Consider the following 180,332-nt stretch of genomic DNA (forward strand, 5'->3'; position numbering starts at 1 on the left):
GTGAGAACCAGCCGGGGTGACCTCTCAGCGGGTGATCTCGAAGCGGCGGACCGCGCCGGTCAGATCGCCGGCCATGCCGGCCAGCTCGTGGGCGGCGGTGCGGGAACTGTTCAGTCCGGAGGTGGTGGCCCGGGCGGCGTCGGCGACCTCGCTGATGTTGCGGGCGATCTCCTCGGCGCCGGTGGCGGCCTCGGTGACGCTGCGGCTGATCTCGGCGGTGGTCGCGGTCTGCTCCTCGACGGCGGAGGCGATGGTGGTCTGGTAGTCGCTGATCCGCATGATCACCTCGGAGATCCGTTCGATCGCGGTGACCGCGCTCGCGGTGTCCGCCTGGATCATCTCGACCCGCTGGCTGATCGTCTCGGTGGCCTTCGCGGTCTCCTGCGCCAGCTCCTTCACCTCGCCCGCCACCACGGCGAAGCCCTTGCCCGCGGCGCCGGCCCGGGCCGCCTCGATCGTCGCGTTCAGAGCCAGCAGGTTGGTCTGCTCGGCGATCGCATTGATCACCTTGATGATGTTGCCGATCTCGTCGCTGGACTCGCCCAGCTTGCCGACGATCCCGCTGGTCTCCTGCGCGACCATGACCGCCTCGGCCGCCACCCCGGCCGCCTGCGAGGCGTTCTGCGAGATCTCCCGGATCGACACGCCCATCTCCTCGGCCGCGGCGCTCAGCGTGCCCACGTGCCGGGCCACCTCGGCCGCCGCCTGCTGCGCCGCCGCGGCCCGGCCCGCCGCGGTGTCCGCGCCGGTGGCCAGGTGGTCGTTGACCGTGTTCAGGTTCCGCGACGAGTCCAGCACCGTCGCCGCACTGTTGTTGATCACGGCGACGGCGTCCCGCATGCTCGCCGTCGCCCGATCCAGGGCCTCCGCCATCTGGCCGACCTCGTCACGGCTGGCGACGTCCGGCCGCCGGGTCAGGTCACCGCCCGCCACCGCCTGCAGCACCGCGGTGACCCGCCGGACCGGCCGCACCACCGCCCGTACCGTGAGCAGCGCGACCGCCATCCCGATCACGAACCCGAGCAGGCCGATCACCAGCACCTGCGTGGTCACCGTGCCCTTGGCGTCGGACACCTCCTGGTTGGCCGCGACCGCCGTCTCGGCGTGCCGGTCCTCCAGCGTCACGAACGCCTCGTCCAGCCGCTGGAACACGGTCGTCGCCTCGTTCCAGCCGTTCCAGAAGTCCTGCAGCGCGCCCTTGGACGCCGCCGGCAGCATCTCCTCGTCCCGCAGCCGCACGAACTCCCGGTAGTCGGTCCACAGCGCGCCGGCGGTCTTCTGGTCCGCGGTCAGCGGCAGGTACTCCTCCCAGACCTCGGCGACGTTCGCGTCCAGGTCACCCAGCTGAGTGGTGATCTTGGCCCGGAAGGTGGCGTTCGACATGTAGAAGTTCAGCGTCAGCATCCGTGTCCGCAACACGTCCTGATGCAGGCTGGCGAGATGCTGGATCGGTGTCACGCCGTGCTGGTAGACAGCGTTCGACCGGGTCTCCACCAGCCTGAGCCCACCCACGGCGATGCCGATGACAGCCGCGCACGCGACCGCGAACACCGCCACCGAACAGAACATCTTCACGCCCAGCGGCAGATCGGCAAGCCGCTGCCAAGGCGATCGAGACATGCGCGCACCCTCCGGGCCCGGCCGCCCCTCCCCACTCCCTGTTCGGCAGATCCGCCGTCGGCCTGAGGCGACCCGGGTCAGTCTCCGCTGAGCCGCCGCTCCAACTCCTCCGCGAAACCCTCGGGAAGGTCCGGATCGGCCCAGGCGGCGTTCAGCAGGAGCGTGACGTACGCGGTACGGGCCTTGGTGTCCCAGGAGGGGAAGTCCTCGTGGGTCACCGAGGCACAGGCCGTGTAGGCCGCCGTCCTGCCGGCCGGATCGATCTCGGAGACCGGCAGCAACCACACCCGGAGCAACAGTTGCAACGCCGATGCGCTCACCCCCGCCGACTGGACGGCGAACATGTGGGCCGCCGGGGCGAGCGGCGACTCCAGGATCGGCTGAGCCATCCGCCAGAGGAACTCGGCCCGTGCACACCCGTGGAACCGCGCATACCGCTCGAGTTTCTCCGGACTCGAACTCGCCGTGAGGTACTGCTCGTTCAGCGGAACGGAGTCGTTGCTGAACAACCAGAGCACATCGCTACGCGACATCGCCGTACCATCCGCGACGAATCTGAGGTCGACGTCGCGCTCACCGTCCGGTCCGAACACCTGGTCCGCGGCGAGTACCAGCGTGAGGGCGTTCGCACCGTCCCCGCGTCCCAGCTGTGCATGCCAGAGCAGGCTCTGATCATGCCAGTGGTGGCTGAGGAGCCCGTCCGGCTCCGCCAGCACGCTGTACCGCAGAGTTCCGCCCGCGACGAGGACGGCCAGCAGAACCAGGTTGGCGCTGTACGCCGCGTAGCGAACCGGCATCCGCACCGTCGCCGGGCGATAGTCGCCGGACTGCAGCCCCCAGCTCAGATATTGGCTGCGCCGGTACATTTCGGCGATCACGGCGGTCCACTCCGCCCGCTGCGTCTCGGACAGCGCCGACGCCGACTCGGCGAGGAAGCGAAGGATCGGTGACCGGACCGCCAGCGGCACGAACGACAGCAGCCGGGCCGGCAGGCCGTCGTCGCCGGCCCAGGCGGGGAGGACCGAGACGGACCGCCGGGACACCGCCTCCTCGAACAATTGCCACGTGAGACGTGCGATGAGGTATTCGCCGAAGGTCGCGTGCAGGAACTCGTACGTCGCGAAGGTGGTGGCCCCTGCGATGGCCTGCGTCCGGTGCACGAAGAAGAACCGCCCCAGCAGCAGTCCGGCGGTGTCGATGCCGCCGGCGGAGACGCCGCCCGGCGGCTCGCCGAAGACGGCCACCAGATCACGCTCCAGCTCTCGCTCGGTGACCCATTGAGCGGAGCGGTTGAGCATGGCGAAGGCGACGATGGAGAGACGGCGCAATTCGAGTTCGACCGCGGCCTCACACTGCCCGGCCGACAGATGCGCCCCGGACTTGCGGACCTCGCGACGGGCGAAGCTGGTGAGCAGACGCTCGTAGAGATCGCTGGAGGACAGCTCGGCGGTGTCCTGCAACGCGTTGGCGTCGGCATCATAGAGGGCCAGGAGCAGCAACAGCAGCGGCTGCCCGGCCAGGTCCGGGAAGCGCAAGGCGACCTCAGCGGGCAGCGTACGGAGGCCGCGTTCCGCGAGAAGGGCCTCGTTCGTCGCGTGCCACGTCGCCAGCCAGGCCCTCACCCGCCGGGCGTCGAACGGCTCCAGCCGCAACAGCAGGGTGCCGGGCGGCGGGGACGCCCGGTCGGCGACGCTGCTACGGGTGGTGACCACCACCGCCACCGCCCGGCCGAGGTCCCGTTCCCGTTGCTGGAACTCGGCGAGCCGATGCAGATAGTCGCTCTGGTTGATGGCCGTGGCCTGCAACAGCTCGTCGAAGCCGTCCAGGAGCACGACCGGGAGCCGGCCGGCGGCCGCCTCCGCCAGGCGGGGCCACGGCACCTCCTCGCCGGTGGCGTCCCGCACCGCCAGCTCGATCTGGCGTTGCAGACCCGTCGAGGTGTCCACATCGCGCAGCGGAACCCGGACCGGGACGAACCCGCCCTCGGCGAGCTCCGCGGCGAGGACCTTGGTGAGCACCGACTTCCCGGCGCCCGGCTGGCCGAGCACCACGAGCGGGGCGTGCTGCGCACGAGGCGAGGTGAGGTAACCGGCCAGATAGTCGTGCAGGTCGCCACGAACCGGTTCGCCGGCCCAGAAGCCCTCCTCGTCGGGCGGCCGGTCGGGTTCCGCCTCCGTCACCCGGAACAGCGACGGCAGATAGGCCTCCCGCAAGGACGGCATGTCCAGGTCGGCGGGCCGTTCCGCCGTTCCGGCGACCGGCCGGTCCAGGAGTCCGGCATAGGCACGGGCCAGCAAGGACGGGATCCCGTCCGGGACGAGGGGCCCGGCGAGCCTCCGCATCAGGCCGTGCATGTCCCGCAGCGATTCCAGCATGGCCGTGGTGTCCCACTCGCGGACCCACAGGTCGGCCTCCGGGCAGTCGGCCCGCAGATCGAGGAGCATACGGTCGTAGCGGTCGAGCGCCCGGTCCGGCAGGGCCGCCAGCTGATGATCGGCGCGGCTCTCCTCGCCGGGACTCAGCCCGTCCCACAGGGCCAGGCCCCGCAGGAAGGCGCCTGCCGTGGTGGACAGCCGCTGGTAGGTGCCACGGAGCCGGGCGCGGTGATCCTCCCGTGATCCGTGCGGCTCGGGCAGGTGGACACCGGCCTGCAACAGCGTGCCGGCCAGCTCGCCGGCCCGCACGGTCGCGGCCTCGGTCCCGGCCGCCCCGGCCAGCCGGATCTGGTCGGCGGTGGTGAGTTCGGCCCCGGCGGGATCGAAGGGGAGATCAGCGCCGTCGAAGGCCCCGAACCAGGCCGCGATCACGATGACCGTGTGCGCGGCGGCGACCCGATCGGTCCGGTCGAGGCGGTGCGCGCCGGTGAGCCGCTGCCCCACGGTCCCGGCCAGTTGCTGCGACAGCCGGGCGAACACCGCGTGCGCATCGAACCAGCCCAGCACGGCGGGAGTGGTGACCGTCGCGCCGAGCAGCAGGCCGCCGGTCAGATCGTTGAGCCGCCGCGTCCACTCGGAACCCGGCCCTTTGCCGAGAATGCGCAACGCCTCGGCATAGCTGAGAGCTTTCGGCACCCACCCATCGTCCCGCCGGCGGTCAATCGCACAAGTGATGTGGGGAGTGCGGCCCGAACGCGGCCGCACTCCACATCGTCGGGGTCAGGGAATGGTGGCGACGGAGCGGGCGATCACCTCGACGGTGTCCAGGGCGAGGAGCTGGGTGTCGGTGGAGCGGAGGCGGGTGCGGGCCTCGTCCGGGACGGAGACCGGGGAGCCGGCGGCCAGAGGCAGCAGGTGCAGGGTGACCTGGGCGCCGGGCCGGTAACCGGCGTCGGTCAGGTTGACCAGCCAGGCGGAGCCGTCCCAGTAGCGGTCGGTGACGGCACGGCCGTCGACGCGCAGTTCGCCGATGTCGCCGGCCCAGGTGATGCGCAGCAGCGGGTCGCGGGACGGGTCGGCGGCGATGCCGGGCAGGCGCAGGCGGTAGACGGCGGCCAGCTCGTCGAACACGTCGGCGGCGGGGGCGGACGGGCGGCCCTCGTGTTTGCCGTAGGCGACCGGGACGGTGGGGGCGGCGGGGCGCAGCTGCTCGACGATCACCGGCTCGGTGACGGGCGGGACCGGATGGGGGACGGTCAGGTCGGTGAAGGCGCGGGTGGCCGGGTCGTAAACCCGTACCGAAGCGGGTCTCACGGCTTTGACCGTGATCCGGCCGGACGCGTCCCACTGCAGCTCGTCGTCGCTGAGGAGCAGACGGCGGCCGCCGTCCTCGACGACCCACACCGAGGCGGCCAGGGCGGCGGGGAGGACGAGCACGTCGAGGTCGCCGAACCGGAGCGGCTCCAGCCCGGGCGTGACCGCCTGAACGGAACCGGACACGGCGATCTCCGGGTCGATGCCGGGGTCGGCCACCAGGACGAGGGTGGGGACGTCGCCGGGGAGCAGGGTCAGGGCGGAGGCGGTGGCGTACGTGACGGTGGTGCCGCCGGCGGTGAGGTGGACCGGCCAGCGGGCCAGGGTGCCGGCCGGGATGTCGATCGGCGCGGACGGGAAGGTGATCTCGCGGTCGCCGAGGACGGTGGTGAAACGGGCGCCTCGACAGGACGGCAGCGGGACGTGCGGCTGGTGCCAGGAGACGAACACGAATCCGCTGGAGCCGTCGCTGCGCAACGCCCATCGCAGGGTGGACGAGTCCTCGACGCCGGTGGGGCGTACGTCCGGCAGGCTGGACGGCATCTCGGCCAGCGACCCGCCGAAAGCGGACAGGAAGGCGTGCTGCCGGCGCAGTTCGGCGTGGCTGGGCGCCAGCGTCCCGGCCTCGCCGACGGGGGCGTGGAAGTCGTAGCCGAGGGGGGCGATGTCGTTGGGGTAGCCGGTGGCGTGTGACTCCTGCAGGTCCGGGCCGGGGTTGGTGCCGCCGGCGTACATGTAGTAGCCCTGCCAGGCCGAACCGTTGCCGATCTTGCAGTGGGCGATGGCCGCGACGTCGAGCGCCGCCGGCCGTGGGCGCCGGTGATATGCCGTCGCCATCCCGCCGCCGAGTTCGCAGGTGGCCGCCGGGAATTCCTCGGACGGGGTGCGCGGCCCGCCGGACGCGGCCTCGATCGCCTGGGCGCGCCGGACGTCGGCGCCGATGCCCGCGTCGTCCCAGACGTGGGAGAAGAAGTAGTGGTCGCGGAAGGTGGGGTCCCAGGGCGCGTCGGCGTCGACCCAGAAGCCGTCGCCGTACCCGCCGTACAGCGGCAGGACCTCCTCGGCCGGTAGGTCGGCGCCGCCCCACGCGGTGGCGGTCCACAGTGGCGCGGACAGGCCGGCTTCCCGGGCCAGTCGCTTCAGGGTGACCAGGTGCTGCGGCTGGTCGTACAGCTCGTTCTCCAGCTGGATGCCGAGCAGCTTCTCCCCCGACCGGCCGAGGGCGGCGCTGATCTGCCCGAACCACTCGGTGACCATCTCCAGATACGTCGGGTCGTCGGTGCGGTGCCGGACCGGCGCCTGCTGCACCCAGTCGGGGAAGCCGCCGTTGCGGGCCTCGCCGTGGCACCACGGACCGATCCTGAGCACCATGTCGAGGCCGGTCTCGCCGACCAGGTCGACGAAGGCGGCGACGTCGAGGCCGCCGTCGAAGCGGGCCTCGCCGCGCGCCGGGCTGTGGTGCAGCCAGAAGACGTAGCTGGCGACGACGGTGACGCCGCCGGCCTTCATCTGGCGCAGGCGCTCCGCCCACCGATCCCGCGGCACCCGGCTGTAGTGCAGCTCGCCGGAGACCGGGATGACCGGGACCCCGTCACGGCTGAGGTAGCGGTTGGTCAGCGACAGCCCGGGACGCGCGTCCTCGACGTTGCTCATCCGCGGCCGGCGAAGCGGGATCGCCCAGGCTTGATGGCGAACGGAGAGCGGCTCGTGCCCCGACATGGATCAGCTCCTTGCGACTTGACTGTAACCGGTCACAGCCCGGCAAGCCCGAACGATACACCGGAATAACGGGTCGGAAGCAAGGGCTTGACACACGGCCGTAACACCAGCACTGTAACCGGTCACAGGGATCGACCCAGATGAAGCGCTCCCTTCCCCGGCTCCCCCGCCACCGGCGAAGCCGATCAAGGAGGATCGATGAAGACCACATACACCCCGCTCATGGCGGTTCTGACCGCGGCAGTCCTCTTCACCGGCGCCGCGTGCAGCAGCTCCGACTCGCCGGAGCAGGCCACCGACCCCGACGAGAAGGTCTCGCTGACCTACTGGACCTGGGCGCCGAACATGGACGAGGTCACCGCCGCCTGGAACGCGAAGAACCCGAACATCCAGGTCACGGTCAACAAGCAGGACGGCGGCGACCCGGCCGTCACCAAGCTGCTCACCGCGATCAAGGCGGGCTCCGGCGCGCCGGACATCATGCAGGCCGAGTACCAGAAGATCCCCACCCTGGTCTCCTCGGACGCGCTCGCCGACATCGCCGGCGAGGTGGGCTCGGTCAAGGACAGATTCCCGGCGGGTACGTGGAACGGCGTCACCCTGGGCTCGGAGGCCGTCTACGCCGTCCCGCAGGACTCCGGCCCGCTGATGTTCTTCTACCGCTCGGACGTGTTCGAGAAGAACGGCCTGCAGGCCCCGAAGACGTGGGACGACTACGCGGCCGCCGCCGAGAAGATCCACAAGGCGAATCCGAAGCAGTACCTCGGCACCTTCTCGGCGACCGACGCGGGCCTGTTCACCGGTCTCGCGCAGCAGGCCGGCGCGTCCTGGTGGGGTGTGAACGGCGACGCCTGGAGCGTCAAGATCGACGAGCCGGCCACCCGGAAGGTCGCCTCCTACTGGGGTGGCCTGGTGGAGAAGGGCGTCATCGACAACAAGCCGATGTACACCCCGGAGTGGAACGCCGCCCTCAACGACGGCACGCAGGTCGGCTGGGTCAGCGCGGTGTGGGCGCCGGGCGTCCTGGAGGGCTCCGCGAAGGACACCAAGGGCAAGTGGAAGGCCGCTGCCATGCCGCAGTGGGACGCCGCCGCCCCGAAGACCGGGGCGTGGGGCGGCTCGGCGGTCGGCGTGACGACCCAGTCGAAGCACAAGAAGCAGGCCGCCCAGTTCATCGCGTGGCTCAACAGCGACCCGGACGCGCTGAAGCTGCTCGCCACCGAGGCCAACGTCTACCCGGCCGCGAACGACGCCGCCGGCGTCCTGACCAGCCCGCCGGCGTTCTTCTCGGACCAGCCGGACTTCTACGCCATCGCCGGTGAGGCGTCGAAGCAGCTCGCGCCGTTCACCTACGGCCCGAACGTCAACGTCGCGTACAGCGCGTTCAACGACGCCTTCGGCAAGGCCGCCGAGTCGAAGAAGGCCGCCGCCTTCACCGAGTCGCTGACCACCATGCAGAAGACGACCGTGGACGACCTGAAGAACACCGGGTTCACCGTCGCCGGATGAGTACGAGCTCCGGGCGGGCACGGCCCGCCCGGAGCGCTCCTTGGAATGGAGAGTCGGCGAAATGTCGCTGATCACCGAGGCGGCCCCGGTCGAGGTCGCCACCCCGAAACCCCCCGCACCACGCCGCCGGAAGGCCGGCGGGACCCCGTACGCCTTCCTGGCCCCCGCCCTGATCCTGTTCGCGGCGTTCCTGGCCGCGCCGATCGTCTACGCCGGCTACCTGAGCCTGCGCAAGGTCAAGGTGAGCGGGCTGGGCCTGGGCTCGAAGGCGCGGACCGAGGTCTGGGCCGGGTTCGACAACTACGCCCGGTCGCTGTCCGACCCGGACTTCCTGCCGAGCGTCGGGCGGATCGGCGCGTACGGCCTGATCGTGGTCCCCACCATGCTCGGCCTGGCGCTGCTGTTCGCGCTGCTGCTGGACGCGAACCGGACCCGGGCGGGCATCAGCCGGGTCGCCCGCGTCTCGATCTTCCTGCCGTACGCGGTGCCGGCCGTGGTCGCCTCACTGCTCTGGGGCTTCCTCTACCTGCCCCGGGTCAGCCCGATCACCGACGCCTTCGAGGCCGTCGGCCTCACCGCGCCGAACCTGCTCTCCAGCGACCTGACGCTGTGGGCGGTCGCGAACATCGCGATCTGGGGCGGCACCGGCTTCAACATGATCGTCATCTACACCGCGCTGAAGGCCGTCCCGAGCAGCCTGTACGAGTCGGCGCGGATCGACGGCGCGTCGGAGCTGTCGATCGCCTGGCGCATCAAGATCCCGATCGTGATGCCGTCGCTGGTGATGACGTTCGTCTTCTCGCTGATCGCGACGCTGCAGGTGTTCGCCGAGCCGATGACGCTGCGCCCGCTCGCCAACACGATCTCGACGACGTGGACGCCGCTGATGAAGGTCTACCGGGACGCGTTCGCCCGCAACGACCTGTACGCGGCCGCCGCCACCTCGGTGGTCATCGCCCTCGCCACGTTCATCCTGTCCTTCGGCTTCCTGAAGCTCGTCGGGCGCCGCGCCTTCGACCAGGAGGACTGATGCAGAAGTCCAAGCGCAGTGTGTCGGCGACGATCCTGCTCGTCCTCGGGGCCGTGTACTGCCTGATCCCGGTGCTCTGGGTGCTGATCGCCTCCAGCAAGAGCTCGAGCGAGCTGTTCTCCACGTTCACGCTGGCCCCGAGCACCCATCTCTGGGACAACATCGTCGACCTGAACGACTACCGGGACGGCCTGTACTGGCGCTGGATGGCCAACACCGCCCTGTACGCCGGGGTCGGCGCGGCCGCGTCGACGCTGGTCTCGGCGATGGCCGGCTACGCCCTGGCGAAGTTCGACTTCCGGGGCAAGTCGTTCGTCTTCAACCTGATCCTGGCCGGTGTCCTGGTGCCCGGTGTGCTGCTGGCCATCCCGCAGTACCTGCTGCTGGCCGAGGCCGGCATGACCAACACGTACTGGGCGGTGCTGCTGCCCAGCTTCATCAGCCCGTACGGCATCTATCTCGCCCGGATCTTCGCGGCCGCCTCGATCCCCACCGAGATCCTGGAGGCGTCCCGGATCGACGGGTCCAGCGAATGGCGGACCTTCGCCGCGGTGGTGCTGCCGATGATGCGGACCGGCCTGGTGACGGTGTTCCTGTTCCAGTTCGTCGCGGTGTGGAACAACTTCATGCTGCCGTACATCATGCTCGGCGACGACCGGCTCTACCCGATCACCGTCGGGCTGAACGGCCTGCTGAACCAGGGCGCGAACCAGCCGTCCATGTACACCTCGGTGGTGACCGGCGCGCTGATCTCGATCGTCCCGCTGATCGCCCTGTTCCTCACGTTGCAGCGCTACTGGCAGGTCGACCTGGCCGCCGGCGGCGTCAAGGCGTGACTATGATCCCGAAGGTGTCGCGTAAACGCCCCACCATCCGCGATGTCGCGGCCGAGGCCGGGGTTTCCTACGCGACCGTCTCCCGCGTGCTCAACGGCCGCGACTGGGTCAGCCCGGAGGCGGTCCGGGCGGTCCGCGACGCCATCGCCCGGACCGGGTACACCGCGAACCCGCACGCCCGGTCGCTGGCCACCGGCAAGTCCGGTTCGATCGCGTTCCTGCTCACCGAGCCGCAACACCTGCTGTTCGAGGACCCGAACTTCTCGGTGCTGCTGCGCGGGGTCGCGCAGGCGCTCTCCGACCGGGAGCTGACGCTGATCCTGATGATCGCGTCGACGCCGGAGGAACGGGCGCGGACCCTGACGTACCTCTCCGGCGGTCACGTCGACGGGGTGCTGCTGGTGTCACCGCACTCCGGTGACCCGTTGTTGTCGCAGTTGGTCCAGGCGGAGATCCCGATCGTCGCCTGTGGGCAGGTGCTCGGCTTCGAGGACTCGATCAGCTCGGTGTCGGCCGACGACTGGGGTGGCGCCCGGGCGGGCGTCGAGCACCTGATCGCCGCCGGCTGCCGGCGGATCGCCACCATCACCGGGCCGCAGGACCAGTTCGGCGGCGTGTTCCGGCTGCGGGGCTACGCCGACGCGCTGACCGCGCACGGGATCACCGTCGATCCGGCGTACATCGAGCACGGCGACTGGAGCCGGGAGAGCGGCACGGCCGGGATGCGTGCGCTGCTGGACCGGGTGCCCGACCTCGACGGGGTCTTCGCGGCGTCGGACGCGATGGCCGCGGCGACCCTGCCGGTGCTGCGCGAGGCCGGCCGGGACGTGCCCGGCGGTGTCCGGGTCGTCGGCTTCGACGACTCGGTGCTGGCGGTCACCACCGAACCGACGCTCACCACCGTTCGCAACCCGATGGAACGGATCAGTGAAGAGATGGTCCGGCTGCTCACGGATGTGATCGCCGGGCGTACCCCGCTCTCCATCACGGTGCCCACCAGCCTGGTGGTCCGGGCCTCCTCGCCCGCCCTCTAGAACCGGCCGGCCTTGACACCCCCCTCGATCGAGGCCGGCCCCCCTCTCTGAAACGCCCCTTTTGTCACGGAAGACCCAAGGAGTGTCGTGAAGAAGATCCCCCTCGCCGTCGCCGCGATCCTCGCGGTGACGCTCCTCCCCCCACCCGCCGCGGCCGGTGAGAAGACCGGTCTCAGCATGCGCGGCGCCGACGTCTCCACCCTCCAGCGCTCGCAGGAGCTCGGACAGCGGTTCTACGACGTCCGCGGGCGCCGGGCCGACCCGTACGAGATCCTCGAAGACGCCGGCGTCAACTACGTGCGGCTGCGCATCTGGAACGACCCCACCAGCGGCTACTCCAACCAGGAGAAGGTGCTCCAGCAGGCGCGCGCGGCGAAGAGGGCCGGGCACAAGCTGCTGATCGACTTCCACTACTCCGACACCTGGGCCGACCCGGGCAAGCAGTTCGTCCCGAAGGCCTGGGAGGGACACGACCTCGAACGACTGCGGCAGGACGTGTACGACTACACGTACGACGTCTGCACCAGCCTGAAGCGGCAGGGCACCACCCCCGACAGCGTGCAGATCGGCAACGAGATCAACACCGGCATGCTGTGGCCCACCGGCTATGTGGACGACAGCGACTTCGGGCCGCTGGCGAAACTGCTCAACGCCGGGTACGACGCGACGAAGGCATGCCACCGGAAGACGCGGGTGCTGGTGCACACCGCGCTCGCCGAGAACATCGGGGCGGCGCACTGGTTCTACGACGGGATCACCGCGGCCGGGGCGAAGTGGGACATCACCGCCCTGTCGTACTACTGCATGTGGCACGGCTCGCCGGCGAACCTGGCGACGGTGATCGGCGACGTGAAGGCCCGGTACGGCAAGCCGGTGGTGATCGCCGAGACGGCGTACCCGTACACCACCGAGAACTTCGACCACCTCGAGAACATCATCCTGTCCGAGGCTCCCTGCGACGGCATCCCCGCCACGCAGCGGGGCCAGGCGCAGCAGTTCGCCGCCGTGCAGACCACCGCACGCGACGCCGGCGCCATCGGTGTCTTCTACTGGGAACCCACCTGGACCGCGATCGACGGCAACGGCTGGGACACCGAGGACATCGAGAACTCCGGCAACGCCTGGGAGAACATGGCGACCTTCGACGACGCCGGCCGCATCAACCCCTACATCAAGTGGTCCGCGTGACAGACGGTCAGCGGCCCGGCCCGGGTCTCCCCGGGCCGGGCTTCACGCTTCTCCGGTACGGGCCACGCAGGGTCCCGTGTCGGTCCACGCGGGGCCGGCGGTCCGTCACGGCCGACCCGCGGCCTGCGGGCCGGAGCCCGCCGTCACCGTCCGATCCACTCCAGACCGGACGGCTCGATCTCGGCCCCCTCGGCGATCCGCTTCAGCCCGTCCAGCGTGGTCCCCTGGCTGACCAGCGTCATCAACCGTCCCCCACCGAGCTCCACGACCAGGTAGGTCAGGCTCTGGCCGGGCAGATCGGTGCGCACCGGGTTCCGGGCCCGCCAGCCGTTGACGGTGAGGATCGTCCCGCCGGCCGGGGCGAGGGATGTCGTCCCCACCGTGATGTTCACGTCCCCGCCGGTGGACACCTTGCCCTCCTTCGCCTCCTTGCCCTGCACGTCGCTGCTCACCCCGGTCATCGGTGTGCCGGCGAGGATCTCGCTGTGCCAGCCGGCCGCGGAACGGCCGCCGACGAGCGCCGCCTGGCTCACCCAGCCGTCCGGCAGCCAGGTCAGCCGAACCGGGTTCGTGGCGACACCGGTGTCCGGTCGCACCGAGCGGGCCATCTTCAGCAGGTCGCTCTCGCTGATCCTCACCCGGCTCGCATCGATGCTCAGGACGGTGCCCTCACCCGGGGACCAGCTCACCGAGGACTTGCCATCGCGCGCCCCGGAGAGGAAGCCGGGCGCCCCGTTGATGTCGACCCGCTCACCGGACGTGTCCTGGATGTTCGCGGGGTCCTCGACCCCGGTGCTCACCGAGAGGCTCAATCCACCGCCCTTCGTGGGGTCGGCCGCATCGGGGACACCGGTCTTCCACACCCGCAACAGGGTCGGGTCGGCGCCGTCATCCGCGCCGAGCATCACGTGCCGGAGGTGCTCCCTGAACCCGGACGGCACCCAGTGCGGCCGGAAGCCGAGAGCGACCTCCAGCGAGCGCTGCGGCGCCGCGGACGTGGCCGGGGCCGCGGATTTCGCCGGGCCGCTCGGGGAACCCGCCGGTCCGGCCGGCTGGACCACCGCCGGCGGCGTGCGGTCACCCAGCGCCAGCGACGGCACCACTGCCGCGGCCGTCACCGCCGCGGCGGCCACCACGGCGCCGGCCAGGCCGTACCGCCGCTGGTTCCGCACCTTCGCGGCCCGCCGCGGCAGACCGGCCCGGATCCGCTCGGCCGACGGGGCCTGCTCGGCACGGCGGCTCTGCGCCGCCCGGATGACATCTTCGATTTCCCTGGTCACGATGGCTCCCCGGTGGTCACGAGCGTGGCCGGCAGGGCGTTCTGCAGAGACGCCAGCGCACGCGAGAGGTGAGTACGGACAGTGACCGTTCGACAGCCGAGGATCTCCGCGATCTGATCGACCGTCAGATCCTCGTAGAAGCGCAACGCGATCACCGCCCGCTGCCGGGGCGGCAGGGTCGCGATCAGCCGGAGCATCGCGTCCCGATCGTCGCGTTGCACGATGTGGTCGGGCGCCGACGGCAGGAACCCGTCCAGCACCTCACCGGTGAGCGGAACCGTCCGGGCCGCCCGGCGCCGCCGCCAGGACAGGAACTCGTTGACGACCATCCGCTTCACGTAGAGTTCCGGCGCCTCCATGCGGCTGATCCGCGGCCAGCGCGACTGTGCCCGCACCAGCACGTTCTGGATGATGTCCTCGGCCAGATGCGGATCCCAGGTGACCACGGTCGCATAGCGCACCAGCACCCCGAGCCGCGCGGAAACAAACTCTTCGAACGTCACGCCCTCGGAAACGCCCCCGCCCCCGCCCATTGATGACACCCACCCCGAACTTTCTCGAAAGCAACCGCCCCCGCACCTCGTTCAGGGCGCGGGGGCGGGCGGGGCTACAGCTACGTGCCGACCTACGGTTCGCAGCACGCCACAGGTCACCACGCGAACAGCGTCGAGCGTGCGTGGTGACCTGCGGCGCGGCCACGCCGGAGTCGGTTCAGTGGGCGTGGAGGAGGTCGCTGTCGGGGCGGGTGGGGCGGCGTTCCAGGGCGGCGCCCTCGACGTCGAGCTCCGGCAGCCAGCGCAGCCAGGACGGCAGCCACCAGGCGGAGCGCCCGAGCAGGGCCAGGGCCGCCGGGACGGCGATCATGCGGACGATGAACGCGTCGAAGGCGATGCCGACGGCCAGGGCGAACGCGATCGGCTTGATCGTGTCGTTGCCCTCCGGGACGAAGGCCGCGAACACCGCGAACATGATGGTCGCCGCGGCGATGACGACCGGGGCCGCCTGGCGGAAACCGGTGACGACGGCGTCCTTCGGGGAGGCCCCGTGGGCGTGCGCCTCGTGCATCCGGGACACCAGGAAGACCTGGTAGTCCATGGCCAGGCCGAAGAGGATGCCGACGATGATGATCGGGGCGAGGCTCAGGATCGGGCCGGTGGAACCGGCGTTGACCGCGTCGGCGGCCCAGCCCCACTGGAACACCGCGACGGTGGCACCGAACGCGGCGCCGATGGTCAGCAGGAAGCCGAGCACGCCGACGACCGGGACCAGCAGGGACCGGAAGACCAGCACGAGCAGCACGAACGCCAGACCGACGACCAGGGCCAGGTAGACCGGCAGGGCGTCGTTGAGCTTCTGCGACACGTCGATGCTGACCGCGGTGTTGCCGGTGACGTAGACCGCGGCGCCGTCGGCGTCGGCGACCTGGTCGCGGATGGCGTGGACCAGGTCGACGGTCTTCTGGTCCTCGGGCCCGGACGCCGGGATGATCGTGATCAGCGCGGCGGCCTGGTCCTGACTCGGGGTGGCGGGCAGGGCGAGGGCGACGTCGGGCAGCTTCGCGACCTGCTTCTGCACGGCGGTGGCGTGGGTGACCGCGTTCGGGCCGTCGACCAGGACCAGCAGCGGGCTGCTGACGCCGGGGCCGAAGCGGCTGTCGATGATCGCCTGGGCGCGGGCCTGGGTGGTGCCCTCGGCGGCGCGCTGGGCCAGGGTGGTCTTCATCGAGAAGAACGGGATCGCGATGACGGCGAGGGCGGCGACCGCGGCGAGCAGGCTCAGCCAGCGCTGCTCGGTGACGAGCCGGGCCCAGCCCTTGATGAAGCCGCGGCCGTCCGGGATGTCCGCCGAGAGCTGCACGTCGCGCTGCTTGCGCGGCAGCGCCCGGAGGCCGATGAACCCGAGGATGGCCGGGACCAGGGTGATCGCGACGAGCACGGCGATCACGATCGTGGCGGCGGCCGCGATGCCCATCTCGGACAGGAACGGGATGCCGACGACGGACAGGCCGGCCAGGGCGATGACCACGGTCAGGCCGGCGGTGACGACGGCCGAGCCGGCGGTGCCGACGGCCATCGCGGCGGCGGCCTCCACGGACCGGCCGTGCCGCAGCTCGTGCCGGAACCGGGTGACGATGAACAGCGCGTAGTCGATGCCGACCGCGAGGCCGAGCATGACGGCCAGGATCGGGGTGGTGGACTGCAGCTCGGTGAAACCGCTGAGGGTGACGATGCCGGCCGCGCCGATGCCGACGCCGACGATCGCGGTCAGCAGGTTCATCCCGGCGGCGACCAGTGAGCCGTAGGTGAGGGCGAGCACGATCAGGGCCACCACGACGCCGAGGATCTCGGAGGCGCCGCCGATGTCGGCCGGGTTGCTCAGCGCCTCACCGCGGGCCTCGACGGTCAGTCCGGCGGCGCGGGCCCGCTCGACGGCTGCGGTGATCGCCTCCCGCTGCTCGTCGGTGACCTCGGACGGCTGCACCGGGTATTTGATCGAGCTGTACGCGGCCACCTGGTCCCGGGACACCGAGGGCGCCTTCGGGTCGAGCGGGTTGGAGGCGCTGACCGCGCCGGGCAGCTTGCCGAGCGTGGCGACGATCTGGGCGACCTTCGCCGCGTTCGCCGGGGCGGTGATCTTCTGGCCGGCCGGGGCCTCGAGGACCACCTGGACGGTCGCGCCGGCCGACGCATCGCCGAACTTCTCCTTCATCAGGGAGAGCGCGGTGGTGGACTCCTGGCCGGGGATGCTGAAGGTGTTGGCGGTGGTGCCGGCGAGGGTGCCGGCGCCGACACCGACGGCGATCAGGGCCACCAGCCAGGCGATGGTGACGAGTAACCGGTGCCGTACTGACGCCAGCCCGAGCCGGTGCAGCAGCGTTGCCATGAGGGGTTCTCTTTCCGGTAAAAGCTGACTTTTATCAATATTTCGACTACAGGGAACTGCACTTCTCGGTACGCCGACGGCGTCAGGACATGGGGTGGCCGAGCGCGTCGTACCCGATCTCGGCGAGCCGGGCCGGAGCGTCGGCGGTGGTGAGCCGGTCGCAGAGGGCGATGCTCGCGACGGCGACGGCGCCGAGGGCCCCGGTGACCCGCAGAGCCCGGGGGGTGTCGGTGTGCAGGTCGTCGCCGAACGCCTCGGCGAGCGCCTGGCCGATCACCTGGAGGGCCTGGCCGATCTCACTGTCCGGTTCGCTGAGCAGCGAGGACAGCAGCAGGGCGACCATGCCGGGCTGGCCGGCGGCGAGGGTGGCCATGCCGGTGAGCACGGCCCTGTCCCGCTCCGGGCCGGCCGGGAGGCCGGACACGCCGGAGCCGGTGTCGCGGATCTGCTCCACGCACCTGTCGATCACCGCGGACTGCAGCGCCTCCTTGGTCGGGAAGCGGTGCAGCAGGCCGGTCTTGGAATAGCCGACCGTGTCCGCGATCCGCTGGATCGAGGTCTCCTTGAACCCGTGCCGGGCGAACAGATGCGCCGCGGCCTCGAGGATCTCGTCGTCGATCTGCTGTTTGGTGGGACGGGGCATGCGGACCACCGTAGACCGTTATGGACCATCCTGGTCCGTCAGGGACCGTGGTGGTCCCCACACTGCGGAAGGTGAGATTCCGGTTCCCCAGCGCAATCACGATAAACCTGCAAAAGGTACGGATCGGGCCCGTCCACGGCCCACCCGAAGACCACTGGATCGCCCTCGCACTCGACCAGATAGACCGGCAGCCACACCGGCCGCGGCGCCGGCTCGGCCACCTCCACCGGCACCGCGGGCCCCGTGAACTCCTCGACATCCGCCCTGCTCAACAGCTGCTCCACGGCGCCGGCGGGCAGCGGCGACGGTTCACCGACCGCGGTGAAGACGGTCCCGTCCGGCAGGGTCAGCGCGGGCGCGGGCAGCCACCCCGAGTGGGTGGTGTGCGGGTACGGCACCGGCCGCGCCACGCCGCCGTCGAACCGCAGGGTCAGCCGCCGGCCCGGGGACAGCACGTAGCGCCGGCCGTCCGCGTTCGATCGGCGCCCCAGATCGGTCAGCACCAGCGCGCCGGACTCCCGGCGCACGTGCCCGATCGTCTCCAGGAACCGCGCCGCCCGCTCCACCAGCGCCGGCTCCACCCCGAAGAACGCCGCCAACTCGCCGATCCCGGACAGCCCGGCCTCGGCCAGCGCCCGGGTCAGATAGCGGTCGAAGACGTCGTAGGAGGACGCCTCCCGGACCGTGGCCACCACCTCCACCGCCCACATCGGCAGCAGCAGCGGCACGAACCGCACCGGGCGCACGTCCGACAGCGCCCCCGCTCGCCGGATCACCTCCCGCATCGGCAGGTGCGCGGCCTCGGTCACCGGCCCGCCTCCGCCCGGTTCCCCTCCGGCGCACGGACCGCGATCCGCTCGAACACACTGGCGGTGAGCAGCCCGGTCAGCTCCTCCGGGTCGGCGCCGGACGGGCAGCGGGTGGCCACCCAGGCGCGCACCACCGCGGGGTCGCGCAGCGGCGGCCGGCCGGTCTCGCCGAGCAGCACCGCCCGGCGGGCCCGGACCAGCGCCGCCAGCGCGTCCGGCACCGGCACCCGGGCCGCGTCGGCCAGCACCAGCAGGTCGAAGTCCAGGTCGCCGTATTCCGGGCGGCCGGCGTCCAGGCACGAGGTGGAGACCACGTCGGCGTACCGCAACAGTTCGGCGTGCAGCTGACGGGTCGGCCGGGCGGCCCGCTGGCGCCACTCGCGCAGCAGCCCGGCCCGGCCGCGCAGCACCGGCTCCATCGCCTGACAGTGCTCGGCGAGAGCGGACAGACCGGCCGGATCGGCGTCCCACGGCGGGGCCTCGCTCACCCCGGAGAGCAGGCGGGTCAGGTGGTGGGCGGAGCGCTCCGCGGACTCCAGCGCGCGCAGGGCGGCGACGTCGGCGAACGCGGCCCGGTCGGCGGCGGCCCGGACGACGCCGTCCTGCTCCACCTCCCGGTCGAGGCGGCGGGCGCTCTCCTCGTACCCCGCCCGGGTCTGCAGGAACGCCGCGCGGGCAGCCCCCGCGCGCCGGACCGCCTCGCTCAGCTCGCGCCGCAGCCGGTCCGCGCGCCACCGGCGCAGCCGGGAACCCTCGGCCCGGCGCAGCGCGGAGGTGAGCCGCTCCACCTCGCCCTCCGCCGTGGCCGCCGCCCGCTCGGCCGCGTCCCGGGCCCGGGCCCGCGCGCGCACGTCCGCGCCGAGCCGCCCGCGGGCCTCGCGCACCGTCAGCTCCCGGTGTGCCGCGGCCCGGCCGGCGCGCTCCCGGGCCTCGGCCGCCTCGGTCAGCGCGGTGGTCAGCCGGCGCAGCCAGCCCATCGCCGGGGACGGCTCGCCGAGCCACGGCTCCAGCGACCGGGCGGCGGCCTGCGACCGGGCCAGGACCCGCCGCTGGACACCGGCCGCCACCGTGACGATGCCGCCCGGCCCCTCGGGGTCGTGCCCGGCGCGGACGACCGCGGCGCCCTCCGGCAGCCGGGCCACGATCGCGTCCACCGGCGGCGCCACCGGAGCGGCGAGCAGCACCCGTTCCCCCCGCTGCGCGGCCGCACGGACGATCTCCAGCAGGGCGAGAGTGTGGGCGGCGCCGGGCGGGGCGGCGAGACAGAACAGATCCGGTACGGCGAGCGCGCGGCGCACCGCGGCATCCTCCACGGTCGCCGCCGCCGGCAGATCCGCGAAGCGGCCCTCGGCCAGCAGTGCGAGCAGCCCGGGATTGGCCGTCGCGCCGGCGCGCAGCCGCCGGATCGCCTCCCGCCGGCTCCGGTCGGCGGGACCGGGATCCGCGGCGCCGTCGATCGGCCCCAGCTCCCGCCCGGCGGCGACGGCCAGCTCCAGAGCGGCGCAGAACCCCTCGTTCCGGTACGACCGATCCTCTAGATCGACAAGGGTCGACGCCATCCGACCACCATAGTTGCGCCCCGTGCGGCCGGCCAATCCGAACACGGTTGAATGAGTCCGTCGCCAGACCCGCACCGGAAGAGAGCCGCCGATGTCCAGTCCGCACGCTGACCTGCTCTTCACCGGGGGGCCGGTGTTCACGGCCGGCGGCGGCCCGGCGACCTCGGTCGCGGTGCGCGGCGGCCGGATCCTCGCGGTCGGCGACGACCTGCGCGAGCTGACCGGCCCGGGCACCGAGGTGATCGACCTGGCCGGGCGGTTGCTGCTGCCCGGTTTCCAGGACGCGCACGTGCACGCCGTGATGGGCGGCGTCGAGCTGAACCAGTGCGACCTGACCGGGACCACCGACCCGGAGGAGTATCTGGACCGGGTCGCCGCCTACGCCGCCGCGAACCCGTCCCACGAGTGGATCGTCGGCGGCGGGTGGTCGATGGAGAGCTTCCCCGGCGGGGTGCCGGCGAAGGAGCTGCTGGACCGGGCCGTGCCGGACCGGCCGGTCTACCTGATCAACCGGGACCACCACGGCGCCTGGGTGAACAGCCGCGCGTGCGAACTGGCCGGGATCACCGCGGACACCCCGGACCCGTCCGACGGCCGGATCGACCGGGCCGCCGACGGCTCCCCCGCCGGCGGCCTCCAGGAGGGCGCGATGGAGCTGGTCGCCGCGCTGGTGCCGGAGGTGACCACGGCCGACCGGATCGCCGGGCTGCGGCGGGCGCAGGCGCTGCTGCACTCGTACGGGATCACCGCCTGGCAGGACGCCATGGTCTGCGCGTCCAACGGCTACCCGGACGTGGCCGACGCCTACCACGCGGCGGCGTCCGAGGGCTGGCTGACCGCGACGGTGGTCGGGGCGCTCTGGTGGGACCGGGAACGCGGCGCCGAGCAGATCCCCGAACTGCTCGCCAAGCGGGAGCGGTTCACCCTGGGACGGCTGCGCTGCGACAGCGTCAAGCTGATGCTGGACGGGGTGGCGGAGAACTTCACGGCCGCGATGACCGAGCCGTACCGGGACGGGTGCGGCTGCGCGACCGCCAACCGGGGGCTGTCGTTCATCGACCCGGCGGCGCTGCCCGGCTACGTCACCGAGCTGGACGCGCACGGGTTCCAGGTGCACTTCCACGCGCTCGGCGACCGGGCGGTCCGCGACGGCCTGGACGCGGTGGCGGCGGCCCGGGCGGCCAACGGGTTCCGGGACACCCGGCCGCACCTGGCGCATCTCCAGGTGGTGCACCCGGACGACGTGCCCCGGTTCCGGCGGCTCGGGGCGACGGCGAACCTCCAGGCGTACTGGGCAGCGCACGAACCGCAGATGGACGATCTGACCATCCCGTTCCTGGACCCGGCGCTGGCCCGGCGGCAGTACCCGTTCGGCGACCTGTGGCGGGCCGGGGCGCACCTGGCCGCCGGCAGCGACTGGCCGGTCAGCACGCCGGACCCGATGCAGGCGATCCACGTCGCGGTCAACCGGATCCACCACCGGGAGGATCATCCGGCGTTCCTGCCGGAGCAGCGGCTCGGCCTGGTGACGGCCCTGACCGCCTACACGGCCGGTTCGGCGTACGTGAACCGGCTCGACGACACCGGCACGATCCGTCCCGGCAACCGGGCCGACCTGGTGGTGCTGGACCGGGACCCGTTCCTCGAGCCGGTCACCGAGATCGCCGCGACCGGGGTGGCGATGACGTTCGTCGACGGCACCCCGGTCCACGGAGCCTGACTACTCGTCGTCGTCCTCGGCCTCGTCGCCCTGCTCGCCGCCGGCCTGCGCGTGCCGGGCGGACGGGGCCGGGGCGGCCTCGAGGACCTCGGCGACCGGCTCCTCCTCGACGTACTCGTTCATCTGCGGCGCGTCCACCCACAGGGCACGCAGCTGGCTCTGCATGAACGCGGTGAGCCGGCCGCGGTACTCCCGGTCGAACTGCTCGAGGGCCTCGATCTGCTGCTGCAGCGACTCCCGCTTGGCGCCCAGGCTGCCGACCACGTCGTCGTAGCGCTGCTGGGCCTGCTGCCGCAGCTGCTCGGCGCCGGCCACCGCGTCCGCGTTGATCGTCTCGGCACGGGCGCGGGCGTCGGCGACGATCTTCTCGGCGGTACGGCGGGCGTCCTCACCGTGGGCCTGGGCGTCCCGGCCGATCTGCTCGGCGGCGGCGCGGGCCTCGGCCAGCACCCGGTCGGCCTCGCGGCGCACGTTGCCGGCGTGCGCCTGGGCGTCCCGGGCGATCTGCTCGGCGGCGGCCAGCGCGTCCGTACGGATCTTGTCCGCGTGGTGCTGGGCGCTCGCGACATGCTCCTCGGCGGTGCGCTGGGCCAGGGCAAGCACCTGAAGCGCCTGGTTGGGCAGGCCGGGGTTGGGAGCGATCACCGCATGCTCCGAGGTCTCGCCGTTCGTCCCGTTGAGCAGCACTTCGACACGATCCTTACGTCAGGAGGGGTCCGGCGGGCCCGGGCACACCGCGGCGCCGGCCATGATCGGCGGATGCTACCAAGCAGAACGGGCTGGGGGCGAGGCTCGTCCGGGGCAGTTTTCCATGATCGCCGAGAACCCTCTTAAATCGCACATTAGGGTTATATTCTTCTCCCCCTCCGACACTCGAGGACGAGCCATGGGAAAACCCCGCACACTGGCTGCCGCCACCGCGCTGACCTGCCTTCTCACCGCTGTGGCCGGCCCGGCGCGGGCGGCGGCGGACCACGTGATGGCGGTCTGGCCGATGGACGAGTCGCCCGGCGACACCTGGATGGCCGACGCCGGCGGGCGCGGTCACCACGGGCGGATCGGGCCGGAGGTCGGCACGGGTCTGACCGCCGGGCCCACGGTCGGGTACCGGTTCGACCGCCTGGAACCGGACACTCCGCCCACCCGGCCCGGCCATCTGGTCGTCGTCGCCGACCATCCGGACCTCGACCCGGCGGAGCGGGACTTCGCCGTGACGGTCCGGCTCCGGACCAGCCGGAAGTTCGGCAACGTCATCCAGAAGGGCCAGGCCACCGTGCCCGGCGGGAGCTGGAAGGTGCAGCTGCCGAACGGGCGGGCCACCTGCACGTACCGCGGGTCCAGGGGGACGATCGAGCTGATCGCGCCGTACCGGATCAACGACGGGGCCTGGCACGTGGTCCGCTGCGTGCGGCTGCGCGCGGGAGTGTTCCTCAGCATCGACGGGCGGCAGGCGGCGGCCCGGCTCGGCTGGACCGGGACGATCGACAACGACTGGCCGGTGTCCATCGGCGGCAAACTGGACTGTGACCAGGTCAAGGTGGGTTGCGACTACTACGCCGGTGACCTGGACTGGATCACCGTCGAGGCGGTCTGAGGTCGTCGGCGGGGACCCCTCGCGGCGCGCGGGGCCCCCGTCGCCGGGCTCAGCAGCAGCCCGAGTACTTCCGGAAGTAGCTGTAGCAGGAGGGCGCCTGCTCACCGACGTAGCAGGTCCGGCCCCACTGGTAGTAGTAGTAACAACGGCCGCCGGAGCAACCGTGCTTCACATAGGTGCAGTCGCCCGGGTAGGTACAGGCCGCGGCCTGGCGGCTCGGCACGAGCGCGCCGAGCAGCCGGTCGCCGGCCGCCTTGAGCAGGGTCGTCATGGTGGGCCTCCTCATCGCTTCGGTAACACCCGACGGTGCCGGACGGCGCTAACGCGCCGCTAACGGCATCTCCAGGCGGGCGGCCAGGGCCCGGAGTTGCCGGCCGGGTGCGGCGCCGAGCTCGGCGCCGAGCAGGCGGGACACCCGGTGGTACGTGGCGAGCGCGGCAGCGGTGTCCCGGCGCGCGATGTGACAGCGCATGATCATCTCCCAGGCGTACTCCCGGAACGGCTGCTCCAGCACCAGAGCGTGCATGTCGTCGAGCGCCACGTCGACGTCGCCCAGCTCCAGCCGGACCCCGGCGAGGTTCTCCCGGACCCGGGCCCGCCGCTCGTCGAGGGTGGCCGCGGCCGCGGCCACCAGGCTGCTGCGCACGTCGGAGCAGGCGGGGCCGCGCCACAACCGCAGCGCCCGGTCCAGCACCGCCGCCCGGACGGCCGGGTCCGGCGCGCGGCTCCCCTCCCCTACCAGGCGCTCGAACTCGGCGAGGTCGGTGCTGACCAGGCCGTCGCAGAGCAGATAACCGGGCGGCGTGGTACGGATCGCCGGCTGCCCCAGCTCCCGCCGCAGCGCGCAGATGTGGCCCTGCAGCTTGGTGACGGCGGTCATCGGCGGCTCCTCACCCCACAGGCCGTCGATCAACCGGTCCACGCTGACCACCGTGCCCGCCCGCAGCGCGAGCATCGCCACCACGGTGCGGCGTCCCTGGCCGCCCAGCCGCACCTCCTGGCCGTTCGCGGTCAGCCGCAACGGGCCGAGCAGCGCCACCACGACGCTCATGACGACACCGCCTCCTCGGCGAATCCGGCCGCCTGCAGCCGGAACAGCTCCGCGTACACCCCGCCGGCCGCCATCAGCGCGGCGTGATCGCCGCGTTCGGCGACCACGCCGTCGCGCAGCACCACGATGACGTCGGCGTCGCGGACCGTGTTGAGACGGTGCGAGATCAGCAGAGAGGTACGCCCGTCGCGCAACTCCGCCAGCCGGCGGTGGATCTCGTGCTCCGCGCGGACGTCGAGCCCCGACGACGGTTCGTCGAGGATGAGCAGGTCGGCGGAGGCGCGCAGGACCGCGCGGGCGAGCGCGAGCCGCTGCCACTGCCCGCCGGACAGCACCACCCCCGGTGTGGGCCGGCGCTCGGCGTCCCGGGCGCCGTCGCTGAAGGTGCGGCTGAGCAACGTGTCGTACCCGTTCGGCAGGCCGGCCAGGGTCTCGCCGATACCGGCCCAGTCCGCGGCGCGCGCCACGGCCGGCCGGTCGTGACGCCCGTCGATGTCGCCGACCGCGATGTTGTCGGCCGCGGACAGCTCGTAGGTCATGAAGTCCTGGAAGGTGGCCCGGATCCGGCGGCGCAGCTCGGCCGGTTCGATGTCGGCGAGGTCGACGCCGTCCCAGGTGATCCGCCCCCGAGTCGGGGTGTAGAAGCCGCAGAGCAGCTTGACGATTGTCGACTTGCCGGCGCCGTTCGCGCCGACCAGCGCGACCGCCTGCCCCCGTTCGACGACCAGGTCCAGCCCGCGCAGCGCCCAGTCGTGGCCGGGCGCGTACCGGAACCAGACGCCGGAGAACTCGATCCGGCCGGTCAGCGCCGGCAACCCGGTGACCGGACGCGGCCGGGGACGGGCCGCCGCCGTCAGGTCGAGGTAGTGGCCGAAGGTGGTGATCAGCTCGCCCATCGTGGCCACGTCGAGGACCGCCGAGGTGAGCGCCGACTGCACCGCGGCCAGCGCCGCGATCAGCACCACCAGATCGCCGGCGGTGCCGTACCCGGCGGCGATCCGGCCCGCGATCCAGGCCAGCGCCACCCCGCTGAGGACGCTTGTCATCGCCGACAGCGCCAGGTCGACGCGCAGCGTCCGGACGTCCTGGGCGCGTTCCTCGGCCTGGCCCGCGTGGATCTCCCGGGCCATCCGGGTCCGCAGGTGCGTGGCCAGCCCGAACAGCCGGATCTCCTTGGCCGCCCGCGGGTCGAGCAGCAGCGCGGCATAGAACGCCTGCCGCCGCCAGAACGGGCTGGCCCGGACGATCATCTCGCCGTGCCGGCGGGCCAGCCGGATCTGCGCCCACAGCGTCGGGCACGCCGACAGCAGGACCAGGCCGGCCAGCCACGGCCCGGCCAGCCACAGGGTGTACCCGAAGCCGGCGAGCGTGATCACCGACGAGGAGAAGGTGAACAGCGACGACAGGATCTGGACCGGCGCGAACCCGCTGGCGTCCTGGGCGATGCGGAGCCGGTCGTGGAACGCGCTGTCCTCGATCTCCGCGAGCCCCTCGTACGCCGACACGGCGGTGAACAGCTCGACCTGGGTGCGCACCTTGACCCGGCGGGACAGCTCCTGATCGCAGTAGCGGCGCACGTGCGACAGCAGGGCGGTCAGCACACCGAGGACGACGAGTCCGGCCACGCCGGCGTTGCGCCGGGCCGGGTCGTGCCCGGCGATGCCGTCCAGCAGCAGCTTCGTCGACCAGGCCAGACCCACCGGGGTGGCCCCGCCGGCGAACGTCATCACCACCGAGAGCGCGAGGGTGCCGGGCGCGGCCCGGACCCCGAGCGCGACCGCCGCGCGGACGACCCGAAGGCCGCCGGTGGTCACGGGATCCATCGCTCCATCACCTCGTGGATCGAGTTGCCCGAGCCCAGCAGGGTGCCGGTGCGGTCGTACAGCAGGAAGGTCGGGGTGCCGGTCACCGAGAACGTCGCCATCAGGCCGCCCGGCCCGTGCTCGGTCACCACCGCCCCGGACTTCTCCAAGGTCGGCGTCAGGTCGTCGGGCGCCGCGTCGTCGAGCACGGTCAGCACCGAGACGACCCGGATGCCGTGCCCGTCGATCTCGGCCTTGCGGTGGGCGAGCTGTTCGGCCTGGGTCGGGCAGTACCGGCATCCGGTGGCGAAGAAGGCGAGCAGCAACGGGACATCCGTCACGCCGGCGCGGGTGAACGTTCCGGCGGCGTCGCTGAAGTCCGGCATGGCGGTGCCGTTCATCAGGCCGGGACGGGCCGACGGGGTGATCTCGTCGAGACGGGCCTCGGTGTCCCGCAACCGCCTGATGATCGCCGCGCTGAGCAGCAGGTCGATCAGGACGAAGACGGTCAGGGCGATGACGGCCGCGGTGAGCAGCAGCATGAAGGGGACCTCTTCCGAAAGGGGCTCAGCGGGTGGGGCGTCCGAACAGCCAGACGATCTCGTCGAGGTAGACGACCGTCGCGACGACCAGGGCGGCGACGGCGACGGCCGCGACGGTGGCGGGTGCGGCGGTCCACGGGTCCGGCGCCGGGGCGGTCACGCCGACGGCGCCGCCGGCGAAGGCGAGCAGTGCCAGGAAGCCGGTCCGGACGACGTGGCGCACCGCGACGGTCTCGGTGGTGGCGCCGAAGCAGTGGCAGCCGGTCGCCGCGCCCCGGGTGACCGCCCGCGCCAGCACCACCGCGAAGACGGTGAACACCACACCGGCGGCGAGCAACCCGGCGGCGGCGGTGACCGGGACGGCGACGAGGCCCAGCGTGGCCGTCTCGCCGGCGATCGCGGCGACGGCCGTGATGCCGGCCGACCGGGCGGGGACGGCGCCGAGCTCGGCGACGCCGTCGCGGAAACGCCGGTACGCCTCGGCCGACCGGAGCTTCGACGCGACGGAGACGATCAGAACACTCGCGACGGTGAGTACGGCGACGGCGAGAACGAGCACGATGGAACCCCCGTTCCTGTTCGTTTTGCGTGGGGGTTTCATCGAGCCGTGGAAACGTGGACCACCCCCGCGGTCAACGCAAAGTAAACCGGGCTGTTACAGATGTCAATACTTGAATGTTAGCGCTCTCTATTGCACGCTCGCGACTGATGAAGCGCTATGCCTTTTACCTGATCGGCACCCTGGCCCCGGTTCTGCTCGGCGTGCTGGCGCTGCGCCGTGCGCTGCTCGTCGTCGAGGTCACCGGCGCCAGCATGGAGCCCACCCACCGCAGCGGCGACCGCCTGCTCGCCGTCCGTGGCGGCCGGCCGGGCCGCGGTGACGTGGTCCTGCTCCGGCACCCGGAGGCGGCCTCCCGACCCGCCGGGGCCAGCGAATATCTGGTCAAGCGGGTGGCCGCGATGCCGGGCGACCCGGTCCCGGACACCGTCGCGCCGGTCGCCGGGGCCGGCGTCGTGCCGCCCGGCTCCTGCGTGGTGCTCGGCGACAGCCCGGACAGTGTGGATTCCCGGACCTGGGGATTCGTGCCGTGCTCCGACGTAGCAGGCCGCGTGTTGCGTAGCCTTGGTTAACGCTAACTGAAGCGCGATTCACGACGGATACCGAAATAGAATGCGCGACGATATACGGAATTGACCGTGCCGGGCCGCTTCAGCCCGGCGGCCGCGGATCGGCTCGAACGGGCCGACTGCCTCGCGTGGACGGGCACGGGACCTTTCGTGGCCCGTACGAAATCAGGCCCCGGCTCTCAGCCCGCGTGGGACAGGGCGAAGGAGAGCAGGAAACCCGCCACCGTGATCAGGCCGATCAGCAGGTGCGCGTCGTCGAACGCCTCCGGGATCATGGTGTCCGCGACCATGGTCAGGATGGCGCCGCCGGCCAGCGCGGTGATCCAGCCGAGCAGGACCGCCGGCGCGGAGGCGAGCACCGTGAAACCGGCGATCGAGGAGAGCGCGCTGATAGCGGCGATGCCGCCCCACAGGGTGAAGACGTAGGCGCGGCCGCGGCCGGCGGCACGCAGACCGGCCGCGCTGGAGAGACCCTCCGGGACATTGCTGACGAAGACGGCGACGACCGTGGCGACGCTGACGCCGCCACCGGCCAGCAGGCTGGTGCCGATGACGATCGATTCGGGGATGCCGTCGAGGAGGGCGCCGGTGGCCAAGGCCAGGCCGGAGCCGTCGTCGGAGCGGTCGTCGCCGCCGGAACGCTTGCGGTTGCGGGCGCCGCGGCGGGCCAGCAGGACGTTGCAGCCGGTATAGATCAGGGCGCCGGCGATCGCGCCGGACGCGGTCCACGACATGCCGGCCTGGTCGTAGGCCTCACCGACCAACTCGAAGGCGACGGCGGAGAGCAGCACGCCGGCGCCGAACGCCATGATCGACGCGATGGCACGGCGCGGAATGCGGACGAAGAAGCCGACCGCGGCGCCCAGCAGCAGCGCGGAACCGGCGAGGAGTCCCCAGCCGCCCGCCTCCAACCAACCCGGCATACGGCGGACAGTGCCCGGTCACCCCGCCCGGCACACCATCCGGGCGGGGTGATCCACGCGACTCAGCGGAAGCCGCGGGCCAGGCGGTGGTACGCCTGGTTCCAGCGCACCTCCTTGGCGAACGAACGGGTCGTCGTCGCCTCGTCGATGACCAGCAGTTCGGTGCCGACCATCTCGGCCAGGTCGGCCAGTTCCTCGGCGCCCACCGCCGAGGACAGCACGGTGTGGTGCGGGCCGCCCGCGGTCAGCCAGCACTCGGCCGACGTGGACAGCGACGGGGCCGGCTTCCAGACCGCCCGGGCGACCGGCAGCTTCGGCAGCGGCGCGGTCGGCGGGACCACCTCGATCTCGTTGGCGACCAGGCGGAACCGCTCGCCCAGGTCGGCCAGGCCGAGCACGACCGCCTTGCCCGGCCGGGCGTCGAAGACCAGGCGGACCGGGTCCTCCCGGCCGCCGATGCCGAGCGGGTGGATCTCCAGCTTCGGCTTCTCCGCCGCGATCGACGGGCACACCTCGAGCATGTGGGCGCCGAGGATGACCTCGTTGCCCGGGGTCAGGTCGTACGTGTAGTCCTCCATGAAGGACGTGCCGCCGCCCGGGGCCATCGCCTTGAGCGTGTGCACCAGCACCGAGGTCTTCCAGTCCCCCTCGCCGCCGAAGCCGTAGCCGTCGGCCATCAGCCGCTGCACCGCCAGGCCGGGCAGCTGGCGCAGCCCGCCGAGGTCCTCGAAGTTCGAGGTGAACGCGCGGAAGCCGCCCTCGGTGAGGAACTGCCGCAGGCCCAGCTCGATCCGGGCGCCGTAGCGCAGCGACTCGAGCCGCTCGCCGAGCAGCTCGGGCGCCACCTCGTAGGTGTCCCGGTACTCCTCGACCAGCTTGTCGATGTCCGCGTCCGACTGCTGGTCGACGACGGCGACCAGGTCGTTGACCCCGTACGTGTTGACCGAGACGCCGAACCGCAGCTGCGCCTCGACCTTGTCGCCCTCGGTGACCGCCACGTCCCGCATGTTGTCGCCGAAACGCGCCAGCTTGAGGTTGCGCATCGCGGAGTAGCCGCGGGCCGCCTTCACCCAGGTGGCGATCCGGGCCACCACGGCCGGGTTGCTGACGTGCCCGGCCACGGTCTTGCGGGGCACGCCCAGCCGCGTCTCGATGAACCCGAACTCCCGGTCGCCGTGCGCGGCCTGGTTGAGGTTCATGAAGTCCATGTCGATCTCGCCCCAGGGCAGCTCGACGTTGTGCTGGGTGTGCAGGTGCAGCAGCGGGGCCCGCAGCGCGTCCAGGCCGGCGATCCACATCTTGGCCGGCGAGAACGTGTGCATCCAGGTGACGACGCCGAGCACGCCCGGCGTCGACGAGGCCCGGCGGCAGATCTCCAGGATCTGCTCGGCGCTGGTCAGCACCGGCTGCCAGATCACGTCCGCGTCGAGCTGGGTGTCCAGCTGGATCGCGATCTCCCGGGACTGCGAGGCGACCTGCTCCAGGGTCTCCGGTCCGTAGAGTCCCTGACTGCCGGTCAGGAACCAGATTTCCCCGTTGCTCATGTGCGGTCGCCCTTCTCGTACTTTTCTGTGGTCATGCGGCTATCTCGCTTTTCTCGTGACGAGTCGCTGCATCACGATGAAGCTGAACAGGAGCACACCGACGATGATCTGACTCCAGGCCACGTTCAGGTCGCCCTGGAAGTTGATGAGCGTCCGGATCAGGCCGGTGACCAGGACGCCGAGCAGCGTGCCCCAGACGAAACCGGAGCCGCCGGTGAGCAGCACGCCGCCGATGACACACGCGGCGATCGCGTCCAGTTCGATGCCGTTGCCCTGACCGGCCCAGCCGGAGGTGGAGTTGATGCTGAACAGCACGCCGCCGAGCGCCGCGCAGAATCCGCTCAGCGTGTAGACGGCGATCTTGGTGCGGCCCACCGGGAGGCCCATCAGCAGCGCCGAGTCGGCGTTGCCGCCGATCGCGTAGACGTTACGGCCGAACCGGGTCCACGCCAGCACGACGGCGGCGATGAGCAGCGTGAGCAGCGCGACGATGGCGATCGGCTTGGTGCTGACGCCGTCGGCCAGCGGGATCCGGAAGTCCGACAGCTCCCGCCACATGTCGTTGCGGATCGGGATGGAGTCCTCGTTGATGAACAGCGCCAGGCCGCGGGCGAGGAAGAGGCCCGCCAACGTGGCGATGAACGGCTCCACCTTGAAGTAGTGGATCACCGCGCCCTGGCCGGCGCCGATCAGCGCGCCCAGCACCAGCACCGCCGGCAGCACCACGAGCGGCGGCCAGTCGGCCTTGAGCAGCGTCGCGGTCAGCACGGTGGTCAGCGAGATGACCGCGCCGACCGACAGGTCGATGCCGCCGGTGAGGATCACGAAGGTCATGCCGACCGCGACCACCAGCAGCACCGCGTTGTCACGGAACAGGTTGACGACGACCATCGGGTTGTCGAACCTGGGGTAGTTCGCCAGGCCACTGACGTACATCGCCACGAGCAGGCCGAGGGTGGCCAGGATCGGGACGTGCTTGGTGTTCGGCCTGAAGCTCCGGTGCCGCTTGTTGAGCTGCGGACCGTCGCCCTTCACAACGGGGCTCGTCTGCATGGTGGTCATGCTGCAACCTTCTCAACGGCGGGACGGCGCTTGAAGCGCCCGAAGACCTTGGCCCGGAACTCCGGGGACTGGGACAGGCAGAGCGCCACCACCACGACGGCCTTGAACAGCAGGTTCGCCTTGTCCGGGATGTCGAGGGCGACCACGGTGATCCGCAGCGTCTGGATGATGACCGCGCCGAGCACGGTGCCGATGATCGAGAACCGGCCGCCGATCAGCGCCGTGCCACCGATGACCACGGCCAGGATGGCGTCGAGCTCGATGAGGTTACCGGCGGAGATGCTGTCCGCGCTCTTGATGTCGGCGCTGTAGATCAGGCCCGCCAGACCGGCGAACCCACCCGCCACCACGTAGACCATGACGGTGATCCGGCGGGCGCTGATACCGGCCAGCCGGCTCGCCGTCGGGCTGCCGCCGACCGACTCCAGCAGCAGGCCCAGCGCGGTGCGCCGGGTCAGCAGGATGGTCAGCACGACAGCCGCCACGGCGATCAGGAACGCCACCGGCAGAGACAGGAAGAAACCCGAGGCGAGGGTCGAGTACGGCCCGGACTGCACGTTGATGATCTGGCCGTCGGTGACCAGCTGCGCCAGGCCACGGCCGGCCACCATCAGGATCAGCGTCGCGATGATCGGCTGAATACCGACGACCGCGACCAGCGTGCCGTTCCACAGCCCGAGCACCAGCGCGACGGCGATCGCGATCCCGATGATCAGCAGCACCGAGGCGACGCTGTTCTGGTTGCCGAGGTCCTGGATCAGCAGACACGCGACGGCGCCGGAGATCGCCATGACGGCGCCCACCGACAGGTCGATGCCGCCGGTGGCGATGACGAGCGTCATGCCGACCGACACCAGGACGAGCGGCGCGCTGCCGCGCAGGATGTCGATCAGGGTGCCGAAGAGGTGGCCGTCCTGGATCGTGAGGAACTGGTTGGAGGTGAAGACGTTGATGCCCAGCATCACTACCAGGATCAACGACGGCCAGAACAGCCGCTTCTTGACGATGCTCATGAGCTTGCTCCGCTGGCGATGGTCTGCATGATGCGGTCGGCGTCGACGTCCGCGCTGTTCTCCAGCTCCTCGACCAGGCGCCGGTCACGCAGCACCGCGATCTTGTGACTGAGCCGCAGCACCTCCTCCAGCTCGGCGCTGACGAAGAGCACCGCCATACCGCCGGTGGACAGCTCGGCCACCAGCTTCTGGATCTCGGCCTTGGCGCCGACGTCGATGCCGCGGGTCGGCTCGTCGATGATCAGCAGGCGGGGTTCGGTGATCAGCCACCGGGCCAGCAGGACCTTCTGCTGGTTGCCGCCGCTGAGGTTGCGCACCGGGCGCTCCGGATCGGCCGGCCGGATCTGCAACGCCTTGATGTACTTGTCGACGATCTCGTCCTGCTTCTTGCGCGGGATGGGTCGGGCCCACCCGCGGCTGGCCTGCAACGCCAGGATGATGTTCTCCCGGACGCTGAGGTCGCCGATGATGCCCTCGGTGCGCCGGTTCTCCGACGAGAAGGCGATCCGGTGCTTCATGGCCGCCTGCGGGTCGCGCAGGCTGACCTTCTTACCGTCGACGCGTACCTCGCCCTGGTCCGCCTTGTCGGCGCCGAAGAGCAGACGGGCCAATTCGGTACGGCCGGACCCGAGCAGACCGGCCAGGCCCACCACCTCACCCTCGTGGATGGTCAGGTTGTACGGGGCGATCGCGCCGGTCCGGCCCAGCCCCTCGGCCTCCAGGAGCGGTTTGGCCCCGGCCGCCCGCTCCCGGTTGCTCTGCGCCTTGTCCTCGACGTCCTCGAGCGCGGCGAGCTCCTTGCCGATCATCTTCTCGACCAGCTGCACCTGGGACAGCTCCTCGACGCGGTGCTCGCTGATCAGCTGGCCGTTGCGCAGAATGGTGAGCCGGTCGGAGATCTCGTAGATCTGGTCCAGGAAGTGCGAGACGAACAGGATCGCCACGCCGGATTCCTTGAGCCGGCGCATGACCCGGAACAGCTGCTCCACCTCGGCGGTGTCCAGGCTGGAGGTGGGCTCGTCGAGGATGAGCACCCGGGCGTCGACGTCGATCGCGCGGGCGATGGCGACCATCTGCTGGATCGCCAGGGAGTAGGTGCTCAGCGGCGCGGACACGTCGAGGTCGAGGTCGAGCCGGGCGAGCAGCTCCGCGGCCCGGCGCCGCATCCGGCCCCACTGGATCTTGCCGAATCGACGGGGCTCGCGGCCGATGAAGATGTTCTCCGCGATGGAGAGGTTGGTGCAGAGGTTGACCTCTTGGTAGACCGTGCTGATGCCGGCCTGCTGGGCCTGCAGCGGCCCGGAGATCCGCACCGGCTTGCCGCCGAGCGTGATCTCGCCACCGTCGATCTCGTAGACGCCGGTCAGCGTCTTGATCAGGGTGGATTTTCCGGCGCCGTTCTCACCCATCAGGGCGTGAACCTCACCCGGGAACATACGGAAATCGACGCCGTCGAGGGCGACGACGCCGGGGAAGACTTTTCGGATCCCGGTCATCTCGAGGACCGGAGACTGCTCGCCCATTGTGGCTCCGTTTCGCGCGCCGTAGGTCGCCCCGGCACGGCCGGGGCGACCTACGAGCGGATCGATCAGTACTTGCGGGTGGGGAGCGCTTCCTTGGCCTGCTCCTGGGTGAAGGTGGTCTCCTCGGTGACGATGCGCTGCTCCACCGACTCGCCGGCCTTGACCTTCTTGACGGTCTGCATCAGCTGGTCGCCGAGGAGCGGCGAGCACTCCACGATGAAGTTGATCTCGCCGGCGGCCAGCGCGGTCATGCCGTCCTTGACCGCGTCGACGGTGATGATCTTGATGTCGGTGCCGGGCTTCTTGCCGGCCGCCTTGATCGCCTCGATGGCGCCCAGGCCCATGTCGTCGTTGTGGGCGTAGAGCACGTCGATGTCCTTCTCGGACTGCAGGAAGGCCTCCATGACCGTCTTGCCGTCGGCGCGCTTGAAGTCACCGGTCTGCGACTTCACGATCTTCAGGTTGGGGTTGGCCTTGATGGCCTCCTGGAAGCCCGACTGGCGGTCCAGGGCCGGGGCCGAGCCCGTGGTGCCCTGCAGCTCGACGATGTTGACCGGCTCGTTCTTGCCCTCGTACTGCTTGAGCAGCCACTCGCCGGCCTTCTTGCCCTCGAGCTTGAAGTCGGAGCCGATGAAGGACTTGTAGAGGCTGGTGTCCTGCGAGTCGACGGCGCGGTCGGTCAGGACGACCGGGATGTCGGCGTCCTTGGCCTCCTTGAGCACCGCGTCCCAGCCGGAGGTGACCACCGGCGAGAAGGCGATCACGTCGACGCCCTGGGTGATGAAGCTGCGGATGTCAGCGATCTGCTGCTCCTGCTTGCCGTTCGCGTTGGCGAACTTCAGCGTGATGCCGGCCGCGTCGGCCGACGCCTTGATCGACTCGGTGTTGGCGGTACGCCAGCCACTCTCCGCGCCGACCTGCGAGAAGCCCAGGACGATCTTGTCGCCGCTGCCGCCGTCGCCGCCCTTCGCGGAATCGTCGCTGGAACCACAACCGGCGAGCGCGGACACGGCCAGCAGGCCCCCGAACACCGCCACAGACAAGGTCTTACGCACTGCAAACCTCCAGAACTGTTACCGTTCACAAATAAGCAGCGACTACGGCTACCAGCCGAAACCGCAGAGATCGGCGTCTCACTGCGACCGCCGTCACAGGTTGTCGTTTCGAGAGTGTTACCGTTCTCATCGCGCTCGTCAAGAGACTTGGATCGCTGTTTCGGATCTGTTGCAATAGCCCTCATCTCACACGCGGTGATCGACCGGAAGCAACTAGGAATCATCCAATGCCGACATCTGATGAGGCGGCGGGGCAACCCGAAACCGCTACTGACCTGCACGTACCCGCGCCCCGGGCGCGAACCGGCAAGGAGCGCGGCAGCGTCATGCGCGACGTGGCCAAGCTGGCCGGCGTCTCGCACCAGACGGTGTCCCGGGTGATCAACGAGCATCCCAACGTGCGCGCCGAGACCCGGGAACGCGTCCTGGCCGCCATGCGATCGCTCAACTACCGGCGCAACCTGGCAGCGCGCACCCTCGCCACCCGGGAGTCGCACACCCTCGGCATCGTCGGCTTCGAGACCACGTTGTTCGGCCCCGAATCGATGCTCTACGGCATCGAAAGCGCCGCCCGCGCCGCCGGATACCTGGTCAGCGTCGCCACCGTCCGCGACCTGTCACACCAGCCCGTCCTGGAAGCCGTCGACCGGCTCGTCCAGCACGGCGTCGACGGGATCATCGCGATCGCCCCGAAACCCGCCGTCACCACAGCGCTGACTCACGCCCCCGCGGGCATCCCCTGCGTCGCGGTCGGCGGCGACAAACAAGCCGGCTTCCCGACCGTACGGGTCGACAACTCCGCCGGAGCCGGCCTCGTCACCCAGCACCTGCTCGACCTCGGGCACGCCACCGTGCACCACGTCGCCGGCCCGCTCGACTGGCCCGAGGCACAAGCCCGCGTCGACGGCTGGCGCCGCACCCTGTACGCCGCCGGCGCCGTCGTCCCACCCGTCACCGCCGGCTGGTGGGACGCCGCCGCCGGCTACGAACAAGGCCGCCGCCTCGCCGAAGACCCGACAGTGACCGCGGTGTTCTGCGCCAACGACCGGATCGCCCTCGGCGTACTCCGCGCCATGCACGAATCCGGCCGCCGCGTCCCCGACGACGTGAGCGTCGCCGGCTTCGACGACATGCCCGACTCCGGCTACTTCCTGCCCCCGCTCACCACCGTCCACCAGGACTTCGCCGAACTCGGCCGGCGCGCCCTGTCCCTGCTGCTGCGCCACATGGCCGTCCCCGACGGCGACGCCCCACCCGAGGACGTGGTGGTGGCGCCCCGAATGACGCCACGGGTCAGCGCCGCCCCACCACGTCCCTGACCACCCCGGCCCAGCGCCGCCCCGCCGCATCCCCGACCACCCCGGCCCGGCGCCACCCCGCCGCATCCCCGACCACCCCGGCCCAGCGCCGCCCCACCGCGCCGTCGACGACCACACGAAGCCACGCTCCCATCGCACAGACCCCGCCCCTGGACCGGCGCCAGCACCCCGGTCCGGGGGCGGCCCCATGTGCGGGCCGTCACACTCCACCACCTGCCAGCCGGCCTGCCGCTCCCCCGACCGGCCAGCTCTCCACCCCGCACAGCACCCTCCCCTCGCCGCTCCGGCCACCCCGCCGCCGCCGTCCATGATCGGACCGCTTCACTTCCTGCGGTCGCCACCCGAGCGCCGCAGTATTTCGGCGTTCGTGAAACGCCTTCAACGCGTCGTTCCACCGCGAAATCACCCGCATCAGTGACGGGGCGTTGCGAAATGGCCTCACACCGCTACAGTCCAGGGGGTGCTCAACGACGACGCACGACGGTCCTCGACGACAGCGGCCCGCTGGTCGCGGTCACGCCGCAGAACCCCGCGGCTCTCCGGAACCCTGCACATCCGCGATGCCGACGGCCACGAGATGGCCGTCCCCTTGCGCGGCCGGGCATCACTGCTGACCTGCGGTGGCACCGGACTTCGCGGCCACGGCGAGGTGTGGGCTGTGCAGACCGACGACACCGGAACCAGCCTGATGATCGTTTACGGCCGGACCGAGTCCGCCGACGATCGGCAAGCGGGCCTCTGCGCCGCCGGCCAGACGATCACCCTGAGTGAGGTCACCTTCACCTGGCGGACAGTTGTCGCGCCACAGGCTCGGGTTCCACAGCCGCGAACCGCTATCACCGGTGTCCCCCGCACCCTGCGCCTGCCCCCTCCCCGCGCCACCAACACCCGAACCTGAGACTCGAGCCCGCGGATTACTTCCGGCCCACGCCTTTCCTCTTAACCATCCTTCCAGTACGCGTCACGCACCGTCCCCCCGTTGCGCCATGTGGGCTGCGTGCCGACGGGCGGGCAAGACTGGAGCCGGTTCCATTGCCGGTCACCGGTGCCGCCTCGGAGCCGGCGAGACAGCACTGGTGACCAGCCGGAGATGCCAGCCGGTTCGCACGAGTGTCTTCCGCCGGCTGAGACAGCCCTCCCTGTCCCGGCGACGCCCGTGCCGCGCGTGAGAGTCGGCCGCTGGGCGCCGTTGACATACATTTTCGATCAGGGCACGAGCTGCGGTGATGGCCGACTTTCGATTCGGCAGCAAGAACCAGCCGAGCAAGATCCGCCGGCGCGGACGGTCCCGGGTGAAGGGGTCCCGCGGCGAAGGCCAGGGGTAACGGCATGGGCCTGAACCGTCAGGAGAGCCGGACCACGGCTGACGGCAGGACCTGCCCGCCCGACGGCCGAACCGACCAACGGCCGCACCCCACCACCATCGCCCATCCCCTGGTCATGCCGATAACGGGATGGGGTTCTTTCGGCAGAAAGCCGAAGCAGGACCGACAGTGTGAGAGGCGAGGTCCGGCGGCGGGATGCGCGGCGTCCGCCGGTAGGACCAGCCTGCGCCGGCAGCGGGGCGGAGCGGAACGACAGTGGGACGGAGCGCGACACGGGGTCTTCACCCGGAAAGGCGAGGGGCACTGAGAATGGGCCCGACGAAGGGAACCACACGGGGTGAGCGCCGCAGAGCCGACCCGGATGCGGCCGACGGCGCCGAGCCCGAGGGCCGAGTCCCGATCCTCGACGGGTTCACCGGTCGCTCCGGGGACCGCCGCACCGGCCCGCGGCCGCTCACCCCTCCCGGACTCCACTGCGCGACGCGGCGTTAGCGTTCACAGTAGCCCGGTAACTTCCCGCATATTGAGACACATCACATAGACGATCATGCGCTGGCCTGCATGAAAGCGCCCGCTTATCAAAACGAGGAAAGAAGGGGCGACGCATGGCCCGACCCTTGCTAGAGTCACCCGCAGAAACCGATATCCATCAAACGAACGGGGATATTCGTGGCTTCTTCCGCGCGTAAAAAAGGTGTAGCAGTCGCGGCAGTGGTGGGCGCAACTGCCACATTGGCCATCAGCTCGCCCGCCCTCGCGGTCACCGACAGCTGCAATACCGGAAACGGTAGCAGCTGCAACACCTTCTACATCAACGCAAATTACTCGAGCCACCGGATCTATTACAACGTCTGCGCCGGGAACGGCACGATCGGCGCGCGATTCCGGATCCGTGACCAGGCCAACGGCGTGGTGGTCAAGACGGGTAGCGTCTCCTCCTGCATCACGTCCTACGTCGGCGGGCTCTACTCGCTCTACCGGCTGGAACTGTACAACGCCGCGCCGTCCTCCCGCGGCACGATCGGCAGCACCGCCGTCTAGGCACGAGGTCCATCGGTGACTCCACCAGAGTGATCTCGCATCACGGCGTCAATGCACGACGGCGGTCGTCCGGACGAACTCCTCCGCAACACCGGTCGGAGTTCCGCGCCGGACGACCGCCACCTGCCGTTGAACGAACATGTCGTCGACGAAATCGTTGTCGAACGATTCTCATCCCGGAATACCGTTTCCCCTCAGCTTCACAAGAGGCGCATCGCCCGGCGATTCCCTAGAGATCCTGCCGGTCCTATCAGCCGGGCTGCCGCGATTCGCACCCGGCGACGTTCGGACCATTTATCAGTAGCAGTGATGTTCCGCCGGGCAGCGATGGCGAACCATTACATGGATGTGCTGGTACTACATGCTGGTTTGGCCGGACGCCATGAGACGTTAACAACACGGCGGATGAAACGGAACAGCGCCGAACGGCACCGCTCGCACGGGATGCCACCGATCACGAGACCCGGCGGCTCCACCGGGGATCACGCCGCATCGCCGGCCTCGGGGGCACACCGCGCCGGCCTCGGGGTGGCGCACGGCACCCGGCCTGGGATGACACACGGCTCCGGGAACCGGCGCAGTCGCCCCGCACACGGCGATGCCCGGCCAGTACACCACGCTGACGATTCGCTCCGACCTCCGTGGCGTATCCACTCCGACTCCTGCTACCACGTCCGCCCGGATTCCCGACCCACGGCGGACGTCCGGGCCGCAGGTCGCGGCGGCGCAACTCCCGGGCCGCAGGGAACTGCCACCGGCGGCTGACAATCGCACGGTTCCCGCTGACGGACCGCCCCGTCGCCGTCTACTGATCACGTCCAGGCGTTACGGCCTTGTGTCGGGGCATAGGGGCTCCGCTATGGTTAGCGCTAACATCCTGCGGGTCGAGGAGAAGACGACGTGACTTACGGTTCGACGGCCCTGCGCCGGGCCGTGCTGCTGGCCAACCAGATGATCCCCAAGGCTGGGCTCGCCCAGCTGACCTGGGGAAACGTCAGTGGAGTCGACCGGGAGGCCGGGCTCTACGTGATCAAGCCGTCCGGCGTCGCGTATGACGACCTGACCGAGGATCACCTCGTTCCCGTCGACCTGGAGACCGGCAAGGTCCTCGACGGGGATCTGCGGCCGTCGGTGGACAGTGAGAGCCACCGCGCGTTCTACCTGGCCTGGCCGTCGATCGGCGGGGTCACCCACACGCACTCGACCCATGCGGTCGCGTTCGCCCAGGCCAACCGGGATGTTCCGGTTCTCGGCACCACGCATGCGGACACGTTCGACGGCCCGGTGCCGGTGACCCGCACCCTCACCCCTGAGGAGTGCGCGACCGACTACGAGCTGAACACCGGCCGCGTCATCGTCGAGCGTATCGGTGACGACGAGGCGGCCGCCGGGATGCCCGCCGCCCTGGTCGCCAACCACGGCCCGTTCACCTGGGGCGCCACCCCGCTGAAGTCGGTCGAGCACGGCATCATCCTGGAGGCCGTCGCCGAGATGGCGCTCAAGACGCTCGCGCTCAACCCCGGCGCGAGCACGCCGGCGCACCTGCAGGAACGTCACTTCAAGCGCAAGCACGGCCCGGGCGCCTACTACGGCAACGCGCCGCGCAAGTAAGACCCTCCACCCCGCCCGAAGATCCCGGGTGACCGACTTCCCCCTTGGCCGGTCACCCGGGATCGCCCTTTTCCGCGGCGGAATCTGGTGAGCCTGTCGTGGCGCCTCCACCGAGGCGAGCCGGGTCGCCGGGCACGGGAAGGGCATGAGCGCACAGCTTCGCTGTAGAGGAACGGACCGCCGAATCCACCGCTGACCGGGCGGTCCCTCGACTCTCCCCCGGCCGATCGCCCGCGGCAAAGCGCGTGGTGAACTACGGCGCGAATCCGGCCACAGGTCACCACGCAGCGCACCCCGACGAACGCGTGGTGACCAACGGCGCGAATCCAGCCACAGGTCACCACGCAGCACACCCCGGCGAACGCGTGGTGACCAACGGCGTGGATTCGGCCGCGAGTCGCCACGCTGGGCACCGCGGCGGAGTGCGGTGGTGGCCTGTGGGGTGGATCGGCCGGGACGAGGTGTGTGGGTGACATGCGGTGAGCGGTTCATGGCGGGTGGTGCCGGGGCCGGCATGCCGGTGACGGTGAGCGGTGTCAGCGAGGAGATCCGGGCAGGGCCGTCAGCGGAGGCCTGCGATGGCCTGGGCGACCTGCGAGCGCAACGCCGCGGGCAGTGGGGCGAACCCGGCCCGCTGGGCGGCCTCCTGGCCGCGGTCGCTCGCGGCGTAGGCGAGGAAGCTCCGGGCCGCCTCCGGCACGGATCCGCGGCACACCACCTGGTACGTGACCGAGACGATCGGGTAGCCGCGGCCGGTCGTCGTGGCCGGGTCGATCCGCAGGCGCAGGTCGCCGCCGGTTCCGGACACCTGGGCGGCGGCGACGGTGAGGCCGGCCGCGTCGTCGGTGGGGGTGACGAAGTCGCCGCCGGCGGTTCCGACGGCGACGGCCGGCAGGTCGGTGACCCGGGCGTACGACGCCTCGACGTAGCCGATGGCCCCGTCCGTCCGGCCGATCGCGGCGACGACCCGGTGGCTGCCGCGCTGGCCGAGTCCGCCGGGCAGGGGCCAGGTGCTGCCGTCGCCGTGCGCCCATCCGGAGTCGGTGCCGGTGAGGAAGGCGAGGAAGTTGGCGGTGGTCCCGGACCCGTCGGACCGGTGCACGATCCGGATCCTGGTGGCGGGCAACGCCGTACCCTCGTTGTCGGCGGCGATCGCCGGGTCGTTCCAGACCGTGACCTGACCGCTGAAGATCCTGGCGATGGTCCGCGGCGTCAGCCGCAGGCCGTCGATGCCGGCGACGTTGTAGGCGAGCGCGATCGGCCCGGTGACCAGCGGCAGGTGGACGGCCCGGCCGGTGCCGCAGCGCGCGTCGGCCCGCTGCTGGTCGGCGGTGCTGAGCGGGGTGTCGGTGCCGGCGAAGTCGCCGTCGCCGGCCAGGAAGGCGCGGACGCCGGCCCCGGAGCCGGAGCTGGTGTACTCGACGGACGCGTCCGGGCAGGCGATCTGATACGCCTTGATCCAGGCGTTGACGGCGTTGGTCTGCGCCGAGGAGCCCTGCCCGGACACGGCGCCCCGGGCGCAGGAGATCGGCGGCGTGGCCGGCGCGGGCGCGGCGGAGCATCCGGTGAGCGCGAGGATTCCGGCTGCCGCGAAGGGGAGGAACCGGGAGGCGGGGGCGGTGGTCATCGGTACTCCTCCAGGCGTTTGCGGACGCTCAGCGGGATGAGCGCGATGACCGCGGCCAGCAGCACGATCGGCAGGAGCACCCAGCCGGTCAGGGTGCGTTCGGCGGCGGCGAGGTCCTGATCGAAGGTGGCCTTCCGCTCGTCGGTGACCGCGCTGACCGAGGCGTCGAAGTAGGCGAAGTCGAATGCCGCGTCGCCGCGCCGGATCCCGGTGAGCCGCTGGACCGCCTCCTCGGTCCGGCCGGCGGCGGCGAGCGTGAGGATCCGTTCGTGGCCGGTGCGGTACGCGTCCCACCGGCTCAGCACGTCCGCCCCGGTGAGCCGGGGCAGCCCGCCCCGCGCCGACGCCGCGTCGGTGACCGGGTCGCCCGACAGGTCGGGCGCCCAGCCGTCGGCGTCGAGCCGGGGTGTGGTGCAGGCCGGGTCGCCGGTGAGGCAGGCGGATTTGCCGGTGAAGTCGTCGCGGTAGTAGGTGAGGTTGGCGCTGATCACGTACCGCCCGGTGTCGGCGGCGGCGTCGTAGCCGAGCGCCCGCATCTCGGACAGCGCCAGGTAGGGCCCGAGTCCTCGCTCGAGTCCGTGGGAGAGATGGCTCGACTGCACGTTCAGCACCAGGATCGCGGCGGCCGGGAGCACCGCGCCGATGACTGTCGCGACGATCAGCGCCGGGTTCCAGGTGCGGCGGAACCGGCGGGCCAGCCAGATCTGCAGGCCGATGAGCAGCGCCAGCAGGAGGCCGCCGAGGAGCACGGCGAGGGTGACTCCGAGGGACGCGGTCGCGTCCTTGCGCACGTACGCGTCGTCGAGCCGGGCGGTGCCCGCGTCCCGCAGCGCCCGCGCGTCCGGCAGCAGCCGCTGGTGCAGCAGGTTGGCGGCCTGGGTGTAGTAGCCGAGCGCGTCGGTGGCGGAGCCGGCGGCGAGGGCCTGCCCGACCCGCTGCCGGTAGACGGCGAGCCCGTCCATCAGCCGCAGGACGATGACCCGGTCCACCTCGGCGGCGCCCGCGTTCAGCGACTGGTGCAGGTCCCGGTCGACCTGGTGTCCCCGGTCCCGGTAGGCGCCGAGCGCGTCGACCCGGCTGCCGGCCAGCTCGTCACTGTCGCCGGCCAGCAGGATCCGGGTGACCTGGGCGTCCAGGTCGCTGAGGGCGAAGTAGAGGTCGGACGCGGTGGCGGCCTGCGGGGCGGCCTCCCGGCCGATCACCCGCACCTGCCCCTGCACGCTGGACATGATCAGGCTGAGGGCGGCGAGCAGCAGGGCGGCGGCGCTCACGGTGAGGGCGGACCAGAGCCGCAGCCGTACGGGTGTCTCGTTCCGGAACAATGCCGAAATCGTCGCGGGCACGCCACCACGGTAATTCACCATCGCAATTACGTGATGACGCGCCCACCCGTTTCCGAGCCGTTCATGAACCGTTTATATACCGGCCTTGACCTGGAAAGACGTGATTATCCGGGACGGCGAGGCCAGCTCGACAATGACCTTCCGGCTCAGGCGCGGACCCGTTTCGCCGGCGCCTTCGCGGCGGAGTGACGCGGCAGCGACAGCGGGTCCGGCAGGTCGTGGGCGGCACTCAGGCCGTCCTCCCGCCGGGTCAGCCGGCCCTCGGCGACCAGGTCGGCGATCAGCCCGGTGAGCCTGCCGTCCAGTTCGGTGGACCGGCGGGCCGCCCAGCCGAACAGCTTCCCGGTGGCGGCGAGCAGTCCGTCCACGTCGATCGCGCCGGCGTCCATGGCCAGGTGCTCGATCGCCACCCGCAGTTCGGTGTCGGCGATCTGGTCGGCCTTGCGGGCCACCCCGGGGGCTTTCAGCCGGACCGGCGGCACGATCTGACCGGGATCGCCGAGGAACTCGTCCGCCCAGGTCACCCGGTGTTTCTTGACCTGCGCCTCGATCTCGGCGTCGATCACGGCACGGGCCTGCCTGGTGATCCGGGCGAGCGCCCACTCCTCGCGCATCCGCTGCAGGACGAGGCTGATGTGCACCGGGCCCTCGCTCGCGGCGATCCGCCGGATCGCCTCCGCGATCTTGGTGCGGCTCTCCGGATCGGTCACGGTGGCGCCGTGGGGCAGGGCGGGCAACTTCGCTTTCCGGTACGGGTGAGCCCACTCCTGCGGCCCGTGGTGCGCCGCCGCCGGGGTCTTCTTCCGGGCCGTGCTCTTCCTACCGGCGGCGCCGGGCGTACCGGCGGAAGCCTTGACGCTCTTGCGGGCCGGCGTCTCGGGAACCTCCTCGACGGCGGCCGCGGGCGACGGCTCCGCCACCACGACCGGCACGACAGCGGCGACCGGCACGACGGGGGCGACCGGAGCGACCGGAGCGACCGCCACGACCGGCGGCGTGACGGGGGCGACCGGGGCGACGAACACCGGGTCGGCGGTCGGCAGCCCCTCCACCGAACGGCTCACCCGTTCGAAGGCCGCCGGAGCCACCCGCGGCTCCTCGACGATCTCGGTCGTCTCCCGGGTGACCCGCTCGAACACCGCCCGGGTCACCCGCGGCTCCTCGGTGATCTCGGTGGTCGTCTCGGTACGGGTGATCCGCTCGAAGACCGCCGGCCGCACCCGGGAATCGTCCTCGTCGTACTCCTCCAGCAGTTCGTTGCGGGTGATCCGCTCGAACGTAGCCGGCCGCACCCGCGGCTCCTCGTCGTCGAGGTCGGCGAGCAGGTTGTTGCGGCCGACCCGCTCGAACAGGGCCGGGCGAACGTGCGGCTCCGCCACCTCGGGCTCCGGCGTCCGATACTCCTCGGCCCACTCCTGCGGCACGCCCGGCCACTTCTCGGCGGTGTGCTGCTCGAAGTCCCCGGCGCCGGCGAGGTAGGCGTCCGTCTCCTCGGCCGCGATCTCCTCCTCGAGCAGGTGCGCCTCCTCCTCGAGCAGGTCGTCGTCGAGCGCGATCGCCTCAGCGGCCTCCTCCTCGAGGTCGGCGATCGCGTCCACCGGGACGTACTCCTCCTCGGCGGCGGCCTCCACCGGGACGTACTCCTCCTCGGCGGCGGCCTCCACCGGGGCGTACTCGGGTTCGGCGACGTCCATGATGTCGGCGATGACGGCCGCGGCGAAGGCGGGCGAGGACTCCTCTTCGATGGCGGGCTCCGCGGCCGCGTACCCCTCGAAGGTCTCGACGATCGTCACCGGCTCGCGTTCCTCGGCCACCTCCGCGGTCACCGCGGGCTGTTCCACGGGCGCCGCCGGCACGGCGCCGCCGTCCAGTTCCGGAACCTGCTCCTCCGGCGGGAACTGGGCGAGCGCCGCCTCGATCGCGTCCCGCAGCCGCTGTTCCTCCCGTTCCCGGTCCAGGTACCAGGCGGTCCCCCAGATCCGGTGCAGCCGCCAGCCGAGGCTCTGCAGCACCTGCTCGCGCAGCCGGTCCCGGTCCCGGGCGGCGGGCGCCGAGTCGTACGTCGTCCCGTCGCACTCGATGCCGAGCGCGAACGGCGCGTTGCGCCGCGGCGACCGGCGCACCGCCAGGTCGATCCGGAAGGCGCCGGTGCCCACCCGGGTACGCACCCGGTAGCCCCAGGACCGGATGGTGTCGCGGACCGAGTCCTCGAACGGGGTCTGCGCCTCGGGACGCGGATCCTCCAGCCCCAGCGCCGTCTCACCGCGGGTGGCGTAGTCGAGGTAGCCGGCGAGCGGCCGCAGTTCCTCGGTGTCCGGCAGGTCACGGGCCCGGACCGAGGAGACCACCTCGATCCGGCGGCAGGCCCGGGTGGACGCCACGTTGAGCCGGCGCCAGCCGTCCGGCCCGTCGAATCCGCCCAGGTCGGCGCCGACGGCCAGGATGATCACGTCGCGTTCGTCGCCCTGCACGGTCTCGACGTCCTTGACGAAGAACCCGCGCAGTCGGTCGTCGTCCGGCGGCACCACCATGTCGGCGACCGCCATCTCGATCAGGGCGGCCAGGCCGGGCGTCCCGGCGATGACGCCGAGGCTGAGTTCGGGCCGGGTGACGAAGTGGTGGGCGACCCGGCCGGCGACCATGGCCGCCAGGCCGTCGTCGCCGTGTCCCGGTTCGGCGGGGAACATCTGCACGCCGGTGTCCGGCCCGGCCGGGCCGGCGGGCGGGAACGTGTTGAGCTGCCCCTGGTAGAAGCTGTGGTTGGCGAACGCGATGAGCGACTCGTGCCGGCTGCGATAGTGCGTGCCCAGATCCAGCACCGGGAACGCGGCGCAGCTCATCGCCAGGTCCAGGATGGACCGCTCGTCGCCGGGGGTGGGCAGCGCGGTGAGCTGCCGGTCGTCGCCAACCACCACGAACGAGGCGCCGCGGTAGACACAGGTGATCGCGTCCGCGATCGGCACCCGGGACGCCTCGTCGATGATCACCACGTCGAAGGTGAGATCGGCCGGGACGAGCCGGCTGACGTCGGCGGGCACGGTCAGGAAGCACGGCTTGACCGCGAGGGTGGCGTGCCGGGTCGCCCCGATCAGCTCCTGCACCGGCAGCCGGCGGCCCTGCTGGGCGGCGGACGCCCGGAGCATCGCGGCCTCGGCCGCGGCGGCGCCGCTCGGCTGCATCTCGTCGACGGCGTTCATCACGTCGGCGGCCGAGGCGCGCTGCAGCCGGGCGTCCCAGACCCGGAACTCCTCGACCAGGTGGTCGCGGGCGTCGGCGTCGAGGGGGGCGAGCCGGGCGTCCTCGCGGATCACGGTGTCCGCCCAGGACCGGAACAGCGACCGGCCGAGCACCGGCAGGATCTGCTCGACGGCCAGATCATGCTCGGCGCAGAAGTCCACGACCTCGCCCAGCCCGTGCTCGGCGAGCACGGCGCGGGCCTCCTGGTACTCGAACCACTCCTGCTGGCCCTCGCCGTCGTCGAGCAGCGCCTGGATCAGCTCCCGGGCGTGGCCGTAGTCGTCCAGCGCGGTGGTGAGCGCCGCGTGCCGGCGCGGCGCGAACGCGCGCAGGATCCAGTCGCGGGCGGCCTGCCATTCGGCGACCCGGGTCGGCAGGACGTCGGTGGGCCGGGCCGTGCGCAGCGCCTGGACCTGGCCGGCGGTGAGCGCGGTGTCCACCCCGACCCGGATGCGCCGGGCCTCGGAGGTCCACGCCATCGCGGTGGCCAGCGCCTCCACGTCGGTCTGGGTGCCCCGGTACGCGTCCCCGAGCACCTTGGCGTATTCGGCGTTGTTGGCCGACAGGGCCGCCGCGGCGTCGGCGGCGCTCTCCCGCAGCAGCCCGATGGCCGCCGACTCGGCGAGCGTGAAGTCCCGCCCGCCCGCCGCGCTGTACGCCTGCACCAGTTCCGACGCCGCCGTGAGCGGCTCCACGTGGGCCCGCAGCCAGGTGACCGCGTCGTGGATCGGCCCGGCCGCCAGTTGGGGGCGCGGCGCCGGCTCGGGTGGCGGCCGCAGGGCGGCGGTCCACCTGTCGAACTCCTTGCGGGCCTCGGTGACGATCCGGATGATCGCGCTGTTCGGGGTGGCGGCGCTGGCCCGTTCGATGACCGCGGGCAGGGCCTCCGGCGGGGTCACCCGCAGCACCTCGTCGGCGGTGCCGAGGGCCCGCCGGATGGCGTCGAAGTCGGTGTCCAGGTGCTGCCAGTGCCGGCCCAGGGCGCGGGCGTGCCGACGCTCGGCCTCCTCGAGCTCGTTCAGCGCCTTCTTCCACGCGGCGGCGCTGGCCAGGTTCGCCACCGCCTGCTTGCGCTTGACGTCCGGCCGGGCGATCTCGGCGGCCGCCTTCCGGTCCCGCCGGTACGGCGCCCGCAGTTTCCGGACCCCCTTGTGCACGTTGGCGAACCGGTCCGCCAGCTCGTCCACCGGATGGGCCAGCGCCGCCTCGTTGAAGTGCTCCCGCGCCTTCGCCTCGGCGATCTTGACGACCTCGACGGCCCGTTGCAGCACCCGGGCGGCGGTGTGCGCGGCGGCCATCCCGGCGGCGTCGAACCAGGCCGCCTCCGGTTTGTCCCCCCGGGACAGCAGGTCCACGATGGCGGCGACCCGGCCGATGTCGGAGAACGCCACCACGTTCGGCAGCCCGAGCCGGGCGGTGACCCGGTCCAGGCTGTGCTGGTGCTGTTCCAGCCGGTCGGCCTCCTCGGCGAACCGCCGGGCCAGCCCCCGGGACTGGGCCGCGGTCAGGGGCAGCATCTCCACCGGAGGCGGGTCCAGGTGCGCCAGGTTCGGCACGATCGGCAGCTTGGCCGGTGACGGCAGCGCCGACCAGCTGACCCCGGCCCGGGCGCGGACCGCCTCCTCGGCCTGGTTCAGCGACGTGAGGTGACGCAGCAGCCCTTCGGCGGCGCGGGCCACCGGTTCCAGGCTGTCCAGCAGCAGCCACGCGTCGGCGGCCTCGGCCGGGCGGCGGGCGGCATGCCCGATCAGCGTGGTCAGCGCGATCGCGTCGGCCAGGTGCCGGATCCGGAACGCCGCCGCGACCGGGTCCTGGGTGGACGCCTCGACCAGGTTCTCCAGCGACGTCCGCGCCTGGTGCAGGCGGGCGTCGAGCCGGTTGCGGTCGATCACGTCGCGCCACAGGAAGTCGTCGCCGCGCAGCGCCGGGCGCCAGGCACGGCCGAGCCGGTCGGCGGCGTCGCGCACCTGCTGCAGCGACTGGGTGGTCAGCGGGATCGGCAGCACCTGCGGCACCGGCGCGGCCGGCACGTCGGTCATCTGCGCGCACATGCCGAGCACGTCGTGCAGCCGGTGGCCGAGCGGCTCGCGTACCTCGTTCATCGCCTCGGCGTACGCGTTCAGCCGTTCCCGGTGCTCGCGCAACTCCTGCCGCTCGTCGGTGGACAGTCCCGGCGGGGGCAGCGGAATGAAGTCGAGGGCCGCCGCCAGGGTGGCCGCGACCTGGTCCCGGCCGATCCGGTCACCGTGCAGTTCGAGCAGGTAGTCGTCGAGGCCCGCATGCGCCAGCCGGTCCTTGACCACGTCCAGGGAGGCGGCCTTCTCGGAGACCAGCAGCACCCGTTTCCCGGCATGGATCAGCGCCGCGATCATGTTGGCGACGGTCTGCGACTTGCCGGTGCCCGGCGCGCCTCGCATCACGAAACTGCGCCCCGCCAGCACCGCTGACACGCAGGCCCGCTGGGCGGCGTCCGCGTCCAGGACCAGCGGCACGTCGTCGGGCGACGCCACGTCGTCGATCCGGCGGGGCGTCACCGGCTCGAACTTGAACGCGTCGATCTGTGACCGCGCCTCGGTGGCGAGGGCCCGCACGACCGGATGCGCGAGGATCTGCCGCTCGTTGTCGACCAGGTCGTGGTAGACCACCTCGCGGTGCACGGTGAACCGGGACAGCACGATCGCCTCGTCGGTCCGCCACTCCGGGTGCTCGCTGATCGCGGCGTCCAGCCGGGCCCAGAAGACCGTGACGTCCAGTCCGGTCAGGCTCTCCACGCCGGGCAGCTCGACACCGTGCCGGCGCAGGGTCACCGAGAGGGCCGGGTTGACCATCGGGTCCTCGGCCCGGGCACGCAGCCGCGGGTAGTCGAGCGGATCCGAGTCGACCAGGTCGACCGGCAGCAGCAGGATCGGGCTGGCGTACTCCCGCAGGTCGTCGTGCCAGTGCAGAGTTCCCAGCGCCAGGTAGAGGGTGGACAGCCCGTACTCCAGCTGATCGCGGTGGTCGATCCGCCGCAACGCCCGCAGCGTGGTGTCCATGTCGGCATCGGCCATCGCCGTCTGGAACGCGCTCGCCGCCCGCGGCCGCGGGCCCTCCGCCTGCTCCTCGGCGCCGAGGAAGCCGCATTCACGCCCCTGCTGCAACGCTTCCAGGACACTGCGCGGCGACGGGCTGTCGATCGCGACCACGCCCGGCGACTCCGGATCCACATGGATCAGCGGGTTGGCGGCGGTGAGGTCCAGCAGACCGGCACGCCAGGACTCGAGCACTCCCCGGACACGCGCGTCCGGCCGTCCGGTCAGCCCGTCAGCATCATCCCACCGCATTGGAACATTCCAGCAAGCAGAGGGGTGTCAGCGTGGCGATTTGCCGGGTTAATCCGACCTATCCGGCCACCAAAACCCCTTTGAGCTTCCTAAAATCCCCCAAACCGGAGGAAAGCTCCTCTCCAGGCTGATCTTTCCCCCAAACCTTCCCGGGTACGCCGTACGCCGCCCCGGCACGTGGGTCAGTCCCAGCTGGGGACCCAGAACTGCCAGTCGGCGGGCGCCGGGGGCCAGGCGGGGTCGGGGCGCCAGCCGTCGGGCGGGTACCAGCCGGAGGGCGGAGTGGGCCAGCCGGCCGGGACCACGAACCTGATGCCGGTCGGGGCGGGCGGGATGGGCGGGTGCGGGTTCGCGGCGTCCGGGGCCCCGGAGACCGGGTTGAGGCCGGCCAGGGCGCCCGAGTTGGCTTTCACCACGGCGGCCAGGGCCGGGATCACCGTGGTCTCGGCGATGGCGTGGTCGTTGCCGACGCCGGGCGCGGGGCTCACCGGACCGGCCGGCCCGGCCGACCGGTTCAGCGGATCGGTCGCCAGGCCACCCGGGCCTTCGATCTGCGGGACCGGAGTGGTGGCGGTACCGGATGCGGCGTGCCGGCCGGAGCCGGTCGCGGCGAGCGAGCCGGCGGACGGCACGTTCGGCACGCCGCCGCTGGCCGCCGACCAGCTGGGCACCCCGCCGGTCCCTGCCCGGTTCGGCGCGTCGTCACCCGTGGCCGCCCAGCTCGGCGGGTTCTCCCCGGCGGCCGCGAGGGTCGGCGGGTTCTCGCTGGGCCCGGCCCAGGCGGGTGTGGTGTCGCCCGTGGACCAGCCGAGGCGGCCGTCAGCGGCCGCCCAGCCCGGCACGGCGGCGTCCAGCCCGGACTGACCCGGCCCGCCGCCCGCGGCGGCCCGGCCCGGACCGGAACCGGAACCGGTCGCGAACGCCCCCGACCCGGCGGAGAACGCGCCGGCGGCGGACTGACCCGAACCGGAACCGGTCGCGAACGCCCCCGACCCGGCGGAGAACGCGCCGGCGGCGGACTGACCCGGGAACTGATCGAAGGACTGCTGCGCGGGTGCGCCGAGAGAGGAGGCGAACGTCGACGGGAAGGACGACGAACCGCCGGCGCCCGGCGGGACGGACGTGGCCGGCGGGACCGGCGCCGACGGCGGCAGCGGGGTGGTCGCCGGGGCCGGCGTGACCGCCGGATTGGTGCTGGCCGGGGCCGCCCAGCTGGGCAGGGCGTCGCCGCTCACCCAGTTCGGCACCAGGCCACCGGAGGCGGGACCGCCGGACATCACCCCGGCGGAACCGGGACCACCCGGCAGCGCGCCACCGGAACCAGGCCCACCGGAGAACGGGGCGCCCGAGGTCGGGACCGCGGGGGCCGGGACGCCGGGGGCGCCGCCGGGAACCACCGGGCCCGGCGTGACCGGTCCCGTGGCGGCCACGCCGGGGGACGGGACACTCGCCGTGCCGCGGCCCGGGGCGCCACCGGCCGCCGGGCGCTGCGCCGGGCCCTGCCAGCTCTCCGGCAGGTCCTGGACGCGGGCCACGTAGAGCATGACCTCGCTCTTGCCGCTGTTGCCGCTGTTGCCGCGGACGATCGCGCGGGCCGCGGTGACCAGACCCTGTTCGGCCATGTGGCGCAGGGCCGGCAGCAGTTCGCCGCTCATCTTGGGGCTGAGGTCACCGACCCGGGCGTCGCCGATGCGGACCTCGACGAGGTGGTCGGCCATCTCGTGCAGGGTGACGTAGGCCCAGCATTCGCCCTCCGGGCGCAGCAGCGGCACCAGCGTGTCCAGGTTCTGCTGCTGGCCGACGACCTGGACGGCGGAGCCGGACGGCAGCAGCCGGTGCTCCTGGACGGGGGCCGCGTTGGCCGGGACGATCATGTGCGGTTCGGCCAGGTCGAGGCGGATGGTGCTGTCGAAGGCGGCGGGCCGGCCGTCGGCCGCGCCCCATTCCCGGCCGGTGATCCGGGCGTTGACCTCGGGGACGAGGCCGCGGGCGGTGAGGTCGGAGAGGACCCCGACGTACCGGGCGGCCTCGGCCCGGGGCAGGTGGCCGAGCAGGCTGGAGCCGGACCAGACGCCGACCGCGTTCCGGTCGTGCCGGTTGTTGCGGTCGGGGATGAGCTGGACGGGGAGGGTCATGTCGGTTCCACGCGGGTCGAAGTCGCCGCCGAAGAGAGCACGTATCGCTTTCGCGTAGTGCGTCTCGCCGACCACCTCGGCACTTGCCCAGCCCGCTTGTCCCCAGAGGGGGAACCGATTCGCCACACGGGAACGCTAGTGTCTGCTTTCCGTCAGTGACCTCACCCGTACGGACGAGGGCGATCAACCGTACGTTCCGTATCCACTCCGTTCACCTGAGCGACTGAATCGTCGTTCAGTTCCGGGCTATACCCGGCGACCCGTACGAAAAGGTCGCCGGGATGTCTTGAATCCCGGTTAACCCACCTTGACCACCATCTTGCCGGTGTTCTCGCCCCGCAGCAGTCCGAGGAACGCCTCGGGGGCGTTCTCCAGACCCTCGACGACGGTCTCCCGGGCGGTGATCTTCCCGGCGCGCAGCCAGCCGCCCACCTCGGCGATGAAGTCGGGCATCCGGTGCGAGTGGTTGCCGACCAGGAACCCGCGCAGGTTGATCTCCTTGCCGATGGTGGAGGCCAGGTTGCGCGGCGCGGCCGGCGGGGCGGTGTCGTTGTACTGCGCGATGGCGCCGCACATGGCGATCCGGCCGTACTTGTTCATCACGCTGATCGCGGCTTCCAGATGGTCGCCGCCGACGTTGTCGAAGTAGACGTCGACACCGTCCGGCGCCGCGGCCTTGAGCTGCTCGCGGACCGGCGCGTCCTTGTAGTTGAAGGCCGCGTCGAAGCCGAGGTCCTCGGTGAGGTGCCGGGTCTTCTCCGCGGAGCCGGCGCTGCCGATGACCCGCTTCGCGCCGCGCAGCCGGGCGATCTGGCCGACGACGCTGCCGACCGCGCCGGCCGCGCCGGAGACGAACACGGTCTCCCCCTCACGGAACCGGGCGATGTCGAGCAGCCCGGCGTAGGCGGTGAGCCCGGTCATGCCGAGCAGGCCCAGGTAGGCGGAGAGGGTCGGCGCGGCGGCCGGGTCGACGACGCGCACCCGCTCGGCGTCGGACACCGCGAACTCACGCCAGCCCAGGTTGTGCACGACATGGGCGCCGACCGGGACGGCCTCGGCGTTCGACGCGACGACCTCGCCGACCGCGCCGCCGTCGAGCGGCGCCCCCACCTGGAACGGCGGCATGTAGGACTTCACATCGTTCATCCGGCCGCGCATGTAGGGGTCGACGGACATGTAGATGTTGCGGATCAGCACCTGGCCGGGGCCGGGTTCGGGCGTCGCGGTCTCGGCGATCTCGAAGGTCTCGGCGGTGGGCCAGCCGACCGGGCGGGACGCGAGGCGGATCTCTTTCATGCGGTGCTCCTTCTGACCAGCGTGTGGACTTCGGCGAACGGTCCGCCCGACGTCCACACAACGCGTGGGTGACGGCATGTCGTTCGCAATCGACAGTATGTCGAAAAAGTCGACACCGCGTTAGTGTGTCGGTATGAGCACACTCCCCGGCCGGCGTCGCGGGCCCAGCAAGGGCGACCGCCGCGAGCAGGCGATCCTGGAGACGGCCCGGGCCCTGCTCGCCCGCAAACCCCTCGCCGACATCACCATCGACGAGCTGGCCGCCGGGGCGGAGATCTCCCGGTCGAGTTTCTACTTCTACTTCGACTCCAAGCTCGCCGTCGTGGTGGCCCTGCTGCACGGCATCACCGGTGAGCTGGGGCGGGACGCCGGCCCGTGGCTCGACGGCGACGGCCCGGACGCGGAGTCGCTGCGCGCCGCGCTGTCCGCGCTGGCCGTGCTCTGGCGCGACCAGGGCCGGCTGCTGACCGGCGCGTTCGCCGCCGCGCCCGGCTGCCCGCCGCTGGCGCAGTGGCGCGACGGTCTGCGGGCCGCGCACGTGGACCGGCTGGCCGCCCGCATCGAGCGGGACCGGGCGGCCGGGCGCGCCCCGGCCGGGCCCGCGCCACGGGTGCTGGCCGGCCTGATCGACGACCTCCGGACGGCCGCGTTCGCCGGCACCGCCGATCCGGAAGCGCTGGTGGACGACCTGGTGACCGTCGAGTTGCGGATGATCTACGGCGATTTCGGCGGATCACCACTCGGCCGGGTGATCCGGCAGGCACCCTGAGGTCATGCGTATCGGTGTCATTGGGGCGGGTCGGCTCGGCGGCACTCTGGCCAGGTGGTGCGCCGAGAGCGGGCACGACGTCGCGGTCACCTCGCGGCATCCGGAGCGGCTGCGGGCGGAGTTCGGCGGCGACGGCTCGCCGCTGCGGGTCATGTCGATCCCGCAGGCGGCGGCGTTCGGCGACGTGGTGATCTTCAGCCCGAACTGGGAGTCCGCGCACGAGGCGGTGGAGCTCACCCGCGGCGGGATCACCGACAAGGTCGTCATCGACGCGACCAACCCGGACGTCCCGGACACCGTCTCCGGGCTGGAGACGCTGATCGACTGGGCGCCGGAGGCCCACTGGGCGAAGGCGTTCAACACCGTCTCGACCGAGGTGCTGAGCCGGCGGCGCGGCCACGACCCGCTGCTCACCGAGTACGTGTGCACCGATCAGCGGGACGCCCGCGAGGCCACCACGCGGATCATCCGGGATCTCGGGTTCGCCCCGTTCTACGCCGGCGGCCCGCACGCCGCGCTGCTGACCGAGACCGGCGGCCCGCTGCGGATGCGCGAGGTGGATGTGAAGGACGCCACCGACGTGCTCGCCGAGGCGCTGACCGTCCTGCGCTGACCACCCGAGCGTCCCGCGCCGGCCGGGCGGATCACAGCGCGGGCCGGCCGGGTCACAGCGCCGGCCGGCCGGGTCACAGCGCCGGCCGGACCGGCCGGGCCGTGATCACCGGGTCGATCGTCCCGTCCGGGGCGGGTGACGCGTCGTCACGGCGCGGGAGGCCGCGGAGCGCCTCCTCCCGCAGCCGCAACCAGGCGGTCTGGGTGTCGCGAACGGTCGGTGCGGTGGACGTGCCGATGCTGAGGGTCGTCATACCCGGGCCTCCTTGATCAGGACCCGCATCATCGGCGGCCCGTCACCCTTCTGAAGGATTCCCTTGCCCCGGGCTTCGCCGGCCGCTAACGTACAACCACATGGTTGTAGATACGGACCGCGTGTTCCACGCGCTGGCGGATGCCACCCGGCGGGACATCCTGTCCCGGGTGATCCGGTCCGGGCAGTCCGTGTCCGAGCTGGCCCGGGCCTATCCGATGAGTTTCGCCGCGGTGCAGAAACACGTCGCCGTGCTGGAGCAGGCCGCCCTGGTCAGCAAGACCAGGCGCGGGCGGGAGCAGATCGTGACCGGTGAGGTCGAGGCGCTGCGCCGGGTGTCGCTGCTGCTCGACGAGTACGAGGAGATCTGGCGGCAGCGGGCCGCCCGGATCGAGCGGATCCTTCAGGAGGACGAGCAGGCATGACCGTGATCAGTTCGCACAAGGACGTCGGCACGCTGTCGCTGACCTTCGTCGCCGAGTTCGCGGCGCCGGTGGACCGGGTCTGGCAGGTCTGGGCCGATCCGCGCACGCTGGAGCGCTGGTGGGGCCCGCCGGGCTACCCGGCCACCTTCGAGCGGTACGAGTTCCAGCCCGGCGGCGAGGTCCGCTACCACATGACCACGCCCGAGGGCACGAAGCCGCGCGGCTGGTGGCTGATCACCGCGGTCGACGAGCCGGGCCGCCTGGAGTTCGACGCCGGGTTCTCCGGTGACGACGGTGAGCCGCTCGACCGGGCGGACGCCATGCACGGGGTGGTCACCCTGGAGCCGGTCGCGGCCGGGACCCGGATGACGACGGTCTTCCGGTTCCGCAGCGCCGAGCAGCTGGAACGGTCGGCCGGGATGGGCATGGCGGAGGGTGTGCGGGAGGCGATGGGCCAGATCGACGACCTGCTGACCGGCGACTGAGGTAGCGTCGGATCATTACGACGCACCCGCCCCGGGGGTCTCTCACTGATGCCGTTCTGGTCGAAGCGCGCCGGCGGGTCCCGGCCGGCCTCCGGGGGCGACCCCGCCGTCGATCCGACGATCGACGAGCTGACCGCGGCGCTGCGGGAGCGGGACGCCGAGCTCGAGCGGCTGCGCGCCGCCCTGGCCGCCCAGGAGCAGACCGCGCAGGCCCAGCAGCGGGAGCTGAACCAGCGGCTGCGGCGGCGGGCCCGAGAGGCGATCGACGACACCGCCGAGGTGATCGGCGGCAAGCTGGAGGACGTGGTCCTGCACGTGGGTGAGGCCCGCGACGCCGCGGCCGCCACCCACGAGCGGGTCTCGATCACCAGTGACGCGGCGAACGCGCTGGTCCAGCGGGCGCACAGCGCCGACGAGTCGGCCACCGCGCTGAACGCCAGCCTGCGCCAGGTCGCCGGGATCGCGAGCGTGATCTCACGGATCGCCTCGCAGACCCGGTTGCTGGCGCTGAACGCGACGATCGAGGCGGTCCGGGCCGGCGCGGCGGGCAGCGGGTTCGCGGTGGTCGCCGACGAGGTGAAGAGCCTCGCCGACACCACTGCCGACTCGACCGAGCAGATCACCAGCACGATCGCGGCCCTGGAGGCGGACGTCGCGAAGATGGGCCAGACGCTCAGCGCGATCATCGCCGACGTCGGCGACATCGAGGACGCGATGCGCCAGCTCGGCGGGATCGCCGACCAGCAGCACGACATCGTCCGGCTCCTGCATTCGAGCGTGGACGCGACGATGGCCCAGATCGGCGATCTGTCCGACGTGGCGGAGCGCCTGGAACGGCGCCGCCACGACCGGCTGCCGGTCAGCGGGTCGGTCCGGTTGCGGACCTCGACGCGGCCGGCGCCGATCGAGGCGGAGATGATGGACCTCAGCTCGGACGGTCTGGGCTGCGTCGTCCCGGCCGCGACCGCGCTTCCGGTGGGCGAGCTGGTGCAGGCCGAGTTCACCGTCGAGGGGCTGAGCGGGAAAGCGGACGCCCGGGTGGTGCGGCGGGTGCCGCGGGACGACACGGCCGAGCTGGGCCTGCAGTTCCAGGGCGTGCCGGAGCACACCCGGGCGCAGATCGACCTGTTCCTGTCGCGGGCCGCCCCCGCCGGGACTTAGGCCCTAACCCTCGACGCCGGTGGCGTCGTGCGGGCTGCCGACCGGTTTGGACTCCGGGGAGCCACGCTGCCGCAGGTAGATCGAGAGGATCACCATCGACGCGACGGCCAGCAGCTCGGACTGCCAGTTCTGCAGGGTGCGGTTCCAGAAGTCCGGCTCGGTGAGGTATTCCGCCCAGGTCACCGGCGCCTGCAGGCCACGCAACTGCTCCTCGTTGAAGGCGGCGGCCCCGGCGACCGACTGGGTCAGCCACGAGGCCACGAAGATCAGGCCCATCACCAGGCCCAGGGAGTTGGACAGCAGGGCCGGCCGGAACCCGCGCCGGTGCGCCCAGCTCGGCGACTCCGCGGTGGCGTACGCGCCGACCTTCTGTTTCTCGTCGGAATCGCGCCCCTGCTCACCCGGCTTCTTCGACTCCGGCGAGCCGCGCTGGACCAGCCAGACGGTGAGGAGGATGTAGAGGAAGAACTGCAGGTACTCGGACTGCCAGTTCTCCGACACGTCGGCGGCGAACGAGGCGGACGTGAGATAGCGGCCGAGGGTGACCGGTTCCATGCCGGCGGCCATCTGCTGCTGGTTGAAGTCGGCGTGCCCGGCGAACGCCTGGCCGACCAGCACGATCAGGAACAGCAGCCCGAAGAACAGGCCGAGGGAGTTGTCGCGGATCCGTTTCACCGGTGCATCACCCCGAGCGCGGCGAAGTACAGCAGCCCGGCGGTCACCACGAGCAGGAGCAGCAGATACTGGGCACGCACCGCCGATCACCCGCCCTGGACGGCGCAGTCGTAGGGCTGCTCACCGCGAGGCGTGCACCCGGCGGCGACGACCCGCCAGCCGTCCGGGAAGACGGCGAGGAACACCGCGTCACCGTCGAACGTCACGAGCGCGCGTTGCCCGTACACCTCGGTGGTGGCCCGGGGTGAGGGAGCCGCGAGCGACTCGCCCAGAATGCTCTCCGCACACGGCGCGTCGATCTCCTCGGCGGTCCGCGGAGCGAGGGCGCGGCAGGCGGCCTGCCCGTCCCCGTCCGCGACCGCCTGCAGGAACCGGCGCGCGGTGTCCTCCGCGGCGCCGTCCGCCCGGCGCATCCGGCCGCCAGCGACAGCAGCGCGATGATCAACGAGTAACGCACGAACTGCCGCATGCCCCGCGGGGCCACGTTTCATGCGGCGAAGACGCCCGGCAACTCCTCCGTGAGATACCGCTGCACCGCCGGGCCGATGGCGGCGACGAGCGTCTCGGACGGCACCGACGCCAGCGGCTCCACCTTGACCACGTAGCGGGCCAGGGCCAGCCCGGCCAGGTGGCTGGCGGCCAGGGTGACCCGCAGATCGGCCTCCGCCGGATCGAGGTCCAGACCGGCCACGGCCCGGCGCAGGATCTGGGTGATGATGAACTCGCGGAACATCTTCGCGGTCCACTCGGTGCCGACCACCGATCGCATCAGCGCCACCGCCGCCGACCCCCGCGGGCCGTCCCACATGCCCAGGAAGGCGCGCACGAACCGTTCGCCGATCTCGTGCCGCTCCCCCGCGCCCGCCTCGGCGATCACATCGGTCGGGTCGACCGGCGCGTTCATGGTGGCCAGGAACAGCTTGTCCTTGGTGCCGAAATAGTGGTGGACCAGGGCCGGGTCGACCCCGGCGCCGGCCGCGATGGCACGGATCGAGGCGCCGTCGAACCCCTTCTCCGCGAACGCGCCGCGCGCGGCCGAGAGGATCGCCTCCCGCGTGTCCGGGTTGCCGGGCCGGCGTCCGGTCCGTCGCACCATCGATCAAACCCCTTCGGTCGTACGTCCTAAGCGGTCCTGCGCCGGAGCGTCGCCGCCCCCAGGATGAGCGCCACCACGATCGCGCCGACCACGACGGCCAGGTCCCGCCACATGATGCCCGTCGGCTCGGGGTGCACACCCACCTCGGTCAGCGCCTCCACGGAGTAGGACATCGGCAGCACGTCACTGATCGCCCGCAACCAGCCGGCCATGTCCACGCGCGGCACGAACAGCCCACAGAGCAGCAGCTGCGGCGCCACCACGAGCGGCATGAACTGCACCGCCTGGAACTCGGTGCGGGCGAACGCGCTGCACAGCAGTCCGAGCGCGACCCCGAGGACCGCGTTGGCGACGGCGATCAGGATGACCAGGCCGATGCTGCCGGCGGTCCGCATGCCGAGCACCCCGTAGGAGAACCCGGCCGCCACCGCCGCCTGCGCCGCGGCCGCGAGCCCGAACGCGATGCCGTACCCGAACAGCAGGTCGAGTCGGCCGACCGGGGTGGTGAAGAGCCGTTCCAGGGTGCCGGTGGTGCGTTCCCGCAGCATGGCGATGCTGGTGATCAGGAACATCACGATGAACGGGAAGACGCCCAGCATGGTCAGGGCGACCCGGTCGAAGACGTGCGGCTGCCCCTCGTACATGAAGTAGATCAGCGTGATCAGCACCGTCGGCACCACGATGATCATCGCAATGGTCCGCGGGTCGTGCCGCAGCTGGGTCAGGATCCGGCAGATCGTGCTCGCGAGGATCATGCCGTGCCTCCGAACTCCCGTGAAAGAGCGCGATCATGACACTCGCTCCGCTCGGTCATGCCGTGCCTCCGAACTCCCGCGAAAAAGCGCGACCATGACACTCGCTCCGCTCGGTCATGCCGTGCCTCCGAACTCCCGCGAAAAAGCGCGATCACGACACTCGCTCCGCTCGGTCATGCCGCGACCTCCCGCCGCCGGATGAGGGTGAGGAAGGCCTGGTCCAGGTCCTCGGTCCCGGCGCTCCGCTTGACCGCTGCCGGGGCGCCGTCGGCGATCACGGCGCCCTCGCGGATCAGCAGGAGCCGGTCGCAGCGGTTCGCCTCGTCCATCACGTGGCTGGAGACGAGCACTGTCGCGCCGTCGGCGGCCAGGCGCCGGAAGTGGTCCCACAACTCGTCCCGCAGGACCGGGTCCTGCCCGACCGTGGGCTCGTCGAGCACCAGCACCTCGGGACAGCTGACGAGCGCGCACGCCAGGGAGGCCCGGCTCCGCTGGCCGCCGGACAGCTGCGACACCAACTGGCGCCGTGCCGCGCCGAGGCCGACCGCCTCGATCGCCTCGTCCGCCGCCCGGCCGCCGAGGCGGTGGAGGGAGGCGAAATAGCGGGCGTTCTCGGCGACGGTGAGGTCGGCGTAGACGCTCGGCGCCTGGGTGAGATAGCCGATCCTGCTGCGCAGCGGCGACGAGCCGGCCGGATGGCCGAGCACGGTCACCGTGCCGGACGCGACGACCTGCACGCCGACGATCGCTCGCATCAACGTGGTCTTGCCGCTGCCGCTCGGGCCGAGCAGACCGGTGACGCCGCCCTGCGGGATGACGCAGGAGAAGCCGTCGAGGACGGTTCTCCGGCCACGCCGCACGACGAGGTCGCGGACCTCGATGGACATGATTCCTCCCCGGAAACTCATCAACTGTTGAACTCAACGCTAGATGAGTTTCCGGCGCACGGGAAGCGACGCTGCTCGGCGGCTTTCCGGCCGCGACCCGGAAAACCCCTCAGCAGCACCCGCACCGCACCGATGGTGAGAACGTCGAGAGCTCCATCGCCGGAGGTAGTGCCCGCACATGTCCATTCCCCGGTTGAACCCGTACCGCTCCACGATCACCCCACCCGGCGTCGTCGCCCGGCCGAACCGGGACCGGCACTCCGCCCGCGAGGACGCCGCCGCCCTCACCGAACGGGACCGCGAGCTCATCTTCCAGGCCACCGGTCAGCGGATCGCGCCCGGCGAACCGAACCAGGGCTGGATCAACTCGCTCGCCGCCGCGATCGCCGCCGACCGGACCGCGGGACGGCTCGCGCCCGGCCAGGAGATCAACGAGGTCTACCTGCGGGATCTGGCCCGCCGGTACGACCAGAACCCCACCGGCCGCAACCCGATCGCCGGCTACCTGGACGCGGCGCTGCGGCACCTCGACCAGCACGGCCCGCGGACCATCGGCCGCTTGGACGTCAGCGCCTGACCGCGCTGGGTACGCTCGACCAGCGCGGCGGCCACGTCGCGCGGCTTGCGGTGGGTGTCCTGGGAGATCCGGGTGAGGATTGCGAACGCCTCGTCGGCGGAGCACCGGCGCGGATCACCCGGAGATGAGCAGGACCCTCTCCAGTCCGGCGATCTCCAGCACCCGGCGGGTCAGGCCGCGGACGCCGTGCAACTCGACGCGGACGCCCCGCACGGCGGCCCGGCGGGCGACCGCGGCCAGCATGTTCACTCCGGCGGCGGCGAGGAAGGTGACGCCGCTGAGATCACAGTGGACCAACGGGCACGTGGCGATCGAGTGGAGCAGGACGGCGCGCAGGACCGCGATGTTGTCGGCGTCGATCTCGCCCTCGACACACACCTGGGCGATGGCCACGGGACTGTTGCGGGCCACCCGGGAGCGCACGGTCAGCACCCGGAGCGAATCGTCCACGGTCATGGGCGCCCTCCCGCGGCACGGCTCTGGCCGGGCACCGTCTTGACCCCCCATCAGCGTAGACCCGAACGGGCGTGCCGCAAGGCCACTGCCCGCAACGGGTGACAACGCGGAGGTCCCGGCGCTTTCCGGGATCCGGGGCGCATCAGAACCGCGTGAGGTGGCGGCCGGCCTGATGGAACGGACCCGGCACCCGCGATCAGGCGATCCACCGCCTCTTGACAGCATATTTGTGATCGTTAACATACTCGCGACGACCATGGTGCATCCCCGGGCGGCGCCTGCCGGCAGTGGACCATCACGGCCTGATCCCCGAGACCGCCCGGCGCCTCACCGAGTCCTGAACCCTCGGTGGGGCGCCGGCGCGCATCCGCCGGTCAGATCCTGCGCAGGCGCACCGCGACACCGTCCCCCTGGTGGACCAGGGCGCCCTGGTAGCCCGGGGTCTTCACGACCACCTCGGCGAACCGGCCGCGGACCTTGCGGGCCTTGATCACCGGGACCGGGGAGTCGTACCGGTCGTCCTTGGCGACCTCGATCTCCAGCACCGCGCCGGCGCCGATGGTCACGTCGTCACCGACGGTCAGCGGGGCGGCGCCGTGCGGGCGGACCGTGACCGCGAGGGTGCCCGAGCTGATCCGGGCCGCGCCACGGACGTGGGTCTTCGCCGTCGCCAGGCGCAGCGTGCCGCCGCTGACCGTGACGTCGCCGTCGCCCAGGGCCGACTTCGACGCGGCGACCAGCGTGCCCTGCGCGACAGTGGTTCCGCCCTGGTAGGCGTTGTCGCCGGCCAGCGTCAGCGAGCCGGTGCCGAGCTTGATCAGACCGCCCCGGCCGTCGATGTCGTTACGCCAGGTGTCGGCGGCGGAGAAGCCACCGGCTGCCGCGTCGAGCGTGACGGCGACCGTCGCATCGAACGCGCCGTAACCGTCGGCGGCGGTGAACAGGTCGATCCGGCCCCACTGCTCCGGGCCGTCCAGGATCGGGTTGCCTGCGGCGAGACCGGTGGTCCGCAGCACCTCGCGGCGCTGCGCGGCGTCCAGGTAGGGCAGCCGGGTCTCCAGCAGCACCTCGGCGCCGGCCGGGACGGCGAACCTCGCGCCGGACCGGCGGCCGGGCAGGCCGTAGGTGACCTTCGGCGCCACGACGGCGGCGTTGACGTCCCGGTCGGCGTACGCGTCGGCGGCGTCCGCCCGGTGCGCCGCGGCGAAGACGTCCGGGCCGGCGTGGGCCTGGAAGTACGCCAGAGCCTGCGCGCGGGCCTCGGCCTTCAGCGTCGCGTTCGCCGGGTCGCCGAGGATCGCGGCGGCCAGCGCGGTGCCGAGGATCCGGCCGCCGATCACGTCGACCGGGGAGTGCATGCCGGCGACGATCCGGGTGTGCGCCAGGTCGTACGCGGCCGTCACCAGCTCCTGGAACCGCTCCGGCACCGCGTAGGCGAACGCCAGCGCCGCCATGTACAGCGCGTTGGTGTGGCCGCTGACGTAGCCGCCGTCGTCGGCCGGGCTGGTGCTCCGCTGGCGCAGGAGCTGCGGGGTCACCACGACGTCCGAGTCGTAGACCGGGTAGCCGAACTCGTCGACCGCGCCGGTCGGGACGACCTCGCTGTCGTCGGTCATCCGCCACGGGCGCGGGTACTGGAAGGAGAACTTGGCCGGGTTGCCGGACGACCAGTTGCCGCGGACCGTGTTGACCAGGGTGACGACCTTGCCGAGGGCCGACGCGGGGTTGCCGGCGCCGAGCGCCGAGCCGGCGGGGGCGCCGGCCGGGACGGCGTCGCTGACCGTGGTCGCCGGGGTCGTCGCCGGGGCCTCGGTGATGCCGGTGACGGCGAGGGCGCCGGCTTTGTAGACATCGGCGAGCGGGCCGAGGCCGGCGATCACCGAGTACGACTGGTGCTGGCGGTCGACGACGAACGAGCGGGCGGCCTCGGCGGCGGTCCGGTTCCGGGTGGTCCGCACGACGTAGCGGACGTTGGCGCGCAGGAAGGCGGCGTCCAGGACGGTGCCGGTGTTCCAGGCGGCGCCGGTGCTCCACACCCGGTGGAAGCCGGAGAGGATCCGGACGGCGGCGTTCGTCTCGGCGGTCAGGTTCGCCGTGGTATTGGTCTTGTAGGCGTCGATGAACGAAGAGGCCGTGCTCCCGGCCGCCCGGGCGACGGTGCCAGGGCCCGCGACCAGGCTCGCCGTTCCGGCGGCGCCTGCGATCAGGAGAGTACGGCGGCTGACGTTCACGGGAACTCCACAACATGCGGGGGCGGGATCGCGTTCAGCCTTGGTGGATCAGACGACCGATTTCCCAACCGACGCTGTTGTTAACGTGAACATATCTCGAATGGCCTTCCGTTTCGGCGAGGGTCGATGGAAGGCTGCCGCCCATGAAACGCGCTCTCGTGGCGTTCGCCGCCCTCGCCGGCACGCTTGTCGTCGCGCCCGCCGCCCCGGCACACGCGGCCGGCGGCTCCTTCTCCGTCCTCACCTACAACGTCGCCGGGCTCCCCGAGATCATCTCCAGCGCGGAGACCGACCGGAAGACCGCCCACACCGCGATCGGGCAGCGCCTCGGCCCCTTCGACGTGGTGCACGTCCAGGAGGACTTCAACTACCACGCCTACCTTTACGCGGCCGACACCACCCACGCCCACCGCACGCCCACCAGCGGCGGCGCGGGCATCGGCTCCGGGCTCAACACCGTGTCGCGGCTGCCCTACGACACCGACGACTTCGAGCGCGGCGACTGGGACTCCTGCCAGTTCGACTCCGGCGACTGCCTGACCCCGAAAGGCTTCACCTTCGCCCGGCACCGCGTCGCCGACGGCGTCTACGTCGACTTCTACAACCTGCACACCAACGCCGGCACCAGTACGGGCGATCAGGAGTCCCGCGCCGACAACCTGAGCCAGCTCTCCGAGTTCATCGCCACCCACTCGGCGGGCAACGCGGTGATCGTCATGGGCGACACCAACACCCGCTACACCCGGGCCGCCGACACGATCCGGCAGTTCGTCGCGGACAACGGGCTCACCGACGCGTGGGTGAAGCTGGAGCGCGGTGGCACCCCACCGGCCGCCGGCGCGGACGCGCTGCTCTGCGACCCGGCCGCGCTGACCGACGCCTGCGAGGTCGTCGACAAGATCCTGTACCGGTCGAGCCGGGCGGTCACGCTGAACGCCACCGGGTACGCCAATGAGGAGGCGAGCTTCACGAAGCTCTCCGACCACTACCCGATCAGCGCGTCGTTCACGTGGACGGCCACCCCGGACATCACGTTCAGCGAGCAGTTCGGCGGGCCGCACGGCAGCCATTACAACGATATCTCCGACATTTCATCCAGGCCGGCGAGCGTCGGCTTGCGCGCAGGCTCACGGGTCGATCAGGTGAGCCTCGGTGAGCTGGCGCACGGCGGAACCGGTGGGACCGCGAAGTCGCTGACGCTCGGCTCATCGGAGTACGTGACGAGCGCTCAACTCTGCCGTGGCAGTCATAACGGTCATACACGCATCTTTTATGTTAAATTTGTCACGTCGCTGGGCAACAGCATCGCCGGCGGGACCACTACGCCGGACTGCGTGACCAGGACCGCCCCGAGCGGGTTCCAGATCGCCGGCTTCCATGGCCGGTCCGGGAGCGCCGTCGACAAACTGGGGTTCATCTACACCCGCCGCTGATCCGTACGTCTCGATCCCGCGTGATGCGGCGCCGCGACGGGTATCCGGCGCCGCATCATTCGGCAGGGCCTGCACACCCGATCACCCACCGGATCTGAGGCCGCCGTCCCGGAAGTGGCCCGCGACGGGCCGGGCGGCCGGTTCCTACCGTGAGGCGTGCACAAGCATCTCACCGGCGACCTGGCCGCCCTGCCCGACCTGCTGCAGACCACCCGCGACTACGCCGTCTCCGTGCTGGCCGGCCTCGGCGAGCGCCCGGTCGCCCCGCCGCCGGTCCCCGTCCCCGCCGCCCCGCTCCCGCTCGTGGGCGCCGGCACGGCGGGCGCGCTCGCCGAGTTCCAGCGCCGCTGGGCGCCCGGTTTCTCCGGCAGCGCCGGCCCCCGCTACCTGGGCTTCGTCACCGGCGGCGCGACCCCGGCAGCGCTCGCCGGCGACTGGCTGACCGGCGCGTTCGACCAGAACGGCTCGAACCGTTCCGGTTCCTCCGCCGCCGGTCTGGAGGACGAGACGGTCGCCTGGCTGCGCGAGATGTTCGGCCTCGGCCCCGAGCACAGCGGCGCCTTCGTCAGCGGCGCGACCATGTCGAACCTGGTCGGCCTGGCCGTCGGCCGGGAGTGGATCGGCAGGCGCCTCGGCGTCGACGTCGCCCGGCAGGGCCTGGCCGCGCTCGGCGAGATCACCGTCCTGTCCGGAACCGCCCACAGCAGCGTCTACAAGGCCCTGTCGATCCTCGGCGCCGGCCGGGACGCCCTGCGCCCGGTCGCCACCCTGCCGGACCGCGAGGCCGTCGACGTGTCCGCGCTCGCCGCGGCCCTGGAGTCCCTCGACGGCCGGCCGGCGATCGTCGTCGCCAACGCCGGAACGGTGAACACCGTCGACTTCGACGACCTGCGCGCCATCCTCGCGCTGCGCGACCGTTACCCGTTCTGGCTGCACGTGGACGCCGCGTTCGGTGGTTTCGCCGCCCTCTCCCCCGACCACGCCCACCTGGTCGACGGCCTCACCGAGGCCGACTCGGTCTGCGTCGACCTGCACAAGTGGCTCAACGTCCCGTACGACGCGGCCGTCCAGTTCACCCGCCACCGCGACCTGCAGGTGGCGGTCTTCCAGAACTCCGCCGCCTACCTGCCCGCCGTCTCCGGCGACCCCGACTTCTTCCACCTCACCCCGGAGAACTCACGCCGGCTGCGGGCCCTGGCCGCCTGGTTCACGCTTGCCGCCTACGGCGCCGACGGCCACCGCACGATCGTCACCGGCGCGATCGCCGCGGCACATCGGCTCGGCGCGCGCCTCACGGCCATCCCGGGCGTGCGGTTGCTCTCCCCGGTACGCCTGAACGTCGTCTGCTTCAGCGTCCCCACCGACGTCCCCGCCCTGGTCCAGGCGATCGCCGATTCCGGCGAGGCGTTCCTGACCCCGACCGTCTACCGGGGCGAGCCGGCCCTGCGCGCCGCCTTCTCCAACTGGCGGACCACCCCCGCCGACGCCGACCGCGTCGCCGCCCTCCTCGAGAGACTCCTCACCTGACCGGGCGCCACGGGGTCACGCGGGGACGACGGTCAGGCCGGTGAGGGCCGGGTGGGTGGGTGGCGCGTCGGTGACGATGCCGGTGACCTGGTCGGGGGGCAGGACCAGGAACGGTGAGGCGGCGCCGATCTTCTCGCTGCTGGCCAGCACGTACGTCTCGGCGGCCCGGCCGGCCAGGGTGCGTTTCATCGCGGCCTCGTCGGGGTCGCCGGTGGTGAGGCCGGCCTCGTGGTGGACGCCGGTGACGCCCAGCAGGAACAGGTCGGCGGTGACGCCGCGGGCCGCCTCGGCCGCCGCGGCGCCGCAGGTGACGGCCGAATGCTTGAAGAGGCGGCCGCCGAGCACGTAGACGTCGACCGCCGGATGGCTGACCAGGGCCGCCGCGACGGTCGGGCTGTGCGTGACGACGGTGGCCGTCAGATCGGGTGGCAGGGCGGCGGTGACCGCGAGCGCCGTCGTGCCCCCGTCGAGCAGCACCGTCGTGCCCGGCCGGATCAGCCCGGCGGCCGCCGCGGCGACCCGCTCCTTGCTGGAGGTGGCGACCGTGGCCCGGGTCGCGTAGTCGGCCAGCGCGGGGGAGACCGGCAGCGCGCCCCCGTAGACCCGCTGGCAGAGCCCGGCGGCGGCCATCTCCCGCAGGTCGCGGCGGATGCTGTCCTCGGCCACTCCGAGTTCGGCGGCGATCTCCTTGGCCACCAGTTTGCCGTCGGCGCGCAGCCGCTCCATGAGGAAGTCCCGACGCTCCGCCGCCAACATTCCGTGTTCTCCCTTACTCTTGTCGACTATTGCGCGTTTGTCAGTGTAGGTTACCGGCCATGATGATCCTGATCGCCGGACCCTACCGCTCCGGCACCGGTGACGACCCCGCCCTGCTGGACGCGAACCTCCGTCGTCTCGAGGAGGCCGCCTGGCCGATCTTCCAGGCCGGCCACCTGCCGATGATCGGCGAGTGGGTGGCGCTTCCGGTCCTGCGCGGCGCGGGCGGCACGAGCGTGGCCGACGGAATCGCGGAGCAGATCATGTATCCGGCCGCGGAACGTCTGCTGGCCGTCTGCGACGCCGTGCTGCGCCTGCCCGGCGAATCGAAGGGCGCCGACCAGGACGTGGCAATCGCGCAGAAACGCGGAATTCCCGTCTTCCGCAGCCTCACCGAGATCCCGGGCTGCGAGGGAGGACCGGCAACCCGAACGTGGTCGTCCGCGACGTCGAGCTGATCGCGAAGGCTCGGCTGTCGCCGTGGGCGACATCGACGAGAGTGCTTGACAGGGATCGCCGGTGGCCATTGGATGTTACCGGGAGGTAACGCGATGATCATTCGCCGGGCCGTACTCGTCGCCGCACTGATCGCCGGGATCCTGACCGGGTCACCGGCCGCGGCGGCCGATCCTGGGTGCTCGCCTCCGACGCCGAGCACCACGAGACCCGGCTATCTCGTCGCCGATCCGGACTGCGCGCTGGACGGCACCCCGTTCACCGCGCTGCCCGGCGCCCGGGCCCACACCGGGATCCGGGACGGCGCGGCGTACCGCATCGAGGTCCCGGACCGCTGGAACGGGCAGCTGGTCGTCTACGCCCACGGATACCGCGGGACCGGCACGACCGTCTACGTGAGCGACCCCGACCTGCGGGCGCACTACATCGCGAAGGGGTACGCGTGGGCGGCGTCCAGCTACGCCACCAACGGGTACGACGTCGGCCAGGGCGTCCGCGACACGCATGCGCTGATCGGGATCTTCCAGCAGGTCACCGGTAAGCGGGCGCGGAACGTCTACATCTCCGGCGCGTCGATGGGCGGCCACGTCACCGCGGTCGCCGTCGAGGAGTACCCGCGGTCCTTCACCGGCGCGATGCCGTACTGCGGGGTCCTCGGCGACACCGAGCTGTTCGACTACTTCCTCGACGCCAACGTCACCGCGGCCGCCCTGGCCGACGTCGACATCGAGTTCCCGGCGCAGCCGGACGCCGGCTTCCCGGTCCGCTGGGCGCAGCAGGTGGGACAGATCAGGACCGCCTTGACCGGTACGGACGCCGGGCGCACCTGGTCCGATGTGCTGGAGCGGCGCTCGGGTGGGGAGCGGCCCGGTTTCCCGGCGGCGTTCGCCTACTGGAACGCGGCCTCGCAGGGCGGCCTGCCGTTCCTGTTCAGCGTCTACCCCGGCCTGACCGGCGGCACCGCGGGCATCGCGCCGGGCAACCTCACCGACAACCGGCGCACGCTGTACCGGGCCACCGACGGCCGACGGCTCACCGCCGCGGAGTGGCGGCTGAACGCCGAGGTGCTGCGGGTGCGGCGGACGGCGTACCCCGATCCGGGTCTCGCCGGTGTCCCGCGCGTCGACGGCCGCCCGCCGGTTCCGGTGCTGTCCCTGCACGGGATCGGTGATCTGTTCGTCCCGTTCTCGATGGAGCAGGAGTACGCCCGCCGCGCCGCCGCCAACGGCCGCGCCGGCCTGTTCGTCTCCCGGGCGGTCCGGGACGTCACGCACTGCGGCTTCACCTCCGACGAACTGAAGCGCGGCTTCGACGACCTGATCACCTGGACCCGCACCGGCCGCCGCCCGGCGGGCGACGCGATCCTGGACCGTCGCACGGTCGCCGCTCCGGGCTTCGGCTGTCGCTTCACCTCGCAGACCCGGCCGCAGTGGGCGCCCTGTCCCGCATGATCGACCGGTTTCACCGCTGCGGCATAGTGGACCCGTGCTGCCCCGCCCGCCCCGCATCTTCGCCGCCGACGAGATCCTCACCGGCCGCGTGCAACTCGACGGCTACCCGTTCCGCTACATCTACATCGTTCCGTCCGCGGGGTCGCTGTTCGCCGGTGGCGGCCGGTACCGGTTCAAGACCGGCAACAACGGCCCGCCCGACGAGATGCTGTCCGCGGTGGAGTTCCTGGAGACCCGCGGCTGGGAGATGGTGACCGTCGACATCAGCGGCCACGTCTGCTGCATGCGCCGCGTGCGCGCCTGAGGTTCACCCCCGGCGCGCACGCGGCGTCACCGGTTGACCGCTTGCGGCCAGGAGCCGCCGGGGAACACGTCGTTGTTGTTGTAGATGATCCGCGCCTCGGTCAGGGAGCTCATGCTGTCCACCATGTGCTGGGTGGCCCGCTTGAGGATCTCCAGGATCGCGGTGAGGGCGGACGCGACCGCGTCGGCGACCGTGTCGATGGCCTCCAGGATCCCGAACACGGTGGCGATCTCGATGGCCGCCTCGATGATCGACTCGATCAGCTCGATCACCGGCTGGGTGACGTCGACCAGGAAGGCGGTGTTGAGCGCGGCGACGTCGACGAGCCACTGACCGGTCTCCTTGACGACGTTGGTGGTGCCCTGCAACGCCTTCTCCTGGCCCCACCGCTTCTCCCGGTAGGCGTCGCCGGCCTCGCCGCCCCAGGCGTGCAGACCGTTGGGCCGCACGTCCCGCGCGATGGCGACCGCCCCGCTGAGCTTCGGCAGGACGTCCTCGACCCAGCCGCGGCTGCGGCGGATCAGCGAGAGGATGGGCGCCGACGAGTCGAGGATCCGGCCGATCTCCTCGGCGACCTGGCGCAGTTGCGCGTTGAGCCGGTCCACCCGGTCCTGCACCTTGTCGCTGAAGAGCATGACACCGAAGGGCGAGACGTACGCCGCCGTCCGCAGGCACTCGTTGATGTTCGCGATGAGGCCGTCGTACGCCGGATCGATCCGGCGGATCTCGGTGCCGAGTTTGTCGATCGCCGCCTGCAGGGTCGCCTCGGCGGCCGAGTGGTCGGTTCCGGGTGCCATCGTCGTCTCCCTCTACTCGCCGTAGATCCGGACGAAGGCGGAGGCCGTCGTGCGGTCGCTGCCGTCGTACTCGTCCCGGGCGATGCGCAGGGCCCCGGCGATCTGGTCGAACTCGGCCTCCGCGTCCTTCAGCAGTGTCTGCACCAGGGTGAAGATGTCGTCGTAGGCGCTGGACAGCCGGCTGGCGGTCAGCGGGTCGCCGCAGAAGAACGACATCGGGTTCAGTCCGAGCCCACCGGCGGTGCCGCGCAGGTCGGCCATCAGGTCGGCGAGTTCCACCCACTTCAGCGCCTCGTTCTCGAGCGCGTCGAGAACGACACGGACCTCTCCTCGGTTCTCCGGCATCTCACTCGCCCCCGGTCTCGCGGTCGCCCGCGCTGTCGTCGCGCTCACGCATGGCCCGGAGCGCCCGGACCACGTCCTGTTCCACCGCTGCGGCGTCGGCCGGCCCGATGCCGTCCCGCACCGTGATCTCGCCGACGTCCCCGCCCCGGACCAGGACCGTCACCAGCCGGTTCGGGCCGTGCAGGGTGTGCTCGGCGGGCCGGGCCGCCCGGCGGCGCTCCCGCTGGTACTGCCGTTCGTACTGGCGGTCCTCGAGGGCGCGCAGCCGCTCCCGCAGTTCGTCGAAGCCCGGCGCCCGGAAGCCCGATGCCCGGCCGGCGCGTTCCACCGGCGGGGCCGGCACGGCGGCCGGCTCGTCGTGGCGGGCGGCAGCGGCCCGGTCGGCGGCGTCCATCGCGCCGGCGAGCGCGGTCATGACCCCGGTCATGGCCGCCTGGTAGGCCTCGAACAGTGCCGGGCCCAGGGCCGACGGCGACCGCCGCGGGAAGCGGTCCCGGTCGACGCGGACCGACACCACCCGCCCGGTCTCGTCGGCCACGACGGTCGCCAGCCCGCCGGTGTCACTGCCCGGGAAGCGGGCGTCGGAGCCGGTGGCCTGCCGTCCGCTCCGCGGGAAGGACCGCATCGAGGCGGCGAGCCGTTCGAAGGCGGCCAGCGGCCCCGCCCCGGCGTCGTAGGTGCCGTCGTTCAACAGAATCCCCCGTTCCGCACCACCGCGGTGTGAGACCACGACGGCACGCCGTCATGTCTCCGGCCGCTCCGACAGGCGACAGGGACCCCAAGATCAGACACTGAGGTGGCCGGTTCGTCAATGTCTTGTCGGCTTCCGAGCAGAATGTCTCAGGCGGGACTCGGCGCGATCGGCCGCAGCGCCGCGGCGAACCCGGAGGACATTCACGCGTCGTCGCACCGGGACGGCGTACCGGAGAGGACGGTCTTCTCCAGGATGTCGCGGAAGGCGCGCGCCGCGGGTGAGGCCGCGCCCGCCAGGCGTTGCGCGGTGAAGATGGTGCGGCGCGGCGATCCGTCCAGCTCCAGCAACCGGGCCGTGCTGCCGCGTCCGGCCCAGATCAGGTCGGGGATGAGCGCGACCGCGTTGCCGGACTCGACCAGGCGCATGTGGGCCTGCAGGTCGGCGGTCTCGTAACGGACGTCCGGCTCGAACCCGGCCCGGCGGCACAACTGCTCGGCGAAGTGCCGGGACGCGGCGCCGCGCGGCTCCATCACCCACGGCATGTCCCGGGCGGTCCGCAGGGAGTCGACCGGGCGCAGCGACTCGGCCTCGGACGGCAGGGCCAGCCGGATCGCGTCGGTGGTGAGGTCGCGCCGGTCCAGGCCGGGGTGGTGCGGCGCGGCGTGCGCGGGGTACTGCTCGGCGATCACCATGTCGAAGTCGCGGGCCCAGGTTTCACGAAGTGCCTCTTCGGGCTCCCGCTGGATCATCTCCACCCGCACCTCGGGGTATAGGGAAGCCATGGCGCGAAGCGTTGCGGGCATGAAGGCCAGCGCCGCCGACTGGAAGACGGCCACCCGGACCCGGCCGGTGACCCGGGTCGCCGACGCCTGCAGGCGGGCCTCGGCGCGCTCGAGGGTGTCCAGGACCTCGCCGACCTCGGCGACCAGCACCTCGGCCTGCGGAGTGAGCTGGACCCGGCGGCCGGCCTTGCGCAGCAGCTGGGTGCCGGTCTCCCGCTCCAGCTGGCTGAGCTGCTGGCTGACCGCCGACGGGGTGAAGTTGAGCGCCTCGGCGACGGCCGCGATGGTCCCGCGGATGGCGAGCTCGCGCAGCAGCACGAGACGGCGGATCTCCAGCATTCGCACACGTTAGCCGAAGTTAAGAGTACTACTCATAAAGCATCGCTTTTCCTAAGCGCTTTCAGGCATTCAGACTGTGGCGCAGAACGGAAGGAGTTCCCGATGTCTGAGATCGCCGAAGAGACGATCGCCCTTGTCCGGCGCTGGCTGCGCGAGGCCGCGGACGTCCCGGTCGGCGGTTCGGCCGCGCAGCTCGCCGCCGTGCTGCGCGATCCGAAGGGCCTGGCGTTCACCGTCGGTTTCGTCGACGGTGTGATCCGCCCCGAGGATCTCCGGGTCAGCGCGCGCACGCTGAACTCCCTGGCCAAGGACGTGCCCGCGTTCCTCCCGCCGCATCTGCGCCTCGCGGTGAAGGCCGGCGGCGCCCTGGCCCCGGTCATGCCCGGCGTGGTCGTCCCGATCGCCCGGCGCGCGCTGCGGCACATGGTCGGCCACCTGATCGTCGACGCCACCGACGCCCGGCTCGGCAAGGCGATCAGCCGGATCCGCAAGCGCGACGTCCGGCTCAACGTCAACCTCCTCGGTGAGGCGGTCCTCGGCAAGCAGGAGGCGCAGCAGCGCCTCCGGAGCACCGAGAAGCTGCTGAGCCGGCCGGACGTCGACTACGTGTCGATCAAGGTGTCGTCGGCTGTCGCGCCGCACAACCCGTGGGCCTTCGACGAGGCGGTCGAGGAGATCACCGAGCAGCTCACGCCGCTGTTCACGCTGGCCGCGAAGACCGGCAAGTTCGTCAACCTGGACATGGAGGAGTACAAGGACCTCGACCTGACGATCGCGGTCTTCACCAGGCTCCTCGACCGGCCCGAGCTGCTCGGCCTGGAAGCCGGCATCGTGCTCCAGGCCTACCTGCCGGACGCCCTCGGCGCGATGATCCGCCTGCAGGAGTGGTCCGCGGCCCGCCGGGCGCGCGGCGGCGCCGGCATCAAGGTGCGCCTGGTCAAGGGCGCCAACCTGCCGATGGAACGCGTCGAGGCGGAACTGCACGGCTGGCCGGTCGCGACCTGCGACAGCAAGCAGGCCACCGACACCAACTACAAGCGGGTCCTCGGCTACGCGCTGCACCCGGACCGGATCCGGAACGTGCGGCTCGGGGTGGCCGGGCACAACCTGTTCGACATCGCGTACGCCTGGATCCTCGCCGGTGAGCGCGAGGTGCGCGACGGCATCGAGTTCGAGATGCTTCTCGGCATGGCCGAGGGCCAGGCCGAGGCGGTCCGGCGCGAGGTCGGCGGTCTGCTGCTCTACACCCCGGTGGTACGCCCGGAGCAGTTCGACGTCGCCATCGCGTACCTGATCCGGCGCCTCGAGGAGGGCGCGAGCCCGGACAACTTCATGTCCGCCGTCTTCGAGCTGCACGGGAACTCGGCGCTGTTCGAGCGTGAGAAGAACCGCTTCCTGGCCTCGCTGGCCGACCTGGACGAGACGGTCCCGCAGCCGAACCGGGTCGCCGACCGGTTCGCCGCCGTTCCGCGCAGCGTTCCGGGCCGGTTCGAGAACACCCCGGACACCGACCCGGCCATCGCCGCCCACCGCGACCGCGTACGCCTCGTCGTGACGAACACCGACGTCTCCGGCATCGAGGTGCCGCGGATCGAGGACCGCGAGCACCTCGACCAGGCCCTGGAGAAGGCCGTCGCCGCCCATTGGGGAGCCGCCGACCGCCGGGCCGTCCTGCACGCCGTCGGCGACGCCCTGGAAGCCCACCGGGACACCCTGCTCCAGGTGATGGCCGCCGAGGCCGGCAAGACCGTCGACCAGGCCGACCCGGAGATCTCCGAGGCCGTCGACTTCGCCCACTACTACGCCGAGCTGTCCGCCGAGCTGGCGGAGACGGACGGCGCGGTTCCGGTCCCGGCCCGGCTGACCCTGGTCACGCCGCCGTGGAACTTCCCGGTCGCGATCCCGGCCGGTTCGGTGCTGGCCGCCCTGGCCGCCGGCTCGCCGGTCGTGCTGAAGCCGGCCGGCCCCACCGAGCGCTGCGGCACCGTGCTCGCCGGCGTCATCCGGGACGCCCTGTCCGCCGCCGGCGCCGAGGCGGACCTGCTCACCGTGCTCCAGGTGGACGAGGGCACGCTGGGCCGGGAGCTGATCGCGCACCCGCTCGTCGACCGGGTGATCCTGACCGGCGCGTACGAGACCGCCGAGCTGTTCCGGTCGTTCCGCGCCGACCTGCCGCTGCTCGCCGAGACCAGCGGCAAGAACGCGATCATCGTGACCCCCAGCGCCGACCTGGACCTGGCCGTCAAGGACGTGGTGTCGTCGGCGTTCGGGCACGCCGGGCAGAAGTGCTCGGCCGCGTCGCTCGTCGTGCTGGTCGGCTCGGTGGCCCGGTCGCAGCGGTTCCGCACCCAGCTGCTGGACGCGGTGGCCTCCCTCGACGTCGGGTACCCGGCGCAGCTGCGCACCAAGATGGGTCCGCTGGTCGAGCCGGCCGCCGGCAAGCTGCTGGACGGCCTGACCACCCTGGGCGCCGGGGAACGCTGGCTGCTGGAGCCCCGGCGGCTGGACGACTCCGGCAAGCTGTGGAGCCCGGGCGTGCGGGACGGGGTGCGGCGCGGCTCGGAATACCACCGCGTCGAGTACTTCGGCCCGATCCTCGGCATCATGACCGCGGACACCCTCGGCGAGGCGATCGACATCGTCGACGAGGTCGACTTCGGGCTCACCTCGGGTCTGCACTCGCTGGACGCCGGTGAGATCCGCACCTGGCTGGACCGGGTGCAGGCGGGCAACCTGTACGTCAACCGGGGCATCACCGGCGCGATCGTGCGGCGGCAGCCGTTCGGCGGCTGGAAGAAGTCGGCGGTCGGCCCCGGCACCAAGGCCGGCGGCCCCAACTACCTGGTCGGGCTCACCGGCTGGGAGCCGCGCCCGGCGAACTCCGGCGCGGAGATCGGCCACCCCGGGGTGCGGGCGCTGCTCGGCGACGCCCGGGCGGTCCTGGACGCCGACGGGTTCGCGAAGGTGGAACGGGCCGCGCACAGCGACGCCGCGTTCGACTTCCGTACCCCGTCCGACGTCTCCGGCCTGGCGGTGGAGCGCAACGTGTTCCGCTACCTGCCGTGCCCGGTGACGGTCCGGTTCGCGGCCGGCGGTTCGGTCGCCGATCTGGTCCGGGTGCTGGCCGCGGGCCTGCTCACCGGCGCCGACGTGCGGGTCTCCAGCGCGGCGCCGCTGCCCGAGCGGCTGGCCGCCCGCTGCCCGTCGCTGACCGTCGAGGACGACGCGACGTTCGCTGCCGGGCTGTCGGCCGGCCGGGTACGGCTGGTCGGCGGTGACGCGGCGGCGCTGGCCGCGGCCACCGGCGGGCGTCCCGACCTGGCGGTCTGGGCGGGTCCGGTGACCGAGGCGGGCCGGATCGAGCTGCTGCCGTTCCTGCGGGAGCAGGCGGTCAGCATCACCGCCCACCGGTTCGGCAACCCGCTGCCGCTGGCCGCCGGCGTTCTGTAGGACCTCTCCCCCCGGGTACGCCCTCCCCGCTCCCCTTCGCGTGCGGAGGGCGCGCCCGGCCCGCGGTTCGCCCTCCGCGTCTCTCCTCTTCCGCGAAGGGCGAACCGCGGGCCGTGATCAGTCGAGCGACAGGCAGCTCGACGACTTCGTGACCGTACGGCCGGTCCGGGTGAACGTGCCGCCGCTGTACTCGTACTTGTAGGTCAGCTTCAGGTTCGGGCAGGCCTGCGAGCCGCCGTCGCCGACGCCGTGCGCCTTGACGGTCACCACGCCGCCGGCGGCGCTGAGATCCGTGACGTACGGGAAGTCGGCCTCGCCCACGTCCGCCAGCAGCACCCCGAGCCGGCGCGGCTTCTCCCCGGTGGTGCCGTCGAAGACCTCGACGGTGCTCGGCCAGCGCGACGTGATCGGCTCGCAGGCGCGTGCCAGCAGCGCGTCGTCGACGCCGTCACCGGTCACGTCGCCGAACCCCAGCTTCTGGATCTCCACGGCCTGTCCGGCGGGACACGGTTTCGCGGCGTTGAACCAGTTGCCGCCGTCGCCGGGGTCGCTGCCGTTCGGGTCACCGGGATCGCTGGTCGGGGTGGCCTTGGCGCCGTCGCCGGGATCGCTGGTCCGGGTGGCCTTGCCACCGTTGCCCGCCGGCGTGGTCCTCAGGCCGTTGTCACCCGGGTCGGAGGTGGGTGTGGCCGTGGCGGCGCCGGAGGCGGCGGGCGCGGTGGTGGCGGCGGGCGCCGTGCCCGCGGTCGTCGAGTCGGAGCAGCCGGCGGCGAGCGCGACGGTGAGCGCGGCGGTAGTGAGCAGAGCAGCGTTCTTCAACATGTTCGTCCCCGTTCGTCAGGTGGCGGCCTCCCCAGCCGGGCCGTCCCGGAAGAGACGCTATGGGATTCGTGGGAGCGCTCCCTCACGCGTTCGTGCCATCCAGTTCGGTGGGACACGAGCACGCCCGGATTGCCCGCGATCGATGCCTCTGCGCCGCGCCGCCGGTGTGGCCCAGGACACGCCCGGCGGCCCTGTGGGTGGCGTCACAGGCGGCCGCCCGGCGTACCGGAAGGGGTCTCAGACCACCGAGAAACCGGACGGCAGCGGACCGCGGCCGGTCAGCGCGCGCAGCGCCGGCAGGCCGGAACCGGTGGCGGCCGCGATCCGGGCGGCGAGCGCCGCCGACTCGGCGATCGTCTCGAAGTCGAACTCCACCGGCACCCCGGCCGCCGCGGCAGCGTCGGAGGCGTGCACGACCAGCTCGAACGTGCGGGTCGGCAGCCAGTCCCGCACCCGCATGCCACCCGCCGCGGTGGCCACCAGATCCTCGTCGGCGGCGCTCGCGAGCGCCGCGGTCGCCTGGCCGATGAATCCACTGACGACGGTGGCCGGCTGGTCGCCCAGCGCGGCGCCGGTCTTGCGGGCGTCCTCGGTGGAGGCCTGGTGGGCGGCGGCGACCATCGCGGGCGGCGCGGTCCGGGCCATCCCGAAATAGGCCTCCGCCGCCGGGATCACCAGGACCGGCGCCGGGTCGGCGAGGACCGTGGGGACCTGCCGCAGCGCCGAGCTGACGGTGTGGCCGAGCAGGTCCCGCAGGGTCCACTCGCCGAGGCCGGGGCCGTCCAGGCGGTCGAGCGGGATGCGGGACACCAGATCGGCGAAGACGATGGCGGCGGAACGGTACGTGCGGCGGTAGTCCATGTCACCAAACTGCCACGCTCTCCCGTCCGGCGCGGGGCCGGCCAGTAGCCTGCGCGGTGTGCTGTTACCCCTGCCGGACGGCGATTTCAAGGCGTACCTGTTCGACTGCGACGGCACCATCACGGACTCGATGCCGGCCCACCACCGGGCCTGGCTGGCCGCGCTCGGCGAATGGGGCGGCGACTTCCCGGAGGACCTGTTCTACGCCTGGGGCGGCCGGACCGTCGTCGACGTGATCACCGACCTGAACACCCGGCAGGGCCTGACCATGCCGGTCGCCGAGGTGGCCGCGCGCCGCGAGGAGCTGTTCCAGGAGATGCTCGGCTCCATCTCGCCGGTGCCCGGCGTGCTGGAGCACATCGAGGCGTCGTACGGGCGGATCCCGTTCGCGGTGGTCTCCGGCAGCACCCGCGAGTCGGTGACCGCGTCGCTGACCGCGGTCGGCCTGCTGGACCGGTTCGAGGCTCTGGTCTGCGCGGAGGACTACACCCGCCCGAAACCCGACCCGGAGGGTTACCTGCTCGGCGCCCGGCTGCTCGGCGTCGACCCCCGCGACTGCCTGGTCTTCGAGGACACCGATCTGGGCGTCGCCGCGGCGGAGGCGGCCGGGATGAGATATTCGCGTGTGCCCGCCCCCTGGGAGCGATAGGACTCCACGCCCGGTTCCTCGGCGCGCCTGGCGTTCCCCGCCGGATCGAGCGGGTCGATGACCCGGTTGCGGTGGTGCTGGTAGATCACCGAGCTGCGGAAGCCGACCACCTCACGGCGGCCGGAGAACCGGTCCATCAGGAAGGCGTGCAGGTCCTCCACGCTCGGCACCGCCACGTGCACCAGGAAGTCGTCGCCGCCGGCCAGCACGAACACCGACAGCACCTCGGGCAGGCCGGCCGCGTACGCCTTGAAACCCTCGATCACCGCCCGGTTCAGCGGGCGGACCTGCACGTTCAGCAGCGCCTGGACGTCGCGGCCGAGGGCGGTGAGGCTGACCTCCGCGTGATACCCGGTGATCACTCCACGGTCACGCAGCAGACGCACCCGCTCCAGACAGGTCGACGGGGCGATGCCGACGGCGCGGGCCAGGTCGCGGTTGGTCTGCCGGGCGTTCGCCTGCAGTTCCCGCACGATCGCCGAATCAACGTCATCCATGGCCGTGATTCTGCCTGATCCACCGAACGTCGTTCGGCGTCGCGGTTCACGGTCCGGCGACGATCCTAGTTTCAAGGGCATCACCCCTTCATCTGTACGGGAGACGCGATGCCCTTCAACCACCAGCACGTCGTCGTGGAACGCGGCACCCGGTCCGGGTTCCCGATCGTCGTGGCGGTGCACTCCACCGCTCTCGGGCCGGCGATCGGCGGGTGCCGCCTCGCCGTCTACGGTGACTGGCGCGACGGGCTCGACGACGCGCTGCGCCTGTCCGCGGCGATGACCTCGAAGGCGGCGCTGGCGGGCCTGCCGCACGGCGGCGGCAAGACCGTGGTGGCCCTCCCCTCCGCCGGCACGTTCGACCGGCGGGCGGTGCTGCACGACGTGGCCGACGTCGTCGAGGCGCTGGGCGGGGTCTACTCGACCGGGCCGGACGTGGGCACCGGGCCCGACGACATGGCCGTCATCGGGGAACGGACCGGGCACGTGTTCTGCCGGCCGTCCGGCAGCGGCGACTCCTCCCCCGCGACCGCCGCCGGTGTCATGGCGGCGCTGCGGGCCGTCGTCCAAAACCGTTTCGGATCGGCCGAACTGGCGGGGCGCAGTTTCGCGGTGCTGGGTGTCGGCCGGGTCGGCGCGCATCTGGTACGCCTGCTGACGGCGGCCGGGGCGCGGGTGCTCGCGTCGGATGTGGACGGCTCACGGCGTACCGTCGCGGAAGCCCACGGCGCCACCTGGACCGATCCGCTGACCTGCCGCACCGCCGAGGTGGACGTGCTGGTGCCGGCCGCCCTCGGCGGCGTGCTGACCGCCACGACCGTGCCGGCGCTGCGCTGCGCCGCCGTCGCCGGGCCCGCCAACAACCAGCTCGACGCCCCCGCCACCGCCGACCTGCTGCACGGTCGCGGCATCCTGTGGGCGCCCGACGTGGTGGTCAGCGCGGGCGGCATCATCCACGCGATCGCCTCCGAGCTGCACCACGAGAGCCCGTCCCAGGTCGCCGCCCGCATCACCGGCATCGGCGACACCCTCGCCGGCATCCTCGAGGCGGCCCGGGAGACCGGCGTCACCCCGGCCGCCGCCGCCTCCCGCCTCGCCGGTTTCCTGGCCGAGCCGCCGGCCGCCCTCGCTCCGGTCTGATCCGCCGCCGGTGATCGAAGGCGGCGGGGCGTGTGGCAACCTGAATCCCCGTTCGGGCCGCCACCGCTGGGAGGACCTCATGACCGGATTCGCCGACATCCCGCCGACCACCCTCGCCGACGTGCTGGACCGCAGCCGGGTCATGGACATCGGGATCCGGCCGCTCTGGACGCCGGTGCCCCGGGTGGCCGGGCCGGCGTTCACGGTGCGCTGCCCGCCCGGCGACAACCTGATGCTGCACGCGGCGATCTACCGGGCCGAGCCGGGTTCGGTGGTGGTCGTGGAGTCCGGCGACCTCGATCATGCCCTGGCGGGTGGGAACGTCTGCGCGGTCGCGCACCGGCGGGGCATCGCGGCGTTCGTCCTCGACGGGCTGATCCGGGATCTCGGCGAGGTGCGGGAGCTCGGCTTCCCGGTCTTCGCCCGCGGCGTCATCCCGATCCCCGGCACCAAGTCCCGGCTCGGCGCCCACGGCGAGCCGGTGCGCTGCGGCGGTGTCACCGTCGGCCCGGGCGACATCGTGGTCGCCGACGAGGAGGGTGTGGTGGTGGTCCCCGCCGCCCGGCACGACGAGGTCCGCACCGCGGCCCGCGCCCGGCTCGCCAAGGAGGAGGCGGAGACCCTCGACGACTGGGAGCGGGCTCACCGCGCCCGGATCGAGAAGACCCTGTCCGAGCAGACGGCGCTCGGCGGGACGGCGAGCACAGCCTGACAGGCCGGACCTACCGGGCGAATCGCCATCGAGGTCACGCGCAGCGACGACCGGCCCGAGGGCGGTGTGGCGGGCGGCGCGACGACCGGCGTCGCCGCGCCGCCCTCGGTTCGCAGAGTGACGTTCCGTGACGGGTTCGGGGTGCGCCCGTTCCGGCGAAAGTTGTTTCCGGGGCGTAACAGGCGCCGGGAGAGCCTTGCGCGAGATGGATGTTCATCAATAATGAGCGCCATGAATCGAGCCGAGGCGATACCGGTCGACGGATCCCGGAGCACGACCGAGCCACCCGGCGGCGGGACCCCGGCGGCTCTGCCACCGGGCGCGGGTCGCGCCGCGGACGGCGGTGAGCCCGGCGCGGCGCGCCTGACCGTCCGCCTGAGACCGCCGGCGCCCGCGATCCCGCCGTACCCGGGGCGCGCCGCCGTGATCCCGTACCGGGAACGACCACTCCAGCCGCAGTACGGCTCGCCGGACCGGCCCCCCGCCCGGCGGGACGAACCCGAACCGCCGGCCCGATGGGGCGGCCAGTCGCCGGAGGTGCGATCGGCCGGCTCGGTGACCCGCCGGACCGGACGGCGCCGGGGCCCGGTCGCGGCCCGGCGCGTGGTGGGCCTGTGATGACCAGGTCGCTGGACGGCCACCCACGGGTGCTGGCGATCTGCCGGCCACCGCGGGACCTGCGCGGGCTCCGGAGCGGGCGGCTGCGGACCACCGAGCGGCTGCTGCTGGCCCGGGCACATGGGCGGGCCCGGCCGCACGAGCGGTTCCAGGCGCACGAGCGAGTCCAGGCGCACGAGCGAGTCCAGGCGCACGAGCGAGTCCAGGCGCACGAGCGGGCCCGGGCACACGAGCGAGTCCAAGCGCACGAGCGGGCCCGGGCGGGGGCCGTGGAACGGGAGTGCGGGCGAACCGGGACGGTGACGTCGAAGGAGAGTGCCGCCCGTCCTACGGGGGCGGCCGGGCGGACCTCCGGTGACGCCGGGCGCGCGATCCAGCGTACGACCGGGGAAGAACCCGGTGGCAGGCGTGCCGTGACCGTTCCGGCGGGGTCGGCGGGGTCGGCGCGCAGCGACGTCGCACCACCATCCGCCGAGCCGCACGCCCGGCCGCCACCCGGGCGTTCGCCGCGGAAGTGATCATCAGCTCACCTCGGCGGCATCGGCGGTGCGATGGTTGGGGCAGACGTCTCCCGCGGGGTAGAGAGGGGGGCACATCGTTCGCCCCGCCGGACACCGTCGGCGGGCCGGACGGCCGATTCCGCTGACGAGGGGGACCACTCTCCATGGGCGCAACGCCTGTCATCACGCTCAACAACGGCGTCACCATTCCGCAGATCGGTTACGGCGTCTTCCAGATCCCCGAGGCGGAGACCGCCGCCGCCGTCACCACCGCGATCGAGGCGGGTTACCGCAGCATCGACACGGCCGCGATCTACCGCAACGAGTCGGGGGTCGGCACCGCCCTGAAGTCGGCGAGCGTGCCGCGGGACGAGCTGTTCATCACGACCAAGGTCTGGAACAACGATCAGGGGTACGACGAGACGCTGCGCGCGTTCGACGCCAGCGCCGCCCGCCTCGGCCTGGACCACCTGGACCTCTACCTGATCCACTGGCCGACCCCGAAGCGGGGGAAGTACCTGGACACCTGGCGGGCGCTGGAGAAGCTGCTGGCCGACGGCCGAGTGCGTGCGATCGGCGTCTCCAACTTCCTGCCCGAGCACCTGCGGGCGGTGGCCGACCTGGGCGGCACGATCCCGGCGGTCAACCAGATCGAGGTGCACCCGGCGCTGCAGCAGCGCGAGGCCCAGGCGGCCGGCGCCGAGCTGGGGGTGGTGACCGAGGCGTGGAGCCCGCTGGCGCAGGCCGGTGTGCTCGGCGACCCGGCGATCGCCCGGATCGCCACCGCGCACGACCGCACCCCGGCGCAGGTGGTGCTGCGCTGGCACGTGCAGCAGGGCCGGATCGTCATCCCGAAGTCGGTGACCCCGTCCCGGATCCGGGAGAACATCGCGATCTTCGACTTCGAGCTGTCGGCGGACGAGATCGCGGCGATCGACGCGCTGGAGAGCGACGGCCGGACCGGGCCGCACCCGGACCACTTCAACTGACCGGTAACGGTCACAGCGATCGCCAAGCGGGCTCACAGGAATCCGCCGCATAGTGGGGGTCACGTTCGGCGTCGACGGAGGTTCCGATGGTTCTCGCTCTGGTCAGCTTCGCGCTGCTGGTGGTCCAGTTGGTGCTGGTGGTTCGGGTGGTGCTGGACTGGAGTGTGACCCTCGCCGGTCCCGCGATGCCGGGGTCGTGGCGGTCCAAGGCGCTCGACGTGATCTATGCGATCACCGAGCCGATGCTGGCGCCGCTGCGTAAGGTCCTCCCTCCGCTGCGCGCCGGCGGCATCTCGATCGACCTGGCGTTCATCGTGCTGTTCCTGGGGGTCAGCATCCTGAGGTCGCTGATCTGATCGCGTCACCAGGGGGCGCCGCCGCACGGCGCCCCCTGGCCCGGTCAGCGCAGGCGGTCGTCCACGAACTCCAGGGCCGCGATGTCGAAGCGGCTACGGCCGCCCTCGTGGCCGTCCCACTCGTACACCTCGATCTGCTTCGGCGCCGGGATCGCGTGGTACGCGGCGAAGATCCCCGACGGCGGGCAGACCGCGTCCATCAGGGCCGCCGACAGGATCGACGGGGCGGTGATCCGCCGGGCGAAGTTCACCGAGTCGACGTGGTCGAGCGTGTTCAGCGTCCGCTCCGCCACGTGCGGGTTGACCCGCAGGAACCGGACCACCTCGTGGAAGGGATCGCTGTCGGTGATGGTGATCGCCCGCCGGATGTCGCACAGGAACGGCACCTTGGACACCACGGCCGAGACCAGGTCCGGGACCAGGCCGCCGGCCGCGAGCGCCAGCGCACCGCCCTGGCTGCCGCCGGTCACCACGATCCGCGACGCGTCGGCGCCGGGCAGTTCGGCGGCGGTCTCCACGGCCCGGACCGCGTCGGTGATCAGCCGCCGGTAGTAGAACGTGTCCGGGTCGAGCACGCCCCGGGTGAGGAATCCGGGTGTGGACGGGCCGGCGCCGGAGTCGTCCGGGTCGGGGGTGTCGCCGCCGCGCCACGAGCCGCCCTGGCCGCGGGTGTCCATGACCAGGTGCGCGTACCCGGCGCTGGCCCAGACCAGCCAGTCGATCGGCAGGCCGCGGCCGCCGCCGTAGCCGATGAACTCCACCACCACCGGCAGCGGGCCGGTCGCGGCGGCCGGGCGGTTCAGCCAGGCCCGGACCGGCTGCCCGGCGAAGCCGCTGAACGTCACGTCGTAACTGGTGATCCCCTTCAACGGGGTGGCCACCTCGTGCACCTTCGGGGGCAGGGCGGCCCGGCGGGCCCACGACAGGGTGCCCGCCCAGAAGTCGTCGAAGCCGTCCGGCTCGGGGCGGACGGAGCGGTACTCGCGCAATTCGTCGAGAGGGAGGTCAAAGAGCGCCATGCCGATCACGCTATGCCCGGGGGTTGGCTCCCACCACCCCCGGCAGGCACGATGGTCGCGTGCCACCGGAGACCGCCCCGCGACCCAAGCAGGTTCTCGAAGCCGTTCTGGAGCGGCTGACCTATGTGAACGAGGAGACCGGGTACACGGTGGCCCGGGTGGCGTACAAGAACGGTTCGGATCTGCTGACCGTGGTCGGTTCGCTGCTCGGGGCGCAGCCGGGCGAGAGCCTGCGGATGTCGGGGTGGTGGTCGTCGCATCCGCAGTACGGCAGGCAGTTCGAGGTGCTGTCGTACACGACGGTGCTGCCGGCGACCGTGCAGGGTTTGCGCCGCTATCTGGGCTCGGGGCTGGTCAAGGGCATCGGGCCGGTCTTCGCCGAGCGGATCGTGGACCATTTCGGACTCGACACCCTGGAGATCATCGAGACGGCGCCGGAACGGCTGATCGAGGTCGCCGGGCTCGGGCCGAAACGTACGAAGAAGATCACGGCGGCGTGGGCGGAGCAGAAGGCGATCAAGGAGGTGATGGTCTTCCTCCAGGGCGTCGGGGTGTCCACGTCGATCGCGGTGCGGATCTACAAGAAGTACGGTGACGCCTCGATCTCGGTGGTGAAGAACTCGCCGTACAAGCTGGCGTCGGACGTCTGGGGCATCGGGTTCAAGACGGCGGACACCATCGCGCAGGCCGTCGGGATCCCGCACGACAGTCCCGAACGGGTGAAGGCGGGCCTGCAGTACACGCTGTCCCAGGCGACCGACAACGGGCACTGTTTCCTGCCCGCCAACGAGCTGATGGCCGACGCCGCCAAGATCCTGGACGTCCCCGCGACGCTGATCCCGGCATGCCTCGACGCGCTCGTCGAGGAGGAGGGCGTGGTGCGGGAGGACGACGCCGTCTACCTGGTGCCGTTCCACCGTGCCGAGCAGTCGCTGTCGTCGTCCCTCGTCGCCCTGTTGCGCGACAGGGCGGACCGGATGCCGCACTTCCTCGACGTCGACTGGGACAAGGCGCTGGGATGGCTGCACCAGCGCACCGGCTCCACCCTCGCGCCCGAGCAGGAACAGGCCGTCAGGCTGGCGCTGACCAGGAAGGTGGCGGTCCTCACCGGCGGCCCGGGCTGTGGGAAGAGCTTCACCGTCCGCTCGATCGTCGAGCTCGCCGCCGCCAAGAAGGCCAAGATCCAGCTCGTCGCCCCGACCGGCCGGGCGGCGAAACGGCTCGCCGAGCTGACCGGCCACCCCGCCGCCACCGTCCACCGCCTGCTCAAGCTGCAGCCCGGCGGCGACGCCACGTTCGACCGCGACAACCCCCTGGACGCCGATCTGCTGGTCGTCGACGAGGCGTCCATGCTGGATCTGATCCTCGCCAACAAGCTGGTCAAGGCGGTGCCGCCGGGCGCGCACCTGCTGCTCGTCGGCGACGTCGACCAGCTGCCGTCGGTCGGCGCCGGCGAGGTGCTGCGCGACCTGCTCGCCGCCGACGTGATCCCGCGGGTGCGGCTGACCCAGATCTTCCGGCAGGCCGCCGAGAGCGGCGTGGTCACCAACGCGCACCGGGTCAACCAGGGCAGATCGGTGCTCCTGGAGGGCATGACGGACTTCTTCCTGTTCCCCTGCGACGACAACGAGGCCGCGGCCGCGCTCACCGTCGACGTCGCCTGCTCGCGGATGCCGCGCCGGTTCGGCCTCGACCCGCGCCGCGACATCCAGATCCTCACCCCGATGCACCGCGGCCCGGCCGGCGCCGGCGCCCTCAACACCCTGCTCCAGCAGCAGCTCACCCCGGGCCGTGAGGGTCTGCCGGAACGGCGGCTGGGCGGCCGGGTCTTCCGGGTCGGCGACAAGGTCACCCAGATCCGCAACAACTACGACAAGGGGGCCGCGGGGGTCTTCAACGGCACGGTCGGCGTCGTGACCGGGCTGAGCCCGGAGGAGCAGACCTTGACGGTACGCACGGACGAGGACGAGCTGATCGACTACGACTTCGACGAGCTGGACGAGCTCGCCCACGCCTACGCGATCACCATTCACCGGTCCCAGGGCTCGGAGTACCCCGCCGTGGTCATCCCGCTGACCACCAGCGCCTGGATGATGCTGCAGCGGAACCTGCTCTACACCGCGATCACCCGCGCCAAGAAGCTGGTCGTGCTGGTCGGTTCCCGCCGCGCCCTGGCCACCGCGGTCCGCACGGTCGGCGCGGGCCGCCGCTACACCGCCCTGGCCCGCCGCCTCGGGTCGTGACCCCCCGGCCGGGCGTCACGGCTGTCTCGGCGCGGCTGAGACAGCCGTGAGAGCCGACCGGGGATAACACAACTCGGCGGGGCAGGTGCGGTGATTGCGGAAATCGGGACGAATGGCCGGGTTGTCCGCACTCTGGTACGGCTGTGGCGCGCATCGGGCCGCACCGTTCCCGAGATCGCTAATGTGGGATCCGTTAACGATTCTTGAGGACCTTTTCCCGAGCCATTCTCCGGTTTCAGGAAAAGGAGACGGGGGATTTCTCATGTTGCGTTCGATGACCGCCGGAACCGCTCTTCTCGGTGTTCTCGCGATGGCCGCTCCGGCCCAGGCGGTACCGGAACACGCGCCGAAACCGGACAAGATGATGGTGATCGACGTGGTCTCGGCGAACGGCTCCGGCTGCCCCGACGGCAGCGCGGACATCCAGGTCTCACCGGACTTCACCGCGTTCACGGTGACCTACTCCAAGTACACCGCGTCGGTCGGCCCGGACGCCTCGCCGCTGGACTTCCGGAAGAACTGTCAGATGGCCCTGGACATCAAGGTGCCGTCCGGATTCACGTTCGCGATCGCCAGTGCCGACTACCGCGGATACGCCAGCCTGCGGCCCGGATCGTACGGCCAGCAGATGGCCAGTTACTACTTCCAGGGCCATTCCCACACGACCCGCAGCCGGCACGACTTCAAGGGACCGATGGAGGACTCGTGGCAGCGGAACGACAAGGTCGGAATCGCGTCGATGAGTTTCCTGCCGTGCGGTGAGCGCCGTTTCCTGAACATCAACACGGAATTGCGGGTGAACCGCGGCACGTCGGACACCAAGAAGCACACGAACTTCCTGTCGATGGACTCCACCGACGCCGCGATCAACACCCTCTACCGGGTCGAATGGAAGCGGTGCGGCAAGTAATCGCTCACCGGTCCCGTTCGACGAACGCCGCCCACGGGTCCTCCTTCGCCGGACCGCGCCGCTCCCTCTCCCCGGCGGGAGCGGCGGCCGGGCCGGCAGCCGGGGCGGCGTGCGCCGGGGTGTGCCCGGCGGTGTGCCCGGCGGTGTGCCCGGCGGTGTGCCCGGCGGTGTGTGCCGCGCTGTGTGCCGCCGTGTGCGCGCCGGGCCGGTGCCGGCGGGCCGCGAGGAAGGCCGCCAGCGCCGTGGTGATCGGCACCGCCGCGACCAGGCCGATCGTGCCGACCGCGCTGCGCACCAGCTCCTGGGCGATCAGCGGGGTGGTGAGCACCTCCCCCACCGGGGTGTTCCCGGCGGCGAACAGCAGCATCAACGGCAGCGAGGCCCCGGCGTACGCCAGCACGATCGTGTTGATCACCGAGGCGATGTGCGCGCGGCCGATCCGGGTGGCGGCGGTGTAGAGGCGGCGGAACCCGTACGCCGGATTCGCCAGTGCCAGCTCGGTGACCGTGGCCGACTGGGTGACCGTGACGTCGTCGAGCACGCCCAGCGAACCGATCACGATGCCGGCCAGCAGCAGGCCCTGCATGTTGACGTCGCCCTGGGTGATGGTCAGGAAGTTGGACGTCTCGTCGGCGACCCCGGTCAGGTGCACGGCCGCGGTGGCGACGGCGGCCAGCACCGCGGTGATCGCCAGGCTGGCCAGGGTGCCGGCGACCGCGATCGTCGTGGTCATCGACAACCCGTGCGTCAGGTACAGCACGATCAGCATGATCGCGGCGGCGCCGACCACCGCGACCAGTACCGGTGACCGCCCGTCCAGGATCGCCGGAACGATGAAGTACAGCAGGATGCCGAAGGTGACGGCGAGCCCGGCCAGCGCGGTCAGCCCGCGCCACCGGCCGAACGCGATCACCGCGAGCGCGAACGCGGCGCCCAGGATCCACAGCTCGCTGCCGCGCTGGTGATCGGTGATCGAGTAGGCGGTGCTGCCGTCCTCCGAGTTCAGCGCCATCAGGACCACGTCGTCGCCGGCCACCACCGTCGGCGCGCCCGGCCCGGACGGGATCGCCGCGGTCGCCGTCACCCCGCTGTCCAGCGTGACCGTCACGGTGCCGCAGTCGTCGTCCGGCTTGTCGCCCTCGGGAACCGGCGGGCACTCCGCCCGCGCCACCGACACCACCTCACCGGTCACCATCACCGGGCCGTCCGCGGCCTCGGCAGCGGTCGGGGCGTCCCGCGGCCAGAGCAGCAGCATGCCCAGCACGGTCAGGAGCACCGCCGGGATCAGCAGCATCAGCGTGAGCCGCCGGGCGTGGGGCGGCTCCGGCAGGTCGCCGTGCGCGTGGTGGTGATGGTCGGCGGTCATCGTGCTCCTCGTCGGCCGGGCTTGTCCGGCTGGTCGTCAGTGCTGTCTCCACGGTGCGGAGACAGCACTGACGACCAGCCGGGGTCCTGCCCGACCGTACCCGGGGAGCCGTCAGCGGGGGGAGCGGGACCTCGCCCGGTCCTCGGCGGAACGGCCGAACACCAGCCAGAAGTCGGTGACCGCCAGGCTCAGCACCGGACGCCGGCCGGCCAGGTAGCCGAGCGGGCCACCGGGGTCGGGACGCCAGGCGGCACTCGCCGTCCGCAGCCCGGCCCGGCCCCGGACCGGAGTGCGCCGGACCTGGTCGGCGAGCTGCTGGGCGACCGTGAAACCGAGCGGGAACCGGCCCGGCAGACGGTTCTTGAGCCGGATCAGCGCCGACACGAACGGGGCGCTCGCCTCGGGGGCGGTGATCGTCGCGTCGACGAGCGGCTCGCTCTCCGCGTCGAGGGCGAACGTGGCCAGCTCCTTGGGGATACCCCAGAGCCGGCGGCCGCCCTCGCGGGAGGCGACGCTGTCCACCCAGATGTCGGTGATGCTCACCCGCGGGCGGCCGCGCTCGTGCACCAGGACGGCGCTGAGCAGCTCCTTGTAGTGCAGGACGCCGCCGGGCTCGTACGACACCCAGGCCGCGCCGACCGCGACCCGGCCACCGACCGTGAACGGGCGCACCGCCGCGCCCAGGACCTCGGGCAGCGGCGGTGCGTCACTCTTGGGGATCAGGAAGAGCGAGAGGTACATCTGTCCGCGCAGCTGCCAGGGTTCGGGCGGGTACATGCCTCCACCCTGTCAGCAGACGTCGATGCGTACAACCGGTGTCTTCTCAGTAACGGAAGCGGGAGACCACCGACTGGAGCTGGGAGGCGGTGGCGGTCAACTCGTCGGCCGCGTGCCGGGTCTCGCCGACGGTGTCGGTGGTCCGGCGGGTCGCCTCGGAGACCGAGCCGATCGTCATCGCGATGTCGCCGGCGCCGTTGGCCGCCTCGGTCAGGGTCCGGTTCATCTCGGCGGTGGTCGCGGTCTGCTCCTCGACCGCCGAGGCGATGGTGAGCTGCAGGCCGTTGATCCGCTCGATGATCTCGGTGATCTCGCCGATCGCGGTGACCGCGCCGCTGGTGTCGGCCTGGATCGCCTGCACCCGCTGGGAGATGTCCTCGGTCGCCTTGGCGGTCTCCTGGGCCAGGTCCTTGACCTCACCGGCGACGACGGCGAAACCCTTGCCGACCTCACCGGCGCGGGCGGCCTCGATGGTCGCGTTCAGCGCGAGGAGGTTGGTCTGCTCGGCGATGCTGGTGATCACCTTGACCACGGTGAAGATCTCCTCGGACGACGCGCCGAGCCGACCCACGATCGCGTTGGTCTCGGCGGCGACCCGGACGGCCTGCGCGGCCACCTCGGTCGCCTCCGAGGTGGAGACGCTGATGTCGCGGATCGCCGAGCCCATCTCCTGCGAGCCCGCCGAGACGACCTGCAGGTTGTGCGAGACGGCGTCGGCGGCGGTAGCCACCGTGCCGGCCTGGCCGGAGGCCTCGCTGGCGGCCGCGTCCACCGAACCGGACACCGAGCTGAGCCGGCCGGCGGCGTCCTGCAGGGTGCCGGCGCTGCCGGCGAGCTGGACCATGTCCTCCCGGAGGCGGGCCACACCCTGGTCGAGGGCGGCGGCCATCCGGCCGATCTCATCCCGGCTCTGCACCCCGGAGGTACGGGTGAGGTCGCCCTCGGCCAGGCCCTCGGCGATCCGCCCGACCGCCGTCACCGTCCTGCGGACCCGGTTAGCCACCTGGAAACCGATCAGCAGGCTCAGCACCATGCCGGCCGCGAGCAGGCCCGCGACCAGGTAGGCGGCCTGCTTCCCGGATTCCTCCGCGTCGCCGATGCGCTGTTCGGCGATCGCCGTCGCCTTGTCGCGCAGCGCCGTCTGGTCCTCGCCCAGCGCCTCGTGCAGGGCGTTGTACTCCTGCAGGGCCTTGGTGAGATCGGCCGGGGTGGCCTTGCTCCGGTCGGTGCCCACGAACGCCACGAAGTCGGCCCAGTCCTGCTGCGCCTTGGCGACCTTCTCGTCGCCCGGCAGAGCGCTGTCCAGCTGTTCCAGGGCTGTCTCGACCTCGGCCTTGTTCCGTTCCATCGCGGCGCCGAGCTGCTTGGCGAGCGTCGGGTAGAGCTGCATGCCGGAGCTGCCGCCGATGTACGCCTCGATGTTGCGCCCGAACGAACCCACCGCGCTCTGAATCGTGATGGACTGCCGCTGCGCCTCGGCGGCCTTGGCGTTGAGGTCGAAGACCGTGCTGATCGCGAACCCTCCGACGATCAGTCCGGTGACCGTCGCCGTCATCGCCGCCGCACCGATCTTGGTACGCAGCGACCGGTCGTCGAACAGCCCGCTCAGGCCCATTACTTTTGTCCCCTTTTCCTGCCATCCGGCTCGCTATTGCCCGCTTAATCGGCACGGACGGAACGCACTTGAGGAGCCGTTCGCCCTCAGTCTGCAAGGCCGGGCCACGGAAGTGGGCCCTCTCGGCCAGAGTGACGGAAGTGATCAGGGAGCGGTGACGTCGGCGAGCGCCTGGAAGATCAGCCAGGTCGAGGTGGCCCCCGGATCCTGATGGCCGGCGCTGCGTTCGCCCAGGTAGGAGGCTCGGCCCTTGCGCGCCGTCAGCGAGGTGGTGGCCCGCGCCCCGTCACCGGCCGCCCGGGCCGCACCGGCCGCCGCCTCGGGCAGCGCCGCGCCACCGGCCACCGCCTCCTCGAAGGCGGTCAGCGCCGGCTGGTACGCGTCCACCATGGTCTTGTCACCGGGCTGCGCCCCGCCCAGCTTGCGGACCGCCTCCAGACCCGCGTGCAGGGCGCCGGCCAGCCCGGGGAGGTCGGCCCGCGCACCGGGCGGCAGGGCCTTGCCGAACGCCCGGAAGGCGCTGCCGTACAGCGGGCCGGAGGCGCCGCCGACCTTCGAGATCAGGGTCGCGCCGGCCCGGACGAACACGTCGCCGACCGCGGTGAACTCGGTGCCGTCCAGGACCGTCACCACCGCGGTGAACCCGCGCCGCATGTTGACCCCGTGATCGCCGTCGCCGATCGCCGCGTCCAGCCGGGTCAGCAGGTCCGCCTCGGCGGTGACCGACCCGGCGGCCGCGCGCAGCCAGGCGGTGGCGAGTGCGACGTCCACGTCAGGCGCCCCACCGCAGACCGGGCGTGCGCACCGGGGCGTCCCAGAGCCGGATCATCTCGTCCGTCACCCGGGTCACGGTGATCGACATGCCGGCCATGTCGAGACTCGTCACATAGTTGCCGACCAGCCGGCGGCTGATCTCGACACCGCGCTCGGCCAGCACCGTCGCGACCTCGCCGTAGATCAGGTAGAGCTCGATCAGCGGGGTACCGCCCAGGCCGTTGACCAGCACGATCACCCGTTCCCCGCGGTCCAGCGGCTGGGCCTCGAGGATCACGTCCAGCGCGGAACGGACCAGTTCCCGGGCCGGGCGCAGGCGCTCCCGGCGGCGGCCCGGCTCGCCGTGGATGCCGACACCGGCCTCGATCTCGTCGTCCGGCAGCTCGAAGCCGGGTCGTCCGGCGGCGGGGGTGGTGCCGGCCGTCAACGCGTACGCGAAGGAGGCGGAAGCCGCGTTGACCTCGCGCCCGATCGCCGCCACCTCACCCAGCTTGCCGCCCTCCTCGGCGAGCGCCCCGGCGATCTTCTCCACCAGCAGGGTGGCGCCGGTGCCCCGGCGGCCCGCCGTCCACGTCGAGTTCTCCACCGCCACGTCGTCGTCGACCAGCACCGTCTCCACGGCGATCCCCTCGTCGGCGGCGAGCTCCGCGGCGAGCTGGAAGTTCATCACGTCACCGGTGTAGTTCTTCACCACGTGGACCACCCCGGCGCCGCCGTCGACCGCCTTGGTCGCGGCCAGGATCTGGTCCGGCACCGGGGAGGTGAACACCTCGCCCGGGCAGGCGGCGTCCAGCATCCCGGCGCCGACGAACCCGCCGTGCAGCGGCTCGTGCCCGGAACCGCCGCCGGACACCAGCGCGACCTTGCCGGGACGTGGCGCGTCCGCACGGGCCACGTACTGCTCGGCGGTGTCCACCCGCAGGTCGGGATGTGCGGCGGCGAGCCCGGCCAGCGCCTCGGTCACCACGTCGGCGGGATCATTGATGAACTTCTTCACAACCGGCTCCTTCCGTCGTCCCACCAGCATGGTCGCGCGCGGCGATTCAGCAAAGGCTTTGGCGTGACTACGATCTGCAGACATGGCGTACGTGGGGATCGTCCTGGTGTCACACAGCGCGGAACTGGCCACCGGCCTGCGGGACCTGTTGTCCCAGGTCGCCGGCGATGACGTGCGGGTGGAGCCGGCGGGCGGCGCCGACGACGGCACGCTCGGCACCAGCGCCGACCGGATCGGGGCCGCGATCACCCGGGCCGACGCCGGCGCCGGGGTGCTGATCCTCGCCGACCTGGGCAGCGCCGTCCTGACCACCCGCGCCGTCCTGGACGACCTTCCGCCCGGGCCGGTGCTGGCCGACGCACCGTTCGTGGAGGGCGCGGTGGCCGCCGCGGTCATCGCCTCGACCGGCGCCGGTCTGGCCGAGGTCGCCGACGCCGCGCGGGAGGCCCGCGATGTCCCCAAACTCTGAGGTCCGGGTGGTTCTTCCGGCGGCGTTGCACGCCCGTCCGGCGGGCGAGGTGGTGCGGGCCGCCGCGGCTTTCACCGCCACCGTCGAGGTACGGGTGGAGGGCCGCTCCGCGAGTGCCCGCAGCGCCCTGCGCCTGATGTCCCTGGGCGCCGCCGCCGGCGCCACGGTGACCGTGCACGCCACCGGCGACGACGCGGCCGAAGCCGCCTCCGCCGTCGCCGAGGTGCTCCGCGCCGCTCGATGATCGCCGGGTTTCCGAAACTTTCGGGATCTCCTGCCTGCGTAGTACCGGGAACGACTGTTGAGGTTTCCGGAAGGTGTCGGTAGCTTTTCGAGATGTATCGATACCCCGTCGGTACTTCCAGAATCCCCGACTGGAGTTCCCCATGCGACGATCCCTCGCGATCCTCACGGTCGTGACCAGCGGCGCCCTCGCCGCCGGCGCATTCGCCGTGCTGTCCCCCAGCGCGAACGCGGCAACCACCCTCGGTACGGCCGCCGCCGCGAAGAACCGCTACTTCGGCACCGCGGTCGCCGCCTACAAACTGTCCGACTCCGTCTACTCCGGCATCCTGAACCGGGAGTTCACCTCGGTGACCCCGGAGAACGAGATGAAGTGGGACGCCACCGAACCCACCCAGGGCACCTTCACCTTCACCGCGGCCGACACCATCGTGAACCGGGCCGTCGCCAACGGGCAGAAGGTCCGCGGGCACGCCCTCGCCTGGCACTCGCAGCAGCCGGCCTGGGCGCAGAACCTGAGCGGCACCGCCCTGCGCAACGCCATGGTCAACCACGTCACCCGGGTCGCCACCCACTACCAGGGCAAGATCGACTCGTGGGACGTGGTGAACGAGGCGTTCGCCGACGGTTCCAGCGGCGCCCGGCGTGACTCCAACCTGCAGCGCACCGGCAACGACTGGATCGAGGTCGCGTTCCGCGCCGCGCGGGCCGCCGACCCGGCCGCCAAACTCTGCTACAACGACTACAACACCGACGGCATCAACGCGAAGAGCACCGCCGTCTACAACATGGTGGTGGACTTCAAGGCCCGCGGCGTCCCGATCGACTGCGTCGGCTTCCAGTCCCACTTCAACCCGCAGTCCCCGCTGACCGCCGACTACCAGGCCAACCTGCAGCGCTTCGCCGACCTCGGCGTCGACGTGCAGATCACCGAACTCGACATCGAGGGCTCCGGCAGCGCCCAGGCCGACTCGTTCGCCGCCGTCACCCGCGCCTGCCTCGCCGTCACCCGCTGCACCGGCATCACCGTGTGGGGCATCCGCGACACCGACTCGTGGCGCGCCAGTGGCACCCCGTTGCTCTTCGACGGCAACGGCAACCCGAAGCAGGCGTACACCGCCGTCCTCACCGCCCTCGGCGGCTCCGCCACCTCACCGTCCGCCTCGGTGTCGGCGTCCCCGGACACCAGCCCGTCCACCGGCACGAAGACCTGCACCGCCACCGTCGCCGTCCAGTCCTGGACCGGCGGTTTCGTCGCCACCGTCACGGTGCGGGCCGGCTCCACCGCCGTCTCCGGCTGGACCGCCGGCGCCACCCTGCCCACCGGCGCCACCGTCACCAACACCTGGAGCGCCACCGCCAGCGGCTCCACCGGCGCGGTGTCCTTCGCCAACGCCGGCTACAACGGCTCCCTGGCCGCCGGCGCCGGCACCTCCTTCGGCTTCCAGGGCACCGGCCCGGCCCCGTCCACCACCGCCACCTGCACCGCGCGCTGACCCACCGGCAGCCGCCCGCCGTCCGGTTCCGGTCGCTTCACCGCGACCGGAACCGGGCGGCGGACATGGCGGTCACCGGCTTCCTGACGGCACCGGACGGCCGGCCCGCCGCATTCCGGCGATGACGAGCGCACCGGTCAGCGCCACGCCCGCACCCAGGCGCGACCGCGGTGCGGACCCACGGCGGGATCCGGCCGGTGCCGGCCCGCTTCCCCGACCTGCTCCAGCGCTCTGGTCCAGCGCTTCGCTCTAGCGCTCCAGGATCGCGACGACGCCCTGGCCGCCGGCGGCGCAGATGGAGATCAGCCCGCGGCCGGAACCCTTCTCCGCGAGCTGCTTGGCGAGGGACGCGACGATGCGGCCGCCGGTCGCGGCGAACGGGTGCCCGGCCGCCAGGGAGGAGCCGTTGACGTTGAGCTTGGCGCGGTCGATGGAGCCGAGCGGCGCGTCCAGCCCCAGCTTCTCCTTGCAGAACTCCGGCGACTCCCACGCCGCCAGCGTCGCGAGCACCTGCGACGCGAACGCCTCGTGGATCTCGTAGTAGTCGAAGTCCTGCAGGGTCAGCCCGTTGCGGGCGAGCATCCGGGGCACCGCGTACGCGGGCGCCATCAGCAGCCCCTCGTCACCGTGCACGTAGTCGACCGCCGCGTTCTCCGCGTCCGCGAGGTAGGCCAGCACCGGCAGCGACCGGGCGGCCGCCCACTCCTCGGAGGCCAGCAGCACGGTCGAGGCGCCGTCGGTCAGCGGCGTCGAGTTGCCCGCCGTCATGGTCGCGCCCTCCGTGCCGTACACCGGCTTCAGCGTGGCGAGCTTCTCCAGACTGGAATCGGGACGCAGGTTCTGGTCGCGGGTCAGCCCCAGATAGGGCGTCAGAAGATCATCGAAGAAGCCGCGGTCGTACGCCGCCGCGAGCCGCTGATGCGAGGTCAGCGCCAGCTCGTCCTGCGCCGCCCGCCCGATGTTCCATTTCCGGGCGGTGATCGCCGCGTGCTCACCCATCGACAGGCCGGTACGCGGCTCGGCGTTGCGCGGCAGCTCCGGCTTGATCGCGTGCTGCGGGCGCAGTCTCGCCACGGCCTTGAGACGTGCCCCGAGGGTCCGGGCCCGGTTCAGCTCCAGCAGCGCCCGGCGCATATCCTCATTGACCTGCAGCGGAGCGTCCGATGTGGTGTCCACGCCACCGGCCACGCCGACGTCGATCCGGCCGAGCGCGATCTTGTCGGCGACGAGGATCGCCGCTTCCAGGCCGGTGCCGCAGGCCTGCTGGATGTCGTACGCCGGGGTCCGCGGGTCGAGCCGCGACCCGAGCACCACCTCGCGGGTCAGATTGAAGTCACGCGAGTGTTTGAGCACGGCGCCCGCCACCACCTCGCCGAGCCGCTCCCCGGCCAGTCCGAACCGGGCGATCAGCCCGTCCAGCGCGGCGGTCAGCATGTCCTGGTTCGACGCCTCGGCGTAGCGGCTGTTGGACCTGGCGAACGGAATCCGGTTCCCGCCCAGCACGGCCACACGGCGCACGGTCCCCACGGCTATCCTCCACATCGACGCACTGCTCTGTTACGCCCGGCTCGGTTACTCATCGGTAGGCTACTCCCATGGCTGACAGGTACGCGAACTTCGCCAACTCCGGTCTCGGCCGGACCGTGGTCAAGCGCCTCGGGCTGCCTGATCCGCCCCGCCTGCGGCGGCACCGGCCCGGCGATCCGCTGGTCAGCGGCCCGGTGCTGGTCGGCGCGGCGCCCGGCGGGCGGCTCTCCGAGCCGGTCGGCAAGTCGCTGGAGGCAGCGGGCGTCCCGGTCACTTCCCAGACCCCCGAGGGTGTACGGGTGAGCGCCCTCCTCTTCGACGCCACCGGCATCGCCGACTCCGGTCAGCTGCGGGCCCTCTACGACTTCTTCCACCCGTACGCCCGCTCGCTGGAGACCTCGGGCCGGGTCATCGTGCTCGGCACGCCTCCCGAGAGCACCGCGTCGCCGGCCGAGGCGACCGCGCAGCGGAGCCTGGAAGGGCTGACCCGCAGCATCGGCAAGGAGTTCGGGCACGGGACGACCGCGCAGCTGGTCTACGTCGCGCCCGGCGGGGAGACCGCTGTGGAGTCGACGTTGCGGTTCCTGCTCAGCGGCCGCTCCGCCTACGTGTCCGGCCAGGTCATCCGGGTCGGCGCCGGCCACGCGGACACCCCCACCGACTGGGAGCGCCCGCTCGACGGCAAACTCGCCCTGGTCACCGGCGCGGCCCGGGGCATCGGCGCGGCCATCGCCCGGGTGCTGGCCCGCGACGGCGCCGAGGTGATCGCCCTGGACGTGCCGGCCGCCGGCGACGCCCTCGCCGACGTGGCGAACTCGACCCGCGGCCGGGCCCTGCAACTCGACCTCACCGCCGAGGACTCTGCGTCACGCCTGGCCGGGTACCTGGCCGCCGGACCGCACGCCGGCGTCGACATCGTCGTGCACAACGCCGGGATCACCCGCGACAAGACGATCGCCCGGATGTCGGCGGACCGGTGGGACGCGGTGCTCGGCGTCAACCTGACCGCCCCGGAACGGGTCAACGAGGTGCTCCTGGACCGCGGGCTGATCCCGTCCGGCGGACGGATCATCGGGGTCGCGTCGATCGCCGGCATCGCCGGGAACCGCGGCCAGACCAACTACGCCACCAGCAAGGCCGGGGTGATCGGCCTGGTCCACTCGTACGCCCCGCTGCTCCTCGACCGCGGCATCACGATCAACGCGGTCGCGCCCGGCTTCATCGAGACGGCGATGACCGCCAAGATGCCGCTCGGACTGCGCGAGGCCGGCCGGCGACTGAACAGCATGTCCCAGGGCGGACTGCCGATCGACGTGGCCGAGACGATCGCCTGGTTCGCCTCACCCGGCTCGGCGACGATCACGGGCAACGTGGTCCGCGTCTGCGGTCAGAGCCTGCTGGGAGCCTGACATGGTCGCGGTGGTCGAGCTGAGCTCCGGGCCCGGCACCACGGCGGCGTACGCCCGGGCCGCCCTCGGCCTGCTCCCCGGCCTGCGCCGCGGCGGGCCACTCCCGGACGTCGAGGTGCTGCACCGGGGCGTCACGGTGGATCGGGGGCATCTGGCGGCGTACGACCGGGTCTGCGGTTTCCGCCTCACCGACACCCTGCCCGCCACCTATCCGCAGGTCCTGGCGTTCCCGCTGACCATGCGCCTGCTGACCGCCCCGGACTTCCCGCTGCCGCTGATCGGCCTGGTCCACATCGCCAACCGGATCACCGTCCGCCACCCGATCCCGTCCGGCGCCACCCTGGACATCTCCATCCGCGCCCTGAACCTGCGCGACCACCCCCGCGGCCGCCAGTTCGACGTCCTCACCACCGTCTCGTTCGACGGCGCCGAGGCCTGGCGCAGCACCGCCACCTACCTGCGCCTCGGCCCCGGCCCCGCACCGGAGTCGCCGGGCGACATCCCGTCTGCCGCTTCCCCGCCCGGCATCACCTCGGCTGCCGCTTCCGAGCCCGGCACCAACCCGCCCGGCGGCACCCCGGCCGGTGTCATCCCGTCCGGCGTCACTCCGCCCGGTGCCACTCCGTCCGGCGCTACTCCGTCCGGCGTCATTCCGCCCGGTGCCACTCCGTCCGGCGTCACTCCGCCCGGGGCCGCTCGGCGCGGTGCCGCTCCGTCTCCTGGTTACGGACCCGGCGCCGCCTCGTCTGCCGCTCCGTCGTCCCCCGGCACCCTGCCGGCGCATCCGTCGCCAGGCGCAGACGGCTCCCGGACCACCGGCGGCCACGAGATGGTCGCGTCCCCGGCCACCGGCAGCGTGTGGCGGGTTCCCGCCCGTGTGGGCACCGACTACGCCGCCGTCTCCGGCGACCGCAACCCCATCCACACGTCCCGGCTCGGCGCCCGCCTGTTCGGTTATCCCCGCCCGATCGCGCACGGCATGTGGACCAAGGCTCGCGCCCTGGCCGCTCTGGAGGGCCGCCTCCCCGACACCAGCACTATCGATGTCACCTTCAAGAAGCCCCTGCTGCTCCCGTGCCGAGCCGAGTTCCACGCCACCCGCACCCCCTCCGGCTGGGACTTCAGCGTCCACTCCGCCCACCCTCACCTGACCGGCTCCATCGTGGCCATCTGAGGGTTCCGATCGCCGCCGACGGCCCGTCTCACCTGGCCGACTCCATCTCGGCTACCCCAGACCCCATCGCCGCCTACAACCCCACCCCACCTAGCCAACTCCAGCCCAGCTACCCCGAGCCCCATCGTCGCCCCCAACCCGACCCCACCTAGCCAACTCCATCGCCACCGCCTGAGGGGTATATCGCTGTCGTCGACGAGGCAGTGCTCTTGGATCCACCGCAGACATCGAGTTTCCCGGAAGCCCCTGCTCGGCCAGGGTGCTGAGCGAGTAGACACGGCAGCCGGAGGGGCCGCCTTCTCCACGGTGATCGGAAGCCGCGCGTCGTGTAGGCCCGGTTGCCACATCCACAGGGCGACCGGCACCGTGTCACCTGTATCGCCTGATAGCGGACGGCATTGGCCATGGCCGCGAAAGTTGCAGAACCCAGCGATCCCCTCCTGCGGCACCGGCCGAGACGCGGCCGATCGTGACCGGCCTCCCGCCCGGCGGCCTCATCGGCCCCACCGCAATGCCGGGCGGCAGCGCACGGAACCTGGCGGGACACCCGGCAGGCCGCAGCCCAGGCAAGGCGAGGGGCACGGGCGCTTGCGTCTTCGCAAACGCGGGTCGATGAACAGGTAGGCGAGGTCGGCTGGGGTGCTGATGGTCTGCGGCCCTCGCTAGATGTGATGCCTACGGACGTCGATCGAGAAAGCGCGGCCACTCGATCTGAAGATCATGGCCTGGATCGGTGAACGATGGAGGCCTCCAGCGAGGCAGTGGAGTTGTCGAGAAACCACAGATCAGCACCGGAGGCCTTCATGTCCCACGCCAACGCCGCGTCGACCCCACGGGCGGCGATTGCGGCTGGCGCGTCTCATCGCGGATCACGGCTGATCACCCGCACGAGCCCCCGAACGCTCCGACGTGTCCTGGCGCATCGCCGCGGATGGGCAGCAACCTGATCTGGGGTTGCTCGACCGGTCCGGCCGCTTCGTTTGTAGACGCTCCCGATCATGATGGCGAATCCCCCAGTCCGGGTGCCAGCTCGTTCAAAGGCGGCGTCACGTCCCTCCAGGCGGCACGTATGCCGGGACAGCACGTTCGACGGGGCGGCACGCGCACTGCGGGTGTCACGTTCGACGGTGATCGGGTGTCACGTTCGACGGTGATATTGGTTGCGTCGGGGGAGCCGGTTCGCGTCGAGCCAGGACGGTGGGAGGAACTCGGGCAGGCCGTCGGCGGCGATGTGGATCTCCCAGCCGGCGCCCGCATGGATCAGGCGGTGGTGGTGACCGCACAGCAGAACCAGGTTGCCCAGATCCGTCGGGCCGTCGTCGGCCCAACTGATCACATGGTGGGCGTCGCACCAGCGCGGCGGCCGGTCGCAGCCCGGGAACGCGCAGCCCCTGTCCCGGACCGTCAGGGCGCGGCGCAGGGAACCGGTGGCGGTGCGGCGGGTGCGGCCGGCGTCGAGGATCTGGCCCGCGCCGTTGAGGACGACCGGCAGGATCCGGGCGTCACAGCCCAGCCGTCGCACGGTCTCGGCGGACACCGGCTCCCCGGAATCCAGCACGCCGGCGCCGAGTGCCGCACGGAGCGGGTCGAAGGCGACGGTGACGGCGATCTGCGGCCGGTCACCCCCGTTGTCCGGCAGTGGTCCACCGGTCAGCACCAGCCGGCACACCTCGACCAGCGCATCGGCTCGGCGCTGCCCCGGCGTGCGGGCCTCGCCGGTTGCGGCCATTTCGGCGGCGACCGTGTCGGGTTTGCACAGCGGGTCGAGGGCGGCGGCGACGATCGCGGCGGCCTCACTGTCGAGGATGCCGCTGACCCGGACGCGGCCGTCACCGACCGCCGTCAGTGTCAGGTACCGCTGCTGGTGGGCATCGCGTTCGCTGTCCCGCAGACGGCGTTCCTCGATCGCTTCGGCGACCTCAGGGGCGACGTGGTCGAGGATGCGGCGGCCCATGGCGCGCAGACCACCGGGGTCCAGGTGCGGCGCCCATCCGGCCAGGGCCGCCGCCGCGTCGGTGCGGATGGTCGGGCCGATGTCTTTCGGCAACTCGGCCAGGGCGTTGGTGATCGCGGTGAGTTGCTCGACGTTGACCTTCCCCGCAGCCAGTGCCGCATTCACGTCGTCGTGCCGGTCGACGGTGGTGGCCTGGTTGAGGAGCCGGGTGGCGGCGCGGGGGCTGATCCGGAGCCGGTCGCGGAACCAGAGTCTCGGTGACGGGGCGTGTTCGGCGGCCGGGATGCCCCGGGCTCGAACCTCGTCGACGGCGTGCAGCAGCGCGGCCTGCAACATCTGCTGGGCCTGATGCACACCGTCGAGGAAGTCGAGCAGATCGGCCTGCGGCAACGGGCTCACACGCCACGTGGCGCACTGAGCCGCGAGGTCGGTGAGCTGCCGCATCGTCTCCTGCATGAACCCATTCTCGAACATGCGTACGACAAGAATTCCGCCCCGCGGTGACGATCCACGCCAATCAGCCCGCTGCTCACAAACGGACAAACCGACTCGCCACATGGCTGCCCACGAGCTATTGCCTCGCCTTGAACGTCGGCCGTGCAATCCGTCGGTTCTGCACGTTCGAGCCTCCGCTGCTTGTGGGAGGTAATGCTGGTGGACCGACGCCCGGAAATTCTCGGGCGAGCGCTGTCGATGCCGGAAGGCCAGCGGCTGCAGCGCATCACTGGCGCCAGGAAGGACCCGGTCGAAATCACGCCGGGCGATCGTGGTGCCGATGTCGGCGCAGGCCAGCGGGCCGCGGACGTTGCACCCTTGCTCAAGGCCCCGGCCACTACGGGCGGAATGATTCGCACGTTCAACGAGCGTGGGGTTCGACGCGCTGGACCCGAAATGGGGCGCGGCAGACCGAACAAGATCAGTGAGCATGTCCGTGACTGGACCTGCGTGATCGCCCGGTGTGACCCCCGATTCCTCGGCCTGCCGTTCTCCTGCTGGTCACTGGCCGAGCTGCGGGACCATCGCTCGCCACCGGCCGGGTGGCCGCGATCAGGGTCGAGACCGTACGGCGGATCCTGCATGAACGCGGCGTGCGGCGGCAGTAGACCGAGACTCGGAAGGGCCGCGACAAGCCGCAGCTCACCGCCGAGACGCGCAGGATCCCGGACTTTTACGGCCATCGTCCACCGTCGTCCGGGTGATCTGTGTCGATGAACTCGGGCCGCTGAACCTGCAACCGCGGTACGGCAAGGCCTGGAACCGGTAGGTGAGCTGGTTCGGCGGCGGGCCACCTGCCACGGCGATCACGGCGTTCGGCACATGATCGCCAGCCTCGACCTGGCCACCGGCCGCATCCACTAACGGGTCCGAGACCGGAAACGCTCGGCCGAGTTCCTCGTCCTCCTCGAAGATCCGCCACCTGGCTCACCCCTCAAGGCCGCATGACGAGGCACTTGCCGGCACTGACGGGCTCGAGCGGAACTCTGCACGGGTCGGGTCGATCGGCAGGTCGGGTCGATCGGCAGGTCGGGTCGATCGGCAGGTCGGGTCGATCGGCAGGTCGGCACGAGGGCCGATCAGAAGCGCGGCACAGGGAGACGCGCGGGGAGCCAGACCACCGGTCCTTCGCGGCCCGCGGTTCATCTCATGCACCGGCGCGGCCGGGAAGCGTGCGGGCCGGCGGGAATTCACCGTACGGCTCGGGTGCTCTCGCCTGTTCGGATCGAACGTCCGTGGAACGCGCGCCACGCCGATCTTCGTGCGGTCCGCTGCCTCCGCGCCGCCATAGCATCCCGGCACACGCGGTGCGGGGAACGGGGTTCGGCATGGCGAGATCGATCGACGACTTCTATTCGGATGCTGCGCGTGGGCGCGACGCGTTCCGGTTCGATCATGAGAACGACGACCCGGCCGAACTCGGCGGGGACTACTGGGACCTGGTCACGCACCGGTCCGGTGGCGGCGGGGAGGGGCGTCCACCGGTCACCCGTCGTACGGCCAGCGGCCGGACCTCGGCCGGCCACGGCAAACCGGCAGCCACACCACGGCAGGGAGCGGTGCCGGCCCAGAAGACGACGGCGCCGACCCGGAAATCCGCGGCACCCGCCCAGAAGGCGGTGCCCGGAGCGCCGGGCCGGGCTGGAGCCGGCCGGGCTGACCGAGACGGGGCTGACCGGGGCGGGAGGACTAGCAGAGGCGGGGCTGACCGGGGCGGGGCGGGCAGGAGCACCGACCTCCTCCTCGCCGTACAGGTGCTCCGGGTCGTCACGCCGGGCCTGCGGGCGGCGAACATGTGCAAGTACCTGAGGAAGTGCGGCTGGCCGGCCATCGAACCGGCTGCCGTGGAGCGCGTCCTGACCGGCCTCCCCGGCACCACCGCGCCACCGGACGCGCCGAATCTCGCGCTCGCGGTACGGGTGGCGCAAGCCGTCCTCCCCTGGATGAAGGCGCCGACTCTGACCGGCCATCTGGCGACCCTGGGATGGCGGACGGTGACCGTGCGGCAGGTCGAGGGGGCGCTGGCCGGGAACCGCCCCCAGACCTCCACCCCGAGATCGGGCGCCCGGGTCGCCGCGCCCAGGAAGCCCGCGCCCGCAAAGCTAGCGCCCACGAAGCCCACGCCCGCGAAGGCCGCGCCCACGAAGCCCACGCCCGCAAAGCCCACGCCCGCGAAGGCCGCGCCCACGAAGCCCGCTCCGCGCCGGCGACCAGAACCACCACGGTCCGGATTCGCCGAGCCGGCGCGGAGGAACGCCGCCGAACGGCGGAGTCCGCAGCCCCGGCGGCAGACCGCGGAGACCTGTCCGTCGTGTGGTGTCGCGATCTCCGTCATCGGCGCCTGCCGGTGCTCCTGACGCCGGGCCGGCCGGCGGATCGATCGATGACGGTTGTCAGAGTGATTACCCGCTCGTAAGGTTACCGGCGAGTTAACCTGCTGGCGGAGAGGCTGTCCGACGTGGAGTTCTGGCTCGATCTCAATGATGAACAGCGTGAGCTGCGGGACTGGGTGCACGGGTTCGCCGAGTCGGTGATCCGGCCGGCGGCGGCGGAGTGGGATGAGCGGGAGGAGACTCCCTGGCCGGTTCTGCAGGAGGCGGCGAAGATCGGGCTGTACGGGTTCGAGTTCCTCGCCAACACCTGGTCGGACCAGTCGGGGCTGAGTCTGCCGATCGCCAACGAGGAGATGTTCTGGGGTGACGGCGGGATCGGCATGGCGCTGTCCGGCACGTCGCTCGCGGTGGCGGCGATCTTCGGGTCGGGGACGCCGGATCAGCTGGTCGAGTGGGTGCCGCAGTGTTTCGGCGACGCCGACGATCCGAAGGTGGCGGCGTTCTGCAGCACCGAGCCGGAGGCCGGGTCGGATGTGGCGGCGATGCGGACCCGGGCGGTCTATCACGAGGCGACCGACGAGTGGGTGATCAGCGGTCAGAAGGCGTACGCGACCAACGGCGGTATCGCGAACGTGCACGTGGTGACGGCGAGCGTGGAGCCGGAGCTGGGTTCGCGGGGGCAGGCGGCGTTCGTCGTGCCGCCGGGGACGAAGGGCCTGGCCGGCACGAGGAAGCTGAAGAAGCTGGGGTTGCGGGCCTCGCACACCGCTGACGTGTTCCTCGACGACGTGCGGGTGCCGGGAAGCTGTCTGCTGGGCGGCAAGGAGGCTCTGGACAAGCGGCTGGCCCGGGCCCGGGAGGGGCAGCGCCGGTCGGGGCAGGCGGCGATGCGGACGTTCGAGCTGTCCCGGCCCGCGGTGGGCGCGCAGGCGATCGGCATCGCCCGGGCGGCGTACGAGTACGCGCTGGAGTACGCGAAGACCCGGGTCCAGTTCGGCCGGCCGATCATCGAGAACCAGGCGGTCGCGTTCGCGCTCGCCGACATGCGGATGGAGCTCGACGCGGCGCGGCTGCTGGTGTGGCGGGCGGCGTGGATGGGCCGTAACGACAAGGCGTTCACGGCCGGCGAGGGTTCGATGTCGAAGCTGAAGGCCGGTGAGGTGGCGGTCACGGTCACCGAGAAGGCGGTGCAGATCCTCGGCGGGGCCGGCTATCTGCGGGAGCACCCGGTGGAGCGGATGTTCCGGGACGCCAAGATCTACACGATCTTCGAGGGTACGTCGGAGATCCAGCGCCTGGTCATCGCCCGTGCCATCTCCGGCGTGCAGATCCGCTGATGGACGCGTTCTTCGTCGCGGTGACGATGGCGAGGCGGGGGCTGCTCACGCCCGGGGCGCCGTGGCGGGTGGCGCGGCAGTTCGGTGCGCTGGGCCGGTGGGGGTTCGGGCTGGCCGGCGAGCTGCGGCAGGCGGCGGCGCGCAGCCCGGAGCGGGTCGCGGTGATCGACGACGATCGGGAGGTGACGTACGCCCGGCTCCTCGCCCGCGCCGAACGGCTGGCGACGGCACTGCCCGTGAACGCCGGTGACCGGGTCGGGCTGCTGTGCCGTAACTCGGCCCGGATGATCGAGGCCCTGATCGGTGTGACGTCGAAGGGCGCCGACCCGGTCCTGATCAACACCGGGTTGTCGGCGCACCAGCTGGAGACGGTGGCCGAGGAGCAGGATCTGACCGCGCTGATCCACGACGACGAGTTCACCGGCCGGCTGGCCAGGGTTCCCGGCACGCTCGACGAGCGGCGGGTGGAGGAGCTGATCGCGTCGGCGCGGCGAGCACGATCGGAGCCGCCGGTTCGCCCGGGTCGTACCGTCGTGCTGACCTCCGGAACCACCGGCATGCCGAAGGGCGCCCGCCGCCCCACGCCGGGCGGCTTCCGCCCGCTCTGCTCGATGATCGACCGGATCCCGTTGCGGGCGGGTGAGCGGATCCTGATCGCCGCGCCGCTGTTCCACACCTGGGGTTTCGCCGGGTTGCAGATCGCGCTCGCGCTGCGGGCCACGATCGTGCTGCGGCGGCGCTTCGATCCGGCGGCGGTGCACGAGACGCTGGTGGAGAAGCGGATCGGCGCGCTGATCGCCGTACCGGTGATGGTCCAGCAGTTGATGGAGCTGCGACCGCGAGCGAAGCCGCCGGCCCTGCGGATCGCCGCGGTGAGCGGCTCGGCGTTGCCGGGTGGCCTGGCCACCAGGTTCATGGACCGATACGGCGACGTGCTCTACAACCTGTACGGCTCGACCGAGGCCTCGTGGGTCTCCATCGCCACCCCCGCCGACCTGCGCGAGGCCCCGACGACCGCGGGCCGCCCGCCGCACGGCACCCACCTGACGGTCCTGGGCGACGACGATCAGCCGGTGCCGCCGGGCACGACCGGCCGGATCGTGGTCGGCAACGAGATGCTCTTCGAGGGCTACACCGGGCAGGAGCAGGCGAGCCACCGGACGGTGGAGCTCGGCGACCTCGGGCACCTCGACGACCGAGGGCGGCTGTACGTCGACGGCAGAGCGGACGACATGATCGTCTCCGGTGGGGAGAACGTCTTCCCCGCCGAGGTCGAGGACCTGCTCGCCGCCCTCCCTCAGGTTCGCGAGGTCGCGGTGATCGGCGTCCCGGACGACGACTGGGGTCAGCGGCTGGCCGCCTACCTGGTGCTGCGCCCCGGCGAGCGGCTCGATCCGGAGGCCGTCCGCGAGCATGTGCGCCGGCACCGGGCGCGGTTCTCCGTACCCCGCGATGTGGTCTTCCTGGAGGAGCTGCCCCGCAACGCGACCGGCAAGATCCTGGCCCGCGAGTTACCGAGGCCCGCGGCGGGGTAACCGCCGGTCATGCCTGAACGTTTCGACAGCTACGACCGGGTCGCGATCGTCACCGGCTCGGACTCCGGGATCGGGGAGGCCATCGCGGTCGCGCTGGCCGGCGCCGGGTTCGACGTGGGCGTCACCTTCCGGTCCGACCGGGACGGGGCCGAACAGACCGCGGAGAAGGTACGGGCCGCCGGCCGCCGCTGCGCCGTCCGGCAGCTCGACCTGTCCCGCCTGCCGGAGGCGGCGACCGTGATCGACGACCTCGCCGACGAGCTCGGCGGCCTCGGCGTGCTGGTCAACTGCGCCGGGACCGGGATCGCCACCCCGGTCGTCGACACCGGCTGGGATGAGTGGCGGCAGGTCCTCGCCGTCGACCTGGACGGCCCGTTCCTGTGTTCGCAGCGCGCCGCCCGCCGCATGATCGCCGCCCGCCGCGGTGGCCGGATCATCAACATCACCAGCGTGCACGAGCACGCGCCGCGGGTCGGCTCGGGCGCCTACTGCGCGGCCAAGGGTGGCCTGGGGCTGCTCACCAAGGTGATGGCGCAGGAGGTGGCGGCGGCCGGGATCACCGTGAACGCGGTCGCGCCGGGCGAGATCGCGACCCCGATGACCGGCAACGAGGACGTGGACCCGTTCACCGTGGACCGCCCCGGCGTTCCGGTCGGCCGGCCCGGCGACGCCAACGAGGTGGCCGCGGTGGTGGCGCTGCTCGCCTCGCCGGCGGCGGCGTACGTCACCGGCGCCTCCTGGGTGGTCGACGGCGGGATGCTGCTGATGGGGCCGCAGGCGGGCTCGCACCTGCGTACCGGCGAGTGGCGCAACGGCTGACCGGGAGTTTTCCTGCCCCCTGCACCATCCTGGCGCCCCGGGTGGACCGGCCGCATCCGCAGTGGTCGGGTGGTCTATGCGGTTGCTGCGGGGTGACGCGTTCGACGGGCTGTTCCGGTCCTTCGAGCGGACCGCGTTCCACCTGGAGATCCGGGACGTCCACCACAGCCCGGAGGAGGCGGCGCCGTTCCAGCGGCCGTGGCTGGAGCTGGTCCGCGACCTCACCGACTCCGGCCGCAGCGTCCGGCGGCTGCGGGTGATCCCGGTGCCGCACCCGGACCACACCCGGTGGCTGCTGAGCACCGCCGGGGCGAACGTCGAGGCCGGTGAGGAGATCCGCTGGCTGCCCCGGCCGGCGGCGGAGCCGGGTGGCGCCGCCGACGACTTCCGGCGCGACGACTTCTGGCTGTTCGACGACCGGCGGGTGGTGTTCGTCCTGTTCACGCCGGCCGGGGTGTTCGCCGGCGGCGCGGTCACCGAGGATCCGGGGATCGTCCGGCACTGCGTGCGGGCCCGGACCACCCTGTGGGCGGCCGGGGTCCCGCACGACGACTACGTCAAGGCGTGACCGGCATCAGAGCCGGACCGGGTCGTACGTGGCACGGCGCGGCAGCGTGGCCGGGTCGGGCAGATCGAGCAGGTCGTTCTCCGGCGCCGCGATCAGGCCGTTGCGGTGCGCGATCAGCCGGTCGGCCTCCACCAGGTCGTCGAGCATCGCGGCGAGCCGGGCCGCGCCGGTCCGGCTGCCGCTCCAGCCGAACAGCCGGCCGGCCGCCGCCAGCAGGTCCTCCCCCTCGACCAGGCCGGCGTCCAGCACCAGGTATTCCAGGGCCAGCTGGAGTTCGGCGTCGGCGACCTGGTCGGGTTTGCGGGTCACCCCGTCGCCGGGCACCCGGACCGCCGGGATCGGCGCGTCGGCGGCGGTCACGAACGTGCCGTCGAACCCGGCGCGGGACGACCGGATCGCCGTCTCGATCGCGGCCTTCACCTGCTGGGTGAGGCGGCTCAGGCCCCACGCCTCGCGGATCCGCCGGGTCAGCACCCCGACGTGGACCGGGCCCTCCACCTCGGCGATCTGCTCGACCGTGCGGATCAGCAGCCGCCGGGCCACCTCGTCGTCGAAGCGCGCGGCGGCGGGCAGCGGCGCGACCACGGCACGCTCGTAGGGCAGCGCCCACTCGGGCAGCTGCGCCGGGCGTACGGTGAGCGTCTCGTCCGGGATCTCGGCGAACACGTCCGGGGTGGCCAGGGCGTTCTCGACGGCGACCCGGAGCCGGGCCTCCTGCGCGGACCGGTCGGTGTGCCAGGCGACGCTCCACATCCGGTGCAGGTGCCAGCCGAGACCGGCGAGGACCTGGTCCTGGAGGCGGTCGCGGTCCCGGGCGTTGTCCTCGCCGGGGCCGTCGAAGAGGACCCCGAGGACGTACGCGCCCGCGTTGCGCACCCCGATCCCGAACCGCACCGGCTCGGCCGGGATGCCCCAGGAGTCCAGGGCCGCCAGCACCGACTGCTCGATCGGGGACGGTTCCCGGGCGTCGCCGGGCAGCACCCCGTGCTCGGCGAAGTCCAGGTAGGCGGCCAGCCGCCGCTCGCCCTCCCCGCCCGGCTCCTCCCGGTCCGCGGCGCTGATCGCGGAGACCACCTCGACCCGCTGCCGGGCCCGGGTGATCGCCACGTCGAGCCGCCGGGCGCCGGTCGGGCCGCCGGCCGCGCCCAGGTCGGCGCCGGTGGACAGGATGATCACGTCGCGTTCGTCGCCCTGCGCCGCGTCGGCGCCCTCGACCACGAAGTCGCCGAGGAATCCCTCCAGGTCCGGGCGGCCGGCCAGGGTGACCTCGACCGCGTCGGCGATCTCGTCGGCGTGGGCGGCGGTCAGCGTGACCACCCCGAGCGACAGCGACGGCCGGGTGGTGAGGTGGTGCAGGACCCGTTCGGCGACCTGCCGGGCCTCGGCGTCCGGCGCCGCCGCGTACAGCTCGACGCCGAGGTCCGGGCCGGCCGGGTGCGCGGTCGGGAAGGTGACCAGCCGGTTCTGGTAGAAGGCCTGGTTGGCGAAGGCGATCAGGCTCTCGTGGCGGCTGCGGTAGTGGTTGGTCAGCGCCAGCCGGGTGAACGCGCCGCAGTCGTTCGCGACCACCAGCACCGACGGCTGATCGCCGGCCGGTGGCAGCTGCGCGTCGTCGCCGACGATCACCAGGGACGTGCCGCGGTAGGCGCAGGCGGCCGCGGCGGCCGGGGCCATCCGGGACGCCTCGTCGATCACCACGACGTCGAAGACGGCCTGGTCCGGCAGCAGGCGGCTGACCGCGGCCGGGGGCATGAGCATGCACGGTTTGAGGGCGGCGACGGTGTCCCAGGCGGCGGCGAGCTGGTCGCGTACCGGGAGGTGCCCGTCGGGTTTCCCGCCCTCGGCGCGGATCTGGGCCGGGCCGCCGCCGTCGGTGACCACCGGGCGGCGGGCGTTGAGCGCCTCGATCACCCGGCCGGCCGCGTCGGGCAGCAGTTCGGCGTCGAGACGGCGGAACTCGGCGGCCAGCTCGTCGCGTTCGGCCGCGGCCAGGGGGTGCAGCCGCTCGTCCTCGGCGAGGATCCGGTCGATCCAGGCCCGGTAGGCGGTCCGTTCCAGGACGTCGCCGAGCCGTTCCACGTCGACGCTGTGGTCGGCGCAGTAGTCGACGACGGTGTCCAGCCCGTATTCGGCGAGGACTCCGCGGGCGGCCAGGTAGTCGAACCACTCGCGCTGCCCGGACTCGTCGTCGAGCAGGTCGCGCAGCAGGTCACGGGCGGTCTCGTAGCGGTCCAGGGCGGTGCCGAGGCGGACCTGCCGGGCCGGGCCGAACGCGTCCAGGATCCGTTGCCGGGCGTCCTGCCAGGCCTCGATGGCCGGCGTCAGGTCGGGGGCCGGGCGGCCGGCGGTCATCGCCGCCGCCTGCTCGTGGTTGAGGGCGGCGTCGGTGCCGGTGCGCAGGGTACGGGTGTGCGCCGTCCACTCGATGGCGTCCTCGATGGCCCGCAGGTCGGTCTGCTTGCCCTGGAACACCGGGCCGAGGGTGGTCTCGTAGGAGTGGGTGGCCGCGGCGAACGCGTGCTCGGCGTCGAGCATTCCCTGCCGGACCTCGATCACCCCGGCGGCCTCGGCCACGTTGAGGTCACGCCCGACCGCGTCGCCGAGCTGCCGCAGCACCGCCGCGGTGTCGCGCAGCGGCGCGACCTGGGCGCGCATCCAGGCGACGGCGTGCTGCACCGGCCCGTGGCCGAGTTCCGGTCGGCCGGCGGCCTCGGGTTCCGGCCGCAGCGTGGACCGCCAGTGCCGGAACACGTCCCGGGCCTCGGTGACGGCCCGGTGCAGTTCGTCGGCGTTGCTGCGCTGGGGGCCGCAGACGTACTCGACGACCTGCGAGAGCGCCTCCGGCGGCGTCACCCGCAGCACCTCGGCGGCGGTCTGCAGGGCCCGCCCGATCGCCGGGAAGTCGGTGTCCAGCCGCTTCCAGTAGCGGCCGAGCAGCCCGGCGTGCTGCCGTTCGGCGGCGACCAGGCCCTCGTGGGCACGCCGCCAGCCGACGGCGAGCGGCAGTTCGGCGATCGCCTCGTCGACGGCGACGTCCGGCTGGATCAGCGCGGCCACCGTCTCCTTGTCACGCCGGTGCGGGGCGAGCAGTTTGCGGGCCCCGCGGTGCACGGTCGCGAAACGTTCGGCCAGTTCCTCGACCGGTTCGCGGAGCACCGCGTCGGTGAAGATCGCGCCGGCGGCGGTGCGGGCGGCGTTGGCGGCGTCGACGTGCAGGCGCAACGCCCCGGCGGCGGCGTGCACGGCCGACTGGGAGCCGGGCGCGAACCAGGCCGGCTCCGGCTTGTCCGGCCGGGCGCCGAGTTCGGCGATCAGGTGGACCAGTTCCACGTCGGAGAACGTGATCACGTCGGGCAGGCCGAGCCGGCTGGTCGCCCGGTCCAGGTTGCGCTGCTGGTGCTCGAGCTCGTCGGCGTCCGCGGCGAACCGCCCGGAGAGCGCCTTGGCCTCGGCCGCGGTGAGCGGTTCGAGACGCACGGCGGGCGGGTCGAGGCGCGGCGGCTCGGGCAGGGTGTCGATGTCGAGCGGGGCGGCGAGGACCTCCCCGGCGACGCCGGCCCGGTGGCGGACCGCGTCGGCGGCCCGGCGGCTCACCTCGAGGCGCTGGGCCAGTTCCTCGGCGGCCAGCCGGATCGGGCGCAGGCTGGTCGCGGTGAGCCACTGGTCGGCGACGCCCGGCGGCCGCTGCGCGGCATGCTCGGAGATCTCGGAGAGCTGGGCGGCGTCGGTGGGCAGCCGCAGGTGGAAGGCGGCAGCGATGGGCGCGTTGATCGCGGCGGCCGCGGCCAGCGACTCCAGGGCGGACTGCGCGGCGGCGAGGGCCTCGGCGAGCGGTTCCGTCTCGGCGACCTCCCGCCAGCGGAAACCGCCGCGTTCCAGGGCGGGCCGCCAGGCGTGGGTGAGGCGGGCGGCGGCGTCGCGGATCCGGTCCAGGGCCTCGTCGGTCAGCGCGGCGGCGTGCAGGGCGGGCGCGGGCGCCTCCGGCACGTCCGCGAGCCGGGCGAACCGGCCGATGATCTCGTGCAGGGTGCGGCCGAGCGGTTCCCGCGGTTCGGTCAGGGCTCGGGCGTACGCGTTCAGCTGTTCCCGCCGCTCGCGCAGCAGCTCCCGGGCCGGCTCGTCCATGCCCGGCGCCGGAAGCGCCATCGCCTCCAGGGCCGCGGCGAGGGTGCCCGCGACCTGCTTGCGCGACGCCCGCGGCCCGTGCAGGTCCAGCAGGTAGTTCCCGAGGCCGGCCGCCGCGAGCCGCTGCGCGACGGTGTCCAGGGCGGTCGCCTTCTCGGAGACGAACAGCACCCGCTTGCCGGCGTGGGCCAGCGCCCCGATCATGTTCGCGATGGTCTGGGACTTGCCGGTGCCGGGCGGCCCGTCGACGACGAAACTGTGCCCCTCCAGGGCGGCCGCGACGCAGGCCCGCTGGGCGGCGTCGGCGTCCAGCACCAGCGGCACCTCGTCCGGCGGCGCGAGCACGTCGATCTCGTCACGGGCGACCGGTTCGAACGTGAACGCTCCCGGGGCGCTGTCGCTCTCGGCGAGGGCCCGGACGACCGGATGTGCCAGGACCCGGTCCTCGTTCTCGATCAGGTCCCGGCGGATCGCCTCGGCCGCCGGATCGAACCGGGCCAGGACCGCGGTTGCGGACGTACGCCATCCGGTCCGGCCCTCGACCGCCTGCCCGATCCGCGCGGTCAGATCGGCCACGTCGAGGCCGGCCAGGTCGCCGACCTCCGGCAGGATGACGCCGAGACCCCGGAGCCGGGCCGCCAGCGCCGGGTTGACCAGCGGATCGCCGGTGCCGGCCCGCAGCCGGGGCAGGTCACCGGGGCCGAGCGTGACGAGTTCGGCGGGGATCAGCAGGAGCGGGCTGGCGTACCCGCCGTCGGTGTCCTGCCAGTGCAGCAGACCGATCGCGACGTACAGCACGTCCACGCCGCGGTCGGCCTGCTCCTGCTGCGCGTGCCGCCGCAGCCGCCGCAGCAGCGGTTGCAGCACCCCGTCCGGCAGGTCGGCCCGCAGGCTCTTGCCGCCTCTGCGCGCGTTCTTGTCGCTCGTTCCGGACAGGGCGCAGTCCCGGCCGTGCCGCAGCGCCTCCACGACGCCGGCCGGATCGGGACTGACGATCTCGACCAGGTCGGAACCGCCTCGCGGCAGGTTGATGAGGCGGTTGGCGCCGCCGGTTCCGACGATCCCCTCGCGCCAGGCCGCGAGCGCCGCCCGGGCGTCGTCGCCCGGCCCGGTGTGTCCTTCAGCATCATCCGGCCGCATGTGCCCATTCCAGCAAGGCGACCGCACCCACGTAGCCGATTTGCCCGGTTGACCCTAAAACCATCACCACAAAGTTCGGACATATCGCCCTCTCTTCCCGGTTTCCGGTGATTTGGATACGACGGTCTCCGTCAGCGGTGCCGCTCGGCGACCAGCACCGCGTCGTGGATGGTGATGACCCGGCCCTCCGGATCCGTCACCGTGCGGGGCCGGGACTCGGCCGTGACGACCTTCCAGCCGTCCGGCAGCAGAGCCGCGATCTCCTCCGCCGTGAACAGCATGTCCGGGAAGTGCATCCGGCCCACCGACGTGGCCAGGTCGGACGGGTGGTGACCGACGACCAGCAGGGTGCCGCCGGGGCCGACCGCCGCGGCCAGACGGGTGTACAACTCCCGGCGGGCGTCCGGGGGCAGGTGCATGAACTGGGCGCTGACCAGGTCGTACCCCTCGCCCGGCGGGTCCTGGCGCAGATCCGCGTGCCGGAAGGCGATCCGCTCCGCCACACCCGCCGCGGCCGCATGGCCCGCCGCCCGGCCGAGCGCGACCGTCGAGATGTCCACCGCCGTCACCTGCCAGCCCCGGTCCGCCAGCCACACCGCGTCGGCGCCCTCACCGCAGCCGACATCCAGCGCCCGGCCCGCCGTCATCGCGCTCACCTCGGCGACCAGCACCGGATTCGGCTGCCCGCTCCAGACGGCGTCCCGGCCCCGGTACCGCTCCTCCCAGGCGTCCTCGGAGAACATCGTGGCGATCCGGTCCCGGTACCCGGCGACCGCCTCCCGGGTCTCCTCCGCGATCAGATCCATGTTGATCGCCGCCGCCGCGGCCTGCCCACCGGCCATCGCGACGACCACCGTCGCGCCGAGATTCGTCACGTTCCCGGCCGCCCATACGCCCGGCACCGCGGTCGCCCCGGTCTCGTTCGCCGGAATCCGGCTGCCCATCACGAACCCGTTCATCTCGAACGGGCTCGCCGCCAGCCCCAGCGACTCGGCCACCGCCGACCGCGCGGTGAACCTCGGCCCGACGACCACCGCGTCCAGGGCCACCACGTCCCCGCCGTCGAGCCGTACCCCGGTCAACCGCCCGTCCGCGCCGTCGCCGCCGGTGATCTCCAGACCCTCGATCGGGGCCGCCACCACCGGGATGCCGCGGGCCGCCAGTTCCTCGGCCTGCTCGGCGCCCGGCCCCGGACCGCCGTTGAGCAGGAGCAGCACGTGCGAGCTGAGCTGCCGCCACATGTGCGCCTGGTGGATGCTCATCGGCCCGGACGCGATCACCCCGATCCGCTGGTCCCGCAGTTCCCAGCCGTGGCAGTACGGGCAGTGGGCCACATCCCGGCCCCACCGCGCGGCCAGCCCCGGGATCTCCGGCAGCTCGTCGACGAGGCCCGTCGCCAGCAGCAGACGCCGGCCCCGGACCACCCGGTCACCGTCCAGCACGACCCGGAACCCGGCGTCCTCCCGGACCGCCGACTCGGCCCGGGCCCTGACCCGCTCCACCCCGTACCCGCTCAGCTCCGCCCACCCGGCGGCCAGCAGATCCGCCGGCGGCGTGCCGTCCCGCCCCAGCACGTTGTGCATGTGCGCGGCAGGCGCGTTCCGCGGCTCGCCACTGTCCACCACCAGCACCGACCGCCGGGACCGGCCCAGCGTCAGCGCCCCGCTCAACCCGGCCGTGCCGCCACCGACGACCACGACGTCATACACCTGCTCGTCCACGGGCCCACTCCTCATCTCTCGTCCGCCGTTCCGCACCCACCGTGCCCGCGGCCCGACCGTCTGGCAACTAACGTTGCTGTTATGGCAAAAGACCTGGAGTCAGCGCTCGGCGCCGTCGGTCCCCGGCTGCGCGAGCTGCGACAGCGCCGGGACATCACGCTCACCCGGCTGGCCGAGACCACCGGCATCTCGGTGAGCACCCTGTCCCGACTCGAGTCCGGCACCCGCAAACCGACCCTGGAACTGCTGCTGCCGCTGGCCGAGGCGTACCAGGTGACGCTCGACGAACTCGTCGACGCCCCGGAGACCGGCGACCCCCGGGTCCGGGCCCGCCCGATCGAACGCGGCGGTCACACGTTCGTCCCGCTCAGTCGCCGCCCGGGCGGCCCGCAGGCCTTCAAGCAGATCCTGCCGCCCGCGGAGCCGTCGTGCGGCACACAGCAGCAGACCCATGAGGGGTACGAGTGGCTCTACGTCCTGTCCGGCCGGATCCGCCTGCTGCTCGGCGACCACGACCTGCTGCTCGGCCCCGGTGAGGCCGCCGAGTTCGACACCCGGCTGCCCCACGCGATCCTGAACGCCGGGACCACCCCCGCCGAACTGATCAACATCTTCGGCCCCCAGGGCGAACGCGTCCACGTCCGCGCCCGCCCCACCCGCTAACGGGCGATCGGGTTGCGCAGCGGGCGGCCCGCGACGAAGGCGGCGAGGTTCTCGGTGAGCAGGCCGGAGGCGCCTTCGGGGCGGCCGCCGGCGGCGTGCGGGGTGATGAGGATGTTCGGCTCGTCCCAGAGCGGGGAGGAGGCCGGCAGGGGCTCGGTGCCGAAGACGTCGAGGGCGGCGCCGGCGAGACGGCCCGTGCGGATGGCGTGGAGCAGGGCGGACTCGTCGAGGGTCGCGCCGCGGCCGACGTTCACCACCCAGGCGTGGGCGGGAAGCCGCGTAAGGATCGCGGCGTCCAGGACGCCGGTGGTCTCCGGGGTGGCGGGCAGGATGTTGATCAGCAGGTCGGTGTCCGGCAGCAGGCGGGGCAGGTCGGCGTCGGTGACGACGGGGAGGCCGTGCCGGTCGCCGGCGGTCCGGGCCACCCCGGTCACGTGGGCGCCGAGGGCGACCAGGAGCGGGGCGAGCCGGGCGGCGATGCCACCGAAGCCCCAGATGACCACGCGGGCGTCGCGCAGCGTACGGAAGGAGTCGCTCTGCCGCACCGGCTGGACGCCGCCGAGCTCACCCGCCCACCGTTTCCCGATCTGGGCCCGGATCAGCAGGTTGAGCCGCCGGGCGGCGGCCAGCACCAGGCCCAGGGTGTGCTCGGCGACGGTCCGGTCGTGCAGTCCCAGCCCGGCCGTGACCAGCACGTCCGGGGCGAAGCCGGCCCGCAGCACCGCGTCCGGTCCGGCCGCGAGGGTCTGCACCCAGCGCACCGCCTTGAGCCGCTGCGCCGCGTCGGCCAGGTTGTCCGCGCTGTTCCCCCACGCCACCAGGACCTCGGCGTCGAGGTGCCGGTCCGGCAGCGGCCGGCGCACGTCGTAGACCGCGGTCTCCACTCCGGCGGGCAGTTCCGGGTCGAGCTCGATGGTGTCGGGCAGCAGAACCTTCATGGCCGCCAGCTTGCCATTCCCGGGTCGTCGCGGTCGTCCCCGGCTGGTCGTGGGGGCTGTCTCGGCGGCGCTGAGACAGCCCCCACGACCAGCCGGGCCGGCCTCAGGACCCGGTGCCGGTCAGGCGGGCCAGTTCGGCGGCCGAGCCGATGGCGGGACGGTGCGTGGGATCGGCGGCGTACTGCCGGATGATCGAGGCGAGACGGCCCGGCTTCGTGCTGACCATGAAGAAGGCGCGGGACCGGACACCGACTCCCCGGATGGCGAAGCGGTCGACGACGGACACGTCCTCCGGGGCGATCTCCTCCCAGCGCAGGAGCACCGGGCCGCGTGCCCCGCGGATCTCGACACCGGCGGGGAGCAGCCGGCCGGGCTTCTTCGCCGCCCGCCACCACAGGGCGCCCAGGATGGGCAGCCAGACCAGCGTGACAGGCAGCGATGCCAGCCAGGTCTCCTCGCCGCGGAGGACCTCGCCGACACGCTCGGGCAGCAGGAACGCGAGCCAGAGAACCATCAGGCCGGCTGCCGACAGCACGTTGAGCGGGACGACCGGTGTCTCGAACGACGGCCCGTCGGCCCGGACCAGCACGGCGGGCGATCCGTACCGGTCGGTGCCGGCCAGCAGGCCGAAGACGACGAAGAACAGGGCGACGAGCATCGCGGCGACGACGAGAGCGACGCCCACCCCGTCGTGGAAGATCTGGGCGAGCACGCCGACCACGACCGAGGCCGCGCACGTGCCGAACAGGAACGTTCGGCTGTGCCGGGTGACGATCTCCTCGAAGCTGATCACGCGGATCAGCGTATGGCCGCGCCGCCACCCCACTCGCTGACCAGGCGGTCCCGCTCGGACTCGGTGCCGATGGCGGCACGGGCCTCGGGGCGGTGCGCGTACCAGTGGATCACGCCGGCCAGGAAGACGCTGTCGGTGCTGAGGCTGGACACCACGGTGATCTCGCCGCTGCGGCGGCCGCGCTTGCGCACCAGGCCGGGGCGGGAGACGTTGAGCAGGATCCGGTGCGGGGAGCCGGCGTGGGCCGGGAAGTCCACGCCGTCGAACGCCTCCCACGGGATGAACGTCGCGCCGAGCGACTGCCGGTCCTCGATGCCGTCGGGCCGCAGCCGCACCCCGAACCGGCCCAGGGCGAGGGCCCACCACCAGGCGATCAGCACCACGAACAGGCCGGCGAAGAGGACCGCGACCACCCAGGCGGCGTCTCCGGAGAGGGCGTCCTCGACGATGCCGGCGCCCATCGCCGTGCCGAGGGTGGTGGCGAGCGCCGCGCCGAGCACCAGGGCGGGGCTGACCGGCACGTCGAACGCCGGGACGTCGGGCCGGGCCACCAGCGCGGCCGGCCGGTAGCGGGCGCCGGCGTAGAAGGCGCCCAGGAACAGCACCAGGTTCACCAGGCCCATCCCGATCAGGAGCAGCGGCTGCACCCGGTCGGTCCGGACCACGCCGGTCACCGCGTAGAGGACGCCGATCGCCAGCGCTCCGAGCAGGATGGGCAGGCGGAACCGAGCCGTCCATTCGAACATGTCGATCAGACTAGACGACGGCCGCGACGCCACAGCGCCGCGGCCGAAGTCCGTCAGCCGGGTCAGCTGCCGATGGCGCCGCCGTCGGCCTTCCAGGTCACGACCACGGCGGGCTTGGCGAAGTCGCCGTCCGGCCAGGTCGACGCCGGCTTGTCCACGGACGCGCCGGTGATCTCGCCGGGGTGCTGGACCGCGACGAAGACCGACTTGTCGTCGCCGGTGATGAACGGGCCGCAGGTCTCGGCGCCCTTGGGCACGGTGAGGAACTGCCGCAGGTGGCCCTTCTCCTTACCCTCGATCGGGGTGGCGAACAGGCCGTCGTTGCTGCCCAGCGCGTTGCCGTCGGTGGAGATCCAGAGGTTGCCGGCGCTGTCGAAGGCGACGTTGTCCGGGCAGGAGATCGGGGAGACGGCGGCCTTGTCGTACCCACCGAAGTAGGTGTCGGCGGACGCCGGGTCGCCGCAGACGATCGGCAGCTCCCACGTGAAGGTGGTGCCGGTGTGGTCGCCGCGGGTCTCGGTGATCTCGAAGATGTGGCCGTGCTTGTTGGCGTTGCGCGGATTGGCCTCGTCCGCCTTGGCGTTCGTGCCGACACCGCGGTTGCTGTTGTTGGTCATCGCCGCGTAGATCTTGCCGGTACGCAGGCTGGGCTGGACGTCCTCGGGGCGGTCCATCTTGGTGGCGCCGACAGCGTCACCGGCGAGGCGGGTGAAGGTCAGCACCTCCTCGGCGGTCATGCCGGGCACGAAGGACCGGTTGCCCGAGACCAGCTTGATCCACTCGCCCTTGCCGTCGAACTTCCCGTCGGCGGGAAGCTTGCCGGTGCCGTCGATCTCGGCGGCCGGGCTGTCGCCGGTGACCTTGGCGACGTAGAGGGTGCCCGACTCGAGGAGCGTCAGGTTGTGCTTGCGCGCCCACGGCGACTTGCTGTCGATGTACTTCTTGTCCGAGACGAACTTGTACAGGTAGTCGAACCGCTCGTCGTCACCCATGTACGCGACGACGTGACCGCTCTTGGCGACGATGACGTTGGCGCCCTCGTGCTTGAACCGGCCCATGGCGGTGTGCTTGCGCGGGCGGCCCTCGGGGTCGAACGGGTCGACCTCGACGATCCAGCCGAACCGGTTCGCCTCGTTGGGGTTGAGGGTCAGGTCGAAGCGGTCCTGTGCCCGGTCCCACTTGCGGCTGCCGCTGAAGTAGCGGGTGGCGGTGACGAAGCCGTACCGGTTGAGCTTGGCCTTGGCGTCGGCGCTCACGCCGTCGCCGCCGATGAAGTACTGGTTGAAGTTCTCCTCGCCGGAGAGCACGGTGCCCCACGGGGTGACGCCGCCGGCACAGTTGTTCAGGGTGCCGATGACGATCCGGCCGGACGGGTCGGCCTTGGTCTTCACCAGGGCGGAGCCGGCGACCGGGCCGGTCAGCTTGAACTCGGTGTCCAGCGCGGTGATGCGGCGGTTGAACGGCAGCCGGCGGCCCTTGACCGGCTTCCACTGCCCGGTGCGGCCGACCTTCTCGATCTCGACGACCGACAGGCCGTGCGCCGCCATGGCGATCTCGACCTGCTCCACCGTGAGGGCGTCCTGGCTGGTGAAGCCACGGAACATCAGGTCCTCGTTGGTGTACTCGTGGTTGACCACGAGCAGGGCGCGGTCGCTGCGCCCCGGGATCGGCAGGACGCCGACGAAGTCGTTGTTGTAGCCGAACTGCTTCGACTGGGCCGCCGCGGTCTGCTTGTCCACGTCGAACTTGGGCGCGCCGGGCTCGACCGGGTCGCCCCAGCGGATCACCACGGAGGACCGGTAGCCCTCCGGGATGGTGAACGCGTCGAGGGTGTTCGGGGCGACCGGCTTGAAGCCGATCTTGCCGGCCTTGGGCTGCGGGTGGTGGTGCCCGTGCCCGTGGCCGCTGCCGGGGTGCGCGGCGGGGGCGGCGGCGGCGGGGCCGGCGGCCGCGAGCGCGGAGCCGCCGAAGCCGAGCACCATGGCGCCGACGGCGCCGGCGCGGACCACACCGCGGCGGCTCATCTCGGCGTTGACGACGTCGCCCAGGTACGGGTTGGCCGACTCGTTCGGCGCGGGGTGGTCACACGCGTTGGCGCAACGGTAAAGGCAGGTCATCGCGTCTCGGCTGCCGCCGCTGTGTCCCAGCAGCGGCAGCAGACGGCGACTGAAGTCCGGCATCGGTTTCGTTCTCCTCGGTCTCGCGCCACCCTGCGGTGACGTGCTGCCCGGACGCTAGGAAGCCGAGATGTACGGCGACCACCCCCGCGTGGTGGCATGCGAGTGAACGCGGCGTGAACCTCCGTCATGGTCGCCGATCGGGGCGCTGAAGCGGATCCCGTCGTAGTGAGCGCTAACAAGTAGGCACCCTAAACGTTTCAGCGCTGCAAGACCATCGACACCGAACTCTTGACAGCCGTATCGATGTTTGCGTACACATTGCTGAGCCCTTTCCCCGGAAACACTTCTGAAACCGTTGCGATGCGCACCGGAGGACCCCTCATGCCCAAGATCCCCTACCGCCTCGCGGGAGCGGCCGCCGTTCTGGTGTCGCTCCCGCTGGCGGTCTCCCCGCCGGTCGCCGCCCACGCGGTCGAGCCGGACTACACGATCACGGTGAACCCGGCCGCGACCGGCGCCGCGATTCCGAAGTCGATGTACGGCGTCTTCTTCGAGGACATCAACTACGCCGCCGACGGCGGTCTCTACGCGGAACTGGTCCGCAACCGCTCGTTCGAGTTCAACGGCACCGACGCGGCCGGCTGGAACGGCCTCACCGGCTGGACCGCCTCCGGCCCGGCCACGGTGACCAACGACGACCAGCGGCTCAACGAGCGCAACCGCAACTACCTCACGGTGAGCGGCCCGGCCGGCCTGGTCAACGCCGGCTACAACACCGGCCTCGCGGTGGCCCGGTCGGAGCACTACGACTTCTCGGTCTGGGCACGGGCCGACGCGGCCGCCTCGCTCGAGGTCGCGCTGCAGACCGCGGACGGCACCGCGCTGTCAGCGCCACTCAGGCTCAAAGTCTCCGGCGACACCTGGAAGAAGTACACCGGCACGCTGCGGGCCACCGCCACGAGCGACGTCGCCCGCCTCTCGGTGAAGACGACAGGCGCCGCCACGCTGCGCCTCGACGAGATCTCGCTGTTCCCGCGGGACACCTACAAGGGCCGCACCAACGGGCTGCGCAAGGACCTCGCCGAGAAGATCGCGGCGCTCGATCCGGGCTTCGTCCGGTTCCCCGGCGGCTGCCTGGTCAACACCGGCAGCATGTACCCGTACGACGCCGCCAACGACTACCCGCGCGCCCGGTCCTACCAGTGGAAGGACACCGTCGGGCCGGTCGAGACGCGGGCCACCAACAAGAACTTCTGGGGCTACAACGCCACCTACGGCCTCGGCTACTACGAGTACTTCCAGTTCTCCGAGGACATCGGCGCCATGCCGCTGCCGGTGCTGCCGGCGCTGGTCACCGGCTGCGGGCAGAACCGCGCCACGGTCGACGAGAAGCTGCTGCAGCAGTACATCCAGGACGCGCTCGACCTGATCGAGTTCGCCAACGGCCCGGTCACCAGCACGTGGGGCAAGGTCCGCGCCGAGATGGGCCACCCGAAGCCGTTCGGGATGACCACGATCGGCGTCGGCAACGAGGAGAACCTGCCCGAGGAGTACTGGGCGAACTTCGTGAAGTTCGAGGCCGCCATCAAGGCGAAGCACCCGGACATCACCGTGGTCAGCAACTCCGGGCCGGACGACCAGGGCGCCACGTTCGACAACCTGTGGGCCAAGAACCGGGCGCACGGCTCGGACATGGTCGACGAGCACTACTACAACAGCCCGGCGTGGTTCCTGCAGAACAACAAGCGCTACGACGCGTACGACCGCAATGGTCCCAAGGTCTTCCTCGGCGAGTACGCGTCGCTGGACAACAAGCTGTACAACTCGCTGGCCGAGGCCGCGTACATGACCGGCCTGGAGCGCAACGCCGACGTGGTGAAGATGGCGTCCTACGCGCCGCTGCTCGCCAACATCGACAACGTGCAGTGGAAGCCGGACATGATCTGGTTCGACAACGACGAGTCGTGGGGCTCCACCAGCTACCACGTGCAGAAGCTGTTCATGAACAACGTCGGTGACCGGGTCGTCCCGACCACCACGACCGGCGGCGGCGTACAGACGGCCAAGCCGATCACCGGCGCGATCGGCCTGTCCACCTGGCGGACCGCGGCGACGTACGACGACGTCAAGGTCACCAGGCCGGACGGCACGACACTGTTCAGCGACGACTTCTCCGACGGGAACGCCGACGGCTGGTCGCCGGTGACCAACCGCGGCGACTGGAGCGTCCGCGACGGCGGTTACGCCCAGACGACCACGGACACCGAGGACACCATGGTCAAGGCGGCGACGATCGCCGAGACCGATTACGACTACACCCTCAAGGCCACCAAGCAGGCCGGCGCCGAGGGCTTCCTGGTCGCGTTCGGCATCCAGGAGACCGGCAACTTCTACTGGTGGAACCTGGGCGGCTGGAACAACACCCAGGGCGCCGTGGAGAAGGGCGTCACCAGCGCCAAGGAACAGCTGCTGACCAAGCCCAACACGGTCGAGACCGGAAAGACCTACGACCTCCGGATCTCGGTACGGGGTACGAAGGTCACCCTCTACCTGGACGGCGTGGAGTGGGCCTCGTTCGACGACAACGCGGTCACCGAGCCGTTCGCGCAGGTCGTCACCGAGGACACCAAGGCCGGCGAGCTCATCGTCAAGGTCGTCAACGCGCAGGACACGCCGGCGGTCACCCGGATCGACCTGGGCGGGCGCAAGGTGTCGCGGACCGCGAAGCAGACCGTGATCACCGGTGACCCGGGCGAGCAGAACACCCGCTCCGCCGAGCCGATCCAGCCGGTCACCACGACCGTCACCGGGATCGCCTCCACGTTCACCCGCGAGTTCGCGCCGAACTCGGTCACCTTCCTGCGCATCAAGACCCGATGAGGAGCCCGTCGATGAACCGACGAACCGTGTTGACGGGCGGCGCCGTGGGCGCCCTCGCCGTCGTCCTGCCCGCGGGCGCGGACGGCGCCCCGCAGGCGAAGCCGCTGCCCACCGATGCTGAAATCTATGGTGTGCCCACCGTCGACCCGCTGATCAGCCAGCGCGCGGACCCCTGGATCACCAAGCCGGTGAACGGCACCTACTACTTCACCGGGTCGGTGCCCGAGTACGACCGCCTGGTCATCCGCGGCGCCTCCACCATCGAGGGCCTCGCATCCGCCGAGGAGTCGGTGATCTGGCGCCGGCCCACCAGCGGCAGGATGGGCGGCCACATCTGGGCGCCGGAGCTGCACCGCATCGGCGGCCGGTGGTACATCTACTTCGCCGCCGGTGACGCCGGCGACGTGTTCCGGATCCGCACCTACGTGATGGAGTCGGCGCTCGACGACCCGCGCGACCCGGCCGGCTGGACCCTCAAGGGGCAGCTGGTCACCGAGTGGGACGGCTTCACCCTCGACGCCACCAGCTTCACCCACAAGGGCAGGCAGTACCTGGTGTGGGCGCAGAGCGAGCCGGAGATCGCGGTCAACACCAGCCTGTACATCGCCGAGATGGCGAACCCGTGGACCTTCAAGTCCAAGCCGACCCGGATCGCCACCCCCACGAAGAGCTGGGAGATCATCGGGTACCGGGTGAACGAGGGCCCCGCCGTGCTCATCCGCAACGGCAAGGTGTTCATCACCTTCTCGGCCAGCGCGACCGACGCGAACTACTGCATGGGCCTGCTCACCGCCTCGGCCTCCGCCGACCTGCTGAAGCGGGAGAGCTGGACGAAGAACCCGGACCCGATCTTCGTGTCGAACGAGGAGACCGAGCGGTACGGCCCGGGGCACAACTCGTTCACGGTGGCCGAGGACGGGAAGACGGACGTGCTCGTCTACCACGCCCGCGACTACAAGGCGATCACCGGCGACCCGCTGTACGACCCCAACCGGCACACCCGGGTGCAGAAGGTCTACTGGCACGAGGACGGGACGCCGCTGTTCGGCATCCCGGTCGGCTCCGGCGGCCCCATCGTCCGGCTGTCGCCCGCCGACGCCAAGCGCTCCTTCGTCAAGCACGAGGGCGACGCGATCCGGGCCGTCCAGGCCCCGCGTGAGCTGGAGCTGACCCAGTTCCGGTTCGTCAAGGCCGCCGACGGCGCCGAGACGATCCAGTCGGTCGACCAGCCGGCGAAGTTCGTGGCGGTCGACGGCACGCGCGTGGCGCTGGGCGCGACCGGCACACCGGTGACCCGGATCGCCGTGAAGGACGGCGTGACCATCCGGGTCGCGCCCGGCCGGTTCCTGAAGGTCCTGAAGAACGGCGAGCTCACCGTCGCCGACAAGGCCACGGTCTTCACGCTCAGCTGAGCACTCCGCCGGGGGCGGGCGCAGCCCCGCCCCCGGCGGCCGACCTCCGGGATCGTGCCATGGACGCCTCCGCGCTGGCCTTCCTGCAGGTCGGCCGGGCCGGGGTGATCCGGGACTGGAATCCGGCCGCCGAGAAGCTGTTCGGCTGGACGCGGGAGGAGATCCTCGGGCAGCGGCTGACGGGCACCGTCATCCCGCCGGCGCTGCGATCCGCGCACAACGCCGGATTCGCCCGCAGGCTGGTCAGCGGCGACAGCGACGGCCTGGGCCACCCGACCGAAGTGCCGGCCCTGCACCGCGACGGCTCCGAACTGCGCATCTCGATGACCGTCGTCGCGCTCGGCGACGACGGCTTCTTCGCGTACGTCACCGACCGGACCGACGGGCACCGGGCCCAGCAGGAACTGCAGCGCAGCCACACGCTGATCAGCGCGATCCTGCAGCACACCACGGCGATGATCTCGGCGAAGGACCTGGCCGGCCGCCACCTGTTCGTCAACGGCGAGTACGAGCGGGCCTTCCAGGTCACCGCCGCCGACATGGTCGGCCGCACCGAGGCCGACCTGCTGTCCGCCTCGGTGGCCGCGGTCGGGCGCACCCACGACCAGGAGGTCGTCGCGAGCGGCACGGCGAAGACGGTCCTCGAGGAGATCCCGTTCGGCGACGAGATCCGCCGGTACGTGGTCACCCGGGTGCCGCTGACCGACCCGGACGGCTCGGTGCACGGCTTCTGCGCGATCGCCGTCGACGACACCGTGCGCCAGCGCAGCGAGGACGCCATCGCGGCCGGCGAGCGACGGTTCTGGACCACGGTCAACAACGCGCCCGGCATGCTCTACCAGTTCCGGATGGAACCGGACGGCCGGACCTCCGTCACCTTCGCCTCCGACGGATGCCGCGACATCTACCAACTCGAACCCGGCGAGATCCTCGAGTCGGCGGCCCGGATCGTCGACATCATCGCCCCCGAGGACCGGCAGTCGTTCGCCGACACCGTGCTGGAATCGGCGCGGACCCTGGAGCCGTGGGACTGGCGCGGCAGCGTGATCCGGCGCGACGGGTCACGGCGCTGGCTGTACGGCGTGGCCCGGCCGCACCGGGAGCCGGACGCCGCCCTCACCGCGCTGATCGCCGCGAAGGATCAGGAGGCCCTGGCCGGCCTGTGGCGCGCCGCGCTACGCGGCGAACGCGCCGACTCCGACGTGGCCGGCCCCGGCGGCCGCCTGCTGGTCCGCCTCCGCCCGCGCGGCGCGACGATCAACGTGTCCTGCTTCCGGATCACCACGCCGCGGGAACACTCGGCATGACCACGCCCACCGGGCCCCGCCTGCCCCGCAAACTCGGCGAGATCGGCATCCCGATGACGCCGCTGCCGGCCGGCACACCGGTCGGCGACATCGCCGGCGCCCTCGCCGCGGACACCCTCGCCCCCGGCGTGATCATCGAGGCCAGCGACGGGTACCGGCTGCTGAGCCGGGCCGCGGTGGACCGGGTCCACAACGGCCCCGGAACCGCCGGCCACCGCACCGCCGGTGAGCTGACCGGCGCGGGCACGCTCGGACTCGCCGCCGACACCGACATCGACATGGCCGCCGAGGCCGCGCTGGCCCGCCCCGCCGCCGACCGTGAGGAGCCGGTGCTGGTCCGTTGGCCGGACGGCCGGTACGGCATCGCCCCGATCGTCGACCTGCTCGCCGCCATGGCCGGCCGGTTCGCGCGGCTGTCGCGTACCGACCCGCTCACCGGCCTGCCGATCAGCGTCGAAGCCGGCATCGGCGTCAGTCACGCCGACCACCACGACGTCACGGTGCTGATGCGCCGGGCCGCCGCCGCGGTGCGCCGCGCCAAGCACGAGCGCACCGGCGTCGTCGAAGGGACCCCGCGCCTGCACACCAACCAGCGCGTCGACCTACGGCAGCTCACCGAACTGCGGGCCGGTCTGCGCTCCGGGCACCTGCGGCTGCACTACCAGCCGCTGCACGACGCCACCACTCGCCGCATGCACGGCGCGGAGGCCCTGGTCCGCTGGCAGCACCCGCAACGCGGCCTGCTGCCGCCCGGCGTCTTCCTGCCCGACGCGGAACGCTCCGACGTCATCCTGGAATTGGCCGACTGGGTGCTGGCCGAGGCCCTGCACCAGGCCGCCGTCTGCCACGGCTCCGGTCTGCACCTGCCGGTCTCGGTCAACCTGCCGCCCGCGTACCTGGCCCAGGACCGCGCCGTCGACACCATCCTCACCCTGCCGAACCTGGCGGGCGTGTCCGCCTCGATGCTCACCGTCGAGAGCACCGAGACCGCCGTCCTGACCCGCCAGGAACTCGTCGCCGCCCAGCTCGCCGAACTCCGCGCCCGTGGCATCCGGGTCGCCATCGACGACTTCGGCACCGGCTACACCTCGCTGGGCCTGCTCCCCGCCCTGCCCATCGACGAGCTGAAGATCGACCGCTCCTTCGTGATCCGCATGCACGACTCCCCGGCCCACGCCACCATCATCGAGTCGGTCATCGCCATCGCCCGTTCCCTGGGCCTGACCGTCGTCGCCGAGGGCGTCGAGGACGAGCCGACCGCCGCCGACCTGGCCACCGCGGGCGTCGACCTGCTCCAGGGCTTCGGCCTGAACCGCCCCCATCCCCCCGAGCTGATCCCCACCCTCCCCGCCCTCCCCATCTGAAACGCGTCTCCCCAGCCGCGCGGTCTCTCCCTTTTGCGGGAGTACGTCCCTCGCGCGCCGCCCCGTCATCGGACCGTCGTTCCGGCCTCCAGTGAACCCGTGAGAGATCGTCGGCGTGTACCAGGGTGGACGCCCACCCATCGATGGGCTCACCTCGCGCGGGGAGGGAACATGCCATGCCACAGGATCCTGACGACCTGCTCATCGACTGGCAGCAGCGCGTCGGACAGCAGACCGAGGCCAGCCGGGAACTGAGCCATCGCATGCAACAGGTCAACGGATCGGCGGAGTCCCCGGACGGCGACGTCGTCGTGACGGTCGATCACGCTGGCGGTCTCAGCAGTCTGACGCTGGCTGACGAAGCGATGCGACTCTATCCGGAGGAACTGGCCGAGCTCATCATGGCGACCAACCGACGGGCTCAGTCCCGGCTCTCCGAGGAGATGGGGGAGCTGGTCAAAGGAATGTTCGGCTCCGACTCGGCCACCACGTCGTTCATCGCCGGAACCTACGCCGAACAGTTCCCGGCCTCAGAGGACGACGAGCGCGAAGGACGTGGTCGGTGATGGCCGAACCCCGACTGCACATCAACGTGGAAGCCGTGAGCAGCCACGCAGACAAAGTGGACGAGGTCGCGAGCATGCTCGACGAGGCGCGCGCGGCTACCACACATCTGGATCAACACGACGAGGTCTATGGCGAGTGGCCCAGCAACCTGATCCTGCCGATGCTCAATATCGCGCAGGAAGACGCCACCCACCAGATGCGAACCGGAACCGACGCGACCGCTCATCTCGCTGACCTGTTACGCGCGCTGACCGTGGACATCAGCCTCACCGACCACGAGGCCGCGCAGGTCCTGAGCTTCCGGGAGCCGGAACGATGAGCGCGACCTACGGTGGGCTGATCGCACCGGATGCCGACCGGAAGATCTACGAAGGCGCCGGCATTTTCGAGTCGGCGAACGGCCTGGCCGAGGGCATCGTGAAACGAGACTGGGGTGGCGCGGCCGGGAACCTCGTCGCGACCGGGCTAGGTGCCATCGGTGCGGTCACGGACCCATTGCAAACGGTCTTCTCCGCGGGCCTCGGATGGTTGTTCGAACACGTGTCGTTCATCCGCGAGCCGTTCGATCGAACCTTGGGAAACCCCAAGGCGATCGAGGGCCACGCCGAAAGCTGGAAGAAGATCGAGGCACGGATCTACGAAGCGGCCGATCTGCTCGTTGCGGAAGCCGACAACACCATGAAGGTATGGACGGCTGAATCCGCGAACTCTTATCGCCGGCGCGTTCACGATCACGCTCTGAATCTCCAAGCGATGGGCAAGATCGCCGACGGAATGGGCAAGCTCACCTACGGCCTCGGAGCGCTGGTGGGTGTCGTCAGGAACACCATCCGGGACATCCTCTGTCAGTTCGCAGGCTCACTCCTCTCCATTGGTCTGCAGGCGGTCACCGGAGTCATGATGCCGGCCGCTCTGCTCAAGGTTGCGGACCTGGCGTTCAGCACCAGCAAGCAGATACTCACCGTGGTGCGACGCCTCTTCGACGCGATCAGGGAGGCGGGTCACGCGGTGAAGGCGATGGGCTTCCTCATGCGGAGGATCAACAAGGCGAATGACAACGTCCTGCGCCTCTTCACGCACCGGTCTGAAGCCGCCGAAGTGATGCGGGAAGGATGGCTCGGGCCGCTCAAGGGAACCGGCAAGCTCTTCCTGGGTGATTTCCGCGTCTATGGTGCTCCGCATCAGGTGCTCATCAATACCGGGCGCGCCGCAGCGGAGTCGAACACGTCGCAGAACACCGGCTCGACGATCGACAACATTCCGAAGGGCAATCCGGATCCGGATCCCCTCGACCCCCCGTCCTGAGGTAGGAACCCCGTGGGAGACTCCGCTGAGCGCAAGGCCAAACAGCGCGCCGCGGTCGAGGCCGTCAAGGCCAAGATCGAGGCGGCCAGGGCTGAAATCGAACACGAGCAGGCCGAAATGGAGGCTTCAGCCCCGGACCCGGAGACGTCCGTCGTTGATCGACGCAAAGGCAGCACACTCCGCGACGTCACGGTTCTCGCACTGATCCTTGTGCTGAGTTTCCTGGTCATGGGCAGCGGCTTCACCTTGCTCCGGTCGGCAGGCCGCGATTTCAGCGCATCCGAGCGTCTGGGCTGGGCGTCTGTCACGGCCTGCGCCGAGCACGGCCCCATCTCCACCAAGGGCTTCGGCTACTGGGGCACCTGCCGGATCGTGATCCGTTGGGACGACGGTACGACCGACAGGCTGGTCAACGATGCCGACTTCTCCGATGCGGACATCGGCCGGGAGATCCGCATCGGCTACGTCGGCGAACACAGATATCAACTGGAACTCGCCCGTGAAGATGCCCCCTACCGCCCTTGGTTGACATGGATCGGAGTCGTCGTCGCCCTGGTGGGCGGGATTCCTCTGTTCATCATCGGAGTCTTGATCACTCTGGCGTTGCCGCGGCGATGAACGAGGATGGGAGGAAGTCGGTGCGGTTCAGGGTGCTGGTGCGGCGGCGGTACTCCTTGGCCTTGCCGGGCCAGTTGGTGACGACGCGGCCGGTGGCGGTGCGGTACCAGCTCTGGCAGCTCGTCCAGACGCTCGTCGACAGGCGGGACTGGATCTCGCTGTCGTAGGCGGCTGCCACGTCCGGGCGTACCTCCAGAATGTCGCCCGCGGCGACCCGTCGCACCGCTTGCGTGATCCAGCGGGCCTGCGCCTCGTGGAAGTAGATCACCGACGTGTTGCCGGTGTTCGTGTTGGGTCCGTAGACCAGGAACATGTTGGGGAAGTGGGGGACGGCCAGGCCCAGGTACGCGTGGGCCCCGTCCCGCCACTCGTCGACGAGCCGCACCCCGTCCCGGCCGGTGACCTCGATCGGGACGAGGAACTCGGTGGCGGCGAAACCGGTGCCGTAGACGAGCACGTCGCAGGGGTGGTCGATGCCGTCGGCGGTGCGGATGCCGGATGAGGTGACAGCGACGATCTTCTCGGTGATCAGGTCGACGTCGGGGCGGGCCAGGGCGGGCAGCCAGGCGTTGGTGAACAGGACCCGTTTGCAGCCCAGCGGCTCGTCGGGGGTGACCCGCGCGCGCAGTTCGGGATCGCGGACCTGCCAGTGGCGCTGCGCCCAGGCGTAGCCGCGGACCAGGGCGTTGACCGGGCGGTTGCCGGCCAGGGCGGCGCCTTGGATCAGGGTGAGACCCCAGGTGGCGAGGCGGGACAGCCGCATCAGCGCGGGCATCCGGCGGTTCGCGGCCGTGCGGAGCCGGCCGTAGCGGCGGTCCGGTTTCGGCAGGGTCCACGGGGCGGTGCGCTGGAAGACGTCGATGTGCGCGGCCCGGCCGGCGATGGCGGGGACGAGCTGGATGGCGCTGGCGCCGGTGCCGACGACGGCGACCCGCCTGCCGTCGATCGGGATGCCGGGGGTCCAGTGGGCGGTGTGGACGGCGACGCCGGGGAACGAGCCGGCGCCGGGCAGGGACGGGATGCTGGGCCGGGAGAGCTGCCCGACCGCCGGGATCAGCACGTCGGCTTCCAGCGTCGTACCGGTGGTGAGCGTGATGTCCCAGTGGCGACCGGTCCAGGCCGCCGCCGCGACTTCGGCGCCGAGGCGGACCAGTGGGGTCACGCCTTTCTCGGCGGCGCAGCGTTGCAGGTAGGCGAGGATCTCGTGGTGCGGCGGATACCGCCGCGACCAGTCCGGGTTCGGGGCGAAGGAGAAGGAGTAGAGCGGCGCCGGTACGTCACACGCGCACCCGGGATAGGTGTTGTCCCGCCATACGCCGCCGATCCGGTCCGCCTTCTCCAGGATCACGATGTCGCGGAGACCGGCCTTCATCAGTTCGACGGCGGTCGCCACCCCGCCGAACCCGGCCCCGATGATCACGACCCGGGTCATGGCCGCCGCCCCCGCACGGTGAGGCGCAGCGCCGCCGGCGCGGTCGCCGGGACGACCGGGTTCCGTGGTGTCACGGGGTCGACCGGTCGATATCCGGTCGTGGGGCGCGGGTCGGGTTCGCCCGCGTTGGGCCACAGGGCGACCGCCCGTTCCGCCAGCGCGGTGATCGTCAGCGACGGGTTGACCCCGAGGTTGGCCGCGACCACCGATCCGTCGATCACGTGCAGCCCCGGATGGCCGAAGAGCCGGTGGTACGGGTCGACGACCCCGCGCTCCGCGGACTCCCCGATCGCGCACCCGCCGATGAAGTGCCCGGTCACCGGCCGCCCGATCAGCTCGGTGTACGACCCGGCCGGCACCCCGTCGACCTTGTCGGCGACTCGCCGGGCCACGTCGTGGGCGGCCGGCACCCACACCGGGTTGGGTTCGCCGATGCCGGGCCGGCTGCTGAGCCGCCGCCCGAACATGCCCCGTCTGGTGTGCACGGTGATCGAGTTGTCCAGCGGCTGCATCGCCAGCAGCACGACCGTCTCCTTCGACCAGTTCCGCGGCGACACGTACAACCGCAGGTCCCGGCCCGCTCTGGCGAGCTTCTTGACGGCTTCCCACCAGCGCGGCCGGCCCTCGTCGACGAGCACCGTGGCGAGCAGCGCGAGCAGGTTGCTGCCGGGCCCGTACCGGACCGGTTCGACATGGGTGACCGGGTCGGGGTGGATCGAGGAGGTGATCGCGACCCCGTGGCTGAAGTCGAGGTCTCTGCGGCGGGTACGGGCGCCGAGGATCGATTCGGAGTTGGTCCGGCTCAGCTCGCCCAGCCGCGGCGACACGTGCGGCAGCAGCCCCCGATCGCGCATCCGGTGCAGCAGACGCTGAGTGCCGAGCGCCCCACCGGCGAGGACCACCTGCTCGGCGGTGAATCGCCGGCCTCCCGTCAGCCGCCCGGTCCGGCGGGTGTCGACGGCGTATCCACCGCCGGGAAGCGGCCGTACCGCCGTCACGGTCGTCAGCGCGACCACGTCGGCACCGGCCCGCTCGGCCAGGTACAGATAGTTCTTGACCAGGGTGTTCTTGGCGTTGCCCCGGCATCCGGTCATGCACGACCCGCAGAGGGTGCAGGTGCGCCGGTCCGGTCCGGCCCCGCCGAAGAACGGGTCGGGCACCGCTTCTCCGGGCCGGCCGCCGAACAGCACCCCGACCGGTGTGGGCCGGAACGTGTGGCCCACCCCGAGGTCGTCGGCGACCGCCTTGAGCGCCCGGTCGGATGCCGTCTCGACCGGGTTCGCCGTCACCCCGAGCATCCGTTTCGCCTGGTCGTAGTAGGGGGCGAGTTCGTTCTTCCAGTCCGTGACGCCGGCCCACTGCGGGTCGGTGAAGAAGGCGTCCGGCGGCTCGTAGAGCGTGCACGCGTACCCCAGCGATCCCCCGCCGACGCCCGCCCCCGACATGATCATCACGTCTTTGAGCAGGGTGAGCCGCAGGATGCCGTAGCAGCCGAGCGCGGGGGCGTAGAGGTAGTCACGCAGCCGCCAGGAGGTGATGGCGAACTGCTCGTCGGTGAAGCGCCGGCCCGATTCGAGGACGCCGACGCGGTAGCCCTTCTCGGTCAGGCGCAGCGCGGTCACGCTGCCACCGAACCCGGAGCCGATGACGAGGACGTCGTAGTCGTACGACATCGCCGTACCATCACACCCTTATTGGCAACATGTCAACAAGGCGTTCCCGGGTCTTGCGCGAACCGCGAATCGGTCTCATAAAAGAGTCATGAGCGAGCTTGCGTACGAACGTCGCGGTTCCGGGCCACCGTTGGTGCTGATCCACGGCATCGGCAGCCGCCGCCAGGTGTGGGATCCGATCCTCGACGAGGCCGCCCGCCACCACGACGTGATCGCCCTCGACCTGCCCGGTTTCGGGGAGTCTCCGATGTGGCCGCCCGCGCCGCGCCCCGGATCCGTCGCCCACCTCGCCGACCGGGTCGAGTCCTTCCTGGACGACCTCGGCGTCGGCGCGTTCGAGGTGGCCGGCAACTCGCTCGGCGGCGGCATCGCCCTGGAGCTCGGCCGCCGCGGTCACGCCCGGGCCGTCACCGCCTTCGCCCCGGTCGGCTTCTGGTCGGCCGCCAGCCGCCGCTACTGCCAGGCCGTCGTCACCGCCGCCCGGGCGAGTGCCGGCCGCCTGGACGCCCACCTCCCGCGGATCATGGCGTCCACGGCGGGCCGGTCCGCGTTCTGTGTCCTTTTCTACGCCCGCCCGGGCCGCCTGGATCCGGACGACTGCGTCGCCTCGGCCCGCGCCCTGTCCGGCGCCCCCGGTTTCCCGGCGGTCCGCGACGCCTTCGGCGATCTGCGCCCCTGGACGAACGCTGCCACCGGCGGGCTGACCCGCATCCCGGTCACCATCGCCTGGGGTACGCGCGACGCCGTGCTGCCGTTCCCCCAGTCCCGGCGGGCCCGCGCCGCCCTCCCGGCCGCCCGCCACATCATGTTGCCGGGCTGCGGCCACCTGCCGTTCTCCGACGACCCCCGGGCCTGCCTGTCCGCCCTCGCCAGGCCCTGATTCAGCGGACCAGCCAGATGATCAGCATCGCCAGCAGGATGACCACCCCGGCCGCCGCCGTGACGACCCGGACCAGGATGCTCATGCTGTCGTCGGACCAGCCCGGCCGATCCGGCGGCCCGGGCGCGGTCCAGTCCCCCATCACGGTCAGCAGCCGATCCCCGGCCTGACCGAGACGGCGACGGGTCTGTCTCCCCGGATTGGACGGCACCAGCACCTCCACACGACGCCTACTCCCCGCCAGTCAACGAGCGACCGGGAAATGGGTGTCGGGACACTCGTTCGTGCTGTTTCATACGTTCATCCGAGAAGGGGACGACATGGACCGCATGGACGAACTGCACGACGCCGCGGCCGCCCTGGCGAAGGCCCGCACGGTGGTGGTCTTCACCGGCGCCGGCATGTCCGCCGAGAGCGGCGTGCCCACCTTCCGGGACGCGCTGACCGGTCTCTGGGCGCGGTACGACGCCCAGGCGCTGGCCACCCCGCAGGCGTTCGCCGACGACCCCGACCTGGTCTGGGGCTGGTACGAGTGGCGCCGCTCCCTGATCGAGCGCGTCCATCCGAACCTTGGTCACGAGGCCGTCGCCGCGATCGAGGACCGCGCCCCGCGCACCGTCGTCGTCACCCAGAACGTCGACGACCTGCACGAGCGCGCCGGCTCCCGCGCGCCGATCCATCTGCACGGCAGCTCGTTCGCCCCGCGCTGCGCCGGCTGCTCCCGCCCCGCCCCGGTCACCGCGAGCCGGGAGCCGGAGGAGGGCCGCCGCCTGGCGCCGCCCCGCTGCGGCGACTGCGGCGGCCTGATCCGCCCGGGTGTCGTCTGGTTCGGCGAGGCGCTGCCCGGCGACGCCCTGGAGGCCGCGGTCCAGGCCGCCACGGAATGCGACGTGCTGCTGACCATCGGCACGTCCGGCCTGGTCCACCCGGCCGCCGAGATCCCGGTCGTCGCCGCCCGGTTCGGCGCCACCGTCATCCAGGTCAATCCACAGCCGACCCCGCTGGACGAGGTCGCCGCGATCAGCCTGCACGGCACCGCCGCCACCGTCCTGCCCGCCCTGGTCGCCGCCGCCTGGCCGACACCGTGACCCCCGGATCGACGGAACCGAGAAGGCGGCCCGGTCGCCGCCGCCTGGCGGACACCGTGACCACCGGATCGATCAGGAATCGAGAAGGCGGCCCGGTCGCCGCCGGCTAGCGTGGGGACGACCTGATCGAAGACGGGCGAGAGGACCGGACCGCGATGAGCCCCACTCCGAAGACCGACGGATTCTCCGAGGCCGAACGCACCGCGATGAAGGAGCGCGCGGCGGAACTGAAGTCACGCTCGCGCCGGAGCAAGGCCGCCGACCGGGCGGCCGCCGACGAGAACGACGTGCTGGCGAAGATCGCCGCGATGGCGCAGCCGGACCGGGCCATCGCCGAGCGGCTGCACGCCGTCGTCACCGAGAGCGCGCCCGGGCTGGCGCCGAAGTCGTGGTACGGCCAGCCCGCCTACGCCCGCTCCGGGAGGGTGGTGTGCTTCTTCCGCAGCGGGCAGGCCGACGGGGAGCGCTACTCGACGTTCGGGTTCACCCCGCACGCCGGCCTGGACGAGGAGCACGGCATGTGGGCGACGTCGTTCGCCCTGGCCGAGTGGACCGAGCAGGGCGAGGAGACGATCCGGCGGCTGCTAACCCGGGCCGTCTAGCCGCGGGGCAGGGGGAGGTCGCGGAGCGGGCCCTTGCGGACCTTGTCGGAGCCGGTGCGGGGCAGCTCGTCGAGGATGTCGACGTACACCGGGATCTTGTACTTGGCGAGGCGGCCCGTCAGGAAGGCGGGCACGTCGCCGGGTTCCAGGTGCGCGCCCGGAGCCGGGACGACGAAGGCCCGGCCGACCTCACCCCACTTCGCGTCGGGCACGCCCACGACCGCGGCCTCGGCGACGTCCGGATGTTCGAAGATGGCGGCCTCGACCTCGGCGGGATAGACGTTCTCGCCGCCGGAGATGTACATGTCCTTGGTGCGGTCGACGATGCGGAAGTGGCCGTGCTCGTCGACGACGGCCAGGTCGCCGGAGTGGAACCAGCCGTCGGTGAAGGCGGCCTCGGTGGCTGACGGGTCGTTCCAGTAACCGGGCGTGACGTTGGGGCCGCGGACGAGGACCTCGCCCGGCTCACCGGGCGGGGCCGTGCACCGTACGTCCGCGAAGAAGACCGGAAGCCCCGCCGAACCGATATGGCGCCGGCTCTCCCGGGCTTCCAGGAACGTCGCCCCCGGCGACGTCTCGGTCATGCCGTAACCCTGGCAGAAGGCCAGGCCGCGCTCCTGATAGGTGCGGATCAGCGCCTCCGGGACAGAGGCGCCGCCGGTCATCAGGCTGCGCACCGACGACAGGTCGGCGGCCGGCCAGCGCGGTGACTGCGACAGGCCGGCGAACATGGTGGAGACGCCGAACATCCAGGTCACGCCGTGCTCGGCGATCATGTCGAAGCAGCCGTCGACGTCCCAGCCCGGCATGATCACCGAGGTGCCGCCCTTGAGGAACGTGGGCAGCAGGCACTGGTTGAGCGCGGCGACGTGGAAGAGCGGCGCGCTGACCAGGGTGACCTCGTCGCTCGCGATGTCGACGCAGACGAGCAGGTTGTAGCAGTTCCAGATGATGTTGCCGTGGGTGAGCATCGCCCCTTTGGGGTTGCCGGTCGTGCCCGAGGTGTAGAGGATGCACGCCACGTCGTCGAGCCCGGCCGGTTCGGCGGCGTGGTCCGGCTCGGCGAGGAAACCGTCGTACCGCGACATGTCGATCTTGATCGGGACGGGAGCCGTCACCGGCAGCGCGTGGATCAGCGCCACCGCCCCGCTGTGCTCCAGCTGGTAGGCGATCTCCGGCTGGGTGAGACGGAAGTTCAGCGGCACGAAGATCGCCCCGAGCGCCCACGTCGCGAACATCGTCTCCACGAACGACGGATGGTTCGGGCCGAGATAGGCGACCCGGTCACCGGGGCGGATCCCGGCGCCACGCAGGGCCGCGGCCAGGCGCGAGGTGCGTTCATACAGTTCGGCGTACGTCGTACGCCGCTCCCCGAAGATCATGGCCGTCCGCTGCGGCGACATCGCCGCCCGGCGGGCCGGCCACGACCCCAGCCCTGCGTTGCGCATCGGTTCCCTCAGGCGTAGTGACGGTAGACGGGACGGGCGACACAGGCCGGCTTGTCCGAGCCCTCCACCTCGACGGTGAAGTCGAACGTGCTCTGCACCCCGTTGCCGGCGACGTCCTCGACGCTGACCACCCGGGCGGCCAGCCGGATCCGCGCGCCGACCTTGACCGGGCTCGGGAACCGCACCTTCTCCAGGCCGTAGTTGACGCCCATCGTGATGCCGTCGACCGTGAGCAGCCCACTGAACAGTGGGATGACCAGCGACAGCGTGAGGTAACCGTGGGCGATCGGCGCCCCGAACGGCCCGGTCTTGGCCCGCTCCACATCCACGTGGATCCACTGGTGGTCGCCTGTCGCGTCGGCGAACGTGTTCACCCGCTCCTGGGTGATCTCCAGCCACTCGGAGTGGCCGAGGTCCTTGCCGATCAGGCTCTTGAGTCCGTCGAGGCCGGTGACGGTCGTGGTCATGACTGCTCCCTGAGAAGTAGACGGGCGGCGTTCTCTTTGAGGATCTTCGGGCGTACGGCGTCTTTGATGTCGAGGGTCGCGAAGTCGGCGAGCCAGCGGTCCGGGGTGAGGACCGGATAGTCGGAGCCGAAGAGCACCTTGTCCTGCAGGAGGGTGCCGGCGTACCGGACGAGCTGCGGCGGGAAGTATTTCGGTGACCAGCCGGACAGGTCGATGTGGACGTGCTCCTTGTGGGTGGCGACCGCGAGGGCCTCGTCCTGCCAGGGGAACGACGGGTGGGCCAGGATGATCCGCAGGTCCGGGAAGTCCACCGCGACGTCGTCGACGAGCATCGGGTTGGAGTACCTGAGGCGGATCCCGCCGCCGCCGCGCACCCGGGCGCCGATGCCGGTCTGGCCGGTGTGGAACAGGGCGACCGCGCCGAGTTCCTCGATCGCCTCGTAGAGCGGGTAGGCGAGCCGGTCGTCCGGGGCGAAACCCTGGAGGCTGGGGTGGAACTTGAAGCCGCGGACGCCGTGGTGCTCGACCAGCCGCCGGGCCTCCCGCACGCCCGCCCGGCCGCGATGCGGGTCGACGCTGGCGAACGGGATCAGCGTGTCCGGATGCTTCGCGCAGTCCTCGGCGATCTCCTCGTTGGCGATCCGCGGGTGCCCGGTGGCGTGCTCGGCGTCGACGGTGAAGACGACCGCGGCCATCTTGCGTTCCCGGTAGTAGGCGGCCATCTCGTCGATGGTCGGCTGGCGGTGGCCGTGCGCCTTGAAGTAGTCGGCGGAGGCGCCGAGCAGTTCGGGACTGAGCGAGGTGCGACCGTCCCGGCCGACCTCGGCGTGCGTGTGCACGTCGATGGCGACCAGCTCGTCGGCGTTCATCGCTTCGGCGCCGGGATGCCGTAGGTCTCCGGCTGGAAGTCCCAGCTCGCCGCGATCGCCTCGGCCGACCAGCCGCCCTCCTTGAACAGCACCGACTTCTCCGCCGGATGCGACCAGAGCGCCAGCTTGTCGCCGCCGATGCCGATCGCCTGGCCGGTGACGCCCTTCGACGCGTCCGAGGCCAGGAAGGTGATCAGCCCGGTGACGTCCTCGACGGTGCCGAGCCCTTCGTCGTGGCGCATCCACGCCGGGAACGGCGTGCCGGCCCGTTCGGCCTCCTCGATCGCCGGGCCGAACGCCGGGATCGTCCTGGTCATCTCGGTGGCGGCGATCGGGACGACCGCGTTCACCGTGATCTCGCTGCGGGCCAGTTCCAGCGCCCAGGTCCGGGCCATCGCGGCGATGCCGGCCTTGGCCGCCGCGTAGTTGGTCTGCCCGAAGTTGCCGCGCTGTCCGGCCGGCGAGCCGATCAGCACGATCCGGCCGCCGGTCCCCTGCTCGCGCATCCGGATCGCGGCCGCCCGGGCGCAGGTGAACGTGCCCCGCAGGTGCACCGTGACGACCGCGTCGAAGTCGTCGTCGGTCATCTTCCACAGCACCCGGTCCCGCAGGATCCCGGCGTTGGTGATCAGCACGTCCAGCCTCCCGAACGCCTCGACCGCCGCGGCGACGAGCCGTTCGGCGCTCTCGGTGTCCCCGACCGCCGCCGCCACTCCCACCGATCCGGGGATCTCCGCGACCGCCGCGTCCACCACCGCCTGGTCCACGTCGTTGACGACGACGCTCGCGCCGGCCGCCGCGAGCGCCTTGGCATACGCCAGGCCGAGCCCTCGCCCACTGCCGGTCACGATCGCGACCCTGCCGGTCAGATCCATACTCATCAACCTCTCATGGACGGGGGACGCGGTCGAGCCATCCCCTCGATCAACAGGTTTCCTGTCGATCTCGATCCTTGATGATGATCAGGTTTCCTGTCAATGGGGTAATGTGCCGCCCATGCCCTCGATGCTCTACCTCGTCAAACAGCTGGAACTCGCGGTCCGCGCCCGCCTCGACGAGGTGGTCCGCAGCCACGGCATCACCGCCCTGCAGTACACGGCGCTGACCGTCCTGGAGCGCCACGACGGCCTGTCCGCCGCCCAGCTCGCCCGCGACTCGTTCGTCACCGCCCAGTCCACCGCCGACCTGGTCCGCGCCCTGGAGTCGCGCGCCCTGATCCGCCGCGAACGCAACCCCGCCAACCGCCGCGAGCTCCTGATCCACCTCACCGGCGCCGGCCGCGCCCTGCTCGCCACCGTCGACGCCCCGGTCCGCGACCTGGAAGCCCGCATGATCGGCAAACTGACCGCCGCCCAGTCCGCCGACTTCCGCCAGTCCCTGGTCACTGCCTGGCAGTCCCTGGCCTGACCCGCCGCCGGGCGCGCCGGGAGATGCGGCCGGCGGGCCGGGGTCAGGCGGGGCGGATCGGGGTGACGGCGGGGAAGGCGGCCTCGATGTCGCGGGCCGCGGCCAGGGCGATGTGGTCACCGTGCTGGCGGGCGATCACCTGTACGCCGAGGGGTCGGCGGCCGGACAGCCCGGTCGGGACGGCCACGGCGGGCAGGCCGAGGAAGTTGGCGGTGACGAGCAGGCGGTGGGCGCGCCAGAGCGCGGTCGTGGCGGCCGGGCCGCTCAGGTCGTACCCGATCTCCGGCATCGGCTGGGTCGTCACCGGGCCGAGCACGATCGGGTACCGGCTGTGGAACCGCCGCCACGCCGCCGCGTGCACGAACCGTTCCGCCCACGCGCCCTGATAGGCGGCCGACGTGTCGAGCAGCTCGACGTCGACGATGTTGTCCTTGAAGTACCGGACCGTCCCCGCCGACAGCGGCCCCGGGAAGACACCGGGCGTGAGCAGCATCGGCGCGTTCTCGGTCGACGACAGCTGACGCCAGATCGTCGCGCACCGGTCGACGGCCGGCGGCTCCACCTCGTCGACCTCCCAGCCGGCGGCGGCCAGCGCTCCGGCCGCCGCCCGGACCGCGGCGGCCACCTCGGCGTCCACCTCGCCCCAGCCGGCCGGGTCGACGGTGACGGCGACCCGGCGCGGACCGTCGTACCCGGACGGGTGCTCCACCGTCACCGACAGCGGATCGTGGTCGTCGGCGCCGTGCATCACCCCGAAGATCAGGTCGAGGTCGGCGACCGACCTGGCGAGCGGCCCGTTCACCGCCATGTGCTGCAACGACAGCGGCACCGGCTCGACGGCGTGGCCGGGCGCGGTGACCCGTCCCGCCGACGGCCGCAGCGCGACGATCCCGGCGGCGTGGGCCGGCAGTCGCAGCGAGCCGCCGTAGTCGTTGCCGAGCCCGGCCGCCGCCATCCCGGTGGCCACCGCCACCGCGTCACCGCCACTGGACCCGCCCGGCACACGATCCGGGTCCCACGGGTTGCGCGTACGCCCGAAGAGATCGTTGTCGGTGTCCCACCGCAACCCGATGTCGGGCATGTTCCCCCGCCCGACCGGAATCGCCCCCGCCGCGAGCAGCCTGCCGACGAACGTGGCATCGGCCGCCGGCACATGGCCGGCCGCGAACGGCAGGCCCGACGTCGTCGCCGACCAGGTCAGATCGATGTTCTCCTTCACGGTGATCGGCACCCCGGCGAGCGGCCCGGGCTCCTCCCCCGCCGCGATCCGGTCGTCGAGCGCCGCCGCCGCTGTCCTGGCCTTCTCGTCGAACACCACGGTGACCGCGTTGACCCGCGGATTCACCTCCGCGATCCGGTCCAGATGCGCCTCCACCACCGCCGCCGCGCTGAACCGCCCGTCCCGCACACCCGCGGCGATCCGGCCGGCCGTCAGCTCCGTGAAGTCCATCTCACAAATCCTCTCGAAAGATCCGTCAGGCCCCGGTCAGTCCGGCAGGACGGTGCAGGTCAGGATGGTGTCGGCCAGGTGCAGGCGCTGCCGGTTGGGGATCGTCTTGACGGCCAGCCAGCGGTGCTCGCCGGTGCCGGGCGCGGGCACGAACTCGGGCGCGTCGGAACTCGCCACCGTGAGGCGCAGGGCGTGACCGGCCGGCAGGCGGTAACCGGTGTGCCCGAGATCGATCGTCACGGCGAAGGCGTCACCGGGGACGAGGATCGTCTGCTGGCCGCGGGCGATCAACCGGGCGGTTCCGTCCGGCGCCACATCGGCGAGCCGCACGAACACGTCCATCTCCGGCCCGTCGGAGCCGACGACCGCGTCCAGGCGGATCGGCCCGGCCAGGTCGAGCGGCCCGGTCACCGGTTCGGCGGTGAAGACCAGCACGTCGGCACGGCCGGCGAGGCCGCGTTCGTCCGGGAACTCGCGCAGGAACGCGAACGCGTCGGCGACCGGCGACGGCACCGGGTCGGCGGCGTCATGGATCCATGTCACGACTCCGGAGCCGGTCGCGGGAGCGCCCGGAGCGGCGGGGACGAGGATTCCGGTGGAGGCGGCGGAGAGGGTGGGACGCCAGCTCATCTCGTACGACGAGGGAAGTGGCCACACACCCGCGGCCCGCAACGCCGCGTCCCCGGAGTTGGCCAGTTGCCAGCGCACGCGCGGTATGTCGGCGTCGTGACCGCGCAGGAACACGTCGAAGAACTCGACGGCGGGCCCGAGGTAGCGGTCGGCCGTCTCGTCGACCGTGGCGGGCCGGCCGGGGGCGAAATGGCTGGTGTTCTCGTGGTCGATCGCTTCGAGGAGCAGGTACTCGTTGTGCGCCCAGGCCGGGCGGCGTTGCAGCTCACGATGGTCGGACCACTGCCAGGGCGCGCAGTTGTCCCACCAGCCGATGGTCATCAGCACCGGCACGGCCGGTGCGTCGAACGGGCTCCCGGCGGGGAAGCGCCGCAGCCCGACCGGGTACGGGAACCACAGGTCGTAGGACGCGGACCGGCTGCCGACCGCGGTGAAGAACTCCTCGACCTGGGCCGCGAGGGGCCGCCGGGTCCAGTCGATCTGCCAGTCGAGGATGTCCCGGTCGTGGAACATCGACAGCGGGTAGAACCGGTGCACCGACATCTCCACGTCGTGGGTGCGCTGCCCCGGCACGGGCGCCGGCAGTTCACCGAGGCGGGTGCCGGTGACCCGGGGAACCATCGCCTTGAGCGCCCGGTGCCCGGTGGACGCCGCCGCCCACTGGGTGTAGCCGTAGTACGAGTCGCCCCACATCCCGACGGTCCCGTCGGACCACGGCTGGTTGATCACCCAGTCGAGGGTGTCGTACCCGTCGTAGGCCTCGTTGACGAACAGCAGCGTCTCGCCCTCGGAGCGGAACTTGCCGCGGACGTCCTGCACGACCATCCGGTAGCCACGGGCGGTGAAGTACGCGGCGATCTGCGGCATGAACGTGTACTCGCCGCACTTGTCGTACGGCAGCCGGGTGAGGATCGTCGGCCCCGGCTCCGGGGTGGCGGGCAGATAGACGTCGGTGGCGAGGCGGACCCCGTCCCGCATCCGCACCATGTACTGGGTGGCGTCCGGGGACAGCGGCCCCGGCCCGGTCCGCTGCACCGAGATGCTCGTCAGTGCCGGCTTGGACATGCCTTCCCCGCCCTCGCCTGCGGTGTCGTTGTCGGGTGCGGGTGGCTGCCGCTCGGTGCGGTCAGTCATGTCAGAGGACCTCGAAGAAGCGGATGCAGACCTGGCCGTTCTCCCCGCGGGCCAGTCCCACGAAGACGGACGAGGCCAGCCAGCGGTGGGCGGGGGCGTCGGTGTGGAAGACCGGGCTGGTCCGGTAGTAGTACTCGGTCTCCGGCAGGTCCTCCCCCGCCTCGATCCGGGCATCGATCTCCGGCGTGGCCCGCCAGAACCCCCGGTTGTGGATGTCGATCACCGCACCGTCGGACGCCTGCAGGAGGTAGCGGGCGTCCAGCGCGGTCACGTCGCCACTGGTGGTCGACCAGTCGCCGCCGCCGGCGAGGACCTTGCCGGTGAGCCGTGGCCCGTCGACAGTGCCGCCGGTGATCGGCGTGAACATCAGCCCACCGTCGATGAGCAGGGTCTCGGCGACGTCGACCCGGGCCTCGAACGCGAAGACCAACCGCGGGTCAGGCAGCTCGAACATGAACATCCTCGTTTTCTATTCCGAAATGACAATCAATTAGTCTGGTGCTGGTACTCGGTGCTGGCTCACGGCCGCCGCGACAGCACGGGGAAGCAGCCGCAGAGAAGGAGAGGCCTCGTGGGACGTCCGAGCATGGCCGCGGAGAGGACCGAGCAGATCATGCAGGCGACCGCCCGCTGCCTGCAGAAACACGGTCTCGCCGGGACGACCCTGGAGCGGGTGTCCGAGGAGTCCGGGCTGAGCCGCAGCCACGTCCGGCACTACGTCGGCAACCGGGACGACCTGCTGCGCCGGTTCGCGACCTGGCTGTACACCGGGTACGAGGCCGAGTTCATCGGCAGGGTCGCGGAGGCGCCGGCCCGGGAGAAGCTGCCGATCGTGATGGACTACCTGTTCAGCAGCGGGTTCCTGCCGATCAGCGACGACGACACGGTGATCCGCGAGCTGATCACCGCGGGGATCGCCGACGACGGCATCCGGGCCACCATGCAGGCGCACTACACGCAGGCGGTGCAGGCGGTCGAGGACGCGGTCGCCGCCGAGTACCCGGCCGCCTCGCCCGGCGCCCGGCGCACCACCGCGTACGGGCTGTGGTGCCTGGCGATGGGCAACTCGATGATGGCCGAGCTCCAGCTCCCGGCCGCGGCCGGCGGACTGGTCCGGGCCTCCGCCGAGTCCCTGCTGGAACGCCTCAGTCACGGCTGACCGCCCGGGTGGGCGTCCAGCCCGCCCGGGGCACCGACGCGACGAGCCGCCGGGTGTACTCGTGCTCCGGCGCGCCGAGCACCCGCGCGACCGGCCCCGCCTCGACCACCTTCCCGCGCGACATCACGACCACGTCCTCGCAGACGTGCCGGACCACGGACAGGTCGTGGGTGATGAACAGGTAGGCCACCCCCGTGGCGGCCCGCGCGTCCACCAGCAGGTTCAGGATCTGCGCCTGGATCGACACGTCCAGCGCGGCGACGGCCTCGTCCAGCACGAGCAGCCGCGGCTCCGCGGCGAGCGCCCGGGCGATGGCGACCCGCTGCCGCTGCCCGCCGGACAGGTGCCGGGGCAGCGCGTCGCCGAGGGCGCGGTCCAGCCCGACCAGGTCGAGCAGTTCGGCCGTCCGGGAGCGGTCCTTGCGGTGGTGGGCGAGCACCTCGTCGAGGCAGCCGCGCACGGTCTGCCGCCGATCGAGGCTCTGGTACGGGTCCTGGAACACCATCTGGACGCTCCCGCGCAGCTCGACCGTGCCGGAGGTGGCCTTCTCCAGGCCGGTGACGATCCGCGCGCAGGTGGTCTTGCCGGATCCGGACTCGCCGACCACGGCGAGGGATCCGCCCTCGCGGACGGCGAAGCTGACCCCGTCCACCGCGACCACGCCTGTGAACTCCTTCCGCAGGTCGCGGACTTCCAGGATCACCGGGCCTCCAACAGGTGACAGGCGGCCGAGCCGTCGAAGACCGGCCGGACCTCCCGGCATCGGGCTTCGGCGTGCGGGCAGCGGTCGGCGAAGACGCAGCCGGGTGGCGCGGTCAGAGCGGACTGCGGGACGCCGGGGACGGTCCGCAGCCTCTCCCCCGGCGCGACGGCGCCGGGGCGCGAGTTCAGGAGCGCCCGGGTGTACGGGTGACGCGCGCCCGCATGCAGCGCGGCGGCCGGCAGGACCTCGACGATCTCCCCCGCGTACATGACGGCGATCCGGTCGCAGACGGCGGCGGCCAGTTCCAGGTCGTGGGTGATGAACATCAGCGCCACCTGCCGGGCGGCGCGCTGCTCGTTGAGGATCGCCACCACCTCCTCCTGGGTGGTCACGTCCAGGGCGGTGGTCGGCTCGTCGGCGAGGATCAGCCGCGGCCCGGTCAGCAGGGCGGCCGCGATCACCACGCGCTGGAGCAGGCCGCCGCTCAACTCGTACGGCCGCTGATGGAGCCGGCGCACCGCATCGCCGATGCCGACCTCGGACAGGGCGCGGGCCGCCCGCCGCGTCGCCTCGGTCCGGCCGACGCCCTGGTCCCGGAGCACTTCGGTGAGGAAGTCGCCGATCGTGCGCACCGGGTTGACCACCGCGCGCGGGTCCTGGAACACCATCGCGACGTCCCGGGACCGCATCCGCCGCAGCCCGGCCGCGTCGAGCGAGGAGACGTCCACGCCGTCGAACCGCACCGCGCCCTCGGTCCGGGAGCCGGGCGGCAGCAGCCGGACCACCGACTTGACGGTCATCGACTTGCCCGATCCGGACTCGCCGACCAGGCCGACCGCCTCCCCGGCCGCCACCTCGAGGGTGACACCGCGCAGGATCGGTGTGCCGCCCACGCGCAGCCGCAGGTCATCGAACTGGAGCATGATCGCCTCCGAACCGGGTGGCCAGCCGTTCCGCGACGGCGGTGAAGGCGACCACGGTGATCACCACCGCGACCGCGGCCGCGATGGACTGCTGCGGGAAGCCCGCCAGGATGGACGGCTGACCGTTGGCGATCATCAGTCCCCAGTCCGCGGCGGGCGGTTGCAGGCCCAGGCCGAGGAACGAGATCGAGGCCAGGTCGATCATCGCGTAGCCGAAGCCGATCGCGGCCTGGACCATCAGCAACGGCGCCAGGTTGGGCACCAGGTGCCGCACGCAGATGTGCCAGCCGGAGAAGCCCTGCACGCGCAGCGCCTCGATGTAGGGCAGGTTCCGTTCGCGCAGCGCGGCGGCCCGCATGACCCGGGCGATGACCGGCACGAACGCGAGCGACAGCGCGGCGACCGGGGTGACGAAGCCGCTGCCGAAGAGGGCGGCCACGGTGATCGCCAGGACCAGGCCGGGGAACGCGAACAGCACGTCGAGGGTCCGGGAGATCAGCGCGTCGAACCAGCCACCGAACCAGGCCGCGGTGATCGCGAGGATCGCACCGGCCGTCCCGGCGGCGAGGATCACGATCAGCGGGCCGGCCAGGCTGGTCCGGGCGCCGTGGATCAGCCGGGAGAACAGGTCCCGGCCGAGATCGTCGGTCCCGAGAAGGTGCCGCGCCGAGAGCGGGGCGTGCGCGTTCAGCGGATCCAGCGCGTCGGGGTCGTACGGGGCGATCCAGGGCGCGAAGATCGCGACGAGAACGATCAGGGCGCAGAACAGACCGGCGACCGGCGCGGCCCCGCGCTTGGCCGCCGGCTTCCGCAGCGGCATCGGAATCGACATGGCGCTCATACCGCCCCCGCACGGGCCAGACGCGGGTCGAGCACCGCGTTCAGCACGTCGACCAGCATGTTGACCAGCACGAACACCGTCACCAGCAACAACGACAGCGCCTGCACCACGACCATGTCCTGCCGGGCCGCGCTCTGCACCAGCAGCGACCCCAGGCCGGCCACCCCGAACGCCTGCTCGGCCACCGCCGTCGCCGCGAACAGCCCGGCCACCGTCACCCCGGAGACCGCGACGATCGGCGGGGCGGCGTTGCGCAGCACGTGCCGGCGCAACACGGTCCAGCGGGGCAGCCCGCGCACCCGGGCGGCGGCGACGTGGTCGGCGGCGAGTTCGGCGCGGACCTCGGTGCGGGTGATCCGGCTGACGTAGGCGAGGTAACCGCCGCTGAGCGCCAGCGCCGGCAGCGTCAGGTGGTGGATCCGGTCGGTGAACCCGGTACCGGACCCGTAGACCGGGAACCAGGACAGGGTGGTCGCGAAGAGCCAGATCAGCAGGATGGCGGCGACGAACGCGGGCGCGGCCATCAGCACCGTCGTGATCACAGTCAGCGCCTGATCGACCCGCCGGCCGCCGACGGCGGCGACGACGCCCGCGGTGACCCCGAGGAGCAGGATCAGCAGGCCGGCGTACGCGACCAGCAGCACCGTGTTCCCGATCCGCGCCCCGATCAGCGCCGTCACCGGCTCCTTGAGCACCATCGAGGTGCCCGGGTCGCCGCTGAGCAGGCCGGACAGCCAGTGCCAGTACTGCACCGGGAACGGGTCGTCGAGGTGGTACCGCGCGCGGATCTCGGCCAGCGCCGCCGGGTCGGGCTGATGCCCGCCGGCGAGGAGGCTCGCCCGGGTCACCGGGCGCCAGGTACAGCGCCGCGAAGATGATCAGGCTGGCCACCGCCACGGTGCCGGCCACTCCGGCGAGCTTGCGCGCCAGGAACCCGGTCATGCTTTCCCGACCAGTGCGGCCCACGAGGAACTGATGTACGAGAACGACGCGGGCGCCCCGGTGATCCGCTTGTTGAGGAACAGCCGGTTGTACGAGCCGGCCAGGGTGATCTGGAGCTTCGCCGGGCCGTACACCGCCTGGGCCGCGACGAACCTCTCCGCCGACTTCACCGGATCGGTCTCGGACACCGCCGCGGTGAGGTCCCGGGTGACCCCGGCGTCGTCGTAGCCGGTCCAGTTGAACGGCGCGCCCGGCAGCACGAAGCCCGGCGCGTAGTAGAGCGCGCCCGGCACCTCGAGATAGCCGGTCGTGGCGATCAGGTCGATGCCCCTGCGCAGCGTGGGGTCGTAGAACAGCCCGGAGAACTCGGCCGGCTGCAACTGCTTCACGGTCAGGTTCAGGCCGATCTGCCGGGCGGCGGCCTGCGCGATCGTCGCGGTCTGCAGCAGCGACTGCTCGCCGGCCGGCAGCGCGATCACCAGGTCCGCCCGGCTCGGCGCGGCCTCGGCGACCAGCTTCTTCGCCGCTTCCAGGTCGGCTTTCGCGGTGTCCGGCAGGGCCGCGTACCCGGCGTCGTAGACGGCCTTGGCGGGGCTGCCCTGCCAGGCCAGCGGCGGGGTGAAGGTCTTCAGCGGCGTGCCGGCGCCCTTGAGCACGCTGGTGACGAACGACGTCTTGTCGATGGCCAGGTCGAGGGCCCGCCGGATCCTCGGGTCGGCGGCCGGCCCGTCCGCGGCGACCGCGCCGAGGCTGTACGTCTCGGTGCTCGGCCCGAAGTACAGCCTCCCGGCGTCGGAGCGTTGCAGGGCGGCGATGCTGCCGACCGGGGCGCCGTAGACGCCGTCCACCTCGCCGGACAGCAGGGCGCTGGTCAGCGTGCTGCTGTCGGTGAGGAAGACGAAGTCGAAGGCGGCCGCCCGGGCCTTCCGGCTCGCGTCCCAGTAGCCGTCGTTGCGGACCAGGCTGATCCGCTGACCGTTCTGCCAGCTCGCGAGCTTGAACGGGCCGGTGCACATCAGGCCGCCGGTGGCCGTACCGAGAGCCTGTCCGGCTTTCCGGGTGTACTCCTTCTGCATGATCGCGCCGGGCACCCCGGCCAGGTTCGGGACGAACTGCATGTCCGGCGCCCGGAACCGGACGGTGACCTCGAGGTCGCCGGTCCGGTCGATCGAGGAGACGTTGGTGAAGACGTGCGCGGCGTAGGACGCCGTCTTCGGGTCCCGGTTGCGGTCGAGGCTGTAGACGACGTCGTCGGCGGTGAGCTTCGTGCCGTCCCAGAAGGTGACCCCGTCACGGACCGTGATCACCACGGTGGTCGGGTCCTTCTGGACGACCGCGCCGGCCAGGCCGGGGGCGGTGGAGAAGTCGGTGCCGAGCCGCAGCAGGCTCTCGCAGAGGTTGGTGCCGACCGTGTTGGCCGAGTAGTCGCCGGTGCGGGCCGGGTCGAGGGAGGCGGGTTCGCCGGAGGGCAGCGCCCAGGTCACCTTCGCCACCTCGCCGGTGGCGGCGGGGGTGGTCTCGGCCAGGGCGATCACCGGCGCGGTCGTCCGGTCGCCTGACAGGCTGCCCGAGCAGGCGGTCAGGGACAGGCCGAGCAGCAGCGCGGCAGAGGTGGATATGAGCTTCACAGTTCCCCCTGAGCGGGCGGTGTGGTGTCCGCCTCACTTTCCGCGCCGGGCCATAGATTGTCAATCCTGGAAATCAACTATTAACTGCACTGGTAGCGGGGGTATCGTGCTGACTAAGAACCGCCGAGACCCTTGGGTGGGTGCTGGCGACGCCGATCAGTCCGGCATGCGAACGAGCGGGTTCCTGCGCCACCTGTGGTGGATCTGGCTGGTGCTCGCGTCGACGGCGGCGGCGGCGTACGTGGTGCTGCCCTTCAACGCCGCCACCCGCTGGGTGTACGTGCTGCTCAACTGCCTCGCACCGATCGCCACCTGGATCGGCCTGGCCCGCAACGCCCCGCGCCGGCGGCTCGGCTGGCAGGTCATCGTGGCCGGGCTGGCGCTGTCCGGCGTCGGCGACGTCGTCTTCGCCGGCTACACCTCCCGCGGCCTCACCCCGCCGTTCCCGTCCGCCGCCGACGGCTTCTACCTGCTCGCCCACCTGGCCATCGCGGCCGGCGCGGCGATCCTGGCGGCCCGCTCCGGCCGGACCGCGTTCCTCGACTCGGCGGTCATCCTCGCCCCGTTCGCCAGCATCGGCTGGCTGCTCGTGGTGAACCCGCTGGTCACCGAGGGCGGCACCGCGCTCGCCCGGTTCGTCGCGGTCGCCGCCCCGGCCGGCACGCTCGTCGTGCTCTACTGCGCCCTCGCGCTCGCCCTCGGCGTGGAACTACGCGCCCCCGGGGTCCGCTGGCTGCTGGGCGGGCTGATCGCCTGGTTCGTCTCGGACGCTCTCTACACGCACGAGAGTCTGACCGGAACGTACGTCGAAGGGAAGTTGATCGACCTGGGCTGGATGGCGATGCCGATCCTGATCGCCACGGCCGGCCTGCACCCGTCGATGGTCTACACCACGCCGCGGCGCTCGTCGGTCACCACCCTCACCGTGCACCGGGCGCTGCTGCTGTTCGGCGCCGCGCTCGTGCTGCCCACCCTGCACCTGGTCTGGCAACCCGCCTCGGCCGGCCCCCTCGTCATCGGCGCCTGGGTGTCGGTCGCCCTGGTCGCGCTGCGGCTCATCACCCCGATCCACGACCTGGCCCGCCGGGTCGGCCACGACGCGCTCACCGGCCTGGCCAACCGGGCCCTGCTGATGGACCGGCTCGCGCTGGCCTGCGCGTCCCTGCCGGACGACGGCGAGACCCGGGTCGGGCTGCTCTTCTGCGACCTCGACCACTTCAAGAACGTCAACGACAGCCTCGGCCACGACGCCGGCGACCAGCTGCTGGTCGCCATCGCCGGCCGGTTGCGCGCCGCGGTCCGCCCCGGCGACGTGGTGTGCCGGCTCGGCGGCGACGAGTTCGTCATCCTGATGCCGGCCGTCAGCGAGGAGGAGGCCGGCGCCGTCGCCGACCGGGTCGCCGCCGACCTGGGGCAGCCGCTGCGGCTCGCCGACGGCAGCGACTTCTTCGCCTCGCTGTCGATCGGGCTGCGCACCACCCAGGCACTCAACGCCGACCCGGAGACCCTGCTCCAGGACGCGGACACCGCGATGTACCAGGCCAAGGCCGCCGGCCGGGGCCGGACGGTGCGGTTCGACGCGCACAGCCGGACCGAGGCCGCCCTGCGGCTGCGGCGCGACGCCGACTTCCGGCGGGCCCTCACCCATCCGGGTGAGCTGTTCTGCGTCTACCAGCCGGTGTTCCGGGTCGACGACGGCGCCCTCGTCTCGGTGGAGGCGCTCGCCCGCTGGCAGCACCCCACCGACGGGATCCTGATGCCCGCCGCGTTCGTGCCGGTCGCCGAGGCCACCGGCACGGTCGGCCAGTTCTTCGCCGTCGTCCTGGACCAGTCCCTGCACGAGCAGCGGACCTGGTACAACCGGACCGGCAGGTGGGTGCCGATCGCGGTCAACCTGTCGCCGCGGCAGCTCGACCCCGGCACCGCCGAGGTGGTCCTCGCCGCCCTGGAGCGGACCGGCACCCCCGCGCACGCGCTCACCCTGGAGCTCACCGAGATGGGCCTGGCCATGCCGGAGACCGTCGAGGCCGCGCTCGGACCGCTGCGCCGGGCCGGGGTGCGGATCGCCGTCGACGACTTCGGCACCGGCTACTCGTCGATGGCGCGGGTCGCCGACCACGGCTGGGACATCATCAAGATCGACCACACGTTCGTCAACGGGATCGCGCGTGACCCGGCCCGGCGTGCGCTGGCGGACGCGATGATCGGGATGGCGCACGCGCTCGGGATGGCGTCGCTGGCCGAGGGCGTGGACGACGGCGCCGACCTGGCGGTGCTGCGGGAGCTGGGCTGCGAGTACGCGCAGGGGTACCTGCTGGCCCACCCGATCGACGCCACCGGCATCACCGAGATGCTCACCGCCGTCCCCCAGCGGGTGTAGTCCGGGCTTTCGTGGTGACTCCGGCCGCCATGCGCGCCCGAGGTCACCACGCTGGTTCGGGGTCAGTGTTTGAACTCGGCGACGATTCCGGTCAGGTCCGAGGCCAGGCGGGTCAGCTCGTCGGCGGCCTGCTGCGTGGTCCGGGCGCCCTCGGCGGTGTTCGCCGCCACCCCGGCGACCCCGGAGACGGTCCGCGCCACGTCCCCGCTGTTGCCCGCGGCCTCCGCCACCGACCGGCTCATCTCGGTCGTCGTCGCGGTCTGCTCCTCCACCGCCGACGCGATCGTCGTCGTGTAGTCCCCGATCATCCCGATCACCTCGGTGATCTCGCCGATCGCCGTGGCCGCCGCCTCGCTGGATCGCTGGATCGCCCCGATCCGGGCGGTGATCTCCTCGGTGGCCCGTGCCGTCTGCTGCGCCAGCTCCTTCACCTCGCCGGCCACCACCGCGAACCCCTTGCCCAGCTCACCGGCCCGGGCCGCCTCGATCGTGGCGTTCAGCGCGAGCAGGTTCGTCTGCTCGGCGATGCTGGTGATCAGCTTGACCACCTCGCCGATCTCGGCGCTGGCCGAACCCAGCTCGCCGACCTGCGCGTTGGTCCGCTCCGCCACCGACATCGCCCGGGTGGTGACCTGCGCGGCCTGGCTGGCGTTGGAGGCGATCTCGCTGATCGACGCGCTCATCTCCTCCGCGCCCGCCGCGATCGACTGCACCCCGACGTTGACCTCCTCGGAGGCGCGGGCCGCGGTGTTGGCCTGGCTCTCGGCGTCGCCCGCCCCGGACTGCAGCTGCGCGCTGACCGCGGCCAGCTCCTCGGCCGCGGCGGCCAGGCTCTGCGCGGTCTGCGACATCCGGCCGCCGATCACCTCCCGCAGCCGGCCGGTGGTCGCGTTCAGGGCGGTGGCCAGTCTGCCCAGCTCGTCCCGGCTGTGGACGTCGGCGACGGCGGTCAGGTCGCCCTTCTCGACCCGGCGCAACGCGACCACGACCGTGGCGAGCGGGCCGCTCACCGACCGGGCCACGAACACCCCGACGGCGAGGGCCAGAGCGAGGCCGGCGACCAGGATGGCGATCAGCAGATTGCGGGACGACCGGTACGTGGCCTCGGCTTCGTCGGCGCTGGCCGTCGCCTGTGCCGTCTCGAGCGCCTCCAGTGCTCCGAGGGCGTCGCTGACCTTGTCGAAAGCCGGGTCGAACCGCTCCCTCTCGGCCGCGGCCACCCGGCTCGTCTGCTGTGCCCGGCTCGCCGGGAGCACCTCGCCGTCCGCGACTGCCAGCATCGCCTCGAACGCCGTGCCGAACTCCTGCCGGGCGGCCTGCTCCTCGGCGGTCCCCGCCCCCGCGGCGTAGGCCTCCCACAGGCGGTCCAGCTCGTCACGGAACTCGGTGATCTCCTGCTCGCGGGCCTGCATCTCGGCCGGATCGGTGGAGATCACATGCCGCAGGACCGTCCCGCGGATCTCGTTGACCAGCCCGTCGATCTCCGCCAGCTCGCTCATCGGCAACAGGTTGCGCTCGTAGATGCCGCCGCCCGCCTCGTCGACCGCACCCAGCTTGACGATCCCGACCCCGCCGGCCACAGCCGCGGCCAGCGCGGCGACCAGCACCGCGCACAACACCTTCACCATGACCGGCAGGTCGGACCATCCGGATCTACGCGCCATTGCTCCAGCCAATACCGCGAAGACACGTTCGTGAGCCGGAATCACGAAATCCGGCCGTCTCGCCCTCCTCGTTCGGTGTGCGGAGTTCGGCCGCTGTCCGCACCCCGGCTCCCCACCCCGCCTCAGGCTCCGGCGGCGTCCAGCGTGGCCAGGTCGCCGGCGCCCAGCTCGAGGCCGAACGCGGGCGCCAGGTTCTCGAACTGCGCGAGGGTCCGCGGCCCGATCAGCGGGAGCACCGGCGGCCGGTCCTGGTGCAGCAGCCAGGCGAGGACCAGCTGGTTCGGGGTCACCCCGAGCCGGGCCGCGTGGTCGGTGACCGCGGTCAGGCGGGCGTCGGTGTCCGGCCCCGCGTACGACTCCATCATCCAGTGCTCGGCCGCCCGCGCCGGATCGTCGTAGATCCCCTTGACGATCGGCGAGTACGCGACCAGGGACAGGTCGCGGTGCTCGGCCAGGTAGTCCAGCTGCTCGTCGTCGACGAACGAACCGTGGCTCAGCCCGGCCCGCCGCCGCAGGTAGGAGTGCTGCTGCTGGAGGGCGACGGGCGCGGGCCAGCCGTACCTGTCGCACAGCTGCCGGATCCGCTCCAGCCGCCAGGTCCGCACGTTGGACCAGCCCAGATAGCGCACCTTGCCGGCCGTGACGAACCCGGCGAGCGCCTCCAGGGTCTCCTCGAGAGGGGTCGACCGGTCGTCGACGTGCACGTAGTACAGGTCGACGTGGTCGGTGCCGAGCCGCTGCAGGCTGCCGTCCAGCGCGTGCCGCAGGGTGTCCGCGCCCGCCCCGGCGAACGTCCGCCGGGCCAGCTCCCAGTTCGCCGAGCCGTCGGCGTTCCACAGGTCCGGCGAGTGGGCCGGCAGCGCGGTGCCCTTGGTGGCCAGGAAGATCTCGTCCCGGTTGCCGCGCTCGCGCATCCAGCGGCCGAGCAGTTCCTCGCTCTCGCCGCCGCGGCTGCCCGGCCGCGCCCACCACTCGTAGCAGTCGGCCGTGTCGATGAACGCGCCGCCGAGATCACGGTAGCGGTCCAGGATCCGGACCGCCTCCGGCTCCGCCGTGGCGTTGCCCATCTGCATGGCCCCGAGGGCGACGCTGCTGACCCGCTCGCCGGTCCGTCCGAGTTCGATGGTTCCGATGTTCGTCTCACCGCTCATGGGTCAGAACCTAGAAGCTGGAGCGCGCTCCAGGTCAAACGTTGAATCTCACCCTCCCGCGGTCACCAGCTCCCGTTCCCGGTCTCGCGGCGCCGGCACGTGGGCCGGCTCCGCCGTCGCGGTGGCCACCGGGATCCTCCTGGTGGCCCGGGCTGCCGCGAACAGCACGGCCAGGCAGAGCGGGGCCAGCACCGCGCTGGTCAGCAGGCTGGCGTCGGTGCCGTAGAGGCCGCCGGAGAACGGGTCGGAGGCGAGCGGGGTCACGGTCAGCAGCCGGTGCGTGCCGAACACGTCCGGCCCGAAGATCGCGCTGGTGGCCAGGTTCCACCCGATGTGCAGGCCGATCGGCAGCCACATCGTGCGGGTGATCAGATAGGCCCCGGCGAACAGCACACCGGACAGCGTCGCCGGCACCGCGAACAGCAGCGCCCCGCCCGGCCCGTCCACCAACGAGGCCACCCCGAAGTGCAGCAGGCCGAACAGCAGCGCGGTGGCGGGCAGCGCGACCCGGGCGCCGGCCCGCCACTCGATGAACCGGAGGATCAGATAGCGGGCCAGGATCTCCTCGACCAGTGCGGTCAGCACCACCGCGCTGACCGCCGCCGCGGCGACCGCCGCGATCGGCTCAGCGGAGCGTTCCAGGCCGATCGCACCGCCGGCCAGCAGCGCCAGCATCACCGTCGCGGGCAGCGCGAATCCGGCGGCGAGACCCCAGCCGAGGCTGCGGCCCATCCCGCGGATCCGCCAGGGGCTCATCCACCACGTCATCTCGGGCATGACTCCACTGTCGCCATCATGGCCGCCACCAGCGATGGGGCTACCACGCGACTGTTGGTGGGGCAGGCACACTTGCCAAGGCGGAGGATCCGCGGTACAAAGCGGCTCAGTCGGCCGCGCGCAGCCACTCCCGGATCGCCCTGGTCGCCCGCACGTCGTCCTCGTTGTATTCGAGCAGCCGCCCCGCCGCCGCGACGTCACCGTCCCGGGCCGCGCCGTGCCACTGCTGCGACTGGAGGCCACCGGGGTCGGCGTCGCGCCACTCGTGCCCGGGCCCGTGCACGGCCACCGCCTTGAGCCCGTGCCCCGCCCGGGAGTCGACCGCGCCCCGCACCAGCGGCAACAGATCCACCCAGGCATGCGGATGCGCGTCCCCGGCCGGCAGCGGCGCGAACCGCAGGGCGTGCCGCGGCTCCGGCGGCGCGTAGTGGAACACCCGCAGGCTCAGCCCACGGCCGGCGGTGTCCCGGGCGAGCCCGGCGAGATGGTCCAGGCAGCGCCGGGCCAGGCGTTCCTCGGCGGCGGCGTCGGCGACACCCGGGTCGAAGAACGGCGTGTACACGTCCCCGGCCAGCACACCCCACAGGTAGACCAGCCCGTCGGCGCCCCACTCGACGTCGATGTCGACCTCGACGTCGGCGCGCGGGATCTCGACCCGTGCCGTGCGGCGCATCACCAGCCCGTCCCGGGCGAGGCCCGCGGCGATCACCGCCTTGCGCAGCCGGAACGCGCGGTTGCGCAGATGCGTGACCGCGAGCCCGTAGGATCCGGCGAGGAGGGACGCCGGGTCGCTGTCCGCCAGATCGGTCACGGTCCGCACACCGACAGCGCGCAGAGCGAGATGTTCCCGTACGCCCAGAGCCCCGCGCAGAGCCCCGCTCAGGTCGTCGCCGGGCAGAGTGGCCACGCACACCGGCGCCCACCGGCAGGTCGCGCACTCCTCCTGCCCGACCGGCGCGACGAGCGGCTCCCCGCCCCGGCGCGCCACGTCGGCGACCCGCAGGCGGAACCCGTGCTCGTGGTCGTAGCGCTCCAGGGCGCTGCGGGTCGCCACCCCGCTGGTGCGGGAGTAGGTGCGGAAGGCGGGGGTGGCCAGGTCGTACCACACCAGCAGCGGATCGCCGGGCCGGTCGTCGCCACAGATCGCACCGCGCGGCTCGGCCGCCTGATGGCCGCACGCCTCCAGCATGCGCCAGTAGTGCGCCAGCTGGAGCAGGTCCTCCTCGCGGTGCCGGGCGCCGCCGTCCGGCAGGCGGACCGCGTCCCGGTACGCCGGTGCCCGCAGACTGCTGGCCGGGGCGTCGTCGTACCGGCGGTCGAGCACGTGGTGCGCCTTGACGTCGGCCGGGTGATAACCGCGAACACCGTCGTGCAGCAGGATGTCCGGCTTGCCGGTGCGCCCGCCGGCGTGGTCGTCGGGCAGCCGGCCGCCGACGATGACCGCCGCGCCGGCCCGCATCGCGCCGAGCGTCGCCCCGATGTGCGTCCGCTTGTCACCGTCGAGATCACGAAGATCGACATATCCGGGTACGGCGAGAGCCGCCCACCGGTCGAACACGGCGGCCTCGAAGGCGACGCCGGTGTCGAACAGCGCCCGCAGCTCGGCGGGCACCGGGCCGTCCGGACGGGGAATCGTCTCGTCGTAGGCGTTGTGGACGGCTCGCGCGCAGGATTTCGCCGCGTAACCGCTCAGCAGGATCGGTCGCAACGACGTCAGGGGCGAAGCGTGCCGGAGGTGAGCCCGTCCCGCGCCCGGGAGATCAATTCCAGAGTCTCCTCAGCGAGTTCGCGCACCAATTCCTCGGCCTTGTCGAGATCACGGAAAGCGGCGCCGTATCGGCGCTGTTGATCGATGTCCATCTGCGGAATCCTGGAACCCCGCACATCCACGCGATGCGTCCCGCTGCTGCTGGTGTTCCGCGACGAATTCGACGGACCGTGCAGAAACCCGCGGAGATAATCGGTGTCGAGCTGATCGCTGGCCGAGGTGACCGTGTCCCCGACGTCGACCAGACCGGCCCGCGCGAGATCGGCGACCCGCAACGTGCCGCCCTCGATCGATCCGGGGCCGGCCGGCAACTCCGGCAGCAGCCCGGCGATCCGCCGGGCCGTCTCCTGGATATGCTGCCTGACCTCGGCATAGTGCTCGGCCAGGTCGACGCGGGTCGCGGGCATGTGGGCCGCCGGGGTCAGGTCGACGGTCTCGTCCAGCAGGTCGATCACCGGGACGTCCACGACCTGCTCGCCGCCGGTGCGGTCGGTCATCCGGACCGTCGGCGCGGCCCGCTGCCCCTCGGCGAGACGCCGCAGAATCCACAGATGCACCGGCTGCGGATGCGACGCCACCATTCCCGGCGGCAGGGCGACGATGTGCTCGACGATTCCGGCGCGCAGCATTTCGGCACGGATACGTTTACCGGCCCGGCGATAGGCGACCGACGGCGGCATCACGAATATCACCCGGCCACCCGGGGCGGTGTGCGCATAACAATGTTGCAGCCAGGCGAGTTCACTCTCCGCCTTGGTGGGGATGCCGAATTCCCAGCGGCGATCGAGGAGCAGACTGTCCCGGCCCCAGTCGGTGAGCCCGACCGGCGGATCACAGACGACCAGGTCGGCCCGCAGGTCCGGCCACGCGTCCTCCTGGAAGGAGTCGCCGAGCCGCATCTCCATGTCGGCGCCGGCCAGTCGCCCCCGGGCCGACGCGAGCGCCACCGCCGCCGGGCTGCCGTCCTGGCCGGCCAGCCGGACCGCCCCGGACTTGCCGGACCCACCGGCGGCCGCGGCGCACGCCAGCAGCAGGGTGCCGGCGCCGGCCGCCGGGTCGAAGACCGTTCCGCTGACGTCCCCGGCGCAACGGGCGACCTCCTCGGCGAGCCGCGCCCCGGTCATCGCCGTCCCGGAGGCGACGAGCCGATCGGTGAAATCGGTGACCACCTGCCGCGCCGACGTCTGCTCGGCCATGCCGCGCAGGCGTAACCGGGACGCCTCGTCGAGACGGCCCTCCTCGCCGGTGGTGAGCAGGGCCGCGATCTCGGCCACACCGCTTACCATGTCCTCGCCGTACAGCGCCCGCAACTCCTGCCAGACGAGCACCTCGTCGGAGACGTCGGTGTTCTTCCGCTGCCGGTCCAGCCAGTCGGTGATCTCGGAGAGGGCGAACAGGGCGTTGCGCCCGCCCCCGACCGGCTCCGGGAAGTCCGGGTGACGGCGCCGCCAGTTGGACACCGCGGCACGTGTCACGCCGGCCAGGCGCGCCACCTCCGCAGCGGAGATCAACCTGCCGTCGTTACCTGAGGTGGGAGCCGTCACGGCCTCGACCCTACACGCCGTGACCAGCGAATCAACACTGCTACGAGCGGTTGACACTGCCAATGGACCCGTTTCCCGGTACGCCGTTCTCCACGGTGGCTCCTCTACGGCGTACCGGGAGACGGGTTGATCAGGTGCCGCAGAAGGTGCGGTAAGTGCCGAAGTCGGGCGGGGCCTGCTCCGCGAAGCGGGCCAGGCCGGGGCGCTCGGTGAACGGATCGGCGATCGCATCGAGAAGCGCGTGCAACGGGGCGAGATCACCTTCCGTGGCCGCGGCGAGAGCCTCCTCCACCAGGTGATTGCGGGGAATGTAGAACGGATTGACCCGGTCCATCGCGGCGGTGTCCGGGTCGAGATCGCGCCACCGTTTCGCCCAGTCCGCGAAAGCGCCGTCCGCACCGCCCCGGGACAGTGTCCGGAAGAACGAGGTGAAATCGCTGCCCTCGGCTCTGAGCAGGCCGAGCAGATCCTCGACGAGCGCCGTGACGGCGGCGTCGTCGGCCGTCCCGATCAGCCCCAGCTTCCCGCGGAAACCGGCGACCGTGGCCGCGGCATAACGGCCCCGGAAACCGCCCAGCGCCGTGGTCGCCTTCTCGATCGCCCGTTCCTGATCGTCGTCGAAGAGCGGAAGCAGCGCCTCAGCGAGCCGGGCCAGATTCCACTGCGCGATCGCGGGCTGATTGCCGTACGCGTACCGCCCGCCCTCATCGATCGAACTGAACACGGTCGCCGGATCGAACGCCTCCATGAAAGCGCACGGCCCGTAGTCGATCGTCTCCCCCGAGATCGTCATGTTGTCGGTGTTCATCACCCCGTGAACGAACCCGGCGAGCATCCACCGCGCGATCAGATCAGCCTGCCGCTCGACGACCCCCTCGAAGAACCGCAGATGGCGATCGCCGTCCCCGGGCGGTGGAACGTCCGGGTAGTGCCGGTCGACGGCGTGGTCGGCGAGCCGCCGCAGCAGGTCGGCGTCACCGGTGGCCCGCGCGTACTGGAAACTCCCCACCCGCAGGTGACTCGCCGCGACCCGCACCAGAACCGCGCCGGGCGCGAGGTTCTCCCGGAGAATGCTCTTCCCCGTGCCGATCACCGCGAGCGACCGCGTCGTCGGAATCCCGAGCGCGTGCATGGCTTCACTGACCACGTACTCCCGCAGCATCGGCCCGACCGCCGCGAGCCCGTCCCCACCCCGCGCGAACGGCGTCCGCCCCGAACCCTTGAGGTGCAGATCCCGCCCGCCGATCTCACCGAGCAGCAGCGCCCGCCCGTCCCCGAGCCGCGGCGAATAGCCCCCGAACTGGTGGCCGGCGTAGGCCTGCGCGACCGGTTTGGCCCCGTCGGGCACGTCGACCCCGGCGAGGAACCGGATCCCCGCCGCGCTGCGCAGCCACTCCACATCGAGGCCGAGCTCGACGGCGAGCGGTTCGTTGAGAACGAGCAGTTCCGGCTTCGGCGGCTCCGCCGCCTGCCAGGAAACCCCCATCTCCGGCAGCTCATCAGCAAATCGGGTACCGAGCACAGGCGCATCACTCACCGGACCAACGGTACGTCGCCCCACGCCGTCCCGCCCGGTCCGCGGGGGCCGTCCATGAGATCCGCCGACCGCGGTCGCCGCCACACGCGACCCAGCGCAGTCGAGTCGGGACGATCGATCATCAAATTCTTCCGTTGACATTCTCGCCGCACTGTTCGTAGATTGACGACCACGACAGCACGGATCTTCCGTGTACTCGCCTCTGACTCGGAGTAGATCTCATGACCTATGCGCAGAACCCCGCCGTGCCCGTGCCGCCGCCGGCGAAGAAGTCGAAGTGGCCGTGGATCGCCGGTGGGGCCGTGGCGATGGTGCTGCTCTGCTGCGGCGGCGCGCTGGCCTTCGGTGACGACAGCGGCACCGACAGCGCCACGCCCGAGGCGACCACGGCGGCCACCGGCGCCGCCACGAAGGAGCCCGCCGGGGAGAAGACCGAGAACGCCCCGGTGCCGGCGGACACCACGCCGGGCCTGAACCAGCCCGCCCGGGACGGCAGGTTCGAGTTCACCGTGAGCAAGGTGAAGTGCGGGGTCGCCAAGGTCGGCGACGCCTACCTGAACGAGAAGGCGCAGGGCCAGTTCTGCCTGATCGACGTGCAGGTCAAGAACATCGGCAAGGAGCCGCAGACGTTCCTCGACTCGGTGCAGAAGGGCTTCGACGCCGCGCGGGTGGAGTATTCGGTGGACTCCACCGCGGCGCTCTACGCCAACGAGGATCAGCAGGTGCTGTTCGAGGAGGTCAACCCGGGCAACACGGTGAAGGGCAAGCTGGTCTTCGACATCCCGAAGGGCGCGAGGCTCGCCTCCCTCGAGCTGCGCGACTCGATGTTCTCCGGCGGTGTCACGGTGAACCTCAAGTGACCACGCGCCTCGAGCACCGTGGGCCGGACGTGACGGTCATCGCGGAGTGGGCGGACCCGGATGCCGACGGCGGGCCGGACCGGGTCGTCGTCGAAGCGGCCGACATCGGGCCGGGGACGCTGCGGGTCGCCGGGCAGCGGCTCGCTCTGCTGACCGCCGAGTTCCTGCGCATGCCGCTCGTCGACGGGTTCCGGACGATGGTGCGGCAGTACGCGGAGAACCGGTTCGCCGAGTTGACCGCCGACCGGTTCCACCAGGGTCTGCTGGAGATCTACGACAAGATCGACAACGACGGGCGCGTCGAGGCGGTGCCGGTGATGGCCGCGGCGATGCGGGTGCCGGAGGAGACCATGCGCGCCTGCCTGCGGGTCGCGCGGCAACGGCTGAACAGCTGACCGAAACCGCCCATACCGACCGCGTACGCCGTGGGGAGGTCGCGTGGCCGGTCCCGGCCGGTGAGACGTGGATCTCGGTTCAGACGGAAAGGCGTCAATCGATCGGATTAGGGGTCGCCTGATCAGGGCTCGCACCCGTATGCTCTCCGGGTTTTCCTGATCAGAAGGTGTTTCGTTGCGTGAGTTCTCCGTGCCCGAGCGGATCGGCGGTTTCGGATCGCTGGTCGCGGTCGCGGCCGCGGTGTGGCCGGCCCTCGTCGACGCCACCGGAGTGGGCCTGCCATGCCCGCTGCGGACGGTGACGGGTGTGCCGTGTCCCGGTTGCGGCCTGACGACCGCTGCTGTCGCGCTGGTGCGTGGTGAGTTCGGCGAAGCCTTCCACGCCAATCCTCTGATCTTCGGCCTGGCCGCGTTCACCGTCGCCGTGGGCCCACTCGTCGCACTGCGTGCCTCGGGTGTGCTCCGGCCGCCACGACCGTGGTCGCCGGTGGGACGCCGCCGGGCCGGCTGGATCGCTGGACTGCTCGCCGCCGCGAGCTGGATTTTCCAACTGCACCGGCTCGAACCGAGCCTCCCCTATTGAAGGAACGAAGAATGAGCTACCCGCCCGCCGGTGACCCGTACGGCCAGCAGCAGCCGCAGCAGCCGTACGGCCAGCCGCAGCAGCCGCAGCAGCCGTACGGCCAGCCGCAGTACGGTCAGCCGCAGCAGTACGGCCAGCAGCCGCAGTCGTACGGCCAGGAGCAGTACGGCCAGCAGCAGCCGTACGGCCAGGAGCAGTACGGTCAGAAGCAGGCCGGCTACGGCCAGCCCGCCTACGCCCACCAGGGTTCGTACGGCCAGGCCGGCACGGACTACGCCAGCTGGGGCGCGCGCGTCGGCGCCTACCTGATCGACGGCCTCGTCGTCCTCCCGTTCGCCCTCCTCGCCGTCGTTCTCGGCATGGACTTCACGACCGGCGAGATCAACTTCTTCTACCCGCTGTTCTTCCTGGTCGCCATCGTGGCCAGCGGCTACAACCGCTGGTACCTCGCCGGCAAGACCGGCCAGTCGTGGGGCCGCAAGGCGCTGGGCATCAAGCTGATCAGCGAGCAGACCGGCCAGCCGATCGGTGGCGGCAGCGCGTTCGTGCGCGACCTCGCCCACTTCCTCGACCAGATCTCCTGCTACGTCGGTTACCTGTTCCCGCTCTGGGACGCCAAGAAGCAGACCTTCGCCGACAAGATCATGACCACCATCGTGGTTCGCTGACCCACACCCTCGAGAACCCTGCCGGCGTACGCGCCCGGCAGGGTTCTCTTTTTCATCGGCCGGCGCAGAACCGGGCGAGCTCCTCGGCGCCGTTCGGCTCGACCCACTCGAAAGTGCCCCGGAGCAGGTCGGCGCGCTGGTCGACGGTGGTGACGGCGGCCGTCATCTCACCCCACGGCATGGTCACGTGCAGCATGGTGCGCTCGATCCCGTACGGCAGGGACGGCACGTTGTCGCCGGTCGTGGCCCGCAGCAGCAGGCCGGCCGTGGAGATGTCCTCCACCCGGCCCCGCACCGCGACCAGGTGACGGCCGTCGATGTTCTCGATCTGCGCGGTGCCGACCGCCGGATAGCTGCCGGGCCGCCGGGCCGCCGAGCGGCGCTGCACCACGTCGGTCGGGGCGTCACCGATCACGGTCAACTGGTCGTTGCGCAGTTCCGCTTCGACCCAGGTCACACCGGAGCCGGTGACGAGCTCCAGGACCCCGATCCGCCGTACGCCGGGCCCGTCCAGACTCAGCACCGGTATCGGTGGCAACTCGCTGATGAACGGGGCCGTCACCTCGGCGAGCGAGACCAGGACGATGCCCTGCGTATCGGGGCAGCGCAGGGTCAGGCTGCTTCCCGCAGGCACGGTGATCATCATGCCTCCCGTGAGGTCGCCGTCGAACCGCACGTTACCGGCATCTTCCGGCCCCGTCCGCTCTTCCCCTTTTCGCGCTCCCGGTCAGCGCTCCCGAAGGCTCCCCGTCAGTGGATCTGAAGGCTCTCTCGTCAGCGCTCCCGAAGGCTCCCCGTCAGCGCTCCCGAAGGCTCCCCGTCAGTGGTCCTGAAGGCTCCCCGTCAGTGGTCCTGAAGGCGGATGTCGTCGACCTTGACCGTGCAGTCGCTGACGTGCAGGCCGTAACGCTCCACGGCCTGGATGACGGCCGTCCGGACCGCTGCGGTCACGTCGGCGACCACCTCACCCGCCGAGATCACCAGGATCACGGTGATCTCCACGTCGGTGCCGTCGACCTTCGCCCACACCCCGCGGGTGGCGTCGCCGACCTTGTCCAAGCCGATCTTGTCGAGCACCGAGTTGAAGAAGCGGGCCACGTCCCCGCCGAGTTCCACGACGCCGGGGACCGAACGAGCGGCGGCCGACGCGACCTTCTCGATCACCTCGCGCTCGAACTTCGTCTGGCCGCGGAAGGCCGCGACCTCGATCACCTCGGCGCCACCGTGCTGCGGCGGCACGGCCGGAGCCACGGCCGGCAGGAAGATCTCCTGCGTACGGTCCGCGTGGAACTCGGCCTCGTCACTCATATCCGTCCCTCTGGCTGCGCTTGATCAAAACCGGGCCCGAGCCTACTAGTGCGCCGCCTCGGCTCCACTCACGAGATCGCGCCACGAATTCTTGTCGGACCCCTCCTCTACATTGCGTATGCGGGCGACTCCACAGAGGAAGGCGATCCGGTGGCGAGACGACGCAGACGCCGCGGCAGGACGATCAGTCCGGGCGCCGCCTTCGCAGCCCTGGCAGGCGCTTTCCTCGCCCTGTCACTGCTGGTCGAGGCGGTCCGCGAGCATCCCGGCATCGCCGCGGCGATCACCGGCACCCTGATCGCCACCGGCGCGGCCTGGTTCCATCTGCGCGCCGCCGCCGATCGCCGTCTCGCCGAGCACGAGCGGCACATCTCGGTCACCGACGGCATGAGCGGCACGGAGTTCGAGTTCTTCATCGCCCGCCTGATGCGTGCCGGCGGCTGCCGCGGCGTGCGGGTCTCGGGCGGCTCCGGCGACATGGGCGCCGACGTCACCGGCCGGGCACCCGACGGCCGCCGGATCGTCGTCCAGTGCAAGCGCTACACCGGCCCTCTCGGCAGCCCGCACGTGCAGCGCTTCGCCGGCACCGCCCGCACCATCCACGGCGCCGACGTGGCCCTGCTCGTCACCACCGGCCACCCCACCCGGCAGGCCCGCGACGTCGCCCGCCGCTGCCACATCACCCTCGTCGACCGCACCGCCCTGGCCCGCTGGGTCACCACCGGCGTCCCACCCCTGCCCTGACCTGCCACACCGCCCCCGCCCGACCTCCGGCACATCGGATGGCGGGCACTCAGCGGGCTTGCCCGCCACCGGGTTCCGTCCGGCTGGTTCCACTGCTGACCCTGCTGGCCAATCGCTTGCCCGCCGGTCGTCGATCGTGCGAGGTCGTGGTGAATCGGTTCGCCCGAAACTCACTAGATCTCGCGTGGAAGGCGTGGAAGGGGTGAAAGGCGTAGAAGGAGATCGTCTATGCGGTGCGGCTGTTCCGGCGCGGTGCGGGCCGAGCGTGCCCGGCGCGGGCTAGCGACGGCGGCACCCGGGACCGCCCGGGAGTACGGCGCGCCGCTCTCCTGATCCATCGGTGCGAAGCCCGCTGCCCGGACGACGGGCGGCGGGCTTCCGTCATGCACAGAACGAAGTGAGGGCAGGGCGAAGGAGGGACGGGGCGAAGCAAGGGCAGGACGGAGGAAGGACGGCGAGTCGCAGGTAGGAGGCGGGCCGCGGGGAAGCGGCGGAGGATTTGATCTCAGGTCGGGTGGGGGGATGCCGATTCTCGCGGCACTGCCGGAGAACGTCGGCCCACAGGGCCGGTCGCGTGCTCCGGATTTCCGCACACGGACGAGCGGGAAGGTCCCGATATCCCCCTATGAGCAAACAACCCGAACGCGCCATTCCGGTGCGGGTGGACCGGTGGAAACCGGAGAACCCGCTCCTGGACAGCGTGATCAACAAGTACGTCGACGAGGCGAGGCGGGACGCGTGCGACACCACCGGCAGCACCGGGACACTCACCGGTGGAGCTCTGGTCCTCATCGCCTTCGGGGTCGTCCTGGCGGCGGGAAGCGGTAATCCGATCCTGGCGATCGTCGTCGTGGTGACGCTGGCGGTGCTCGGGCTGGCGTTCACCGGTGTGCAGTCGCCACCGTTGAAACTGGACGCGCTGCAGATCCTGGAGCCGATGGGCGGGCCGGGCAACCTGCCCGCCGGCTACCTGGTGCATCCGCTCGCCTGGAAGGCGGGGATGCCGGAGTACCTGGTCGGCGTTCCGGACCGGCGGCTGCGGATCGCGGTTCACCTGTGCCGGATGCACCCCGGCGCGGTGACCGACCTGCTGCGGCTGGTCGAGCGGGCGGAGAAGCACGTCGCCGAGTCCAAGCCCGGCAAGGACTTCAGCCCGGAGGGGCGGCAGGCGGAGGTGTTGCGCCTGGCCACCAAGATGGTCGAGCACCAGGTTCGCAACCCGGTGCTCGCCCGGCGCTGACGTTCCCTTTCGGGAAGATGCACGACCAACCGAAGAGATGTCCGAGACGCCTCCGGCAACCTGCCGGAGGCGTCTCGTCGTGTTACGCCCCGCGGGCGCTGGAGGGGCGTACCGCCGAACGGGGGAGGCGATGCGGGACGGACGGGGTTTGAGTCGATCGACGGACATCGAGAGAATCGGCGGCCGGGGGGTGGCTATGTGGAGCGATGACGAGCTGACCGGCGACGAGGTTCTGGGGCATCACGCCTGGACCGGCGGCGAGGGCCGCGGCGAGGACGGGGACGGCGGGCCCGGCGGGGTGCGGTGCGGCCATCCGCTGATCTACCCGGTTCCGCCGGAGGACCTGCCCACGCCGCTGCGGGGGCGCACCGCGATGGGCCACCGCTATGTCGGCGCCCTGTTCGCGTTCGACCTGGATCCGGTGCGGGGGTCTACCGGTGCGCGCTTCGAGGTGGCGCTGACCGGCCCCGGTTGCCGGGCGGTCCGGCTGGACGCGGATGGGGATTCGTTCGGGCTGGTGCCGTCGGGCCCGGGGTCGGCGGTGGCGGCGCGGACGGCCGCGGTGGCACGGCCGGGGCTGCTGCGGCGCCTGGCGATGCGACGGGGCGGGCCCCGGGTGTGGACGACGGGGGCGCAGAGTGCCACGTTCGGCTGGGGGTACGAGGACCGCCGCGGCGCGCTCCCCCGGGCGTACGCCATGCATGCCCTGTTGGAGATCCCGGCGGACGCGACCGAGGTGTCCGGGTCGTTGTCGGTGCAGGTGGCCGGGGCCGGTGAGGTGACCGGGGTGCCGTTCACCGAGCCGTTGCGGCCGGTCGCCGAGAACGCCGCGGCGGTGCGGTTGTGCATGGCCGCGGACGTGGTCGGTTACAGCCGCCGCGGGAACGCCGAGACCGAGGTCCTGCAGCACGACCTGGTGCGGATCCTCGGGGATGCGCGGCGGGCGGCGGGTATCGGGGACGGCCGGGTCCGCCCGCAGCCGGCCGGGGACGGCCAGTTCACCGTGCTGCCGGTCGGGATCGACGAGTCGGCGGTAATTCCGGTGCTGTTGCGGGAGCTCGGTGAGCGGCTCGCCGAGCGGGATCGCGGGCGGGCCGCGGCCGAGGCGATGCGGTTGCGGGTGGCGCTGCACCGGGGGCTGGTGAAGGAGGCGCCGAACGGCTGGGTCGGCGCGGCGGCGATCGCCGTGCACCGGCTGCTGGACAGTCCGCCGTTGCGGGCGGCGATCGGGGACAACCCGGCGGCGACGTACGTGCTGGGGCTGCCGGACGTGCTGTACCGGGATGTGATCGTGCCGGGCGTACAACCGCCGGCCGAGGATTTCCGGGAGATGACCGTGGACCTGCCGGAGAAGGGGTTCGTGGAACGCGGCTGGCTCTACCTGGGCCCGGCGGTGTTCACAGCCACTCCGCCTTCTCGGTGAGGGCGCGCAGACCGGCCGCGTCGAGGACGGTGATCCGGCGATAACCGGTGCGGACCAGACCGTCGCGCCGCAGGTCGCGCAGGGCCCGCTGGACGGTGTCCTCGCGGGCGCCGACGAGGGAGGCGAGTTCGGTCTGGCTGAGCTCGACCCGGATCAGCACGCCGTCACCGACGGCGTCGCCGCAGCTGGTGGCGATCTCCAGGAGCACCCGGCCGAGGCGTACGTGCACGGGGAACGCGGAGAACTCCGAGCGCCGTTCGTTGGCCCAGCGCAGCCGCCGCCCGACGGTGGCGGTGATCTGCGCGGCGACGTGCGGGTGCCGGCCGACGAAGTGCAGGAACTCGGCCTGCCGGATCACCGTGGCGACCACGTCGCCGCAGGTGGTGACGGTGGCGATGCGGCCGTTGCCGGTGAGGGCGGCGAGTTCGCCGACGAGGTCGCCGGGCAGCCGGATGGCGAGCAGCCGGGACGTGCCGCCGACCGAGGTGGTGATCTTGACGTGGCCCTGCCGGATCACCTCGACCTGGGTGTCCTGCCGGCCCTCGATCAGCAGGTGCCGGCCGCCGGGTATCCGCCGGGTGGTGCCGAGAGTCAGGAACTCCTCCCGCTCGCCGATGCTGAGCCGGGTCAGGAAGGATCCCGGTGCCCAGGCGGGCTCGCCCTCACGAATCACACCTCATTGGAACTTCATCGATGCGCCGGGGGCAACCCTGGGTCGTCGAATCCCTCGTCGGCCCGTTCGCGCCGCAGGTGGGTCTCGGCCCGGGAGGCGCCCTCCGCGGCGAGCCCCTCGTACATGCCCTTGATCTGCTCGTAGGTCCGGCCCGGCGGCAACAGCGGGATCGACGGGTCGACGGCCACCTGGATCACGGTGGGTCGGTCGGCGGCCAGCGCCGTGTCCCAGGCGTCGCCGAGCCGGTCCGCGGAGACGACCCGGATGCCGCGCAGTCCGAGCAGCTCGGCGTACTTCGCGTACGGCACGTCCGGCAGATCCTGGGAGTCCGCGAACCGGGGTTCGCCCTCGGTCTCCCGCTGTTCCCAGGTCACCTCGGCCAGGTCGCGGTTGTCGAGCACGCAGATCACGAAACGCGGGTCGGTCCAGTCCCGCCAGCGGGCGGCGACGGTGACGAGTTCGGCCAGGCCGCTCATCTGCATGGCGCCGTCGCCGGTGAGCACCACGACCGGGCGGTCCGGGGCGGCCAGTTTCGCGGCCAGCCCGTACGGCAGCCCGCACCCCATCGACGCGAGCGTGCTGGACAGGTGCGCCGGGACTCCGGCGGGCAGCCGCAGGTGCCGGGCGTACCAGTAGACGACCGAGCCGACGTCCACCGCCACCCGCGCGTCCGCCGGCAGGCGTGGGTTCAGGGAGCGGACCACGAGCTGCGGGTTCACGGGGTCGGCGGCGGCCTGCGCGCGGGACTCGGCGATCGCGTTCCAGCGCGCCGTCCACTCCCGGACACGACCGGCCCACGGCTTCTCCGCGACCGGCGACGGCACGAGATCGAGGAGCTTGCGTACGGTCTCCGCCGCGTCCCCGAGCAGCGGCACCTCCACCGGGTACCGCCCGCCGAGCCGCCGCCCGTCGATGTCGATCTGCACGGCCCGCGCCTGCCCCGGTCTCGGGTAGAACTCGGTCCAGGGATCGTTCGTCCCGATCAGCAGCAGCGTGTCGCAGTCACGGAGCAGCCGGTCGCTGGCGGTCGTGCCGAGGTGCCCCATCACACCGGTGTGGTACGGCAGGTTCTCGTCGAGCACCGGCTTGCCGAGCAGTGACGCCGTCACTCCGGCTCCGAGCCGTTCGGCCAGCTCACGGATCTCGGGCGCCGCGCCGTACGCCCCCTGCCCCACCATGATCGCGACCCGCTCGCCCGCCGTGAGCAGCGCGGCGGCCTCGCGCAGATCCTCGTCGCGCGGCAGCACCCGGGCGGGCCGCAGCCCCGGAGTGGTCACCAGGACCCCGTGCTCCTGCGCGTGCGGGTCGGGCGCGTCCGCGGCCTGCACGTCGTGCGGCAGGATCACGCAGGTGGGGCTGCGGGTGGCGACCGCGGCCCGGAAGGCCCGGTCGAGCAGCATCGGCACCTGCTCGGGTGTGGACGCGGCCTGCACGAACTGCGCGCACACGTCGCCGAAGAGCCGGACCAGGTCGATCTCCTGCTGGTACGCGCTGCCGAGCACACTGGACACCTGCTGCCCGACGATCGCGACCACCGGCTGGGAGTCGAGCCGGGCGTCGTAGAGGCCGTTGAGCAGGTGCACGGCACCCGGCCCCTGAGTGGACAGGCAGACACCGACGCCACCGGTGTACTTGGCGTGCCCGACCGCCATGAACGCGGCCGCCTCCTCGTGCCGGGCCTGCACGAACGCGGGCTTCCCGGCCCGTCGCAGCGCCCCGAGCACCGGGTCGATGCCGTCGCCGGAATAGCCGAAGACCCGGTCCACACCCCACGCGGTGAGGCGTTCCACGACGACGTCGGCGACGGTGCTCACCGGATCGACCTGGCGGTGGGCCGGCACACGCCGGGGGACACGGTTCCGCGGGCGACGTCGAGTTGCTGGTGGGCGGGCAGCCGGGTGCCGTGGGCCGACAGGTGGACGGTGGTGACGACGGTGAGCGTCTCCACGGTGTCGCCGGCCGGCAGGGTGATCCGGGTGCCGGGCGGGGCGACCGTGTCGGGTGGGCACAGCACGGTGGTGGTGCCGTGGTGGTGGGCGATCACGCACGGGCCGACCGGGACCGGCCGCCGGCCGGGCGCCTCGACCCGGACGGTGACCGGCTCGTCGACGTGCAGGAGGGCGAATTCGAGCCAGTTCACCTTTCCAAGATTGCCCCCGGAACGAAGATCTAATCCGGCGCGGCGGCGCTCGATGAAGAGTCCCGGATCCCGGTCACCAGTCGCCGGCCGGGCCGGTGGGTGGGCGGCCGGCGACCGGGCCGGGCTGCTGCGGGGCGGGCGGCCATGGTGGCGAGCGGCGGACGGACGCGCGGGCCACCAGGAGCACCCCGCCGGCCAGGACCGACAGCAGGACGGCGCCGATCGCGAGGACCAGGCCGAATCGTCCCCAGGGGGTGTCCAGCAGGCCGGTGCCCGTGGCGGCATCGCCGCCGGGCGGGGCGGCGGCCGCGTCCGGCGCCGGCGTCGGGACGGCCGGGGTGGCCGCGACGGCGGGGACCCGGGCGGTCAGGGCACGCTCCGCGTCGACCACGCCGAAGCCGTAGAGGTCGTCGCGGCCGGCGGCGCCCCGGTCGGTCGCGGTGCGCAGCAGCCGGTTGCCGATGTCGGCCGCCCTCATCCGCGGGAACTTGGCCCGGAGCAGGGCCGCGACGCCGCTCACGATCGCTGTCGCGTTGGCGGCCGAGGTCGCGGTGGAGTAGCCCCCGGCGTCGACCTGGCGGGCCGTGGTGCTCAGGACGCCTTCGGCCGGGGCGGCCAGCGCGACCTGGGGGCCGCTCGCGGAAGCGGTCCAGAACGCGCCCGCCCGGGTGATCCCGGAGACCGCGATGACACCGGGGATCCGGGCCGGCTCGCCGGCCCGGTCCGCGCCGGTGACCACGATGACATCCTTGGCCAGGGCGTAGGCGATCGCCGCGGCCTCCTCCGCGGGCACCTGCGGCCCGCTGACCGGCCCGGCCGAACCCGTGGAGGGCTGCCGCCCCGGGACCGTGATGCTGATGACCTTGGCGCCGTGGTCGACGGCCCAGCGGATCGGCTGGGCCAGCGAGGCCGTGCCCGCCGCACCGACCGCCACCGGCAGGATCCGCGCCCGGGGGGCGATGCCGAGAGCCTGCTCGGCGCCACCGCGGGCCGCGATGATCCCGGCGGCGCGGGTGCCGGTGCCGTCCGGATCGGTACGCCCGGTGCGGCTCGCCGCACCTCCGAAGCCCATGCCCGGCAGCACCGCCCCGGCCAGGTCGGGATGTCCGGAGTCGACGCCACTGCCGATCACCGCGACGATCACCCCGGTGCCCTTGGTGATCTTGTGCGCGGTGCGGGCCTTGACCGCCGCGAGGAACCATTGTCGCTGGCTGACGGGCTCGGCCGCGGCTGCCGGCGGGGCGGCGGCGACCGTGACGGCGAGCGCCGCGCAGGCCGCGAGCACGCGGTTGCGGAGACCCCGCCGCCGGCGGGGGTGGTTCGACATGGCGAGGATGATACGAGCCGCCGTCCACATTCCGCGACGAGCCCAGGGCTTATCCGGTGGATCACCCAAGTGCGAGGCGGGGTCCAGGTGATCCACCGGATAAGGCCTAAGCCGCCGCTTCGGCGAGGACCCGGGCGGGGAGCCGGTGCCGCAGCCAGAGGACGGCCGGCAGCGCCGTCAGCACGACGACCGCGACGGTGCCCCACAGCAGCGCGTTGCTGACCGCCAGCAGTGTCGTGTACAGCAGCGGCCCGCACACGTCGGCGAGGCCCCACGCGGTCTGGAACAGGCCGCTGTACCGGCCTTTCTGCCCGTCCGGGGCGACCTCGTCGGCGGCGGCGATCATCAGCGGGAAGCAGAACGCCTCACCGACGGCGCCGAGCACGGCGGCGGCCAGCACCACCGGGACGACCAGGTCCGGGCCGATCCCGGCGGCCGGTGTCATGAGCAGGAGCCCGGCCGCGTAGAAGAAGACCGCGAGGATCAGGAACCGGGCCCGCGGCACCCGCCCGACCCAGCGCAGCACCGGGGCCTGCGCGAGGGCGAGGACCAGGTTGCCGGCGACGATGGCGGCGCCCGGCAGCCAGAGCGGGCCGTCCATCACGTCCAGGACGACGACCGGCAGGATCAGCACGAAGGTGGAGCCGGCCAGCACGTACAGCACCTGGATGCCGCAGAGCACCAGGTAGGGACGGTCCCGCCAGACGGAGACGGCGGCCTCGGCCCGCCCCGGCGCCGGGGCGGGGACCCGGAACATCAGCCGGCCGAGGGCCAGCGTGATCAGGATGGCGGCGACCGCGAACGACAGGCCGTTGAGCACCGCGAGGGACCGCAGGCCGGTCGCGGTGCCGGCGAGGAATCCGGCGAGGCCCGCCCCCGCGCCGAGGCCGAGCACCCGGGCCACGGCGGCCAGGCTGAGGAAACGGTCCAGCTGCCGGCCCCGGAACAGGGTGCCGATCATCGGGGCGTTGGCGGTCCAGTACATCCGGTCGGCGGCCGCGGTCACGCAGACCACCAGCATCAGCTGCCAGGTCGAGTGCACGAGCGGATAGAGGCAGTACGAGCCGGTCCGCAGCACGTTGCTGAGCACTGCGGCGAACCCGGCCCCGCGCCGGTCCACCAGGTGCCCGCTGCGGTAGCCGACGACCAGCCCGGCGAGCGCGCCGACGGTCAGCGCGGTCCCGGCCGTGGTCAGCGGGACGCCCTGACCGCGGGTGAAGAAGATCAGGCTGAACGGCACCCACACGCCGCTGCCCAGCGCGTCGATCATCGCCGCGGTGATGAGCAGGACCTGCCGCGACCGCTGGGTCACGCCCGTACCTCCGCCGTCCGGCGCCGAACCCCCGCGATCCAGCGACGGACGTCAGTCTCGCAGGCCCGACGTCAGGGCTTGACGAGGGCGGCGGCGATGCCGCGGGCGTGGTCGGTCCACGGGGCCGGGCGCATGGTGGCCGGGTCGAGGCGGATGTTGACCCGGCGGCCCTCGGCGTAGACCGCGCCGCCGTCGAGCGAGGTGACCCGGAACCGGTAGTCGGCGCTGGTGGTACCGAGCTTCTCGAGCCAGAAGTGCACGGCGATGTCACCGACGCTGCTCACCGGCCGGTGGAAGGTGATCGCGTACTCCCGGACGGCGTTGAACGCGTCGGGTGAGGTCGGTTGCCCGCCGGCGAACGAGATGCCCCGGTCGGCCCACCACTTGCTGACCGCGCGCTCGACGAGCACCGCGTAGCGCGAGTTGTGCAGGATGCCCATGGCGTCGAGGTCGTCGAAGTGGACGGCGGTGTGCACGACGTCGCCGAAGGCCAGGTCGCCATGGGTCAGAACGCTTGTCATGTCAGCTCCGGGAGGATGGTCGGGTCGGTGGCGACGGCGCGCAGGTGCTCGTGCAGGGCACGGCGGGCCTGGCCGCAGGTGGTCTCGGCGCCGAGCACGGGCGCCTGCATCACGGCGCAGACACCGAGGGACTCGGTGAGGTAGGCGAGCCCGCCGGGACTGACGTCGGCGCGCAGCTCACCGAGCTCGACGGCCTCGGCGGCGAGCCCGGTGAGGAACGCCATCCAGTCGGCGAGCTCGGCGGCGAGCCGGTCCCGGATGACGCCGGGGCGGGCGTTGAACTCGAAGTGGGCGTTGGCGAAGAAGCAGCCGCCGGGCAGCACCTTCGCCTCGTAGAAGGCGAGGCGGCTGTCGTGCACGGCCCACAGGCGGCGCACCCCGGCGGGCGCGGCGCGGGCCAGGCGGACGACCCGGTCGGTCCACTGGGCGCGGGCCTGGTCGACGACGGCGAGCTGGAGCGCCTCCTTGGAACGCCAGTGCGCGAACAAGCCGGATTTGCTGACGCCGAGCGCGTCGGCGACCTGGCTGAGCGACAGGCCGTCCAGGCCGGCGACGGTGGCCAGCAGCAGTGCCTGCTCGAGCACCGCGCTGCGGGTCCGCTCGCCGCGGATCAGCCTGCCGTCCTGGGTCATACCGAGAACCTACAAAACGACCGACCGTTCGTAAATATAAGTCCGGTCACAGGCAGCCCGCGCCACCCGGGATCACCGCCCTCAAGGCCCTCGCCGAGATCCCGAGTGTTCCAGCCCGGCGCTTCGAAGCGCACCGGCCGGACGCCGACGAGCGCCGTCGGGTGCCTCTCCGCGGTTTGATGTCCGTGAGTCCGCGGCTCCTGCGGCGCACCGCTCTGATCGCTGCGACGGGCGTACCAGGGAAGGGTCTGACCGGAACTGGACAGGCTCACCGCACCGTCTCATGTGGAATGGTGGGGGCATGGTGAAGCTTGGTGTCAGCCTGCCCCAGTTCCAGCAGTTCACGCCCGGCGTGGATGTGGTCGCTGCGGCGCGGGCCCTGGAGGAGATCGGGTTCGACAGTCTGTGGGCGTTCGAGCGACTGCTCGTACCCGAGGACCAGAGCGGCCCGCACGGGCTCTACAACGTGCCGGGCCTGCCCTGGCCGGACCTCTACCGCGGGGTGACCGACGCGCTGGTCACGCTGTCGATGGCGGCGGCGGTGACCGAGCGGATCGAGCTGGGCGCCGGGGTTCTCGTGGTGCCGTTGCACGTGCCGGTGCGGCTGGCGAAACAGCTGGCGACGCTGGACGCGGCCAGTGGCGGGCGGCTGATCGCGGGACTCGGGTCGGGGTGGTCGATCGACGAGTTCGCGGCGGGTGGCGCGGTGCCGATCACCGAGCGGGGACGGGCGCTCGACGACTTCCTGGACATCGCGGAGGCGGTCTGGGGACCGAACCCGGTCAGTTTCGCCACCGGGCGGTTCCGGGCGGACGCCGCGGACATCGGGCCGAAGCCGGCACGGCGGATCCCGGTGCTGCTGGGCGCTGCCAGTGACAAGGCCCTGGCCCGGGTCGCCCGGCGGGCCGACGGCTGGGTGGCCAGCGGCGCGACGCCGGAGCAGGTCGCGGAGAAGCTGGCGCTGGTGAAGCGGCTGGCCGAGGAGTACGGCAGGGACCCGGCGACCATCGGCTGCACGGTGCAGATCGCCACCCTGGATCTGACCGAGTCGACGGCGCAGCCCCGGCCGCCGTACGCGGGGAACGTCGCCCAGCTGGCCGAGGACGTGGCGGCGCTGGCCGAGGCGGGCGCCGACCACGTCTACCTCACGTTGCCGGCCGCGGTGAAGGACGTGACCGAGCTGATCGACCGGTCCGGCGAGTTCTACGAGACGGTGCGCGCGGCAGGCGTCTGACGAGGTGTGCGGGTTTCGACCGCTATCCGCGCCCGTACCCCGCACCCGGCCGGGCGAGGAGCCTGTCGCGGGCGGCGCGGGCCAGCCGGGCGTCGTGGGGGGCGGTCGAGGTCGCCGAGCGGCGGCCGGCTGAGAGCCGTCAGGAAGCCTGCCGGATGTGGGTGTCGGCGAGCCACACCTCGGCGAGCTCGCTGAGCGGGATGTCGAGGGCCTCGCTGAGGCAGACGACGGTGCCGAAGGCGGGCGCGGGCAGCCGCCCGCCTTCGATCTTGCGGAGGGTCTCGGGGGAGATGCCGGCCGCCGCCGCGACCTCGACGAGGCTGCGGCCGGCCCGGGCGACGCGCAGTGCGGCCCCGAGGCGCCGGCCGGCGGCGATCTGTTCGGCGGTCAGTGGTTGGCGAACCATGTCCGCAGGATAGTCGGCGATGGTGACCGACCCGGGCATGGTATAAAAATACCGCATCCGTAAGGGGAGGTTGTCGTGATCGAGCTCAAGTCGCCCGGAGAGATCGACCGCATGGCGGTGACCGGCCGGTTCGTCGGCGAGTTGCTGGCCGAGCTGAGCGCGTCCGCCGCGGTCGGCGTCAACCTGATGGACCTCGAGCACCACGCCCGGGGCCGGATCAAGGAGCGCGGCGCCGAGTCCTGCTACTGGGACTACGCGCCCTCGTTCGGCCGCGGCCCGTTCCGTAACGTGCTCTGCCTGTCGGTGAACGACGCGGTGCTGCACGGGCTGCCGCACGACTACGTGCTGCGCGAGGGCGATCTGCTCAGCCTGGACATGGCGGTCGGGATCGACGGCTGGGTCGCCGACTCCGCGGTCTCGGTCATCGTCGGCGCCCCCGACCCGGAGGACCTGAAGCTGATCGAGGCCACCGAGGTCGCCCTGGAGGCGGGCATCGACGCGGCCCGACCCGGCGGCCACCTCGGCGACATCTCGGCCGCGATCGGCGCGGTCGCCCGCCACTACGGGTACGGCGTCAACCTCGAGTTCGGCGGCCACGGCCTGGGTCGCACCATGCACGAGGGCCCGCACCTGCCCAACGACGGCCGCGCCCGCCGGGGGATGCGCTTGCAGCCCGGCCTGACGATCGCGATCGAGCCGTGGTTCTGCCGGAGCACCGACAAGATCAGGTTCGATGAGGACGGCTGGACGATCCGCTCGGCGGACGGCTCCCGTACCGCCCACTCCGAGCACACCGTCGCGATCACCGAGTCCGGCCCGCGGGTGCTGACCCGCCGCCCCGGCGAGGAGTCCGGCGAGGCCGGGCAGCCGGCCGCCGAGAGCCGGATGTCGTAAGGGCCGCACCGGGCCATCGGCATCCGGTCATCACCCCCATCAGAGTGACCCGCTGAGATGTATCGATGTACATCACTTCCTCGCTACCTTCGGGCACAGGTAAACGCCCGTTCCCCGAAGGCAGAAGGACGTCCCCATGCGTACCCCAGCCAAGCTCCTGCTCGCCGCCGCGGTAGCCGTCACCGGCATGTTCGCCCCCGCCGCCGCCTCCGCGGCCCCGCCCGACCCCGGCCCCGGCACGTACGTCGTCGGCGGCACCCCGGCCAGCCAGAACTACTCGTTCATGGTCTACGTGTCCGGCTGCACCGGCTCCCTCATCAAGGCCAACTGGGCGGTCACCGCCAAACACTGCCCGACCCCCGCTTCGGTACGGGTGGGCAGCACCGACCGCTCCAGCGGCGGCACCGTCGTGTCCGTCCGCCGCGCCGTCAACCACCCGCGGATCGACGTCAAGCTCCTCGAACTGGCGTCGTCGGTCACGTACGCCCCCGCCCCGATCCCGACCGCCTCGGGGGCTGTCGGCACCGCGACCCGCATCATCGGCTGGGGTCAGACCTGCCCGACCCGTGGCTGCGGCTCGGCCCCGCGCATCGCCAACGAGCTCAACACGTCGATCGTCGCCGACAGCCGCTGCTCCGGCATCGACGCCGCGTACGAGATCTGCACCAACAACACCAACGGCAACGCGGGCGCCTGCTACGGCGACTCCGGCGGCCCGCAGGTGCGCCAGGTCAGCGGCCGCTGGGCGCTGATCGGCGTGACCAGCCGCGCCGGCAACAACAGCTCGGTCTGCGCCACCGCCCCGTCCATCTACGGCGACCTGCCGTCCATCCGCGCCTGGGTGAACACCCAGGTCGGCGGCCTGCCCGCCTGATCCGTCCGCACACCTCGGAAGCCGGGCCGGCGAGATTCTCGCCGGCCCGGCTTTTTTCGTGTGCCTATTTTCGGCGCGAATGCATCCACGGCGCCCTCGAAGAGCGAACATCCGCAGAACAGACTCTGCGCGGAAGGGAGGTCGATTGAGCTCCGACGACGAGCTCGCCGAGCGTCTACGCAACGGCGACGAGAAAGCGCTGCGTACGGCATACGACCGGCACGGCGCGGCCGTGCTCTACCTCGCCCAGCGGTTGCTGGGCAACCGGGCCGACGCCGAGGACGTCACGCAGTTGACGTTCGTGGCGGCCTGGACCGGGCGGGACACGTTCGATCCGGGACGCGGCACCGTCCTCGGCTGGCTTCTGGGCATCGCCCGGCGCAAGGCCGTCGACCGCTTGCGGTCCGCTCAACGCGACGTGCGGACCACCGAGACGGTACGGGCACAGCTCACGCCCGCCGACGAGCCCGAGTCGCCCGAACGGGTCGTCGACCGGCTGGTCGTCGCCGACGAGCTGGGCCGGTTGCCGGACGAACAGCGCCGCACACTGGAACTGGCGTTCTTCGACGATCTCACCCATCCACAGATAGCCGCCGTCACCGGGCTCCCGCTCGGTACGGTCAAAAGCCATATCCGCCGTGGAATGGCGAACCTGCGACGTCGTTGGGAGGTGGACGGTGCAGCATTTGGATCCCGACAGGCTGGTCCTACTCGCGCTCTCTGAAGAACAACAGGACACCGGCGAGTCGGACCATCTCGCACAGTGCGCCGGCTGCCGGCACGATCTCAGCGCGCTCCGCGAGGTCGCCGACCTCGGCGCCGAAGGCGGAGACCTCCGTGATCTCCCCAACCCGCCGGAGCACGTCTGGCAGGCCATCGAGGAGAGCATCAGCGCCTCGGCCGCCCGGACGGCGGAGACCGCACCGGTGATCGACCTGGCGCACCGGCGCGACCGGCGCGACCGGCCGGCCCGTCAGCGGCGGCCACGCTGGCTCGCCCCGGTGCTGTCCGCCGCGGCCGCCGCCGTCGTCGCGGTCGCCGGGACTCTCGCGATCACCGGCCTGCTCGACCGCCCGCCCACCGAGACGGAGACGGTGACCGCACAGGCCACCCTCGCACCGCTGCCGACCGTTCCCGCGTCCGCCAGCGGCAGCGTCGAGGTGCTGTCCGACGGCTTCATGCGGATCGACGTCCGCAACCTGCCCCTGACCACCGGTTTCCACGAGGTGTGGCTGCTCGACCCGGACAACCCCACCAGAATGGTGTCCATCGGCAACCTGCCGAACCGGTCGACCGTGGAACTGCCGGTGCCCACCGGCACCGACATGAACCGCTACAGCCTGGTCGACATCAGCGACGAGCCCCACGACGGCGACAGCACCCACTCCGGCAGCAGCCTCCTCCGCGGAACCCTCACCTCCTGACCCCCGAGAGCGTGTGGAGTTCAGCCCGCATACGGCCCCGAACTCCACACGCTGTTCCCTTGCGGGTCAACGGCGGGGCAGCACGCCCAGGAGGGTCGCGGTCAGGGCCGGCTTCAAGGAGTCCTCGAGACTCGCGTGGAAGCGGGCCAGGTCGGGCTCGGCCGCGTAGGCCGCCTGGAGGCTGGGCGGGGGCGTGCTGTAAGCCGACAGTGCGCCGGCCATGACCACGGTCTGCAGACTGAACATGGTCGCGTTCTCGCCCAGCTCCGGCAGGTACTGCCGGACCAGGGCAGCCATGGTGGCCAGGTGATCCAGAGAGGCGCGCTTGTAACGGGCCACGACCTCGACGGACACGTTGTGCTCCAGGACGCTGCCCTGCGAGCCGAAGAGCTCGCACAGCACGGCCCGGCCGGACAGTGACCGGCTGAGGATCCCGGCCACCGCCGCCGCCCGCTCGGTCATGGGCAGATCGGCGCCGACACCGTCGGCCAGCTCGTCCGCGAGCTCGGTCAGCCACTCGCTCAGGAAGCGGTCCAGCAGTTCCAGCAGAACCGCCTCGCGGGACTCGAAGTACCGCAACACGTTCGGCTTGGCCAGGCCCACCCGGCGACTGAGCTCGTTGAGAGTGACCGCGGCCACGGGCATCTCGCCGAGCATCGTCGATGCCATGTCGAGGATCGCCCGCCTGCGGATCTCCCGCTGCTCCTCGGTTCGCGCCCGCTGGAAAGTCACGATCACCAGCCTAACTTAAGTACCTGCGGTACGTTGACATCGAACCGGCGGTACTTTAACGTCACTCCCATCAAAGTACCGCCGGTACTTAAATGACGGGGAGCCGACATGGGCGAGAAGTGGACGACGGCGAACATTCCGGACCAGCGCGGGCGGGTGGCAGTGGTCACCGGGGCCAATACCGGGCTGGGGTTCGAAACCGCCAAGGCGCTGGCCGAGCGCGGGGCGTCCGTGGTGCTCGCCGTCCGCGACGTCGAGAAGGGCGAGCAGGCGGCGGCCCGGATGACCGGCGACGTGACCGTGCAGCAGCTGGACCTGACCTCACTCGACTCGGTCCGGAGCGCGGCAGCGGCGCTGCGGTCCCGGCTCGACCGGATCGACCTGCTGATCAACAACGCCGGCGTGATGTACACCCCGAAGCGCGTCACGCGGGACGGCTTCGAGATGCAGTTCGGCACCAACCACCTCGGTCACTTCGCACTCACCGGCCTGCTGCTGGACCTGATGCTGCCGCTGCCCGGCTCCCGCGTGGTGACGGTCAGCAGCACCGGTCACCGCATCCGGGCCGCCATCCACTTCGACGACCTGCAGTGGGAGCGGTCGTACAGCCGGGCCGCCGCCTACGGCCAGTCCAAGCTGGCCAACCTGATGTTCACGTACGAGCTGCAGCGCCGGCTCGCCACCCGCGGCACCACCGTCGCGCTGGCCGCGCACCCCGGCATGTCCAGCACCGAACTGACCCGCAACTCCCCCGCGGCCCTCCGGCTCCCACTCACCTGGCTCGCCCCTCTGATCACTCAGACGCCGGCGATGGGCGCTCTCCCCACCCTGCGAGCCGCCACCGACCCCGCCGCGCTCGGCGGCCAGTACTACGGTCCCGGCGGCCGCTTCGAGATCGAGGGCCATCCCCGCCTGGTCACTTCCAGCCCGCAGTCGTACGAGGCGACCCTCCAGCAGCGACTGTGGTTCGTCTCCGAATCCCTCACCGGCGTCGGGTTCCCCATCCTCCAATCCCGGCAACCCCACTCGTCCCCCACCGGATCAGCCACCACGATGTAGCCCGCCCCACATGACCGAACATCTTCTCGCCAGCTGCATCCACCCACGGAGTCCTCAGCAACACCGGTAGTTCCAGTACCGACGCCGCACCCCCACCAGTAGCGACAAGCTCTTGTCGCCGCGCGCTGCAGCCCCCCAGTAGCGACCAGCTTCC

The 180,332-nt window shown here is 71.9% G+C and carries 159 protein-coding genes and 2 pseudogenes; 71 read left to right on the top strand and 90 right to left on the bottom strand.

Annotation, left to right across the window (positions count from 1 at the left end; all coding sequences use genetic code 11):
• Nucleotides 1-24: 24 nt before the first annotated feature.
• The 3 genes from Aut01nite_RS30585 to Aut01nite_RS30595 form a co-directional block, all read right to left on the bottom strand.
• The gene (locus tag Aut01nite_RS30585; RefSeq protein ID WP_043530777.1) at nucleotides 25-1,620 is read right to left on the bottom strand and encodes a methyl-accepting chemotaxis protein; all 1,596 of its coding nucleotides are present in this window, start codon (nucleotides 1,618-1,620) and stop codon (nucleotides 25-27) included.
• A 77-nt stretch (nucleotides 1,621-1,697) separates the two neighbouring features.
• On the bottom strand, nucleotides 1,698-4,691 hold the full coding sequence (locus Aut01nite_RS30590; protein ID WP_052164374.1) for an NACHT domain-containing protein: 2,994 nt from the start codon (nucleotides 4,689-4,691) through the stop codon (nucleotides 1,698-1,700).
• An 84-nt stretch (nucleotides 4,692-4,775) separates the two neighbouring features.
• Nucleotides 4,776-7,028 carry a beta-galactosidase gene (locus tag Aut01nite_RS30595; RefSeq protein ID WP_239124620.1) on the bottom strand — a complete coding sequence of 751 codons (2,253 nt, stop codon included), beginning with the start codon at nucleotides 7,026-7,028 and terminating at the stop codon, nucleotides 4,776-4,778.
• Between the two features lie 198 nt (nucleotides 7,029-7,226).
• Between Aut01nite_RS30595 and Aut01nite_RS30600 the strand changes: the two genes are divergently transcribed.
• The 5 genes from Aut01nite_RS30600 to Aut01nite_RS30620 all read left to right on the top strand — a co-directional run bounded on the left by Aut01nite_RS30600 (nucleotide 7,227) and on the right by Aut01nite_RS30620 (nucleotide 12,625).
• Nucleotides 7,227-8,537: an ABC transporter substrate-binding protein gene (locus Aut01nite_RS30600; protein WP_043525327.1), complete on the top strand. Its 1,311-nt coding sequence runs from the start codon at nucleotides 7,227-7,229 to the stop codon at nucleotides 8,535-8,537.
• 61 nt (nucleotides 8,538-8,598) lie between these two features.
• Nucleotides 8,599-9,567 (top strand): carbohydrate ABC transporter permease, encoded by a 969-nt coding sequence (locus Aut01nite_RS30605; RefSeq protein WP_043525326.1) that lies wholly within the window; start codon nucleotides 8,599-8,601, stop codon nucleotides 9,565-9,567.
• Nucleotides 9,567-10,403, top strand: coding sequence for a carbohydrate ABC transporter permease (locus Aut01nite_RS30610; protein WP_043525325.1), 837 nt, complete (start codon nucleotides 9,567-9,569; stop codon nucleotides 10,401-10,403). The genes Aut01nite_RS30605 and Aut01nite_RS30610 overlap by 1 nt, the downstream gene beginning before the upstream one ends.
• Nucleotides 10,404-10,417: 14 nt before the next feature.
• Nucleotides 10,418-11,437, top strand: coding sequence for a LacI family DNA-binding transcriptional regulator (locus tag Aut01nite_RS30615; protein WP_236642708.1), 1,020 nt, complete (start codon nucleotides 10,418-10,420; stop codon nucleotides 11,435-11,437).
• 87 nt (nucleotides 11,438-11,524) lie between these two features.
• A complete protein-coding gene (locus Aut01nite_RS30620) occupies nucleotides 11,525-12,625 on the top strand; it encodes a glycoside hydrolase family 53 protein (RefSeq protein ID WP_043525323.1) in 1,101 nt (366 codons plus the stop codon).
• A 143-nt stretch (nucleotides 12,626-12,768) separates the two neighbouring features.
• On the opposite strand, the gene Aut01nite_RS30625 is transcribed toward Aut01nite_RS30620, so the two are convergent.
• The 6 genes from Aut01nite_RS30625 to Aut01nite_RS30650 all read right to left on the bottom strand — a co-directional run bounded on the left by Aut01nite_RS30625 (nucleotide 12,769) and on the right by Aut01nite_RS30650 (nucleotide 19,799).
• Nucleotides 12,769-13,905 (bottom strand): hypothetical protein, encoded by a 1,137-nt coding sequence (locus tag Aut01nite_RS30625; RefSeq protein ID WP_043525322.1) that lies wholly within the window; start codon nucleotides 13,903-13,905, stop codon nucleotides 12,769-12,771.
• A complete protein-coding gene (locus tag Aut01nite_RS30630) occupies nucleotides 13,902-14,408 on the bottom strand; it encodes a SigE family RNA polymerase sigma factor (RefSeq protein WP_043525321.1) in 507 nt (168 codons plus the stop codon). The genes Aut01nite_RS30625 and Aut01nite_RS30630 overlap by 4 nt, the downstream gene beginning before the upstream one ends.
• Nucleotides 14,409-14,616: 208 nt before the next feature.
• Nucleotides 14,617-16,788, bottom strand: a complete 2,172-nt coding sequence (locus Aut01nite_RS30635; protein WP_043525320.1) for an MMPL family transporter — start codon at nucleotides 16,786-16,788, stop codon at nucleotides 14,617-14,619.
• Nucleotides 16,789-16,870: 82 nt separating this feature from the next.
• Nucleotides 16,871-17,431 (bottom strand): TetR/AcrR family transcriptional regulator, encoded by a 561-nt coding sequence (locus tag Aut01nite_RS30640; protein ID WP_043525318.1) that lies wholly within the window; start codon nucleotides 17,429-17,431, stop codon nucleotides 16,871-16,873.
• 38 nt (nucleotides 17,432-17,469) lie between these two features.
• Nucleotides 17,470-18,240, bottom strand: coding sequence for a MarR family winged helix-turn-helix transcriptional regulator (locus Aut01nite_RS30645; protein ID WP_043525317.1), 771 nt, complete (start codon nucleotides 18,238-18,240; stop codon nucleotides 17,470-17,472).
• Nucleotides 18,237-19,799, bottom strand: a complete 1,563-nt coding sequence (locus Aut01nite_RS30650) for an AAA domain-containing protein (RefSeq protein ID WP_152628714.1) — start codon at nucleotides 19,797-19,799, stop codon at nucleotides 18,237-18,239. Before Aut01nite_RS30650 ends, Aut01nite_RS30645 begins: the two co-directional genes overlap by 4 nt.
• 91 nt (nucleotides 19,800-19,890) lie before the next feature.
• Between Aut01nite_RS30650 and Aut01nite_RS30655 the strand changes: the two genes are divergently transcribed.
• A complete protein-coding gene (locus Aut01nite_RS30655; RefSeq protein ID WP_043525316.1) occupies nucleotides 19,891-21,519 on the top strand; it encodes an amidohydrolase in 1,629 nt (542 codons plus the stop codon).
• Here the strand turns inward: Aut01nite_RS30655 and Aut01nite_RS30660 are convergent, their stop codons facing one another.
• On the bottom strand, nucleotides 21,520-22,206 hold the full coding sequence (locus Aut01nite_RS30660; protein ID WP_043525315.1) for a Major vault protein: 687 nt from the start codon (nucleotides 22,204-22,206) through the stop codon (nucleotides 21,520-21,522). It abuts the gene before it with no gap.
• Nucleotides 22,207-22,405: 199 nt separating this feature from the next.
• On the opposite strand from Aut01nite_RS30660, the gene Aut01nite_RS30665 reads away from it, so the two are divergent.
• A complete protein-coding gene (locus Aut01nite_RS30665) occupies nucleotides 22,406-23,113 on the top strand; it encodes a laminin G domain-containing protein (RefSeq protein ID WP_043525314.1) in 708 nt (235 codons plus the stop codon).
• 49 nt (nucleotides 23,114-23,162) lie between these two features.
• Here the strand turns inward: Aut01nite_RS30665 and Aut01nite_RS30670 are convergent, their stop codons facing one another.
• From Aut01nite_RS30670 to Aut01nite_RS30690, 5 genes are read right to left on the bottom strand one after another with little or no spacing between them, the layout of a single operon-like run.
• Nucleotides 23,163-23,384, bottom strand: coding sequence for a hypothetical protein (locus tag Aut01nite_RS30670; protein WP_043525313.1), 222 nt, complete (start codon nucleotides 23,382-23,384; stop codon nucleotides 23,163-23,165).
• Nucleotides 23,385-23,432: 48 nt separating this feature from the next.
• Nucleotides 23,433-24,164 (bottom strand): AfsR/SARP family transcriptional regulator, encoded by a 732-nt coding sequence (locus Aut01nite_RS30675; protein ID WP_043525312.1) that lies wholly within the window; start codon nucleotides 24,162-24,164, stop codon nucleotides 23,433-23,435.
• Nucleotides 24,161-25,987: an ABC transporter ATP-binding protein gene (locus tag Aut01nite_RS30680; RefSeq protein ID WP_043525311.1), complete on the bottom strand. Its 1,827-nt coding sequence runs from the start codon at nucleotides 25,985-25,987 to the stop codon at nucleotides 24,161-24,163. The genes Aut01nite_RS30675 and Aut01nite_RS30680 overlap by 4 nt, the downstream gene beginning before the upstream one ends.
• Nucleotides 25,975-26,508 carry a peroxiredoxin family protein gene (locus tag Aut01nite_RS30685; RefSeq protein WP_043525310.1) on the bottom strand — a complete coding sequence of 178 codons (534 nt, stop codon included), beginning with the start codon at nucleotides 26,506-26,508 and terminating at the stop codon, nucleotides 25,975-25,977. The genes Aut01nite_RS30680 and Aut01nite_RS30685 overlap by 13 nt, the downstream gene beginning before the upstream one ends.
• A gap of 25 nt (nucleotides 26,509-26,533) precedes the next feature.
• Nucleotides 26,534-27,067, bottom strand: a complete 534-nt coding sequence (locus Aut01nite_RS30690) for a MauE/DoxX family redox-associated membrane protein (RefSeq protein ID WP_043525309.1) — start codon at nucleotides 27,065-27,067, stop codon at nucleotides 26,534-26,536.
• Between the two features lie 149 nt (nucleotides 27,068-27,216).
• Here Aut01nite_RS30690 and Aut01nite_RS30695 point away from each other — a divergent pair, with 149 nt between their 5' ends.
• Nucleotides 27,217-27,639, top strand: a complete 423-nt coding sequence (locus Aut01nite_RS30695; protein ID WP_043525308.1) for a S26 family signal peptidase — start codon at nucleotides 27,217-27,219, stop codon at nucleotides 27,637-27,639.
• Nucleotides 27,640-27,815: 176 nt separating this feature from the next.
• Here the strand turns inward: Aut01nite_RS30695 and Aut01nite_RS30700 are convergent, their stop codons facing one another.
• The 6 genes from Aut01nite_RS30700 to Aut01nite_RS30725 all read right to left on the bottom strand — a co-directional run bounded on the left by Aut01nite_RS30700 (nucleotide 27,816) and on the right by Aut01nite_RS30725 (nucleotide 34,738).
• A complete protein-coding gene (locus Aut01nite_RS30700) occupies nucleotides 27,816-28,559 on the bottom strand; it encodes a ZIP family metal transporter (RefSeq protein ID WP_043525307.1) in 744 nt (247 codons plus the stop codon).
• A gap of 62 nt (nucleotides 28,560-28,621) precedes the next feature.
• Entirely contained in the window at nucleotides 28,622-30,103 is a 1,482-nt protein-coding gene (gene araA, locus Aut01nite_RS30705) for an L-arabinose isomerase (RefSeq protein ID WP_043525305.1), read from the bottom strand.
• A 39-nt stretch (nucleotides 30,104-30,142) separates the two neighbouring features.
• Nucleotides 30,143-31,165 (bottom strand): galactofuranose ABC transporter, permease protein YjfF, encoded by a 1,023-nt coding sequence (gene yjfF, locus Aut01nite_RS30710; RefSeq protein ID WP_043525304.1) that lies wholly within the window; start codon nucleotides 31,163-31,165, stop codon nucleotides 30,143-30,145.
• Nucleotides 31,162-32,178 (bottom strand): ABC transporter permease, encoded by a 1,017-nt coding sequence (locus Aut01nite_RS30715; protein WP_043525303.1) that lies wholly within the window; start codon nucleotides 32,176-32,178, stop codon nucleotides 31,162-31,164. The genes yjfF and Aut01nite_RS30715 overlap by 4 nt, the downstream gene beginning before the upstream one ends.
• Nucleotides 32,175-33,701, bottom strand: a complete 1,527-nt coding sequence (locus tag Aut01nite_RS30720; RefSeq protein ID WP_043525302.1) for a sugar ABC transporter ATP-binding protein — start codon at nucleotides 33,699-33,701, stop codon at nucleotides 32,175-32,177. The genes Aut01nite_RS30715 and Aut01nite_RS30720 overlap by 4 nt, the downstream gene beginning before the upstream one ends.
• 65 nt (nucleotides 33,702-33,766) lie before the next feature.
• Nucleotides 33,767-34,738 (bottom strand): ABC transporter substrate-binding protein, encoded by a 972-nt coding sequence (locus tag Aut01nite_RS30725; RefSeq protein ID WP_236642707.1) that lies wholly within the window; start codon nucleotides 34,736-34,738, stop codon nucleotides 33,767-33,769.
• A 344-nt stretch (nucleotides 34,739-35,082) separates the two neighbouring features.
• On the opposite strand from Aut01nite_RS30725, the gene Aut01nite_RS30730 reads away from it, so the two are divergent.
• Complete coding sequence (locus tag Aut01nite_RS30730; protein WP_043525300.1) at nucleotides 35,083-36,075, top strand: LacI family DNA-binding transcriptional regulator; 993 nt, start codon at nucleotides 35,083-35,085, stop codon at nucleotides 36,073-36,075.
• Here the strand turns inward: Aut01nite_RS30730 and Aut01nite_RS30735 are convergent.
• Nucleotides 36,050-36,208, bottom strand: coding sequence for a hypothetical protein (locus Aut01nite_RS30735; protein WP_161790641.1), 159 nt, complete (start codon nucleotides 36,206-36,208; stop codon nucleotides 36,050-36,052). The two genes, Aut01nite_RS30730 and Aut01nite_RS30735, sit on opposite strands and share 26 nt — an antisense overlap.
• Before the next feature lie 327 nt (nucleotides 36,209-36,535).
• Between Aut01nite_RS30735 and Aut01nite_RS30740 the strand changes: the two genes are divergently transcribed.
• The 3 genes from Aut01nite_RS30740 (at nucleotide 36,536) to araD (ending at nucleotide 40,052) form a co-directional block, all read left to right on the top strand.
• Nucleotides 36,536-36,973, top strand: a complete 438-nt coding sequence (locus Aut01nite_RS30740) for a hypothetical protein (RefSeq protein WP_043525299.1) — start codon at nucleotides 36,536-36,538, stop codon at nucleotides 36,971-36,973.
• 1,096 nt (nucleotides 36,974-38,069) lie between these two features.
• Entirely contained in the window at nucleotides 38,070-38,441 is a 372-nt protein-coding gene (locus Aut01nite_RS30745) for a hypothetical protein (protein WP_152628712.1), read from the top strand.
• A gap of 900 nt (nucleotides 38,442-39,341) precedes the next feature.
• Nucleotides 39,342-40,052: an L-ribulose-5-phosphate 4-epimerase AraD gene (gene araD / locus Aut01nite_RS30750; RefSeq protein WP_043525296.1), complete on the top strand. Its 711-nt coding sequence runs from the start codon at nucleotides 39,342-39,344 to the stop codon at nucleotides 40,050-40,052.
• A gap of 562 nt (nucleotides 40,053-40,614) precedes the next feature.
• Here araD and pstS read toward each other — a convergent pair.
• From pstS to Aut01nite_RS30775, 5 genes are all read right to left on the bottom strand, one after another.
• The gene (gene pstS, locus Aut01nite_RS30755; protein WP_043525294.1) at nucleotides 40,615-41,679 is read right to left on the bottom strand and encodes a phosphate ABC transporter substrate-binding protein PstS; all 1,065 of its coding nucleotides are present in this window, start codon (nucleotides 41,677-41,679) and stop codon (nucleotides 40,615-40,617) included.
• The gene (locus Aut01nite_RS30760; RefSeq protein WP_236642706.1) at nucleotides 41,676-43,022 is read right to left on the bottom strand and encodes a GlnX family signal transduction membrane protein; all 1,347 of its coding nucleotides are present in this window, start codon (nucleotides 43,020-43,022) and stop codon (nucleotides 41,676-41,678) included. Before Aut01nite_RS30760 ends, pstS begins: the two co-directional genes overlap by 4 nt.
• 146 nt (nucleotides 43,023-43,168) lie before the next feature.
• Nucleotides 43,169-49,582 carry a PDDEXK-like endonuclease domain-containing protein gene (locus Aut01nite_RS30765; RefSeq protein WP_043525290.1) on the bottom strand — a complete coding sequence of 2,138 codons (6,414 nt, stop codon included), beginning with the start codon at nucleotides 49,580-49,582 and terminating at the stop codon, nucleotides 43,169-43,171.
• A 182-nt stretch (nucleotides 49,583-49,764) separates the two neighbouring features.
• The gene (locus Aut01nite_RS30770; RefSeq protein ID WP_152628711.1) at nucleotides 49,765-51,843 is read right to left on the bottom strand and encodes a hypothetical protein; all 2,079 of its coding nucleotides are present in this window, start codon (nucleotides 51,841-51,843) and stop codon (nucleotides 49,765-49,767) included.
• 171 nt (nucleotides 51,844-52,014) lie between these two features.
• The gene (locus Aut01nite_RS30775; RefSeq protein WP_052163750.1) at nucleotides 52,015-53,013 is read right to left on the bottom strand and encodes an NADP-dependent oxidoreductase; all 999 of its coding nucleotides are present in this window, start codon (nucleotides 53,011-53,013) and stop codon (nucleotides 52,015-52,017) included.
• A gap of 133 nt (nucleotides 53,014-53,146) precedes the next feature.
• On the opposite strand from Aut01nite_RS30775, the gene Aut01nite_RS30780 reads away from it, so the two are divergent.
• Both Aut01nite_RS30780 and Aut01nite_RS30785 read left to right on the top strand, forming a co-directional pair.
• Nucleotides 53,147-53,782, top strand: a complete 636-nt coding sequence (locus Aut01nite_RS30780) for a TetR/AcrR family transcriptional regulator (protein WP_043525288.1) — start codon at nucleotides 53,147-53,149, stop codon at nucleotides 53,780-53,782.
• A 4-nt stretch (nucleotides 53,783-53,786) separates the two neighbouring features.
• A complete protein-coding gene (locus tag Aut01nite_RS30785; protein ID WP_043525287.1) occupies nucleotides 53,787-54,395 on the top strand; it encodes an NADPH-dependent F420 reductase in 609 nt (202 codons plus the stop codon).
• Nucleotides 54,396-54,468: 73 nt separating this feature from the next.
• Here Aut01nite_RS30785 and Aut01nite_RS30790 read toward each other — a convergent pair whose 3' ends face one another.
• Nucleotides 54,469-54,648 (bottom strand): hypothetical protein, encoded by a 180-nt coding sequence (locus Aut01nite_RS30790; protein ID WP_043525286.1) that lies wholly within the window; start codon nucleotides 54,646-54,648, stop codon nucleotides 54,469-54,471.
• 100 nt (nucleotides 54,649-54,748) lie between these two features.
• On the opposite strand from Aut01nite_RS30790, the gene Aut01nite_RS30795 reads away from it, so the two are divergent.
• Genes Aut01nite_RS30795 through Aut01nite_RS30805 form a run of 3 tightly spaced genes read left to right on the top strand, consistent with a single transcriptional unit; the run spans nucleotide 54,749 to nucleotide 56,718 of the window.
• Nucleotides 54,749-55,072, top strand: coding sequence for an ArsR/SmtB family transcription factor (locus Aut01nite_RS30795; RefSeq protein ID WP_043525285.1), 324 nt, complete (start codon nucleotides 54,749-54,751; stop codon nucleotides 55,070-55,072).
• Complete coding sequence (locus Aut01nite_RS30800; RefSeq protein ID WP_043525284.1) at nucleotides 55,069-55,557, top strand: SRPBCC family protein; 489 nt, start codon at nucleotides 55,069-55,071, stop codon at nucleotides 55,555-55,557. Before Aut01nite_RS30795 ends, Aut01nite_RS30800 begins: the two co-directional genes overlap by 4 nt.
• A 48-nt stretch (nucleotides 55,558-55,605) precedes the next feature.
• Entirely contained in the window at nucleotides 55,606-56,718 is a 1,113-nt protein-coding gene (locus Aut01nite_RS30805; protein WP_083999007.1) for a methyl-accepting chemotaxis protein, read from the top strand.
• A 3-nt stretch (nucleotides 56,719-56,721) separates the two neighbouring features.
• Here the strand turns inward: Aut01nite_RS30805 and Aut01nite_RS30810 are convergent, their stop codons facing one another.
• The 5 genes from Aut01nite_RS30810 to Aut01nite_RS30830 all read right to left on the bottom strand — a co-directional run bounded on the left by Aut01nite_RS30810 (nucleotide 56,722) and on the right by Aut01nite_RS30830 (nucleotide 60,131).
• Nucleotides 56,722-57,393 carry a DUF6766 family protein gene (locus Aut01nite_RS30810; protein WP_043525282.1) on the bottom strand — a complete coding sequence of 224 codons (672 nt, stop codon included), beginning with the start codon at nucleotides 57,391-57,393 and terminating at the stop codon, nucleotides 56,722-56,724.
• Between the two features lie 86 nt (nucleotides 57,394-57,479).
• Nucleotides 57,480-57,806, bottom strand: coding sequence for a hypothetical protein (locus Aut01nite_RS30815; RefSeq protein ID WP_043525280.1), 327 nt, complete (start codon nucleotides 57,804-57,806; stop codon nucleotides 57,480-57,482).
• Nucleotides 57,807-57,880: 74 nt separating this feature from the next.
• Nucleotides 57,881-58,489, bottom strand: a complete 609-nt coding sequence (locus Aut01nite_RS30820; protein ID WP_043525278.1) for a TetR/AcrR family transcriptional regulator — start codon at nucleotides 58,487-58,489, stop codon at nucleotides 57,881-57,883.
• Between the two features lie 26 nt (nucleotides 58,490-58,515).
• Nucleotides 58,516-59,244 carry an ABC transporter permease gene (locus Aut01nite_RS30825; RefSeq protein WP_043525277.1) on the bottom strand — a complete coding sequence of 243 codons (729 nt, stop codon included), beginning with the start codon at nucleotides 59,242-59,244 and terminating at the stop codon, nucleotides 58,516-58,518.
• 173 nt (nucleotides 59,245-59,417) lie between these two features.
• Entirely contained in the window at nucleotides 59,418-60,131 is a 714-nt protein-coding gene (locus Aut01nite_RS30830; protein ID WP_043525275.1) for an ABC transporter ATP-binding protein, read from the bottom strand.
• Nucleotides 60,132-60,309: 178 nt separating this feature from the next.
• On the opposite strand from Aut01nite_RS30830, the gene Aut01nite_RS30835 reads away from it, so the two are divergent.
• Nucleotides 60,310-60,708 carry a hypothetical protein gene (locus Aut01nite_RS30835; RefSeq protein WP_043525274.1) on the top strand — a complete coding sequence of 133 codons (399 nt, stop codon included), beginning with the start codon at nucleotides 60,310-60,312 and terminating at the stop codon, nucleotides 60,706-60,708.
• On the opposite strand, the pseudogene Aut01nite_RS30840 reads toward Aut01nite_RS30835, so the two are convergent.
• The 3 genes and pseudogenes from Aut01nite_RS30840 to Aut01nite_RS30850 all read right to left on the bottom strand — a co-directional run.
• Nucleotides 60,633-60,806, bottom strand: a pseudogene (locus Aut01nite_RS30840) (ANTAR domain-containing protein); the annotation flags it as partial. The gene Aut01nite_RS30835 and the pseudogene Aut01nite_RS30840 overlap by 76 nt on opposite strands.
• A gap of 16 nt (nucleotides 60,807-60,822) precedes the next feature.
• Nucleotides 60,823-61,164 (bottom strand): STAS domain-containing protein, encoded by a 342-nt coding sequence (locus Aut01nite_RS30845; protein WP_043525273.1) that lies wholly within the window; start codon nucleotides 61,162-61,164, stop codon nucleotides 60,823-60,825.
• A gap of 374 nt (nucleotides 61,165-61,538) precedes the next feature.
• Nucleotides 61,539-63,395 (bottom strand): phosphatase PAP2 family protein, encoded by a 1,857-nt coding sequence (locus Aut01nite_RS30850; protein WP_043525272.1) that lies wholly within the window; start codon nucleotides 63,393-63,395, stop codon nucleotides 61,539-61,541.
• A 143-nt stretch (nucleotides 63,396-63,538) separates the two neighbouring features.
• Here Aut01nite_RS30850 and Aut01nite_RS30855 point away from each other — a divergent pair, with 143 nt between their 5' ends.
• Both Aut01nite_RS30855 and Aut01nite_RS30860 read left to right on the top strand, forming a co-directional pair.
• Nucleotides 63,539-64,828: a jacalin-like lectin gene (locus Aut01nite_RS30855; protein WP_043525271.1), complete on the top strand. Its 1,290-nt coding sequence runs from the start codon at nucleotides 63,539-63,541 to the stop codon at nucleotides 64,826-64,828.
• Nucleotides 64,829-64,984: 156 nt separating this feature from the next.
• The gene (locus Aut01nite_RS30860) at nucleotides 64,985-66,355 is read left to right on the top strand and encodes a pyridoxal phosphate-dependent decarboxylase family protein (RefSeq protein WP_043525269.1); all 1,371 of its coding nucleotides are present in this window, start codon (nucleotides 64,985-64,987) and stop codon (nucleotides 66,353-66,355) included.
• 15 nt (nucleotides 66,356-66,370) lie between these two features.
• Here Aut01nite_RS30860 and Aut01nite_RS30865 read toward each other — a convergent pair whose 3' ends face one another.
• Nucleotides 66,371-67,111: a DeoR/GlpR family DNA-binding transcription regulator gene (locus Aut01nite_RS30865; protein ID WP_043525267.1), complete on the bottom strand. Its 741-nt coding sequence runs from the start codon at nucleotides 67,109-67,111 to the stop codon at nucleotides 66,371-66,373.
• A gap of 59 nt (nucleotides 67,112-67,170) precedes the next feature.
• Here Aut01nite_RS30865 and Aut01nite_RS30870 point away from each other — a divergent pair, with 59 nt between their 5' ends.
• The 3 genes from Aut01nite_RS30870 to Aut01nite_RS30880 all read left to right on the top strand — a co-directional run bounded on the left by Aut01nite_RS30870 (nucleotide 67,171) and on the right by Aut01nite_RS30880 (nucleotide 69,322).
• On the top strand, nucleotides 67,171-67,569 hold the full coding sequence (locus Aut01nite_RS30870; RefSeq protein ID WP_173476679.1) for a DUF4406 domain-containing protein: 399 nt from the start codon (nucleotides 67,171-67,173) through the stop codon (nucleotides 67,567-67,569).
• A 93-nt stretch (nucleotides 67,570-67,662) separates the two neighbouring features.
• Nucleotides 67,663-69,018 carry an alpha/beta hydrolase family protein gene (locus Aut01nite_RS30875; protein ID WP_052163749.1) on the top strand — a complete coding sequence of 452 codons (1,356 nt, stop codon included), beginning with the start codon at nucleotides 67,663-67,665 and terminating at the stop codon, nucleotides 69,016-69,018.
• 34 nt (nucleotides 69,019-69,052) lie between these two features.
• Entirely contained in the window at nucleotides 69,053-69,322 is a 270-nt protein-coding gene (locus Aut01nite_RS30880) for a hypothetical protein (protein ID WP_043525264.1), read from the top strand.
• 26 nt (nucleotides 69,323-69,348) lie between these two features.
• Here the strand turns inward: Aut01nite_RS30880 and Aut01nite_RS30885 are convergent, their stop codons facing one another.
• The 4 genes from Aut01nite_RS30885 to Aut01nite_RS30900 form a co-directional block, all read right to left on the bottom strand.
• A complete protein-coding gene (locus tag Aut01nite_RS30885; protein ID WP_043525262.1) occupies nucleotides 69,349-70,119 on the bottom strand; it encodes a hypothetical protein in 771 nt (256 codons plus the stop codon).
• Nucleotides 70,120-70,131: 12 nt separating this feature from the next.
• Entirely contained in the window at nucleotides 70,132-70,464 is a 333-nt protein-coding gene (locus tag Aut01nite_RS30890) for a hypothetical protein (RefSeq protein WP_043525261.1), read from the bottom strand.
• A gap of 1 nt (nucleotide 70,465) precedes the next feature.
• Nucleotides 70,466-71,155 (bottom strand): hypothetical protein, encoded by a 690-nt coding sequence (locus Aut01nite_RS30895; RefSeq protein WP_043525260.1) that lies wholly within the window; start codon nucleotides 71,153-71,155, stop codon nucleotides 70,466-70,468.
• Between the two features lie 203 nt (nucleotides 71,156-71,358).
• Entirely contained in the window at nucleotides 71,359-72,279 is a 921-nt protein-coding gene (locus tag Aut01nite_RS30900) for a LysR family transcriptional regulator (RefSeq protein WP_043525259.1), read from the bottom strand.
• A gap of 102 nt (nucleotides 72,280-72,381) precedes the next feature.
• On the opposite strand from Aut01nite_RS30900, the gene Aut01nite_RS30905 reads away from it, so the two are divergent.
• Nucleotides 72,382-75,729, top strand: a complete 3,348-nt coding sequence (locus tag Aut01nite_RS30905) for a bifunctional proline dehydrogenase/L-glutamate gamma-semialdehyde dehydrogenase (protein ID WP_043525258.1) — start codon at nucleotides 72,382-72,384, stop codon at nucleotides 75,727-75,729.
• A gap of 117 nt (nucleotides 75,730-75,846) precedes the next feature.
• Here the strand turns inward: Aut01nite_RS30905 and Aut01nite_RS30910 are convergent, their stop codons facing one another.
• On the bottom strand, nucleotides 75,847-76,551 hold the full coding sequence (locus tag Aut01nite_RS30910) for a hypothetical protein (protein ID WP_043525256.1): 705 nt from the start codon (nucleotides 76,549-76,551) through the stop codon (nucleotides 75,847-75,849).
• 237 nt (nucleotides 76,552-76,788) lie between these two features.
• Nucleotides 76,789-77,412 carry a maleylpyruvate isomerase N-terminal domain-containing protein gene (locus Aut01nite_RS30915; protein WP_043525255.1) on the bottom strand — a complete coding sequence of 208 codons (624 nt, stop codon included), beginning with the start codon at nucleotides 77,410-77,412 and terminating at the stop codon, nucleotides 76,789-76,791.
• Between the two features lie 58 nt (nucleotides 77,413-77,470).
• On the opposite strand from Aut01nite_RS30915, the gene Aut01nite_RS30920 reads away from it, so the two are divergent.
• A complete protein-coding gene (locus Aut01nite_RS30920) occupies nucleotides 77,471-78,061 on the top strand; it encodes an HAD family hydrolase (protein ID WP_043525254.1) in 591 nt (196 codons plus the stop codon).
• Between the two features lie 86 nt (nucleotides 78,062-78,147).
• On the opposite strand, the pseudogene Aut01nite_RS30925 reads toward Aut01nite_RS30920, so the two are convergent.
• A pseudogene (locus tag Aut01nite_RS30925) lies at nucleotides 78,148-78,639 on the bottom strand (Lrp/AsnC family transcriptional regulator); the annotation flags it as partial.
• A 27-nt stretch (nucleotides 78,640-78,666) separates the two neighbouring features.
• Between Aut01nite_RS30925 and Aut01nite_RS30930 the strand changes: the two are divergent.
• The 6 genes from Aut01nite_RS30930 to Aut01nite_RS30955 all read left to right on the top strand — a co-directional run bounded on the left by Aut01nite_RS30930 (nucleotide 78,667) and on the right by Aut01nite_RS30955 (nucleotide 82,873).
• Nucleotides 78,667-79,698 carry a Glu/Leu/Phe/Val dehydrogenase family protein gene (locus Aut01nite_RS30930; RefSeq protein WP_043525253.1) on the top strand — a complete coding sequence of 344 codons (1,032 nt, stop codon included), beginning with the start codon at nucleotides 78,667-78,669 and terminating at the stop codon, nucleotides 79,696-79,698.
• A 79-nt stretch (nucleotides 79,699-79,777) separates the two neighbouring features.
• On the top strand, nucleotides 79,778-80,410 hold the full coding sequence (locus tag Aut01nite_RS30935) for an RraA family protein (protein ID WP_043525350.1): 633 nt from the start codon (nucleotides 79,778-79,780) through the stop codon (nucleotides 80,408-80,410).
• Between the two features lie 231 nt (nucleotides 80,411-80,641).
• On the top strand, nucleotides 80,642-81,028 hold the full coding sequence (locus Aut01nite_RS30940) for a hypothetical protein (RefSeq protein WP_152628710.1): 387 nt from the start codon (nucleotides 80,642-80,644) through the stop codon (nucleotides 81,026-81,028).
• Nucleotides 81,028-81,546, top strand: coding sequence for a hypothetical protein (locus tag Aut01nite_RS30945; RefSeq protein WP_152628709.1), 519 nt, complete (start codon nucleotides 81,028-81,030; stop codon nucleotides 81,544-81,546). The genes Aut01nite_RS30940 and Aut01nite_RS30945 overlap by 1 nt, the downstream gene beginning before the upstream one ends.
• Nucleotides 81,547-81,692: 146 nt before the next feature.
• Nucleotides 81,693-82,517 (top strand): aldo/keto reductase, encoded by an 825-nt coding sequence (locus Aut01nite_RS30950; protein ID WP_043525251.1) that lies wholly within the window; start codon nucleotides 81,693-81,695, stop codon nucleotides 82,515-82,517.
• 86 nt (nucleotides 82,518-82,603) lie between these two features.
• Nucleotides 82,604-82,873 carry a YggT family protein gene (locus Aut01nite_RS30955; protein ID WP_043525250.1) on the top strand — a complete coding sequence of 90 codons (270 nt, stop codon included), beginning with the start codon at nucleotides 82,604-82,606 and terminating at the stop codon, nucleotides 82,871-82,873.
• A 44-nt stretch (nucleotides 82,874-82,917) separates the two neighbouring features.
• Here the strand turns inward: Aut01nite_RS30955 and Aut01nite_RS30960 are convergent, their stop codons facing one another.
• The gene (locus Aut01nite_RS30960; RefSeq protein WP_043525249.1) at nucleotides 82,918-83,892 is read right to left on the bottom strand and encodes an acetylxylan esterase; all 975 of its coding nucleotides are present in this window, start codon (nucleotides 83,890-83,892) and stop codon (nucleotides 82,918-82,920) included.
• A gap of 59 nt (nucleotides 83,893-83,951) precedes the next feature.
• Between Aut01nite_RS30960 and recD2 the strand changes: the two genes are divergently transcribed.
• Together recD2 and Aut01nite_RS30970 are read left to right on the top strand one after the other, a co-directional pair.
• Complete coding sequence (gene recD2 / locus Aut01nite_RS30965; RefSeq protein ID WP_043525248.1) at nucleotides 83,952-86,135, top strand: SF1B family DNA helicase RecD2; 2,184 nt, start codon at nucleotides 83,952-83,954, stop codon at nucleotides 86,133-86,135.
• A 262-nt stretch (nucleotides 86,136-86,397) separates the two neighbouring features.
• Nucleotides 86,398-87,045 (top strand): DUF4360 domain-containing protein, encoded by a 648-nt coding sequence (locus tag Aut01nite_RS30970; RefSeq protein WP_043525247.1) that lies wholly within the window; start codon nucleotides 86,398-86,400, stop codon nucleotides 87,043-87,045.
• A 4-nt stretch (nucleotides 87,046-87,049) separates the two neighbouring features.
• Here Aut01nite_RS30970 and Aut01nite_RS30975 read toward each other — a convergent pair whose 3' ends face one another.
• From Aut01nite_RS30975 to dhaK, 5 genes are all read right to left on the bottom strand, one after another.
• Complete coding sequence (locus tag Aut01nite_RS30975; RefSeq protein ID WP_083999005.1) at nucleotides 87,050-88,411, bottom strand: YibE/F family protein; 1,362 nt, start codon at nucleotides 88,409-88,411, stop codon at nucleotides 87,050-87,052.
• A 111-nt stretch (nucleotides 88,412-88,522) separates the two neighbouring features.
• On the bottom strand, nucleotides 88,523-89,188 hold the full coding sequence (locus Aut01nite_RS30980) for an acetoacetate decarboxylase family protein (RefSeq protein ID WP_043525246.1): 666 nt from the start codon (nucleotides 89,186-89,188) through the stop codon (nucleotides 88,523-88,525).
• 46 nt (nucleotides 89,189-89,234) lie between these two features.
• Nucleotides 89,235-90,803, bottom strand: a complete 1,569-nt coding sequence (locus Aut01nite_RS30985) for a methyl-accepting chemotaxis protein (protein ID WP_043525245.1) — start codon at nucleotides 90,801-90,803, stop codon at nucleotides 89,235-89,237.
• A 144-nt stretch (nucleotides 90,804-90,947) separates the two neighbouring features.
• Nucleotides 90,948-91,574: a dihydroxyacetone kinase subunit DhaL gene (gene dhaL / locus Aut01nite_RS30990; RefSeq protein WP_043525244.1), complete on the bottom strand. Its 627-nt coding sequence runs from the start codon at nucleotides 91,572-91,574 to the stop codon at nucleotides 90,948-90,950.
• Nucleotide 91,575: 1 nt separating this feature from the next.
• Nucleotides 91,576-92,574, bottom strand: a complete 999-nt coding sequence (dhaK, locus tag Aut01nite_RS30995; RefSeq protein ID WP_043525243.1) for a dihydroxyacetone kinase subunit DhaK — start codon at nucleotides 92,572-92,574, stop codon at nucleotides 91,576-91,578.
• Between the two features lie 82 nt (nucleotides 92,575-92,656).
• On the opposite strand from dhaK, the gene dhaM reads away from it, so the two are divergent.
• The 3 genes from dhaM (at nucleotide 92,657) to Aut01nite_RS31010 (ending at nucleotide 94,782) form a co-directional block, all read left to right on the top strand.
• On the top strand, nucleotides 92,657-93,043 hold the full coding sequence (gene dhaM, locus Aut01nite_RS31000; protein WP_043525242.1) for a dihydroxyacetone kinase phosphoryl donor subunit DhaM: 387 nt from the start codon (nucleotides 92,657-92,659) through the stop codon (nucleotides 93,041-93,043).
• Complete coding sequence (locus Aut01nite_RS31005) at nucleotides 93,027-93,287, top strand: HPr family phosphocarrier protein (RefSeq protein WP_052163748.1); 261 nt, start codon at nucleotides 93,027-93,029, stop codon at nucleotides 93,285-93,287. The genes dhaM and Aut01nite_RS31005 overlap by 17 nt, the downstream gene beginning before the upstream one ends.
• A gap of 142 nt (nucleotides 93,288-93,429) precedes the next feature.
• Nucleotides 93,430-94,782, top strand: coding sequence for a glycoside hydrolase family 10 protein (locus Aut01nite_RS31010; RefSeq protein ID WP_043525240.1), 1,353 nt, complete (start codon nucleotides 93,430-93,432; stop codon nucleotides 94,780-94,782).
• Nucleotides 94,783-95,031: 249 nt separating this feature from the next.
• Here the strand turns inward: Aut01nite_RS31010 and Aut01nite_RS31015 are convergent, their stop codons facing one another.
• Entirely contained in the window at nucleotides 95,032-96,309 is a 1,278-nt protein-coding gene (locus Aut01nite_RS31015) for an acetyl-CoA C-acetyltransferase (protein WP_083999004.1), read from the bottom strand.
• Between the two features lie 68 nt (nucleotides 96,310-96,377).
• Here Aut01nite_RS31015 and Aut01nite_RS31020 point away from each other — a divergent pair, with 68 nt between their 5' ends.
• Nucleotides 96,378-97,718, top strand: a complete 1,341-nt coding sequence (locus Aut01nite_RS31020; RefSeq protein ID WP_043525236.1) for a 3-oxoacyl-ACP reductase — start codon at nucleotides 96,378-96,380, stop codon at nucleotides 97,716-97,718.
• A 1-nt stretch (nucleotide 97,719) separates the two neighbouring features.
• A complete protein-coding gene (locus Aut01nite_RS31025) occupies nucleotides 97,720-98,892 on the top strand; it encodes a MaoC/PaaZ C-terminal domain-containing protein (RefSeq protein ID WP_043525235.1) in 1,173 nt (390 codons plus the stop codon).
• A 1,138-nt stretch (nucleotides 98,893-100,030) separates the two neighbouring features.
• Here Aut01nite_RS31025 and Aut01nite_RS31030 read toward each other — a convergent pair.
• Nucleotides 100,031-101,320, bottom strand: coding sequence for an HNH endonuclease signature motif containing protein (locus Aut01nite_RS31030; RefSeq protein WP_052163747.1), 1,290 nt, complete (start codon nucleotides 101,318-101,320; stop codon nucleotides 100,031-100,033).
• 1,349 nt (nucleotides 101,321-102,669) lie between these two features.
• Between Aut01nite_RS31030 and Aut01nite_RS31035 the strand changes: the two genes are divergently transcribed.
• The 5 genes from Aut01nite_RS31035 (at nucleotide 102,670) to Aut01nite_RS31055 (ending at nucleotide 107,933) form a co-directional block, all read left to right on the top strand.
• The gene (locus Aut01nite_RS31035; RefSeq protein WP_204037741.1) at nucleotides 102,670-103,698 is read left to right on the top strand and encodes a hypothetical protein; all 1,029 of its coding nucleotides are present in this window, start codon (nucleotides 102,670-102,672) and stop codon (nucleotides 103,696-103,698) included.
• A 101-nt stretch (nucleotides 103,699-103,799) separates the two neighbouring features.
• The gene (locus tag Aut01nite_RS31040) at nucleotides 103,800-105,011 is read left to right on the top strand and encodes an acyl-CoA dehydrogenase family protein (protein ID WP_043525232.1); all 1,212 of its coding nucleotides are present in this window, start codon (nucleotides 103,800-103,802) and stop codon (nucleotides 105,009-105,011) included.
• Nucleotides 105,011-106,546, top strand: a complete 1,536-nt coding sequence (locus Aut01nite_RS31045) for an AMP-binding protein (RefSeq protein WP_043525230.1) — start codon at nucleotides 105,011-105,013, stop codon at nucleotides 106,544-106,546. Before Aut01nite_RS31040 ends, Aut01nite_RS31045 begins: the two co-directional genes overlap by 1 nt.
• A gap of 9 nt (nucleotides 106,547-106,555) precedes the next feature.
• Nucleotides 106,556-107,365 carry an SDR family oxidoreductase gene (locus tag Aut01nite_RS31050; RefSeq protein WP_052163746.1) on the top strand — a complete coding sequence of 270 codons (810 nt, stop codon included), beginning with the start codon at nucleotides 106,556-106,558 and terminating at the stop codon, nucleotides 107,363-107,365.
• A gap of 76 nt (nucleotides 107,366-107,441) precedes the next feature.
• A complete protein-coding gene (locus Aut01nite_RS31055) occupies nucleotides 107,442-107,933 on the top strand; it encodes a DUF6879 family protein (protein ID WP_043525228.1) in 492 nt (163 codons plus the stop codon).
• A 6-nt stretch (nucleotides 107,934-107,939) separates the two neighbouring features.
• On the opposite strand, the gene Aut01nite_RS31060 is transcribed toward Aut01nite_RS31055, so the two are convergent.
• Both Aut01nite_RS31060 and Aut01nite_RS31065 read right to left on the bottom strand, forming a co-directional pair.
• Nucleotides 107,940-113,198: a DUF3320 domain-containing protein gene (locus Aut01nite_RS31060; protein ID WP_043525227.1), complete on the bottom strand. Its 5,259-nt coding sequence runs from the start codon at nucleotides 113,196-113,198 to the stop codon at nucleotides 107,940-107,942.
• Nucleotides 113,199-113,329: 131 nt separating this feature from the next.
• A complete protein-coding gene (locus Aut01nite_RS31065; protein WP_043525224.1) occupies nucleotides 113,330-114,934 on the bottom strand; it encodes a bifunctional NAD(P)/FAD-dependent oxidoreductase/class I SAM-dependent methyltransferase in 1,605 nt (534 codons plus the stop codon).
• Nucleotides 114,935-115,000: 66 nt separating this feature from the next.
• On the opposite strand from Aut01nite_RS31065, the gene Aut01nite_RS31070 reads away from it, so the two are divergent.
• Complete coding sequence (locus Aut01nite_RS31070) at nucleotides 115,001-115,582, top strand: helix-turn-helix domain-containing protein (protein ID WP_043525223.1); 582 nt, start codon at nucleotides 115,001-115,003, stop codon at nucleotides 115,580-115,582.
• Here Aut01nite_RS31070 and Aut01nite_RS31075 read toward each other — a convergent pair.
• From Aut01nite_RS31075 to Aut01nite_RS31090, 4 genes are all read right to left on the bottom strand, one after another.
• Nucleotides 115,579-116,520, bottom strand: a complete 942-nt coding sequence (locus Aut01nite_RS31075) for a phosphoglycerate dehydrogenase (protein ID WP_043525221.1) — start codon at nucleotides 116,518-116,520, stop codon at nucleotides 115,579-115,581. The two genes, Aut01nite_RS31070 and Aut01nite_RS31075, sit on opposite strands and share 4 nt — an antisense overlap.
• A gap of 103 nt (nucleotides 116,521-116,623) precedes the next feature.
• Nucleotides 116,624-117,313, bottom strand: coding sequence for a hypothetical protein (locus tag Aut01nite_RS31080; RefSeq protein WP_152628708.1), 690 nt, complete (start codon nucleotides 117,311-117,313; stop codon nucleotides 116,624-116,626).
• A gap of 5 nt (nucleotides 117,314-117,318) precedes the next feature.
• The gene (locus Aut01nite_RS31085) at nucleotides 117,319-118,059 is read right to left on the bottom strand and encodes a hypothetical protein (RefSeq protein ID WP_043525218.1); all 741 of its coding nucleotides are present in this window, start codon (nucleotides 118,057-118,059) and stop codon (nucleotides 117,319-117,321) included.
• A 62-nt stretch (nucleotides 118,060-118,121) separates the two neighbouring features.
• Nucleotides 118,122-120,239 carry a PhoX family protein gene (locus Aut01nite_RS31090; RefSeq protein WP_043525216.1) on the bottom strand — a complete coding sequence of 706 codons (2,118 nt, stop codon included), beginning with the start codon at nucleotides 120,237-120,239 and terminating at the stop codon, nucleotides 118,122-118,124.
• Nucleotides 120,240-120,560: 321 nt separating this feature from the next.
• On the opposite strand from Aut01nite_RS31090, the gene Aut01nite_RS31095 reads away from it, so the two are divergent.
• The 8 genes from Aut01nite_RS31095 to Aut01nite_RS31130 all read left to right on the top strand — a co-directional run bounded on the left by Aut01nite_RS31095 (nucleotide 120,561) and on the right by Aut01nite_RS31130 (nucleotide 129,632).
• Nucleotides 120,561-123,059, top strand: a complete 2,499-nt coding sequence (locus Aut01nite_RS31095) for an alpha-L-arabinofuranosidase family protein (RefSeq protein WP_043525215.1) — start codon at nucleotides 120,561-120,563, stop codon at nucleotides 123,057-123,059.
• Nucleotides 123,060-123,070: 11 nt separating this feature from the next.
• Complete coding sequence (locus tag Aut01nite_RS31100) at nucleotides 123,071-124,471, top strand: glycoside hydrolase family 43 protein (RefSeq protein WP_052163745.1); 1,401 nt, start codon at nucleotides 123,071-123,073, stop codon at nucleotides 124,469-124,471.
• A gap of 59 nt (nucleotides 124,472-124,530) precedes the next feature.
• A complete protein-coding gene (locus Aut01nite_RS31105; RefSeq protein WP_043525213.1) occupies nucleotides 124,531-125,778 on the top strand; it encodes a PAS domain-containing protein in 1,248 nt (415 codons plus the stop codon).
• Complete coding sequence (locus Aut01nite_RS31110; protein WP_052163744.1) at nucleotides 125,775-127,142, top strand: EAL domain-containing protein; 1,368 nt, start codon at nucleotides 125,775-125,777, stop codon at nucleotides 127,140-127,142. The genes Aut01nite_RS31105 and Aut01nite_RS31110 overlap by 4 nt, the downstream gene beginning before the upstream one ends.
• A 176-nt stretch (nucleotides 127,143-127,318) precedes the next feature.
• Nucleotides 127,319-127,708, top strand: a complete 390-nt coding sequence (locus tag Aut01nite_RS31115; RefSeq protein ID WP_043525212.1) for a YbaB/EbfC family nucleoid-associated protein — start codon at nucleotides 127,319-127,321, stop codon at nucleotides 127,706-127,708.
• Nucleotides 127,708-128,028 (top strand): type VII secretion target, encoded by a 321-nt coding sequence (locus Aut01nite_RS31120; RefSeq protein WP_043525211.1) that lies wholly within the window; start codon nucleotides 127,708-127,710, stop codon nucleotides 128,026-128,028. Before Aut01nite_RS31115 ends, Aut01nite_RS31120 begins: the two co-directional genes overlap by 1 nt.
• Nucleotides 128,025-129,014, top strand: coding sequence for a hypothetical protein (locus Aut01nite_RS31125; RefSeq protein ID WP_043525210.1), 990 nt, complete (start codon nucleotides 128,025-128,027; stop codon nucleotides 129,012-129,014). The genes Aut01nite_RS31120 and Aut01nite_RS31125 overlap by 4 nt, the downstream gene beginning before the upstream one ends.
• 12 nt (nucleotides 129,015-129,026) lie before the next feature.
• Complete coding sequence (locus tag Aut01nite_RS31130; protein WP_043525209.1) at nucleotides 129,027-129,632, top strand: DUF6346 domain-containing protein; 606 nt, start codon at nucleotides 129,027-129,029, stop codon at nucleotides 129,630-129,632.
• Here Aut01nite_RS31130 and Aut01nite_RS31135 read toward each other — a convergent pair.
• Both Aut01nite_RS31135 and Aut01nite_RS31140 read right to left on the bottom strand, forming a co-directional pair.
• Entirely contained in the window at nucleotides 129,607-131,064 is a 1,458-nt protein-coding gene (locus tag Aut01nite_RS31135; RefSeq protein WP_043525208.1) for a flavin-containing monooxygenase, read from the bottom strand. The genes Aut01nite_RS31130 and Aut01nite_RS31135 overlap by 26 nt on opposite strands.
• Nucleotides 131,061-132,737, bottom strand: coding sequence for a GMC oxidoreductase (locus Aut01nite_RS31140; RefSeq protein ID WP_043525207.1), 1,677 nt, complete (start codon nucleotides 132,735-132,737; stop codon nucleotides 131,061-131,063). The genes Aut01nite_RS31135 and Aut01nite_RS31140 overlap by 4 nt, the downstream gene beginning before the upstream one ends.
• A gap of 88 nt (nucleotides 132,738-132,825) precedes the next feature.
• Here Aut01nite_RS31140 and Aut01nite_RS31145 point away from each other — a divergent pair, with 88 nt between their 5' ends.
• Nucleotides 132,826-133,617: an alpha/beta fold hydrolase gene (locus Aut01nite_RS31145; protein WP_043525206.1), complete on the top strand. Its 792-nt coding sequence runs from the start codon at nucleotides 132,826-132,828 to the stop codon at nucleotides 133,615-133,617.
• Between the two features lies 1 nt (nucleotide 133,618).
• Here the strand turns inward: Aut01nite_RS31145 and Aut01nite_RS31150 are convergent, their stop codons facing one another.
• Entirely contained in the window at nucleotides 133,619-133,828 is a 210-nt protein-coding gene (locus tag Aut01nite_RS31150; RefSeq protein ID WP_152628705.1) for a hypothetical protein, read from the bottom strand.
• Nucleotides 133,829-133,946: 118 nt separating this feature from the next.
• Here Aut01nite_RS31150 and Aut01nite_RS31155 point away from each other — a divergent pair, with 118 nt between their 5' ends.
• Nucleotides 133,947-134,705 (top strand): SIR2 family NAD-dependent protein deacylase, encoded by a 759-nt coding sequence (locus Aut01nite_RS31155; protein ID WP_043525345.1) that lies wholly within the window; start codon nucleotides 133,947-133,949, stop codon nucleotides 134,703-134,705.
• A 155-nt stretch (nucleotides 134,706-134,860) separates the two neighbouring features.
• Nucleotides 134,861-135,307 carry a DUF1801 domain-containing protein gene (locus Aut01nite_RS31160; protein ID WP_052163743.1) on the top strand — a complete coding sequence of 149 codons (447 nt, stop codon included), beginning with the start codon at nucleotides 134,861-134,863 and terminating at the stop codon, nucleotides 135,305-135,307.
• Here the strand turns inward: Aut01nite_RS31160 and Aut01nite_RS31165 are convergent.
• From Aut01nite_RS31165 to Aut01nite_RS31180, 4 genes are read right to left on the bottom strand one after another with little or no spacing between them, the layout of a single operon-like run.
• Nucleotides 135,304-136,755, bottom strand: a complete 1,452-nt coding sequence (locus Aut01nite_RS31165; protein WP_043525203.1) for an acyl-CoA synthetase — start codon at nucleotides 136,753-136,755, stop codon at nucleotides 135,304-135,306. The genes Aut01nite_RS31160 and Aut01nite_RS31165 overlap by 4 nt on opposite strands.
• 8 nt (nucleotides 136,756-136,763) lie before the next feature.
• Nucleotides 136,764-137,222, bottom strand: coding sequence for a MaoC family dehydratase (locus tag Aut01nite_RS31170; protein WP_043525202.1), 459 nt, complete (start codon nucleotides 137,220-137,222; stop codon nucleotides 136,764-136,766).
• Nucleotides 137,219-138,091, bottom strand: coding sequence for an amidohydrolase family protein (locus Aut01nite_RS31175; protein WP_043525201.1), 873 nt, complete (start codon nucleotides 138,089-138,091; stop codon nucleotides 137,219-137,221). Before Aut01nite_RS31175 ends, Aut01nite_RS31170 begins: the two co-directional genes overlap by 4 nt.
• Nucleotides 138,088-138,972, bottom strand: a complete 885-nt coding sequence (locus tag Aut01nite_RS31180; protein WP_425551450.1) for an SDR family oxidoreductase — start codon at nucleotides 138,970-138,972, stop codon at nucleotides 138,088-138,090. Before Aut01nite_RS31180 ends, Aut01nite_RS31175 begins: the two co-directional genes overlap by 4 nt.
• A gap of 115 nt (nucleotides 138,973-139,087) precedes the next feature.
• Between Aut01nite_RS31180 and Aut01nite_RS31185 the strand changes: the two genes are divergently transcribed.
• The gene (locus Aut01nite_RS31185; RefSeq protein ID WP_043525198.1) at nucleotides 139,088-139,498 is read left to right on the top strand and encodes a MarR family winged helix-turn-helix transcriptional regulator; all 411 of its coding nucleotides are present in this window, start codon (nucleotides 139,088-139,090) and stop codon (nucleotides 139,496-139,498) included.
• 43 nt (nucleotides 139,499-139,541) lie between these two features.
• Here Aut01nite_RS31185 and Aut01nite_RS31190 read toward each other — a convergent pair whose 3' ends face one another.
• The 3 genes from Aut01nite_RS31190 to Aut01nite_RS31200 are packed head-to-tail and all read right to left on the bottom strand — an operon-like array spanning nucleotide 139,542 to nucleotide 143,166.
• Nucleotides 139,542-140,948, bottom strand: coding sequence for an amidase (locus Aut01nite_RS31190; RefSeq protein ID WP_043525197.1), 1,407 nt, complete (start codon nucleotides 140,946-140,948; stop codon nucleotides 139,542-139,544).
• Nucleotides 140,949-140,984: 36 nt separating this feature from the next.
• On the bottom strand, nucleotides 140,985-142,712 hold the full coding sequence (locus tag Aut01nite_RS31195) for a CocE/NonD family hydrolase (RefSeq protein ID WP_152628704.1): 1,728 nt from the start codon (nucleotides 142,710-142,712) through the stop codon (nucleotides 140,985-140,987).
• A gap of 1 nt (nucleotide 142,713) precedes the next feature.
• Nucleotides 142,714-143,166, bottom strand: a complete 453-nt coding sequence (locus Aut01nite_RS31200; RefSeq protein WP_043525343.1) for a DUF3237 domain-containing protein — start codon at nucleotides 143,164-143,166, stop codon at nucleotides 142,714-142,716.
• 117 nt (nucleotides 143,167-143,283) lie between these two features.
• Between Aut01nite_RS31200 and Aut01nite_RS31205 the strand changes: the two genes are divergently transcribed.
• Complete coding sequence (locus tag Aut01nite_RS31205; RefSeq protein WP_152628703.1) at nucleotides 143,284-143,871, top strand: TetR/AcrR family transcriptional regulator; 588 nt, start codon at nucleotides 143,284-143,286, stop codon at nucleotides 143,869-143,871.
• On the opposite strand, the gene Aut01nite_RS31210 is transcribed toward Aut01nite_RS31205, so the two are convergent.
• The 5 genes from Aut01nite_RS31210 to Aut01nite_RS31230 all read right to left on the bottom strand — a co-directional run bounded on the left by Aut01nite_RS31210 (nucleotide 143,858) and on the right by Aut01nite_RS31230 (nucleotide 148,908).
• Nucleotides 143,858-144,574, bottom strand: a complete 717-nt coding sequence (locus tag Aut01nite_RS31210; protein WP_043525196.1) for an ABC transporter ATP-binding protein — start codon at nucleotides 144,572-144,574, stop codon at nucleotides 143,858-143,860. The genes Aut01nite_RS31205 and Aut01nite_RS31210 overlap by 14 nt on opposite strands.
• Nucleotides 144,571-145,497: an ABC transporter ATP-binding protein gene (locus tag Aut01nite_RS31215; protein ID WP_043525194.1), complete on the bottom strand. Its 927-nt coding sequence runs from the start codon at nucleotides 145,495-145,497 to the stop codon at nucleotides 144,571-144,573. The genes Aut01nite_RS31210 and Aut01nite_RS31215 overlap by 4 nt, the downstream gene beginning before the upstream one ends.
• Nucleotides 145,481-146,329, bottom strand: a complete 849-nt coding sequence (locus Aut01nite_RS31220) for an ABC transporter permease (RefSeq protein ID WP_236642704.1) — start codon at nucleotides 146,327-146,329, stop codon at nucleotides 145,481-145,483. Before Aut01nite_RS31220 ends, Aut01nite_RS31215 begins: the two co-directional genes overlap by 17 nt.
• Before the next feature lie 5 nt (nucleotides 146,330-146,334).
• A complete protein-coding gene (locus tag Aut01nite_RS31225) occupies nucleotides 146,335-147,186 on the bottom strand; it encodes an ABC transporter permease (RefSeq protein WP_201775515.1) in 852 nt (283 codons plus the stop codon).
• 90 nt (nucleotides 147,187-147,276) lie between these two features.
• Nucleotides 147,277-148,908: an ABC transporter substrate-binding protein gene (locus Aut01nite_RS31230; protein WP_052163740.1), complete on the bottom strand. Its 1,632-nt coding sequence runs from the start codon at nucleotides 148,906-148,908 to the stop codon at nucleotides 147,277-147,279.
• 166 nt (nucleotides 148,909-149,074) lie between these two features.
• On the opposite strand from Aut01nite_RS31230, the gene Aut01nite_RS31235 reads away from it, so the two are divergent.
• Complete coding sequence (locus tag Aut01nite_RS31235; RefSeq protein ID WP_043525192.1) at nucleotides 149,075-151,288, top strand: putative bifunctional diguanylate cyclase/phosphodiesterase; 2,214 nt, start codon at nucleotides 149,075-149,077, stop codon at nucleotides 151,286-151,288.
• Nucleotides 151,289-151,350: 62 nt separating this feature from the next.
• Here Aut01nite_RS31235 and Aut01nite_RS31240 read toward each other — a convergent pair whose 3' ends face one another.
• The 6 genes from Aut01nite_RS31240 to Aut01nite_RS31265 all read right to left on the bottom strand — a co-directional run bounded on the left by Aut01nite_RS31240 (nucleotide 151,351) and on the right by Aut01nite_RS31265 (nucleotide 159,729).
• Nucleotides 151,351-152,952 carry a methyl-accepting chemotaxis protein gene (locus Aut01nite_RS31240; RefSeq protein ID WP_043525191.1) on the bottom strand — a complete coding sequence of 534 codons (1,602 nt, stop codon included), beginning with the start codon at nucleotides 152,950-152,952 and terminating at the stop codon, nucleotides 151,351-151,353.
• Between the two features lie 122 nt (nucleotides 152,953-153,074).
• The gene (locus Aut01nite_RS31245) at nucleotides 153,075-154,103 is read right to left on the bottom strand and encodes an aldo/keto reductase (RefSeq protein WP_043525190.1); all 1,029 of its coding nucleotides are present in this window, start codon (nucleotides 154,101-154,103) and stop codon (nucleotides 153,075-153,077) included.
• A gap of 48 nt (nucleotides 154,104-154,151) precedes the next feature.
• Nucleotides 154,152-154,880, bottom strand: coding sequence for a CPBP family intramembrane glutamic endopeptidase (locus Aut01nite_RS31250; protein WP_052163739.1), 729 nt, complete (start codon nucleotides 154,878-154,880; stop codon nucleotides 154,152-154,154).
• A 106-nt stretch (nucleotides 154,881-154,986) separates the two neighbouring features.
• On the bottom strand, nucleotides 154,987-156,588 hold the full coding sequence (locus tag Aut01nite_RS31255) for a ribonuclease H-like domain-containing protein (RefSeq protein ID WP_043525189.1): 1,602 nt from the start codon (nucleotides 156,586-156,588) through the stop codon (nucleotides 154,987-154,989).
• A 5-nt stretch (nucleotides 156,589-156,593) separates the two neighbouring features.
• On the bottom strand, nucleotides 156,594-158,192 hold the full coding sequence (locus tag Aut01nite_RS31260) for an N-6 DNA methylase (protein ID WP_043525188.1): 1,599 nt from the start codon (nucleotides 158,190-158,192) through the stop codon (nucleotides 156,594-156,596).
• 130 nt (nucleotides 158,193-158,322) lie between these two features.
• Nucleotides 158,323-159,729 carry a protein adenylyltransferase SelO gene (locus tag Aut01nite_RS31265; RefSeq protein WP_043525187.1) on the bottom strand — a complete coding sequence of 469 codons (1,407 nt, stop codon included), beginning with the start codon at nucleotides 159,727-159,729 and terminating at the stop codon, nucleotides 158,323-158,325.
• Between the two features lie 221 nt (nucleotides 159,730-159,950).
• Here Aut01nite_RS31265 and Aut01nite_RS31270 point away from each other — a divergent pair, with 221 nt between their 5' ends.
• The 4 genes from Aut01nite_RS31270 (at nucleotide 159,951) to Aut01nite_RS31285 (ending at nucleotide 162,235) form a co-directional block, all read left to right on the top strand.
• Nucleotides 159,951-160,589, top strand: a complete 639-nt coding sequence (locus Aut01nite_RS31270) for a DUF4352 domain-containing protein (RefSeq protein WP_043525186.1) — start codon at nucleotides 159,951-159,953, stop codon at nucleotides 160,587-160,589.
• Complete coding sequence (locus tag Aut01nite_RS31275) at nucleotides 160,586-160,984, top strand: hypothetical protein (RefSeq protein WP_043525185.1); 399 nt, start codon at nucleotides 160,586-160,588, stop codon at nucleotides 160,982-160,984. Before Aut01nite_RS31270 ends, Aut01nite_RS31275 begins: the two co-directional genes overlap by 4 nt.
• A 175-nt stretch (nucleotides 160,985-161,159) precedes the next feature.
• A complete protein-coding gene (locus tag Aut01nite_RS31280; RefSeq protein WP_043525184.1) occupies nucleotides 161,160-161,567 on the top strand; it encodes a DUF2752 domain-containing protein in 408 nt (135 codons plus the stop codon).
• An 11-nt stretch (nucleotides 161,568-161,578) separates the two neighbouring features.
• Complete coding sequence (locus Aut01nite_RS31285; RefSeq protein ID WP_043525183.1) at nucleotides 161,579-162,235, top strand: RDD family protein; 657 nt, start codon at nucleotides 161,579-161,581, stop codon at nucleotides 162,233-162,235.
• 52 nt (nucleotides 162,236-162,287) lie between these two features.
• Here the strand turns inward: Aut01nite_RS31285 and Aut01nite_RS31290 are convergent, their stop codons facing one another.
• Nucleotides 162,288-162,878: a hypothetical protein gene (locus Aut01nite_RS31290; RefSeq protein ID WP_043525337.1), complete on the bottom strand. Its 591-nt coding sequence runs from the start codon at nucleotides 162,876-162,878 to the stop codon at nucleotides 162,288-162,290.
• A gap of 200 nt (nucleotides 162,879-163,078) precedes the next feature.
• Complete coding sequence (locus Aut01nite_RS31295) at nucleotides 163,079-163,543, bottom strand: Asp23/Gls24 family envelope stress response protein (protein WP_043525182.1); 465 nt, start codon at nucleotides 163,541-163,543, stop codon at nucleotides 163,079-163,081.
• 150 nt (nucleotides 163,544-163,693) lie between these two features.
• On the opposite strand from Aut01nite_RS31295, the gene Aut01nite_RS31300 reads away from it, so the two are divergent.
• The 3 genes from Aut01nite_RS31300 to Aut01nite_RS31310 all read left to right on the top strand — a co-directional run bounded on the left by Aut01nite_RS31300 (nucleotide 163,694) and on the right by Aut01nite_RS31310 (nucleotide 166,950).
• Nucleotides 163,694-164,287 (top strand): restriction endonuclease, encoded by a 594-nt coding sequence (locus tag Aut01nite_RS31300; RefSeq protein WP_052163737.1) that lies wholly within the window; start codon nucleotides 163,694-163,696, stop codon nucleotides 164,285-164,287.
• Nucleotides 164,288-164,912: 625 nt separating this feature from the next.
• The gene (locus tag Aut01nite_RS31305) at nucleotides 164,913-165,527 is read left to right on the top strand and encodes a hypothetical protein (RefSeq protein WP_043525181.1); all 615 of its coding nucleotides are present in this window, start codon (nucleotides 164,913-164,915) and stop codon (nucleotides 165,525-165,527) included.
• Between the two features lie 196 nt (nucleotides 165,528-165,723).
• Nucleotides 165,724-166,950, top strand: a complete 1,227-nt coding sequence (locus Aut01nite_RS31310) for a hypothetical protein (protein WP_052163736.1) — start codon at nucleotides 165,724-165,726, stop codon at nucleotides 166,948-166,950.
• Here the strand turns inward: Aut01nite_RS31310 and Aut01nite_RS31315 are convergent.
• The 7 genes from Aut01nite_RS31315 to Aut01nite_RS31345 form a co-directional block, all read right to left on the bottom strand.
• Entirely contained in the window at nucleotides 166,925-167,623 is a 699-nt protein-coding gene (locus Aut01nite_RS31315) for a Crp/Fnr family transcriptional regulator (protein ID WP_052163735.1), read from the bottom strand. The two genes, Aut01nite_RS31310 and Aut01nite_RS31315, sit on opposite strands and share 26 nt — an antisense overlap.
• A gap of 14 nt (nucleotides 167,624-167,637) precedes the next feature.
• Nucleotides 167,638-169,437, bottom strand: a complete 1,800-nt coding sequence (locus Aut01nite_RS31320) for a thiamine pyrophosphate-requiring protein (protein WP_043525331.1) — start codon at nucleotides 169,435-169,437, stop codon at nucleotides 167,638-167,640.
• Entirely contained in the window at nucleotides 169,434-169,763 is a 330-nt protein-coding gene (locus Aut01nite_RS31325) for a hypothetical protein (RefSeq protein ID WP_043525180.1), read from the bottom strand. The genes Aut01nite_RS31320 and Aut01nite_RS31325 overlap by 4 nt, the downstream gene beginning before the upstream one ends.
• A gap of 73 nt (nucleotides 169,764-169,836) precedes the next feature.
• A complete protein-coding gene (locus tag Aut01nite_RS31330) occupies nucleotides 169,837-171,090 on the bottom strand; it encodes a S8 family serine peptidase (protein WP_161790640.1) in 1,254 nt (417 codons plus the stop codon).
• Between the two features lie 106 nt (nucleotides 171,091-171,196).
• Nucleotides 171,197-172,402, bottom strand: a complete 1,206-nt coding sequence (locus Aut01nite_RS31335; protein ID WP_043525179.1) for an MFS transporter — start codon at nucleotides 172,400-172,402, stop codon at nucleotides 171,197-171,199.
• Between the two features lie 71 nt (nucleotides 172,403-172,473).
• Nucleotides 172,474-172,923 carry an acyl-CoA thioesterase gene (locus Aut01nite_RS31340; RefSeq protein WP_043525178.1) on the bottom strand — a complete coding sequence of 150 codons (450 nt, stop codon included), beginning with the start codon at nucleotides 172,921-172,923 and terminating at the stop codon, nucleotides 172,474-172,476.
• Nucleotides 172,920-173,555, bottom strand: coding sequence for a TetR/AcrR family transcriptional regulator (locus tag Aut01nite_RS31345; RefSeq protein ID WP_043525177.1), 636 nt, complete (start codon nucleotides 173,553-173,555; stop codon nucleotides 172,920-172,922). Before Aut01nite_RS31345 ends, Aut01nite_RS31340 begins: the two co-directional genes overlap by 4 nt.
• Before the next feature lie 301 nt (nucleotides 173,556-173,856).
• Here Aut01nite_RS31345 and Aut01nite_RS31350 point away from each other — a divergent pair, with 301 nt between their 5' ends.
• Nucleotides 173,857-174,789 (top strand): TIGR03619 family F420-dependent LLM class oxidoreductase, encoded by a 933-nt coding sequence (locus Aut01nite_RS31350; protein WP_043525176.1) that lies wholly within the window; start codon nucleotides 173,857-173,859, stop codon nucleotides 174,787-174,789.
• 139 nt (nucleotides 174,790-174,928) lie between these two features.
• Here Aut01nite_RS31350 and Aut01nite_RS31355 read toward each other — a convergent pair whose 3' ends face one another.
• Nucleotides 174,929-175,195 (bottom strand): helix-turn-helix domain-containing protein, encoded by a 267-nt coding sequence (locus Aut01nite_RS31355; protein ID WP_043525329.1) that lies wholly within the window; start codon nucleotides 175,193-175,195, stop codon nucleotides 174,929-174,931.
• Nucleotides 175,196-175,270: 75 nt separating this feature from the next.
• On the opposite strand from Aut01nite_RS31355, the gene map reads away from it, so the two are divergent.
• From map to Aut01nite_RS31375, 4 genes are all read left to right on the top strand, one after another.
• Nucleotides 175,271-176,089, top strand: coding sequence for a type I methionyl aminopeptidase (gene map / locus Aut01nite_RS31360; protein WP_043525175.1), 819 nt, complete (start codon nucleotides 175,271-175,273; stop codon nucleotides 176,087-176,089).
• A gap of 187 nt (nucleotides 176,090-176,276) precedes the next feature.
• Complete coding sequence (locus Aut01nite_RS31365) at nucleotides 176,277-176,963, top strand: S1 family peptidase (RefSeq protein WP_373871558.1); 687 nt, start codon at nucleotides 176,277-176,279, stop codon at nucleotides 176,961-176,963.
• A 145-nt stretch (nucleotides 176,964-177,108) separates the two neighbouring features.
• Nucleotides 177,109-177,687: an RNA polymerase sigma factor gene (locus Aut01nite_RS31370; protein WP_043525172.1), complete on the top strand. Its 579-nt coding sequence runs from the start codon at nucleotides 177,109-177,111 to the stop codon at nucleotides 177,685-177,687.
• Complete coding sequence (locus Aut01nite_RS31375; protein ID WP_043525171.1) at nucleotides 177,641-178,387, top strand: anti-sigma factor; 747 nt, start codon at nucleotides 177,641-177,643, stop codon at nucleotides 178,385-178,387. The genes Aut01nite_RS31370 and Aut01nite_RS31375 overlap by 47 nt, the downstream gene beginning before the upstream one ends.
• Nucleotides 178,388-178,453: 66 nt before the next feature.
• Here Aut01nite_RS31375 and Aut01nite_RS31380 read toward each other — a convergent pair whose 3' ends face one another.
• A complete protein-coding gene (locus Aut01nite_RS31380; protein ID WP_043525328.1) occupies nucleotides 178,454-179,119 on the bottom strand; it encodes a TetR/AcrR family transcriptional regulator in 666 nt (221 codons plus the stop codon).
• A 108-nt stretch (nucleotides 179,120-179,227) separates the two neighbouring features.
• Here Aut01nite_RS31380 and Aut01nite_RS31385 point away from each other — a divergent pair, with 108 nt between their 5' ends.
• A complete protein-coding gene (locus tag Aut01nite_RS31385) occupies nucleotides 179,228-180,178 on the top strand; it encodes an SDR family NAD(P)-dependent oxidoreductase (RefSeq protein WP_043525169.1) in 951 nt (316 codons plus the stop codon).
• The last annotated feature ends 154 nt before the right edge of the window (nucleotides 180,179-180,332 follow it).

The organism is Actinoplanes utahensis (assembly GCF_016862455.1).
In the GTDB taxonomy this organism is placed as follows: Bacteria; Actinomycetota; Actinomycetes; order Mycobacteriales; family Micromonosporaceae; genus Actinoplanes; species Actinoplanes utahensis.

Coding starts and splice junctions, on each gene's coding strand:
- Aut01nite_RS30585 (WP_043530777.1), bottom strand. CDS start 1,620: ATGTCTCGATCGCCTTGGCAGCGGCTTGCCGATCTGCCGCTGGGCGTG.
- Aut01nite_RS30595 (WP_239124620.1), bottom strand. CDS start 7,028: ATGTCGGGGCACGAGCCGCTCTCCGTTCGCCATCAAGCCTGGGCGATC.
- Aut01nite_RS30600 (WP_043525327.1), top strand. CDS start 7,227: ATGAAGACCACATACACCCCGCTCATGGCGGTTCTGACCGCGGCAGTC.
- Aut01nite_RS30605 (WP_043525326.1), top strand. CDS start 8,599: ATGTCGCTGATCACCGAGGCGGCCCCGGTCGAGGTCGCCACCCCGAAA.
- Aut01nite_RS30610 (WP_043525325.1), top strand. CDS start 9,567: ATGCAGAAGTCCAAGCGCAGTGTGTCGGCGACGATCCTGCTCGTCCTC.
- Aut01nite_RS30635 (WP_043525320.1), bottom strand. CDS start 16,788: ATGGCAACGCTGCTGCACCGGCTCGGGCTGGCGTCAGTACGGCACCGG.
- Aut01nite_RS30640 (WP_043525318.1), bottom strand. CDS start 17,431: ATGCCCCGTCCCACCAAACAGCAGATCGACGACGAGATCCTCGAGGCC.
- Aut01nite_RS30650 (WP_152628714.1), bottom strand. CDS start 19,799: ATGGCGTCGACCCTTGTCGATCTAGAGGATCGGTCGTACCGGAACGAG.
- Aut01nite_RS30655 (WP_043525316.1), top strand. CDS start 19,891: ATGTCCAGTCCGCACGCTGACCTGCTCTTCACCGGGGGGCCGGTGTTC.
- Aut01nite_RS30665 (WP_043525314.1), top strand. CDS start 22,406: ATGGGAAAACCCCGCACACTGGCTGCCGCCACCGCGCTGACCTGCCTT.
- Aut01nite_RS30670 (WP_043525313.1), bottom strand. CDS start 23,384: ATGACGACCCTGCTCAAGGCGGCCGGCGACCGGCTGCTCGGCGCGCTC.
- Aut01nite_RS30675 (WP_043525312.1), bottom strand. CDS start 24,164: ATGAGCGTCGTGGTGGCGCTGCTCGGCCCGTTGCGGCTGACCGCGAAC.
- Aut01nite_RS30680 (WP_043525311.1), bottom strand. CDS start 25,987: ATGGATCCCGTGACCACCGGCGGCCTTCGGGTCGTCCGCGCGGCGGTC.
- Aut01nite_RS30685 (WP_043525310.1), bottom strand. CDS start 26,508: ATGCTGCTGCTCACCGCGGCCGTCATCGCCCTGACCGTCTTCGTCCTG.
- Aut01nite_RS30695 (WP_043525308.1), top strand. CDS start 27,217: ATGAAGCGCTATGCCTTTTACCTGATCGGCACCCTGGCCCCGGTTCTG.
- Aut01nite_RS30700 (WP_043525307.1), bottom strand. CDS start 28,559: ATGCCGGGTTGGTTGGAGGCGGGCGGCTGGGGACTCCTCGCCGGTTCC.
- araA (WP_043525305.1), bottom strand. CDS start 30,103: ATGAGCAACGGGGAAATCTGGTTCCTGACCGGCAGTCAGGGACTCTAC.
- yjfF (WP_043525304.1), bottom strand. CDS start 31,165: ATGACCACCATGCAGACGAGCCCCGTTGTGAAGGGCGACGGTCCGCAG.
- Aut01nite_RS30715 (WP_043525303.1), bottom strand. CDS start 32,178: ATGAGCATCGTCAAGAAGCGGCTGTTCTGGCCGTCGTTGATCCTGGTA.
- Aut01nite_RS30720 (WP_043525302.1), bottom strand. CDS start 33,701: ATGGGCGAGCAGTCTCCGGTCCTCGAGATGACCGGGATCCGAAAAGTC.
- Aut01nite_RS30730 (WP_043525300.1), top strand. CDS start 35,083: ATGCGCGACGTGGCCAAGCTGGCCGGCGTCTCGCACCAGACGGTGTCC.
- Aut01nite_RS30735 (WP_161790641.1), bottom strand. CDS start 36,208: ATGGGAGCGTGGCTTCGTGTGGTCGTCGACGGCGCGGTGGGGCGGCGC.
- pstS (WP_043525294.1), bottom strand. CDS start 41,679: ATGACCACCGCCCCCGCCTCCCGGTTCCTCCCCTTCGCGGCAGCCGGA.
- Aut01nite_RS30765 (WP_043525290.1), bottom strand. CDS start 49,582: ATGCGGTGGGATGATGCTGACGGGCTGACCGGACGGCCGGACGCGCGT.
- Aut01nite_RS30775 (WP_052163750.1), bottom strand. CDS start 53,013: ATGAAAGAGATCCGCCTCGCGTCCCGCCCGGTCGGCTGGCCCACCGCC.
- Aut01nite_RS30780 (WP_043525288.1), top strand. CDS start 53,147: ATGAGCACACTCCCCGGCCGGCGTCGCGGGCCCAGCAAGGGCGACCGC.
- Aut01nite_RS30785 (WP_043525287.1), top strand. CDS start 53,787: ATGCGTATCGGTGTCATTGGGGCGGGTCGGCTCGGCGGCACTCTGGCC.
- Aut01nite_RS30790 (WP_043525286.1), bottom strand. CDS start 54,648: ATGACGACCCTCAGCATCGGCACGTCCACCGCACCGACCGTTCGCGAC.
- Aut01nite_RS30795 (WP_043525285.1), top strand. CDS start 54,749: ATGGTTGTAGATACGGACCGCGTGTTCCACGCGCTGGCGGATGCCACC.
- Aut01nite_RS30800 (WP_043525284.1), top strand. CDS start 55,069: ATGACCGTGATCAGTTCGCACAAGGACGTCGGCACGCTGTCGCTGACC.
- Aut01nite_RS30805 (WP_083999007.1), top strand. CDS start 55,606: ATGCCGTTCTGGTCGAAGCGCGCCGGCGGGTCCCGGCCGGCCTCCGGG.
- Aut01nite_RS30815 (WP_043525280.1), bottom strand. CDS start 57,806: ATGCGCCGGGCGGACGGCGCCGCGGAGGACACCGCGCGCCGGTTCCTG.
- Aut01nite_RS30820 (WP_043525278.1), bottom strand. CDS start 58,489: ATGGTGCGACGGACCGGACGCCGGCCCGGCAACCCGGACACGCGGGAG.
- Aut01nite_RS30825 (WP_043525277.1), bottom strand. CDS start 59,244: ATGATCCTCGCGAGCACGATCTGCCGGATCCTGACCCAGCTGCGGCAC.
- Aut01nite_RS30830 (WP_043525275.1), bottom strand. CDS start 60,131: ATGTCCATCGAGGTCCGCGACCTCGTCGTGCGGCGTGGCCGGAGAACC.
- Aut01nite_RS30835 (WP_043525274.1), top strand. CDS start 60,310: ATGTCCATTCCCCGGTTGAACCCGTACCGCTCCACGATCACCCCACCC.
- Aut01nite_RS30845 (WP_043525273.1), bottom strand. CDS start 61,164: ATGACCGTGGACGATTCGCTCCGGGTGCTGACCGTGCGCTCCCGGGTG.
- Aut01nite_RS30855 (WP_043525271.1), top strand. CDS start 63,539: ATGAAACGCGCTCTCGTGGCGTTCGCCGCCCTCGCCGGCACGCTTGTC.
- Aut01nite_RS30865 (WP_043525267.1), bottom strand. CDS start 67,111: ATGTTGGCGGCGGAGCGTCGGGACTTCCTCATGGAGCGGCTGCGCGCC.
- Aut01nite_RS30870 (WP_173476679.1), top strand. CDS start 67,171: ATGATGATCCTGATCGCCGGACCCTACCGCTCCGGCACCGGTGACGAC.
- Aut01nite_RS30875 (WP_052163749.1), top strand. CDS start 67,663: ATGATCATTCGCCGGGCCGTACTCGTCGCCGCACTGATCGCCGGGATC.
- Aut01nite_RS30885 (WP_043525262.1), bottom strand. CDS start 70,119: ATGGCACCCGGAACCGACCACTCGGCCGCCGAGGCGACCCTGCAGGCG.
- Aut01nite_RS30890 (WP_043525261.1), bottom strand. CDS start 70,464: ATGCCGGAGAACCGAGGAGAGGTCCGTGTCGTTCTCGACGCGCTCGAG.
- Aut01nite_RS30900 (WP_043525259.1), bottom strand. CDS start 72,279: ATGCTGGAGATCCGCCGTCTCGTGCTGCTGCGCGAGCTCGCCATCCGC.
- Aut01nite_RS30905 (WP_043525258.1), top strand. CDS start 72,382: ATGTCTGAGATCGCCGAAGAGACGATCGCCCTTGTCCGGCGCTGGCTG.
- Aut01nite_RS30910 (WP_043525256.1), bottom strand. CDS start 76,551: ATGTTGAAGAACGCTGCTCTGCTCACTACCGCCGCGCTCACCGTCGCG.
- Aut01nite_RS30915 (WP_043525255.1), bottom strand. CDS start 77,412: ATGGACTACCGCCGCACGTACCGTTCCGCCGCCATCGTCTTCGCCGAT.
- Aut01nite_RS30930 (WP_043525253.1), top strand. CDS start 78,667: ATGCCCTTCAACCACCAGCACGTCGTCGTGGAACGCGGCACCCGGTCC.
- Aut01nite_RS30935 (WP_043525350.1), top strand. CDS start 79,778: ATGACCGGATTCGCCGACATCCCGCCGACCACCCTCGCCGACGTGCTG.
- Aut01nite_RS30940 (WP_152628710.1), top strand. CDS start 80,642: ATGAATCGAGCCGAGGCGATACCGGTCGACGGATCCCGGAGCACGACC.
- Aut01nite_RS30945 (WP_152628709.1), top strand. CDS start 81,028: ATGACCAGGTCGCTGGACGGCCACCCACGGGTGCTGGCGATCTGCCGG.
- Aut01nite_RS30950 (WP_043525251.1), top strand. CDS start 81,693: ATGGGCGCAACGCCTGTCATCACGCTCAACAACGGCGTCACCATTCCG.
- Aut01nite_RS30955 (WP_043525250.1), top strand. CDS start 82,604: ATGGTTCTCGCTCTGGTCAGCTTCGCGCTGCTGGTGGTCCAGTTGGTG.
- Aut01nite_RS30960 (WP_043525249.1), bottom strand. CDS start 83,892: ATGGCGCTCTTTGACCTCCCTCTCGACGAATTGCGCGAGTACCGCTCC.
- Aut01nite_RS30970 (WP_043525247.1), top strand. CDS start 86,398: ATGTTGCGTTCGATGACCGCCGGAACCGCTCTTCTCGGTGTTCTCGCG.
- Aut01nite_RS30975 (WP_083999005.1), bottom strand. CDS start 88,411: ATGACCGCCGACCATCACCACCACGCGCACGGCGACCTGCCGGAGCCG.
- Aut01nite_RS30980 (WP_043525246.1), bottom strand. CDS start 89,188: ATGTACCCGCCCGAACCCTGGCAGCTGCGCGGACAGATGTACCTCTCG.
- Aut01nite_RS30985 (WP_043525245.1), bottom strand. CDS start 90,803: ATGGGCCTGAGCGGGCTGTTCGACGACCGGTCGCTGCGTACCAAGATC.
- dhaM (WP_043525242.1), top strand. CDS start 92,657: ATGGCGTACGTGGGGATCGTCCTGGTGTCACACAGCGCGGAACTGGCC.
- Aut01nite_RS31005 (WP_052163748.1), top strand. CDS start 93,027: ATGTCCCCAAACTCTGAGGTCCGGGTGGTTCTTCCGGCGGCGTTGCAC.
- Aut01nite_RS31010 (WP_043525240.1), top strand. CDS start 93,430: ATGCGACGATCCCTCGCGATCCTCACGGTCGTGACCAGCGGCGCCCTC.
- Aut01nite_RS31020 (WP_043525236.1), top strand. CDS start 96,378: ATGGCTGACAGGTACGCGAACTTCGCCAACTCCGGTCTCGGCCGGACC.
- Aut01nite_RS31025 (WP_043525235.1), top strand. CDS start 97,720: ATGGTCGCGGTGGTCGAGCTGAGCTCCGGGCCCGGCACCACGGCGGCG.
- Aut01nite_RS31030 (WP_052163747.1), bottom strand. CDS start 101,320: ATGTTCGAGAATGGGTTCATGCAGGAGACGATGCGGCAGCTCACCGAC.
- Aut01nite_RS31035 (WP_204037741.1), top strand. CDS start 102,670: ATGGCGAGATCGATCGACGACTTCTATTCGGATGCTGCGCGTGGGCGC.
- Aut01nite_RS31045 (WP_043525230.1), top strand. CDS start 105,011: ATGGACGCGTTCTTCGTCGCGGTGACGATGGCGAGGCGGGGGCTGCTC.
- Aut01nite_RS31050 (WP_052163746.1), top strand. CDS start 106,556: ATGCCTGAACGTTTCGACAGCTACGACCGGGTCGCGATCGTCACCGGC.
- Aut01nite_RS31055 (WP_043525228.1), top strand. CDS start 107,442: ATGCGGTTGCTGCGGGGTGACGCGTTCGACGGGCTGTTCCGGTCCTTC.
- Aut01nite_RS31060 (WP_043525227.1), bottom strand. CDS start 113,198: ATGCGGCCGGATGATGCTGAAGGACACACCGGGCCGGGCGACGACGCC.
- Aut01nite_RS31065 (WP_043525224.1), bottom strand. CDS start 114,934: ATGAGGAGTGGGCCCGTGGACGAGCAGGTGTATGACGTCGTGGTCGTC.
- Aut01nite_RS31070 (WP_043525223.1), top strand. CDS start 115,001: ATGGCAAAAGACCTGGAGTCAGCGCTCGGCGCCGTCGGTCCCCGGCTG.
- Aut01nite_RS31075 (WP_043525221.1), bottom strand. CDS start 116,520: ATGAAGGTTCTGCTGCCCGACACCATCGAGCTCGACCCGGAACTGCCC.
- Aut01nite_RS31085 (WP_043525218.1), bottom strand. CDS start 118,059: ATGTTCGAATGGACGGCTCGGTTCCGCCTGCCCATCCTGCTCGGAGCG.
- Aut01nite_RS31090 (WP_043525216.1), bottom strand. CDS start 120,239: ATGCCGGACTTCAGTCGCCGTCTGCTGCCGCTGCTGGGACACAGCGGC.
- Aut01nite_RS31095 (WP_043525215.1), top strand. CDS start 120,561: ATGCCCAAGATCCCCTACCGCCTCGCGGGAGCGGCCGCCGTTCTGGTG.
- Aut01nite_RS31100 (WP_052163745.1), top strand. CDS start 123,071: ATGAACCGACGAACCGTGTTGACGGGCGGCGCCGTGGGCGCCCTCGCC.
- Aut01nite_RS31105 (WP_043525213.1), top strand. CDS start 124,531: ATGGACGCCTCCGCGCTGGCCTTCCTGCAGGTCGGCCGGGCCGGGGTG.
- Aut01nite_RS31110 (WP_052163744.1), top strand. CDS start 125,775: ATGACCACGCCCACCGGGCCCCGCCTGCCCCGCAAACTCGGCGAGATC.
- Aut01nite_RS31115 (WP_043525212.1), top strand. CDS start 127,319: ATGCCACAGGATCCTGACGACCTGCTCATCGACTGGCAGCAGCGCGTC.
- Aut01nite_RS31120 (WP_043525211.1), top strand. CDS start 127,708: ATGGCCGAACCCCGACTGCACATCAACGTGGAAGCCGTGAGCAGCCAC.
- Aut01nite_RS31125 (WP_043525210.1), top strand. CDS start 128,025: ATGAGCGCGACCTACGGTGGGCTGATCGCACCGGATGCCGACCGGAAG.
- Aut01nite_RS31135 (WP_043525208.1), bottom strand. CDS start 131,064: ATGACCCGGGTCGTGATCATCGGGGCCGGGTTCGGCGGGGTGGCGACC.
- Aut01nite_RS31140 (WP_043525207.1), bottom strand. CDS start 132,737: ATGTCGTACGACTACGACGTCCTCGTCATCGGCTCCGGGTTCGGTGGC.
- Aut01nite_RS31145 (WP_043525206.1), top strand. CDS start 132,826: ATGAGCGAGCTTGCGTACGAACGTCGCGGTTCCGGGCCACCGTTGGTG.
- Aut01nite_RS31155 (WP_043525345.1), top strand. CDS start 133,947: ATGGACGAACTGCACGACGCCGCGGCCGCCCTGGCGAAGGCCCGCACG.
- Aut01nite_RS31160 (WP_052163743.1), top strand. CDS start 134,861: ATGAGCCCCACTCCGAAGACCGACGGATTCTCCGAGGCCGAACGCACC.
- Aut01nite_RS31165 (WP_043525203.1), bottom strand. CDS start 136,755: ATGCGCAACGCAGGGCTGGGGTCGTGGCCGGCCCGCCGGGCGGCGATG.
- Aut01nite_RS31170 (WP_043525202.1), bottom strand. CDS start 137,222: ATGACCACGACCGTCACCGGCCTCGACGGACTCAAGAGCCTGATCGGC.
- Aut01nite_RS31175 (WP_043525201.1), bottom strand. CDS start 138,091: ATGAACGCCGACGAGCTGGTCGCCATCGACGTGCACACGCACGCCGAG.
- Aut01nite_RS31180 (WP_425551450.1), bottom strand. CDS start 138,972: ATGAGTATGGATCTGACCGGCAGGGTCGCGATCGTGACCGGCAGTGGG.
- Aut01nite_RS31185 (WP_043525198.1), top strand. CDS start 139,088: ATGCCCTCGATGCTCTACCTCGTCAAACAGCTGGAACTCGCGGTCCGC.
- Aut01nite_RS31190 (WP_043525197.1), bottom strand. CDS start 140,948: ATGGACTTCACGGAGCTGACGGCCGGCCGGATCGCCGCGGGTGTGCGG.
- Aut01nite_RS31195 (WP_152628704.1), bottom strand. CDS start 142,712: ATGACTGACCGCACCGAGCGGCAGCCACCCGCACCCGACAACGACACC.
- Aut01nite_RS31200 (WP_043525343.1), bottom strand. CDS start 143,166: ATGTTCGAGCTGCCTGACCCGCGGTTGGTCTTCGCGTTCGAGGCCCGG.
- Aut01nite_RS31215 (WP_043525194.1), bottom strand. CDS start 145,497: ATGCTCCAGTTCGATGACCTGCGGCTGCGCGTGGGCGGCACACCGATC.
- Aut01nite_RS31220 (WP_236642704.1), bottom strand. CDS start 146,329: ATGTCGATTCCGATGCCGCTGCGGAAGCCGGCGGCCAAGCGCGGGGCC.
- Aut01nite_RS31235 (WP_043525192.1), top strand. CDS start 149,075: ATGCGAACGAGCGGGTTCCTGCGCCACCTGTGGTGGATCTGGCTGGTG.
- Aut01nite_RS31240 (WP_043525191.1), bottom strand. CDS start 152,952: ATGGCGCGTAGATCCGGATGGTCCGACCTGCCGGTCATGGTGAAGGTG.
- Aut01nite_RS31245 (WP_043525190.1), bottom strand. CDS start 154,103: ATGAGCGGTGAGACGAACATCGGAACCATCGAACTCGGACGGACCGGC.
- Aut01nite_RS31250 (WP_052163739.1), bottom strand. CDS start 154,880: ATGCCCGAGATGACGTGGTGGATGAGCCCCTGGCGGATCCGCGGGATG.
- Aut01nite_RS31270 (WP_043525186.1), top strand. CDS start 159,951: ATGACCTATGCGCAGAACCCCGCCGTGCCCGTGCCGCCGCCGGCGAAG.
- Aut01nite_RS31285 (WP_043525183.1), top strand. CDS start 161,579: ATGAGCTACCCGCCCGCCGGTGACCCGTACGGCCAGCAGCAGCCGCAG.
- Aut01nite_RS31290 (WP_043525337.1), bottom strand. CDS start 162,878: ATGATCACCGTGCCTGCGGGAAGCAGCCTGACCCTGCGCTGCCCCGAT.
- Aut01nite_RS31295 (WP_043525182.1), bottom strand. CDS start 163,543: ATGAGTGACGAGGCCGAGTTCCACGCGGACCGTACGCAGGAGATCTTC.
- Aut01nite_RS31305 (WP_043525181.1), top strand. CDS start 164,913: ATGAGCAAACAACCCGAACGCGCCATTCCGGTGCGGGTGGACCGGTGG.
- Aut01nite_RS31310 (WP_052163736.1), top strand. CDS start 165,724: ATGTGGAGCGATGACGAGCTGACCGGCGACGAGGTTCTGGGGCATCAC.
- Aut01nite_RS31330 (WP_161790640.1), bottom strand. CDS start 171,090: ATGTCGAACCACCCCCGCCGGCGGCGGGGTCTCCGCAACCGCGTGCTC.
- Aut01nite_RS31340 (WP_043525178.1), bottom strand. CDS start 172,923: ATGACAAGCGTTCTGACCCATGGCGACCTGGCCTTCGGCGACGTCGTG.
- Aut01nite_RS31345 (WP_043525177.1), bottom strand. CDS start 173,555: ATGACCCAGGACGGCAGGCTGATCCGCGGCGAGCGGACCCGCAGCGCG.
- Aut01nite_RS31350 (WP_043525176.1), top strand. CDS start 173,857: ATGGTGAAGCTTGGTGTCAGCCTGCCCCAGTTCCAGCAGTTCACGCCC.
- Aut01nite_RS31355 (WP_043525329.1), bottom strand. CDS start 175,195: ATGGTTCGCCAACCACTGACCGCCGAACAGATCGCCGCCGGCCGGCGC.
- Aut01nite_RS31365 (WP_373871558.1), top strand. CDS start 176,277: ATGTTCGCCCCCGCCGCCGCCTCCGCGGCCCCGCCCGACCCCGGCCCC.
- Aut01nite_RS31385 (WP_043525169.1), top strand. CDS start 179,228: ATGGGCGAGAAGTGGACGACGGCGAACATTCCGGACCAGCGCGGGCGG.